Consider the following 230,686-nt stretch of genomic DNA (forward strand, 5'->3'; position numbering starts at 1 on the left):
GCTGCAGCATTTCGGCAAAACGGATCTGGACGGTTTCGCCTTGCTTGACGGGCATTGTGATGGTGGGAATGCCAACCTGGTTTTGTCCGAAGTCGAAGACGTACTTTCCCGGTTCAGGCTGTGTCAGCTTGACCGCTTGAAGTCGGTCCATCACTCGAACCGGCGGCAGACGTTTCGGGACGACTCGGGGGCCGTTGCTGAGCGGAGTTGATTTGACCGGCATCCAATCGGCGTCGGCGTCACCGGGTTGCGTCCATCGACCCAAATGTTGCGACGCGTCGTAGTCCTCGCCGTGATAGAATCCCGCCGCTCGAATCGGGCCTTGGTCGGTTGCTCGCCATCGCTGATCCGACACAATGCGTTCGACACGTCCGTCGGCGTAGGTCAGTTCCAACTGCGCGAGCAATTTCGGCGTCAAACCCATTAATTCGGTGCGTTTGCGCAGCAGCAAATTTCCCGCATACCAGCCTTCGCCAAGCGTCGCACCGATCACGTTGCTGCCGACATTGACCAAATCGGTCACGTCGTACGTCAACGATTCGACGCGTTCGGAATACACCGTGTACCCGGGCGAGAGCAGATCGGTATCGACTCGCTTGCCGTTGATGCGGAATTCATAGATACCCAGTGCCGATGCATAGAGCCGAGCTTTGACGATTTCGCCTGGAGCATCGAACGCTCGTCGCAGGTAGGTCGCCGGCTGCGCGGTGATCGCCGGATACGGATCGAACGCGCGGTTCTCGGGCAATTCGATTTGTTTGCGGACGCCGTTGATCTCGTAGTCGACCCACAAGGTTTTGGCGTCGCCCGGTGCCGGATCGCCGCCCAAGCGTGCTGGGACGACACGAATCGGAGTCGATCCTCGCTGGATCGCCCGCCGAATGTTCTCGGTTACGTTCTTGGTTTTCGCGTCACCCGCCGTGCGATTGCCAAACTCGGCCTTCAGGATGTTGACCTCGTCGGGCTGACGTTTTCCGCGATCCAACTCGATCCACTTGGCATCCCAGTCGTCATGACCAAGCAGGCCCATTTCGATCGACGCTTCTTCGCTCCATTCGGATTCGCGAGCCTGATCGTCCCAAAACTTCACTCGCCATGTAATTTGCTGACGGGACTCGAGCGCCGGGCCTGCGTACGGCACCCACACCGAGTGACCCGAAGCCACTTTGCCGGAATCCCAGATCGGATCGGCGGTTGCGCCAGACTCGGATCGCTGGTGCACGACGATTTGGTACGCCGTTTGTGCGTTGACGTCCGCCGCGACCGGCAGCTTCCACGAGAACACAGGCGAAGGATTGTGGAAGCCGATGGGATCGACAACGTTCTCGTCGACACGGAGCGAATGGGGTTGTGGTTTAGCCGCGTCACCGAGGGTTGAGCCAAGTACTAACGACCACACCACCAGCGCGAAGCGTAACGAAGTGTAGCTTTGCATGTCCGTGTCCACTATTGCATGTCCGCTTCCATCGCCTTGTCGTATTCTTCATCGGTCATGCCGGGCATCGCAACTTCTTCTTCTACGGCGGGAGGAGCCTCGACGACGGTATTTTCCCCACCGCGTCCGCAACCACTGATCGTAAGGAGTGCGAAGCAGGTCATTGCCAGGAAAAGAAAAGAGAGATTTTTCATCAGACGGATCTTTCGGGATGGAAGGAAGGGACGGGGTCTCGAATCGTCGCCACCGCGGCGGTTGAACAGGAAGCGGTGGCGTGTCGCGTGACTCGCAACACGGTTCAATCTTCTGATCGCACCATTCTGATCGCACCAAGCTTCCAGCCCTATTGGCCGATCGGCCAATAGCATGGGGATCGTTACCCGCTAATTTTAACGCTCCTGCACAGGTCTTCTGTGCGGTTCTCTCTTCCCTTTTTTCCCATTCTATTCTCGGAGCCCCCCATGAAACGTCGAGAATCGGCGGCAGCCGGATTCACTCTGGTGGAACTGCTTGTCGTCATCGCCATCATTGGCATCCTTGTTGGACTTCTCTTGCCTGCCGTCCAGGCCGCCAGAGAGGCCGCCCGCCGGATGAGTTGCAGCAACAATTTCAAGCAACTCGGAATCGCCCTGCACAACTACCATGCGGCATTCAAGCAAATGCCCCAACATGGCAGCGGAACCGGGATCGGGCTTCAGAACAACCGTTGGTGGCGAACTGGCAATGATTCCAGTCACGAAGCGTTAAGCCCGTTGGTTGCGATGACTCCCTTTTTCGAGCAGCAAGCGTTGTGGAGTCAGATTTCCAACCCGGATCCCAAGACCGTCACGGGCGCACCGCCGCCAGCGACGACCGGACTGACGAACCCGCCGCGTTGGCCCGCCATGGGACCCAATCCGCGAAACTTTTCAGCCAACCCGGGTTACATTCCCTGGGCCACCGAAATCCCGACCCTTCGATGTCCCAGTGACCCCGGCATCGGCTTGCCGGCTTTGGGCCGCACCAATTACGCCTCGTGCATGGGCGACTCTCCCTCACAGTGGATCAGCAACTACAAACGCGGCGACCTGACTCCCAACAGTTCGGGTGCCGTGCAGAACTTCAATTCGGTCTCTCGCGGTGTCTTCATGATGCGCAAAGTGGCCAAGTTCCGCGACGTTCTCGATGGCCTGTCCAACACCATCGCGATGGGTGAGATCATCACGGACTTGGGTAACCGCGATATCCGTGCGGCCGCCTCTTGGGTCCGGCGAGGCGGACAGTGGGTCAACAACAATCCGTCGTACTGTGCCGATGCAAACGAGATCGATCCGGATCGGCCAAAATTCTGGTGCAACGGCGGGCCCGATTGCACCACCCCGGTCGAACTCGCCCACAACAACCGTTCCTCGCGCGGTGCCAACTGGGCCAACTTGCGAGCCCACTGCACGCAAGTCTTCACCGTGCTTCCGCCCAACAGCGAAGTTTGTGTCGGCCAGTGGATCGACAACTCCGGAACGATGCCGATGAGCAGCAACCACCAAGGTGGAGCCCATGTCCTGATGTGCGATGGTGCGGTCGTGTTCATGACGGATTCGGTCGAGGCCGGGGATCGTCACGCCGGTGCCGTTCGCCGAGGCCAAACCGGACCGCGGAGTCCCGGACAAGTGAGCCCCTATGGTTTGTGGGGGGCTCTGGGAACCAAGGCGTCCGGCGAAACGATTGAAGAGCAATTGAATCAATAGTTCGGTTGCCATCGATCGAGAAACAACGACAACCTCGCCCCGTCCTGGTGGCGAGGTTTTGACTGCGCTAACGCAAAACCTGTTAAGCTAACGGGATCGCCCAAACATAGGACGGCTTCATCCTGCCGATCATGCACCTGAAAGCGTGGCCGTGACAAATCCAATCGCAACCTTTGTCGGCCTACTCTACCTTGGGCTACTCCCTGTTGGGCTCTGTCTTTGGGGATTCAGCGTCGCGGCTGCCGATGAGCCCTCGGTGAGCAGGATCGCGGATTTGATGGCGACACCGCGTGATCAGGCGATTCAACGACGGCCGATTCGAATCCGAGGAACGGTTTCGTTGATCGGTGACGGGATTACCAGCGCCCCACGGAAAGTCAAAGCGTCGCAGAGCTTTTGCGTCGAGGATTCCACCGCCGGAATTTGGGTCCGTTCCGGACATGCCATTCGTGAGGGCGTGCTCCTCGACAGCGACCGTGTTTTGCCCGAGCTGGATTATGGGGTCGATGTCGAGCTGGATGGGTACCTCGATCGCGGCGCGTTTGCCCCCGTGATCTTGCCCACCCGAATCACGATCCTGGGCACAAGCAAGCTTCCCGCCGCCTCCCGTGCCTTCAACACACGGTTTCTCAATGGCGCCGATGAACTTCGGCGTGTCACCGTCAATGGCGTCGTGCAGAATATCTCCACGGAATCGTCCAACTGGTGGTCACTGCGTGTCGAAACCGGCGTCGGGCACTTCGTGACCAGGGTTCCCAAAGATGAACCGTACTCGTCTTCGCGATTGCTCGATGCCGAAGTTGATCTGACGGGGATCGCGGCCGTGTGTTGGAATTGGCGATCGGAATTCGTTTGTCCCCGGCTGATCATTGCCCACCGAGAGGACATCCGGATTCTTCAACCGGCCAGTGATCCGTTTGCCGCCGAACGAGTCTCGATCGAAAATCTGGATGGGTACACACCATCGGGACGCCCGCGTCATCGCCGTCGCATCGAGGGCACCGTCACGTACTACGACGGAGACTTGTTACTGTACGTGCAGGAAAACGGAATCGGGATCCAGGTGCGGCTCAACGACCCCCTCTCGATCGAGCTCGGAGACCGCGTCGAGGTATCCGGTTTTATCGATACGTCGCGTTATCTGGCCGGGCTGCGCGGTGCCGTGGTGCGTCGAATCGGGCGACGTGACGATCCCGTTGCGGCTCCATTGACGATCTCCCAAATCATCGAAGACCATCAGGGATTCAGCCAAGGTCAACCCACGACGCCGAGGAGTTGTGATGGTCAACTGATTCAGTTGACAGGCCGGCTACTCGATTTTCAAGTCGGATCCGCGACCGAGCAACACCGCTTGCAAATCGATTGCGGTGACTCGGTCACGACCGCGTTCCTTTCCGGCGACATGAGACCGCTGACGCCGGGAACCGAATTAAAAGCGACCGGCATTGCCAAGCTCGTTTTTTCCGCTCCGGTTGCGACCGCCAGTCTGGCGAAACCGGACCGTGTCGATCTGCTTCTGCGAGATCACAATGACCTCTTGATCCTCAGCACTCCGTCGTGGTGGACCCCTCGCCGAACGTTTAATGCGCTACTTGTCTTAGCGGGATTCGCACTCTCGGCATCCGTTTGGGCGTTTACGATGCGACGAACCTTGGCTCAACGAACCGACCAGCTCGCACGCGAAATGCGCAACCGTCGTGATGTCGCACTCGAGTTCCAAGCGGCGATTCAAGAACGAACCCGACTCGCCGCCAACTTGCACGACACCCTGCTGCAAACCTTGGCGGGGATCGCCTATCAACTCGAGGCTTGTGGCCAGCCCGGAACGAAACCCTTTCGAGACCATTTGGAAACGGCCAGCCGCATGATTCAGCACGGCCAGGAAGATCTGCGAAACACCGTGTGGGCGCTGCATTGTCTGCCGCAAACCGAAGGATCGTTTGTCGATTCGGTCAAGCAGATGACCCGCAGACTGGTCCAGGGACACGACACGACGATCAACATCCAGAGTGCAGAGAGTTTTCCGGTCTTGGCGGATTTTATCGCGGGGAACTTGCTGCTGGTCATCCAGGAGGCCGTACACAATGCGATCAAACATGCCCGCGCCGAACGCATCGAAGTTGAACTCAGCGGTTCCCCCGACCAAGATCACGTTTCGGTTATCGTGCGAGACCACGGAATCGGTTTTGACCTCAACACGCGCAAGACGTCCAGCGACGGACATTTCGGTATGGAGGGAATGGAGCAACGGATCGAGCGTCTTGGCGGTACCCTGGCGATCGAAAGCCAACGCGGCGTTGGCACGACCATCCATGCGGACATCCCGTTGCGGGAGTTCGACCCGAAGATCGCGTGACGCCACGCGTTGAGTCCCAAAGAGGAGCACCCTCGTTTTTCGAGTGACACCGCCATGGCTGAATCTGTTCCGTCGCGACCTCTTCGTTTGCTTCTCGTCGATGATCATGCCGTGATGCGAGCCGGATTGGCGAACATGCTCAACGCGCGTGAGGAATTCGACGTCGTTGCCGAAGCGGACAGTGGGGAATCCGCCTTGGTCCTCCACCAACAGCATGATCCGGATGTCACGCTGCTGGATATCGCGATGCCGGGAATGGGCGGGTTGGAGTGTCTGCGCCGGCTGAAACAACAGTCTCCCGACGCGAGCGTGTTGATGCTCAGTTCCTCCGAACTGGAACACGACATGCATCACGCGATCGATTTGGGGGCTGATGGTTACATCACAAAAACCGCCATGCCGCCGGAATTGGTTGCGTCGATTCTGGCAGTCGGTCGTGGCGAGTTGTGTATCAGCGAAGAAGTCTCACGACGGATCAAGAGTTATTCGGCCACACCGCAGTTAACCTCTCGCGAAATCGAGGTGCTGGGGTTGCTTCGCAAAGGAATGAGCAATCCCGATATCGGCTTGATTTTGGGCATCAAGCCGCGCACCGCAAAAGCTCACGTGGCGGCGATCCTGCTCAAACTCGCCGCTCAGGACCGCGCCGAAGCGGTCGCGAGAGGGTTTGAATTGGGATTGCTGCGACCCTGATCGACGAATGGGATCAAATGGGACAGACTCCCAGCCCGTCATCCCAGCTATTGATCAGCCGGTACGTTTAATTCCGGCGTGGCACCCACGTCTCGGGCGCGTCGAGCATCAGCGGTTCATGGAACACGGTCAAATCATCGCCCTGTTGTTTGATCCAGGCGTTGAGTTCGGCTTGCAGTTCCAGCTGAACATCACGCACCTGTTCACGACCGGCCAAGTTGTTTTGCTCGTGGGGATCTTGCTGCAAATCAAATAATTCGTATTCGGGACGGCCGTGGTGTCGAGCAACCACCTCGGCAGCCCGCGAGTTCGTCTTGGCCGCCTCGGTCCACTCTTTGAAGTAGTCGCCCGAGGTTTCGCGGAGCAGCAGATCGATGTGGGTGGTGAACGCGAACTCGGGATGCGGATTCCAAATCAGTTTGTATCGATCGGTGCGAATCGCGCGACTCAGATAGACATTCATCATCCGGTCGCCGCTGTGCGTCGTGAAGATGCGTTTGAGATGTGAATCCGTGTCCCCACGAAGGACCGCCGCGAACGAACGTCCGTCGAGATCGTCGGGGATGGCTCCACCGGCGATGTCAATCAGCGTCGGGAAGATGTCGATCCAGCTGACCATCGCGTCCGTTCGGATTCCCTTTTGGATCTTGCCCGGACGAGTGACGATCAACGGCACGCGGATGCCTTCGTCGTACAGCGTCCATTTGCCGAAGGGGAATTGGGCTCCATGGTCACTGGAGAACACAAACAGTTTGTCTTCCGCCATGTGCTCGTCGGTCAATGCCCGGACTTCGCCCAGGTAGGCATCCAGATCTTTGACTTCCTGCAAGTAACGCGACCGCTGGACTCGCGTTTGCGGGGTGTCCAACAGCTTCGGTGGCAACGTCATCGAGACCGGATCGACGGTTGATTCAAACGGCCAGGGCACGTGCGGGTTGGAAACACCCACGAACAGTGCCAGTGGTCTCGGGTCGTTGCGATTGACAAGAAATTTCTTTACCGTTTTGCGCAGCTCGGGAATGTCTTTCTTCAGCTCGATGGTGTCGAACCCGTAGTTCTTCGCACTCTTTGAATGGGCGACCTTTCCGAACGCTGCCGTCTGGTATCCGAGTTGACCAAGCAGCCGTGGCAGACGGACCGTCCCCTCATGCGGATACGTGTGATTTTCTTCGGCACCATTCCTGGCCGGCATCAAGCCGGTGAGCAAAGCGGCTCGACTGGGGGCACACGCCGGACTCGCCACGAACGCGCGATCGAAGGTCATTCCATCGGCGGCCAAAGCATCGATCGCCGGCGTCTTGATGTTCGTCCCGCCGTAGATCGGCAGGTCGAGTGCGGAAAGATCGTCTGCCAAATAGACCACGATGTCCGGCAGACGATGCTCCGCCGCAAACGAGTGGACGCAAAAAGCGACAGCGGTCAGACAACAAGCCAGAATTCGACGCGACATTGTGATCCTTCTCTTGACGTTTACTTCACTTCGAAACGGACGGATCCCGTGACTTCTCCATCGACATGCCATCGGTCGCCGCGTTTGGTCGCGGCCACTGCCGTTCCGTCAGCGAAGACGCCGGTGGAGCCATCGGGGGCTGGTAGTTCTACCACGGCTGACATGCCATCGGGCAAGGACAACGACAGATTGAAGGCCTCTCCGTTCGTCCAGTCAATTTTAATCGGCCCCCGCGGCGTCGGGACCTTGCCGCGGGCCGATTCTATATCAGCTGGGCAGGGTCGAATCGTGGCGGTGGTCCAGCCTGGGGTTCGCGGCTGCGCTCCGAGCACGTGTCGCGGCAGCAGATTCGCCGGCGCGGCGCCCCATGCGTGGTTCCAATCCTGGTTGGGTTTGTATTTCATCTCCCAAGCTTCCCAGGTGATCGTGGTGCCGCTGTCGGCCATGTGTTTCCAACTGCGATCGCCGTCGGCCAGGATCAGGTCCAGCGCCTTTTGACTGGCATCCGCTGAAAACAGTGCATCCATGAAGTACTGCGCCGCATACACGCTGCACTGCATCTTCTTTTGCTTCAACCACGACAGCACACCGTCGCGTTTTTCATCAGGGACCAGGCCGAACGCCAGGGGAAAGAAGTTGGCGTGGACGCTGCTGTGGTCCGTCTCAATGCCATCGCGGTATATGCCGGCGTCTTGATCGAACAGTTTGTCCTGAAACGACGCGCGAGCCAATTTGATTCGAGACTCAAAGGCATCGGCGTCAGCCTCGTTGCCGATCGCATTGGCCATTTCCGCCATCTGCTCCATCGCTTTGATGTGAAAGGCGTTGACGACGGTGTTGATCTCGGTGAACACAAACCCGTCTCGCTCTTGCTTCGGCCAGTCGACGATGTCGTGTCGATTCTGATCCGCTTCATCGCTGCGAACCAAGCCGTCTTCACCGCTGCGGTGAATCAACGTCTTCGCCTTCAACGATTCGTAGCGCTGTTTCAACCACTCGGTGTCGCCGTTGTGCATCCATTCGGCATGCGCCATGAACACCATGTGCGGTGCCCATTCGCTCGGCCAAGTGCCGTTTTCCATCAGCCAGTCGAACGTCCGCGCGGCCATCTTGACGTCGTCGTCGGTCGTGTAATGACTCAATTGGTTCAAATAGGCGTCGGCCTCGTAGGGAATGCGTTCACGGTCGCCGTCGACGTACACGCCGGCAAACGTGGTGGCCTTGATGCTGTATTTGCACAGGTCCCAAATGCGGTTGAGGGTTTCGTTGGAACACTCGAACGCACTTGCATCGTCGTTCCACGTTGCCGAGTATGCGGCTCGTCGGCGAACGAGATCGAACGGATAGTCCGGGCCAACCCCTTCGATCTCCACCCAGCGAAACGGCATCACGGGTTGCCACTGCGGTGGTGTCAAAACCGCTGGCGGGTTCGCGTAGATCAATCCGGATTGCTGCACATTGCGGGGGTCCACCGGAGCCGGCACGACCCAGGTGCCGAGCTGCTGGCCAAGACGAATGGGTGTCATTCCATATCGAACGGTTCCCGGCGGAGTCTGGTCAATCCGGCCGTCCTTCAATTTTTCGCCGAAATGCACGTTCGCCGTACCGCGGCCCGAGGGAACCGGCATGGCGATGTTTCCGAAAGCCACGGTGCCAAAATCGATCTGTGTGACCGTCTCGCTGATTCGTTTGATGGAAAGAGGCTGCTGCTCTGTTAACGCCACATGCTGCTGGGCGGGAATTTCGGGCAACTCTTTGATGAACAGATTGCGAAAACGATACGTCTGTCCTTTTTCACCGTGATGTTGGATCCCGATGTAGCCGCTCGCGTCGGTGGCATCGCGAAAGCGAACGGTTTCCACCCCATTGACTTCGATTCGAATCACATCGTCGACACAGGTGATTTCGTAGCGATTCCATCCGTTGCGATTGAGCGCATCGCGGACGCGAGGCGTTGCAAAAAACTGTTGTGATTCTTCGGCGTGTGCGAGGAACTGATCCTTTGATCGCCCTTTGGTGCTCGGCCAAATCCATCCGCGTCGGGCTTCATCGTACAGGCCTCCCGACCAGCGCCGGTCCGAACCGTCGCACTCGGCCTGGTAGCCATAAACTTTTTTGGCGGCATCCTCATCGACATGAGCACGAAACATCACGCCCGAGTTCGCCGGTCCCTCAGGCAGATGAATCTCAACACTGACACGAAAGTCCGAATACTTCTTTTCGGTGACCAGAAAAAACTTCTTGTCCGCCAGCAGATGAATCTCACCGTCGACCACTTTCGCTTCGCCGTACGGGTAAGGATTTCGCCATCCGGTCAGATCCGTCCCATTGAACAGCGGGGTGTACCCGCGGCTGACCATCGCTGCGTAGCCCGATTCGCCGCTCACGACGGCGGGCTTTTGAATCGACGCGGCAGGGGGATCCGACGCGGGACAAGCCGAAGCGGTGAGAAGGGCAACGAGCCCTGACATCATCAGACCAGGTCGTGAAAACATGTCGACAGCCTTGGGGAAGTGTTTCAGGATGAGAGCAATGTGCGGTTCACTGGTTGGGCGTCTTGCTTTTGCGCCCGGTTCGCGGCTGCCTCCGATTCGTCGTCGGCGGCGCCACGTCTCGTTTCCCGTCGACGTACCAGTCAAAGTATTTCGCCGCCTGACTGCTCATGGCGGCGGACTGCATGGCCCAGATGCCGGGTGGAGACTGTGTTGCGGCCCACGCTTTCAAGTCGGCGTGAAGCGATGCCGCCAGCTCAGGAGAACGCGTCATGAGGTCGTTGGTCTCTTCGAAATCCTTCTCCAAATCGAAGAGATACTCCCGGTCATCACAGCGAAGGTATTTGATGTTTCCTTTTCGGATCGCCGACTGGCCCAGCCAGCGCCAATACAAGGCATCGTGCGGGCTGCCTTGCTTTTGGCCTGTCAGGAAAGGGATCAGGTTGACGCCGTCGAGGATCGGATCCTCGGGCAATCCGGCCAACGAGCAAGCGGTCGCGCCAACGTCGAGTGTGATCACGGGATGCGAATAGACCTGACCCGCGGGAATCGTCCCTTTCCAGTTCACCACAAACGGAACCCGGATGCCGCCTTCGGTCAGCATCCCCTTTTCACCATTCATGGGATCATTCAATGAACCATCCCAACCGGGACCTCCGCCCGGTGCGTCGAGCTTGTGGATTTTCAGCGGTGCGCCGTTGTCGCTGATGACGAAGATCAGGGTGTCTTCTTCGAGTTCGTGTTTGCGAAGCGTTGCAACGATTCGGCCAACGCCGTCGTCAATGGACGAAATCATCGCCAGTGCCTGCCGTCGACGCTCCGGCATTTCGCCGGGAAAGCGGTCGAGGTATTGTTGTGGTGCGTCGAGCGGCACGTGTGGTGCCCGGCAAGCGAGATAGAAGAAGAAGGGCTGGTCGTGAAAGCGATCGATGAACGTGCAAGCAAACTGTGAAATCATATCGATGTGGTAGCCGCCACCCTTTTGCTCCTCGGGCCCGACGTCTTCGCCGTCCAAGTTCATGTTCCAATGACCCGCCCCGTTGCTGTTTTTATGAAACGCTTTGTCGAATCCGTGTGCCGCAATCGCATCTGCTTTGCTCGGCCCCAGGTGCCATTTGCCGGCCATGCCGGTGGCGTAACCCGCCTGCTTGAGACGCTCGGGAATGGTTTCCAGTTCGGCAAAACGCTTCATGGTCGCTGCGTCTTGGAATTGTGGATTCGACTCCAGGCCCCACTTTGTCTGGTATTGGCCGCTGAGCAGTCCTCCGCGTGAGGGAACACACTGCGGGGCGGTGCAGTAGCCATCGGTCATCCGGACTCCGCCCGCGGCAAGCTTGTCGATGTTGGGCGTCCTGACATCGTCGAAAACACCCTGACAGCTCAGGTCGGCGTAGCCATGGTCGTCGGTGTAGATGACGATGACGTTCGGCTTCCGATCATGGTTGTCGCTGCGGGACGAAACGGGAGGCGATTTCGGTGTCTGGAATCGGTAGTGCGTTGTCCCGTTCTGGCCGACCAATCGAATCTCGGAGAATTCAATCTTGCCCGGACCTCGCGATGGATCGATCCGCACGGCCAGCAATGGGTTCGTCACCGTGAATGCGATGGCATACTCATGCGGCTGGCCGTCGTGTTGAACGTCAAAGAATTCACTTCGGTCGGCTTTGAACGGGCCGGCACCCTGTTCCTGCCAAAAAATCTGCCCCTTGCCGGACGAATTCGAAGTCATTGTCAGATGCAACGTGAAGGACGATGCGTCGATTGCCTCGGGGAAGGCGTGACTGAAGAACGGGTCGCCGCCGGTACTCTGGACGACGAGCCCATTGTTGGAAGTCGACAGGGTGCAGGTGCCGCCGGGTTGCCACCCCGCGACAGGCTTACCGGACGGTCTTGCGTTGGATTTCTTCACAGCGTTGGCGCCACCCTTTAGACTTGCCTTGCCCTCTTGAGTCACGTCGTATTTTGACGGATCAAATGTAGGATTGGGCAACGGGCGAACCGCCTTGGTTTCAACGAGGTGCTGCTCGATCAGTCGATCCAGTTGTTCCACACGCTCTGGAAACTTGCTTGCGAGATTGTTTTGTTCGCCGATGTCATCGCTCAGATTGAACAGGTTGTAACGATGCTTTCCGTCTTCACCAGCGTGGAAAAGGCGAATCAGTTTCCAATCGCCTTGATGGACACTGACCGCCGGCGGCAGCCAATCGGGGACGCCGGGTGCGTGCGGAAAGTAGGTGAAGATCGCGCCACGATCCAGTGCTTTCCCCTGCAGTGCCGGGACAATGCTGACTCCGTCAAACTCCTGATTCGGCTGAGCGTCGACCGAAAGCATTTCCAGCAGCGTCGGATAAAAGTCGCTGCTTTGGATGATTTCATCGCTTCGTGAACCGGCTTTGATCGATCCCGGTTGCACCACGATCGCTGGACCCCGCACACCCCCTTCGTACATGGTCGCTTTGCCGCCGCGGAGTGGCGCATTGCTGGTCGCAGTGCCTCCGTCGACGAGGTTGTACATGTTTCCGCCGTTGTCGGACGCGAAGATGATGATCGTGTTTTCCGCAATCCCCAGCCGGTCAAGCGTGTCTAGCAGAGTCCCCACGGCGTCGTCCATGCTCTCGATCATGGCCGCATAGGTCGGACTCCGCTGTGGATCGTTCGGATCGATTTTCTTGCGGTATTCGTCGATCAGTTTTTGCTTTGCATCGAACGGAGCATGGACGCTGAACATCCAGTAGTTCAGGAAGAACGGTTCGTCTTGGTGTTGTTCCAAAAAGGCGACCGCTTCTTTGGCCATGCGGTCTTCAAGGTGCTCGTCCGGGATGTCCGGATCGTGATCGAAGTCCTTGAACTTCCACGGAGCCACGTAACTGCCTGCCGGTCCAGGGCCGGGATGGTGGGGAACGTCGACATCGAACCCGTGTTCCAACGGCGAGTAGGGCTCTGGACCAAGGTGCCACTTGCCGAAGTGCCCCGTCGTATAGCCGTTGTCTCGGAACATTTCGGCCAGCGTGTAGTACTTCGTGTCCAACCGCGAGACCGACTCGGGAAGCGTGGCTGGTCGATTCGGCGGTCCACTGGTCGCCTGATTCGGCTCCAGAATCACCTTCGGCAGGTGGCATACCGGTGCGGTGATTCCGTGCCGTGCGGGACTCAGCCCGGTCAAGACGCTGGCCCGCGTCGGTGAACACAGCGGGCTGGACGAATAAGCTCGAGTGAATGTCATGCCTCGCTGCGCCAGTCGCTCGATATTCGGCGTTTTGTACAGCTTGGTCGTGCCATAAAGCGTCGTGTCACTCCAGCCGAGGTCGTCGGCAAGAATAAACACAACGTTCGGCTTTGATCCTGCGTTCTGTCCCCAAACGCTTTGGCTTGTCGCCACGACAAGCAGCAACGGGCAAATGAAAGCTTTGAGAAAACCGGATTGTTGAAACAGGATCATGGATGGCTCGTTAGCGGTGCGTGGTTTGAGCTATTCGGCGAGTCGGTAGACCGCGATGGATTCAATCATCATTTCGCCGACGTTGGCATACTTGTCATAGGTTGCAAACGGATCGAAGCGAATCTTTCCGACCGGTTCACCGTCGGTGATGGTAAACAAGTACGCGTTCACCTGTTCTGTTTCGCGGAGCGTTCGCTTGCTCTGCTTGTGTCCCACAAATCCTCGGCCCGGTGTGGCCCAGAAAAACTGACTGGTGGCTCCCTTGGCGGGCATCGCACGCAATTCGATCACCAGCTTTCCGGTGGCGGGTTGATCCAGACGCACGGCCATCTGCGAATCCTCGCCTGTCGCTACCAGGTACGCCTTGCCATTTCGCTGCTGGATCTCGACGCTCTTTCGATCGAACCATTTGGCGACGTCCGCCGGATCCGTGAAGTCCCACGAGGCAAGCTTCTTCGCGTCGGCGAGATCAACTCCATCGGGATTGATGGCGTTGTCTTTGGGCTCGGATGTTTTTAACGCACGGGTGGCGGGTGCGAGGCCGCTGCTGGCGACAAACGTGTAGCTTCCCGATTGAATGGACAGGACGGCTACATTGGGTTCCGTGCGAACGAGTTTGATGTGTGGATTTTCCGCCAAAGACTTGCCGCTTTCCGTAATGCTCGCCGAATCACCGGTCGGCAGATAAACGGTCGCGGTGGTGTTCGCGGGAATCGATACCTGCAGATGAAACGCATCACCATCGACTTTCCAATCGCTGCGGATCGTGCCACGAATCGAATCGTATGATGCACGGACCCAATCGATCGGTTCGTGCATCGCGTTGCTTCCCGGTGACGGCGGAGTCGGCCGGACGATGATCTTTTTGAAACCGGGGCCGTCCGACTGAATGCCGGCCAAGGTGGCGAACATCCATTCGCAAACCGCTCCGAACGCATAGTGCGAGAAGGAATTCATCGCCGCGTTGTGACGGCCGAACGCGTCTTCTTTGGTGTAGCTATCCCAGCGTTCCCAAATGGTCGTCGCACCATTTGCAATCTCGTAACCCCAAGAAGGGAACTCGCGTGACTGCAACAGGAACGTGGCCAGGTCATGTTGTCCGGACGCCGAAAGAACGGGCAACAAGGGACGGGTGCCCAAGAAACCCGTTGCCATGTGGTTCCCATTTTCGCTCAGCATTTCCGCAAGATGTCGTCCGGTCGATGCGCGTTGATGTTCTGGCACAAGGTCGGCGAACAAGGCCAGGGCCTGAGCGGTTTGCGTGTTGACGTTGATGCTGCCGTCGTCGTTGACGTACTTCGCCTGGAAGGCGGCTTTCGTCTTTTCAAACTGAGCGTGGTACTGGCTCGCTTCTGATGTTCTTCCCGTGGCTTCCGCCATCTCGAACATCATCTTGGCGGAAATCGCGTAGTAAATCGTGTCGATATAGTCGAGCGGTGTTTCGGCACCCTGGGCGAGCCAATCGCCCCAGGCATTGCCGTGATTGATGCCAAGATCGCCGACGCTGGTTTGCTTACGCCAACGCATGAAACGCGTCATCGGTTCCCAACAATCATCGATCACTCGCGTGTCGCCGTAGAACTGCCAGATCGTCCACGGACAGATGACCCCCGCATCGGCCCAGGCCGTGCCGAAGTCCCAGCCATGCTGGAACGGAAACGGGGCGTAGCCGGGGAACGCACCGCTGGGCCGCTGCGATTCCATCAACTCACGCAACCACTTCGTATAAAACGCACCGATGTCCGCATTGTATGCCGCCGTCGCAACGTAAGCCTGCGCGTCACCGGTCCAACCCATCCGCTCGTCACGCTGCGGACAGTCCGTCGGCAGATCCAAAAAATTGGAACGTTGAGTCCAAACGACGTTCTTGAAAAGCTGATTGACCATTGGGTCACTGCACTCAAACTCGCTGGTCAACGGCGTATCGCTGTGCAGCACCAACCCGGTGACGGTATCCAGCGTTGCTTCACCGGGAAAGTTGGCGACTTCGACGAACTGAAACCCATGAAAGGTAAACCGTGGGACGTAGATTTCGCCATCGAGATCTCCGTTGCAGGTGTAGAAGTCTGTCGCCCGGGCTTTCCGCAGGTTCGCTGTCATCAGCCGACCATCCGGATGCAGCATCTCTCCGTAACGAATCTGAATCCGCTGTCCCGATTGGCCTTTGACTTTCAGACGGATGGTGCCGGCGAAATTCTGTCCTAGGTCGAACACAAATGTCCCCGGCTCACGCTGCGTGACGCTTTTCGCCGGGATCTCTTCGGTCACCCGAACGGGAACACCGGGAAAGGCTTCCAGTTTCGGACGTTTGAACCCGAGGTCCCGTTCTTCACCCAAATTCTTCACGCCTTCGCCCGGCTTCGTCGGATTGCGACGCTGATAGAACGTTGCCACTTGGCTGCCGTTGTCTTTCGCAAGGATGGCCGACTGCCAGGCACTGTCATCAAACCCGTCGCTCGCCCAGGCATCCATCTCCTTTCGAGCGTCATAGGCTTCTCCCATCAGCAAGTCGGCTTGCTGGATCGGTCCATCCCCTGTGACTTTCCAGCTCGCATCGGTCGCGACAATTTGGCTCGTCCCGTCGGTGTATTCGATCTCCAGTTGCGACATCAACGAGGGCGTTTTTCCGTAGATTGCCCGGCCGGTCTTCTCCGTTCCCATCCCAGTCAGTAGGCCGAAACCGACATAGCCGCTGTACCAACCATCGGCGACCCACGCACCGATCGCGTTGTCGCCGGGGCGAATCAAGTCGGTGACGTCGTACGTGTTGTAATAAGCACGTTGTCGGTAGTCGGTCCAGCCGGGCGCAAACAGAGCATCGCCGACGCGGGTTCCGTTGAGATGCAGTTCGTAGATGCCTAGTGCCGTGGCGTAAACCGTCGCCCGCTTGACTTGCTTGGCCGCGGAAAACGCTTTGCGATACTGCCTTGCCGCAGGCAGATGAAGCTCGTCGACGTTCTTTTGGATCGGGGAATCGTCGCGAAAACTGATGTATTGGGCGGACCAATCTGAATCGTCCAACAAGGCCATCGACCAGGAAGCTACTTGGCTGGTCGTGGCAGTGGACTCGTCGTTGCCCCAAACGTGCACCTTCCAATAACACTGCTGACGGCTTTCAAGCGGTTGCCCTGCATACTCAACGAAGAGTGTCTGATCGGAAACCACCTTTCCCGAATCCCAGAGGTCGCCAATGTCGCCCGCGAGGTTTTCCGGGGTGGTCGACACGATGACACGGAACGCTGACTGTGACTGACCACGACGCTTCGATGTCACTTGCCAACTCAGACGCGGCTTCGTGATGTCGATCCCCACCGGGTTTTCGACGTATTCACATCGCAGGTGCACGGCTTCGATCGCGCTGACTGGAGTTGCCAAGCAAACGGCGACAAGCAACGAGGCGGTGGCAGTTGCAAAAGACTTCAACGGGCTACCAATGAGTGAAGGTGGTGGAGGGATAGATTTCGATCAGTCAGTCGCGCGCATTCGCGGTTGTCGACCGATCCCTAGATCTCGACTTCGGTGGCGTCGACCGGCAATTTTCGGCTCATCCACAGGGGCGTGGAAATGAACCATCCGATGGTGCCAGCCAGCGCAGCCCACTTCACGGCATCGAGTTCGATCGCGCCGACGAAATACAACAAGCAGGGGACGACAACGAGACTGAGGGTGATCAGCGAGATGACTTTGGCGATTTTGTTCATGTCAAAACTCTATGACGGATTAAGAGGATACGGTTGCCGATGATTCACTCGATGCTTTCTGCGTGAACTTGCTGAGCACGATGAACAGAATTCCGCAAGCGATCCAGCATGGAATGACCGCGTAGGCAGCAAACACGCCCTGTTGGAAAATCAGATACAGCCCCACCACGACGGGAAGCAGCCACGCAATCAACACGGCAAAGTTAATTGGCGTTCCGCTGCGGGTGGCGTACTCGTTTTGCAGGCCAAACTTCTTCATCAGATAAAAATCGACGAAGATCACCGCGCCCATCGGACCGAGAACGGTTCCGTAGGTCCCGACGAAATCGAGCAACTGGGCCGACAGATTCGGAAAGGCTCCCGCGATGGTGGCAACGGCGCCGGCCACCAAGGTCATCGCCGTCCGAGAACTCTTCGGCAAGATGCCTTGAAAAGCGAGTCCGGCACGATAGATCGTCGGATTGGCGGTCGTCCAGCCGGCGATCACCACGCAAATAATCCCCGCCCAGCCGAGCGATTGAAACGCCAGCAGCCCGGGATTTGCGGTGACCTTGCCGTCGGTCCCGAGTGCCAAGCTCGGTTGAAGTTTGATCAGTGCGGCCAGCAGCAACGCGGCCGAGATCCAAGCCATGTAGTGGCCGAGGAACATTCCGATCGCAGGTGCCCAGCCGGACGCTTTGCTCCTGGCGAACCGGAAAATGGAAAGATCCGCCATCCCGAAGTGCATCGCCCCGTTACACAACCAGGCGAACACCACGATCTGCCAGAATCCAAACGTTTGCGGGCCGTTCTTCTCCTGGACAAACGCGATCGCATCCGACCAAAATTTTCCTTCCGAAAGTGCGGCCACGCTGGTTGCATCCATCTGTGCCAGCGACACGATCCCGCAAGCGGCAAACACGGCAATCATCCACGGGGCGGCAATGTTGGCGACCCGAGCCACCCGCTCGTAACCCCCCGCCGCAACCACCGCAATGACGACGCCGACAATCGCGACCAGCGCCGTGAACGACGGGTTGCTCAAGCCGAACATGTTCGATGGAACGTCAAAGGTGATGCCGAAGGGGACGCCGACGGCGGATGCAGAAACCGTGACCATCGCACCGGCAAGAAAACAAAACAGCAAGCCGTTGACCAAATTGTAGAACTTGACCAACGAACCGCCGGCGATGCGTTCGAGTTGATAATACAACGTCATCCGCTTCGACATCGCGATCGGCACGACGAGGAATCGCCACGTCAAGACCGCCAGGATGTTGCCCAGTAGCAGTCCGAGAATCAGATCGGACAAACTTGCACCGGCCGCCAGAAACAGCGGTCCAATCATGAACTCCGTTCCCGCCGCGTGCTCGCCTGCATACATCCCCCAAAACTTGCCGCTGCCCAGTAACGCCGAATCCGGCACTGGTTCACGTTCAAATTCTCCGCCCGAATTTGAAGTTTGTTCGCTCATGGAATTTCCTGGATAGTGCTTTCTTAAATTGCGTGATTTCGGGTTGCTTTGATCGACCGGAAGCGCGGTTCAGTAACCGTTGGTGTCGAGCCCTGAGGCGATTCCGTGTCGCTGCGACGCAGCGACAAAGAGCGGCTGAAGCCTGCACACCAACGGTTGCTGAGTCCCTGTTTATCCCGCAACCGATTCATCGCTACGATGAGACGTGACTGCGGATTCGTAGTGCCGAACCTTTTCAAGCCACTCCGCACCAACGGGAACGCCCATTGATTCGCAGTAGTGGTCCCAAACGGCTCCCAACGGCATCGTCTTTTGTTCTTCCATCAATGCCAACCGAGCGGTCAAGTCGCCGTCTCGCTCAAGTTGTTGAAGCGTCTCGGTGGGCTCAAGCAGGGCCGCAAGCAGGGCTTTCAGTGCGTTCCGCGTCCCGATGGTCCAAGCGGCGACACGATTGATACTGGCATCAAAAAAATCTAACCCGATGTGGACTCGATCCAGATAGTCGCCGCGCACGATTTCCTGCATGATCGCCTGCAATTCATCGCTGTAGGTGACGACATGATCACTGTCCCATCGCACGCCTCGACTGACGTGCAGCAACAACTCGGGGACGTACATCAACGCCGACGAAATTTTGTCCGAGATCACCTCGGTGGGATGAAAGTGGCCGGCGTCCAAACACAGCACTTTGTCCCGCGACATCGCATAACCCATGTAGAACTCGTGCGAACCGACGACGTAGCTCTCACTGCCGATGCCGAACAGCTTGCATTCGACCGCGTCCAACGTCTGGTCTCGCGGTAGGTCTTCGGCGAACACTTCATCGAGGGAAGCGGCCAACCGTTCCCGCGGCGCTTTGCGGCTTGCGGGGGTATCTTTGAAACCGTCGGGTACCCAGAAATTGTTGACGCATGGGCCGCCCTGTGCTGCACCCATTGCCGCTGCGATCTTACGGCAGGCGATGCCATGATCGATCCAAAACTGTCGAATCCCGGCATCCGGATGCGACAGCGTGAAACCGTCGGATGCGTTGGGATGCGAGAAGTAGCTTGGGTTGAAGTCGAGCTTGATGCCGCGGTCGTTCGTCCAATCGATCCAGCCTTGGAAGTGTTCGACGTCGATTTCATCACGATCCACGGGACCGCTGAACTCACCGTAGATGGCGTGCAAATTCAGTCGGTGCTTTCCGGGGATCAAGGAGTAGGCGAGTTCAAGATCGCTACGCAACTCATCGGCGGTTCGGGCGCGTCCGGGATAGTTACCGGTGACGGCGAGCCCGTCGCCGAGCGTTCCGGCGTCCGCTTCAAAACCGGCGACGTCATCACCTTGCCAGCAATGAACCGAAATCGAGATTTCGGAGAGCCGTTGGAGTGCATTTCGCACATCAACGCCGAACGCTTGATAACGCTCTGACGCCAACTCAAATGCCGCAGCAACCTTGGTCGCATTGCTCATGATTTTGTCCTTATTTGGTCCTTTGGGGCCCGATTTATCCGACAGCATGTACTTGGATCAGCCCCAGCATACACTCTGGGAAAACCCCAAACCTTGACGATCGACCCGCAGACTAGCACAATCGTCCCAGCGTGGGTTTTTTGTCCCCGCAGGCAGGATGCCGTTGACCATCGACTCAATCGACAGGCCGCATGTGCCTTTCCGCCTGCCATGAAAGTGCTGAAAAAACAGGACTGGTTTCACGCCGACGGGTTTCCGATCGTCGTCGAGCGGCGCGATCCCCAGCAGCCGTTCGGACTGCACTGCCACGAGTTTTCGGAGATCGTGATCATCACCGGAGGGACGGGCGTGCACATCACCGGCGAAGATTCTTACGAATTGAAAGCGGGCGATACGTTCGTGATCGGGGGCGAGCGTCCGCACGACTACTTGAACATGGATCGGTTGAGTCTGATCAATATTCTGTTCGACCCGACCGATCTACCCATGTCTCTCGGCGACCTGCAGTCCCTTTCCGGTTACCACGCGCTGTTCACGCTGGAGCCTGCATCGCGACAGCGTCACCAGTTTACCAGTCGCTTGCAGCTCAACCCGGCCGAGATTGCCGAATCACTTCGCCTGGTCGACAAACTGGACAACGAACTCGCCGCACGGCAGCCTGGATTTGAAGTGATGGCGATTGCCGCAATGTTGGAACTGATCACGTTCCTTTCCCGTTGCTACCGTCAAACACGAAATCCGACCAGCAAAACGCTCATTCGCGTCGGCGAAACAATTGCCCACATGAGACGCAACGTCGCTCAGGCGATCTCGCTCGAAGAACTCGTGGCCATCTCCGGAATGTCGCGGACCAACTACATGCGGATGTTCGAAGCCGCGATGGGCACCTCCCCAATCAAATATCTGATTGAACTGCGGATCGAAGAGGCCGGGCGGCTGTTGCGAAGCACCGACCAAACCATCACCGAGATCGCGTTCGACGTCGGATTCTCCGACAGCAACTATTTCAGTCGGCAGTTCCGCAAGGTGCATGGTCAATCTCCACGCGAGTACCGAAAACGCCATCGCTAAACACCACTCGCGACGTTGGCCCGCCCGTTACGCTAGAATGCATTCAGAGGAATCCAAAGATCGGCGTGTCGCATAGGAACCGGGAGAACGAAACGGATGAGTGAGATCAAGGTGAGCGTCGTGTGTTGTGACGACAGCGCAGCGAAACGATCAAAGATTGTGGAAACGACAGTCGATACATCGTGGTTGTCCGACCGCTTGATAGAATCGGCGGAGCAAGAAGTTGCGTCAGGCGAAGCGCGAGGGTTGCACAACGGCGCGATCCATCCCGAGCACGGCGCGGTGACGTATTTGCAGGAGGTCAAAGAAGGCGGGTTCTCGGTCTTCGTGGGCGACCCGGAGAATCTACAAGAAACGTTTTTCGGTGTCGGTTCGTTCGTGGCGTTTATCGATTCGGAAGGACCTGGTCACGCTTCCAAGGTCGGCCCAGACGGAGTCAAACGGACATTCCGATTGCTGAAGGGGCACGTTGAAACCTGAGTGGAAACGATGTGATGAGCCAAACTGCCGAATCGTCTGCCCCCAAACAATTGTTGTGGTGCCTGATCTTTGTCGGGGGGTGGTTGGCGATTTCCGGATTGGCCTCGTTCGCGGTGCAATACAGAGCATCCAAGTGGCCGACGGTGGAAGGTTCGATTCGCCGCGCCGAAGTGGTCCCCGAAAATGACTATTACTTTGTTCGGTTGGAATACGAATTCACCGTCGACGGCGCCCAGTACACCAGTGACGACGTCTATTTGTATTCTGGCATCGGCGGCCTCTCCGTTTCCAGCGAAACGATGGGTGCGGAAACGCAAGCATCCGCCGAGAGAATCCGGCAGAGTTATCCGGTCGGCAAGCCGGTGAAGGTTTACTACCAGCCCCAAAATCCCAGCCGATCGGCTTTGGTGATCGAAACGACCGGGATGCTCGTGATCGGCGTGTTCGGATTGATCCTTGCGACGATCGCCATTTTGCCGCTCAAGTTTCCCAAGCTGTTTCAATCAACACGCGAGCGAATCGACAGTGACGATCGGGATCGGTGGGATAGGATTCCCGTCACCTACACCGCCGCAGTGTTCGAGCAACTTCAACAGGAATTTGCCGACCAGGAAAAGACGACGGCGTTCCATCCGGGAACGATCCTGGATTCACCGGAGATTGAACTCGTCCACTGGCAACCCGGCCAGCGAGTGGAGTTCAAGCGTAGCGATGGCGGACTGCTCTCGCGCAAGCCCGCCTACCTGGTGTGCATCGATTGGCAACAGCAAACGCTGGTCGTTGGCAATGAGGGCGAAACCGAGTCGTTTCCGTTCTCCGAGATCAACGAACTGCGTCTCGGTGGGCTTTGTGAAAAGCGCAGCACCGGTGGCAAGAATTCACAAAGCTACGAAGTTTGGGACGTTTGGATTGATGTGATCGTCGGTTCCAGGCGGATTCGATTGGTCAGCCAGGGTGGTTGTCGTGATCCCGATCGGGCGTTTTGCCAAGCCTTGCGGCCGGCGGCGCCACTGGCGGTCAGCATGGGCCGTCAACTGCGTTGGGTGGGATTCGATGACCATGAGTCCTATCGACCGCCCCGATTCGTCTCCGGCATTGAGATCGACGAGCTTCGCCACGATGCGGTGCAAGCATCGCTTCCCAGCGACGAAACTCGCGATGCGGAATCCAGCGGCGAGGAAACGCCGACGGGTAGCCGTCCGGCGGTGGCACAACAGGAGTGGAAACCGCTATCGAAACCGCCGAAGACCAAGATCTCGATGCAGCGTTCGGATGACTTTCTTCACATCGCGTTGCCGCGACTGTCTCGATCGTCTGACCTTCAGGGTTTCGGCGTGGCCGTGGTGGTGGGCGGATTTGCCGCGATGATTTCTCCGGCCGTATTTCGCGATCCCGAACCGGGCCCGCGAATCTTCGTTGGCATTTTGTATCTGATTCCCTTGACCGTGCTGATCCATGCGATCACCCGATGGGCGCAAACTGGGACGATCGACGTGACAGGCAATCGACTGACCGTCACTGCGCGGGGGCTGTTGCGATCCAAACGCCGTCAGTGGTCGATCGGTGATCTCTTGACCGTCAGTGTCGTTCCCTGCGGCAAAGAGCAAGATGGATTGCCGATCGAAGAATTGGCTGTCATTTCCGTCGATGGGACGTATCAGCGTTACTTCAAGCGATACGCCAATCGTGAACTCGCATGGATCGCTGGATCTATCCGTCAGTTTCTCTCCTTTCCCGAACCGCCCGCGATCACGCAGTCCGATCCCGACAAAGCTGTGCTGGAAATCTCTCGCGGCTTGGTTCAATCGCAGCAGAAGGTGATGGAAGACGCACTAGAGGAAATGAAACGCCAGGCCTGCCGTGTGCACGAAGGACTTGAGCAGCGCGATGCGATCCTTCGAACCGATGAAGTCGAAACGGTGATGCCGCAAATCGCCGATGAGATTGTCGAACGAATGGAGCGCGCTTCGCATTCTCGTACCGACGCCGTTCGCGCCGAGTTCGGTCTGATCGATTTTGAAGTTTGGAATCCGGGGAACCTGATTCGGTACCGAAACACCACGTTGGATCCGAAACAGAATTTCATGAATTCGCTGATCAGCGGTCTCGGGTACGGTATCGTTTTCCTGTTCGTCGTTCCCTTTGCAATTCCGATTCTGGGCGCGATCCTGGTGATCCCGATCGATCTGATGGGATCAAAACGTTGGCATTTTGTGGTCACCGATTTGATGGCTTTCGGCGGCGGGCTGCTGTACTGGATCGTCACGCTGATCCTGTTGACTGTCGCCTGGACGTATCTGAAATTAGCGGCCGCATTCGCGCCACGAGAAATCGAATTGGATTGGAAACAACGACGCTTGACGATTCGAGATTCGCGCGGCCAACAGAGCTACAGTTTTCAAGAAATCCGACGGCTGAATCTGCGAGAGGCCCGACGTCCAGACGCAAAGCAAAAGCACTCAATGTTTCGCCTGGAAGCACAGTTGCCCGGACGCTCCGTGATCTTGTTGGAGGCCGATGAAGCGGATGAGATCGCCGGGTTGGCCGAAACCGAGATGCCATCACAACAGCGCGTTCGCCTGTTGGCGGAAGAGCTTGCGCCGCACCTGGGCGTCGCGGTCGATCTGGCAGAACCGGTGACCGACCGCTTCAATGTCGTCGGCTATCCCGGCGAGGCACATCTGACGGATATGGTTCGTCTGTGGCGAATTGTCGACGGGCGAACAAAACTCAGACTCTTCCTGGCACTCGCGGCGATTCTTTTCTATTGGATCTTTCGCATCGTGCAACGCTATCAGGCGAATGCGGACGTCGGTTGACCCCGACGGCTGCCACTCGTTCTCGCCCACAATACCGCTAAATCGACATTGATGGGCGCCGCTCGCGCTGGCGCGAACCGGCTGATATCAATTGATGATCAGCCGTTTGGCGCGAGCTTCGTCTACTCACCTTTCAGCTGTGAAATCAGATAGTCGCTGGTCGTTTCGTGCTGCACGTTTTCCGATCCCGGGTAGACCAACTCACACTCGACGCCGACGTTGCGACAGTGCTGTTGCAATTGCACCCCGAAGTTCGCGGTGTGCGTGGGGTCCTTGGCGGGTTTGCCCATCGACGGCGGACCGGTGTAGAGCAAGTGCACCGGCGGGTCGTCCTCGCTGACCAACGCATACGGCGAATACTCGGCGATCCAAGGCAAGATCGAGTCACGCTTGGCGAGGAATTCGTCGAACTGTGAAATCTTCTTTTCCGCATCGCCGGTGAATCCAAACGCGTGGCCACCGTAGCGGCTGTTGGGAGTCCACGTTTTCATCTGCAGCGGGTCGAGTGTGGTTTGTGCTCCACGAACGGCCGCGCAGGTCAGTCGCGTCGATTGGCGTGCGATCGGATCGTCGCTGGACGGATCGGCCATGTCGGGATGGAATGCCAGCCACAAACTGGAGCATGCCCCGGCGGAACCGCCGGACGCGGCGATGCGCTGGGGATCGATGTTCCACGCTTCCGCCTTGCTGCGGACAAACTGCAGCGCGCGGGCGGCATCATGAAGGGGGCCCTTGACCGGCGGCACCACGCCGTCGGCCGTCGCTTCGGGAATGAATCGATACTCCACCGAGACGACGGAGATGCCGGCGTCGAGCATCTCGGGCAGCATCTCCACCAGGCCACTCATCCGACCTCCGGCCATCCAGCCGCCGCCGTGGATGAAGAACAACAACGGTGTCGGAGCGTCGGATTCCGCTTTCCAGAAATGCAACTTCTGTTTGTGATGGGGGCCGTAGGCGACGTCAAACTCGGTGGGGTTGGGCAGCAGCGGACGGGTCGCCAAGTATCGTTCCGCTTCCTGTTCGTTGATTTCACGAACAAAAATGTTTCGCCAGCGAATTTCGCCTCCATGGGTCTGCAACATGATCGGACCGGTCGACGGCAACGGTAACGCGCGGTCCCAATAGTTTTCCATCACCGCACCGTCGACGACCAGGCGATTGTTCAGCCAGACCCAGGTGCGGTCGCCGATCTGACGAATCTTAAACTGATTCCATTGTCCGAAGGGCCGATCGGCTTTCACCATCGGGTCGCGGCCCAAGGTCTTGGGGTTGTTATTGAACAGGCCTCCCGAACCGAGGTGCGGGCGGCGGGTGGGGCGCTTCGGATCGAAGACCTGGTTGGAATCCCAGATTTGGACCTGGGGTGTCCCCCGCAGATAGATGCCGCTGTCCGCTGACGGAACCGTTTTGTATTCCAGCAACAGTTCAATGTCGCCAAACTCCTGGTCCGTCGTGGCGTAGGCTCCATGGCCGTCGTTGACCAGTTCACCGTTTTCCACCTGCCAGTGGTCGGCGAACTCACGCTGCTGTTCGGCAAGTTTCGCTTCCTTTTTTTCGCCCGTCAGTTTCGCCACTTGGTGGGGGTTCAAACCATGCCAGCCGGACAAATCGACGCCGTTGAAGATCGCCCGAAAACCTTCCGGCGGCTGCGGTTCGGCAGCCGTGGCGACCGAGGGGAACGGGATCAGTTGCAGAAACACAAACAGGGCGAAACATCGCGCAGCGACACGAGACATGGTGAGCTCTCTGGAGGGGATGGGGTGGGAAGACCAAGATTGTAACTCGAACGCGGACTCACGACTTGGTCATGGCGCCACCGGCGGACTTTCTGTCTTTTGCAGCGGAGGTGTTTGCGGAGCGGTACGCGCGGGCCGGTTTCGGGGCGAAAGCATCTCGAAAGTCCCCGGGAGCTCGCGGGATTCCGCTATAAAATGCTTCACAGCGCTGGGAACAGGCCCTCGCGCGGACCGTTTCGTCGTTATCGATTCGATGGTACGTACGCAGTGGATTGATCAATCATGCCGACACCCCCACCCGATGCCAACGATGACCCGTTTGATTTGGCACGCTTTGTCTCCGCACAGCGTGACTGCTACGAACAGGCACTGTCCGAACTCAGACGTGGTCAAAAACGCAGTCACTGGATGTGGTTCGTTTTCCCGCAGCTGCGTGGATTGGGATTCAGTTCGACGGCACAGTTCTACGGGATCAGCGGCATCGACGAAGCCCGCGCCTACCTGTCCGATCCCCTGTTAGGGGATCGGCTGATCGAATGCTGCCAAGCGATGCTCTCGGTACGTGATCGCACGGCGACGGAGATTTTGGGACAACCCGATGATTTGAAGCTGTGTTCCTGTGCGACCTTGTTCGGGTCGGTTGCCGGGGAAGACTCGGTATTCCAACAAGTCCTCGAGCGGTATTTTGATGGAAAGGCTGACCCACGCACGATGCAGTTATTGCGCACAACGGGAGACCGCTAAGTGAAGCGTCGGATCCTCCAGTTGGGGCCCGTAGGCCCCGCGCCAAACGGCTGATTATCGTTTGACATCAGCCGGTTCGCGCCAGCGCGAGCGGCCTCGCCGTTGACGCTTGACCTAGCGGTATCGAGGCAAAGCGTGAAGCCAATCCATCACGGCTTACTGTTCGGTGCGACTGCGGCTCCAAATTGATAGTCTGCGGCCCCGATGAAGCTGCCATCGGAAATCAAAATCGTGTTGGCGTCGCCTTGGCGATCGGTGTCCTGAATGTCATGCCCCAGCTTGCGAAGTTGTTCGACCAACGCGGCATACTCGGGATCGTCGGCGCCCATGAATCGGACGCGATTGGGAAACCATTCGTGATCGGTGCGGGGCGCGTCGACAGCCTCGCGCGCGGTCATTCCGAATTCCAAGACATTCAACGTGACGCAGAACACGGTGTTGATAATCGTCCGGCCACCGGGGCTGCCGGTGATCAGGTACGGCTGTCCGTTCTTCAGCACAATGGTCGGCGTCATGGAACTGAGCATTCGTTTTCGCGGACGAACTTCGTTGGCAGCCGTTCCGATCGAGCCTTTCGTATCGGTCACTCCCGGACGGCGGTTGAAGTCACCCATTTCGTTGTTCAGCAGAAAACCCGCCCCGCGGACGACGATCCCGCTGCCGTAGCTGGCTTCCAACGTGTAGGTGTTGCTGACCGCCATGCCGTGACGATCGATCACGGAAAAGTGCGTGGTTTCAAGACTCTCGTCCGGCTCGGTCAGCGGCGGCCCCAACAGACGACTGGGTGTGGCTCGGTCCAAGTCGATGGTGCTGGCCATGTATTTGGCGAAATCGGCACTGGCAAGGTGCTTGGGGATTTCGACAAAGTCGGGATCACCCAAATACATCGCGCGATTGGCGTACGCCCGCCGCATCGCTTCGATCATCACGTGGTTGGTCTTCACCGACCATCGCCCGGAGCGGCGGAGGTCAAAGTTCGCGGCGATCCCCAGCATCTGTGTCAACGTGATCCCACCGCTACTCGGCGGCGGAGGGCACAGCACTTCGTAACCCCGGAACCGGCATCGGATCGGCTGTCGCACCCGGGCCCGGTAGCGCAACAGATCCTCGGTCGAAATCAATCCGCCACCGGTTTTCATTTCCGCCGCGATCAAGTCGGCCGTCTCTCCGGCATAAAACCCATTGGGGCCGTCTTCAGCGATCCGCTGCAGCGTCGCGGCGAGGTCGGAAAGCACGAGTCGGTCACCGGCGGCCCAATCGGTCCCGTCGGGTTTGCCATAAACGCGGCGGAACTCATCGTTGGTGCTGCGCCCCAATTCTCGGTTCAGCTCTGCGGCCAAGCCGGCGTGGATCTCAAATCCGTCACGGGCCAGCGTGACCGCGGGCGTGACGAGAGACGACCAGGCGAGCGAACCATACAGTTCGTGAGCCAACTTCATCCCGCGGACCGTTCCGGGCACTCCGACGTACGGATGGGTGTGCGTGTCGTTGTTGTCGACAAACATCTCGCGGTGGGCCGCAAGCGGTGCTTTCTCACGATAATCGATCATCAACGGCGGGCTGCCGTCGCCCGGGTGAACCAGCATGAACCCACCGCCGCCGAGATTGCCGGCAGATGGATGCGTCACGGCGAGGGCGAAGGCGGTCGCGATCGCCGAATCGACCGCCGTGCCGCCCTGCTCCAAAATCTCCGCACCGACCGCCGCCGCGTCGGGCGATACCGCGACCACCATCCCATCGCGGCTCTCCGCATCGCGACGCGATTGCCCCAGCGCCCGAGAACCTTCAACGGCGAAACCGACGATAACAATCAACAATCCGAACCGGCAAACTCGCTGCACGTCTCCACCTCTCCAAAGTACTTCCGTCATGGACCGTCGCTAAACTATAACCGCACAACGGGCGGTCTGGCGATTTAATCGATCTTCCCAGTTCGACGCGATGGTCCCAGACCACGACTGCCGTTTGATCGCACCCTTTCCAAGGAAGTTCATTGGTCACCATTTTCACGCTTGTTATGGGATTGGTCGTCCTGACGATCGGGGCGGAACTGTTGGTGCGCGGCGCATCGAAGTTGGCACTTGCGGTGGGGCTCTCACCGCTCGTCGTCGGCTTGACCGTGGTCGCAATCGGCACCAGTGCGCCGGAGTTGGTCGTCAGTCTGCAATCCACGTTGCGTGGACAGCCTGATGTGGCGATGGGAAACGTTTTGGGCAGCAATATCTTCAACGTGCTGTTCATCCTGGGTGTCTCGGCCCTGATCATCCCGTTGCGAGTCTCTCAGCAATTGATACGGTTTGACGTGCCGTTGATGGTCGGTCTGTCCGTGCTGGTGATGGTCTTTTCCCTGGATGGGCGGATCGGGCGAGTCGATGGAGCGTTGCTCGTCGCGGGGCTGATCGGGTACGAGGCATGGGCCGTGATCAAAAGCCGAAAGGAACAGGCCGGGATCACGGCTCAATACGAAGCCGAATATGGAACAGAGCCGGCTGGAAATTCCTCAGGGCGGCTGCTGGTGAGCGTGTTGGTGCTGATCGCCGGACTCGTGCTGCTGGTCTTGGGCGCGCGATGGTTCGTAGACGCGGCGGTGCTCTTGGCCAGACAATTCGGCGTCTCCGAGCTGGTGATCGGGCTGACGATTGTGGCCGCGGGGACCTCGCTTCCCGAGGTGGCGACGTCGATCGTGGCCGCGATGCGTGGCGAACGCGACATCGCGGTGGGGAACGTCGTCGGCAGCAACCTGTTCAACATCATGGGCGTGCTGGGGATTTCTTCACTCGTCTCCACCCAGGGCGTTGCGGTTTCAAACACCGCGATTGAGTTGGATCTGCCCGTCATGGTGGCGGTCGCGGTCGCCTGCCTGCCGATCTTCTTTACCGGCCACCTGATCGCCCGCTGGGAAGGCGGTCTGTTTCTTGCGTATTACGTCGCCTACACGGCGTACCTGGTCACCGCGGCAACCGTGCCCGCCGTCAATCGCACCTTGTCGATCGTCATGATCGGGTTCGTCATTCCGCTGACAGTCATCACGCTGGCGGTCGCGGTCGTCCGGTATCGACGCGCGTCTAGCGAGACCGATGCCGACGCGGAAACTCACGGCGGATGAGTTTGTCGGTCGATTGTTGTCGTTTTGTCACACAATCGCCGCGTAGTTGTTTCCGCCATCGCTTGACGTGTAAACTAATTGCCGCAATCCATCACGACCCGCGAGAGGCAATCATGACAAGCGGCCGGTTACAGCGAGAGTTGAAAAAGAAAAAACCGTTTTCGTCACCCGAGCAGGAGGCGTTGCTGAACCTGTTGCGGACCAATGACCAGCTCCAGAATCGCTTTGGTCGGCTGTTCCGTCAGTTCGGGTTAACGGCATCGCAGTACAATGTGCTGCGCATTCTGCGGGGTGAAGGCAAGCCGATGCCGTGTTTGGAAATCGCCGAGCGGATGATTCAAGTGGTTCCGGCGATCACGGGATTGATCGATCGGCTCGAAAAACAGAACATGGTCAGTCGACGTCGCAGCACCGAAGACCGCCGTGTCGTGTTTATCGAGATCACCAAGAAGGCGCGTGCGGTGCTCAAGAAAATGGATGGCCCGGTCAGTGATCTGCACAGGCAATTGATGGGGCACCTGACACGCTCAGAACTCAAGGAACTGAGCCGATTGTTGGAAAAGGCTCGTGGGTGAATCCGTCGTCGCCGGTCGCGTTCAGTCTTCGCCGAACACGGATCCGAACGAATCGAAGTCCAATGCGGTGGTCAGCGACGATTCCATGTACCGGCGGCGTGCCTGTTCCAATAATTCCTCTGGATCGATTGGTATGTCTGCGTCGACACCATAAACCTCCAGTTCCAGCTGAACTTCGTCGCGACACGCCAAGGCCAATTCAATGAATTCGTCGATCGTAAGATTGAATCGGTCTTTTAGCCAACCGTGGCAGTTCGCGATCGATTCGTCCCCGGCATACCAAAGTGCGTCGGAGACGAGCGTGCCGCCGTGGACGATCACCGTGAGAGGATCGTCGAGTTCCGCGTTGCGATGGTTTCCAACGGCATCGCAAATCACGTCGGGAAACTGCCATTGGGACAACACGCGTGCCCCGATGTTGACATGATCGGTGCCGTATTGTTGTCTTTCTAAATGAAACAGACGTTCTCTCGAGGTGCTCCGGTACAGCGACAGGTACTTTTCGCCTTCGACCTGTGCAAACACCAGCGTGCCTAGATGACTGAGCAGCCCTGTCGTGTAGGCATCGTTGTGATCCACGCCGCCCAGTTGGACGGCAAGTCGACGGGCGGCCGCCGCGGTCGTCAACGCCTGTCGCCAAAAGTCGTTGTAGAGCTCACGGGCTGCACCGGTGGAAAACGCATTGGCAATGCTGAAGGTCATCGCGATCAAGCGAATGCTCCGTTCGCCCAACAGCGATACGGCTTGGCGCAGGTTGGTTACCGATGTTTCCAACCCGTAGCGAGAGGAGTTGACGACATGTAACACGCGGCTGGACATCGCCGGATCGGCCCGGATGCAATCGACGATCTCGTGCAGACCGAAGTCATCGTTTTTGGTCAACTGCAACAGCGATTGCGCTACTTCGGGGGGCGAATGAAGCAGGTCAGGGTGGTCAATCAACGCCTCGATGCGTTTGATCGTGCTCGAACCGGGGATGGTCTGGCGAGTCATGGCAACGTTTTCCAAAATTTTCTCCAGGTACTGTCATCGATGATCACATCAACCCGCATCTGGCGGGACGCGTATGAAAACGTAGTTCAGGACTGTCCGCCACGATCGAAGGAAGTACGGTAATGCCGTGGAACGCGGGACCAGATGGGGAAAACCCTCGGCATCTGACGAACACGCCGCTTCGTCAGAACCACCATCCCCCGACCGGAGTGCTGGCCAAATAACTTGCAATCGGGGGGAGCTACGTGTTCTACTTGTCACGCGATCGGGGATTTAGCCGTCGCATCAGCCATCGAACGGCCGATCCAGCCGTGTCGCCCCGTGTTGCGTGACGCTGGCGGTTTGCTCCCGGGGCGACGCGATCACCGACGGTCGCCCTGGGAATGCCTTCTGCGTGATTTCGCAGTAAACACGCTTCAATCGACCTGGGACCTTCGGCACAACTTCGGACTTCAAGGATTATATCAATGAGTATAAAAACGGTCGCCGCTGATCCGTTGGGATTCATCATCGCATCGATCTTGACAACCACGCTCAGCTTTACCGCCGTGACCGCTGAGGCCAACGATGCGTCCAGGGTGCCCGACTGGATCCGCGGCAGCAGCGACACGCTGGAAATGCGGCTCCGCGGCAAAATCCACGACAAAGACGGCCAATCGGTCCAAGCCGCGACGGTGCGGATCAGCATCAAGTATAACGCTCAGGTGTTGGAGAGCTTGACACCCGATGTCAAAGACGGCGGCTTTGAAGTCTGGTTGCCGGTGAACAAACACCGTTGGTATAGCATCGTCATTGATGCGACTTGCCAGGACGGAAGCCGAGCCCACGAGATGATCGTTCGAAATCAATTGCGGGAGCGCGTGCTCAACGGCGTGACGCTGCAAGCCGAACGTCCCAGTCGTACGGTGACGTTCACGCTGCAACACGCCGGCAAACGCGTCGCGAAAGCCAACGTGCGGGTGAGGCTCGACAGCGGAGTCGAATTGTCCGCGGTCGCCGACGACGACGGTGTTGCCGAATTCACTCTGTTGTCGCACGAAACCATTTCGGCCGTGACCGCCTGGTCGCAGAACGAACGGATCGGCGGATACCAGTTTTCACGCAAACCAATGCGTGATCCCACGGCGGACAGTCATACGATTGATCTGTTCCAGTGCAGACCGTGTCCGATCGTTGTCACAGACATCGACGGGCAGCCGCTCTCGGGCGTTCAGCTCGAGCTCAACGTCGCAACCGCACCGCCGGAATACAACTTCATCGGGACTCCCGATGACGTCCACCTGGTCACCGACGATCAGGGCGTTGCCGTCTATCCGTACTTCCCGCAGATTGACGCTCCCTACACGTACGTTGATCTTCACGACGAAGACTGGCGTCGCGTCGAAGGCACCTTTGAGGATGATCGATTTGTATTGACGGTGAAGAAGTCCGTCGATCGAGCAACCGTCAACGGACGTGTTTCCGGGGACGACGTCTTCCCGGGTGGCTTCGACGTCCGGCTCGGCACGTTTCAAGCCGAAGAGGAGGGGCGGCTCGAATACGTTTATGCGATGACCGATCCGGATGGAAGTTTCTCTGTCGACGCGTTGCCCGACGCTACGTATTGCGTCTTCGTCAACGACGAACAATGGGTCACGCCAACGATCGATTTGATCCCCTCTCAATCGGATTCGCAAAAACAAAACGCCCTCGCGTTGAACTTGATCAAGGGAATCCCGGTGCGCGTTCGATTAACCGCTGGACGCGATGCGACACCCATGCAAGACGTACGAGTGCTCTTCCGGTCCCGGCATCAGTTCTCGTGGCAAGAGAACGGCGAAAAGCGTTCAGGAAGCCTTGGACCAAACTCGGACGGCAGCACCGATGACGAGGGAATGGTTCGAATGTTCGTGCCGCCGGGCGAATTGGAAGTGAACGCCATGTCAAGCGACTGGCGGGCGAACCAGGAAATCGTCGTGAAGCCCGATGCGCCGAACGAAATCCATCTTCATCGAGAACTGGACAAAGCGGTCGCGGTTCGTGGGACGATCGTCCCGTGGAGCGATGCCGTTGAGCTGAAAGACGCGAGCGTTCAAATCGGAGCGATCGACGGACAATCCGGTGACGGGTTTTCCGTCAAGACCGATAGCGACGGCAGATTCGAATTCGAAACGAAGGCCACCAAACTGGCTGCCGTTGCATTTTCAGACGACAAACAGTTTGCCGGATCGGTTGTCATCAAAGATCTCGAGCAACCGGTTCAGATCCAACTCTATCCGACGAAATCGTTTCGCGGCCAGATACTCGACGGCCAAGGTCAACCGGTTGTGAGTCATCCGGTCCGCGCTTCGATACGAGTCTCCGACGGCTCGGTATTCGGCAGCGGTTTTCCGACCACGTTTTTTCCGACCACGTTTTTTCTGCCCTCGATTGAGCGTGTCACCGATCAACAGGGACGCTATCGCTTCGATGCATTGCCGTGCAAGACAGAGATTTTGGTCAGCACCGATCCGCTCGACCATGCCCCCAATCAATTTCGATCGATTGACACCATCTATCTGTTGCCCGATGACGAGCGCGAGGAGGTCGTCACACGGTTGGGTGCGACAGAATCGGCCACCGAGCAAAAGACAATGGCCGAGCGTTTTCAAATCACCCAGCGGGACTGTCGACTGGGCAACTTTCGTCAAATGGTGATTCTCGCGGACCATGACGACCCCACCGTGAAAGCGTTCATCGATGACGCTTTGTTGGACTATTCACGGCAGCAAAAGATCACCAGCTTCATGCAACTGCATGTCACCCCGGACGACTTGGATGATCCCCGAAATCGAAAATTTGCCGAGCAAATGAAGTGGCCGTCCGTTTCCGAGGGTGCCGTTTTTGTTTGCGTCTACGATGTCAATGGAAAAGAACTCGCACGGTCCTTGTTCGATGCCGGTGATGACCAGTCCGTATCGGCCGCCGACGAAATGATCGAACAACATGCGCCGGATCAGCAAGATGCGAAATTGAAGTGGGACAAGGCATTCAAATCGGCGAGTGAAACCGACCGCCGCGTGTGGATCCGCACCGGACAGCGTTACTGTGGCCCGTGCTTCCGTCTCAGTCGCTGGATCGATGATCACCGTGAAGTGCTCGAAAAAGACTTCGTCTTGGTCAAAATCGATGACGTGCGAGACCGACACGGATCCGAAGTGGCGGCATTGTTGACGCTGGGCCGACGGGTCGGAGTCCCGTTCCACGCCATCTTTGATGCCGAAGGAGAACGGATCACTGACAGCTATGGGCCGATCGGCAACATCGGGTTCATGTCAGGCGTCGAAGGAAAACGACATTTCGGTGAGATGTTGCAGGCAGCCTGCCGCAACATCACGCCGGACGAAATCCAGACCTTGATCCAAAGTCTCGACGACTGACTTTCGCGATTCGTCTCCATCGTTTGACCAACCCATCTTTTGACCAACCCATCTTTTGACCAATCCATTTTTTGACCAATCCATTTTTTGACCAATCCATTTTTTGACCAATCCATTTTTTGACCAATCCATTTTTTGACCAATCCATTTTTTGACCAATCCATTTTTTGACCAATCCATTTTTTGACCAATCCATTTTTTGACCAATCCATTTTTTGACCAATCCATTTTTTGACCATTCCATCTTTTGACCATTCCATCTTTTGACCATTCCATTTTTGCAGCGGTCTTGCTCGCAGCGGGTCGGTTGACGTTTGCCCCAAACATCAACCGACCGAGTTCAAAAGCGACCGCCGCCCGGTCTTCCCAAGAAGACGGGCGGCGGTGGATGGGTGAGCGTGTGGCCGGCGGCCTCAGCTTGGGGATTCGACCAATTCAAAGTCGACGTGGTTTTCACCGGCGACGACTTCGATGGTCGATGGTTCCAACGTGACTTCGCCGGTCGGTCTGCCTTTCCCCTTGGGACGAACCAGTCCCGGGTCGCCCGGTTTGGCCTTGGCGATTTCGAAACGGATGCGGTGTTTTCCGGGAATCGCACCGGGCACGTTGGGCAGGTAGTACGCGGTGTATCGTCCCTGTTCATCGGTCAGGGCCAGCGAAGGCCGTCCGCCACCGCTGGGGACAAATTCGATACTGCCGTTCTTGATGGGTTCTCCGTCCATCGTCAAGACACCGGTGACTTGACCGAGCTTGGGCGAGGAGTCGCATCCGGTCTGCAGGACAGCCAGGACCAGGATGGCGGCCGCCCAGCGGAGCGGCCGGTGAAAGGTCGAATGATAGGTCATCGTCGTTCTCTGTGTGGTAGTGAGTAAAGTCCGTTCAGTCATTGTTTGCGTTGACTATTGCACCCAATCCTGGTCGAACACATAGCGGTCCGAGCGACCACACAGTGCGGTGAAGATGTTGTCAAAGTCGATGCTGTCGGTGATGAAGCGAACCGAGCCGTCGCCCATCGTGAACTGCACGCCACCGACGTGTTGCGAACGGAATCCGTTATGCAGGGTGTGTTCCATGTTCTGAGTCCAGTTTCCCGAGAACAGGCTGTTGTTGGGGTATCGCGGCACGGTGACATTGGCGGTCTTGCCGTGGAAGGCACCCCAGGCATAGTGCATCGGACGGGCTGCCCAGAAGCCTCCCGGTCCACGCCCGGGACGTGAGTCTTCTTGAGTGCCGTCAAAGTGCTGGAGCCATGCACCGTGCTCGCCGACGGCGATCGTGTTGCTCAATCCATCCAAGACGCTCGAGAATCGACGCTCTCGGAAACGGTTGTTCAACATCGACAGGAAGCCGTCGTCTTGCAACCATCCCCAGGACCAGGTCGCGGTATTGGCGTAGTAGCGGTCCCAGGAGAAGACATTGGAACCCGGGGGGTTGTAGTAACCGACCGATGCGACGTAATCGGGGATTTGGACTTCGTAGGTGTCCGGTGCATCCGGATCAAAGTCGCGGGTCGCCTGGCTGGTTTCCTGAATGCGGAATCGCTCCAGGGCGCTGGAGGGGCAGTTGTAGGTCGGGACGTTGGTTCGCGACATCAGCTCCCAGTTTCGGTTGGGAATGACGGAGTCTTCGCTGAAGTCGGTGCCTTCAAAGATGATCGCATCGGCCGCAGACGACTGCTCCAATTGCGGCAGAATCACCGTCATCCAGGAAACGCCCGAGTGGGGACGTCCCGTCGACGGCAGGTCGGTTCGCAGACCATGGTTGGCCGGCATCTGACGAAACGTGTCGTGGTAGTTATGGATCGCCAACCCGATCTGCTTCATGTTATTAGAGCATTGCATCCGCCGTGCTGCTTCGCGAGCGGCTTGCACTGCGGGGAGCAACAGACCGACCATGACGCCAATGATGGCGATCACGACCAACAACTCGACCAGTGTGAAAGCGGAACGTTTGTGAGTGAGATTTCTCATCGCTTGAAAGTTTGCATTGTGAAGGAGGCAGGATTCGAGTGAGCCGGTAAGCAACGTGCTAATTGACTCTTCGATGACTTCCCCACTAGGCAAACGACATACCGGTGGCGCGAATTCGACGTGCCCAATTCTGGCTTTCATCAGCGGTGCGGGTGAATTGAACAGCAATGACCTGCAAGGTGAAATGTTCGCCCTTATCAACTTGAGTCTTATTGGAAAATTCGCCAATGGTGATCGCCCTTGGCCGGCATGTCGCATCTTCAAAACTATGCATTGCCTTGATCGTGAGCACACACAATTAGCACCCGGCCCTCTTCTGGTGTGTAGCCAGTGTGTACCGTAGCAGGAGCTTGGTGACAGTCGACACGAGACGTGTCGATCCCCACGACTGATCACCGAGATGGCAACACTCGATGCTTGCAATCACGCGCCATCTATCGCAATTATCACCAACCCTTGCGGCACCATCACAGACAAGCTGCACGTTCCGCATCACGGGGTATGCGCGTTCGGTTGTTGCACATCATCGATCGCGCACAAGTCGACGGTCATGAGGTGTCGATGCATCACAACGGACGTCGGAAGTTACGTAAATGGTTGACATGACTAATATTTCTACAAAAAGGGGTTGGGCGGACTCGCCGGCTGATCGAAAGGAGGCTAGGGGAGAAAGGGGGCCATCGGGACAACGGGGGGCCATCTCTGTCAGGAATTGATTCGATCTCCCGAGGCGATCGTCGTCGCCGAACGGTTGTCCGCCGCACGCTGCTGCCGGGACGGGTGGACAATGCGACCGTCTCGGGAGGTAGAATGTGGGTTTTGAGGCGAGACCACTGAATCAGTGTCCTCTTCCGTCGGTTGGCTTTCGGTCAAGGGCTCCGTTTTTGGAGATTTTTTGATCGTTTGGTGTGACAGGAACCCGACCGCTGTGTTTGGCTGGTAGGAGAAATCGATGTTGCAAGGTCCGGAAACACGAGCGTCACTGATCGGCAAGCTGAACCAACCGGCTTCGGAAGAGGTTTGGATGGAGTTTGTCAGCCTCTACCGACCGCTCGTGGTTCGGGTGGCGTTGGGCAAAGGCCTGCAGCACGCCGACGCGGAAGATTTGGCCCAAGACGTGTTTGCCGCGGTGCGACGGTCTCTGGAAACCTTCGAAACACGTGGCCGGGGTTCGTTTCGAGCTTGGTTGTTCCGCATCACCCGCAACCTGGTCGTCAATCAGCTGACACGCCCCAAGGGGCCGGTGGGGTCGGGCGATAGCCAGACGAACCGGTGGTTGATGCAACAACCGGATCGGCAGAGCGAGACAGCCACCTTGTTCGATCACGAACTCCGTCGTCAGCAATTCCATGTAGCGGCGGACAGGGTGCGTTCAAAATGCGAACCCGCCACGTGGCGAGCGTTTTGGATGACGGCCGTCGAAGGCCAATCGATCTCCACTGTCGCGGCATCGCTCGGCAAGGCCGAAGGCGCCGTGCGGATGGCAAAGTGCCGTGTGTTTGCGCGTTTGCAACAAGAGGCTCAATCAATTTCCAGCCTGTGGGAGACCGAAGAATGATTGCACGCATTGGCGACGACCAAAACCAGCGCGATCGATCTCACTACGACCGTGAAACGCTCGATGACTTTCTGCACGATCGTCTCGCCGCACGCACCGAAGCAGTCACCCGACACATCGAGTCGTGCGAGGATTGTCAGTGCGTGGTCGAGGGCATGGCCGAAGAAAACCTGAGCTGGCGAGACCTCGCTGCGATGTTTTCCGAACCATCGGGCGCTTTCGTCAAGGGCTGTGCAGCTTCCCCGCACCGCTCCGCAACCGACGATGCTGGCGAGGACGAGCACGGGCGGCAAGCCGGCGCCGCGTCGTTTCTCGAACCGTCCCGTGATCCCGATTCGATTGGACGCTTTGCACGCTACGAGATCCAACAAGTTCTTGGCCGTGGCGGCATGGGGATCGTGATGCGAGCGTTTGATACGTCGCTGGGGCGTCATTGTGCCGTGAAAGTCTTGGCACCCGAGTTGGCCTGTTCCGCCGCCGCGCGGCAACGTTTTTCTCGCGAAGCCAAGAGTGCCGCCGCGGTCGTCCATCCGCACGTTGTTCCGATTCAAACGGTCGATGTACACGATGGACTTCCGTACTTGGTCATGCCCGTCGTGGACGGCCCGAGTTTGCAACAGCGGGTGCAACACGATGGCCCCTTGTCACCGATCGAAACCGTCCGAATCGCGGCACAGATCGCCGACGGCCTTTCCGCAGCCCACCAGCAGGGGTTGGTCCATCGCGACATCAAGCCGGCAAACATCTTGTTGGAAAACAGTGTCGAACGCGTCCAAATCACCGACTTCGGTTTGGCCCGAGCGGTGGACGACGCCAGCATGACACGCAGCGGCGTGATCGCGGGCACGCCGCAATACATGTCGCCCGAACAAGCTCACGGAGATGCGATCGACCACCGCAGCGATCTGTTCTCACTCGGCAGCGTCATGTACTTCATGCTCACCGGACGCAGCCCGTTTCGTGCGGAAACAACAATGGGGGTGCTCAATCGGATCGGCAATGACGATCCGCGATCGCTGCGTGAAATCAACGCCGACGTTCCCGCGTGGCTTGACGCAATCGTGATGCGGCTGCTCAGCAAGAGCCCCGAGCATCGCTACCAAACTGCATCGCAGGTCGTTCGGTTATTGAATCGCTGGCAGGCCCATCTGTTGGACCCGACGGGAACCGAAGCCCCGGAGGTTCAACCCACCCGAAAACCTCGGCCAAGTGCCTCAGCCAACGGTCGCAAAACCGGCAAACCCTTGCGATGGATCGTTGCCGCGGGATTGTTCTGCTTTCTCCTGTGGGCGGCAACCATCATCATCTTGCAGACCGAGCAAGGCACGTTGCGTATCGAAAGTAACGCGGATGCGAATCTACCGATTGTCATCCGGAAAGGTGACGAAGTCGTCGAGCAGATGAGGGTCAGCCGAGCAGGAAAAACGATCGAGATCAAAACGGGCGTGTACGTCGTCGAAATTGCCGGCGACGTCGATGGTTTCGAGATCCAAAATGATTCGGTCGTCATCAGACGTGGTGCAACGCAAGTGGCCACGATTGTCGAAACAAAGTCCGCCGGCAATGACCGGAGTGACGCGAAGCCGCAGTCGGCCGACCAAGCCGTGCCTCCCAAACTCGCGCCGTACACACGGATGGAGTTTCGAGAACAACAGGTCGTTGTCACGGTGGGATCCGAACACTACGAACTGCTGAAGATCGACCACCTCGCGATCGAAGACCTGGTTAAACAAACAAAGCAGGCGTTTGGTCAGAACTGGAAGAAACGATTAAGTGAGGATTTGGTAGAGGTCTTAGGGAAGCTTGGCCATGTCCCCAGTGAGTCTGTGCTTCTAAAGCTTCGCAAACTTGATTCGGGGGAAGTCGTTTCGATCGATGCACCGCTGACCAAAGCGAATCGCAATGCACTCTATCGAGACAACAAGCACAACCAACCGGAGGAGGCCAGTGTTGCCGACTACTACCAGAAGGTTCTATCGGGAAAAACGTCTGTTAAAGCGGATGGCGTGCCGCTCGCTGACTTCCTGACGCAGCTTTCCGAACAGCACCGGATTCCAATCCTCTTGGACCGAAATGATTTGAAGCGAGCCGGCATCACCACGAATACGAGAGTCAGCATCGAAATGACGAACGTGAGTCTTCGGATGGTGCTGAACATCGCCCTTGCAAAAGTCGGCTGCAAATACGAAGTGAAAGACGAGGTTCTGCGCGTCTTTGCAGCATCGACGCAGTAGCGCCCTCACGCCGAACGGTCAATGCGTCCACGCGTGCGTGAGCGCTGCGACGCAGAGCGACTCGGATAGGTAAGGACGTGGCCGCTATTCCAAGTCACCGATCAACATCAGTGACGATGCATACCACGTGTGGTTTTTATATTTGTCGGGTTTGCCATCGAAATCGGACCGGTTGCGTTCGAACAGTATCTCCCGTTTGTCGAGCTGCTGCGGTGTCAATTCAATGGTAACGCTGTGCCGCCCGGGAGAGAGTTCCGAACCGATCCGTAGCGTCGCCATGCGATGATACGTGCAATAGCCATCGATACGGTTGCGAGTGACTTCGTTGTCGTCTAACCGAACGCGGAGTTGGCCGCCATCGGGACCGACCAGATCAAAAATTGCGGCGTTGGTTCCTTCGAATGTAAATGTCAACGTCGCCCCCGGTTCTTCTGCTTGATAAAGCTCGGGCATGTTGCGTTGAAATCGTTTGGCCAGCGCATGATCTGCCGGAAGCTTGGTCCAGTTCCCGGTCAGCATCTCGGGCTCGATGGCCACCATTTTGGCGCGTTCCCAATTGTCATCGCGAAGCGGTGTCGGCAAGGGATGGGGTTGGGGGGCATCGCTGGCCGCGGCGAATTTTGGCCAGCATCGCGCGATCGCTTCGGTATAAAGCCGATGCCCGGTTTCGACGTGGGGGTGTACGCCGTCGGTTGAAAAGACCATCGGCTCTGCAGCGATGTCTTTCGGTTTGGGAGCTTTGAAAACTAGCTTTCCCGCCGACTCCATTCGGGCGACTTCGACGCCGAAATGAATCGAGGGAATCGAGTAGTGATCGGCCAGGTCTTCCATGGCGCTGGCTGCGCGAGGCATCTTGCCGGACTGTAGGTCCGACAGCATGGCTTGAGTGAGCGTGTAGACAAAGCAAATGTCGGTCTCCGGATTGACCGCCCAGGTTTGACGGACGATGCCTTCCATCGACTGATGGATACGCTCCGGTGCCGCTCCGCCATCGTTGACCGCAAATTCCACGAACAACAAATCCGGATCGTGCTGCAGCGCATCTCGCTGCAGGCGAAACACGCCCAGGTCGGATCCCGTGCCACCGATCGCCGCATGGATCTCGTTCACGGTCGCATCGGGGTATTGCTGCTGAAGCCACTCTTGCGATTGGACACGCCAACCCGGCGCGGCGGTGATGCTGCCACCAAGATACGCCACACGAACCGTCTCGCCGGCCCGGACTTTGGCGATAAAGTTCGGCAGTCCCTGACGAGGGTGGCACTCTACCGCATCGCGAAGCGGAAATTCAGCGCGAACCTGAACGACGGCGGACATCAGGATGGTTGTGACACAAAAGATGCGATTCAATGGGGGCATGGCAGTGGCGAAAAAAGGTTGAAATCAATTCCTAGTGGAGCTTCTGGAACGCTGTTTTTCTATCATCCCGAAACGCACGCGTTTGGCGAGTCATTCATTCAAGACCATCGCACCGCAAGATGAGTGCGAATGTTCTTGAAGGGCGGGTTCTTGAAGGGCGGGTTCTTGAAGGCGGGGATATTCGAGACGTCGGCATCACTTGCCGTGTCGAAGCATCATTCGTGATCGAAGCCATGGTATGTTGTAACACTATTTTACTACGAACACAGATAGGAGGTCCTGTATGTATCGCGTCATTCTCTATTGTGTCGCCTCACTGGCGCTCGCCGCTTGCGCGTTTTTTTCGAATCCGCTCGGCGCCGACGACGCGACCAATGATCGAGAGCAGGAACGGAAGGTGCGTCTGGAATACCTGACGCAACAAGCGAAGGAGTTTAAGATGTCGCCTGCCAAGGAGCAGAACGTGCTGCTTTCGATCGAGGAGCGTCCCGTTTTGAGGTACACCAACCCTGTTCGCAACTTTTTCACCGATGGCGTCGTGTTTCTTTGGAGACACGATTCAGAACCGGCCGTCCTCGGGGCGTTGTCCGTGCGTGGAAATGGAAACGTGTTTTGTGAATTCGCATCGCTGACAGCCACGCCCTTGCATTGCGATCTCGGGCTGCAGCGATCTTGGACGCCCGAAAAAAACACTCAGGTCGATGTGCCCTTGAAGGTTCAGATACCGGTCTCCGATGACGAGAGACGCCAAAAGCTTGTGATGCGTCAGCTGATTCGGCGTTTCTCGGTGCGGATGTATGAAGTCGAAAAACCAGATCAGAAAAAGGAGTTGCGTCTATTGACCAATCCGTTGGTCCAATGGTCGGATTCAGCCGGCAAATCGTCGGCGATGTGTTTCGGATTTGCCGAGACCAATGACCCCGAGGCCTTGGTCCTGCTTCGCTACACGCCAACGTCGACCTCAGGGAACGGGGCGTGGACTTACACGCTCGCGCGAATGACGTCGCGGCCGTTGGTTTTCGAATTGGATCGAAAAACGATTCATGAGGTCAAAGCCTATTGGCAGAATCCCCAATCGGTCAAAGACGATTACCTGGAACGGGCATTCGGAGAATATCCGACGAATTGAAGCGCAACATAAACGGGGCCGGCGCATCGCCGGAGGGTGTGTCGCATCTTCGGATTCCCGATCCCATCACAGAAGGTAGCCGGCGGTCGAGCGGAGTGAAAAACATCATGAGACAGAGCATGCGAAATCCACAGTTTTTTCGGTCAGTCTTTTTGGCCGGCCGTCTTGCATCCCAAGGACTGGAAAAAACGTTTCAGATCCGCTGGACGCTTCTGCTCCTCTTCAATTGGCTGCTTCTACCGCAGGCCGCGTTGCACGCCGCTGATCGCGTTGCTGACCGGACCGCAGATTCGCCTGCTGTGCAACGCGGTGAAACATGTTTTAGCGGAAGGGCGCGAGCCCTCCGGTGTTTTGGCAAAGACGACGAACCGGAGGGCTCACGCCCTGCCGCTACAACCTTCGTCAACACAGGGGGGGAATGCTTCACAGCGTCGCCTGATGTGGTCGTTTACGGGGCCACGCCTGCCGGCATTGCCGCCGCGCTGAATGCCGCAGAATCAGACCGCAGTGTCTGGCTGATCGAACCCACCGGACGGATCGGTGGCATGACGACACATGGTCTATCGCATTCGGATTTTCACAGCTTCGAAGCGCTCAACGGACCGTTTCTCCAGTTCAGCCAGCGGGTCTTGCAGCACTACCGGGAAACGTATGGCAACGAATCGGAGCAGGCCGACGACAGCTGGCAGGGCACCCACGGTGAGCCTTCGGTCAACCTGCGGATCTTTGAAAACATGCTCGCCGAAATGCCGACCCTCACGGTCCTGACGAATCATCGTCTGGTCCAAGTGGAGGTCGAAGACTCGGCCGTGACGACGCTGCACTTTGCGGTGCCGGGATCACCGCAAACCACGGTCAATCCAAAGATCGTGATTGATGCGACTTACGAAGGCGATCTGCTCGCTGCGGCGAATGTTCCGTACCGCGTGGGGCGGGAGGCTCGGTCGGAGTACGGTGAATCGCTCGCGCCGGAAACCGCCGATGACCAGTTACAGGGCTACAACTACCGCCTGTGCATGACGCAGAACGAATCGAACCGCGTGCCGATTCCTGTCCCAGAGAATTACAACCGCGAAGACTACGCGGCGATTGTTCCGCTGGTGACGGCCGGCGAGTTTGATGCCGCCTTCGGATATCCCGGTCGGCGTTTCATTCTGAAGGCGCACCTGCCGGTGATGCCCAACGGCAAACGCGACATCAACGACGTTTCCAAGGGACTCGTCCGGCTCTCGCTGCCGGGGCACAATCGCGGCTATCCCGAAGCCGACGTCGCTACCCGACGGCGGATCGAAAAAAAACACCTCGACTGGCAGCTCGGGCTGATGCACTTCGTCCAGACCGATCCCGCACTACCAGATGCCTTTCGCGAAGCGGCGATGACGTGGGGGCTGTGTCGCGATGAGTTTGCCGACAGCGGCCACATCCCGTCGCAGATTTATGTTCGGGAAGCTCGCCGAATGGTCGGCCAGTACGTCTATGCCGAAGCAGACACGCAATACGCGCCGGACGACGCCCGTGCCCGCTTGCATCCCGACGCGATCGCCATTGGAGAATACAGCCACAACTGCCACGGCACTGACCACGAAGGACCGCTGATCGGCGGGCGGCATACGGGCGAGTTCTACAAAGGCGTCGCGCCGTATCAGATTCCCTACGGAGTGCTGGTACCGAAGACGATGCGGAATCTGCTCGTTCCGACAGCCTGCAGCGCCAGTCACGTCGGCTTCTGCGCGCTTCGTCTGGAACCGATCTGGATGTCGCTCGGCGGTGCCGCCGGTTTCGCTGCCGACATGGCATTAGACAAAAACGTCAGCGTGCAGGAAGTCGACGTCGAAGCGTTGAAACGGCGTGTCTGGTCGCGCGGCGGTGCCACGATCCACGTCAGCGATGTGCGACCCGGTCACCCGGATTTCATCGCCGTGCAATGGTGGGGCAGCCTCGGCGGACTCCACGGCATCGAGCCTGCTCCGGCTAAACCAGGCGCCCGCGGCAAACACATTGTCAGTCAGTATTACAAAGCGTATCCCGGACACGCCGCAAGGCTCGACCAGCCACTCGACGAGGAACTGGCTACGCGCTGGAATCGCTTGGCTCACCAGCACGGCTTCTCCGTTCCCGCCGCCGGCACCACCCGCGGCGACTGGATCCGAGCCGTGTTCGCGGCTGCGAATGAAGTGGCTGATGGCACCAAATGAGTGCGACTGACCGGGATGGCAGAAAAATGGGAGTGCCGGGAGACGAAACGACAAGAAAATGGGTGGCAAGAAAATGAAACACTCGCAACAGTTTTCAATGGGGCGACTGAATCACACACGGCCGCGGACCAGCTACTTACCCTCCAGATCTCCCCTGCTGTATTTTCTTGTCACCCATTTTCTTGTCGCCATTTCCCCCTCAGCCCCATCCCGTTTTCCTGCTCCCCATTTTTCTGCTATCTAGAAAAGCGTCGCCACCGAGTAAACCTTTCCTTAAGCGATGACGTCGTGAACAATTTGCCCGTAAAGGTCGGTCAGACGGTAGTCGCGGCCGGCGTATCGGTACGTCAAGCGTTCGTGATCGAAGCCCAGCAGGTGCAGCATCGTGGCGTGTAGGTCATGCACCGAAACGGGGTTCTCGACGGCTTTGAAGCCGAACTCATCGGTCGCACCGTAGATCGTCCCACCCTTGATGCCTCCCCCCGCCATCCACAGCGAGAAACCCCAATGGTTGTGATCGCGTCCCTGGCTGGCACCCGATCCGTTTTGTCCCATTTCCACCGACGGCGTGCGTCCGAATTCGCCACTGCACAGGATCAACGTCTTGCTGAGCAGGCCGCGTTGCTTGAGGTCTTTGATCAGGCCGGCGATCCCTTGATCACACTGGTTCGCGACGGTGCGGTGGGCGCCTTTGATATTGCTATGACTGTCCCATGGCTGGCCCGCACCGTGCCAAACCTGTACGTATCGCACGCCGCGTTCAACCAAACGCCGAGCCAGCAACAGTTGGCGATTTTGAATCCCTTCTCCATACAGTTTTAAAATGTGTTCCGGTTCCTGATTGGTATCGAACGCGTCGGTGGCTTCCATCTGCATTCGGTATGCCAGATCAAAGGACTGAATCCGCGCTTCCAGATCCGCTTCATCTGGACGGCTGGCCAGGTGCCTGGCATTGAGTGCCTGCAAGACGTCCAGCTGAGCCAGTTGATCTGATCGGCTGATTCGCTCGTTACGAATATGACGAATCAGCTTGGTCGGATCGGTCTGAGCCGTATCGACCAGAGTACCTTGGTAGCTGCCGGGCAGAAACGCAGATTGCCAGTTGCCGGCACCGGCGACCGGCAAGCCGCCCGGACACAAGGCGACAAATCCAGGCAGGTTCTTGTTCTCGCTGCCCATCCCCCAGGTCAACCACGATCCGAAACTGGGACGCACCAAACGGGAATGGCCGGTGTTCATCAACATCAGCATCATCTCGTGGCTGGGCAATTCGGCGTACATCGAACGAATCACCGCCAATTCGTCAGCGCACTCGGCCACACGCGGAAACAGGTCACTGATCGGCATCCCACATTCACCGTGCTGTTTGAACTCAAACGGCGAGGGCAGAGCGACTCCCGTCTTGCGTTCGGTCTGCAGGTTATCAAACGGCAACATCTGACCGGCTCGACGGGTCAGTTCCGGTTTCGGGTCGAAGGTATCCACCTGCGACATGCCGCCGTTGAGAAAGATGTGAATCACATGCTCGGCGCGAGCCGGAAAGTGGCTTGCGGTCTCGGCCGTTGCCGACTGACCGGCCAGCAGATCAGCCAGCGCCAGCGATCCGACTCCCAAGCCACAGCGCTGGAGAAACTGCCGGCGAGGCGAGAGGAAGGAGTTGTCCATGATGATCTTGCTCGTGTAAGGATCCCTGCGGGACCGATGAGTCATCGAATCGGCAGGCCGGTCAATCCAGGAAAAGAAACTCATTGGAGGCCAACATGGCATGCGCGAGTTGAGCCCATCGTTCGGTTTCGGTTACGTCGTCATCAGACGTCGCGTCGTCGGGCTGGGGACGCGTGACAAAGGTGATCGCCAAATCGCGTTCTTCTGGATCGGGTTGGCGTAAATAGATCCGCTGGTACAACCATTCCACTCGGTCTTCATTGGTCGCGGCCGCATCGACAGCCAGCTTGGCCACCGCCGCAGCCCGGTCTTGAATGAAGGACGAATTCAGTGCGTACAGCGTTTGCTGGGGTACCAGCGTGTCGGGACGTTTGACCGTGCACGACGTCGGGTCCGCACCGTCAAAGGTGCTGGACAGGCTCGAAATGATGTCGCGATTGATGAACGCGTAAACGCTGCGGCGGGGGATCACCGGCTCGGCTTCCAGATCGAACGGTCGACCGCCCATGGTCGTCGTGTCCAGCTCGCCCGAAACAGCCAGCAACGCGTCCCGCATCGATTCCATTTCCAAACGCTTGCGCGGCATCCGCCACAGCAAGCGGTTCTCCGCATCGCGCCGGCGCGCTTCTGTGTTCTCGACCGAAGCCTGCTGATAGACGTCCGACAGCATGATCCGGCGGTGCATTTTCTTGATCGACCAACCGTCCTCGGCAAACGCCGTGGCCAAGTGATCGAGTAGCTGCGGATGCGTGGGCGGTGTTCCGCGGGTCCCCAGGTCATCGGGCGTACGGACCAGACCCAAGCCGAAATGGTGCCGCCAAATCCAGTTTACGATGACACGCCGGGTCAGCGGGTTTTCAGGGTCGACGATGGCTTCGGCCAGACCACGCCGGCGCTGTCCATCGGTAAAGGGCGTCGGGTTGTGGGGAGCGACCGCGGTCAGAAATCGAGCTTCCACCCGCTCGCCACGGCTGGTCGGATTGCCACGCAGGAACACGCGGGTTTCGGGCGGCGTTTCGAATTCGGCCAGCACCATCCCGCGCGGCGGCGAACCGGGCGAATTCAGATGCAGATTGTGGATCGTGCCACGCTTGCCGGACAGCTTATCCGACACTGTGCGGTTGAGCAGTTTGGCGGCGAGCTTGTCCGGCACGTCGGTCGGGGTGCCGGTCTCGTACAAATGCCGCCGCAGCTGTTGATTGATGGAGCTATTGATTTCAGCGTGTCGCGGATCTTCATCCGTGATCAGATCCCCGGTCGGCGTCGCTTCCAAGGACGCCTCGTGCAGCGCCGTCAACCAGCCGAGGTGCACGTCTGCAAAGAGTTTGCCGTAGACGTCGGCCAGTTCGATCAGCGATGCCGGCTTGGATTCCTCGATCGCGTTGAGGACGCGCGGATTCCATTTCGGAGCCTCCACACTCATGTTGTGCAGATCTTTAAACTTCGCCGGATCGCCGTTCTCCGCTTTCAGCGTTTGCACCAGTTGTTCGCACGCCGTTTGGAACTGGTCCGCCGGGGTCTCCTGCAGACGGACCCACGCAAAGAACACCGGATCCTGTTCGCTGAGCGTGTGCAAATAGATTCGCCAACGATTAAGAACATCGGGACGCACATCGTCGGTGCGGTACGACAGGAACGCCGCCGAGAGATCCTGTTCGGGCACGCCCTTCGCCAACTCGGTCAAGTACAACCCGACTTGGCTGCGCAAGCGATTTCGCATCACTTCCATCTGATCACGAGCCATGTCGCGATAGATCGTCTGTCGTTTCTCCAGTTGGAGTTGGTAATCACGCAGCGGATCTGTCGGCGGTGGTTCGCCCAGCACCGGCAGTTCGCCCGGCGACTCGCTGGCGGCCAGGGTTGCGTACAGGGCGTAGTAATCGGTGGTGGGGATTTCGTCGAACTTGTGGTCGTGGCAGCGGGCGCAGGCGACGGTCACCCCCATCAATCCCCGCGTGACCACGTCGATCTGGTCGTCGATCAAATCATGCACGCTACGAAACTGCATGCCCACCGTCAAAAATCCCAACGCCGCCAGGGCCGGGTCGTTGGCTGGCAGATCCAGTTGATCGGCGGCCAGCTGTTGCAGGATGAATTCGTCGTAGGGCAAGTCTTCGTTGAACGCGCTGATCACATAATCGCGATAGGTGTACGAAAACGGAAATCGGGTGAAGCCGATCGCTGAACCGCCGTGGGTGTCGGCATAGCGGGCGATGTCCAACCAATGACGGCCCCAGCGTTCTCCGTAACGGTGCGACTGGAGCAATCGATCGATGACCTTGCCGAAAGCCTCCTCGTCGGGGGCGGCGTCGTTGACGAACGCGTCGACCTCGGCGGGCGAGGGAGGCAGGCCGATCAAGTCAAACGTGGCGCGCCGAATCAGCCGCCGGCGGTCCAGTCGCGGAGCAAGCGTCAGCCCGTTCTTCTCCAGAGCCGCGACGATAAAGCGATCGATCTCGGTGGAAGCGGCGCCGTTGGGCTTGGGAACCGAAGGGTTGCGAATCGGTTGATAGGACCAATGCCCCTCAAACCTTGCGCCCTGATCGATCCAACGACGCAGGATCTCGATCTCTCGTGCCGTGGGCCGCTTTTGCATTTCCGGGGGCGGCATCCGCATCTCCGGATCCTCGCTCGTCAACCGCACGATCAGTTCGCTGGCATCGGGGTCGCCCGGCACGATCGCTGCCGTCGTACTGTCGTCGGCAATATCCAACCGCAAATCGGCTTGGCGGTGCTGTTCGTCCGGACCATGGCACTGGACACAGTACTCCGCCAGAATCGGTCGAACGTCGCCGCTGAAGCTGATCTCGTCCGCTGCGGCCGACGATCCGAGCAGCCTGAGTGCCAAGCACGACGCAATCGCAATCCAGATCACCGTGCGGCCGATCGGAGCGTGGCAAGTTGTCATCGATTGCCTCATCTTCTTTCAATGCGAGAAACGGCCGGGGCGAGCCCTGCATCGTTTTCGCCGAACGAGGAATTTGGGTGGGAGGGAGAGCATCTGTCGGCGAGTACGCCGCGCGATCGGTTAACGTTTCTCGGCGGAAAGGTCCAACGGCGACTGCGGCCAATGCAAGACGACGGATTCAGCATTCTCCAAGCTGGGGTGGGATCGTTAGTTTACCACCGTTTTCCGCCGCCTGCACGCAACAAGGCGTTGGTCGGCGGGCGGAAGCGAGTTTGGCGGATATCGCCCCCAAGATCCGGGCTGCGTTTGACGACGTGTTAGCGGCAGGGCGCAAGCCCTCCGGTCCCTCATCGTTCCCGAAACACCGGAGGGCTCGCGCCCTACCGCTAAAATCGAAACTGGTCGCTGCGTTTGACGAGGTGTTAGCGGCAGGGCGCAAGCCTGGACCGCTAAAACGTTGGTGTTGACACTCTGTTCGGTTTACGCGACTTCGCTTCCTTTTGATTTCGTCACCGCCCGGCCTCGCTTCAGCCGAGACAGGATGGGTCGTGAGGAACCTGGACGGACGGAAGATTGCAAATTGAAAAATGCAAATTTGCAATTGGAAGTTTTCATTTTGAAATTTTCAATCTCTTGCTCCGTGTCCTTCAACGGGGAAACGGGGGCCAGGCATTTCAGGAATGAAACCTGCGCAAAGGAAGATCGCAACTTGGTGCCATCGGCTGTCTTAGTTTCTGTCAATGGCGAGTGATGGCTCGTCGGGAATTTTTTTTGGTTTTGCATCTTTGGCTCTGGTTGGTGAGATTCAGCTCAGGGTGGTATTGAGGGGGGGTGACGCTCGTTCGGGACTCAACGAAATGGGCCGCCCCATTCCGCATCGCCGTCACATCGGCCTCATCTGCTTGCGCAGGCCAATGTGACGGCGACGCGAAAGGGGCTCACCAAACGTCTTGTTGTATGAAGGGGATGAGTGACTTCAGATGCGACACGTATGCATGTGGGACTTTGCCATGTCGGACCGATGCCAGTGTTGCCCCAGAGGCCTACCCCGCAGGCGCGAGAGTGGATTCACGCCAAGGCGTTCCTTCGCGCACCATGACATTCAGCGTTACCAAGAGCTTTCGCATCACCGCCACGATCGCCACCTTCGGCGGCTTGCCTTTGGCCAGCAGGCGTTGGTAGAACGCTTTCATGATCGAATTGTGTCGCGTGGCAACCAAAGCGGCCATGTAAAGCACTTTGCGGACCAGGGAGCGACCGGCAAACGTGCTGCGTTTGCCTTCCTTTTGGCCGCTATCACGGACGATCGGCGCGACGCCAACGAGCTTGGCAATTTGGCCGCGGTTGAGCGAGCCTAGTTCGGGGAGCTCGGCCAGAAACATCGCGACCGTTGCGGTGCCGACACCGGGGCACGAAGCGAGTAGCGCTGCTCGCTCAGACAGGGGTTGGCTGGCATCGATCAGCGCGGCAATTTTCTTCTCAATCCCCGCGATTTGCCGTTTATAGAAGTCCAACGCTTCCTGGATGACTTCACGCACTTCCTCGTCGCGGGCTTGGGCAAGGCGGTTCCGTTCGGCCGACTGTTGCGAGAGAATTTGATCACGTCGATGCACCAGCGCCTTGAGCTTGCGTTGTTCGGGAGAAGGTTTCTCACGCAACTTTGGCGTGACGACCTCACCAAACCGGGCGATCATTCTGGCGTCGATCGGATCGTTCTTTTCGATCAGTCCGATCCCTTTGGCGAACGATCGCACCTGCGCGGGGTTGCACACGCAACAATCCGTGTCGGCTTCGTGCAAAGCGTCCACCAGATTGCTTTCGTAGCCTCCGGTGGCTTCCATCACCACGATTGTCTTGGCACGCTTGCGGCGGAGAAGTTTGATCCACGCGTTGATTGCTTCCGGTGTGTTATCGATCGTTTGATGTACTTTTGCCACCGAATCGAAGAGATCAAGTTTGCGGCTTGCGACGTCAACCCCAATGAATCTTTTGTAAACTGTCGTCATCGTTTGGTCCCTGGATAGTAGTGCGAGCTCACACTGGGCCTGTCCAAAACTTTGTGTCACCGGTTCAGTTGTTTAGTATCGGTGGCTCGGCGGCAGGCGGTCCTCAAAGAGGATTGCAAAGTGGTTGAGTGCTTGCTTCCAATACTTGATCGGGCGGGTCCAGCGTTTGGATGCCTCCATGATCGCCATATAGATCAACTTGGTTGCTGAGTCCTGGCTCGGGTAGATCTTGCGGTTCTTAGTAAACTTGCGAATCGTGCTGTTGACCGACTCGATTGCGTTGGTCGTGTAGATCACCTTACGAATCTCGGGCGGGAAGTCAAACAGTGTGATGATGTCCGTCCACTTATTTCGCCACTGCCGCGAGATCGTCGGATACTTCTTGTCCCATTTCTCCGAGAACCGCTCCAGTTCGCTTTCAGCCTCTTCGGTTGTCGATGCGCGGTAGATTGATTTTAGATCACCTGCGACTGCCTTGCTGTCTTCATGCGAGACGTAGCGAAGGGCGGCGCGAACCAGGTGCACCAAGCAAAGCTGAATTCGAGCTTGTGGAAAGGCGGCTCGAATGGCTTCGGGGAACCCGGCAAGGCCGTCGACACAGCATACGAAGATGTCGGAAAGTCCGCGGTTTTTCAGGTCGGTTAAGCAGTTCAACCAGAATTTCGCCCCCTCGGTTTCAGCGATCCAGAGGCCCAAGAGCTCTTTCTTACCATCCAGATTGATTCCCAAAGCAACGTAAATCGTGTGGGGGCTGACCTTGGCCGATGCACCCCGAACGTTGACGACGATCCCATCGAAATAGACGATCGGACACACCGGATCGAGACGCCTCGACTGCCAAGTCTTTAGCTCGGCTTCCAGGTCCTCGGTGACGCTAGCGATCAGCGTTGGTGAAACATCCACGCCGTAGAGGTCTTTGACGATCTGCTGGATGTCGCGGGTGGTCAATCCTTTTGCGTAGAGGGCCAGGATTTTGTCATCGAATCCATCAATGCGACGCCGGTGCTTTTCAATGATCTTCGGCTCAAACGTCGAGTCTCGATCCCGAGGTGTTTCGATCTCCAGTTCCCCAAAGTCACCCTTGAGCTTCTTTGAAGAATGTCCGTTGCGACAGTTGTTTCGTTTTTCTTTGGAAGGCGTGCTGCCGGAGGCCGGTTCGGATTGTTCTTGATCGAGATGGTGATCGAGTTCGGAGTTGAGCATCGTTTCGATGCCCGACTTCATCATTGTTTTGACCAATGCATTCAATTCACCGATGCTCGAAGCATTGCGAGCAAATTCAGCAGCAAGTTGTTCGACTTGCTCTTTCGTCTTGGAATCCATGGGAAGGGGCTCCTGCAGGAGAAGGTGTTTGGGTCAGCTTACAGTTATTGCTGGCAAACACAAAATTCCTGACAGGCCCTCACACTTGTCGGTGGCTCCCTCGGCTGTTCGGGCTGAGAACGAAACGGACCGGCGATCTAGATGGCACACGACATCGGGTGTCTACCCACAACGATCTACCGAGTCCGCGTGCCTGCCGGCAGCTAACCGGCAGGCACTTTTCGAATCATGGCTCACGCGTAAGCCCAGCTTGAAAACGAATTCAATCGTGGACAGCGAGGTCGAGCCGCCGTTTCCAAGACACTACCCACCAGTGGCACGATGTTTTCCATCAGCTAGCCGCCGAGAGAGATCGTTCGCTGGGTTGCCCTTCGTCCGCGTCGTCGTTCGATTCCGCAAGGAACCAGCCTTTCGTTTTGAGACAGAACTTCACGAGCGCCAACATCAACGGCACTTCGATCAACACGCCCACGACGGTTGCGAGCGCCGCGCCGGACGACAGCCCGTACAACATCGTTGCCGTCGCGATTGCCACTTCAAAGTGGTTCGAAGCTCCGATCATCGCTGTCGGGGCAGCGGATTCGTAGGTGAACCCCATCGCTTTGCTCGCTGCGTAGCCGAGTGCAAAGATCACCAACGTCTGAATCGTCAACGGAATCGCGATCCAAAGAATCGTCAGTGGGTTCTCAACGATCGTTTCGCCTTTGAATGAAAACAACAGCACCAGCGTTGCCAGAAGAGCGGTGATGGTGACGGGCGTCAGGAAATGCAAGAACTTGTCACGAAACCACACGTCTCCCTTGGTCGCGATCAACCATTTGCGTGACAGGTAGCCGGCGACCAACGGCAACGCAACATACACGCCGATCGACAACAACAACGCTTGCCACGGGACGGGAAGCTGGCCGACCCCCAGCAAGAATCCACCCAAGACTCCGTACAGAACAAGCATCGTCAGCGAATTGATCGCGACCATCACGAGTGTGTGTCCGTCGTTACCTTTGGCCAAAAATCCCCACACCAAGACCATCGCGGTACACGGTGCGATGCCGAGCAAGATGCAGCCGGCCAGGTAGCTTCGCCACAGCGGAACTTGCAGCATCTTCAGGCCTTCGACCAAGACGACCTCGCCGGCCCCGTAGGTCGCTCCGACCTCAAGATTGCTGCCCAAGGGAGCCTTCACGTAATCGACCGCATCGGGGCCGATAAATCCAAGAAACAGCGTCCCGAGAAAGAAACTTGCGATGGCGTACATCGTGAACGGCTTGACGGCCCAGTTGATAAACAGCGTCAATCCAACCGGACCCATCGACTTACCGGCTTTGACCACTTCGCCGAAGTCGATCTTGACCATGATCGGGTACATCATGAAGAACAGGCAGATGGCGATCGGGATCGAGATCACCGGAGCATCGTCGACGTAGATGGCCATGCCATCGAGCGACCTGGCGATTCCGGGAGCGACTTTGCCCAACGCAATCCCCGCAACGATGCAAAGTCCTACCCAGACGGTCAGGTAACGCTCAAAGAATCCGATCCCCTTCTCATCTGCGGGGCACGTGTCGGTTTGGTTCATTTCCGTGTCTTCCATGGCGTGAATGCATATCGTCCATCGCCGCTAAACGATATGCCTGAGCAAAAAAAAGCGGTCACAATCCGGCCATCAGCGTCTCGTCGTCCGTCGAATCAGCCTTGAGCTTCTCCGGCGGCAAATCGCGGGGTTTGTTGATGCGTCGCCTGGCCATCCCGTTCCTTTTATCGTCTATCTACGATATGCGATTGATTGGAACCGGTCAATGCGGCGTTTTGTCCACGAGCAAAAAGGGGTCAGGCCTCTTAGATGGAGAGTCAAGGGGGCGGGGCGTTGAAACGACGGCACCAGGCCCCGGTTTCATGTCTGTCGGCGGGCGATTGTTGTGAACGCTGGGCCGAGAGAACATGCGCCGCAATGCTTGGCGGTCTATGATTCTGCGGATTCACCCATCTCCTGAATGATCGGATGCGTGTTTTGGATCGCAATGCACGCACCAATCGTTTCGCCAATCTTTCGACTGGCTTTCGAGCCATGGCTCACGCCGTAGATTGCCAGCAGGGAACGGGCACGTGTCATTGCCACGTACAGGCTGTTCTCCAAGATTTTGCCTTCGGGGGCGACATAGTGGTCCACGCATGGGATCACAACGACTTCAGATTCGTAACCCTTGAATGAATGCGGAGTGGTGGCAACGAGGGTGTTGGGCTGCCTCTCGAACGAACGATTCTTCTGAAACGAGAGTTCGACACCGATGGCAGCGAGCGCCGGTGCAAGGTTCGATTGCAAGACATCCTGAACCCGACCGTTGTAGAGGATGCAGATATCGGTCGGCGAAATCCCATCGTTCTGGATCAAGTACTTCAGGTGACCGGCGATCGAAGCCATTTCTTGCCTTCGGTTGTCAAAACGGTGGTAGATCGGTTTGGGGCCGTCGATCTGGTTGTACCGCACTCGTAACCAGTCTTCGCCGCCACGATCTGTTTTCTCCAGCAGCCCGAGCTGAAGCAGTTCTCGCTGATCCTGTCGCTTGCGTGATTCCGACAGCCGGCTCAGCACGTTGACGGCAAGTTCGGTGATCGGCGTGGTCGAGCGAAAACTCTCGCGCATGATCGTGGAGCGACCGCGCATGTCGAGACCGAACTCTGACCACTTCGGAGTCTTCGTGTTGTAAACGTTTTGTGCGTTGTCGTAGAAGATGTGTGCGGAACGACTGTTGGCGTCTTCGTCGTCCGCTCGCTCGACGATGGACAACAGCAACCGCAACGTTGCCGGTCCCATGTCTTGGGCTTCATCTATGAACAACGCCGAGCAACGGGGCAGCAATTCATCGATGTCTTGGCGATTGAGGAACTCTTCGGCTGCACGGTCGTAGTCAAAACCGATGGATTCGATTGACATCTGAACGCTCGGCAGCATCCCAGCCAGAACGTCTTTCACATGAAGCAGCGAAACTTTGTCCCAAGGGAAATCTGATTGACCGAACAGGTCGTCTTCATTCAGGCTGGTCCACGCCGATTCAATCGATTCCCGCAACAGCTTTTGCAAGCTTCGGTTGGCGTAGACAGCCCAGATGCGGGCATCCTTCTGATCTTGCAAACGCTTCGCCGTCTTGGCGAGCCAATTGCAAAGAACAATCGACTTTCCGCTGCCCGCTACCCCACGAACCAATCGGGGCTTTCCATCGAGTTCGAGATTGGTCAGCCGTTGCTGTTCCTGGGAGAGAATTGGCTTCATTCCCTTGCGATCAAAGAACTGATCGCCCATGCGACAGGAAGACGTTTCTTTATACTTCGCCTTTTGCTCTGCCGCAATCGATGCCCCGAATCTTTCGGTTTGACCTCGCTCGCGTTGCGCAGGCTCTCGCCAGACCAAACGCTCGTCGTCTGTCGCGAGGAACGATGCGGTCAATTCTTTCTTCAACGGACGAAGATACGGTTCCTCCATCTCGCTGCGACTCGCGAGGACAATCACCGCCTCTCTTGCGCGACTAAGTGCGACGTTGACAAGCCTCTTCCACTCTGGAATTTGCCACGTCCCGCTTCCCGCATTGACCGTGTCAAAGATGACGATGTCCGCTTCCGATCCCTGTTGACTATGGACGGTTGAGGCTTCCCAACTCGTCATTTCCCAGCCGGCGAGAAGCTTCCCGACCTCCTGTGCCTGGGCCTTGAAGGGCGAGATGAATACGCCGTGCGCTGACCGAACACCTGCGTCCGAAAACAGCTTTTGCAGCACCGATGGCGTCACTCCACGAACCCAACTTCGGTTGCCCGGTCCGCGTGCGGCGCGAATGGAGGCAAGACTCGCATCCTCTTCATCAAGGACGTACCAAATGGCTCTCGACCGATCGGCGATAAATGGCGAAAGCGTAGACTTCTCTTTGGCTCGCGTTGGTGCCGTCGTCAACACGCCGTCGTATTGGTAGCTCGAGACGACCCTGCAAACGTCAGAGTGCATGCGATATTGTTCGGAAAGTAGGTGAACCGCTTTGGGAATGTTTTCCGTGTCGTCGAGATGGCTCAATCCGCTGCTGGCCAACCACGTTTGCTGACGAGTTGGTAGAATTCGGGAGATTCGACTGATTGGAGCGAGTTGTTTGGGATCCCCGACTAACACGGTTCGTCGAGCAGCCAGCAGCGACAGCGCTGCAACCGCCGCCCTCGAGATCAATCCGGCTTCGTCAATGAAAATCGTGGTGAATGGTGCTTCGCCGTCTTCAATCATCTTGCGGATGGACAGGTCCTTCAAATAGCTCATCGCTTTGAAAGCGGTGGCGACAACCACTCGTCGCTCGGCATCCACGAAGATGCGGTTGCTTTGGTCGTTACCGGACGTTCGTAGTTTGCCGATCTGTTTTCGTGTGAGAGCTTTGTCTTCCGACGATTCAAGCAGTTGCAGTTGCTGGGCCAGTTCATCGATCTGTGACAAGACTTCCGACTCGGTCCCCCTGAGCATCGGATCGAGTCCCTTGTCAACGAACATCTGGTACGACGCCCCCTTCCCGATTCTCTGCAGCGTGTCAGCATCGAGTTCATCAGGACAGAAATCCTTTGCCGCTTCGCCGATCGAGATCGCGACAGCATCCGTTGCCCGATTGGTCGTCGATACCACCAGAACTCGCTCGCTCTCGTCTTGCATGACCCTGGCGATCTGCTGCCCAGTCGTCCAGGTCTTGCCGGTGCCGGGCGGTCCCCAGAGAACGTTCCAGGAGTGCTGCCACCAATCACGCAACTGCGGAAGGCCGAACTCACATGGCTGAGCCACTCGGGGATGCACACCGCCCTGGCTGGCGATCAATCTCGCTGGAAGTTGCTTCCGAACGTCTTCGAATTCATCTCCGCAGTAAATGGAATCCAGGACCGACAGGAACTCAAACGGCCGAACGAAGAACGGTCCCGCTGTCGGCGTCGTTTCAGGATCATCAAGGCTGATGAACAGGCAGCCATTTCGCTCGTCCACTTCGACGATCTCACCAGACCAGACAATGGCGTCTTCGTAATCGGCTTCTTCATAGAACCGATCCGAATAGCTTTCGTCGTCATCGAGTGACTTCGGGCGAAACGCTTGCGCCCCTTCCCATGTCCAATCGAATTCGACCGACGCGCCGACATGAACGACGTACAGAGTTCCTCGATCTTTCTCAGCGAAGATGCTGACTCGGTGGCAGTTCAGGCGTTTCCACCGCGACCCGTCTCGATACTCTTGACGAACCGCGGCAGCCGCATCCTTGAGTTGCTGATCGTGACCCTCGGTCAAACCAAGCCGAGACTCGAAGCGAGCAGATTGAAATTCAGCGAAGGGAGTGGAGGCGTCTTCATCGTCGACACCGCCGATTTCGTCGTCCATGATCCGGGTTACCTTTTACCGCCAACTTGCTGGAGTCGCCGAACTGTTTCGTCGAAGTTCATGACGCTTTCTCCTTGCATCTCCACTCAGCACACTGCTTTGGTCTATTGTCAGACCACGTTATTCTACCTCGTCCCTTGCCCTGCCGGCGACCTGAAGCGTGACAAGAAAGGGCGAAACTTTCGTGAAGCAAGGGAAAAGGGGTCAGGCCTCTTAGATGGAGAGGCAAGCGGGCGGGGTGTTGGAACGGAACATCAGACTTCGGTCGCATGTCTGTCGGCGGGCGTTTGACGTGAACGCGGGCCGAGTGAACTTGCGCCGCAGTGTGTGGCTGTCTTACGCTGCCGATGGTCTGGCCGATCGAGGCTGACGAGACCCACCAAGTCTATTCTGTCGACAGATACACCGCAGAGCGGTGCCACAACACAGCCCGGGGTCGCGAAGCGCACCCCGGGGCACGGTCGATTGAGGACCGGAGCCCCATCGGGGCTCAACAGACGAGGCGTGCTGGCACAATCTTCTCAGCGGTGTCGTGTGCCATTTCTTTGTGATGGACGGCGTTCTCCCGCCTGCAATTGTCGACTGCGTTTTCAGCAAGGAGAGTGGTCAAAAGATTGAGTGGTCAGAAAATGTAGGCGACCGAGGAAAGGTTGCTGCGCGGTGACTTCATTTTTTGACCCATCAATTTTTGGGCCCCCAGCCCATCTGCCCTTCTCCATCTGCCTGCGGACTGGGACAACTCTAAGAAAATGCTTGCTGAGAGGACGGATCGTTGCGAATGGTGGGTGGGCTAAAATATCTTGCATTTCACAGCTAACATCTGACGGCTGCCAATACTTCCTCGCCTGATCAAAATCATCGACGAATGACTCGCCATCCCACATCAGGTTGCTCCGCAGATTGAGGATGACGAATCGAACTGATGGCAGTTCGCCAACTGCTTGTGCCCATAAAAGCATGATTGCTGCTATGGAGACGCCGAGAATTCGAGTGGCTTCAACTGTCGCTGGAGGTTCAGGAAAGATTCGCGTAAGGTAATGAAGTTGTCGAGCAGAACGTTGTGTGTGGCGACGCACAAAACCTTGGAGAAATGATGGCGAACCGAGTTTTTATTGCCACCAGTTTGGACGGATTTATCTCGGATCGGGATGGAGCGTTGGACTGGCTCCACTCCGTTCCGAATCCTGACAATCTCGATTTTGGCTACACCGCATTCATGGAACAGATCGATGCGATTGTCATGGGACGCAAGACGTTCGAGACCGTTTGCGGGTTCGATTGTGACTGGCCGTACACGAAGCCGGTCTTCGTGCTCAGCAAATCATTGACATCGTTGCCTGAGGGATACGAGGGAAAGGCAGAACTGATTGCCGGTTCTTTGGGCAATGTCATCGCCACTCTCCACCAGAAAAAGCGTCACGAACTCTACATCGACGGAGGAGCGACGATTCAGAGCTTCCTGAAGGACGACTTGATCGATGAAATGATCATCACTGCTCTTCCTATCCTGCTTGGTGGCGGGGCGCGTCTGTTTGGAGAATTGCCCGATTCGCTTAAGTTTGAACACGTCCAGACAGAAGTGCTGTTGAACTCGATGGTGCAGAATCGCTATCGCAGAAGACGGTGAGCCCTTTCCTGTTCACTTGACCCTCTGGTATTCCGCGCTCGGGCAAAAGGGGGCAGGTCTCTTAGATGGAGGAGCAAGCAAGCGAGCGGGGTGTTGGAATGACGACATCAGACTTCGGTCTTATGTCTGTCGGAGGACGATTGACGTGAACGCCGGGCCGGGTGAACTTGCGCCGCAGTGTGTGGCTGTCTTGCGCTGCTGATGGTCTGGCCGATCGAGATGACGAGACCCACCAAAAAGTTATTCTGTCGACAGATACACCGCAGAGCGGTGCCACAGCACAGCCCGGGGTCGCGAAGCGCACCCCGGGGCACGGTCGATTGAGGAAGCGGAGCCCCATCGGGGCTCAACAGACGACGCGTGCTGCCACAATCCTCTCAGCGGTGTCGTGTGCCATTTCTTTGTGATGGATGGCGTTCTCCGGCCTTCAATTGTCGACGGCGTTTTCAGCAAGGAGAATGGTCAAAGGATTGGGTGGTCAAAAAATGTCGGCGAACGACGAGACGTGGCTGCACAGAGACTTCATTTCTTGACCCATCAATTTTTTGACCTCTAGCCCATTTGCCTCATGTCCATCCGTATGCGGATTGGGACAGTTGCAAGAAAATGCTTGTTGAGGGGACGGGGAGTTGCGCATCGTTGGTGGGCTACACCTTCCATCCGCGTCCGGTCAGAATCGGCGTCGCGACCTCGTGGGGCGTTTTCTCGTCCAAGGAAAGCAGTCGTGCTGTTTCTCCGGCATTCATGCAATCCGGAATGCAGCAAGCGGAAAAGTAGCCCACGGATGGCAGCGCGAACCCACGGATCGTCCTGCTGATTACTATCCGTGGGTTCGCGCTGCCATCCGTGGGTTCATTCTCATACCTCCCCAATGGTCTACAGGGAAGCTGCATTCGCGAATCGCTTCTGATCGCTGGGAATTGAATGCAAGCGATGCAATCAATCCATGTCCCCGAGATTTCGTCTGACAATGCACATGTCGGGTTTGCGGTCAGGGCGCGCGCTGTCGCCAGCGAGCGCAAACGTTTTGTGGGTGGCGCCAGAACGATGTCCACCCCGCCGGGTTGTCAAATCACACCCACGACGCAATCCGCGAACGCTCCGATCTGGCGGCAACCACTGAGAATCGACTGGAAATGAGGGGCGAGGTCCGCGCCGGCAACGCGTCTGCCCCACGATGGCAAGCAAAAAGAAACGCAATGGTCGGGAGACGTGACATGGAGGCGACTTCAACTCGATTCGTCTTCAATGACTTCTTCACGGCGTCAATTCTATCGGAGCAAGCAAAGCCGGGATAGAATTGGTGATCAAACGCCGGAGACCACGATGCCAGTTTCACGCCGAGAGTTTTGCGCAGCAGTTGGGACGATTCTCACCGCTGCCAGCTCAAACTTGTTCGCTGACAATCAGCAGGCCAAGCCGCTTCGAGTGATCGCCTACAACATCTTCAAGCTCACAGGCTGGCCAAGCCAGCGTAAATCGGCGCAGCAAGCTGTCGCCAACGGCCAGATGGCAAAGCGTTTGGCGATGGAACTGGCTCTGCACGATCCCGACATCATCAACTTCTCAGAATCCCCAAATGAAGAGCTGACCCAAGAAGTTGCTGAACTTTTGGGGATGAATCACATTCGTTTTCCCAGTGGCGGAAATTGGCCGGGAACACTGCTGAGTAAATTCAAGATCATCGAATCTCAGAACGCTCCTCTGAAAGGCGAGAGACCGAAGGAGATATTTACCCGGCATTGGGGGCGAGCCACAGTTGAAATGCCGGCCGACGAACCGCTCATCGTGCATTCGGCACATCTCTTCCCAACCGCCGATCCTACGGTTCGGCTGAGAGAGATTCGAGCGATGATCGAATCGATGAAGCCAGATCTCGATGCTGGGAAGTCGATGCTATTGATCGGCGATCTGAATCATGGCCCCGGCACTGATGAATTCAAGCTTTGGATGGACGCCGGTTGGATGGATACGTTCGCCAAGGTTGGTAAAGGCGATGGTTTCACCATCAGGTCTGATATTCCCCAATGGCGAATCGACTACGTCTTTGCTGCCGGGCCGATTGCCGAGCGAGTCGTTGAATCGAGGCCGCTGTTCGAGGGAGCTTTTCGGCTGAACCTTGACGAGGATGGATCGTTCGCCTTGAGCGACCACTTGCCGCAGTTGGCTGTCTTTCGATAAAAGAAAAAGGGATCAGGCCTCCTAGGTGGAGAGGCAAGTAATCATGCTGTTTCTCCGGCATTCATGCAATCCCAATGCAGCAATCGGTGGGTTCATTCTCTTGTCTCCCCAATGCCCCGCTCCGTTTACCCATTGTGTCAGGATTCGTGCTATTCGTGTGATTCGTGGACAACTCCGTTGCTCCCCACGACCGGGACCAACCGACCATCGTGAACGCAGCCTTCCGGTTGGATAACCTGTCACGGTCATCGGATCGATTTGCTCAAGCGATGGAGGTCGCTCCAGTCTAGCTTGCCTGGCCGAATGAATTCGTCGGTTGCCCGCTGATGAGGGACCATTGCGACGAACCGTTACCGCAATAAAAAACCACGTCTTGCGACAGCAAAACGTGGTTTTTGAGTACACCCCAGAGGTGTTCAACAATCGGCTGAGGCACGGGGAAAACGGGCACCGGGCGAAAATGTGGTGTCACCTGTGGTGTCACCTGTGGTGTCATTGTCTGAGTTAGTGGCGATCTGGAAAAGTCTGGATGATGACGCACGGGCCACACTGTTGGCGGTTGCACGTGACTTTGAATGACCGGTCGGTTGCCAACCGTCGGTTTTCGGGCAACCGTGGGCGGAGTCAGTCAAGAAAGCGGCAGCGGCACGAAAAGCAAACACTAAACCGCCTACATCTTGTTGAAGTTGTGAATTGGAGAGTTTCCATCGTACTAGCGAACCTTGCGTTCCCAAAATGCTAGGAATATCATCAACTTAGGTTGCATAGGCGTTCTGGCCATTTTTCGCGCAGACCAACAACATTGAATCTTCAACTTGAGCTATTCATGACCGACGAATCAGACAGCAGCGACTCGCAAGGCGACGCTGCACGGGCCAAAAAAGCCACAAAGAAAAAGACGGCCACAAAGAAAAAGACGGCCGCGAGGAAGAAGACGGCCGCGAGGAAGAAGACCGCCACGAAGAAGACAACCAAGAAGAAATCCACTCGCGTCGAAAGACCTTATCCAAGGGTCGAGCTCCAGGAGGCGGTCAAGGTGCCTCTTGCTATTCGGCAAAAGAATGGCGGCAACCCATGGTCCCCAGAATTGATCGCATCGGCTGTGGGATGTGCTAAGGGAAACCCGCTCTATTACCTTACAGCTGCATCACGTGCCTTTGGCCTCACGGAGGGGACGCGTGATTCGGACTCGATCTCGTTGACTGACCTTGGCCGCAGACTTGCTTATGCCGCATCCCCCGAAGAAGAGCAACAAACAAGACGCGACGCGTTTTATAAGATCGAAATTTTCAGGAAAGTTATCGAGCATTACGACGGTAGCGAACTACCGGAAATGAAGTATCTTCAAAACACGCTTGAAGACAACTTTGGCTTGGACCCTTCGATTCACGAAGAATTCGCAGATCTGTTTCGTAAAAACTGTGAATACGTCGGAATCACGGAGGGCTCTATTGAAAGCCCCAGTGAACAGAATGGGAAAACACAGCAGTCATCAAATGTTCGTGTGACGGGTGTTGCAGGTGCCGATTTCGTGACGGTCGCCGAGCCAGAAGAAGACACCGGACTGATGTGTTTCGTGGCAATGCCTTTCAGCGAACGGTATGACGAACACCCAAAGGGATTCTTCAGCGAAGTCTTGAAGCAGATCATCGCCCCCGCTGGACGGAAAGCTGGATTTCGCGTGGTCACAGCAAGGAAGCAAGGAAGCGATGTCATTCACGCGACAATTGTGAATGGCCTATTGGACGCGGATTTGGTTGTCGTTGATTTGACGGAACACAATCCCAACGTACTTTTCGAACTTGGCATGCGAATGGCTGACGATAAACCAGTTGCGTTGATCCGAGCGACAGGGACGAAACCAATCTTCGATGTTGACAACATGCTGAGGGTTGAGCAATACAGTCCGTGCCTTTGGCCATCCACCGTTGAAATCGACATGCCCAAGGTCGCAGACCACATTCGCGGAGCATGGGACCATCGCGATAATGAGCAGTCGTATATGAAGATTCTTCGGAACAAACGGGAAACTAAGTAGTGCGTGGGCTTCGTCGGGTTGGTTTCGGGATTTGGGACTGAGCAGACACCGCACGGCTTACCGGAATCCCCGTTCCACCGTCGCCAAGATACCGGCAACCGGCACGGTGATACTTGGTTCCCGACGCGGTCACGCAAACAGTTGCGTCTGTGTCCCGCGTCGTCGGCTCGCTAGTCGGTAACGCGGTTTCGATCCGTTGCCCGTTTCGGTAATCCCACTGGGCAACGCGTCGGGCATCTTGCCATAGTCCGCGATTCGCCGCCCGTGCTTCATGTTGTGCGGTCGCTAGCTCCGCGTCTTGGTTGTATTTCACGTAATGCCACGCGAGACCAGACGCGACAAGTTCACGGTTTAGCCAAACGTCGCCCACGTAAAGGTGGGCAAGTGTTCGCCCATAGCGATCGGTTCCCGAATCAACCACGCGGACGGAAGCGTTAGCGGTCGCAGTGGCTAGCCACTGCATAGCGTGATCACCAACTGTTGGGCTTTTTCCGGTGCGTCGATTCCCACTAGCCGGATTTTCAATTCCGATCAATCGGACGCGGATCATTTGACTGTGTCCCCATCCATCACATGGGCAACCGTGCCGACGGTTCCCGGCAGCAATAGCGGTTGTTGCGTCGGTGTTGGGCGGTGGCAACCGATCAAGAGCAAAAGGCGAAGGGCGATGACGCGGAACATTAAGTCGGGCGGGCTGCGTGTCGGCGTAAGCGGTCATTCTACCCGCTACGACGGTCATTGATTGTTCGGTAAGATTGGTACCTGAAAACCTGAAAACCCAATACCTAGCTTGAGGGCAATTAGTTGACCATCTCGGACCAGACCTACGAAATTGAAAAAGGCCCACCCGCTATCGATTTCCGAACTTACAAGGAAAATTTATTAGTTGAATATCGTGCTTTGCTTGACTCAGCGGAACATGAGAATGAGCTACAGGACTTTCTCGAAAGGCATCCGTCGCTCGTCCCCGGTGCATTTACGCCTGGAAATCAGTCCGGACACTCACCACGAAACAACGCACTTTTTTCGCAACCGAAACTTCCCGGATTTGGTGGTAAGGTTCCTGACTTTCTATGGCTCTCAGGACATAGCAGCTGCGACTACGCCGCCTTGATTGAAATCGAATGCCCCACAAAGAAGCTTTTCACCAACGACGGGCAGCAGCGGGCAGAATTTAGTCAAGCATACAACCAGATCAAGGATTGGCGAATTTGGTTTGAGACAAGTGCGAACAAGCAAATCTTTTTCGATCACTATGGGCTATCAGGAAGATATCGTTTTTCCCGAGCCTTCGACCTTCACTTCATCTTGATTTATGGACGACGAAGCGAGTTCCAAGACAACCCTTCACTGTCGATAAAAAGAAACTCACTTATGAGCGGCCGAAACGAAGAGTTGATTAGTTTCGATAGGCTAATGCCTCACGATTGGCTCGAATCAGCGACCACAGTTGTGAACAAGGGGATGGCAGAGCTTGAGGTCAAGTTCGTTCCCGAAACGTTTTTAATTCATCCGTGGGATATTCGATACCAATTGGAGATGAAAGGACTGGCGGACGCGATTCAAGGTAATCCAAGAATTGACGCCAGTCGCCGTGAGTTCCTATTGCGTCGGCTTGTCTATTGGCGGGAGTGGAAAGAGCGAACCAAGGACTCATCTCCAATCATGAAACTTTCTGACTTTGAGTAAGCTTCACAATCCGACCATTCCGCGACTGGATAGGGCACCCCGCAACACCGCTACCTTCGCTGCACATCACCGCACCGAAATAACCGAGCACCCTGCTACCACCCTCCCGACCCGGCTTCCCCGACACACCGACATAACCACTACGGTACGCCACCGCCCCGCCGCGTTGCTGATCGGATGCCCGGTAGCCTGTCGCCAACGTATCGTGACAGGTGGGCCGATCCCGTCGGCCATCGCCGCGACACACGATACAGCACTGATCACCACATCGACACGGACACCCACGGTCAACGCTTACCGTTGCCCGCGACTACACGCCCCGCGTGCGATTCCCATAGCGTGGTAGGCGTTGCGTCCAGTGACGACGCAACGCGTCGTCTCGTCAAAACATGGGATGATAGAAACTTTTGACTGCCAGACTTTGAACCGTTGACAACCGGAAAGCTACCCGGTGAACGCTTCCAAAATCTCGTCATCGTACAGGCCCGATTCTACTTCCATGCGAGCGAGTAAATCGAGCGTATCGGTGCATCGGCCCAGGTCACTACGTTGGCAGTAGTCGTCACCGAAATCACACTCCAAAACGGTGACGTCGTCAACGCGGTTAATTTCATCCGGTGAGCCGGGATACCCGCTACCGTCATCGTAGTAGCGGTAGGCGGGCTCTCCGGGCGTCACGTCAACGCATACGTCGACAAGCAGGAAAACGGATTCGGTTTCAATGGCAACGGTGTGGTTGTGGAACATGGTGCGAACCTCAAACAGTTTCGAGCAAGTGGTACAGCTCATCGGTCAGAATCACGGACGGTGAGTGGTCGCGTGCGATGACGAAGCACTGACGAGCTGGGAAGTGCTGACGGCGGAGATACCAGTAGATGGACAGGCGAAACGGGCGAAGCATCGGACGGACTCAAGAGGTGAAAAACGGGACAGTCGACAGCCCCCATGCCGTCACTAAACTATAGTCCGTGACGTCTCCCGAGCCGGGAAAATGAGCCAACATTCCGAGCACCCGGCGACCCCGCCTACGGTGGGTGGAGTCGTGCCGGTCGTAGCGGTCACACCGGTTATCGGGCCCTCGCATTCGGCACATCCCGCACAGGCCGGAGAACCGAAACCCCGCTTCCGAGTGGCGGCGTCCGTGCCCCGCCGCCGCTATTAGGCCGATCGTCCAATATGTGACACCCCATTGATTTGCCGCGTGTGTCGTCCCTTTTAAGCGATTCCCGGCGTCCCACTTGCCGAGGCTCTGCCGACCGGCGTGCTATGCTTCCAAGATGAAGAAACCGACAACCATTGACGAGCTATTGAAGCTGACCGCCGCCGAGCGGAAACGTCTCGGCGTCACGCTCACGGCTTCCGGCTTGGCACTGCTCAAGTCATTGAGCGTATGCCCGTCATGTGACCGCCGCGTGGCCGCCATCCAGAAAGCAAAAGCAGAGGGCAGGCTTGGCCCCAAGTCGACGCGGACGGATGCCAAGACAAGTGAGAAGGCACGCAAGCTAAGGGCCAAGGGTTTGTCATATCGAGCCATCGCAGCCGAGCTGTCAATCAGCAGGCAGACGGCGTTTCGCCATTGCCAACCGGATGCGGGGACGTCGCGGTGAACCGCCAAAAGGCAGCCAGATTCCAGCAGCCAAGGCCGCCACTGTGGCCGCCCCACAACGCCGACGCATCAAGGAAAGAGACCGCACCCTAGAGGAAAAGGGTTCAGATCCGAAGCTAGCACGCCTAGGGCGTGTAGTATTCCCTAGCAATCTGGCGGAATTTTGGGTACGTGAATCCGAAGGCAAAGACTGGGTAATGGCTTCGGCTAACTTTTCGACTTCAAATCCGGTGAATCGGGTACCTGTTTTGACCCTCCGGTATATCAGCGGGCGTCCGTGCCCACGGCCAACGTCAACAAGACGTTGACATCGCACGCTCTTGGATTGGGCAGGAGATACCTTTGATTCCAGTGATTGCTTCCTCCAGGGTCCAGCCTCTTTCGAGGCGGCCGGAAAATGTTCTCGGATTCGTGCCTTCCGGCTTGAACGCAATCCTTGGGATCTCACCGAGAACACCGAGATCAAACCACGCCGTGTCTCGGCGGTTGCGCTGCTGCTCTTCGTTGGTTGCCCATGAGCAATTGCCCGGCTCGTAGTCACCGTTCACGTCGATCCGGTCAATCGTGTGCCCATCTGGCCGGGTTCCCATGTCCTGGAGGAAGTTTTCAAAACTGTCCCAACGCTCGCACACGGCGATTCCGCGTTTGCCATAGCTAGGGTAATTCTCGTGGCTGGGATTGTTGCAACGTTCACGCATCGAACGCCACGAGTTGTGTGTTGGCGTACGATTCTCGGCTTTCCAGTCTTGAGCGGCTGCACGACTGCATTCCTTGCACACGTACTGCAAGCCGTCTAGGGTCGCTCGATTCCGGTAGAACCCAGACAGCTCTTTCGATTCACCGCATTTCGTACAAACTTTCATCATTCAATCTCCAGCAAAGAGGACAGAGAACGCCGACGCCCCGTCTTTGCCACCGGGACGTCGGCTAGCCTCTCGGATCAGGAGAGGATTCGAAAAGGGCGAACCGAGTACCCTGCCGAGGCTCGGTTCGCCGACGGTTGCCAGCATGAGACGGCAGTCGTCATCCGAATTCCAAAGGCGTGTGAGGTTCCTTTAGCATTCGGTGGTTGCATTGCGTTACGGTGGCAATGAGCACCGCTAGGCTTTCACCCCCTCCGTTTGGAGTGCGGCACCACGGATATCACCACATCCGGATTCAATGCTCTTAAAGTGCGTGATTCCGGCGATAGTTCGAGTCCACCACGGAGTATTCAACGCGGTCCAGCAGACCGCGTGTTGTTTCTGCCGAACCACATCCCACGGGATAGCACTATGATTCGGCATGGTGCCCGGTAATGTTCGCGACCGGGCACCGGCTATGCTCAGTTAGATGACGAACCGAAGATGGCTTCCAACGGCGGCACACCGCGTTCAACCTTCTTTGCGAGTGCGGTTTGGCTTTGGCACGTGAGCCGGGCCCAACGGCCACAGGTCATCCGGACGTTGCCGACTTGGAGATAGTGTCGCTTACCGTCACGCATCTTTGGAACACCGAAGACCACGTGGTGGGACGGTAGGTTCGTCTTCGCGTAGCGTGCCTGGACTTCGTTCGGCTTCTGACGGAATTGGGTACACCACTTTGACATCGGCAAGGTCAGTTGGCCGATCGTAATTTCTGGATCTTTCATTTCGCTTCTGCCTTTGCTTGGCAAGTGCTCGTGCCTGCTTGCGTCGTGCGTGCATAGTTTTGGTTTCCTTTGACGATGGCCTCGTCCGTCCAACCCATACTCATCCGTTCATACAGGCGGCGATATGGCTGGTTCGTGGTTCGAGCCCATTCAGACAACGGTTTGGTCTCACCGTCTACGGTGAGGAAGTAAGGAGGGATTCTCACCGTGCCAACCTCTTTGAACGATCCAGCCCCAGTTGCTTGCGTACCGCATCGCGGTTCTCGATGTACTCCGCAGTGCTCATCGCGGTGACGTCGTACTCTTGAGGTGCGTTGGCTTCGGCCAAGGCTTCGGCGACTGCCTTTTTAACTTGGGCGTCGGTGTCCGAAACCTGCCCACGGAGAGAGGCGTTTTCCTCACGGAGCAATTGAATGTGTTGGTCGTGTGTTAGCTCTTGGCCGACCGGTACGTCGTGTGCGTTTTCACTCATATCTATTTCCCGAATGGGTTCGTTTGGGGGTTGCCTTCCTACCTTTAATACGTGTCAAAGTTGGTCGAACCGGATCGACAAAATCGGGGATCGGAGGATTTTGTTGAAAATAAACTGTCCGGACTGGACGCTTGGTTTGCTGGGCGGTGTTGAAGTCAAATTGATCGCAACGGTGGCGAAAAAATAACGGCAAGTGGAGTCCGACTGCTACCTATTGGCACGGGAGCTGCGGCGAGGAAGTCTCATATTGAGACGACCGGTCGACGTCGACCCCTTCCACAGAGGGGGTCTCCAGGGACGCGAAACGTTCCCCAGAGTTTGAGAAAGATTTTGTTCCATATCGTGTTTTAGCCCGCAAAAAGCGGGACGAAAACTTTCTCTCCCACTGACGGGGACATGGATGTCCCCGGGGTGAGAAAGATTTGTCCTGCTGGCCGAATCTGGGGTGTGGGAGCCTGGGAAAGACTGAGAAAGTTGAGAAAGACGTCGCCAGTCATCGTCAAGAACCTGCCTCCAACGTCAGGCCCTCGCGGAGCGATCCAACGCTGATCCTGGTCAATGCTCACAGGCCATCCGACTCACCAAGCCGCACCCTCACAACAGTCACATGGCGGTTTCTCTTATAAGCAACTAGCCATTTCGCGAATTCTTGTTTTTCGCTACCCCTTCTATACTCTTTTTTCCTGATTGTTGTTTTGAAATAATCATCCGGAAAAAGATTGTATAAGAGAGGTAGTGAAAATTCGAAAACCGTGAAATGGCTAGTTGCTTATAAGAGAAACCGCAGAGTGAGTGTTTTTGAGGGTCCGGCCGATCTTGGCGTAGCGTCTTTCTTGAAAAAGTCAACAGCAAAAGCTTGACTTTTTCAAATTTTGGTGTATACTTAAGTAGAGCCAACCGATGGACTTCGACAACAACGGCTCGGTGGGACTTGTGGCGGCGGCAACGATCACAGGGCCCCAACCTCATTGACGATGATCGTCGCGAACTAACATTTCGAGATTACTGACTCACGTTTTCTGTAGCGTGTGAGTCGGCGAGCCAGCTCCAGACCTAGGAGCTGGGTGTGTGTAGCTCCAAAACTCTGTTTTGTTGAGCTGCCATGAAAGTCAAAACTGTAATCAAGAATCTGAAAGCCCATCGCAAGTGGGCACTCTCCCAGTCACAAGACACCGCAACCGAGAAGACCGCCGACAACGCGGAAGACGTTCTCGGTGGCGTGTTGGACCTTCTCGACTACCTTCCTCCCGATCTATTTGACCTGGATGCGTGGCTTGATCGAAAGATCCGAGGACGCGAGGCAGCACGGAAGCACCTGGACCGTATCCGCGTCAACTTCTACCGAGGCCAAGGAAAAAAGGCATTCGTCGGCCTGCTCGACGTCGTGATTGAAGTCTTGTCGTCTGCCGCCCCCTTCCTCGACGACGTGAACGTCGGCTGCCTGCCGGTCGCCGTCCGAGTCCCCGACTTCGGAGGCATCGGAGTCCAGAAGATGACCGCCATCCGCCATCCTAGCGAGATCAACGTCGCCGCCCTGGACCTCGGAATCGGTGACCATCAGAAAAACCTAGAACAGACCCTCATCGAGGAAGATGACCAATCATACCAGGACCGTGTTCTAGGTATGTCGGCCCCTCAAAAACACGGTGTTCTAGGTGTCGCTAGGGGGCAGGTTTCGGTTTTAGACCAACCCAAGACCTGTCGCGATTGTGACGAATCGCTGCCTCGATCCGAATTCTACAGCCACCCGTCCACCCGTGATCGGCTACAGCCGGAGTGCAAGGCTTGCACGAAGCAGCGTCAGTACGCTCGACGCAACGGGGGTGCAGTATGACCAGCACCCTCATCAAATCAAATCCGCCGGTGGTAGCTCCCGGTGGTTCGCTCGCTGGCGATAGTGCCGCTATCGCCTCCGAGCCTCTTACACAGCGTTCACTGGCTCGACTGCCCGTCACGGAGCCAGAGCCTCGATTCGTGCTTGTGACGTCCAAGACGATTGAAGAGAGACAGACGAAGCCGGGCATCGGGATGCAACACAAGCAAGCAAGCGGACGCCTTAATGTTTTCCACGTTCAACGTGGACGTGTCCGACTGATCGATTGGGATGGGCAGTTGTACCCGATCGACACCCTTGAATTTCTTGAAACCCTCGGCGACGAGCTGTCAGCCGAGACCGAAGCACTTCTTTGTATGAGACAACAACTATGAGACGCATCCAAAAACTGATTGAAACACACATCTACAACCGGCCATCGCCACCACGTGAAGGTGAGACGATCCCGACAGGACCAACACACCTTGATTGGAATCGAATCTCAGTCATTGAACAGGCGTTGCTGATTCAGGCAAACGGGGATGCCGAAGAATTGCTTCAACGTTACCGACGCCACTTGCAACGGAGGGCGGGACGTTGAGATACGGACAATCAATCTATTTTCTGACAACAGCCGATGGTGTCAAGGTTCGAAGCTACCAACCAACGATGTTGGAACGCTACGAACTTGAACAGGCAGGCGGTCAACTTGTCGTGTACGTGGCTAAACTCAAGAACCGTGCGGCACGTCTTATTGTTCAAGATAGAGACGGTGAGATTGATCGCATTCACGCGGGCGAATTCTTGGCCAAATATGGCGACAAGATCGGACCCAAGTATCGGAAGATCATCGGGGGATTGCTATGCGATACTTGATCACCAACGAAACGACCGTTCTCTACGACGCACAATCTCGACCGGGGCCAACTCGATGGCGACAAGCGGAAGAATCGGGGGAGCTAGTCATTCGTTTGACGAAGGGCCCCATCGTCCAAGACGTGGACCGAGACGGCAACACGGTTCGGTTCAACCCGTTCGAATTTTTCAAGACGTATGGAGACCAACTAAGCCGAGAGACACGGAGGTACTTTCAGTGTTTCTGATCGACGACTCATTCTTCGACAAAGTGGCGGACCGGGTTCTGCAAACAATCCGTCCCGAACTATACTTAGTGACGCGCCCCGAACTCGTGGACGCCGACACGCTAGCCCGTTTGCTCTCAGTAAGCAGACCAACAGTTGACCGGCTACGCCGAGACGGCGTCATCCCCAGTATCCCCATCGGCCCGAGGTGCCGACGGTTCAACACCAGCAAAGTTATCGCAGCATTAGAGAGACATCATGGCATCATTGAGTAAAGAAACAGGCAGGAAAGGCTACCGACTTCAAGGCTATTTGAATGGTGAACGGTTCAGCCTGTACCTGCCGGGGACCAACAAACGCCGAGCCGAAAAGATTCGGTTCCACGTTGACGAGTTGTGTCGAAGCATTCACGCAGGCGACCGCCCCGACCCGGCTACCTCCAAGTGGCTGCGTGAGATTGACAGTCGCTTCCATGATAAGTTGGTCCAGAAGGGATTGGCCGAGCCTCGGACGCCTCCGATGGCTCGCCTGCTTGGGCCATTTATCGACGCGTACATTGCAACGCGTACGGATCTCGCCCCGCGTTCATTGACTAACTACAAGCAGACGCGACGAATGCTTGTTGACTACTTCGGTGAGGATTGCAAGTTGACGTCGATCACGGTTGCCCAAGCGGAAGAGTGGGCACGGCAAATGACCGTTGAGTTGAAACTTGCCGAAGCCACAACGTCCAAGCACCGCAAACGGGCCAAGCAGTATTTCAACTACGCGGTTAAGGCTCGGATTCTCGATTCCAATCCGTTCGACGGAATGAAGGGCGGGAAGGAATCAAATCCGACCCGTTACCACTTCGTCGATGAAAAGACAACACAACGTGTTGTCGAATCGCTTGACGGCGATATGGAGGCCGCGTTTGTCTTGGCTCGGTATGCTGGAATGCGTTGTCCTAGCGAAGTGACACGGCTCCGATGGAGTGACATTCTTTGGGATGAAGGCAAAATCCGCATCGGCTCCACGAAGACGGGTCTTCGGTTCTGCCCACTGTTTGCAGAAGTGCGAGAGGCTCTTGAGCCTCTCGCGATGGAACGAGAGCAAGACTTGATCCACAATACCAGAATCGTTCGCGGTTACGCTGTCGGTGCGAACCTGGGGACCCAACTTCGTCGCGAGCTGGAGCGAATGGGAATCAAGCCGTGGGATCGGTTGTGGCAGAATTTGCGGTCCACGAGGCGGACCGAATTGCAAGAGAGGTTTCCATCGCACGTGTGCGATGAATGGATGGGGCAATCAACCGCCGTCGCTCACGAATCGTACCTGCAAGTTACCGCCGACCATTGGGAGCGGGCTTGTGGTGTTACTCGTGGTGTGAGCAGTGCCAATCATGGGGGAAAAGAGCAACATTCCCCACTCGGCAAACTCGCTAATTCCCGGCCCAAGCATGTTGCAAGGGCAAACCTAGTACACCCCAGAGGATTCGAACCTCTAACCTTCGGTTCCGTAGACCGATGCTCTATCCAGTTGAGCTAGGGGTGCGGGGTTGAGACGGGGAAGTTTAGCGAACCGAAAATGTTTTGCAAGGCCGACTCTGCCTAGAGTTTCCGTGGTCTGGGAAGGTTCGCGGGGGCGGGCCGGGATTTTCGCTGCTTGCCGTAACATCAGGCCAATTGTTTCTTTTCGGCCCACCCCTACGGTTTCTCACCACATCCATCGCTCCTCCCTCGCTTTGGGGCGTCCTGCTGGTAATCGAGCGGGTTCGGCGTCCCCGGCGATCGCTGCGTTTTGCAGTGATTCCACACCAGTGCTCGGGCGGGATCAGTGCTCGGGCGGGATGCCAATCGGTGGTGGGGCGAATCGGTGGTTTTTGGGGCGATGTCGTGGGAAGGGGTGGGTGGCAACACGGTGGCAGCCGGTTGGAGTATCATTTTTCGATGGCGGTTTCTCCTTCATTGAGAATGATTCTGAATCGGGCGATGCAATGCGAATCCACAAACGGCGGAGTTTCTGGACAAGGAACGTTGATCGACTGTCGGTCGCGATCACGACGCTGTTGATCGTGGCCAATACCACGGGCTGCCTGCCGGAAGCTCCGCCGCTGGACGGCATGCTTTCGTTTCGCGAGGCCAACGAGTTGCTCTTCGAGGAGCATGCCAACCACGGCGCGATCTACAACATCGACCATACCTGGAACGGCAAGCCGTTTCAGGCCGAGTGGCGTTTGGCGAACTACTTGAAAAAGAGCGCCCAGCTGCAAATCAAGCCTCCGACCGACACGTTTGACGAAGTCGACCTCTGCATGGCGTTGGAAACGGCACTCGCCGATGAGTCGTCCAACCCGTGGCACAACGTCGCTGACGACGCGATCCTGCGCGGGTTCCGCCACGCCTTGCAGAATGACGACACGCACATCGCGGCAGCCTATTGCCCCGACGCACCCTACGACATCACGGTCAAGGTCAAGAACAACGGGTCGGAGTGGTTTTGCGAAGTGAAGGTCCAAAACCTGATCGACCCCAAAAAGCTGGAAGAAGCGCAGAAGTACGCCCAGGAGCAACTCGACCGACTTGAGAAACAACATGCTCACGATTAAGTGCCCCAAGTGCGCGACGCTGATGAAGCTGCAGCAGCAGGCGGTCGCCGTGAAAGTCAAATGCCCCAAGTGCCAGACGGTGCTGAAAGTGCCCGGCAAGGAAGCGGCGTCGAAGCCGTCCGGGCAGGCGGCCAATCCGACGGCAAAGCCCGCGGCAAAAACCGCGGGAAGCAAACCGGCACGCAAGCAGCCGGCGGGCAAGCAAGCAGTCGCCAAAGCGGCGGCGCAGCGGAAGCCGGCTGCGAAGAAGGTCACCGCGCCGGCTGCGGACGAGTCGCCGTTTGTCGACGACAATCCCTTCGCCGACCTGCCCAGCGGCGGCTTTGACACCGCGGGTGCCGCGACGGCAGGCGCGGATCCACTGGCTGCGGATCCACTGGCAGCGGACCCCTTTGCGGCCGACCCGTTTGCCGAAGCCCCGGCCTCGGCGGGTTCGCCGTCGGGCGGTTTTGATTTCGGCAACCTGGACCTGCCCGCGGCCGCACCTGCGGCGGGCGGGTTTCCCGTGGGCGGGCTTCCGGCGGGCGGGCTTCCGGCGGGCGGGCTTCCGGCGGGCGGTGGATCCGCGTTTCCCGCCGCCAACGGAGCGTTGGCGGCCGCGGCGCCCGCTGCGGCGCAGCCGACGTCCAAATCAGCCACCGGCTCCTCGGGGGCTCGATCCAAGGGGGCGGTCAATAAGAAACTGTTGTGGATCGGGATCGGTTCGGGCGCCGTCGTCGTCTTGGGGCTGGTGATCGGCCTGACCGTGTTGGCGGTCAAATCGAAAGGTTCGAAGCAGGCCAAGTCGAGTTCGGCGAGTTCGTCAGGGGCGGTCGAGGTTCCGGCGGGTTACCAAGCCGGCTCGGTCAGCGGTGTCTCGTTCGTGGTCCCGGAAGGCAAGTCTGTTGAAAAGCCGCCGACATCGATCGAGGCTCAGGTCTTCGAAAGCGCCGCGACCGGCGCGACGTTTTTCGTCGGAGTTGATACGTACGAGTATCTGAACCCCAGTCAGATGCAATTGTCGTTGCGCGCCGGACGGATGATCATGTCGGATGTGTATGGAGGCGAAAGCGTCGAGCGCGACGGGCATTCCGGCACCAAGGGCAACAGCAGCGGCGGGATGACGCTGACCGACATGGCGGTCGAGTATTACCTGGTCGGTGATCAAGTCATCTTGATCGGATGCGGCATGCCACGGGTGGAGTGGACCGAGGAAGACTTGGAGGAAGGTCGACTGCCCGAACCGAGCGAAGAGGAGAAGGCGAAGATGGAAGCGTTTGAAGAAGAGAAGACGACCTTTTTTTCGTCGGTGCGGATTTGAGCGAAGAGTCGCTCTCGAAACGTTCCGGTCAACCGAAGGCATCGTTGGGCCGTGTGCTGTCGGCAGCTTCGCAAAACGGGACCGCAAGGGTCTGCTTGTTGATTAGGTGTTTTCGACGGTGGAACGATCGCATGATTTGATGTGGCAGAATGATACGGGGCAGAATCATGTTCTGACCGCTCAGGTCGCGGAATCAATATGATTCTGCCATCCCATCATTCTGCCATCCCCGTCTCGCCACGGCCATCGTCTGTCGACGGCAGCGACGCAAGAAGGAACGCGAAGCGTCCGCTTGTTTTTGAAGGTGACCTCTGGGAGAACGCCCCATAGCGCAAAGTGAACCGACGTTCGTTCGGGTTAGGGCCCGTAGGCCCCGCGCCAAACGGCTGATTTTTGTTTGAGATCAGCTGGTTCGTGTCAGCGTTCTTCCCCATTGATGTTAACTTGGCGGTATCAGAATCGAGCCGCCGCGAGAGGTTCGCTTGATGACTCCAAGGGCCCACAGGCGGCCCAGGCTTGGTCCGTCTTACTCGTCCAGGATCATCAGTTCGACGGAACGGAAGTCACAGGGGTGGCTTTCCGATTGCAACGAGATCGTGCCTTGGTCGAGCAGGTTGCCGCCTTGTTTGTCTGCCAGCATTGCCGCGTGCGGGTCGCGATCATCCAGTTGTGGCTGGGTGTATTCGAGCACCGTCTCGCCTTCGATGATGTGTCGGACCAGTTTGGAGCCGCGGACTTCGACTTCGGCGGTCACCCATTGTTCGCCGTGGTACGTTTTGGAGCTGGACGAGGTGCAGTGGGGCAGGAACAGTTTTCCGTTCATGACCACATTGGTGCCCGGGGTGCAGAGATTCAACGTCGTCCGTTCGTCTTTGCCGTTGCCTCCCAGCAGTTGGACTTCGATGGACGTCGGAAAGTCTTGATCGATCGTCATCATCTTCGGGTCTTCGCCGTGTAGCATCAGGCCGCTATTGCGGGTCGCCCAGCCGGGGCCGCCCTTGACTTGGTCGCCGACAAAGCGATAGACGACGCGCAGTCGGTAGTGCGAAAACGGCTTGTTGTAAAACAGGTGCCCGAAGCGTTCGTCGAAAGTTTTGTAGGCCGATTCGTCATAACGAACCTTCAGCAGCCCGTCTTCGACGCGAAACGTGTTGCCATAGTTTTCGCCCAGCGCGTGATGGCGAATCTTGGGAGTCCAGCCGTCCAGGTTTTTGCCGTTGAACAGTTGAATCCATTCGGACTTGCCGTCTGTGTCTCTCGCCGGTTCGTCACCGCGGACGCTGGGGGCGACACCGAAGCAGGCGAGGGCGAGGACAAAGGCGAATCGATAGGTTGAGAGAGTTTTCATCGTGTCGGTCAAGGGAGTGGTTGGTCGTTTTCGCCGGGTGCCTCGTGGCGGCGGCGCCCGAATAGTATAGAGTCATTGATCGGGTTTGTCGGCGAGTGTTTCAGAATCATAGGGGTCGGCGAATGCACCGAAGCCGCCGAGCCCCCCGTCGACTTCCAGGTCGGTCGCGGTGACGAAGGAGGCTTGATGGCTGGCGAGCCAGAGGACGGCGGCGGCGACTTCGCTGCTTTTTCCGATCCGTCCGATGGGGTGTCGATTGGCGAGTGCCTCCCCGCCGCCCTGTTCCTCCAGGGTGGCTCGGACCAGGGGCGTGTCGATGGCGCCGGGCGAGACCGAGACGACTCGAATGCCCTGGCGCGCGTATTCGATCCCCCATTGTCGTGTTTGCATGACGTTGGCCGCTTTGATCGGTCCATAGGTCCCGACCTGGCGGGCCGTCCGATGGGCCTGGCCGCTGGCGAGGTTGACGATCACCCCGGAACGCTGCTCGAGCATGACCGGCAGCACGTGCTTGGCCATGAAGTGGTACCCGGACAGATTGACGGCCAGCATGCGTTGCCAGGTTTCGCTGTCCAATTGGTGGACCGGCGCGTACGAGGATTTCGGTTGAATCGCGGCGTTGTTGACCAGCACATCGATCCCGCCATGTTGTTCGACGGCGTGTCGGGCGACCATCCGGCAATTGGCTTCGTCCGAGACATCGCAGCGGACGAAGTCGATCGCGGCAGGCAGATCGGCGGGCGGCTGATGGATGTCTGCACAAACCACGCGGGCGCCTGATTCGGCGAAGGCGTCAACGATCGCGCGTCCGATTCCGCTGCACCCGCCGGTGACCAGCACCACACGCCCCTGATTGTCGTAGCGAACCGATCCTGCGGGGCGCTGGCTGGCGGGACGCTGGCTGGCGGGACGCTGGCTGGCGGGACGCTGGGGATTCATGAGAGCGAGTGTTCCTGCGGTGGTGCGTCGGTTTGGGGGCTGTCGTTGGACAGCGGCAGGGTGATGTAGAACGTGGACCCGTCGGAGGAGGAATCGTAAGAGAGTTTTCCACCGTGGGTTTCGACGATGGATTTGCTGATGGCCAGCCCCATGCCGATCCCTTCCTGTTTGGTGGTGTAAAAGGCGTCAAACACTTTTGCCTGTTGTGCCGGTGCGATCCCCGAGCCGTTGTCGCGGACGGAGACGCGGGCGTGTTCATCACCGACGGCGACGTTGATGGCGATCGTCGGATGATCTCGACCGCGGGTCGCATCGCAGGCATTTTGCAGCAAGTTGACCAAAACCTGTCGCAGCTGGACGGGGTTGCCGAAGACCGTGAGGGGCGCGTCGGAATGGGCGCAGACGAATTCGGCGAATTGGTTATGGGGATTGCATTGGACCAGGTTGACCGAGTCGCGAACGATCTGGTTCAGGTCGATCCATTGCTGGTCACCATGGCCGCGTTTGGCAAAGCTGCGCAGCCCGCGAATGATCTGTCCGCAGTTTTCGGTTTGGTTGCAGATCGTTTCCAGCCAGGATTCGACGGGGACGGAATGTTCGCAGTTGTCGTTGGCGATTGCGACTTTGGCGGCGACGGCAAAGTTGGCGATCGCGGCGAGTGGTTGGTTGATTTCGTGGGCGATCCCGGCGACCATTTCACCGAGGGTGGTCAGTCGAGAGACGTGCTCGAGCTGGATTTCCATGTCCCGAAGTTGTTGCTCGGACACTTTCTGGTGGGTGACGTCAAACATCGCCCCGCGGAGCATGGTGGGATTGCCGTCGGCATCAACGACCAGGTGTGTGACGATGTGCAGCCAGACGATGCGGCCGTCGGACGCAACGACTCGCAGTTCCACGTCACCGTCGCGGGCGCTGTCCGCTCCAGCGGCACAGGCGGCGCAAAACGCTTCGTAGCGTGATCGGTCTTCTTGTGCAATCCGTTCGTCCCAAAACGTCGGTTCATCGATCCAGCGTTGAACGGGGAATCCCAAGATCGCTTCGGCCTGTTGGCTGACGAAGCTGAAGCGGTGTTGGGGCAGACGGCATTCCCAGACGATCGCTTTGACGTCATCGAGAAGCTCGCGAAACTTTTGTTCGGAGTGGGAGAGTGCTTCAGAGAGCAGGTCCTTGACCGCGCGGTGCACCCAGTGGATCAACTCGGCAGGATCGTAGGATTTTTCGACGTAGGCAAAGGCACCTAAATTGACGGCGTCCTTGGCGGAGTGAAACGAGCCATATCCGGTGTGGATGATCACTCGCATCGCGGGTTGAAGCTGCTGGATCTGCCGCAACAAATCGATGCCGTCGTGTCCGTGTAGCTGCAAATCAAGGATCGCGACGGCAAACACTTGATTGCCAGATTGCTGCAGCGCTTCTTCGTAGGACTGGCAGGTGAACACCTGAAACCCTTCGCTTTCGAAGATGTCGCGCAGCGTCAACAACTGGTTGGGCTCGTCGTCGACGATCAGCAGATTCGATTGTGCGGTGGCCGCATTACTCACGATCGTTTCCTAAACTCTTTTGCAAACGCACGAGGGGGGACGGTCCACGCGAACACGTCTGGCCGGACATCGCGCGCCATAGAGCGACTGCTTCGGCGATCATGACGCGCGGCTTGTAGATCGGTGGCATCTTCGGTTCAGTGAGTCTGGGACGGGGTTGAGTTTGAGCTGGCCGGTACGGAGGGGAGACAGATTTGAAACTCCGTCCCCTCGGATGCACCGTCGGCGACCCGGATCGTTCCGCCGTGTTGTTCGACAATTTGTTTGCAAATGGCAAGGCCCAAACCGGTTCCGGAGGATTTTGTCGTGAACAACACGTCGAAGACCGAGCCGCGGTCTGGCAATGGAATGCCGGGACCGGAATCGCGAACGACAATGACATCGCGATCATCGGCCCGCCGCGCTGTGATTTGGATCTGTCCGCCTGACACCAGTAACGCATCCATCGAATTATTGAGCAGGTTTTGAAGCACCTGAACGAAATGATCTTCGTCAACGAAACACTCGAAGGTGTCAGGACTACAATGTACCTGAAGATCGATATTCTGTGGCAGCTTCGATCTGGAAAGTACCCGCTCGACCAGATCCGAAAGTCGGGTCGGTTTGCGATCCATTTTTCTGCGACGCGTGATGTCCAGCAATTCGTCGATGAATTCGTTGCACGTCGCGATCTCATGATTCATCAAATCCAGATACTGCGTCTTTTTTTGTTGGTCAATTTGGGGGCTGCGTTTGAGGTAATAGATGGCATTGCTGATCGCGCCCAAGGGGTTTCGTATCTCGTGAGCGACCTGTGCCGACACCTGGCCGATCGCTGCCAGACGCGTTTTGACGACCAGTTCTTTTTTGGCTTCATTGAGTTCCGCTTCGACCCGTTCGTGATGGCGGCGTTGCAATTCTTGGACTTGAATGTGTTCCAAGACACGTCCGACCTGTTCGCCGACGCTGCGGGCCATCAACAGCATCACTTCGTCGGCTTGGATCGTGTGTTCACTAAAAAATTCTAGAATCGCCACCACCTGTCCGTCGATCACGATCGGGAATCCGAGGGCACTGCGAAGCCCATGGGAGTCGCACAATGATTTGCGGATGAAGTTTGGATCTTGGTGGATATTCACGATCCAAGCCGGTTGGCCGGTTTCCCAGATTTGGCCGGGCAAGCAGTTCCCGGTCACAAAAAATGTGTTTTCACAGGCTTGGCGAAAACTTTCCAAACGTGCGGGATTGGAAAAGTGCCAGATGTCAGCCGAGACCAGTCGTGACGGTTCGGATGGGGACGGCCAATACACGTGTCCGACGCTCCAGTCGGTCATCTGGCAAACAATTTTGACGCATTTCTCCAACGCTTCACGGTACGTCGAGGTGTCTTCGGACATCGTCACGGCGCGATACAGCAACTCGGCTTGAATCGCACGCTGGGCCAGTTTCCGTTCCATTTCGTCGCGACGGTTGACGGCGCGTTTGGCGAACACCAGCACGGTGACGATCGCTGCAAGTCCCAGCCCGGAAAGGCTGATGACGGATGCCAGGAACAATCGCGAATCCTCCAGGCTTTGCATCAAGCGAGTGTCGTCGCGAAACGCGTGAGCGTGCAGTCGATCGAGTTGAATGCAACGAATCCCGATTCTCTCCAAGGCGTCCGATTGCAAAAGCGGAGACGCTTGCGGGCTCTCGTCGGCTTCATTCAACGCGCCAACAGCTTCGGCCAGACGCTGCGTGGTGGCTTCAAATTGGGGCTCGTTGAACTGGTGTTGGATCCGCCGGATCCTGCTCAGGCGTTGATTGATGATGTAGGCCGAACGACTCGTCTCCCGACGCACGTCCTCGGCGAGGATGGGATCGGAGGGATCGAGCAAGGCCTGGTAACGATGTTGCCGAATCAGACTCAATTCGGATTGGATTTTCGAAAGCGAGAGACGCGTGGCCGAGTGATAGTCGATCGAGTTTCGACTCAGTCGATTGACCGCAATGCGTCGCTGGATCAGGGTTCCGGCGATCGCCCAACTGACGAGGATCGTGATCACGACCAGCAAAACGATGTAAGTGAAGATCGACCGCGACGATTCTTGGCGGGCGACGCGAACACGATTCATCGTGGTTCTCCTGACGGGGCGATTTCGTCGACAATGCTTTGCAACACATCAAAATCGTCCGGGTGGACGGGGACGAAGTACTTGGCCAACAGCTGATCTAAGACAGCAGCGTTTGCGGGGTCGGCCTCGGACAAGTTTAAAAACGCGTCGCGGAGTTCTGTTCGAACCGTCGCAGGCAGATCGGATTGGCACGCCCAGACGTAATCCACATAGGGCGGCGTTTCTTGCAGGACGCGAATTGCGTTTCGGCTGATCCGTTTCGAGGCGAACATCGATTCGGTGATCGGGCCGTTGGCGACGCCCAGATCGACCTCCTCGTCTCGAACCGCGATGGCCGTCGCATCATGGGCGCCGGTGTAAATGACCGATTCAAAAAACGTTTCCGGGTCGATGCCTGCTTCCCGCATGAAGTATCGGGGCATCAGGTGCCCGGAGGTGGAAAGACGCGAGCCGAAGGCAAATCGACGGCCGCGAAAATCGCCCAACGACGTTGCCGATTCGTCTGCCCGGGTCAGGTAATAGCTGGTGAAACGCAGGTCGCGGTCGCGTGAAACCAATGGGACGGCGTGATGCGATCGGTTCAGTTTGACAAAGGTGTAACCGCCCAGCCACGCCAATTCGACGTCGCCGGCTTCGAAGGCGGCCTGCAATTCCTCGTACGATCCATGCAGCACCAACTGACATGACAAATCGGTGCTGTCTTCCAGGTAAGCCACCAGCGGCAAGTACCGTTGTTCCAGCATGCTGCGGCTTTCATCGGGCAACACGCCGATGCGAATCACTCGGACCGTCGGCGCAGTCGGTGTCGGAGCAGAACATCCGATCAACAGGACGACGACAGGCAGGAGCACGGCGAGGCCGCACACACGCCCCGTGGATAGGCACTGTTTTGCCATTGATATCTTTGCCTTTGACATCAACATCCTCCGGTCCTTCGGGCATCAGGTTCTTGGGTGGTGGATGGCAATCAACCGCCGGCTTGTTTTAATGACTCCATCACGTCTGTCCAGTCGAGTGATCGGGCGTAATCAAGCGCCGTCCAGCCGCGATCGCATGTTGCATGGACATTGGCGTTGTTCTCCAGCAGGACGTTCACCGATTTGACCCTTCCGAACAGGGAGACCATGTGCAGCAAGGTTCGGCCGCCGTCAAACACTTCGTGGACGGAGGCGGGGTCGGCCGCGATCTGTTGGGCGAGAACCGTCGCGATCGCGTCTTCGAACGCCTCGCTGGTTTCGGGAATGTTGACCGATTCCGGTGGCGGAAAATCCAATTCCCAAGCTTCGTCGTGACGCTGACGCTCGACCGCGTCCATTCGCGAACGGATCACTTGCACGGTGAATCCGCCGTAGACCACTCCGTTGATCACGCACAGCCAATCGTCTAATTGGGGCAGCGGAATTTCGACGTCGTCACCCTCGGTGACCGAACGCAGTTTGTTTGGCGCGTTGAGCAGCACGCCGGTGACATGGATGCCGTCAAAATCAACCTGCTCGATCCACATGTGTTCCAGGTCAGAATCGGGATCGGAAAAGTCGTCGCAAAAGGGGACCTTGACGCAGGACAGCTCGCATGCCGGGACGATGCGGTTGAAGTCCTGGCTGACACAATTGAAGAATCGTCGAAACGATTCTCGCGCCGCTTTCGATGCGCGGAGCATCTGTGGATCATTGCCGAGGTGGTAGGTGACAGGATTGGAGTGGTTCATATTGCGTTTCCGTCATCCGTGTTGTTCGTCGGCCTACCACATTGTAACGGTTCGGACGGCCCCAAATTGTTGATGCCCGCGCGAATTGCAGTTAGAGTGGCAAAGCCGAGATCGAAGGGGTGCGGGGAAACTGCGCCCAGCCACGCGATCGTCCGCACCGTTTGGTGAGAGATTTGTTGGGGGAAAAGCTTTGCAATTGCCGCCGCTGGAAAGGAACACGATCGAGATGAATCAATACTTCTTGCGACGTCTCTGCTGTGTCGTTGCCCTGTTTGTTGTTTCACCGCTCGGTGTTGTTCCGCCGCTCGCAGTGTATGCCGAGCCGGTGCTGTATTTGGCCGACGGCAATTCGTCCAGTCTGTGGACGGTCAATACGACGACTGGAAATGCGACCCGCGTCGGAAGCTTGGGCCTGACGCCCAGTTTGATCGGGCTGGCTTACGATTCGGTCGACGGCAACCTGTTGATGACCAGCAGCAACGGTGTCAACAGTCAACTCTTTCGGTTGGACCAATCGACCGGTCAGGCCAGCCTGGTCGGAGACACCGGTTTCCAAGCCATCTCAGGTTTGGCGTTTGATCCCAATTCACAGGTGCTCTACGGCGGAAGCGGCGCGACAGATTCGTTGTTCACCATTGACCGCACCACCGGCGCAGCCACGCCGGTCGGGGCCTACGGAGTAAATGTGGGCGGGCATGGATTGGGATACGACAACCAGAATCAACAGCTATGGATGACTGACGGGTTTTTGGACACGCTTTACTCGGTCAACACCAGTACGGGAGCCGCCACCGAGATCGGCAGCACCGGTTTAACCAGTGTCGCGGCGCTGGCGTTTCACTCGGGCGAAAATCGACTTTACGGCATCAACACCAATGACGACACGCTGGTTCGACTCAACACGTCGACGGGGATGGGGGAAGTCGTCGGCGACCTGGGCTTTGACGCTTTTAATGTGGGGCTGGCGTTCCGTCCGGCAGCGATCCCCGAGCCTTCTTCCTGGATTCTGCTTTTGCTGATAACTTGCGTTCTGGTCATGCGGACACGGCGGCGGCGTGGATCGTTCGCCCAGTGTCTGACGTTTCCCTAGGCTAAAGATCACCATCGATGCGCGCCGTTTGTTTTCAATCCGTGAAAGACGTTTCCGTGCAAAGCATTCCGGATGCGAAACTGGAAACGGTGACCGATGCGGTGGTGGAAGTCGAATTGGCCGGGCTGTGCGGCAGTGATTTGCATCCGTATTTCGGTCGCGAGGTCGGCTTGGATCGCGGCACGGTGATGGGGCACGAATTCGTCGGCCGCGTGGTCGAAGTGGGTGACGCGGTGCGGGGGATTGCGATCGGAGATCGTGTCTTCAGTCCGTTCACGACGAATTGCGGAACGTGCTTTTATTGCCGGCGTGGATTGTCGTCACGCTGCCCCAGCGGGCAACTGTTCGGATGGCGTCAGAATTCGGTCGGGCTGCACGGCGGCCAGGCTCAGCGGGTCCGGGTGCCGCTGGCCGATGGCACATTGATGAACGTCCCCGAGGGATTGCATGGCGAGGCGGCGTTGTTGCTCGGCGACAATTTGAGCACCGGCTACTTCGGTGCGTCGATGGCCATCGATCCGCAGTCCGTCGACGATGAGGTGTTCGCGATCGTCGGCTGTGGAACGGTCGGGTTGCTGGCGATCGATTGTGCGCGGCGATTGGGAGCACGGAACCTGTTCGCGATCGACCCCAATACAGCACGTTTGCAAATCGCCGAACAACTCGGTGCGACCGTGTTTGAAAACGCCGACGATGCGGTGTCAGCGGTGCATGCGGCGACCGATGGACGCGGGGCCGACGGTGTGATGGAGTTTGTCGGTTTGCCCGAGGCCCAGAGATTGGCGTACCGGTTGATCCGGCCGGGAGGACGCATGTCGGTGATCGGCTGTCATTGCACGCCGAACTTTGCCTTCAGTCCGGCCCAAGCGTACGACAAAAATTTGACCTATCGCACCGGACGGTGTCCGGCACGAAGCTACATGGATGTCTTGCCGGACCTGTTGTTGAACGAGCCGATGGATCTGTCGTGGTGTTTTACCCACCGGTTCGGGCTGGAAGACGCTGAAGAAGCCTATCAGACGTTTGCCGGTGGAAAAGACGGATGCGTGAAGGCGGTCTTGGAGTTCTGTTGACCGGTCGGTGTTTCCGCGGCGCTAGGACTGACATTCATCGGACAGCGGATGGCCGTCCGCGCTGATCAGGCGATCCAGGCGAATGGTCGTCCCGTCGTCGAGCTTCACCCATTCCTGTTTGTGTTTGGAATAAACATCGACCACCACCGCCGCGATCTGTTGCTCGTGGTCATCGTCGTCTCGGTAACGGATTGTGGTCGGCGTTTTGCGCATCGCCAGGATTTCGAGTCGGTCGTAGAAGGCACAGCTGATCGGAGTGTAGGGTTCGTCCATTGTTTCGTTTCGATCGGAGGCGTGTGACTCGGGCACGTCACGTTGCGCGGGGCCCGTTGCCATTGGATATACTAGCCGATCCACAGCAAACCAAGGACGACGCTGGGACGACCACGACGAATCCTTCCCCACAGAAAGGCGGTTCGGGACATGCACGAGGAACCCAACACAAAGTCTTCACCCAGCGGACTCACGCGGCGGGGGGCGATCGCATCGACTTTAGCGGCCGGTGTCGTGCCCTCGGCGCTGGCCACCCGGGCCTATGCCGCGGGATCAGATCGCATCAAGATCGGATTGATCGGCTGCGGGGGCCGTGGCACCGGTGCGGCCGCCCATTCCCTGTCCACCGGACGCGAGGCGGTACTGTGGGCGATGGCGGACGCGTTTCCGGACCGCTTGCGGATCAGTCACAGCTCGCTGATGCGTGGGAAAGCTGGCAAGTCAAACATCGAACAAGGCAGCGGTTTTGGGAACGCCATCGATGTCCCACCGGAACGTCAATACGTCGGCTTGGATGCCTACCGCCGAATCATTGAGTCCGATGTCGATCTGGTCATCTTGACCGGGCCTCCCGGCTATCGACCCCTGCATTTCGAAGCAGCGGTCAATGCGGGAAAACACGTGTTCATGGAAAAGCCGCTGGCCAGCGACGCCCACGGCGTGCGACGGATTTTGGCGTCGGGCGAAAAAGCCCGGCAAGCGAACCTGAAAGTCGGCGTGGGGCTGCAACGGCACCATCAAGACATTTATCTGGAGGCGATGAAGCGGATTCATGGCGGTGAGATCGGACGAATCGTTTCGATGCGTTGCTTTTGGAACACCGGCTTTCCCGCCAAAACGGCGTTGCCGCGCGAAGACTTGACCGAGCTGCAGTATCAGGTTCGTAACTGGTATTTCTTTGACTGGTTGAGCGGCGATCACATTTGTGAGCAGCACATCCATAATCTGGATGTCTGTAACTGGGCGTTCGGTGATCACCCGGTACGGGCCGAAGGAATGGGCGGGCGTCAAGTCCGCACCGGCAAGCAGTATGGCAACATCTTTGACCACCATGCGGTCAACTACGAATACGCCGACGGAACGATTTTGCACAGCTACTGTCGCCAGATCCCCGGCTGCAGCAAGTTGGTCGCCGAACAGATCGTCGGTACCCAAGGCGTCGCAGAATTGAGCACCACGCGGTGCGCGCTCTCCAGCGGTGACAAAACGATTTGGGAATCACCGCGCAGACGCGGCAAGGATTACCAAAGTCCCTATCAAGTCGAGTGGAACGCGCTGATGAAAGCGGTCGTCGAAGACACGCCGCATCACGAAGTCGACTACAGCGCCAGCAGCACGATGACGGCGATCTTGGGTCGGCTGGCCACGTATTCCGGCAAGACCGTTGAATGGGACGATGCGATGGCCAGTGAAAAGGTTTTGACGACCGACGCGGAATCTTGGGACGCACCCGCGCCAATCCGTCCGTTGGACGACGGGTCTTACGCGATCGCAGTTCCTGGTCAAACAAAGGTGCTGTAATGGATCGACGACAGTTTGCAAGCGCAACGTTGGCCGCCACGCTCGCGCCGACGCTGGTTGGACGGCAGGCGGTCGCCGCAGAACGGTCGCAGCGGTTCACGTTAAACTACGCACCGCATTTCGGAATGTTCGCCCGTTCCGCCGGTGACGATCCGCTGGATCAACTGCGATATGCGGCCGATCAGGGTTTCCGCGCCTGGGAGGACAATCCGATGAAGGACCGTCCGGTCGAGCAACAATCGGCGATCGCCAAGGAAATGGAGCGGCTGGAGATGAAGATGGGCGTCATCTCGGCACTCAAGGGCATCTGGAACGCCGTCAATTTTTCCGGAGACAACCAGACGGCCCGCGACGAGATTGTGAACACGATGCGGGGGATCGTCGACGTGGCTCGACGCGTCAACGCAACGTACTTGACCGTCGTGCCAGGATTGGTCGATCCCAAACTTCCGAGGGACTATCAGATGGCCAATTGCATCGATCTGTTGAAACGGTGCTGCGATGTGGTGGAACCGCACGGCTTGGTGATGGTGTTGGAACCACTCAATCGCAAGACCAACCATCCGGGCGTCCTGCTACACAGCTCTCCGCAAGCCTATTTGATCTGCAAAGCCGTCGGCCGTGACTCCTGCAAAATCTTGTTCGACATCTACCACCAACAGATCACCGAAGGAAACTTGATTCCCAATATCGACCGCTGCTGGGACGAGATCGCGTACTTTCAATGCGGTGATAATCCGGGGCGACGTGAACCCGGCACGGGCGAGATCAATTACCGCACTGTGTTCGCGCATCTGCACCGCCGCGGCTATGCCGGCATCATGGGCATGGAGCACCAGAACGCCGGCAAGGGGATTGAAGGCGAAGCGGCGGTGATCAAGGCTTACCGCGACGTTGATCCTGAACCTGTCGCGTAGGCTTGTCGCTTGCGATTTAAGGAACGGGGCTGGCTTGCGCCAGGGGGGACGCAAGCTGGAAGCTTACGCCACTTGGTGGGCTACTGCGTCGGACGGACGTAGACTCGCAATCGTTTCTTGGGGTAGGTGCCGGCGTTGGCCGTGAAGGTCCAGTCGCGGTGCTCGCCGGTGCTATTGCCGATGCCCAGATCGGCGTTGCCGGCGGCACTCCAGTGGTTGATGGCAAAGACAGTTTGCCGTTCACCAAAGTTGTGCACCTGCATCGATCCGTAACCCGCCGTTGGGGGCGAAGGTTCGTCGCCGAAGTCATACTGGGTGCCGGATGCGTTTTGGACGCCTGCCTTGTTGCCCGGCCCGTAATTGCTGGGCCAGAATTCGAGATTGCCGGTGGTGATCGAGCGGCCTTCGGTTACGGTTTCGACCGACGAAAACACATCCATCGCTTCGACGGGTTGCTGAAATCGGGCGCCCGAGGCAGCCGTCGGGATCCCAATCATTTTCGGATCGTCGGTGAACGCCTTCATCGAGACAAACACGACCTGGTCGTTGCCGCCCCCCGAGCCGAGTTCCAGCAAGTAGCCGATTCGATCGAACGCGGAAACGTTTTCGCTCTGGTCCACGTCGTACTCAATGCGCTCGTTCAGCTTGTTCAGATCGAGGTCATAAACCAGTTGGTACTCGCGATCGATCGCCAGCGTGCTGACAAAATCGGGCTCTTCGCCACCGCGGAACGCCCCGACCGGCAATCCGGTGCCACCGGTCAAGTTGGGCTCGGCCAGTTTGTGCCACGCGAATCGAAACGCGACCGGTTTCTCGACTTCGTCAGACGAGAGGATCACGGCGTCTCCGTCGATAGTTGCGACGGCCGGTTGGTAACCGCCGGACCCGACTCCGATCACTTCGAAATAGCTTGGCGGTTGCCCATCACGCGTCTTCAAGCCGCCTCCGGTATTGCGGAACGTGATCTTCAACCGGTCGTCCAGGATTTCCAGTGAATCCATTTCGGGACTGTTGGCGACCAGGTCTTCTTGACCGTAGTCGTTTTTCAAGGCGAGCAGGGCCAATCGGTCGCCGACGTCTTGTTTGTTTGGCGGGTGGATGTTGCCGAGAGTGGCGATGTCGTTGATCACGACCATGCCGGTGTTGGGCACTTGTTCGACCGCGGCCTGTGCCTCCCAAAACCGCGGCAGAATGGTGGGGTCTTCATTGCCGTACTGGAAGGGAGCGATCTGGACGTAGTAGAACGGGAAATCACCTTGCCCCCACAGGGTTCGCCAGCCGCCGATCAAGGCCTTTTTCTTTTCGAAGTACAACATGCCTTCGCCGTGGTTCGATTCACCTTGATACCAGATGGCACCGCGGATCGGAAAACCGACCAACGCGTGGATCATGCCGTTGTAGAGCATCGTCGGGTCTTGGTGGCTTTGAAACGGCACCAGACCGGTCGGGAAAGCGGGGCTTGGCTGGACGGCGATTCCCGATTTCATCGCTTCGGTGGCCGTCGCGATCCACGCTTCGGTTGCCTTGACGTGGTTGGCCAACGTCGCCTGATAGGATTCTGACCCGGGAGTTCGTTGAACGACGGACTGGTAGATGTCGCTCAACGCGTCGACTTGGCCAAACCCGATCGGCGGTGTCCAGGGATCGACGCGCGTGCCGCCCCAAGACGAATTGACCAATCCGATCGGCACGTCCAAGTCTTGGTGCAGCCGTCGCGCCATGAAGTATCCGCAGGCGGTGAAACTACCCGCGGTCTCCGGCGAACAAACTTGCCACGGGGCGCTGACATCCTCGAGCGGTGTGGTGGACGGTTTGCGAGGGATCTTGATGTGTCGGATCATGGGATACGTCGCCGCCGCAATTTCGGCTTTAGCATTCGCACTTGCTGCGACCGACCATTCCATGTTGGATTGTCCCGAACACAGCCAGACTTCGCCGATCAGAACGTCCTTCACTTCGATCGTGTTGTTTCCCGTGACGGTCAGGGAATGGGCTTGGTGGCTGGCTTTCATGGCGGGCAATTCGACCTGCCAACGTCCATCATCGTTGGGCGTCGCGGTGACTTTTTGTCCTGCCAAAGCGACTTCAACGGACTCTCCGACGTCGGCCCAGCCCCACAGGCGAATCGGTGTCTGTTGTTGAAGCACCATGTGGTCGCCGATGAAGCCTGGCAAACGCACGTCGGCCCTCAGCGGTGAGCACGACATCCCACCCAGTAATGCCAACACGATGACTTTCAACCCGGCCAATTTCTTCATCCGACTTTCCTTTCGCGATAAACCGTCAATCAAAACTACAGCCGCGGATTCTACTTGATCGGCCGGCGCGTTGGCGGCTTGTGGATGGAATCGCGTTCGAAATCAGCCGGTTGGCGTCGGCGTAAGCGGGCTGCTCGTTGATGTTGACTCGATACCATAGGCCCAATGCCACTTACTTTGGCGGTAAACGGGGGGCTTTTGTTAGCGGCAGGGCGCGAGCCCTCCGATCTGTCACGTCGGATACCGGACGGCTCGCGCCGTTCCGCTACCTCCCTCAGTGCCAAGGTAAGCGGCAGGGCGCGAGCCCTCCGATCTTTCACGTCGGATACCGGACGGCTCGCGCCGTTCCGCTACCTCCCTCAGTGCCAAGGTAAGCGGCAGGGCGCGAGCCCTCCGGTCTTTCACGCCGGATACCGGACGGCTCGCGCCGTTCCGCTAACGCATTCAGTGCCAAGGTAAGCGGCATTGACCATAGGCCGTCAGGCCTGGGGCAATGCGGTGGCGAGCGTGAAGGTAAAGACGGCGCCATGTTCGGGACCGTCCTTCGCTTGAAGCGTCCCACCGTGTGCTTTGGCGATGGTGGTGCCGATGGCCAGTCCCAAGCCGAGCGCCTTGTTTTTGGTGGAGCAAAAGGCTTCGAAAATGGGGATGCCGTCGGGCAGACCGGGGCCGTTGTCGGCCACCGTCACGGCGACGCGGTCCGCTTGCGAAATCGCAGAAACGCGCACCAGCGGATCACCGTGCGATTCTTCCAAGACGGCGTCAAAGGCATTTTTTAACAGATTGACGAGGACTTGTTGAATTTGAACCGAATCGGCCTCGACCGATGGCAGTTGTGGGGCCGGAGTGTACTCGACGCGGATGCCGGCGACTTGGGCATCGTGTTTGGTCAGCATCAGCGCCGTCTTGATGATTTCATCTAGATCGCAGGTGGTCTTGTGAATCGGTTCACGTGACACGAAACTTCGCAGCCGCAACAAAATTTCACCGGCGTATTGGGCGGTGGAGGTGATTCGGTCCAGCCATTGATGGAGGCGATCGCGGTCGACCTCTCCTTCGGCCGCGACGAGATTGCCACAGGCTTTGCCGAAGTTTTGAATCGCATAGAGCGGTTGATTCAACTCGTGGGCCAGACCTCCGACCATTTCACCCATGGTGGAAACGCGAGCGACGTGGGCTAATTCGGATTCCAACCTCTTGAGCGATTCTTCGGCGCGTTTCTTTTCGGTCACGTCGGTGACGCTGCCACGGATGATCGTCCGGCCATTTTCTTCGAGTGACAGGAGACGGATTTCGCACGGAATCTCTGCTCCTTCGGCATCACGATGTGTCCATTCAAAGATCGGCGTTTCGCCGGCGCACGCTCTCGAGATGACTTCGCGACTTTTATCCGCAGACGGCTGACCATCGGGCTGGATTTCGGGACTGATCTCGAGCGGTCCCATCTGGAGCAACTGTTCGGCGGAGTACTTGTAGAGTTCTTCCGCCGCCTGGTTCACCATGACGAAGCGTCCGGTCTGGGTGTCCAATAAGACGACGGCTTCGGGTGCGTGCTCGATCATCCGGCGAAATCGTTCTTCGCTTTGGACCAGCGATCGCTCGACGCGTTTGATTTCACTGATGTCCTGGGCCAAGCCGATCGTGCCGATGATGGTTCCGTTGGGATCACGTAGCGGTTCGACGTAGACTTGGAACACGCGACCGGACCATTCGATCTCTGCAGAACCGGAGGCGCCTTGGAGCGCTTCGAAATGGATCGCGATCGGGCCAAAGCTCTCGTCATCGGTCTGGAAGTACTCGAATAAGCTGTGCCCGACAAATTGATTGGGCTTTTGCCCCATATTTTTCAGCCCCGCACCGGTGGAGTGCGTGAAGCGAAGTTGGAGATCGGTGGTCCATAAGACGGTCGGCATCTGTTCGGTCAGAATGCGCAAACGCATCTTGCTGGCATGCTGTGCCGCTTCGTTGATGGAACGTTCGATCTCGATCGCCGTGCGGTCGCCGAACAACGCGATCATCTCCCGAACGTCCGCGCGGTCCTCCATCGGCTTGTCGTCCAACACCGCCAGAATGCCCAAGACCTCACCGGTTGAACTGACCAGCGGTGTGCCGAGGTAGCTTTCCGCCTGAAACCGGGTCAAGGTGATGTCGTTGGGAAACCGTTGTTGAAGATGTTCGCAACAGAATTCCATCGAATGGTTGACCACGTTGGCCGCCGGTGTTCCCGCCAGATCGAATTCAAAATCGTCCTCCAGCTGGCCCTCGGACCAAAACGCGATGGTCCGCGCCCGCTGCGGGGAGTCCTTGTCGATGCGTGCGATGAACACGTAACGGAAGCCGAGCGATTCGGAGATGTATCGGACGAGCGCTTGGTTAAATGCCAAGCCGGTCGAACGGGCCGTGCCGACCGTGATCATCCGCATTGCGTTTTGAATGTGCAGCATGTGGCTTTCGACGCGCACACGCTCGGTCACGTCATGGGGCAGCGAAATCACAGCGGTGATTTGCCCCTTTTCGTTTCGACGGACGGCGTTGAACCATTCGCAATTGAGAACGGTTCCGTCTTTTCGGACATTACGGTTGGAGCATCGGTTGAAGTCGAAGTTTCGTTCCAGCAAGTCTCGGACGGACTGTTCAACTAGGGGGATGTCTTGTTCATGCACGAATGAGAATTCGTCCCAACGCTTGCCCAGAACCTCGTCGGATTTCCAACCAAAGATTAGTTCCGCCTGCGGTGTCCAACGGCGGATGGCACCGTGTGCGTCCCATTCGATCAAGGCGACGTCGGCATGCCCGTGCAAGTCGGCATGTCGAGGATGGTCCGAGGCGATGAAATACGATTCTGCCGAGTCCGTGTCGGCGTGTGCGGGATTCTCCTCGTACTCGGACGATTCTGAATCGTCCAACGTTGCGAGTTTCGCCCGTATTTCCGCGAGTTGTGCCAGCAATTCAGCGCGAGTCTCATCGACTCTGGGCATCTCCCGTCTCCCGTCGTTACATGATCCCGTCGTCTTCCGCTCCTGACGTACCGCGTGCCTCTGGCGAACGTCGTCCGAATCAGTTTACAGGTTTTGTCCACGAACGGGGTGTCCGTGCATGACGCTGGGGCGTTTGACATCGCGCCGGTTGAACAGGCTTTGGAGTGACTCGCTGTGCAACGTGCCGCGAGGTTCGCCCCGGCTTTTCCGCACTTTTGGTTTCAATCGGCGTTATCTCGCCATGTCGCAGCACCCCGACGCGAACGGACCAGTTAAAATCGTCCGCTCATCCCAATGGGCCGTTGAAATGATGGTCCTGTCCATTCCCCCGCCCCCATCTCCTCCAACGGTCTTTCCATGCTTCATCGCTTTCTCCGGAATCTCGGTTTGGTCGTCGCCGTCTTTGTCGGTGGAATCGCGCTCGCCGATGAGCGTCCCAACATCCTGTGGCTGACGTGTGAAGACAACAACGTCAATTGGGTCGGCTGTTACGGCAACCCACACGCCGACACTCCCAACATCGATGCCCTGGCGGCCGAGGGATTCCAGTACATGCATTGCTATGCCAATGCCCCTGTTTGTGCCCCCTCACGCAGCACCTGGATCACCGGTGTCCATGCGATTTCGATGGGGACGCATCCGATGCGCAGTCGTTATCCGATTCCGCACGACCGAATCCGGTACTACCCCGACCTGCTGAAGGACGCGGGATACTTCGTCGGCAACGAAAAGAAAACCGACTACAACATCGGCGGTCGAGACGACAAGAGTGCCTGGGACACCGACAAAGCGAATTGGGATCAGCTCAAGCAGCAGCAACCATTTTTCATGGTCATCAATAGCACCAAGTCCCATGAGTCCAAGGCATTCGGCGATGTCAACCAAACTGAACACGATCCCAAGAACGTTCGGCTGGCAAAGTACCATCCCGATATTCCAGACATTCGCAAAAACTATGCGCACTATCATGACCAGATGAAAAAGATGGACGCCGACATCGGTCTCGCACTGCAGCAATTGGAGCAAGCCGGTTTGGCCGAGAACACGATCGTGATCCACAATTCCGACCACGGCGGAGTGATCGCCCGCAGCAAACGTTTTCTGTTCAACAGCGGCACACACTGTCCGTTGATCATTCGCATCCCCGAAAAATTCAAACACCTGCGTCCCGCCGAACCGGGCACCAAAATTGACGATCTGGTCAGCTTCATCGACATGACCAAGACCTGGCTGGATGTATGCGGTGCTGAGAAACCCGATTACTTGCAAGGCAAGGTGTTCTTGGGGCCGAACAAGGAGTCACGCGACTACCACGTCAGTTTTCGGACGCGGATGGACGAACGCTGTGACAATGTCCGTGCGATCCGCGACCGCAGGTTCTTGTACATCCGCAACTACATGCCCTACGCACCGTGGGGGCAGCACCTCAATTACCTGTGGATCATGCGGGCGACTCAGGCGTGGGAGGAACATCACAAGGCCGGCAAGACCGATTCCGTGACCGGCCGGTTCTTCGGACCCAAGCCGATGGAAGAGCTTTATGACACGTCGGTGGATCCGGACAACGTCAACAACTTGATCGACGACCCCCGCTACGCCGCCGACATCAAACGATTGAGCCAGGCACTCGACCGTTGGCAACTCGATCACTTTGATGCCGGCTTGTTGCCCGAAAGCGAAGTGGTCCGGCGAAGCGAAGCGAGCGGCAAAACGATCTTTGAGATGGTGCGAACCCCGTCACTGTACGATGTGCCCGCGTTGCAACAGGCGTCCGCTCGAGCGTTGTCACAAGATCCCGAGAACATCGATCGACTGTACGAGGACCTGCGTGCGAAAGATTCCGGCGTGCGTTACTGGGGCATTGTGGGCTGTTTTCTGCTGCAAGAATCGACCCCGTTGGACATCAACGAAGTCCGTCAGGCGATTCAGGATGAATCCCATCATGTGCGTGCAATGGCGGCCTGGATTCTGTATCGGGCAGGCGATCGAGCGGCCGCGCAACAGTGCTGGAACCAGTTGTTGCAAGAAAGTTCCTACGCCTCGCTGAAGGTGTTCAACATCATCGATTGGATCGGAGACGGGATCGAGCCTTATGCCGAGTCGATGAAACAGTGCAACTTTGATCACGGGGGCTACGTCGGCCGGATGAAGGAGTACATGGGGGTTGCCGAGAAACCCGAAAAGAAGAAACGGGCCAAGTAATTTGGGCGCCGTACCGACGGCCTGCATGACCTTGATCGTGGCGGAACAAATCGGTTGTTGGGCCTCGGGTGTTCCGAAAACCGATGTGGGATTAGATTCCAGACTGTCAATTCGGATTCGGCAGGCGGGAAACCGATTTCATTTGTTTCGCAACGGACACGAGCCATTCAGATAGGGCTGTTCTTATGAGTGCCGGTTTCTACCGCAGGGTGTTGACAAGGTGGGTGATGATCGTGGCGGTCGGGATCGCCGCTCCTTTCTGCGTGTGCGGTCAGGACAGCGCAGACCGTCTCGCCAAACCGAACGTGTTGTTCATTGCCGTGGACGATTTGCGGCCTGAACTGGGGTGTTATGGTGAAACGGCGGTTCATTCGCCGCACATCGACGCGCTCGCCCAATCCGGCGTCTTGTTCGAGCGTGCGTATTGCCAGCTCGCCGTCTGCAATCCGTCGCGGGTGAGCATCATGACGGGGCTGCGTCCCGATACGACCAAGGTTTGGGACTTGGTGACGCGTTTCCGCAGCACGATCCCCGATGCGGTCACCTTGCCCCAGCATCTGATCCGACACGGTTACTATGCCGCGTCGTTCGGCAAGATTTTTCACAACCCTTGGCCGGACAATCAATCGTGGAGTCAGCCGCATCGATGGCCGGAAAAACGCACGTTGTGGTCAGCCGAAGCGAAGGCCCGGCAGGCTCAGTACAAAGAGAAGATGCGCGCCGAGGGGCGACCGGAACGGCGGATCGCTCGGATTCGGCCCCAGGCGACCGAAGTCGTCGACATCGACGACCATCTGCACATCGACGGCGCGATCGCGAAACAGGCGTTCGAGGCGATGGAACGACTTTCAAAAACCGATCAACCTTTTTTTCTTGCCGCCGGTTTCGTGCGGCCACACCTGCCGTTCGTGGTCCCACGCAAGTACTGGGATCTGTACGATCGCGAATCGATCGCCTTGGCCAAGAATGCGTTTCTGCCCAAGCAATCGCCCGGATTTGCGATGAACACGATGTACGAGCTGCGAGACTACATCGATTTCGATCAGACGCCATCGCCCGATCAAGGACCGCTCGATGAAGCACAGCAGCGGCGGCTGAAACACGGTTATTACGCCTCAGTCAGCTTCATCGACAGCTTGATCGGCGAATTGCTGGGGCGTCTGGACGCGTTGGGGTTGGCTGACAAGACCATCGTGGTGCTCTGGAGCGATCATGGATGGAAGCTGGGCGAACACAACAGTTGGTGCAAGCAGACGAATTATGAAATCGATGCCCGCGTTCCCCTGATCATTCGCAAACCCGGTGCAGCGGGCAACGGCAAGGCGACATCGGCGCTTGTTGAATTGGTCGATCTTTATCCGACGCTTTGTGAATTGACCGGGCTGCCGGTTCCGTCACAGCTCGAAGGTGAGAGTCTTGCCCCGTTGTTGGCCGATCCGAATCAGTCATGGGAACGGCCGGCGTTCAATCAGTTTCGACGTCAGGTCGATGGCGAGCCGGCGATGGGGTACGCGATGCGGACCGATCGCTACCGGTACATCGAGTGGCAGAATCGACGGACGGGCAAAGTCGTGGCGACGGAACTGTACGATCACCATCACGATCCCGGTGAGAATTCGAACGTTGCCGGGGCGGTCGAACATGAATCGTTGCTCGGCGAGCTTCACCGTCAAATGTGGGCGACGCTCCCACCGCCTCCGAAATACAGCGTGCAACCCAAACCGCGACCGGAGATCGTTGTTCGCAATGATCGCGACGAGCCGCTGACGATGCGTTCGCGGCAGAAGCGGGATGCCGATTGGATCCGAAACAACGATCCGCGAGCCGCCGTGCCGGGTTACGTGTCGCGCGCCGTCGAGGGCTGGCCGGTTCGGATCCGCGAGCAATTGTTGCAAACACAAGCCGAAGCCACCGAGCGCGCCCTCGAACTGCTTGCCGAACAATTGCGGACAGTCAAACGATTGATTCCGCAGCCCGCGGTCGAACGGCTGATCGATGTCCCGATCTGGTTTTCGCCGAAGTACGAAGGGTTTGGTCCGTCCGGAGAGTATCATCCGGGGGCCGATTGGTTAGCAAAACAAGGGCGACATCCGAAGCTGCACCGCTGTGTCGAATTCACGAACATCCCGATTTTTGAACGTGAAGTCGAGCGGATGCCGGTGCTGGTGATTCACGAACTCGCCCACGCCTATCACGATCAAGTGCTGGGATTCGACCACAGCGAAGTGCGAACGTTGTACGAAATCGCCAAAAACAACGGCAGCTACGATGCCGTGTTGCGGGGCAACGGCAAGACCGAGAAAGCGTACGCGATGTCCAACGAGCGCGAGTACTTTGCCGAGACCTCCGAAGCGTACTTTGGTCGCAATGATTTTTATCCCTTCGACCGAGCCGAGCTGGAAACGCATGATCCCAGAATGGTGAAGCTGTTGGAAAAATTGTGGCAGGATCGCAGCGAGCCGTGATGGTCATCATCCCCGATGCTAGGTAACGTCGTAAACGGCGTCGGTGTGCCCCAGCAGCACAGTTGGCTCCACGGCGCCGCTGTGGTCACGGCCGAAAAGGCCAAAGCCGACGACAAAGAGGCACAACGCCATGATTCGCGGTCTGTCACGTCGATCGAGCATGGTGATTCCTCCACGCAACGCGAAGCGGCATTATCGGAGTGAGAGAGGCGTTCAGCCCAATACCGCGAAATAAGCATCGTTTCCACAGGTGAGGGCCCGTAGGCTTGCGCCAAACGGCTGAGATTCGTTTGACATCAGCCGTTTCGCGCCAGCGCGAGCGGCCCCTTCATTGATGTTGACTTCGCGCAATTGGCGTCCAACCTGTCACCTGGGTATCGATGCGTCTGGCGTGGAATTTGCACCCGGGAAACGAAGCGAGACGCAGTGACACATGGTCACGCTCGTCCGCTGACGACGCTGAAGTGCGGGCACACCTGCGTCTTCCAAACCAACCCGCAGGATGCGACACCGCAAAGGGAGTTTTGACGTTGAGCAGCACCTTGAACAAGCGAGAGTATGGCCGTGGGAGCGATTGGCAACACGACGGTCACGACCAGTTGGTATAGCCGTGAAGGCAGCCCGAATCCGCTGGGTGTGGTTTGGTTGAAAGAAGAACGCGCGTTCAATTTCGCCCTGTATTCCAACCATGCCACCGGTGTGTCGCTACTGTTTTTCAAAGCGGATCAACTGGCCCAGCCCTGTCGACGGATCGATCTGGATTATTTGGTGAACAAGTCGGGGCGGATCTGGCATTGCCGTGTGCCGGAGTCCGATTTGGCCGGTGCGGTGTACTACGGCTATCAGGTACAAGGCCCGCATGACGGTCGCAAGTACGACCTTCACGCGTTTGACGAGCAGAAGTTGCTGATCGATCCCTACGCGACCGAAATCTATTTTCCCGAGACCTTTGATCGTCTGGCGGCGATCCGGCCGGGATCCAACGTCGGCAAAGCGCCCCTGGGCGTCCTGCCCAGCGTCAAAGAGCCGGAGGCGTATCCCTGGAAAAGCGATCGCGTTCGGTTCCATGAGCATGACCTGGTGATTTATGAATTGCACGTCCGCGGATTCACACGCAACCGCAATAGCGGAGTCGACGCATCGCGACGGGGGAGCTATTTGGGCGCGATCGACAAGATTCCGTATTTGCTCGAACTGGGAATCACGGCCGTCGAATTGATGCCGGTGTTTCAGTTTGATCCGCAAGAAGACAACTACTGGGGCTACATGCCCCTGAACTTCTTCGCCCCGCACTCCCAGTATGCCAGTCAACAACGCAACGCGGCCCGCGAGTTTCGCCAGATGGTCAGCGCGTTTCATCAAGCGGGCATCGAAGTGATCTTGGATGTCGTGTTCAATCATACGACCGAAGGCGACGAGCACGGTCCCTGCTACAGCTTCAAAGGAATCGACAATAGCAGTTACTACATCACCAGCGGCGATCCGGAACATCCCTTCGCGAATTTTTCAGGCACTGGCAATACGCTTCACACCAAGAATCGTCACTGTGTCCGGATGATCTTGGACAGTATGCGAAGCTGGGTCAATCAGTACCACGTCGATGGATTTCGATTCGACCTCGCCTCGGTCTTCAATCGCCGTGGTGACGGTTCGGTCTCGTCCAGCCAGTCGCGATTGGTCGCCGCCATTCGCGCCGACCCGGTGTTGGGGAAAGTGCGATTGATCGCCGAACCGTGGGACGCTGCCGGGCTGAATCAACTCGGCCGCGGGTTTCCGGGAAAACGCTGGTTTCAATGGAATGGTTTGTTTCGCGATGACGTTCGCCGCTTCGTCAAAGGCGACCCGGGGTTGTTGCCCAACATGATTCGCCGGTTGTACGGCAGCGATGATCTGTTTCCCGACTCGCTTCACGAAGCGTGCCATCCGTACCAGAGCGTTAACTACGTCAATTCGCACGACGGGTTCACGCTCTATGACCAAGTCTCCTACAACCAGCGACACAACTGGATCAACGGGGAACAGAACCGTGACGGGCACCGTGAGAACAACAGTTGGAATTGTGGAGTCGAAGGCGATGCCGGTGCGACCGATGAAATCATGAAGCTGAGGGTGCAGCAGGCAAAGAATTTTTGTTGCCTGTTGATGCTTTCCAACGGTACCCCAATGTTTCGCGCCGGCGACGAATTCTTACAGACCCAACACGGCAACAACAATCCATTCAACCAAGACAACCAATTCAGCTGGCTCGACTGGGACCGGCTCAAGGAGCACGCATCGTTTCATCGCTTCTTTCGACTGATGATCGCGTTTCGCAAGTCACACCCGACGATCGCGCGGAGTCGGTTTTGGCGCGACGACGTCCGCTGGTACGGAACGGGGCCGGACGTCGACTGGTCCAGTGAATCGCGACAGTTCGCCTATTATCTGCGAGGTGAATCGCAGTACGATGTCGATCTGTACGTGATGGTCAATGTCGACTGGCACCCGCATACGTTTTCGATCCAAGACTACGACGCATCCGATTGGGAAATCGCCGTCGACACCGCTGCCCAGTCGCCCGACGACATCCATGAAGCCGGGCACGGCCCGCACGTCAGGTCGTCACAATTTCGGGTCGCCGCGCGCTCCGTCGTTGTGCTCGTGTCGTGTCCACCGGCACGCCGGGACAAGGCGGAACCGGTCCCCGAAGGCCCTCCATTGAAACCTCGTTAGCAACGAGCGGAAAGCAGGGGGCGATTTTCGAATTCGAAGCGAAACTCGAAAACGTGTCGACGCTCGATGCGGAGTGAAAACTGCCGAAGTTGGTCCAACTTTTGCGATTTGTGAACGGTCGCCCCTCGCGAGCGGTCGATTTAAGCTCGCAAGCGTTAGCAGGGGGCCACGCGGCGTCTCTAGCTCATGCGTCAGGCTGAAAATATCTCACTGGATTAGGAACATCGACTCAATCGACAGTCCGCTCACATCGGTCATTGAAATCCGACCAACATCCGGTGTCGGCCGCCGGAGTATGAAGAACAGAATCCCGAATCCCGCGTCTGATCTTGCTAAGGCATCCTGCAATGATGATCAGAAGAATCGAGACGATGAAGACTTGAGATGATGGCTAATTCGGTCTTGAAGAATACAGTGTCAGATTATCTGTCATGTCTCCAGTTCGTCGACTTCAACCTTTGATGCTTCAATCTCACTCGCCAATAGATCGACCTCCGCTTCCATGTCGTTGTACAGTTCGATTTCTTGGCCCAGCGATTCGACGGCAACGGTCAGGTGATACTTGGCTTCGTCCAACGGGCTGACGCTGTGTCCTTGATGGCCGACGACGGCGATGCAGAAAGACGCGGGCAGTTGGTCGGCCGGCATCTTGCACCAGTCTTTTTGAAGTGTTCCCGCGGTGCGATTGCTGGCGGTGAGTTTGCCGGTTCCTGCGTGTTCCCCAACGACCCAATCGAATCGCTCACGGTCAGTGGACACGCTTCCGCTTGCTTCCTTGACCAACCTTGCGGCAAATTCATCGGCGGACTCGCCCGCGTAGTTGGTCCGCCAATCCAGCCAAACGGACAGATAGCCGCGGCGATCACGCCGGGTTCGCCGTGAAGCGGCCGAATAGGAAAGGCATACTTCAATCATAACTTCACCAGCGTTGCCCGGCTTGCGAAGTCGATCGGGAATGTTGACTTGGTAAACGTCGACTTGCTTCGCTTTGATATTTTGCAGTTCCGGCGTGATCATCGTGACGCGGAAGTCGGTGTTCTGCGTTGCACGATCGTGGTCTGGCAAGCCGTATCCCAAGTGACGAACTGCTTCAATTTGTTCTTGTCGCGATCCGAAGAATGCCCAGTCTGGCCAACGAGCCGACAGAGCAATCAACGCTCGATAGAGCAGCGTCGATTCTTTGGGGAAGGCCGCCTGCAATTGAGCAGCTAATCGAGTCACTTTCGGGGCGGCGAATGATGTTCCCACTTGATCACGATCGGTCGACGGCCCCGCCGTGTGCAGATTGCATCGCACGAGGTCAGGGTAGACCGACTTGGCGATCGGATTATTCGAGATATCGTTGCTGGGGTTGCGAACAAAGTCGCCACCGAATTCCACGACATCAGGCTTCACCACACCAAATATCCCTCGCCCTGTTCGAGAAAACGCCGAGGGACGCTGAGGAGCATCGGCGAAACTGTTCCAGGTGGATGATCGATACACGTCGCGTGATATTGAACCGACTGTCAGAGCTTGCAAGCTCTGGCCGGGGTTCGCAACGCGGCACGAATCCATCAGCAGATAGCTTGGATAGTCGCGTCCGGCCGCCAAATGCTGTTTGATCCCCAAACGCATTCGCCCCGTTGCATCGGGATGGATGTTGCCGACGCTTTGAATGAACAGCACATCATGCCGATCCGACAACGCATCAATCTTGGCTGCCCATGCCGACATGTGACGCAACCGGCAAACACTCGGGCTGCAAATCGACTGGTTGTAGATCCTCGTGCCACGATGCCCGTAGCGAAAGTGATCGACGATCTCGCTGAGCATGTCGTAAATGGCTCGGTCGTCGGGTAGCTCATTTTGCTTGTTCAGCACTCGGGCGTTTTGAATCCAAAACTCGGCTTGATGGGTTCCAGTGCTAGGGATGTTATCGCCAAACAGGACGACGCCGGCGATGCGTGTTCCGTGCCCCGATGGTGTCACGTAGTCGGCGACGTCAGCGGGAAAATTCCCGAAAAAGCAACGGGATTCGGATGAGTCGACGGCCGCCTTGAGGAGCCGATGGTTTTCTTGTATTCCGCTATCAACTACGCATATCGCGACCGCGTCTGATGGCGGCGGAGAAATGACAACCGGGCTGGTCGATCCAGTTGATGTCGACGACGGTGACACGGGAAGCTCTGCTACTTCCGCTTCTTCGACATCAAATAGATAGGGATAGTTGAAAACGAAGTCACGCAGCCCGATACCGGGAAGTCGAATGCGTGCGGTGAATTCATCCGGTACGTCTGTATCCGGTTCTTTGGTGCTGGGGTCGATGTAGCCGTCATAGGCTTCAACAAATCTCTCGATCTGCCCAATGCGTTCTGTTCGCACCTCGTCCCATCGGTCATACGCTTTCATTCGTTCCGAACGATGACGTGCTTGGTAGGTCTCTTCGGTTTCCTTCTTTCCCATCGGCGTCAAACGCGGTTCGTACCCGCCATTGCAGGCGATCCCGGCATTGATCCAAATCGGTTCATCGTCGTCGATCTCGCCCCATCGGTCGTACAACTCAGATGACAGGATCTGCCTAAGTCGCTCGTCACCCGAACTGGCAGACACGTCATAGATGCGTGCCGCGACACCGCCGCCACGTTCCAATCGACTGAATAAGTCGACTACTTCGTTAAATGTTGTCACGTCAACATCGTGCGAAGCGACGATGACAAATCCGTCTTCTTCCTGGCAAACGATCTCGAAATCCAACCGACGTCGGATCTCGTCCAGATCCAGGTTGTCGGGATCAAGTTGCAGCAGGATTGGCTTTCCGGCTGGCAATGCTGGTGCTGTTTCGGGGCGTTCTTCTTCGCCCTTTGCCCAGATCGCACGCATTTCGTCAACTGAGCGAGCTAACGCTACGGCATGTGTTTTGTGGTTTGCCCGGAGTTCTTTTTCACGTTCGGGCGTGTAATCACGCTGGTGATGATCGGGAGTTTGATATGAACCTCTGGTTCGCTTGACCAGCTGAATATGCGGAAAATCCGTCTCGAGCATAACTTCGAAAGTTAAAGAGAGTCGATTGCGTTGTCCGCCAACGCTTGTTCGAGGTCACTCTTTTCGATCCTTGATCGCTCATCGAGGATCGCAAGCTTTGCGGCGTCACGGGATAGCTTCACAACCTTTGCGGCAGAAGCTCCCACCATGGTTGATGCCAAGTCTACCCAATTGATCTTGGGATCGACATCCATCGAGCTGAGAGTTTGACGGAGCAGTCGCTCAATTTCGTCTTCGCTCGGCGGTGGAACTTCGAATGCTTCGTCAAACCGCCGGAAGATGGCGGCGTCCAATTTGTCAGCCACGTTCGTCGTCGCAACGAACAACCCAGGAGATTCGTATTCATCCAAGAGCAGAAGCATCGTGTTAACAATCCGCGATGCCTCGCCGATGTCGTTGGTTTGATGTCGAGAACGGGCGACGAAATCACATTCGTCCAACAGAAGCACGCACGGGTTTGCGGCACTGGCATCGAATACGTTTCTTAGGTTTGACGACGATTCCCCAAAATAGGATGACACAAGCGAATCAAACCGCACCTTCATCAGCGGCAACCCAAGGTTCCAGGCCAGCCGTTTCGCCCCGAGCGTTTTTCCGCATCCGGGCGGGCCGTACAGTAAAATCTTCTTCCGCGGCACCATTCCGTGCTTCGCCAAACGATGTCGAGCAGCATATTCCTTTTCGATTCGAGCGAACCGCGATTCGACTTCCGGGGGCAACACCATATGGTGCTCGAGTTGATCCCTCGGAATGATGGTTGCAAGCGGATCGCGGTAGCGTCTGCTACGTGGCAGTTCGGTTAGGCTTCCGATGTCTTGTGAGGTTTCATCGGGATCGTCGCTGCCTTCACGACGAACGGCCGTCTCTGATTTCAGAAGTCCGTCCAATTCCTCCGCAAGACGCGTATGTCCGACACGCTTCTCGTCACGCACGATTTGGAACGCGATGCGGTCCAGATCGTCGTTGCTTCGCGCGGCGATGGCTCGAATTAGCTTGCGAAGGGTTTGGGATTTCATGGTGAACGGCTTTCAGCTTAGCTCCATCTGCGATTGAAATGACCACGGCATCTCTTGGAGATACCGGAATTGCGCCAGCCACCGCAATGAAAGCTGGGCAAGTTGGGCAGACGTCCTGCAAGGAATGAACCGCACGCAGCCGAAAATATCGGCCGGTCGCGGAAGTTCGCCGCCACTGTCAGTTTAATCGTTGGACAACCCGGTTGGGGAGTCGGCGGGAGTGTGTCGTCGCTACGATTGCGATCCGATAAGTGTTTTCCCAGCCTTTCGCTGTCTCGCCCAATTGGGGGCGATGGCGATTTGACGAGTGCTTTGTATGTGGTAGGCGAGGACGGGGACGCTCGCGGGCAGGAGGTCGAAGTGAGATTGGGGAGTCTTTGCTGGGGTCAGACGCGAGCTTTGGGCTTTCGTTCCACGCTACTCCGGCGGCCGACTTCGGAGCAGGCTTGTTTTTCGAACACCGAAGAGAGTTTCGGGCGCTCCAAACTGGCAGTCGGTTGCATCGACCGCGGAGTTTTGGACGCGGCAGTCACCGACGCTTGGGAAACGGTGCGGAAAATGACAACTTTGTCAATTCTTACGGCTGGTTTGACGAATACCTGCGTAAATGTTCGCACCGTCGAGTGGCTTTGAGATTTGCAGAGTTTCGCTTTTGAACGTAGCAGAAGACGCCAAGACTTTCGCAGCGTGGGCGCTCTCTGGCGTTTGCTTGCTGCGCTAACGCCGTCTCTCCCAGTGGGAGAGAATCTCAATTGGTTGCCAATAGCTGCCGTTGTACAATCGATGTCCCCAGCAATGGCAGCGAGCGCGTACTCGCTCGTGGTGAGAGCATCGCGCACGACTGCGGAGTTAATCGTCTGCCAACAGCCAGTTGTAATTCCAGACCGGATTGCCGCATTCGACGCAGGTTTCCCCGTTGTCCAAGACCGAACCTTGGCAGCTGCCACAATCCAAGATGCCCGGCAGCAAGAACGCTTGCCGGTCGCGTTGTTTGGCCGCGTGCGGGGTCGAACCAAAGGCGATCGCGACGACGATCCGAACCGCCGCGGGCATCAGTTGATAGAGCACCAACGGGGATTTGCGGGCTTCCGGATAGACCTTTTCCAGGCAACTTGCGAAATGCCGCCGCCGGCCATCTTCGTCCTGTTCCACGTACTGACCAACCCGCTCGGTAATCGGGCCGTTGCAGTAGCTGCCGCCCAGTCGCAACTCGCCAAGCCAACCGCGGATCCAGTCGCCATCGGTGGCAAAGCCAGAGCCGGCGGCAAATTCGGCGGCCTCGACGATCTGCCAAATGTCGATTTCGGCTTTGGCGTTGTATTCGCTTTGATCAAGCGACAGCGGGATGCACATCGAGTCCATCCCGAAATAACGTTCCACGTCGAGATGAATCCGCTGAAACACCAGGTCGCGAACGGTGTTCATTCCGACCGAAAGACTTTCGACGATCTGAATGCCCCGCCCCGACCCCACGACCTGATCCAAGACCGCCGCGGATTGAAGATGCCTGGATGAATGATGTGCACTGGACACGATCGCGAATCTCCCCTGTGTTGACCGTACTACTGGTAGTATAGCGGTCCAGCCAATACACGGTGCGATGGCCTCAAAGAATGTCCAAGTTCGGGGATTCTTTCCGCCGAAGCATTGGGTGCCGTTGATCCACAGAAGGCTTTCGATCCCAAACGCGAAACGCGGGTCCGATCGCGAAGTGGTGGTTCGGTCGGCGGCCTAGTCGATCGGCCGAACGACCACGCGTTCAAAGCAGATGTTGACTTCGTGCGCGGGACCTCGGCCGTAGGTCTCGGCCGAGCGGTTCCAGGCGTAAAAGCCAAGACGTGGTTGGAATCGCAGCAATGTTTGTTCGCCGATTCGGATCCACGCCCGTTCGTCTTTCTTCTCCGTGGGAGCATAGACCTCGGCGGTGTACTTGCGACCCCTTTTGGTGATCTTGAAAACCAGCGTGACTTGCTTGCCACGAACATGGGAAAGCCATTGACGTGTCCCCGTCCGTTCGTCTCCCAGCACCTTATCGAATTGCAGTTGTGGGTCGTAGTTGTATCCGCCGCCCCCGAAGGCGGCATGGCCCAGGAACAACGCCGATCGATGATCCTGGAACAAGGCGATCCCGACATCACTGTTTTGGTTGGTCAGCCTGGTGGTCGCTTGAACTTCGATTTCGTAGTTTCCTTTCGGTAACTCACGATTGAGCAAGACGAGGTTTTTCAGTGGATCGGATTCGTCTCCGGGAATCCCGTATTGAGAAACAATATTCAGCCCTCGATTGAGTCCCATGTGCATTTTAGACGGATCAAGGATGACGAAGTCGTTTTCGAAGGCGGCGGTGTTGTCGAACACGGTGAAAAAAGCTGCGTCCTCGGGCTGTGTATCAGAAACAGTCCGCTTGAGCACGTTTTCGTGAACCATGAAATGATCAAACGTCGCTGTCGCCTCAGGCCTGTTCTCCCAACCGTTGGCGGCGATCAAAGCGGGATGGGCAGATTCGAAACCTGGGGCCGCTTGGAGCCCCACTTCACGCCACTCCACCTTGCCAGTTTTCGGATCGGCGATTTTCACAAACCCGGTGAAGACGAGTCCCCGCTTGACGATCTTGAGTGTCATTTGGTCCGCGTCCGAAGCGGTGCCGGTTGCGAGCGACGAAGACACACTGGCGACATGATCCCCAAGAATCTTGCACATCGTGAACTTGCGTTCGATGTTGTTTCCGTAAGGGTGGGCGGAATAGGCCAGTTCGATGACATGGTGATCGTCTGCCCTCAATTGCAACGCCGCCCCTTGGCCGAGTGAAGAGATTGCCAGATCCAAGTCGACCGAGACTTCGTAATCATTGGCGACAATCGGGGCGGTCCGTTGGACGACGTTTTTGGTCTTGTCGGTGTCATGCCAGTCGCCGAGATGGGGACTGTTGTTCTCATCGTCGCTATGCTGTGACACGATCAACAATTCGCCGTCGACCGCCGCGTAGCGTTCGAAATCCGGGCGGATGACCGTCCACTCGTCGCCCAAAGCGTCCGAATCGAATCGGTCGACGACAAGCTCTCTTCGTTCCAATTCCTCAACGACCGTCGTCCGCAGTGCCGTGTGGACCATCTCCGGTAACGCTTTCCGCAATTCCGAGGCATCCCGCGCCAACACATATTCGCCCCCGCCGGCTGACGCGATCGAACGCAGTTGCATTTCCTGTTGGCGATCCACGTCGAAACCCACCACGTGGATTTTGATATTGAATCCAGCTTCGCGGAGCATTTTGGCAACCTCAACCGGATCGCCACCACATGTTTCATTGCCATCGGTGACCACGATGACCGACTTTTGCGTTTCGCGTTGACGCGCCAACAGAACGTCTCGCCCCAGCAACAGCGAGTTTGCGATCGGCGTCGCTCCGAGCGGCTGCAGTGCCGCAATCGTCAATTGATATTCGGCTTCGACAAAGGGAGCAATCGGCAGACGTAATTCGATGTCTTGGCACGCTCCGGCCTGGCGCGACGTCGTTCGGTGTCCGAACAGCATCACACCGACGTTGTGATCCCGCAGGGAGGCGGGCAAACCCAGCAGTGCCGATTTGGCGGCATCGATTCGCGAGACTCCGTCCGGAGTCGACTCTTGCATGCTGCCGGAGGAATCGACGATCACCAGGATGTCTGCGGCCCGGGCGCTGGCAATCGGCAGCACGACGATCAGCGTCAAGGCCAGACGCAACAGTTGGTTTTTCATGACTTGGACTCGTGGGTCAAAAACGGTGCGGATCGGGTCAAAAATCCCGTGTTCGTTAGCAATACCGAATGCCGCTTCTGATCCTGCGCCGATTCTCAATAACTTTTTCTGCGGTTTTTGGGATTGAAGTGCGCAGGCCCGACTCAGGTTCTCGGTAGCAAGGGTGAGTCGACTCGATCACGTGTGTGACGATCCAATCCCCTGCCACCGAAAACGAAGGTACGACGATGCCAACGCCTAAACCTGCACCCAAGAAGAAGCCGCCAAAGCCGGTCCCCGCGACGAAAGCGACGGCTGCCAAAAAAATAAAGGCCCTGGTTCTGGACGCTAAAAAAGTGGACGAACTGCTGTCTGCGGCCGCGAGCGCCTACGCGATGAACAGCGTCCTGACCATCAGAACCGCAAAAGATGAAGGAATCCTTTGGGGAGCTCTCGATTTTTGGTGTGGTTCCAAGCCAAAGTCACAGACCCAAACTCACGTCGACGTGAACCTTTACCGGACACGACGGAAAGAGGCATTGAAGATCTACTCGCGACGTTTTTTCGAAAAAATGGAAGAAGGCTCCGATGCGGTGTTGTCCTACCTGCGCACCAAGCAACTCGAAATCTTGATCAATCGAAAAGGGATTGCGATGAAGCGAAAACTGGCCAATGCGGTCAACGATGATGTCATCCGTCAATTGAATCTGACCATCAACGCAACCTACGGCGTCCAGACCGCGACCAGTGTTCTGTTTGTCTTCGTTTCCGGAGGAGCGGGACTGACAATCTTGGGGTCGATCGGTGCCGGCATCACGTATTCGGTCGCATGCAGTGTGGCCAAAACGGTCGCCGAGGGAAAAGGTGCCAAGCTGGTTGCATTGTCGATGGTCCCTGCCATGGCATTGGCATCGGCATCTGGAGTCGCCAGTGAAAGTGCCCTGAAAACGTTTGGGAAGGACATCAGCGATGAATTCCTTCAAGCATCCAAGACCGCTCACGAGCGGGCAGCCGAGCGACTCCGCCGCATCCAACGATCTCGCCTGCGAACCGAGCGACAAGGCGCGCTCAACCGTGCCCGGGCCAATGTCGCCAATACCAAGAGCACGCTTCGCAACGTCAAAGTCGCCCGCGCCGGCGCCAAAGGCCTCGCCTCCGCAGTGGGTATACTGTTTATGTTGCCGGAGATCGAGACCGCGCTCAAATTCGATCATGCCCAGCAGCAAGAGTTGCCCCCGTCCAAACGACGACCCGATTTGATCGGCCACGCGAAGCGACTGGCGGGACGCAAATAGAAGGGGCGCAGATAGAGCGAGAACATGAGCAGCGAACCATGAGCAGCGAACCATGAGCAGCGACCGGCCGATTGATTCGACTGCGGATGCGGCATCTCGCTCGGCCGGCGAGTCGTCTGGCGATGGTGAAGCTTCGATCCCTGACCATTTTTTTACTCCAGACCCCAATAGGCGGCCCGGGCCCGATCACGATGACGGAAAGGTCCCCGAACGAATTGGTGACTACGAAGTCATCGGTACGCTCGGCAAGGGCGGGATGGGGATCGTTTATCTGGCGCGTCAAAAGGCGGCCGGACGAACCGTTGCGCTGAAGGTTATCCGACCCGAACACCTTGCCGGAATGACGGCCGAACAGCGCGAACGGGCGTTGACGCGGTTCCGTACCGAAGCCCAAGCGGCGGCACGGTTGGATCACGAGAACATGGTGACGCTGTATGACGTCGGTGAATCCGATGGTCAACAGTTTCTATCGATGCGATACGTGGAAGGAAGAAGTCTCGCGGAAATCCTGCGGTTCGGACCGATCGACAATCAACCTGCGGCCAGTTACATCCGCCAGGTGTGTCGGGCGGTGGGCGAAGCCCATCAGCAGGGCATCTTGCATCGGGATCTGAAGCCTCAGAACATTCTGATTGATGCGAAATCGGATCGTGCGCTGGTGACTGATTTCGGGCTGGCAAAACTGATCGAACAGGAGGACGGGCTGACACGTGATGGCGATGTGATGGGCACGCCACAATACATGTCGCCGGAGCAGGCCCGAGATTCTGCCAGCGTCACCGTCAGGTCCGATGTCTACGCGATCGGCGCGACGCTTTATCACATGCTCACCGCAAGGCCCGTTTTTCAGGCCGCGACGGTGTGGGAGACCCTCCGCCAAGTGATGGATCGCCAGCCGGTTGCACCGAGGCGGTTGAATCCTGCGATCGACTTGGATCTTGATACGATCTGCTTGAAGTGTCTGGAAAAGGACCCGGATCGTCGTTATCCCAGCGCCGGCGCGGTGGCGGACGAACTGGATCGCTACCTGTCCGGAGTTCCGATTCGCGCCCGCCCGATCAGCGGACTGGGCCGATTGATGCGTTGGAGCCGGCGCAATCGGTTGATCGCCGCGAGCGCGGCAACGGCGTTGGCCTGTCTCGTGCTTGCGTTTGTTGCCGTCACGGTCTCGTTGGTGCAGACCCGTTCGGCGTTCAAACGTTCGGAAGAGAGTTTCAAACAGGCGCTCGATGCTGTCAACGACTTCTTCAACACCGTCAGTGAAGAAACGCTGCTCGACCAGCCCGGGCTGAAGCCCCTGCGACATGACTTGATGCGTCAAGCTCTGGAGTACTACAAACGTTTTCTGGTGCAACGGGCTGACGACCCGACGATCGCCGACCTGATGGGCGTGACGCATTACCGTGTCGGATTAATCACCGCAGAGATTGAGTCCCACGAAGCCGCACTGGAACACTTCGATCGGGCGATCGAAATTCAGCGTCGGAGGGTGGATGAACGACCCGACACCGAAAGCAACGTGCGCGAACTTGCCAATTCCTTCAACGCCAGGGGCGACAGTCTGTTTCACCTTGGTCGCTTGGAATCATCGCTGAATTCCTTTCGCCAATCAAAAAAACTGCGCCAGCGACTCGTCCGCCTCCAGCCCGACGACATCGAATATCGACGACTGTTGGCCAATACCGACATGAATCTCGGCATTGTGTTCAAACGCAGCGGGAATCTCATTGCGGCCTTCGCAGCGTTAGGAGATGCGACTGATTTGCGTGAGCAGTTGTCCATGGAACATCCAGAGGATCCCCGCATCTTGCGTGATGTTGCCAAGGGATACTACGCACTCGGTGGCATCTATGCCCAACACGGCAAGCTCGATTTGGCTCGCTCGAACTATGATCGCGCGGTCGAATCGTTTTCACAACTCGTGCGGTTGCAACCGGCCATCGATGACCATTATTTGCTCAGCGGTAGCTATTTCGCGCGGGCCGGGCTGCAGGAATCTTCCGCGGCGATCGATGATTATCGTCGCGCGATGCTCGAGTTAGGGCCGATCGCTGCGATCAATCCGAACGTCGACAAGTACCAACTGATGCTTGTCAATTGCGGCGCCGAAATCGCCTACCGCTACGAGCAATTGTCAGCGTTGGAGGATGCGATCACGGCACTGCAGACGGCACGCGACACGGCGCTCGATTTGGCACGACGCGACGATCGTTACGCCAGTGAAGTCGCCCGTGTGTTGCTGGAACTGGCGCGACTGGAAACGCACGGGCAACCCGAAACGGCCCTGTGGACTCGCTACCAACGGCACGCCGCGGACGCGTTGGTTGAATTGCCACAGTCTGCGACGCTGACGCAGTTGAAGACGGAAATCGATGCACGAATCGATTCGCTGGCAAATTAGACCGCAACGCTGTGAAGCATTTTTTAGCGGTAGGGCGCGAGCCCTCCGGTGTTTCGGCAACGATGAGGGACCGGAGGGCTTGCGCCCAATGCCGCTAACACCTCGTCACACGCGGTGAATCAATGCTTCACAGCGTTGATTAGACCGGTTGAGCCGGATATGACGGTCGTGGCACCTGAGTTGGTTCGAGATCAAGTTGTGTGGGCACGTTTGTCAGCATTCTAAAAAGAATCGTTGCAGTCGTCCCGATAACGTTATGGAAGAGATCTAGCTCCTATGGAAGGGAATCGCCATGCACGGATTGGGGACCAAATGTGTGATCGCCGGACTGTGCGTCTGCATGTCCGTCGAAACATTATTCGCGGCGCAACCGCCCGGCCAACCGGAATCGTCCCCCGCCCGCAGCGTCGGCGGCGATCAAGGCGACTCGATTTCACCGGGCTCCCCTGCGACACCGGGGCCCCCTGCGACACCGGGGCCACAGGATCCGGCGCTGCCGCAAGCCGACGCCGATCCGGCGGCGGCGGTGCAATCGCAAACCAGCCCGCCCACACCGGCACCCACCGTCACGCCGCAAGCCGCGTCGCCGTTTGCCTCGTTCGCCCCGACGACTCAGCCCACCAGCATGTTGGATTCTCTGCTGGGGCAATCACGTGCGCTGTCGCGTGGACCGCTGAATCGGTTCGCCAGAACACCGGAGTTCTTTGGTGACAACTTTGTCGGTGGGGACTCCATCGTCGACACCGGTACGTCGATCATCCGGAACGATGTTCCCTTGGCGGCGTCCAGTCGTCGCGCGAAAATTGCGGACCACAACAAGGCTTACCCCGTCGATCGGGCGTTCGTCAATTATCATCACTTTTCCGCCGCACAGAATGTTCAGCGCGAGGGGGCACGGTTGGACGAAAATGCGGTCGATCGATTCACCGTCGGATTTGAAAAGACCTACGATCGCGGACGCGCTTCGGTGGAATTCCGGTTGCCGTTTGCCGAACGATTCACCATCGATGATCCCGACTATCGCCTGGTGGGCGGAAACGTTGGCAACCTGGCGATCATCTTCAAACGATTGATCCATCAGACGCAAACTCGAGCCGTCGCAGTCGGTATCGGATTTGACACGCCGACCGGATCCGACGTGCGTGGTCAACTGCCACTTCGAGACATCGATTTCACCGTCAGCAACAACTCGATTCACCTGTTGCCCTACATCGGAGTCGTGGGCGCGCCGGGAGACCTGTTCTATCACATGTCGTTTCAGCTGGATGTGCCGATCAACGGGAACTCCATCGAAACGGACACGGCAGGTCTGATCGAACGGGGCGAATTGGATGAAACTTCCTATTTCTATTTTGATCTTTCCGCAGGATATTGGTTCTTTCGAGACCATTGCCGACGTCAACCGACATGTAGCCTGACGGGACTGGCAGGCGTCGTCGAGTATCACTTAAACAGCACCCTGGGCGAGGGGGACTTCGTCACACTTGGAAGCGGATTTGCGTCTTTCGGTACCCCGGAAGATCTGGGGGTTTCCAACGTCACCATCGGATTGCATGCGGAATTCGATTACCATACAAAGCTGCGTGTTGGCGGTGCTTTTCCGCTTTCCGAAGAACCCGAGCGATTCTTCGACGGCGAGTTCATGTTGGCGTTGATTCGCCATTTTTGACCGCGTCGCGGTAGCGCGTGCTAAAAGGTTGGCGAGTGGTTCGATGGCCGATGATTCCTTCCGCGATCCGAACTGCTTCCCGACGACGCGCTGGTCCATTGTCCGTCGCGCCGGCGATCGGTTCGATGCCGACCAATCGGCGGCACTTCAAGAACTGCTCACGCGATACTGGTCCGCTCTGAAGACCCATCTCGTCAAGTCGCGTCAGATCCAATCGAGTGACGCAGACGATCTGGTGCAGGGCTTCATCGAGCACAAGATTCTGGAACGCAATCTGCTCTCGGTCGCGGAGCCGTCGCGCGGTCGTTTTCGCAGCCTGTTGGTGCACTCGCTCGATAATTACGCCAAGAATCAACTCGAAAAACGACGAGCCAAAAAGCGTTCGGCCGATCACGCCCTACCGATGCCCGGAAACGACCTCGGCGTCGCCTCGACACCAGACACACGCGCCGACCATGCCTTTGATGTCCAGTGGGCTCGGACAGTCCTCGCCGACGCCTCTGACCGGATGCAGCAAGAATGTCTCGGTAGCAACCGCGAAACGTTGTGGTTGGTTTTTCATGGACGAATCCTGGCACCGATCTACGAGGGTGCCGAACCCATCAGCTATTCCGCACTCGTCAATCGGTTTGCGTTTCGTTCTCCGGCACAAGCGTCCAATGCCTTGATGACCGGAAAGCGAATGTTCGCCCGCTCGTTGCGTTTGGTGATCAGCCAATACGTTCATGACGAACACGAGATCGAGCAGGAGCTGGCGGAGCTCCAGGACATCGTGTCGCAACCGTAAAGCTGCGTCTTTGCGACCTGACGGCTCGCTTCAACGCCTACGGCCTCGCATCGACAGCCCAATGGACGAACTCATGGAACCCGATCCGGAAACGCTTTCGAAACTGTTTCAACTCGATTCTCATGCCAAACTCTGGCGTCGTGACGAGTACGCTGCGATTTTTCATCACCAATTGCAGGTGAGCCTAGCGGATCTGACCGGTGCGGAGGATCGGGCGGATCAGCCGAACGAACCGGCGTCGATTTCGATCGAGGAATTGCTGGCAGCGGAGCATCCGCCGACACACGCACTGGTCAGCCTCAAACAATTCGCAAAGCTGGGTGGTTCGAGGTCCGATGGCGTGTTGCCGAAACCCGTTTCTGCGGTGATCTACTTGCTGGCCATTGCCAAAGCCCTCCAGTCGACGGGGACACGCATCACGGAGATGGATGACGTCTCCTTGAAAGAGAAACTGACTTGGGCGGCGGGCCAACCTTGGCTCGATGATCGCTACCGCTCGCCGCTTCGATCGGTCGCAGAGAAACTGAGCTGAGGTTGCCTATGTGAGTTGGGGGCGAGCGAAATGTTTGGCGGTCAACGCACAGGCTACTGAGCATCAATCACCGCGTGGGCCGTTCGATCGCCGACGACGAAGTAACCGAGCGGGTTTTCGTCCTTGTCGGTGATCAACCACACGGCTCCGGGACGCGATTGCTGGGGCTTACGCCAACCGGATTCCAGTGTCCCGAACGACTTCCGTTTGCCGTCGCGATCGATCCAGAACACTTTCACCGGTTGGTCGCGACGATTGGTGAAGATGACGTCGAAACGGTTGCCATCGGGTTTGGATGCTGGCACAGTTGAGTCCGTCGCCGGATGCCACGCAAGCTTCGGCAGCGCCGCGTCACTGGGTGCGACAAACGAGGCAAATTCCGTTGGTGCGAGCGCTCGCATCCCGTCGATCCGTGACGCGTGTTGGGGATCTTTGGCAAGATTCGTCCACTCGTATCGGTCGGCGTCGGTGTCGTACAACTCGTGGTCGCCGTTGTCGTACTGGACCAATCGCCAGCGACGACCGCTCAGGCCGTAGTTGCCGGGCCGATTTAGGTGGGTGATTGAGACGTGCGGCCACTCGGTTTGTGCGTTTTCCAGCAGCGGAACAAGCGATGGCGCGTCGTTGGATTCTTTCGGTGGCAACCCGGACAATTGCGCGAGCGTTGGATACAGACTGAGCAAGTTCACCGGAGCGTCGCAGATGGTGTTCGCTTTCGTGCCGGCGGGTAAACCTGGCGTCCCCGGCGGAACACGGACAATCAACGGGACGCGGGTGCAAGCTCGCCACGCCGTGTACTTTTGCCAATGCTGCTTTTCACCCAAATGCCAACCGTGGTCGCTCCACAGCACGACGATCGTGTTGTCTCGGTTGGGTCCGCGGCTGAGCGCATCGATCACCCGCCCGACCATCTCGTCGGCAAACGAAATCGATGCGAGATAGCCCTGCACCGCTTGCTTCCATTGGTCGTGTTTCAGGATGTGTTCAAAGTATCGATTGGGTCCGCGCTTCTTTCCCGCCGGTGGCAAGTCGTCCAAGTCGTCGGCGCGGTAGCCCGGCGGCAGCTCAATGCTGTCCAGGGGAAAGCGATCGAAGTATTTCTTGGGGACGAACCAGGGCTCATGCGGGCGATAGATTCCGCACGCCAGGAAGAACGGTTGGTCATGTTGTTTACCCAGTTGCTCGCCAATCCACTGCGATACCAAGTAGTCACCACCGAATTCCTGGTCCGAAACATCCAGCGGTCCCCAGTCGGTTTCTCGGTACTGCCAGGGGCCGCCGACGGGCAGGCTGACGGGGCGTTTATCGGGGTACAGTGTGCGAGGAAACGGGTCTTCGGTTTCCTTGGGCGGGAAATACTGATCCCATGATTGTTGATCGATGAAATAGTGCAGCAGCTTTCCGGATCCGGCAGACCAATAGCCGTGTCGGGAAAAGTACTTGGGCAGCAATTCGGCATCGGGCAACAACTCTCGCATCTTTTGTCCGTTGTCGTACAGCCCTGAGACGTGCGGCGAGATCCCGGTCATGATGGCGGTTCGCGACGGATTGCAAGCCGGCGCGGGGCAGTGGGCGTTGGTGAACAAGACACCGCTTGCGGCCAGCCGGTCGATGTTTGGCGTTTTCGATTGCGGGTGCCCGTCCATGCATCCGATCCAGTCGTTCAGATCATCGACAGCGATGAACAGAACGTTCGGCGGGGAAGCGACACTGCGGGTGGGGACAGCTGCGACGACGATGGCGACAAGCGAGAGTGTCGTGATCAAAAAGCGATGCATCATGGTTTCGTTGGTCCAGTTGAGTGACATCAACTCGTTGGCTCGTCCGCTGTGCCTGTCCGCAGCATCAGTGTAGCGGGGGCGTTGTCGCCGCGGATCGCTCGGGACCACGTTTCCGCTCGACATACGCAACGAGAGGATTCAAAGCTGGCAGAAGACCAGCCCCATAAAATACCCAGACCCGGGCATGTTAAAACACGCCCGGGTAACTGGGGTCTTCTGGCCCAGGCAAGAGCCGAGAAGTTTCAATAGATCACAACAGTGTCGTTACAGCGGTCTCACGCCGTTTCGAAGCCGTTGTAAGCAGCCATGCCGTGCTCGCTGATGTCCAATCCGAGGGTTTCTTCTTCCAGGCTGACTCGGACACCGAGGGTGACTTTGAGCAGACCGAAGGCGATTGCGGAGAAGGCGAAGGCAAACCCGCCGATGGCCAAGGTGCCGATCAACTGGGTCACGACGCTGTGGCTTGAATCGAGGGAGAAGATTCCGACTGCGACGGTGCCCCAGATGCCGCACACACCGTGAACGGAAATCGCACCGACCGGATCGTCGATCTTGATCTTGTCGAATCCGAGGATCGCGACGACCACCAACAGTCCGGCGATGGCACCGATCACGATCGAGGATCCTTCGCCGACGGTGTCCGCACCGGCCGTGATTCCGACCAGACCAGCCAGAATGCCGTTGAGTGCCATCGACACGTCGGGCTTCTTCAACAACACGTAGGAGGCGACGATCGAGGTGATGGCACCCGATGCGGCCGCAAGGCTGGTCGTGACGAAGACGTACGAGACGGCTTTGGGGTCAGCCGAAAGGGCCGAGCCGCCGTTGAATCCGAACCATCCGAGCCACAACAAGAACACACCGATGACGGCCAAAGGCATGCTGTGACCGACGATCGGCTTGATGCCGCTCTCGGTGTACTTGCCGGTACGCGGGCCGAGGATCAGAACACAGGCCAAGGCTGCGAAGCCACCGAAGGCGTGCACGATGCTGGATCCGGCGAAGTCGTAGAAGCCCATTTGATCCAACCAGCCGCCGCCCCACTTCCAGCTACCGATGATCGGGTAGGCGAAGCCGACCAACAGGGTCGAAAAGAGCATGAAGACGGGAAGTTTGACACGTTCGGCAACCGCACCGGAAACGATCGTAGCAGCGGTCGCCGCGAACATCGCTTGGAAGATGAAGTCACCCCACCAGGTGTAACCGGCGTTGTAGTCCGCGGTCGTCATGCTGACGTCGTTGAGCGATTGCCCGAACCAGCTGCCCATCGCGAAGTAGCCATTGAAGTCGCCGGGGTACATCGCGTTGAAGCCCCACGCGGCGTACAGCAGGATACCCGTGCAAACGATCCAGACGTTTTTGAAGATGATGTTGACGGCGTTCTTCTTTTGCGTCAGACCGGCTTCCAGCGTGGTGAAGCCGAGGTGCATGATGAACACCAGGGCGGCGGAGATGCAAATCCACAAGTTGTTGACCGCGAAGACGGCATAGCCATCCGAAGCGACGTACTCTTCTGAGGAATAGGCGCTCTCTGCAGCGACTTCTTCGGCTTGAGCCAACACCTCGGGAGTGAACGCGGCTCCCAGGCATAACGCCCCGGCAAAAAACAGACCCGTGAGCAATGGTGCTCGCATAAACTTAGACATTCGATTCCAAACCTTCTCGAAATTAGGAAATTTGCTGAGCGGTCCCGGGGGATCGGGGACTCTCACTCACTTGTTCAGCCAGGGATCAGACCGAGACGCCAGAAACTCCTACCTGGGCCATCTTTCACGATGCTCAAGAGTCGAAAGCGTTCTCAATTCTGTGGCATGCACATCGGAGGCACCGAGTTGGCAAGTGGCGGACCAATGTTCAAAGTGTTGGTCTGTTCAGCAGCGCAAACGGTTTGCTGGCAAGCACTTAAAAAAATCTGAAAAAGACAGAAGATCATTCAAGTGGCCCGGCGTCGCGTTGCCGTGCTTAGTCCGTGTGCAGATGGCCCGGCCGGTGCCAGTTATGTGAGCACGTGTCGTGAGGTCTGATACTGGCTCCCGAGCGGGGCATCACTGGCGATTGGGGTGACGCCGCCGGTGCCTGTCTGGCCTGTTGATTGAGTGAGCCGTGACACGTGAGCGGCCGGGCCCAGCACAATACCCGACGCCTTACGGCCAATGCCGCTCAATCGACGTTGAGGGGCGCCGCTCGCGCTGACGCGAACCGGCTGATGTCAAACGATCATCAGCCGTTTGGCGCGGGGCCTACGGGCCTTGCCCTGGTCTAACCCTTGTCGATCTAGCGGTATTGGGCTCGCGCCCTACCGCTAAAAAATGCTTCACAGCGTTGCCCGGACGGGGTCGCGGCGAATCAATCCGCCGGCGGTGCGTCGATCCGTAGACGTGCACTCGTTTTTTGGCGATGATCCGGCAGCCACATCGCGCGCCGCAGTGGAGCGATCCCCGTATAATGCCCCCCACTGGAAAGTTCTTTTCCACTAATCGGAGGTCGCTTTCACGGTTCGGACGGCTTCCCTTGTCGTCGCTCATCCAAAGCCGAACCTTCATCACATCTATCAATTCGCATGATCGGATCACTCTGTTGTTTAAGTCTGGCGTTGATCGCCGAAGTCGAACCCGCCATGGAAGGCGGCGAGGCGGGAGGCGGCGGTCGGACGCTGCTGTTTCTGACGATTGCAGTCTTTCTGATCATTTTGAACGGCTTTTTTGTGGCGGCGGAATTCGCGCTCGTCAAAGTGCGGGTCTCACGGATCGAGCAGCTCGCCCGTGAAGGCAAACTGTTCGCCGGCACCGCCCGATGGCTTGCCGAGCGTTTGGACGAATCGCTTTCGGCATGCCAACTCGGGATCACGATGGCCTCCCTGGCACTCGGCTGGGTCGGTGAACCGGCGTTTTCCAAATTGGTCGAGCCGTTGCTGGGGTGGGTGGGGGTGACCGATGAAGCCGTCGTGAAGGTGATCGGATTTGCGATCGCGTTTTCGGTGATCACCGGGCTGCACCTGGTGACCGGCGAGCAGTTCCCCAAGATCTTTGCCATCCGCCGCCCTGAACAGGTGTTGTTGTGGTGTGCGATTCCGCTCAAGTTCTTCTACGTCATCCTGTATCCGTTTCTCACCATTCTGAACATCGTCACGACGTATCTGTTGAAACTGGTGGGCATCCGGGGAGCGTCGGATCACGAATCGGTCAGTACGGAAGACGAGATCCGTGCGTTGCTGACCGAGGCGCATGTCCATGGCAATCTGACGCGTAGCGAACACCGTTTGATCAACAACGTCTTTGAGTTCGACGATCTGATCGTGCGGCGCGTGATGCTGCCCCGCGGCGACGTCATTTTTTTCGATGTCAACGAACCGATTTCGGTGCTCCGCGAATTGGTTCGGACGACCATGCACACTCGTTACCCGGTCTGTGACCGATCGTTGGACAAGGTGTTGGGCGTGGTGCACATCAAGGACTTGTTGACCGTTCCCGAAGCGGATTCGGACTTCGATGTCAGGACCATCATTCGTCCGCCTAAGAAGGTCCATGAGACGATGCCGATCAGCAAGGTGCTGAGACATTTTCAGGCGACGCATCAGCTGATGGCGTTTGTGATTGACGAATATGGCACAATCACCGGGATGGTGACGCTGGAAAATGTGCTCGAACGGATCGTCGGTGAAGTCGACGATGAGTTTGATAACGCTGATCCGAATATTGTTCCCGAAGGAAAGGGCGAATTTGTCGTCAACGGCACAACGCCGATCGACGAAGTGCGACGCCGACTGGCCATCCCGCTCAACGAATCCGACGAGGCGGACACGATCAGTGGCATGCTGATGGACTTTCAACAAAAGATTCTGGCCCAGGGAGACCGCATCGAGTTGGACGGGGCGGTCGCGGAGGTGCTGGAGATGAAGAACGATAGCGCCACCAAAATTCGTTTCCGTCTGGCGAGCCCGGAATGATCGATTCAGCGACCGAGGGGGGAGGTGGAAAAAACTTTTCCGCTGGTTGAAAGGGATTTCCCAGTCGCCTGCCTTGCATCGTCCCTGGGCCAACGAATTCCCGGTCCAAACCAGTTTATCAACGCGATGGCATGCGTTGTGCTCTGTATCACCGTCGGATGTAAGCGGTGCAGTCTCCGCACATCGATCTGATCGGCGCTGTTGTTGATCGGTCGATCGTGCTGAATCCCGCACGATGTCAGCACGAAGACGGCAACCGACCGGGGGAGGTGTGGGATGAGCGACCAGATTTGGCAAGTTCAGCGAGGCGAAGGCCCGTTGGTTGCGACTGCGGTCCACGACGGACACGCGATGCGCGACGATGTCTTGTCGCACGTCAAACTCGATGATCTGGGTCGGCTCCGAGAAGAAGACCCCTTCACCGGACATTGGACGAAGTGTGCACCCACTCGGGTCGTCGGATTGCGGTCACGGTTCGAAGTCGATTTGAACCGTCCACGCGATAAAGCTGTCTATCGGACCCCCGAGGATGCGTGGGGGTTGACGGTTTGGAACGACAATCCGGCCGATGAAATGTTTGCAAAATCATTGGACGAGTACGACGCGTTTTATGCCGCGATGCAAGAAATGCTGAGCGGAATCGTGGCGGAGCAGGGACAATTCATCCTCTACGATCTGCACACCTACAACCACCGACGTGCCGGGCCGGCCGGGCCGGCCGCCGATCCGCTGGAAAATCCCCAGGTCAACATCGGCACGGGAACGATGGACCGCCGACGTTGGGGACATGTGGTGGACGCGTTGATCGAAGGGTTGCGCGAGTTCGATTTTCCCGGCGGCAAGCTTGATGTTCGGGAGAATGTCAAGTTTCGAGGCGGCAACTGGCCGCGCTGGATTCACGAAACCTTTCCGACCACCGGCGTCGCGATCGCGATCGAATTCAAAAAATTCTTCATGGACGAGTGGACCGGCCAGCCGGATCCCGCCGCCGTCGACGCGATTTCCGATGCCCTTCAATACTCGGTGCCCTTTGTCATGGACGCCTTCAACCACCCGCGGCTTGTCTAAAGTGATGACCACCACCACGCACGGAAAACGAACGAATGCCAAGGCCGACAAGAACCGCGTACCGGAATCGTTGATCGCGGCGGTTTGCGATCGATTGTCGCGGAACGAACGCGTGCGTCGGACGTTGCCGCACAAGGGGCGTCTGCACATCGACCGACAAGTTCCGTTCCTGTGTGTTTATCGCCAGCCGCCGGAGTACGATGATGCCGGGACCGAGCAGCTGGTGCGGGGCGAGGCCTCCTATCTGATCGGATCGGGAGCGGCAGAGTTTCATGACAGCCTGTCGAGGCTGGTTGGGACGGTCGTCAAGACACTGTCGGCCGAGTTTGGGGCGTTTCTGATCGTCGAAATCTGGTCATCGCCCGATGGTGGCAAGGCCAACGATCCGGCTGTGCCGTCGGTGCTGCCGACCTTCACGATTCAAGCACCCGGAACCGCGAAACTGGACAACACCGTCGAGTCGCTTCGCAAACGGCTTCAGAAAATGAAGATTCTGAAGCACGGGGTGGAGGTTCAAGTGGTTCGCGGCGGCACGATCTGTCCGCCCGGAATGAAGCCGCTGATCGATTCGCCGCATGCGCGTGAAATGAACTGCTGGAAGATCGGTTTGATGGTCCCGCCGGTGTTCCGCAAAGCCAACACCTCCGTCGAGTTTCCGCTCTTGATGGGCCAGTTGCGCCGGAGTCTCAGTCATGCGCTTCGACACGCCTATTTTGAGTTTGCTTGTGACCGGACGACACATAGCCCCGACCACTTTCATACGCTCGGTCGCAAAGCGGTGGTCAAAGCGGTCTGGGACATCGACCGACAACTCGCCGAGGTCAGCAACCAATTCGATTATTTGGTTCAGTTGACGCCCGTCAATCCGACCAGTGCGTGGAAGGAATTCGAAGCCGGGCAGTGCAGGCATCCGCCCGAGTTTCACTATCGGCCGCTGCCGATCGATCCCGCGCTGCTGAAACGTCAGCTCTATAAGATTCCGATCGAACGCGTCGAAGATCCCTCGTTGCAGCGAATCTTTGAAGAAAAGCAGGAAGAGCTGGATCTGAAGCTCACCATGTTGCGGGATCGCGACACGCCGCGATTCAAGCACCTCAGTATGGCGCTGTTCGGCGGAGTCAACGATGCCGTGCTCCGCGTCGCCAAGGAGTTGTTGACGACGGTGCCGGCAAAGGCTTCCTCGAGCAAGGCGAACCTGTTTTCGGCCAAACAGTTTGCCGCGTGTGTCCAGAAGGAGATCGACCACTACCGTGACGCCTGTCCAGACTTCAAAGCCAAAGTTGTGATTTCGGATGATGCTAGCGGTCTGATCGTCTCTCGCGGCAAGCTGATGGTGAATTCCGATTTGACGCTCGCCGAGGATCGAGTGGCGGCCTTGCTGGCACACGAAGTCGGAACGCACCTGGTGACCTATTACAACGGGCGATTGCAACCGTTTCAACAACTCTATTCGGGGCTGGCCGGATATGAAGAGTTACAGGAAGGTCTGGCTGTGTTGTCAGAGTATTTGGTCGGCGGATTGACGAATTCGCGAATGCGGCAGTTGGGCGCCCGCGTCGTCGCGGTTCGTCAAATGGTCGACGGTGCGTCCTTCGTCGAGAATTTCCATTCGATCCATGAAGAGTACGGTTTGAGTAAACGAGCGGCGTACAACGTCGTGATGCGGGTCTACCGTGGCGGCGGATTGACGAAGGATTGCGTGTACCTTCGCGGGCTGGTCGCGATTTTGAAATACGTACAAAAAGGCGGCGACTTGAACCCGCTGTTGGTTGGGAAAATGGCGGTCAAGCACATTCCGATCATCAAAGAATTGCAGTATCGCGGTGTGCTCGGCAAGGCACCGATCACGCCTCGGTTCATGCAAGACCCGGTCGCGATTGCGCGGCTGGCAAAGCTACGCGGCGGCACAGGCTCTGTCGTGGATTTGGTGTCGGACCTCAAGACAACTGGACGTGTCGGATGAGATTGGGAATCGTGGTGAACGTGATGGGAAGCGAAGAGGCCGGTGCGACGACGTATCGTTTAGCCGCCGAGGCGACCAGTCTGGGGCATGAGGTCTGGATCGTCAGCACGGGGAATTTGTCCTACGACGCCGACGACACGATCGGCGCGTTCGCCCGCATGGTGCCGCCGGGAAAATACAGTTCAGAAAAATACCTGACGGTGCTCAAGGGACCCAAGGCGATCAACGAGTGGATCACGGTCGACGATCTGGATGTGCTGCTGTTGCGGAGCAATCCATCGGTCCAGCGCGCCTGGGCTCAATCCGCCGGAATTCACTTCGGTCGACTTGCGATGCGACGCGGCGTGATCGTGTTGAATGATCCCAACGGATTGTCCAAGGCGATGAACAAGTTGTATTTGCAAACATTCCCCGAACCGGTTCGCCCAAGAACGTTGGTCACCCGTAGTCTGAGTCGCGTGACGAAGTTTTTGGACGAAGAAAAAACGATCATTCTGAAGCCGTTGCAGGGTTCCGGCGGGACGGGCGTTTTCATCGCTCGGAGCGATGAAAACCATAACATGGAAGACATCTTTGAATCGGTCAGCCGCGACGGTTACGTGATCGCCCAGCAGTACTTGCCGGCTGCCGCGGAAGGTGACACACGTTTGTTTTTGATGAACGGACTTCCGATGCGTCACAAGGGAAAATACGCCGCGTTCCGCCGTGTTCGCACCGGTGATGACATTCGCAGCAACATTCACGCCGGCGGTCGGCTCCGCAAGGCCGTTGTCAACGACACGATGTTCGAGCTGGCCGAAATGGTTCGTCCGCGACTGGTCGAGGACGGCATGTTCTTGGTCGGGCTGGACATCGTGGGCGACAAGCTGATGGAAATCAACGTGTTCTCTCCGGGCGGTCTGGGCAGTGCCCACAAGTTCGAGAAAGTCAACTTCACTCACGCGGTGCTCGACGCTCTGGAAAGAAAAGTCGACTACATGCGTTATTACCGGCGCAACTTTAGCAACGTTGAACTGGCCACTCTTTAATGCTTATTTACTACTCTCGTGAACGAAAGGCGGATCGATGAAAATTGGATTTGTAGTCAACGATGTTTTGACCGAAGAGGCGGGCTATTCGACCACGCGTTTGGGCTGTGAAGCCGTCAATCAGGGCCACGAGGTGTTTGTCATCGGTGTGGGGGATTTCGCCTACGATCCGGACGAATCGATCCGCGCCCGGGCCCGCAGCGTGCCGCAAAAGAAGTACGGCAACCACGAAGCGTATCTAAAAGATTTGCAGGGCCAAAAGTCCGTCAAGACACGCATCACGGTGGATGATCTGGACGTATTGATGCTTCGCAACGTGCCTTCGGATGACTATCTCAAACGCCCCTGGGCATCCTCCTCGGCGGCGGAATTCGGTCGTGTGGCGATGCGGCACGGCGTGATCGTGGTGAACGATCCGAACGGGTTATCCAAGGCCTCGACCAAGATGTACTTTCAGCTGTTCCCCGAGGAAGTGCGTCCGCGAACACTGATCACCCGTGACCGAGACGAGATCAAGGAGTTCGCAAAGTCCGAAGGCCGCTGCGTGCTCAAGCCGTTGCAGGGTTCGGGCGGTGCCAGTGTGTTTCTGGTGACCGAAAGTGACATTCCGAACTTGAACCAGATGATCGACGCGGTCAGCCGGGACGGATTTGTGATCGCGCAGGAGTATTTGCCGGCGGCAGCCGATGGCGACATGCGGTTGTTCATCATGAACGGCCGGCCGCTGCAAGTGAAAGGGAAATACGCCGCGTTCCGACGTGTTCGCAGCGGCGGGGACATGCGCAGCAACATCCACGCCGGCGGCAAGCTTGCGGCGGCTGAGATCGGTGAATTGGAACTAAAGATCGCCGAGATCGTGCGTCCCAAACTGGTCCAAGACGGGATGTTCTTGGTCGGCTTGGACATCGTCGGCGACAAACTGATGGAAATCAACGTGTTCAGCCCCGGTGGGTTGGGCAGCGCCCAGAAGTTCACGAAAATAAATTTCAACAAATACGTGATCGCGGCGCTGGAACGCAAAGTGAACTACATGCAGTACTACGGACGAAACTTTGACAACGTCGACATGTGCACGCTGTAATGTCGCAGTCAGAGAGAGTGCAGTCAGAGCGAGTGCCGTCTGACGTCTGCGAAGACCACGAAGCGATCTCCGATTCCGTCATCGACGGGATCTGTGCGCGGTTGGCCGAGGACAAGCGGATTCGCCAGCGGTTGCCCGGCGGCGGGATACTGCAGATGGACCGGCTGTTGCCGTTTCTGTGTGTTTATCGCCGCAACCCTCGACGACGCGACGAGGGGACGGCGCGGCTGGTGATGTCCGAGGCGTCGTTCCTGTGCGCCCCCGGGACGGCTCCCGTACGGGCCGGGCTAAAACGTCTGGTCCTCCGGATTGCAGAAACCGCAATCGAGCGTCTCGGTTCGTTTTTGATCCTCGAAGTCTGGGCCGGCGAAGATCGTCCGGAGTACGATCCGTCGACGGGCGAGATCGAGTTGCCGCGTCCGGAGTTTCAATTGTTGACGCGGCGTCCGCATCGACCCGAAGGCACGGTGGCGACGTTGCAGTTTGCATTGCAGCAGATCAGTCTGCATCGCAAGAAGGCCGCCGTGCAAGTCAACATGCACGCTCAGAATCATCCGCCCGGGATGACGTCGTTGATTCGCGAAGCGATCGAAACCAAGATCGGATGCCATGTCTTGGGGTTGCAGGTCCGACCGGTCTATCGCGATCCGGAATCCGGAGAAGTCTACGATCGCGTGGCGACAACGTTTGTTCGCGATGTTTCTCATTCACTGAAAAAGGGCTTCTTTGCGTTCGCGCTCAATCGAACAGAGGTTCGACCGGAGCATTATTTTTCACTCGGCGTCAGTCGATTGTCCAAGCAAGTGCTGGTGATCGATCGCCAGTTGGCCGACCTGAGCCGACAATTCAAGTTCCTGTTGTTGGTCACGCCGATCAATGCCGAGCGGGCCTGGGACAAGTTTTCGGAATCAGGGTTCCGCAAAACCCCGGCCTTTCAGTACCGACCGTTGGATGTTGACCCGCTGCTGCTGAAGCGGCGGTTGATGAAGATCCCGACCGAGCGGGTGACCGATCCGACGTTGTCGTATGTGCTCCGGCAAGCCCAGTCAGAGTTGGATCGACAGATTTCGATGCTCGCCGATATCGGGACCCATCGTTTTTTGCCGGGCAGTTTGCAAGTCTTTGAGGGCGTCAAACCGAAACTTCGTGAGCTGTCCCTCGGGATCCTGCAAACGTTGTCCAATCGCGACTCCGCGTCCAGGGAGTTGCCGATGCTCGACGCAACCGCATTTGCTCAACTGGCGAATGCCGAAATCCAATACTATCGGTCTCAATCGCCCGCGTTTCTCGCCCAGGCCAGCGTCCGCGACGACATGTTTTCGGGGTTGATGGTGGCCGGCGCGGAACTGTTGATCGGCCGCGAAACTCGGATCGCGGAACGACGCGCCGACGCGCTGCTGCAACATGAAGTCGGAACGCATTTGGTCACCTATTTCAACGGCGCGACTCAGCCCCTGCGATTGCTGCAGGTCGGCTTGTCGGGTTATGACGCGTTGCAAGAGGGACTGGCGGTGCTGTCGGAGTACCTGGTCGGCGGGTTGAGCGAGGCGCGGTTGAGAACGCTGGCTGCGCGCGTGATCGCCGTCGACGGTATGATACGGGGCGAGACGTTCGTCAGTGTCTTTGAGCAGCTCGTCGACGGGTTCGGATTCGAGCCGCGGACGGCCTACACGATCACCATGCGAGTGTTTCGTGGCGGCGGATTGACCAAGGACGCGTTGTACCTGCAGGGCTTAGTCGAAATCTTGGACTATTTGGGCGGTGGTGGTGAAGTCGAACCGCTGTTGATCGGCAAGATCGCAGTCGAACATGTACCGGTCGTCCGCGAGTTGCTGTTTCGAGGCATCCTGCGGCCGGCTGCGCTGAGACCCAAGTACCTTGATTCGCCGGAGGCGCAAACGCGACTCGGCGGCATCCATTCCCGAACCACAGTCCTTGATCTTCTCGACAACGAAAAGGGTAGATAATGCGAATCGGCTTCCTCGTTAACGACGTCACCACCGAAGCGGGCAATTTTACGACCAGTCGGTTGGGCCAGTCGGCGGTCAATCTTGGACATGAAGTTTGGGTGATGGGAGTGGGCGATTTGGCCTACGACCCCGACGGCATGATTCGCGCCCGGGCCAGTTCGGTTCCCAAGCAACGGTATAGCAACTCGGACACCTACACGGCGGACCTGCAAGGCAAGAAGGCCGTTCGCAAACGCGTCACCGTCGACGAGCTGGACGTGTTGATGCTACGCAACGTTCCCTCGGACGACTATTTGTCGCGACCTTGGGCGGCAACCACGGCCAGCGAATTTGCCCGGACCGCGATGCGTCACGGGGTGATCGTGTTGAGCGATCCGACGGGTTTGTCGCAAGCATCGAGCAAGATGTATTTTCAATTGTTTCCCGAAGAGGTGCGGCCGAAAACGCTGATCACCCGTGACCGCGAAGACATCAAACAGTTCGCCAAGGAAGAGGGAAAGATCGTCATCAAACCGCTGCAGGGTTCCGGCGGCGCGAGTGTTTTCTTGGTGCGTCCCGAAGACATCCCCAACCTGAACCAGATGATCGATGCGGTTAGCCGAGACGGTTTTGTGATTGCCCAGGAGTTCCTGCCCGCGGCCGAACAGGGGGACACCCGATTGTTCGTGATGAATGGTCGACCGCTCCGCGTGAAAGGCAAGTACGCTGCGTTTCGACGCGTCCGCAGTGGTGGCGACATGCGAAGTAACATTCATGCCGGGGGCCAGAAGGCGGCCGCCGAAATCGACCACACCGCGCTTCGGATCGCGGAGATTGTGCGTCCCAAGTTGGTTCAAGACGGCATGTTCCTGGTCGGTTTGGACATCGTCGGTGACAAATTGATGGAAATCAACGTGTTCAGCCCCGGCGGGCTGGGCAGCGCCCAACAGTTCGAAAAAGTGAACTTTTCGGCGCACGTGATTGAGGCGATCGAACGAAAAGTGCACTACATGCAGTACTACGGACGGAACTTCGACAACGTCGAAATGTGTACGTTGTAAGTACGCGGCTGTTGCACGCGGTGCTTGTTTTTCCGCTCCTCTGTCCGAATGGGCACGCTGTCGTTGCGTTCACAGTAGAATAGTGGCAGCGTCGTTTCGTTCCTTCGGTGACTTCCGCTGCTTGCGGGCGTTTGCGCCCCGATCGAGGTCAATGTGGCGAAGAACATCCTCGTCTTCGAGATTGATGAGCGTCAACTTGGCGTATCGGCCGATTTGGTGGTCGAAGTCGTCCGCGCGGTGACGCCTCTGTCGCTGCCGCGGGTCCCCGAAACCGTGATGGGGATCATCAATCTTCGCGGCGAGGTGGTTCCGGTGCTGGACACCCGCAAGTGCCTGCGATTGGCGGCGATGCCGGTTCGCCATACCGATCACCTGGTGATCATTCGCGACGGCGCCTTGTGCTATGCCTTGCATGCCGATCGTGCGGTCGATCTCGCGATGCTGCAGTCCGATGCGACGGACGGAGCGGAGGATGATTCCGAGCCGACCGGGCAGCTGGCCAAGACCACGCTCGGGTTTGTCCAATTGCTCAATCCCTGGGACTTGTTGAGTGCCGACGACCGGGCGGAATTGGCGTCCATCGTTTCGTCCGCGCCGGCGAGGGAGGCGAAAGGCTGATGAGTGGTGCGGAAAACGAGTCCGAGTTTCGAGACCTGTTGGATTGGTTGACGAAACACACCGGGCTCAAGTTCCGCGAAGACCAACATCGGCACACGATGACGACGCTTCGGCGACTGATGAAGATGGATTGCGTTGAGGGCTTTACGGAGTTTCGTCGCCGTTTGGAAAGGAATCCCCAGTTGCTCTCCGACGCGATCGATCAATTGACCGTCGGTGAAACGTATTTTTTTCGCGAGCACCAACACTTCGAATTCATCCGCCAGGAGGTCATTCCTGATTTCCGTACGCGTTCGGGACATCACGAGCCGATTCGCGCTTGGTCGGCGGGATGTGCGACGGGCGAAGAGGCCTATTCCTTGGCGATCGTGTTCACGCAAGAACACGTCTCGTCAACGATTTTGGCCACGGACCTTTCCTCCGCCGCGATCGAAAAGGCGCAGCGAGCGGTGTTTCGTCCCTGGTCGTTTCGTGGTCAAGCCTCCGATGCGGTCCGCCCCTTCGTGACCGAGTCCGGGGATCAGTTCACCCTGTCGCAACGCATCAAGAGACGCGTTCAATTTCAGCGGTTGAATTTAGCGGCCAACACGTATCCTTCTTCGGCCAACGGAACCTGCAACATGGATCTGATTCTGTGTCGCAATGTGCTGATTTATTTCGGGGCCGAGACGGTTCGTGAGATCAGTCGTCGCTTGTTCAAGTCCCTATCGCCCGGCGGATGGTTGATCACGGCGTCGGGCGATCCACGGCTGGTCGAACATGCCGACTATGAGGTCGTTGCCTGCGATCACGGTGTGTTCTATCGCCGTCCCCTGGATGCCGAATCGGCGGCGAAAACGGCGGCCAGCGGGCGATCGCGTTCCAGCCCCTTGACGGACTTCGATGCCCGCCAGCGGTCGACCGAACGGGCGTCCGAAAGACTGACTGCTCGAACACTGACTGCTCGGACACTGCTTGCCAAGCCACCCTTTCCTGCGCCCGCGGACCCTGTGACGAAACACCTTGCCTCGGTCACGAGCTTCAACGCCGGCGACGATTTCGGGGAGACGCGTTCGGCGCGGGAACGGGCGGACGATTCCGATGCGTGCCTGGCACAGATTAAATTGGTCGCTGCGACGGATCCGGACCGGGCGCTTGAAATCTGTCGCACGGCCACGGTGCGGCATCCGTTGGTGGAAGAGCTGCATTATCTCCATGGAGTCTTACTGGCCGATGCGGATCAGCCGCTGATGGCACTCGAATCGATACGAAAGGCGATTTTTCTTAACCGATCTTCGGTGATGTCGCATTTTCTATTTGCGTCCATCCAGCGCCGGCAGGGACAATATGTCTCAGCACGCAAACACTTTCGTCGGGTTTGTGAACTGTGCGCCCTCGGGAATCCGAACGATGTGTTGCCGATGTCCAACGGCGAGACGGTAGCCGATATCGCCGTCGCGGCGCAGTCACAACTGTCACGAATCGAATCGAGGCGAGATCCATGATGATCAACGAAGGATCGCCCAGGGAATCATTCGACTGGCAAGGCATCAAGCAGCGTCTATCGCGTGCACAAGAGTCGCTCCGCAGCGCGGAAAACCTGTCCGACGCGCAGATCAAGTCGCTGATGGCCGAACGGTCGCGGCAACTCGCTCGTGTTCCCGAGCGCGTGATCGATACGAGTGAGTTGATTGAAGTGGTTCGCTTTCGTCTCGGCAGCGAAGAAGCGGCAATCGAAACGCGATTCGTGCTGGCGCTGATGCAACCGCAGTCGATCACGCCGATTCCCGATACCGATGACTTTTTCTTGGGGCTGACGAATCTGCGTGGCGAGATCACGGCCATCATCGACTTGGGATGTTTCCTGGGGCTTTCCGGCCAAACCCAACGCGATTCCCAGGTGCTGGTTCTGGGGACGGAAAAACCCGAGTGTGCGATTCTGGTGGACGAACTGGAGCACGTGACCACGATCCGCAAACAAGATATCCGTGAACCGAGCGGCGGATTGGGAAGTGTCGTCGATCTGTTGGTCGGCTGCACCGCCGATGCGGTCATGATTTTAGACGGCGACGCGTTGCTTCGATGCGACCGAATTTACATTGATCAGAACGATCAACCTTGATTGACCATCCCCCTTCGATCGAGCATCCCGGCATGAGTTGGTCCGAACGATTTCAATCGATCTCCTTGCGTTGGCAGTTTAGCGCGTTGACGGCGATTGCGATTGTCATCTCGATGGCTGCGATGGGACGGATCGCATTCAACCGCAGTCGCGACGTCGTGACGGACATGACGTTGGACAAGATGCGGGCGGAAACCGACGCGGTCGCCAATCAGATCATGAGCGTCGTCGACCAGACCCGAGCGGACACGCTGACCATCCCCACGTTTCCACCGATCCCCGGAATCGTCAGGTGCTGGGAAAACGAGATCAACCCCGGGAAAGATCCGGTCCAAGTCGGATCGACCACCGAACTTTGGATCACCCGGCTGGGGCAAATCGTTTCGGCGCAAATGGCGTTTTATCCCGAGCGGATCCGCTGCGCGGTGTATGACGCCGACGGCGAAGGCGTGATGGCGGTGGAGAAGCAGGGAACGTCATCGGTGCTGATCACCGAAGGGATCGCGGCGATCGCCACGGAAGGGTATTTCTTGTCGGCGGCCGGTCTGAAGCAGGGGCAGGTACACATTTCGCCGATGATCCAAGACCGGTTGGGGAAGGTGGCCGTTCACTTCTGCACGCCCTTTTTTTCTGCCGGCGCCGGCCGCGACGGGCAGACGCTCAAGGGCATCTTTATCATCACCGTCGATGGGCGTCGACTACTGGAAAGTGCGGTCGCGTTTAACCCGTCACGAATGGACAGCGACCGGGAATTCGAGAGCCTGAAAATCGAAATTGCTGACGAGTCGATGCAGTTTCTGTACTCCAGTGGTGCCGACGCATTTGCACTGTTCAGCCCGTCGATTTTCACTGAGGTCCGCCCCGTCCGCGCCGAACGTCTGGCGCGTCGCAATACCGCGGGAGCCTATGATCGGGACTTGGACACGTACGCCGAATTCGTCTTGGCTGCGGAGCGACCCGACGGCCGCGGGATGGTGGCGACCTATCGACGGATGTTCTACAACGCACCGGAAGACACGAGCCGATTCTGGTTCGTGGCCTTGAGCGAGTACAGCGAGACGTCACTGGCGAGCGTCAATGAATTGGCAACGACCTATGTGGTGATCGGATCGATCGTTACCCTCGCCGCCTTGCTGCTGGTGTTCTTTATCGCCAGAAAACTGACCGCTTCGCTGTCGGACCTGTTGGCATCGGCGGACCAAATCGCCGCCGGCAATTTGGAAACTGAAATCGCCGTCTCGCACGGGATGGGGGAGGCGGGAAAGCTGGAGTCGTCATTCCGCTCGATGACGGGAAAGCTGAACGCGATGATTCGCGAGGCTTCCGATCAACAGGCCCGAACCAAGGCGCTCTTCAATGCGACGGCCGACGGTCTGGTGACAATCGACTCTTCAGGAATCGTCACGTCGTTCAACTTGGCCGCCGAAACCTTGTTCGGCTATCGAGCCGATGAGGTGATCGGAAACAACGTTTCGATGTTAACGCCCTCACCGCATCGCGAACAACATGACGGTTATCTGCGTCGCTACTTCGCCACCGGCGAGGCCCGAATCATCGGACATGACCGTGAACTCGATGCGGTCCGCAAAGACGGATCGACGTTCGCGATCTCGCTGCGCGTCTCGGAATTGAAACGCCACGACGAAACGGTCTTCATCGGGCTGATCCAAGACATCACCGCACGCAAGCAGGCCGAAGCCGAACGCGTGAAACTGTTCCAGGCCATTCAGAATGCCGTGCATCGATTGGCCGTGGCCACGCAGCAGATCCTCGCGACCACCAGTCAGCAGTCCGCCGGGACACAGGAGCAAGCGGCAACGGTGGCCCAGGTCGTGGCGACCGCTGATGAGATTGCGCAGTCCGCGGCACAAGCCGCGTTGCGGGCCGATGACGTCGCCAAGTCCGCTCGGCATACCGATGAAATCGGCAACGTCGGGCTCCGCGCTATCGAAGATTCGGTCCAAGCGATGGACAAGGTCAAGCTGCAGGTCGAGTCGATCGCCGACAGCATGTTGTCGCTGGCCGAACGCGCCACCGCGATCGGTGAAATCACCGCGACGGTCAGTGAAATCGCCGAGCAAACCAACGTTCTGGCACTCAACGCCTCGGTCGAAGCGTCTCGCGCCGGAGAACACGGAAAGGGGTTCGCGGTTGTCGCCGCCGAAGTCAAGTCGTTGGCGCAAGAATCCAAGCGGGCCACCGCCCAGGTCCGTGTGATCCTGAGCGAAATCCAACAAGCCACCAATGCCGCTGTCCTGTCCACCGAACAGGGAACGCGTACGGTGCACGATGCCAATGAAGTCATCGGCCAAGCCGGCGGCACCATTCATTCGCTGGCGACGACGTTGGCCGAGTCCGCGCAAACGGCGTCACAAATATCCGCGACCGCCAATCAACAGGCCGCTGCCGTGGGACAGCTGAATCACGGGATCCGCAACATTGATACGGTCACCAAACAGAGTGTCGAAGCGATCGGGCATATCGAAGATGCTGCCCGAAACCTGGCCTCGCTGAGTGACGAATTAGCGTCACTGACCGACCGCTAAACCCATGGGAAATCGACCCGATGAACCGTGATCAACTCGTACAGCAACTGATGGCCACGTTCCTGGATGAACTGCACGTGCATGTCAGTAGCCTGGGGCGAGATCTGTTGGCGTTGGAGAACAACCTTTCCGCCGACGAAAGGGCCGAGGCCTGGACGTCGATTTTTCGCGCCGCCCACAGTCTCAAGGGGGCGTCGGCGGTGGTTCACGTCGATCCGATCCATGTCGCCTGCCACCGGCTGGAAGACATTTTCGAGCACTATCGCGACTCTGGTCAGACGCTGTCTCAAGAAACGACATCGATTTTGTTGAAGGTCGTCGACGCGATTGAAGAGATCGGCATGCGAATTCGTGCCGAGCAAGGGATCGAAGGCGCGCCGTTGACCGACATGTTGCCTCAGTTGGAGCGATTGGCCGACCAAGTCACCGGCAAAGACGCGGCTACGGCTGACGTCGACACCGCAAGCGAAGCGGCGGAGGACGCGGGGGTTGCAGAATCGGTCGACGAAGACGACGAAGCGTTCGACGACGATGACGATTTTGAGTTTGACGAAAGTCCGCCGAGTTGCGAGGTGGAGCCGCAGGAAACCGAACGCGAAGCCGCACCCAAAATGCCCCCCATCAACGCGGCATTGCTTCCCGTCTTCCTGGAAGAACTCGAAGACCGCTGTGCGAGTCTCAGCCGGGATGCGATTGCGATGGAAAGCGTGACGGATCCTGACGAACGGGTCGAACTGTTGACGAGTTTGTTCCGTTCGGCACACAGTTTGAAAGGGGCCGCCGGCGTGGTCAAACTCGCGCCGGTCCAAGCCCTGTGCCATCGATTGGAAGATGAATTGGAATCGATCCGCGCGGGGACAACGGAATACTCCACACGCACGGCAACCGCGATGCTCGAAGCGGTCGATGTGATTCGCGACTCGGGAAATCAGCTCAAATCGGGCCGCGAGTTGGATCTGGGCGAGATCGAATCACGGACATCAAGAATCGACGAATTGCTGTCGGGATCGGAGGAGCCGGCGGCGGCCGCTGAGCGTTCGCGGCCTGAAGCCGATGACGTCGAAACCGAGTCGGCCCCGCTCAATCCTGCCGCGCCCAAGCAGGTGGCGGAGGCACCGCCGGCGGCGGTCGCGGTCCAGCCCCAAGCCGAGGTCGCTTCGGGGGCAAAGACCGAGGGAAAGATGCCGCCGACAAAGCGAGTGAAATCCGACCCGGGCGCATCGATTCGAGTTCCCGCGGAGAAGCTCGATGCATTGCTCTCGCACAGCGGCGAACTGCTCGTGGCCCGTGGTCGGTTGGCATTTCGCGCCAAGGACGCCGCGGCGGTGCGTGACTTGGCCGCGGAACTGCGGGGAACCTGGCGTGAGAACGAACAGGCGATGCGTGATTTGGGCGAGCGGACGTTCGACGATCGCGACATCGCCAATCCGCGGCGGATTGCTGCGGTGATCGAGCACACCGCCAGTCGATTGACCGCACTTTCGTCGCGACTGGACGCGCTGGCCAGTGCGATCGAATCGGATAACCGTCTGCTTCAACAAACCTGTGGCCTGTTGGATGACGAAGTCTACAACGTGCGAATGTTGCCGTTTTCGGATGCCTGCGGAGGGCTGCAACGGGCCGTGCGTGACATCGCGACCGGTGGCAATAAGAAGATCGAGTTGAAAATTGTCGGTGCCGAGGTGGAAGTCGATCGGTCGGTGTTGGAGGGGCTGAAGGATCCGCTTTTGCACCTGGTCCGAAATTCCGCCGATCACGGAGTCGAGTCTCCGTCGCAGCGTCAGGGAGCGGGCAAACCGGAGCGGGCAACCATTACGGTTTCGGCGGAACTGCGTGGGGGCCAGGTTCAGGTGCGGGTCGAAGACGACGGCGGCGGACTGGATCTGCGACGCATTTGCGAGATCGCGCGAAAACGAGACATCGAGGTTCCCGACGATCCGCGAGAACAAGCTCGCTTGATCTTTGCCCCAGGGTTCTCGACCGCGAAACTGATCACCGACATTTCCGGTCGCGGCGTCGGTTTGGATGTCGTGCAAAGCCAAGTGGAATCCTTGCACGGATCGGTCGATGTGTCGTTCAAGCCCGGTCGGGGAACCCGGTTCACGTTGAACGTTCCGCTGACGTTGACCACGATTCGTTCGATGATGGTCAAGGTCGCCGACCAGACGTACGCGATTCCCACCTCGGCGATTCAGCGTTTGGTGCGTTTCGGCCCCAACGACCTCCGCTCCTCGGCCGGCCGTGATTCTCTGCTTCTTGGTGAGGCTCCGATGGTGGTCGCGTCGCTGGCCCAGACGTTGCGATTGCCCTCGAAGGGATTGTTGGCGGGGAATGCCACCAAGGGGCTTGCCATCGTGTTGCAGGTCGCCGACCAGTCCGTCGCGGTGGTCGTGGACGAGGTCTTGTCTGAGCAAGAGGTGTTGGTCAAGAATCTTGGATCGCGGGTACGTCGGCTGCGGCATTTTTCTGGCTGCACGTTGCTGCCGACGGGCAAGATTGCGTTGGTCATCAACGCGGCCAACGTGGTTCGGACCGCACTGGGGCTGAAGCTGGATCAGTTGGCGGCATCGCGGACGTCGATGAGCTCGGGCAAACAAAGTGTCGCCGGGCCGGATACCCATGGCAGAACGCTGCTGTTGGCCGAAGACTCGGTCACGACACGGGTGCTGTTGCGCAATATCCTGGAATCGGCCGGCTATGAGGTCACGACGGCCGCCGATGGGCAACAAGCGTGGGAGCTGATCCAGGAAAAACCGTTTGACATTCTCGTCACCGATGTCGATATGCCGAGGATGGACGGATTCGAATTGACCGCGGCGCTGCGCGGTCTGGAATCGGCGGCGGATTTGCCGGTCGTGCTGGTCACCGCACGCGGCTCCGATGCCGACAAACAGCGGGGCGTTCAGGCCGGCGCGAACGCCTACATCGTGAAAGGAAATTTCGAGCAACAGCATCTGCTCGAAACCGTCGCCCAACTTATTTAGGAAGCCGCAGAGCATGCCGAGGGTCTTGATCGTCGATGACTCACCGACGGCGCGTGAGGTTCTGGCAACCATTTTGGGATCCGATCCGGACCTGGAGGTGGTCGGTTTTGCCAGGAACGGACGCGAAGGGGTCGCGCAGGTCAAAAAGTTGAAACCCGATGTGGTCACGATGGATTTGAACATGCCGGTCATGGACGGCTTTGCCGCAACCCGTGAAATCATGATCGAGGAACCCACGCCGATTGTGATCATTTCCGGGGCCGGTCGAGCCGCCGAAGTCGAGACGGCGATGGAGACGCTGCGAGCGGGAGCGGTCAACCTGTTGCTCAAACCGGTCGGACCGGCATCCCCGGAATACGACGCCCGTGCAAAGGAAGTGGTCCGAGTCGTCAAAGCCATGGCAGGTGTCTTTGTCATTCGGCGGCGACGACATCTGATGCCCAAACAGTCCGATCAGGTCCATGCGGTGTCTCCACCGGACTATCTGACCAAACCACACCGGATCCGCGTGATTGCGATCGCCGCTTCGACCGGTGGGCCGCCCGCGCTGGTTAAAATTCTCGGCGCGCTACCGACCGATATCTCGGTTCCGGTACTGATTGTCCAGCATATCGCCGACGGATTCATGGACGGTTTTGCGAACTGGTTGGACGAGGTCATCCCGCTGGACGTGAAGATTGCCAAGGATCATGAGCCCTTGTTGCCGGCGACGGTTTACTTTGCGCCCCAGGATCGACATCTCGGCGTCAGTCAATCACGCATTCGACTCTCCGACGCGGCTCCGATCGGCGGCTTCCGTCCCGCCGGAACGCATCTGTTCGAGACCGTCGCCGAGGCGTTCGGCTGCGATGCGGTGGGCGTGATCTTGACCGGGATGGGCAACGATGGTGTCGAGGGGCTGATGAAAATTCACAACGCCGGCGGCGTGACGATCGCTCAGGACGAAGCTTCGTGCGTGGTGTTCGGGATGCCGCGTGCCGCCATCGAAGCCGGTGCGGTCGATTCGGTTCTTCCCCTCGATGCGATCGGCCCACGTCTGGACCAATTGGTCGTCAACCGCCCTTCCGGCAATTGACGGCGATCGAGGTGGTCATCGATGATGGGCGCAGGATTTGTTACAATCACCAAATCGCGACACGCGGCCGGTCAGACGCCTATGCTGAACTCCAACGTCAACTTTGGTATGACACGATGACGCCAGAGCAACGCGACGAAACGATCGAAGCGCTCTTTTCAGAAGCGGTCCGGCTTGATCGCCGCAGTCAGATCGAATTACTTGAATCGTCCAGTCTGCCCGAGGACATCCGCCGCGAAATCGAAGTGCTTCTGGACGCCGAACGGCGGTTGGAGTCGGGCGAAACACAAGTCCTGGTGAGCGACCAGGAACACGGATCCGAGCTTCAGGCGTTCTCCATTTTTGATCGCACGTTGGCTGGCCTGACGATCAACGACCATCAGGAAACCCCGTCGACGGGGACGGCGGAATCGGTGGAATCGGCGGCCGAGCCGAGCACGATCGGCAAGTTCCGGATGCTGCAGTTGCTCGGTATCGGTGGCTATGGGCAGGTTTGGAAAGCCTACGACACGGTTCTGGATCGTTTCGTTGCGCTCAAGATCCCGCGTGATGACGTCAGTTATCGATTCAATCGAAAGATGGTTGAACGCGAGGCGCGGGCCGCGGCGCAATTCCAGCACCCGAACATCGTCACCATTCACGAAGTGCATTTTTACGGCGACCGAGCGCTGATTGCGAGTGAATTGATCGAAGGTGTGACGCTGTCCAAATTGATCATCGCATCATCTCTGACGGTCAAGCAGGTCGCGGAAATGTGTGCCAAGTTGGCCGATGCCATCCATTATGCGCATTGCCGGGGCGTGATTCACCGCGATTTGAAACCGTCCAACATCCTGATCGATCAGGACGGCGAACCCCACGTCACCGATTTCGGCTTGGCCAAGCGGGAACTGGCCCATGCGACACTTTCGGCCCACGGCAGCGTGTTGGGCACGCCGACCTACATGCCGCCCGAACAGGCACGCGGTGATTCGCATATCGCCGACGCTCGCAGCGATATTTATTCTCTGGGAGTGATTCTGTTTCAGATGTTGACGTCTGAATTGCCATTTCGCGGCGACCGCCAAGCCGTGATTCAGAAGGTGATCTATGTCGACCCTCCCAGTCCCCGATCGTTGCGGCCCGCGATCCCACGAGATCTGGAAACGATCTGTCTGAAGTGTCTGCAAAAATCTCCCGCACGGCGTTATCAGAGTGCCAAAGACTTGGCGACCGATCTCGAACTCTGGTTGCAGAAAAAGCCGATCCACGCGCGGCCGGTCACGCGGGTGGAGCGGGCGATGCGGCTGTGCGCACGCTACCCCGTGGTTTCGTCGCTGGCGACCGCGATCGCCGTGCTGATTGTGGTCAGTCTGGTCGCGATCACCAGTCTGTGGATCCGCGCCAATCACAACCAAAAGACGGCATTGCGTCACCTGGAACGCCGAACCGCAAACTTTGACAAGACCATCGAAGCGGTGGAAGTGATGCTGAGCCGTGTGATCGAGCGCGAGGAGCCCGAGTTCATCCCCATCCAACAAGAGCTGCTTCACGAGGCGTTGAAACTCTACGAACAGCTCGTCGACACCAACGGTGATGATGCCGACAGCCTGATCGAAAACGGGCGCATCCGGACTCGCATGGGATACTTGCATGAGTCGTTGGAGAACCCGGCCGCTGCGCTGGCGGCGTTTCAGTCGGCGATCGAACAGTTTGAAACCGCGCTGGCCGGCTCGAGCGATGTGCGAACCAGTGAAGAGTTGGCCGAAAGCTACCGTAGTGTCGCCCGAACGATTCTACAGATGTCCGTCGACGGAGACCCTCAGTGGGACGTGTGTGAAGACGCCATTGAACGCGCGATCGAAATTGACAGCGCGGCACCCCCGGTGGAGCGCGGACGGCGTTTTGGGTTGGCAAAATCGCACAACTTGCGGGCGCGGATGTACGTTGCAAAAGACGAACCCGAACGTGCCGAACAAGAATACCTGCGGGCAATCGAGCTACTCGGCGCGGTGAGCGAGAATCGCCCCGATTCGGTGGTGGTGACGTTGTCGCTTATTTGGAATCGACATCAATTGGCCGACATGCTTCTGCGGCATGGTGACTTCGAAAAATCACGACAGATTCACGAGGATCTGTTGAAGCAACGCCTGGCGCTGCAACGTGTTGCTTCCGACGCGTATCGTTTTCATCCTTCGACGGTCGTTCAGTTTCCATCGCCCAATCAGACGTTTTCGTTGCGTCGTGATTTGGCGGCTAGCCACCGCTCGTTGGGGCAGATCTACGAAGCGGAGAATGACGATGTCGCTGCTGCGGCGCATTTCCGCGCGGCGGCGGGGTTCATCGATGAAGTCGTTCGTGACTACCCCCATCGCCGCGGCCACCGGGATGCCAAGGGGGGAATTCATACGCGGTGCGCCCAAATCCTGATGCGATTGGGAAAACGCGACGAGGCCCTCGAACACTTTGACATCGGATTGAAAAGCTGGAATCAAGCGGACCCGGTCACGCTGGACAAGAACCGGCTCAAAAACTTTGCATCCCAGCATGCAGTGGCAGGTGCGCTGGCCAAGACCATCAACAACAACGAATCCGCTATCCTTCATTTCATTGCCGCACAGGAGTTCTATCACCAGCTCAGCCGGATCGTCCCGGCGGAGCCTTCGGTGATCTTGGCGAACATCCGTGTTTCCCTCGATCTGGCTGAACTCCGACGTCAAAGCGGGGACGAGCGTGCCGCCGAGGAGTTGATTCAACAAGCGACCGAGTTGACCGAGGTGATGCGAAACATCGACGAACCGACTCGGGAGTTACAGAATGCTCTTCAAAGCGCCGAACGGTTGCTGCAGCGGCATTCGGCGGGACGCATCTGAGCGCCTTCAAAACAAAAAATGCAGGAGACCCTGTGCAATTTTTTGGGGTTTCGCATCACAACGCGGCAGCGAGTTTCCGTTAATCTATGGGTCGACGTCATTTCTTCCTCCGAGAGTGTGTAGCATGAGCAAGAAAAAACAGCGCCGGGCGTTACGACAGACCATGCAGCCGTTGGTGGAATTGTCGGATCGACTGGCCACCACTCGGCTTCAATCGGCACGGATCCGCGTCCGGCGAGCCGAGCTTCAGCTCAAACGCGAACGCGTCCGGACGATCGCGGACGAACGATCCGTTCTTAGCACCGCAGAATTCACCGCACGCATCAACCGCTTGGCGGATCGTTTACGCGAGAACCGGCGACGCATCGGGCGGATCCGCCAGGCGCGACAACGCGAAGTGGGCATCCTGCTCGGAGCCGATTTCAGCTACCTGGAGATTACCAAGCACAACGAAGACTTTTCACTTTACACGGGGTATTTTGGTGGCAATGACTGAAGACGGCGGAATGAGTTTCCAAGACGGAACGATCATGTTGGTTGCCGATGCGGCCCCGTTTTCGACGCGAGATGTGTGGGAGGGCTATCTGGAAGGACTGACCGAGGCGGGGGCGAACGTGTTGCCCTATCCGACGTTTTCCATCCTGGAATTGCTCAGCCCCAATTTGCTCGGCAGTGATCTGATCGGCAAAGCGATGGACATTCGAAATGGCGTCCACGCGGTCGTCTTCATCAGCGGGATGTACTTTCGGGAGACGCGCAGCTGGGTCGTCGAATCGCTGACCCGACGCGGCATGCCGACCATTTTGATCGCTACGGACGATCCTTATGAAGACATCGGAATGCGAGATTGCTATTCGACGCGGTTTACAAACGAGTTGTCCTGTGCCAATGGCCAAGCGGCCTATCTACCGACGGCGACGTTGTTTCCGCCGGCCTTGGACGACGATCCGTGGGTGCGGGATCTCGTCTTCGTCGGCACCGTTTTCGAAGATCGCTGGGAATGGATCCGGCAAATTGCGATGTACTGCGAACTGAACGAACATCGCTTTGATATTTTTGGGCATTTCCCGACGATGCGTGATGGGCTCCAGGATCTGGAGTACGTGCGAGTCATTCCCGGCACCGTGTCTGCCGAACAGAAGTGGAGTCTGTACAGCCAAAGCAGACTGGTGCTGAATATTTTTCGCGATGCGGGAGAGAAGCGACCACAGTCGGCAAGCCCGAGGGTGTACGAGGTCGCCGGGTTGGGACGGCCCGCCTTGATCAGCAACCGCCGCGACGAGGTGGAGCAAATTTTCGGCGATGCGATCTACCTGTTTGATGACATCGAAAGCTTTGGGGAAGTGTTCGAAGAGGCGATCGAGTCGGATGCGGAGAGGCAGCAGAAAGTCCGGCAAGCCCAGGAAATTGTGTTGCAGGGGCATCTCTATCAACATCGCGCCTCGACGCTTTTGGGCGAAATTCAAAAGCTATTGACGGACTGAGGATCGAACGGAAAACAAGTCGCCGAACTTGCCTGTGGGATAGGTTTTCACGGAATCGTTCCAGTACGCGACAGGCAGGAAGCCTCTCCCACTCGGTTTACACGTCGTATCCGGCTTGTTGCAGCAGTTCGCCAAAGACTTCGTCGCAAAGCACACGCAACTTTTGCGGCAGATCAGTTTTCCATCGTCCCACCGAAGCGCGCTCGTCGGCCGTTGTCCGATGAAAGTCCAAGTCTTGGCAGATCAGCCGGTGTGCTTCGATGACGCCCGCGACGGTGGCCGAGTCGCTGTCGATCTGCAGATAGTCGAAGATCCGCGTCAACGTGGATTCTGGTTCCAGCACCAGGTCTTCGTATCGCACGCACAAACAATGTTCTTTGCGAGCTTCGGCGACTGCTAACAGTCGGGCAATGTCGTGCCGTTTCATGCGGATGAATTCCGCGTCACTTTCCACGTTCTCTCGACCAAACGTAGCAAAGCCGCGTTTGTGGTTGAACGCGATCATCGAACAGACCATGTCGCGAAAATCGCGAATCAAGATGATTTCCTTGGCGTTTGGGTACAGTTCGCGGGCGATCCATTGAAGGTGGCACGGAAGTGACTTTTCGGCAAAGTACGTGACGCCGGTCGATTTGTGATTGATCGCAGCGATTTCGCCGTACAGTTCGTCAATATTCTGCAGCGCAAATTCAGCGGTACGGTTGATGTAGGCGTTACCGAACCAGTCGCCCAGGGTCGGCCGATTAGAGATGACTTCGCTGTTAAACGGGCACGGCGGTAGAACGCTAAGGTCGGATTCGAACGTGTTCTTTCCGAATGATGGTTCGGCAAGAATTTTCAACATGTGAAACCAATACCCGGCCGGACGAGCTTCAAACGGGTATTGGGCGTCGAGCACGATCGATGGGTGCTGCGCAAGCGTCTGCATGGCCCGCGTGGTTCCTGTTCTGGCGAGCGACGTGATCGTGAGCGGAGAAAGCTTGGGGGCGTAGGCGGGTCGCAGGGGATCTCGCTCGCCGCGAATCGCGGCGCAAGGCACGCGTCGACCGTTTTGCAAGACCGCGAACACGTCGATTTGAAACTGTGGCGGCAGTCCCAACGTTCCGAAACTGCAACGGAAACCGCACGTCGACGCACCTCGAACGTCCGCGTGTCGGCTCGCCGCGGTCTCGTTGTGAAGTGTGACGGGGATGGTTTTCCAAGGGACCCCGCCATGCATCAACTGAAGACGGCGAACCTTGCCACGTCGGGCCAACGCCCAACCGTCCAGACGTATGCTATTGGAATCGATCTCCTTTTCGGGGCTCGGCTCATGCAGTTCAAAGCCGTACAGGATGTCGTCCAGATTCTCGTGGTAGTCCACGTCAATGCGATGAATCGTCAAACTGGCTTCTCCAACAGGTCTTCAACCGAGCGATTCGATGACGGAAAGCCCTGCCCGAATGTCGCGGCGGTTGGTGTACAGCCCGAACGAGAATCGCATGCAGGGGTTCTTGTAGGGACTGGCACTCGCAATCACGCCGTTGCGAGACAGTTCGGTTTCGAGTTCGTTGGGATCCCAACCGTTGACGTTGAAACAAACGATTCCAGAGGACAGGTCTTGCGACATCGGAGTCAGCAATTCGACGTGCGGCATCTCGGCGAGTTTCCGTTTGCAAAACTGTGCCAAACGGTGGATCCGATGCTGGATGCGTTGTTTGCCGATGGCGAGCTGGAAATCGAAGGTATCGGCGAGTGCCCAGCGGTATTCATAGCTATGGTAGCCGCCCGGTGTCATCCGTCGCCCGATGGCGGCGGAATCGACGAGCCCCTTGCGCCAACATTCGATACGTTCCGCTCCGAATGGCGGAATCGTGGGGCGAACGCGTTTCCAGCCCGCTTCGCTGCCCCAGATGATGCCGGTTCCACGTGGACCGCACAGGGTTTTGTGGCAGCCGGCGATGAAAAAGTCGCAACTTCCCTCCTGGAGGTTGAAATCTTCAACGCCCAACGCGTGGACGCCATCGACGACCAACAGAATCTTTTGCTCGGCGGCGCGGTCCTGGTTCAGATGGGTGATGCGCTGAGCGATCGTGGACAGCGGCAGCTTGACACCCGTTGATGAATGCACCCACGTGACCACGACCACGCGAGTGGCATCGCTGACACCGGAAAGCAATTGGTTGACCATCACGTCCGCACTGGCGTCCATGGGCGCATGGTGATCATAAAGTGCTTTTTCGAACCGCTTGGCTCGGGAGCGATCCAACGCGTAGCGGATCGATGCATCTGACGAATAATGCCCATGCTCGCTTTGAAGGATCTCGTCGTTTTCGTCAAGATCTAAACTGGTCAGTACCAGTCCCAGCCCCATCGTCGTGCTGTCGGTCAGCGCGATCTGATTCGGCGAGCAGCCGAAATACGATGCCGCTCGGCAAAGAACGCGCACATCATTGATTTCCAAATCGTCGTGTGCCCGTTTCGGGTTGCGATCCAGGATTCTTCGATACCTGGACAGGGCGCGACGCACCGGGCGGGGATGCGAGGCAAACAGCATCGGGGCGAGGTGAACGAGATGGGGCGCGAGTCGAAATTGGCGACGCACTTCGGGCCACGAGTAGGGCCGGTCGGAAGGGTTGCCTCGTTTGGAATTCATCTGCGTCTCCACACCGTACTTGTTGAAAGGTACGCCCGAAGCAGAGAATATACTTCAAATCACCGCCTCTGATTGCCTCGTCGTCGAACTGTCTCGCCCTCCAAACCAACTCAACGCCCGTGACACGCGATCTGCTCTTGACCGTCAGCATCGGCGAAGACGAAGTCGCGAAGCACACGATTCCTCGGATGCGTCGCTATGCCGAGACGCATCAGGCGGCGTTTCGTGTGATGACGCAAAGCCAGACGTATCGTCGCCCCGTGTTCGCTTATTGGGAAGCGCTAGTCGAATTGTGCGACTCTGATTATGACCGGATTGCGATCCTGGACAGCGATATCCTTGTGCGACGGGGGGCGCCGAGTCTGTTTGAGGTCCCGTTTTCCGAGATCGCGATGAAGCCGTCCGGTTGGGTGGCGCCACGTTTCTTGCAACGCATTCACGATCAAATTGCTGACGATTTCACGATTCGGGACATGTACAACAGCGGCGTGATCCTGATCACACGCGATTACGTGAGAACGATCGCCGATTCGATTCAATCGCTCGGGACCCGCGTCGAAGAAACGCGTTTTGCCGACCAGGTTTACTTTTGCATGATGGTCAAGCGAACCGGTGTGACCCCAACGCCCTTGTCGTGGCGTTGGAATCAGCATGATCAAGTGCCCAACTTCCGCGCCGAACTGGCCCACTTCCTGCACTTTCGTGGTCCCGACAAACTGCCTCGCGTCGAGCAGTTCTTGCAGAAAAATCGTAATGACCAGTGGGGAGCGGCTTTGTCCTGAATGACGTCGTTGACGCTGCAGTTTTCAAATCCTCGACGAGGGTTCCGAACGCAAAAAACGGCAGACGCACGTTGTGCGTCTGCCGTTGGCGTTTACCGATCAGAACGGATCACTGGACTTCGAAGTCGTAGCTGTCACCCTCGCTGCCGTTGTAGTCCATGAATCGGTTTCCGCTGATCAGCGTGTAGCGTCGCGAGCCAGGGGTGCGTTGGTAGACGATTCGTCCGAAGTGGTCGGCACCGTCGCCGCCGTACATTTCGTCACGGATTCCGTCGCCGTAGTCACTCATGTCGTCATTCCCGTCGCCGCCCATCAGGATGTCAAAATCTCGTCCGCCAGCCAGGTCATCGTTTCCGCCGCCGCCGAGCAAGATATCTTCGCCGTAGCCGCCACGTGCGGTGCTGTCGATGTCGGTTTGGTTATCGAAATTGTCGTCGTGGTTTCCGCCATCAAAGTAGATGTAGAAAAACTCGGGAAAATCGAGCGCGAGGTCCTTCGCGGTCAGTGTGTCGTCCCCGTTCCAGCCGCGAAAGATGACATACAGTCGGGTGTATGGGCCGGCCACGGCTTCGAATTCATACTCTTGGCCATTGAGTTCCACTTCGACTCGACCAGATTCGATCGCATCGTCATCTTCGTCGTCCCGAAACTTGATTTCGCACTCGTCATTGGCCGAAGTGCCGTCAATCATGACGACGCGAGTCGGGCCGTCGTCAAAGGCGAACACGCCTGCATTGGCAACGCCACAAAATCCTGCCAGAGCGAGGCAAAAGGTCAGTTTTCTTAACATGGTTCGAGTTCCCGTGACTGAAGTGAGCTGGTGAAGGGTCCGTTGATAGGACTCCAAGCGGACAGCAGCGGGAAATGTGTCAAACGATTGCGCCAAGTTGCTGACGTTTTTTTCAGATCGGGCACCCGTTTCGCGTCAGATGCCGGCCGCGACCTGCGCTGCCCTGCCCTGACGTCTACAAATCGTTTTTCTACAACGCGAACATTGATGATCGGAGCGAGGGCAGATACGATTGATCGTGAAGGACGTTTTGTGCACTCGCTTTGGACGCTTTCCCATGCCAGAAAAGGCCGCTTACCAATCGCCTTCACGCAGTTACGTCAAGGCGGAGAGTCGTCGCGATGCGGTCCGGCGGATGATTCGCCCCGATCCCTTGCTGGCATCTCTGTACGTCGACGGGGAAAACAAGGACGGAAAAGAGGGCTGGGTCAACGCCATCCGGGATCAATCGGGGGCGGTGTACCGGTTGTTGTTTTATATCGACAAGCTGCAGGTCGCTCCAGAGTTTTCCGATCTGGAGATGTACGAGGTGCTCTACGGCGCCGTGACCGAGCACCAGGAATTGAATTATCCGCGCGCCTTGTTCACGACCACCGGCGCGATCAACCTGATGCGAGACGGCATTCCCGGGCGGCAGTTCGTCCAGGCGGTCAAACGCGGGATCCTTCAAATCGTTCCGTACACCTTGGGCAGAGACATCAAGACCGCTCATCTGCGCGAAAACGGATACGCTTACCTGTGTATCTATGACCGCGATGGGCAGGGGATCCGTGTTCTGAACCTACTGGACTACTTGATGGTGTATGACCATCGGGCGGGCGAAGAGATCCAAGTGCACCAGGAAGAAGAATTGGTGATCGGTGACACGCGTTTCGTCCGTCCGTTTTTGCTGAAGTACGCTCAGGGCACGAAGGCGGAGGTGCTGGACACCGCCAGCGTGGCCGAGAGAACGCTCAGGTCAAAAGGGGCGTTCTAGCCTGTCGGCCTGTTGTGCTCGTTTCCCCGGCAAGGCTCGGCAATCGGCCCAGTGCGATCCCGATCAAGGCAAAGAAGACCACGGATTCGGATCGCACCGGACCCATGAACGAAACACACAACAGCGACCAGCCGAAGTACCAAATGGCGACCACAGCAAGTGTGGTGGCCAAGTTTTGCATCGAACGATCGCCTTGGACCAAGCGGCTGAATTTGACGACCAGATTGCCGATCGCCACGAGGAAAAACAGCAGACCGATGACACCGGTCGACACCAGGATTTGAAGGTAGATGTTATGCGCCGTGTGATTGGTTTTCAGCGACCAGACTTCAAGCCTTCCCTCTTCGCTGGTGATGAAGTAGCCGTGCCCGATCCACTTGGATTTCGTGTATTCCCGCCAAACCTTCGTCCACATTTCTTCACGGCCCGACACCTTGGTCAATTGCCGGGCGGATTGCCCACGCGTGATGTACTGAACGGTCGGACTCCTGGAATCGAGGACCGAGCCGAACGACGGATCGACCAGTACGATCACCAGCAGCAGCACCGCGAACAGGCTGATCGTCGCGGCACGAACCAGGTTGCTGGCGTAGAAAAACAACACCATGCCGACCGTCAACGCAGCCATCAACAGCGCCATCCGGCTACTGGCATAGAACAAGACCGTCCCGTGAACCACGCCGCCGATCAGCGCCCCCCGCAGCGCCCACCTGTATTTTCCGACAAACAGGCAGAGCACGCAGATCAACAAGCCGATGGATGCGTTGGCACCTGCCGCCGTCGGGTGAACTATTCCGGAGTTGCCGCCCATCATCAGGCCTCGATCCAATCCAGAAAGATCGGGAACGAAAAGTTGGATGGCGATCACAAAGATGCTGAACGCAAGCAACATTTGTCCGAGCATGCGCAACAGTGCTTCGGTGCGGTCTTGCCGGGTTGCCACCAACGCGATCAGCGACGCCAGCACCAGCAGACTCGCCAACCCACCGGCTTGCCAGAGCGAAATCGCCGGCCGCGGCGTCCACAGAACACTTAAAATCGCCCAGGCGAAATACAGGTAGAACGGATACAGGGGGCGCAACACCCATCGCGTCTTTGCATCGGGGAGCCGGGCGAGGATCGCAGCCGAGCCGGCAAAAAAGACGACCAGCAAGATCAGCAGCTTGACCATCACAAGCGGATCAAGCGAAGCGAACGTGGACGGTTCCAGACGACTCGGGATCGTGAACGTCAGGATCGGTAATGCCCAAACCCCGAACGTCGTGATGCGTTGCAAGTAAGCGTCGGATCGAAACATGACTTCCCAGGGGGACGTTGATCAACGTGGACGCGTAGCCACGGGAGATTCAGCCTCGGTTTCGCGCCTGACGACTTCCGCTTGGTCGATCCGGATCGGTACCGACGGACTGACGTGATCCGGCGGCTCGGCCAAGTCAGACGATGATTCCTCCCACAACGCCGCCGATTCAGGACCGAGCGATTGGGGCGCCGGGTCGATCGGCAGGTACGACCGAAAATCCAGCAAGACGGGAACACCCATCGCCAAGCCGAACGCGGCGATCAAGCCGGCCATCGCACATAGCGGCTTGTTCGGCGAGACAGGCCGTTCCTCCAGCGTCGCCGGCTGGGACACGTTGATACTGGTGATCCGGTGTGATTCCAATTCCTCGTTCAACCGCGCCTGTTCGAGCATCACCGAATGCAGCTTGTAACGTTCCTCCAGAACCGAGGCGTCGCGTTGCAGTTTGGATAGCCGCTGTTCGTGTTCGTTCAGCGAATTGATTTCGGTGAGCAGGTAGTCCCGTTGTTCTTGCAGTTTCTTCCTGCGTTCCAGAAGCGACTTTTCCGAAGCCAGGTCAACAATCTGGCTGGCGAACAGTTGTTGGTGCGTCGGGTTGATCACCTCCCGAGACTCCGTCAGTTCCGACTCTTGAGCGTCAACGATCTCGCGAGCTTTCTCGAGTTGTTCGCGAATCGAAGTCAGCTTGGGATGGCCCGTTTTGAATTTCGCAGCATACTCGTTTTCAAGCACTTCCAACTGGAACAGGGTCGTCCTCATGTCGTTGTGCGACTTCCGTTCAAGTCCGCTGGTTTGTTCCGTCACGGTGCGAGCGACCGAGTTTGCCAACAGGTCGGCATAGGTTTCCGCACGCATCCCGAACTCGACCAGATCCGCTTCGACTTTAAAGAGTTCGCTGGAAACCTTTTCAAGCTGTGTTTCCAAAAGGGTTTGGCGACCATCGAGAGTGGCAAATCCGGCCGCGTTCTTGGCGTCTCGGATTTTGCTTTGAACCTCATCAAGTTGCTGCTTCAGCTCCGTGTCCTGTTCCAGAAAGAAAGCGTAGGTGCCGCGGGTGCGATTGACTTGCGCGTGGTGAGCCAAATAGGCATCGACCCAAGTGGAGACGATCGTCTGAGCAACCTGAGGGTTCTTTGACTCGAACTCAACCTTGACGAGACTCGATTTCTCTGACGCCGAAATATCAATCGAGTTTTCCAACGCCCGGATCGCTCGCTCTTCGGAACTGATCGGATCAATGTTGCTGACCCAGGTCTTTAACGAGCCGATCCATGTTGCGAGACGATTTTTCGATGGTTCTTCAGAGGCACCGTCGGCACTGGGAAGTTTTTCGTCAAGGATCAAGTCGGGGCCAAGACGCTCGACCACATCCTGGATGATCGTCCGACTGTGCATCACGTCCAACGTCGTTTCGACTTCGTCTTCGCGAGTCTTGACCGGGGCGTCGGGGTTCCCGACGACCGACATCGTGGGGTCCAACGTTGCGCTTTCGTAGCCGACGCGCAACAGCAGCTTGGAAACGGAACGGTACTGCCGCGGGGCGTACAACACCACAGCCACCGCAATGGCAATGACAGTCACGAAGGAAAACGCGGCGGCAAACCAGTGACGTCTAAGCGAAGCCCGCCACATTAAGAAGGAGTTCATAGAATTCGTACAACGATTTGAACTGGGGGACGTGAACTGGGGAGTGACCGATGGGCGAAGACAGACTCGATGCTAATTTCGAGTCGGGACAACGACCCCGCAACGGTTTGGTTCAGGGGCAGAAACAAGCGTCCGGGGTGCGTTTTTGAGATTATGAACGGTTATCCGGTCCCACGTCGACGCCCCCCGGACAGCCCCCGGCGCAAAGAGTGCAAGATGATTGGCGACCGACGGATTTCACTCAAGTTGGTTAGACACTTGGGTTTTAGGGCAGCTGCGACGTCAGACGGAGAGGTTTTGGCAGGCTGCGTCGCCGGAAAGGAAGCCGCATCTGGCACAGCCAGACCGCCGGCGCTTCGCGATCCCTGCCTGCAGCGGGCGGAATCATCGTGTGTCATCCACCCGAATCGCAGCGTGTGCTGGGCGCCGCTCGGTCGATCTGGATGTGGCGGGTTCGGGGTTCGGACGCTCGCGCCCAATACCGCTAAATCGAGAAGCAAAAGTTAAACGCCATGGCTCCCCTCTCCCCCGATTCCTGACGAGCCTAAGCGAGTTAGGAATTGGGGGAGAGGGGCTGGGGGTGAGGGGGATCTATTCTGTGCGCAGTCGCTGGATTACGGCAACGATGCGCTCTCGAAACCCGGTTAGATCTGGCGGTATGTCATACGCTGGAATGCGAATTGCATCAAATCGACTCAGGAGAAATCAGTGGTCTACCGCCCATCGAATGCTCACGATGAAACTTTCCTCCGGCGCAACCACAATTGCGTCGCTATCAGCTAAACCGCGTTTTCAAATTCATTCGATCGGCCGCGCTGATCACGAGCAAACCCCTTGGCCTTGTGATTGCGTTTTTGTTGGGTCTTGCGGATTCCCCCTTACCCCCTGCCCCTCTCCCCCAAACAAGCCTCTACCCGTCGCAACGTTTTCGCTCACTAAAAATCAGTTGGCGGGCATGATGAATCCGCATTGACCAAGAGGCTTGTTCGGGGGAGAGGGGAGCCATGTTTGGGTAAGTCACTTCTTGATTGAGCGGTAGTGGGATCGCGCCCTACCGCTAACAAACAGCACCCCGTTTGGTGTCAATGGAGTTGGCATTGGGCTCACGACGATCGCACCAAAATTAGGCTGCAAACAGGAGTTTTTCGAGAAAGTCAGTGTTCCAGCCAGCGATTTTGCGTTTCCGCTTGAGACTCTTCTTCCGAGTGTCCCGCTTGAGGAGCGTTGTGACAAACCGGCGAGCAAAGCTCATGTTCGACGTCGCGTTTTTGGTTCGGAGCCGACTGGAGTCTTCATGAAACACCACATCGAGAACCCAGTGCATGCTCTCAATCCCCCAATGCTTACGCGCGCAATTTGAAAATTCACGCACCCTTGCCGGTCGGCTTGATATGTAATACCGGACATCGCTTGATTGCTTGTCGCCACGAGTGGTGCATGTATTCGCTTGGCAAATACTTTTGGCTCCCTTCCATTGGTCGGTCAGTTCGCGGAGCGCTTCGGGAATCGGACAAGTCGCATAGAAGCGTTCTTCGTCTCGCCCGGCCTGCTTTCCAAGCGTGGTGATGGTTCGAACACCGTGGTCTTTGAGCCCTTCGTTGTGGGCCATCTCAAAGTAGTCAGCGATGGCGGCGCAAAGCTTGGGATGGTTGTCCTTGACGGCGAACACATAGTCGCCACCTTCTTCGATGATCTTTTCAGCAATCGACTTTTGGCATCCCATGGCATCGAGCGTCACGATCGAATTGCGCACGTCGATCAGATCGAGCAATTCGGGAATCGCCGTGATTTCGTTGGACTTGGAGTCGACCTCGGTTTGTCCGAGCGTGACACTATGCTCGGTGGCCCAGGCACTGACGATGTGAATCGCGTTGGATTTTTCCGCATCGGTGTAGGACCCTCGCACCGTCTTGCCATCGATCGCCACGTGGATGGGACCTGTGTGATTTTTGGAATCGCAATCGGAAGATGCATGGGCAAGTTCACAAAGGTGCGAGTGCCACTGCAGAAGCGCATTTTGAAACTCCGCGGGCTTTATCAACGACAGCACTCGCGTGATGGTGTCGTGAGAAGGGATTCCAGCTTCAAAGTCAGCGAACTTGGAGAGCCAGTCGAGTTTCTCTCCACCGAAGCTTTCGATCTCATCGGGACCATCCGCGCCTGCGATGACCGCCGCGACAACCAAGAATAGAATCGAGTTGAGCGGATGGATCGTCCGTCCGGCAACTCGCGGGTCGCTGACCTGATCAAAACACTCGTGAAACACGTCAATTTGGGAAGCCATTGCCATCTCCATACCAGGGCAGTGAAAAACCAGTCCGGCTGAATTTATTAGCAGAGGGGTTCACCAAGGCAAGACATCAACGAATACTGAAACCAGATTTTGGTGCGATCGTCGTGGCATTGGGCTGACGGCCGTCGACTGATCGTTGGCGGATCACTCGCGAGGCAACCCTTTGCGCAAAAAAAAGAAGGGATGCAGCGTGAACGCTGCATCCCTTCCGGTAAGGATCGTAACGATGGGGCTCAACTATTGATTGAGCGATTCTTGGATCGTTTCTTTTGAAGCCTTGGTTCCCAGGGCTCCCCACAAACCGTACGGGCTTTGCTTGCCAGCACCTCGGGTTCCGAAGTTCGGATCGTTGTTGCTGTAGGGGACTTGGTTTTGATCGCCGGATTCAATCGAATCGGTGATGAACACGACCGCTCCGTCGGCCATCAGGATGTGTGCACCGCCTTGGTGCAGACTGGATGCCGATCCATAGCCAAAGTCGCCGTGTCCGCGGTAGACGCTGTAGCTATTTGGGGGACGAATCGTATTGAACATCGAGAACTGGGGACGGGCATCGGGCCAGCGACGACCACGACCGTGGTTGGCGGACTCGTCCAAACCTGGGCGACCGTTGATCACGCTATCGTCCCAGTATTGCGGGCGATCGGGGTCGACGAACTGTTCCCAGTGGTTCGGTGGCAAGGCCATGTTGCTGGTGTTGTCCTGATAGGGGACCGACGCGACCAATCGTTCGCGGGCGTCGACCATGTTTTCGCCAGCAGCGATAGTGTTGGACAGGCCATCAAGGATGTCGCGGAACTTGGTGAAGTGGTGGTTGCGGAAAACCCCTCGTGCCCAGCGGGCTTGGGCTTCGTCACCCCAGGTGCCGTCGGTTCCGGGAACACCGTTCCAGTTGATTCCGGCGTGGTGGCCTTCAAAGTAGGCGTCGCCCTGGCATGCCGAGTAGTTCGTGAATGCGACCCGTGCCGGGGTGCTTTGGGTCGGGTCACTCGGGCAGCGGAAACCGGGAACCTGAGTCAACCAAGGTTGGTAGTTCTCGTTCCACGGCACGGGGCCCATCGCGGGATAGGGGGCGTCATTGGCCGGTATCACCCCGGGGCGAATCGAGCCGTCACGGTTCTTGTTAAACGGATTGGAAATTTGGTCCCACAATCCCTGCTGCTCAATGAACGGCAGGACTCCGACCATCCAGCTCAAGCAAAACCGGTTGTCAAAATTGTCATTGTTACGCGGGTGATCATAGGTGCCTGTCGCGTTCATCGGCAGGTTCTTGTACGCCGAGTGGTAGTTGTGCAACGCCAAGCCGATCTGCTTGAAATTGTTGCTGCAACTCATCCGCCGCGCTGCTTCACGTGCAGCTTGGACGGCGGGCAAAAGTAGACCCACCAAAATACCAATGATGGCGATAACTACCAAAAGCTCAACGAGTGTAAAACCACTTCGTTGAGGGGATCGATTCTTCATTTGCATCTCCGAAGACAGTTCGCTTCAATTAAGAAAAGGTTCATTTCACACAGGGAGCATCCACTTGACGCTCCCGGGATTTCGGTCAATCCAGCGATTGAAACCGAGTATAGTTTCGGACCCCGATTCTCGGCAGTCCTTCTCACATTAGTAAACGCCAGAAAGCCTCGAAAGAATCGCTGGAATCTTAAATATTTTCATAAAGGCAGTTTTTATAAACCGCTTCCATTCATTCGCTGCGTTTTGCAAGGCGGATGGCTGCAAAACGCAAGTTCCAAGGTAGGGGTTGTTGATCACAAAGGTGCTAGGGCAATTCGGCGCAGTAACCCGGGTTCAACATCCGCTCGTTGCCAATCAGGGGACGCGACGTCGTGCTTTCGTCCTGTAGCCCCGGCGGGCTATTACTCTCTGGCGGACTGGTCACCTGTCGTCGCACACCCTCCCGAAGGCTCACGCTATCAAGGCCAGCGATCCCAAGGCCAACGTTTCGGAGGCCAAGACTTCGCGCCTGTAACCGACCGCCCCACGTCGCTGCGCTCAGAACGCTGCTCTCAGAACGCTGCTCTCGGGATGCACGGTCAGTGGTAAGGAGGGATTCTCCCGCTCGCTCGCTGTCGATCGACCGGCACCGGTAACCGACACACCTGGGGCTCAGAAGACTTCCACTTGGTCTCACCGACCTGAGAATGCCAGCCCTTCTTTGAACGTCAGCGGGCCGGTTGGAAGAAACCCGAAAGCGTCAGCCAGGGGCCACCCCCGCTTACGCCTTACGTCGCCGTGTTGATTCGGCAGATCGTTTGAATCAAATAGGCTCGACGGCGGCAGGTTGATCGAAGGTCGAGGGACACATCCGGCGTGCACAATCGCACGCCAACTTTTCAATTCTCAAATTCAGCTCGCGTCGCTCTCTGGGTGGGGCACTTTAGTGTTAGGAGCGCAACGAGAAAGGTTTCCTATTTCTTTTTAAAGTTCTCGAGTTCTTGTTTCCGCATCATTTCCCCATAATCTTCGGCTTCTTGGATTTCCTCTTGGGTCTGTGCGGAGGTTTCTTCAAACGCCGCCTCACCACCGCCGGTACCACATCCAGGTACTGCACAGAGGAAACAAGCCAGAGCCATCAAAGACAGAAGTTTGCGAGCCATGTGAATCTCGTGGGTAAGAATTCCTAATTTGACCGGTTTCTAGAGCGGAGATGTTATCCTTAAGTTGCTTAAAATCAAGTGGCTCGCCACCGTGGCGCAAGTTCCGTAAACCGGTGATCGTTGACCCGTGTCGCTACCCCGATCGCACCGAGTGCCACACCGCAATCAAACAGCAGCTCTCTTATTAACCGCATGATGACTCGCCAACCCCGCAACCGTTTCATGTTCCGACTCGGTTGGCGCTGTTCCGCTGGTTGTCCTACGCGCTACCGTCGCAGCCGGTACATCCGTTTGACGCCCAACGTGGGTGTCCGGCTGCTCGTTCTGTTAGGGATCCTGTTCTGGATGCCCGGCTGCGGCAAACCTGAGGCATCGCCGATCGATGCAAGCGCCGCGCCGCGATCTAGCCAAACGGGGCAGGCCGATGAAGCAGATGGTCAGGATCAAACCCAGCAAGACTACTTCGCACGCGCGGCGAACGCACTCGCGCGGGGCGACATTGCCGATGCCGAGGCTTCGATTCGCAAACACCTGCTGCTTCACCCGGACGATGCCCGGGCGATCGAGTTGGCCGGTGACGTCGCCTCGCGGCAGGGAGATCGGGAAGTCGCGATCGAGAGGTATCAGGCGTCGTTGAGTTCGGACGAGTCGCCCAACGAGGCGCTGCTGGACAAGTTGACTCATGCCTTGGTTTCCGCCGGTCGGCCTTTCGATGCGATCGACGCCTTAAAAACCTTCGTCGATCGATTCCCCAATCGTCCCCAGCCGCGATTTGACCTGGTCGGTCTGGCGACGATGGTCGGGCAAACCCCCGCGGCCCTGCCGTCGCTGCAGTGGCTGGCCCAACACGGTCAAGGCGATCCGGAATCGTTGCAGGTGCTTGCCGATCCTGCGCGGGTGGAACCTGACGGCGAGATGTGTCAGTCGATGCTGCAGCGATCGGGTGATGATCTGCGTCCGCAGTATTGCCTCGCCCGCCTGGACGCGATGAAGTCGAATTGGCAGTCGGTGGCCGACCGTTTGAGACCGGTGCTGGAACGCCACGCTGATTTTGCACCGGCGCAGGCGCTCTATGGGCGAGCGCTGATGGAATTGAATCAATACGACTCGATCCTGGATTGGCAGCAGCAGCTTCCCGCCGGTATCGAAACGTTGCCCGAGTACTGGTTGGTTGCCGGTGAATGGGCCGAGCGAGAGCGGCAGCACGAGCAGGCAGCGCGGGCCTACTGGCAGGCCATCCGGCTGAGTCCCCACGCCTTGCCTTCGGCTCTCAACGGTCTGTTCCAGAACCTGACCCTGATCGGTCGATCCGAGGACGCCGACGTGGTTGCCGATCGGATCACCAAACTGGCTGCCCTGCGCGATGCGCTGAAGACGCATTTGGAGCGTAGCGGACGTTCGCAACGAGCTGCCATGCAGGTGGCCGATGGGATGCTGGCACTCGGCCGGGTCTGGGAAGCCGAGGGCTGGGCACGACTCGCGACGACGTTGCCGGAAGAACGTCTGCCGGATCTTCGCGATCGCTACCTGGCGATCCGCTCCGAGTTGACGGCCACGACGCCGTGGGTGTTGCCGGAGAGGGAACTGGATCGACAGATCGATCTGAGCGATTTGCCGACGATCGCCTGGAAACTGACTCAGCCCCGATCGAGTGCCGCGGAAGTGAGTTTTCAGCGACCGTTGATGTTCGAAGATCAGGCCGAGCAACGGGGCTTGATCCACACCTGCGAGATTGCCCCGGAAGCGATCCAAGAAGGGCACTGGATCTATCAAAGTGTCGGCGGTGGTGTCGGGGTGATCGATTTTGATCTGGACGGTTGGCCCGACGTGGCCGCGGCAATGTTAGACGGCAAGCCCCTCGCATCGGACTCCTCGTCCAATCGGCTGTTCCGAAATCAAGGAACCGGATTCGTCTCGGTGGAGCGTCACGCTGGCTATCACGACACCGGGTTTTCCCAGGGGATCACCGTTGGCGATTTCAACGACGATGGCTTCCCCGACATCTTTGATTCCAATTACGGCCAGAACCGGCTGTTTCGAAACAACGGTGACGGGACGTTTGACGAAATCGCGATCGCCGCGGGGCTGACCGATCAGTCCTGGACGACGTCGGCTGTGATTGCCGATCTGGACGCCGACGGCATTGCCGATGTGTTTGCGACCAACTACTGTGCCGGCCGAGGACCGCTGGAACGACCGTGCCGCAATGCCGACGGCTTTTCGACGTGTCCCCCGTTGCTGTTCGAAGCCGAGCGGGACCGTGTTTGGAAAGGCCGAGGAGACGGTTCGTTTAGTGACGTTTCGGATCAATGGATCCAGACGCAGACGCCAGGACGCGGACTCGGTCTGGTCGTGGGGCAGTTTGACGAGCGCCGCGGGCTGGACGTTTATGTCGCCAATGACATGACGGCCAATCACCTCTGGTCGCCCGAGCGGACCGACGGGCGTTTCCAAATGGTCGATTTGGCCGCCACCCGGGGCGTCGGGTTCAGCGGGGATGCGACGTCACAGGCATCGATGGGAATCGCCGCCGCCGATCCGGACGGCGACGGAGACATCGATTTCTTTCTCACCCACTTTGCCGACGATCACAACACGTACTACGAACAGGTCTCACCGGGTTTCTGGGCCGACCGTTCGTTCCAGGTCGGGCTCGGTCAGCCGTCGATGAAACTGCTGGGATTCGGAACCGAATGGGTGGATTTTGATAACAACGGATCACTCGAACTGATGGTCACCAACGGGCATGTCGATGACGTCCATCGCACCGACGTGCAGTACAAAATGCCTCCGCAGACCTTTCGTCGTCTGCCGTCGGGGCGTTGGGAAGAATTGAGCCTGGACGGGATGGGGGGCTATTTCTCCCAGCCACACTTGGGCCGCGCCCTGGCAACCATTGATGTCGACCGGGACGGGCGAACCGACGTGGCGATCACGCATCTGTACGAGCCCGTCTCCCTGTTGGTCAATCGGACCGAAAACGCGGGGCAGTCGATCGGGCTGATCTTGAAATCCACGCGAACGCAACGCGATGCCATCGGCACGGTGGTCACGGCGACCGTGGGCACGCGAGCGCTAACCCAGCAGCTGACCGCCGGTGACGGCTACATGTGTACCAATCAACGTCGAATTTCGGTCGCGTTGGGCGAGCAGGACAGCGCCGAAAACGTCACAATACAGTGGCCCTCCGGAACGATACAATCCTTCGGAGTGCTGAAGGGAGGCTACGATTACGTCCTGGTCGAAGGGGCTGAAGACGCATTTCAATTGCAGGGTCATCGTTGAATATCTATCGCACACGCTACCTGGTGAAGGTCGTTGCCGTCGGTTTCGTCGCCGTCGGCTTTTCGGTGATCGGCTGTGGCGGCGGTTCCGACGAACAACGGGCCGCGGAACTGCTGCAAAGCCAGCGGAGGCGCGAGCGGGCGATTGACGCGGCTCCAAAAACAGATCGCCAGCGGATCGAAAAGGCGGAGCGATTCTTCGGGAAACGCAATTTCGCCGGGGCCCGCGACGAGCTTCGCCCGCTGTTGATGTCGGACCAGGTTCCTTCGGAGGCGTTGCTGCTGTACGCCAAATGTGAAGCCGAAGCCGGTGATCCGGTCGCCGCCTGTGAGCTGCTGCGGTCCATTCCGCCGTCAGACCTGACCGCCTTTGTCGATGCGGCCTTGCTGGCAGCCGACTTGTACCTGGACCTGGGCCAATACGCCGAGGCGGAGGCGAGCCTGGAGCAGGTCATTGAATTGAACGCGACCATGGACGCGCCCCGCATCAATGCCGTCTATCACCGACTTACGGCGCTGTTGAACAACCAAGGCCGACGCATCGATGCGGCCAAGTACTTGCGTCGGCTGGCGCGTTCCGGCGATATCACCGAGAAGGAACTGTTCGCCATGAACACCTATGGAGAAGCCTTCATCGACGTCTCCATGCCCAAACCGAGCTTCCACGGAGCGTTGCCCCCGGCGGCTTTGGCCGAAGCCAAACGGCTCCGCAGAGAAGGGGAGCTGGAACAAGCCAGGGTTCTGATCGAACAACTCAGTCAACGGTTCCCGCAGTCGACGCCGATCGCCGCCTTTCGCTGTCGGATTTATGCCGACCTGAAACTCGACACCATGCTGGATGCTTACCTGCAATCGCTTCCGCCGGGCATCCAGCGCGAACCGGAGTATTGGTACGCGCTCGGGACGCGGATGCAAAGTCTGAATCGTCATCCGGAAGCGGTTCGATGTTTTGTTGAAGCCGTCCGCCTGGATGAAACGGACCGGTTTTCGTTCCTTGCGTTGGCTCGGTCTCTCCAAACGCTCGGCAAAGCAACCGAGGCCGAATGTGCCAGTCGGCGTTTTTCGCTGTTGCATGAGGCCGCAATAATCACCAGCAAGATCGGTGGCGAGCCCGGCACGGTTGCGGAACTGAGCCGACTTTCAGAAATCCTGGATGCGTTGAATCGGCCTTGGGAAGCGATCGCCTGGCGACAGGTGTCCTTGAAAACGCATGGCGGAAGCGACGAGTGGAGCCGGCGTGTCAGCGAGCAACGGAACGCTTTGGAGAACAGTGAGCAAGCGGCAAGTGATCCGACTGCGGATCAAGACCATTTCGCCAGTTGTGGCATCGCGCCGGAGGACTGGCCGCTACCGCCCGCCTCGGCGATCGCAGCGGACGATTCGAGGGATCGGAGCGGGGATGCGATTGACGAATCACGTGTCACCGAAATCAAATTGAACAACGTCGCGGCCGAAGTCGGCTTGTTTTTTCAATACGACAGTGGCGATGATCCTGCCGACAACACCCAGCTCTTGCATCAGCTGACCGGCGGAGGAATCGGCGTCATCGACTTTGATTTGGATGGCTCGCCCGACATCTATTTCACCCAAGGTGGTGGCGATGCGTTCGACGCAGGTGGTTCCGAGCCGAATCAGTTGTTTCGTAACTTGCCGACCGGGGCGTGGGTTTCCGTGGCGACGGACGCCGGAACGGCAGACTTGGGTTACGGTCAGGGAGTCGCCGTGGCCGACATCAACCAAGACGGGTTTCCGGATATGATTTTGGCCAACATCGGCCCGAACGTGGTTTACCAAAACAACGGTGACGGAACTTTTCGGCGTCAGCCGATGGCGGCACCGGACGCCCGCGGGGATTGGACGTCATCGATCGCGTGTGGCGACTTGAGCGGCGATCATTTGCCGGAAATCGTTGAGATCAATTACATCGACGACCCGACCGCGCTGACGATCGGTTGCACGCCCGAGAAAGACGCCTGTAACCCCAGCGTGTTTCGTCCCGCAATCGATCGTGCCTGGCAAATTCGTCCCGATGGTCAGATCCTGCGGTGGGATGGCTTTGTCGCAATGGACGAAAAACCCAACTATGGATTCGCCGCGGTGATCGCGAATTTTGACGACCGCAACGGAAACGATCTATTTATCGCCAACGACACCGAGTTCAACCATTTTTGGCTGTCGCATCGAGATTCCCAGTCGGCCCCGGTCACGCTGCGGGAAAGTGCACAGATCACCGGATGTGCGTTCGGGTTGCTCGGCCAACGGCAAGGTTGCATGGGAATCGCCGCGGGTGATTTCGACCGCAACGGCTTGCTGGATCTGCACATCACCAATTTTTGGAACCAAGCGGCGGACCTGTACAGCCAGGAAATCCCGGGTGTGTTCACCAACGTCAACGCGAAACGCGGAATGTACGAAGACACCCGTATGACGGTCGGATGGGGCACGCAAGCGATCGACTTTGATCGCAACGGTTGGCTCGATTTGCCCGTGCTCAACGGAAACGTGACCGACCACCGTCACCGTGGGCGTGCCTATCAGATGCAGCCCCAGTTCTTTCGCGGCGACGCTGACGGGTTTGAATTGAAGAACCCGGCCGACCGCTATTGGTCGACCCCCGCCCTCGGCCGCACCATGGCCGTCTTGGATTTCAACCGAGACTTGAAGCCCGACTTGGTGACGAACCACTTGGACGCGCCTGCGGCATTGTTGGAGAATCAGACCGCCACCGAAAATGCCCTGCAATTGGAGTTGATCGGGACGTCCAGCGAGCGAGACGCGATCGGTGCCAAGGTCACCCTCACGATCGGTGATCAAAGCTGGGTGGGCTGGATGGTCGGTGGGGATGGGTTGTTGTGCAGCAACGAGCCGATGATCGATTTCGGAATCGGACCACACGAATCCATCGAGCAGATCGTGATTGATTGGCCATCGGGCCGCAGCCAACGATTCAGCGACGTCGAAGCGAACCATCGCTACTTAGTCATTGAAGGGGAATCGGGGCTGTATCGCCGTTGAACGGACCCCAGATCAACGCTTCTCCAGCCCCTCGGTGCCCTGGATAGCCAGATAACGGGTGTTGGTGTTGACGTTCTCGAACGTCTCGGTGCGACCGTCGGGCCAGCGGATTTCTACCTGATCGACGGACTCAACCGCACCGACCCCGAAGTGCACCACCGCTTCGTTGCTGCACATGTAACCGTCGCCGCCGGTTTGCCAGCCACTCCAGCGGTCTTGGCCGGCTCGGATCCGCACCTCGGCACCGATCGCATCGCGTTCGCAATCCACCCCGATCAATTCGAATTGAATCCAGTGCTGCGACTCGGAGACGTTTTGCAACAGCGCGACGGGCAGGTCCAAATGATTGGCAACCAGATCCATCTGTCCGTCGCGATTCCAATCCAGCGTCGCCAACGTGCGTCCGAGCTGTTGCTGTTTCCAGTATTGGCCCGCGGTGGATCGGTCCTGCAGCTGAAAACCTTGTTGGCTGCCGTGGAACAGTTGGGGAATCATCTGAAACGGAATGCCTTCGTCCCGGGCATCGAACACGTGTCCGTTCAAGACGGCCAGGTCAAGCCAACCGTCGTTGTCGAAATCGGCCGCCTGCGTTCCAAACCCGAGCACGGAAAAGGACGGATCGTGCAGTCCGTACCGCAGCGATTCGTCAAAGAAGAATCCTGGCTCATTTTGTGTGAACAGATTCACCGACTCGTTATGGAAATTGGTGACGTGCAAGTCGAGTTGTCCGTCGCGATCGAAATCGCCCGACGCCACACCCATGCATGCCTGGCTATCACCGCCCTTGCCGATGCTGCAGCCCCGCACAGCGGCCGATTCGACGATCGAGAATCGGTCGTCGCTGGCTGCGGCCGGTGTGGAACTGACCCAGAAATGATTGAGATCGCCATCGTTGGCGACGAAAAAATCGTTGCCCAGCTTTCCGTCAAAATTTGCGATGACCAATCCGAAGCCGAGTTTCGGGTTGGATCGCATCTCGGCGGCCTGGGACCACGGGGCAAATTGCCCGTTCGGACGCAGTTTCAGAATGCGGTCCGAGGCGGAATTGAAGCGTTGCGGTTGGCATGGCAAGTGGTCGTCCGTGCAACGGACCGTGTACGCCAGCGGATCGTCGATGTAATTGATCTCGATGATGTCGGGGAGCGCATCGCCGCTCAGATCGGCCAGGCCGATGCATGAGGTCCAGTTGGCGGCGCTGTCCAACAGCGTGCCGCTCGCATCACGATACGTGCCGTCGCCCTGATTGATGTAGACAACGTTGGGGCCGATGTTGGCAACCAGCAGATCGGGAAATCCGTCTTGGTTCACATCACCGACGCAGACACCTTGGCCGAAGTGGCGGTCGCCCACCGCGGCTTGCTCGGTGACTTCGCCGAAGCCACCTTCGGCCACAAAACGAAACAGCTGGTTTGGCATGGACGAACCCGGTTCGACCGGAGTGCCACCGGACTGCGCCATGTAGAGATCACAGCGGCCGTCCAAGTCGTAATCGAGCACCGCCAGTCCGCCTCCGTTGACTTCGTACGGGTAAAACTCACTTCCATCGGTGGCGAACCCACCCACATAACGTGCTTCGAGTTTCAATTCGGGTGCGACGTCGACGAAACGTAGTCCCTGATCGGCCGATGGTGTCGGATCGGCGGGCGTGGTGGGTTTGCGACTGTCCAGCTCCGGTAACGGCCATTGTTGGATGTCGAATCCGAGCAGACGTGTCAGCTGTGCCGTTCCGATCTGCGTTTCGTTGGCGCCACGTTCCCAGGCGAGAATGGCTTGATGCCGTTGGTTCAATTCAGGCACACGCTCGGACATGGCCCCGGACAGTTGAGCCTCCCGCATCAGCCAGGCACAGGATTCCCAGGGGCGAGCGAGTTCCCCAAGCCGCTGGGAAATCCACAGCGATTGTTCGGCGTCCGCCTCCTTGGCGATGCGAAAGATCCGATCGAGCACCGCAAGCCGTTGACGTAATTCGGGGATCCGTGATGACTGGCCGACCGAGACCAAGGATTGAATCATCGAACGCAATGATTCACGATCGGTGGGGTCGCGTCGAAGGGCCTCGCCGAACGCCCGAATCGCTTCCTCGTGACGATCTTGCAAAGCCATCCAGCTGCCGATCGCACTCCAGTATTCGGGTTGTTCCTGCGTCCCTGCGGGAACGTTTTTGGCCCATTCGGCCAACGCCTCTTGTCGACCGGTTTCGGCAAGGATTCGCCCGTGCAGTGCTGCCGCGGCGGCACTGTCGGGGAACGCCTGCCGAATCCGCTGCATCAGCGCCAACACTTCGCTCGCCTCGGCGTTGATCCGCGTGTACAGCTCACGGGCCTCGCCCAGCGAGAACAGGGTGACGGCGTTGTCTTTGACAAAGTCGGCAAACGAGACCAGGTAAAAGGGCCCCTGAAGGTCGATCAAACTGAGCGTCTCGTTGGGCTGCACCGACCGAAGCCGGATCAATTGGCGGACGTGTCGACTGGCTTCGAAACGCCGGCCTTGTGCATTGAGCAATTGAGCGAGCATGCGATGGACATCGACGTTGTTTGGGTCCAATGCTTCCGCACGCCGCAAATTCGTTTCCGCCGCCGCAAAGTCGCCGCAGCGCAGATTCCAATCAAAGGCACGGATCAGGATCTGGGAGCCCCGCGCCGTATCAATTTCGGCAACGGTTGCTGCCAGATCGGCGGCCTGGCAAAATTCGCCGCGCTGGTTGTACAGTTCGATCGCCAGACTCAACGCATCGACATTTTTGGGAGACCGAATCAGGACCTGCTGGATGAGTTCGAGGGCTTGATCGGTTTGTCCCTGCTGCATCAACGCAAACGCCGATTCCAATCGAGACGTATCATCGTCGCCCGACTGCGTGGGGGCCGTTTCCGGAGGTGACGTTGCACGTTCCCCCGTGCCGCAACCGGCGCAAGCCAACACGACGGACAGGCCGAACAGCCAGGTCAGGGACATAGAATGCGTACGGGGCATCGATCGATTCATGTTCATCGTTACGGCACTCATCGAACGATCGTTCGACCCGTGATCCGCCGGGCAGCGGCGTTCTGACGTTCGATCGGCCATGGTCGCCACTTCAAAAGCGGCGCTCGAGTGTCTCGACCGGACGCAGGTTGTTTTCAAGGGTGTCGTGCCAATCGTCGTCGTACAGATTGGCATTTTGATCGGTTAGCGGAAAAGAAGGCAGCCAGACATCGGGTTCAAAGCGACTCAATGTTTCCAACGTTTTCCGGTAGTCCACCACTCGGTCGGCCGCTGCATTGAGTTCGGTCAGCAAGTCACTCATTTGCGGCTGCAGGTCGCCCATCGTCTTACGTCCGTTGAGCCGGTTCTTCCAGACCAGGGACAGGTTTCGCGGTGCCGCGGGAGTCAGCAAGACCGTCTTGCCGTCTGTCGAATAAGAATAGCATAGCCCAATGGGTAACTCCGTCACCTCGACGGGTAGTGGCATCGCTGCGTCCGCATCCGCCGGCGTTTTGACGACATACCCCTCGGCTCTCAGTGAATCAGCCACCGATCGCGGCGCAAAAACAACCGTGTTTTTTGCGACGGAGGCCAGTCCGGAACGGGCCTCCGGCAAATCAGACGTCAGCAAGATCGCCGCAGGCGTCGTGTGGGTCACGCCCAGCGATTCAAGTTGCGTCCTCAGGAATTCGAACAATCCTTCTCCGCCGGAAGCGTTGACCACGAACAATTGCTCTTCGCGAAGCAAACCGTACACGGCGGTGCCATCCAGGTCTCCCAGGTAATACAGACCGGGTTCAATCTGTTTGGCGCTGCCATCGAGAAAATCGGCGCCATCGCGCCGATGCCGATCGGCGATCGCTTGCAGTTCAGTACGCGCGGGCTCCAACAGCCCTTTCCAGGTGGCTGGATCCAGCCGAATCGATTGCAATCGTTTTTGTTGCCGGGGGTGACCGGTCAGCAGCAAGTCGGGGGGCGGGCGCTGCAGCAGGCGATCGACGGTGGCCACAAACGCGTCGGCGTCGCCGCGATACTTGGGTGAAAGCTTGGCGGCGTAGGTCGCAGGGCCAAAATCAATCGACGAGATGACGTCGCCGCAGAACAGGATTTCTTGACCGTCCTTGTTGAGCAGATAACACGTACTGCCCGGTGTATGGCCGGGGGTGGCGATGGCTTCGATCGTGACGCCGCCTAATTCGATCGTGTCACCGTCCCGCAGTTCGACGTCGACAGGGATCGGATCGCCCGAGTAGGGGATTTTGGGGAACACCGAATACAGCGCCGGCAGGTCCGCGTTGCGCAGAACTTCGCAATCGTCTTTGCCCGCAGCGACGGTCGCGCCCGACATCTCGCGGATCTTGTTGACGCCGAACACGTGGTCGTAATGGGCGTGGGTGATCAACACATAGCGCACATCGTCCAGCCGCAAACCAACCGACAGCAACGATTCACGCACTCCGCGCGCCTGTTCGTCGCCGCCCGAGTCAATCAGGATGATGCCGTCGTCGGTTTCGATGGCGTGCACGGCGCTGGGGCTGATTTCCCCGAGCACGTGGACGCCTGGGGCGACGGTCAGAGTTTGGCCCCCCAGCCATTGCGTCGGGTATTGCGTCTTCGAATCGCTGTTCTTTTCCACCGCGGGAACCAGCGTTTCCATCGGTTTGCCCGGCGGAGGCGGTGAGGACGGAGAGCAGCCGGTGGAGGCGATGGTGATGGCCAGGACAACGGGCGCGAACACGAGCTTTGCGACGGTCATCGAAATCGATGCCGGGGCTGCGAGGTCGTCACTTCGTGGTTTCGCCGTCTTCGACAATGGTCAGCTTTTGATTCGATTGAATGGGACCTTCGACCGTCTGCACGATTCCCGAAGGCCAGGTGACGGTGATTTGATCGGCCTGCGTCGCGTCCCCCAAGCCGACATACATCGGCATTCGGCTTTGCGCCAGGTAGCCCGATTTTCCGTCATGGACCGCGATCAGGTTTTTATCCGACAATTGGACATCCACCAAGCAACCGAGCCCATCGCGGTTGGACTGTTTTCCGATTAATTCTACCTGCAGGTAGTTGATGTCGTGTTTGTCGGTCAGATTGTTGGTCAGGACCATCGGGGAGCCGCCGAAATCGTTGGTCACGATGTCCAAATCGCCATCGTTTTCGAGGTCAAACACGACGGAGCTGCGCGACCCGATGGCCGCCCAGATTTGCAGTTTGCCGCTGCGGCCATCACAAAGTCGGTGCCCCGCGTCGGCTCCGTCGCAATCCAGTGTCATCCACAGATGGGCCGTCCCCTTGGCTCGTGGTTCGATACCCAAGATGAATTCACTGTCCAAGAATCGTTTTCCGTGATCGTTCAAGAGCACGGAATTGATGCCGTAGCGGAAATCGTAACTCATGCTTGCCGTCACAAAGACGTCTTCGAACCCGTCGGCATTCAGGTCGGCCACGCTGATGCCCCAAGGCCAGTAGTTTTCCGCGCCGATTTCGTCGGACACTTCGGTGTAAGCGTCTGATTCGCTCTTCAAATAGAACGCATTTCCGAGGATGTGATTGCCATCGGTGCCCAGCATCGAAACCGGCAGGTTCCGAGTCATCTTCTTCTTTTCTTCTTCGGGGGCCACATTATGGACCATGTCGGTGTGCATGTCTGTGACGTAAAGGTCCAGCTTTTGGTCTCGATTGAAATCAAACACCTTGACACCCATCGAGCCCCAGGCGGTGGCGGGAAACAATTCCCGGCTCTTGTTGACAAAGCCTTTTCCTTGCTGGTTTTCGAAATACTGGTCGTGCCCCTGCATGCTGAGCAGGTAGATGTCGGGCCAACCGTCGTCATTGCCGTCGATCGGTGTCGCGTCCCCGGACCAAGAGACATCTTTGAATCCGACTTGATCGTTCACGTTTTCAAACCGTGCGCCGCCCAAGTTGCGGAACAGGATGTTGGGTTCGGCACGGGCCGGGAACAGGTGGCTGGTAAAGGCGGCTTTGTGTGACAGGTAGTAACCGCCTGAACCGCGCTCTTCGGTTGTGAACTTTCCGAAGTTGGTCAGCAGAAGGTCCAGCAAGCCGTCACGGTCATAGTCGAAGAACACCGCAGCGGAGGAGTGTGCGACGTGGTCGAGCCCCGAACGCTCGGAAACGTCTTCGAATTTTCCCGTTCCATCGTTGAGGAACAATCGATTGGCGGCACGTATGCGGGTGACATAAAGGTCCGCGTCTCCGTCGTTGTCCACGTCGGCGAACGACGCCCCACTCGACACCTCGTCCGCGACGGCAACACCGGCCGACTCGGTGATGTTCTCGAATTTCCCGCCACCCAGGTTGCGATACAGTTCGTTGCTTCCCAATTGGCAGACAAAATAGATGTCCAGCAGCCCGTCCTGGTCGACGTCGGCGACCGCCACCGCGGTGCCGTGATCATAATGGGCCGATTTGAAGTCGCGTTTGACGTCCTCGACGACCTTGTCGCTGAACGTGATGCCGCTGGACGACAGGTCGTCGGTGAATTGGAAATCGCAGGTCACTTCGTAGCCGGATGCCAGCGCCCGTTGGGCTTCGGCCCGCGGTTGCAGCCATGCCGGATCGCGGATATCGCGTGGGACGGAAATTTCGGGCATGCGTTCCAGTCGACTGGGGTCTCGTTGGTCCAGCAACGCGCTGATGTCGTCGCGAAGTTTCTGGTTCGCTTCCGGTGACAGGCCTTCGTAGTAACCGCGGATTTTTGAATCTTGGTCGACCAGGACAAACAGCGAACTGTGGGTGATCAGATTGGTCGCGTCCCGGCCGGATTGGACGTCCAGTTTGAACCCGTCTTTACTCAAATCCCAGAGGGTCGCACGGTCGCCGGTCAGAAAGTGCCAGTGCTGGAAATCGGCGTCGGCTCTTGTGCCGTATTCGGCCAGCACCTCGGGCGTATCGAACTCCGGGTCGACGGTGAACGAAACCAGTTCGACCTGGCCCAGTTCATCAGCCCGATGCAGGGTCTGCTGTAATTCGCTGAACGCGGCCGTTTGGTACGGACACGTCGCCCCGCAACGGGTGAAAATAAAGGTGGCGACCCAGACCTTGCCGTCCAGATCGCTGCGTTCGAACGATTTGCCGTGCTGGTTGGTCAGGGTGAAGGCGGGAATTTCATTAAAAACGCGCAGCCCCTGATCGACGGCGGTGCGCCGCGTGCGGTTCACATCGGTTTCGGTGGAAATTTCTGGCGTCGCCCGAGGACCACATCCAGCGAGAGCGACCACGCTCGAAATCACCAGGAAAACCAAGGGATTTCGGTGCGACTGGCGGGGAAATATCATTGAGTTGGGTTGGTTGGCGATGGTGCAGGAGAAAGTTCTCGGACGAGGCGTTTAAATTCTGCCGTACGTTGAACCACAAATTCGCCAATTAGTTCCGAATGGTCGTACCCACACATCTGACTTCCCAACAAAGAGTGCACGCCCGACTCTCCCGTCTCAAAACGAGCTTCGAAATCGAGTTCCGGGGCGGCGACCTCGTACAGTCCCACCTCCGGGATTTCGACCAGATAAACGAAATCCCGACTCGTCAGGCTCAGCCGAACCTCGGTGTTGGCTGGTGCATAGAAATTCCGCGTTCCCAGTCGGTCGTCGGCCGTACCCAATTTGGAATCGGCACCGGGATAGTGAAAGTAAAGTCGATAGTTCGATGCGACAACCTGGACGTCTAAGTGCTCGATCGGTTCGTCGCGCTTGAGGCACAGCGCAACCCCGATCGTGACACTCACGGCGATCAAACCGGCCCCTGCCAACCGTCCGAAGTGAACGTTTCTATAAATCCGACTCACGCGGCGTGATGCTTCAGTGGAAATGGGAGTGACGTTGTTCGGATCATTCTCACAGAGAGCGGCTGAAGGACTCACCCGCCTCGCTGATCCGCTCAGCAAAAAACGATCCACAAATGCCCCGATGCCTTCAGGTGTTATGTTCGCCAAAACGCAAAAATGATCAAGGCGCCATCGCTTCGTTGGGGCGACGTCCACGCCGGGAAACGATCCTCGTCCGGTTCAACCCATCACCTGTCGTTCGGCGCGCCGTTCCGGTTGCTTTCCCCATCCATTCCGTATGAGACGACCAAAGTGGGGGATAGCATGCAAGGTACGGCTGTCCCGACCAACCGACGCGATCAACGAAACTGTCTCATGTGCTTCCCATTCGCTTCCGGGCCGATCGGCCCCGGTTTGTTTCCGCTCGTCTTGTTGTGCAGTTCCACGTTCCTTACGGGAGACCTCATTGCCGGAGAACCGGTTCCCCGGCAATTCCGTGTCTGGACCAGTCCGGACGGCCGCGTGAGCGATGAACTGGCGATCGTGAACTACGACGACAAAAGCCGCATCGTCACGTTCGTTGATCAGACGGGGAAACGTTTGCGGACCGAACTGACACGGCTTTCTGTCGCGGACCAGCACCACATCCTCGCCGACCACGCTCTGACCGACCACGCTCTGACCAACCATGCCCAAACCAACGCGGTGTTGGTCAATACGACCGCCCCGCAAGATCAACAGGAGTTGATGGATGATCAGACGATCGGAAAATTGGGGCTACCCCAAAATGATCAGGTGGTTTACGCCAAGCCACGCCAGTCTTCTGCAGCACCGGTCCAAATCATCACGATGAAGACGGTCACCAAAGAGGTGCAAGTGCCGCAGGTGCAGGAGTACACCGTACTCGTCCCTGAATTGCAGACCACGACGGTGATGGCACCGGTCCAACAGCGCGTCCGCTGTGTCGAGAGCTATGGGTTGTTCCACAAACGCCGTCGCATCGTCTATCGGACCCGAACGGTATTGCGCCCCGTTACCCGTACGCAGACCGTCATGCGGACCGAGACTCGGTCGCGAACGGTGATGCGTAGCGAGACACGCACCGTGGACCTTCCGGTCATCAGAGCGGTCCAATCGCTCAAGGAATCGGGAGGAGAAACCAGACGCGAAGAAGGCATCGAGGTGCCGGCCCCGTTGTCGGCCGGAGCGATCTCGAGCGAGGTCGTTAAGGTGTTCGAGCAAGTCATCAAAGAATTGGTTCCGCCTCCATCCGCTGAATCCTTCAATCCCCGCGGAGTGGACGCGTCGATCGTCGACTACGAGCAGTCCGCCCCGTCGCAGGGGATACGGTACATGATGCGAGTCGAAATCAACCAAATCAATCCTCGGGAAATTGCGCTCGAAACCGGGGTGCTGGATGTGAACAATGCTTCCAAGAGCAAAGAAAGAAACGACCAACTCTTTCAGACTCTCCATGGTCGGCTGACGAACTGATCGATGTCAGAGCAGCCCCCTAGCGTTACCGCCGCGATCGGCCAGTTGTTCAGGTCGATCCGATCGAAGTGGAAAGGCCCACCGGACTACGGGGAGGTCTACCGCCGCGAGCAAGTGGAACCAACAGAGCATTTGCAACAGATCGCCGACAAGTTTGCCGACCGGGGACGTCGGCTCGGTCGTCGCGCCGGCTGGATGCTGGCGTTCAGCCTGCTGTTTATCGTCGGTGGCATCGCCGTCTTTCTCGTGCCCACCGAGTTTACCGACGCGGTTGCTGCCGAACGCGAAGTCGACGAGGCGAGTGAAGTCAAAAGCGGGATCTTGACGCAGGAGGCCGAGGCGGAGGTGGCGTACCTGCGCGGACGCGACTTGTACAACCTGTACGGGATCTTTCACGAACTGGACATGACATTAGGCAACTACCAGCCGGGAGCCGATCTGGCCGGAAGTCCCTTCTATGGCCCGCGAATTCAGTGGGCCCGCGACGCCAGTCGAGAATTGTCAGCATCCGAGCCGACTGACAAGAGGTATCCTTTCGATTCGTTCCAGTATCACCACATTGAGGGAACGACGGCGACCAAGGTTCCCGCCGACGTGTTTCGGCTGGCCGGTCAACAGATGCGGACAAGCGGAATCGATCTCCCCTTTTTGACCATCTCGCTGGAACAGCTGAGTTTGGCGATCGGCGGCGAGGATGAGGAACAGGCTGTTCGAACGTTGCAGCGAGAATTGTTGGCGTTGAGGCCGCTGTACGAGGATGCCAAACGGGAAATGGATCGAATGTTCGTGCAGTTGGACGACGAAGCCAAAAACCGCTTGGCCACGACGGAGCAGTTATTGGAAGCCGAGAAACGGATCTCCGACGCGCTTCTGGAAGTCAATCAAACACAGTCTGACTGGGCAAATCAACCTTGGGTGACCCTGCTGGCCGTCCGGGGTGGCGTGGTCGTGCTGCTGCTCTATCTGACGACGGTGCTGTTGGCGAGTTATCGCTACACGCAAACGTTGTCGGCCTACTATCTCGCCAGGGCAGACGCCTTGCAATTGCTCTCGCACCAAGTCGACGATCGTTTGATCGACGCCGAAGAGCTTCAAGTTCTTCTGCCGCTGCTTTCACCGGACAGCTATCGAATCGACCAACCGCCGGCGCCGTATGAATCGATCGGCCAAGCCGTCGCAGGCAATCGTTGAAACGCTCGTCGGCTCGCGTCCAAGACCGTAAACATGAATCACCACGTCTGGTGCGAGCTGCTCTCAACGAACGTAATTCATTTGGCCTGTTCTGCCCATTGGCGGTCTTCGGCGTGCAGCTTGTTCAGGCTCACTTCGAATTGATCCCCGTTGGGTTTTAGCAAGATAACTCGGTCGTGTCGGGTCGCGATCCATTTGGCAACGGTGGTGTGTTTTCCGTCGGCACTTCGCCAGGTCCGATACTCTGTCGGCGCGTCTTCGATTGACTGGGGAATCCCGTTAGCCGTGAATGCCGCCCACAAATGGGGCATTGACGGCAGCCCTTGTTCTTCGAGCCGCCGGATCGTAGCCAGTTGGGCAAATCGCAGTGACGATGCGGGGCTCTTGCCATCGGATAGCTGGTCAAAGAAGTCCTTCATCAAGCCGGCAGTGATCTGGTCGGGGATGGACCACAACGTCGCCACGACCGTCTTTGCTCCTGCAAGACGAAACGCATGACTCAATCCTGCAACGCCCTCTCCGCTGCTGGTGTTGCCGACGGCGGTCTGACAAGCGCTCAAGACGACGAGTTCGGTCCCGCGAAAATCACAATCCAAGATTTCCAGCCCCGTCAAAATGCCATCGCCCTGTCCACCGAATGCGGTATTGGCATTTGCGAACGCCAGCCCGCATGTCGCCATGGGATGTTGTTCGTGTCGATATTCCGAGAATCCGTGGGTGCTGAACACGGCGATCTGGGGGCGGTTGGCGGTTTTCACGACCGACTCTTCCGCATTGGCCTCGACGAAGACTTGGGGGGCGGCTCCTGACAGGGTTCGCAGATAGGGCAACACCGCTTGCGCTTCCTTGGCGGTTCCCGGCAGCGGCGAAAAGGCGGTGCCAGCCGAGTCGCCGTTGGCATTCTTGCCATAGTCGGGGTTGGCAACCATCACCGGTGCAGAAATCGAATTGACCGGTTCGGTTGACAACAGATCGCGTCCGCTGAGCAGGTACTGAATCTCGTGGTCATCGATCACCCGCTTGCCATTGGGTTTCGTCAGTGCAACGAAAGGGATTCTCCACAATTGATGATCGGGCGAGACGAGCCACTTTGGTGTGGTCATGACGTCGTCGGGCAGCGAATGCAAAACCTGAGTCGACAACGCGCGGAGGTATTGGTTGATCGCAACAATAAAGTTTTGGGGGATCATTTGTCCGTTCAGGCAGGCATGGAATTCGATCAGCGTTCGCGCCAATTTGTCCCAGTCCTCACAGACCACTTCCAATCGGATGTCGCCGCGACCGGCCGGCGGGATGACCCAAACCAGGACCTGCATCCCCCGTTGCTTCGGACCAACCGAGTTCAACCCGTGGTCGATTGAACTGTCCAGTTTGGTGCGCACGCCGGCGACCGCGCATTCCAGCAAGACCGTGTCGTCAGGGATCCGTTCACGTACGTTCGTCAAGTCGCTCCACGGGTTTTGGCGACGTTCGGTCCATCCCGTCGAACCCAGTTTCCAGGACAACTCCGATTCGCGATTCCGGAGCGTTTCGAGTCGGTCTTGAAGATCCATCGCCGTGGACGATGACGTGAGCCCGAGGGTCGGATTCTGGAGGGCGGACAACGTGAGCGATGAGATCTGTTCTCGGACTTCGGAGAGTTGCTCGGCGATTACACGGACCTGGGGATCTTGCGTCGACGCCACCATGCGATGTCGCTCGGCGAGGGCGCGCGTCGAGGCACCCTTGGCGTTCAAAACCCAACCGGCCGATAACTCGACGGCGCGGGGGACGGACTTCAGTCGCACCGCCATCTCCAAGGCGTCGTGAAACGCGGGTTGGAATCGCTGCCGCAAAAACTCTGCCTGCTCGGTCTCCGACAACAACGGCAACGTTCGCGCGACGTAATCCCGAAAGGCTCGCTGGCTCTCATCCATCCCGGCGAGAGCCAGCTCAAATTTCCCCAATCGCTCGAATAGAAGAGCGAGCTGCGCCGCCGCCTGGGCGGTGTCGGGATGCTGCGGCCCCAGTAATCGTTTGGACTGTTTGTATTGTTCCACCAGGGCCGGTTCGAGAGTGTCCCACTGATCGGTCTTGCGGACATCGGCGGCCAGTTCCTTGAGGAGGTCCTGTGTCGTACGGTTCAAAGCACCGTGTTGCTCGTTCGATTGTTTCCATGCCTGGAATTGCCACTGGAGGGCGGCTTGGGGATTCTGAGCATCCGCAACGAGCCGCGCCAGCTGGCGGTATTCGTAGGGGTCAATCACCTTTTCTTTGGACAGTTGGTGGTCGAGGTAGCGTCGATACGTTGCCACTGCGTCGTCGTATTGCCCGACCGCGTTTTGCGTTTCGGCAATTTGTCGCAACAGGTACGTCCAACCGTCACCGAATCGATTGTCCGATTCGGCCATCTGGATCGCCCGCTGCAAAAGTGCCAATGCCCGCTCGTTGTTTCCCAGTACGTTTCGATACGCCAGCCCGCAGTTTCGGATCAGGTTTTGATGTCGGATTGGAGCACGTTGCAGTCGCCGGTTGCCAGCCGCCAACAGGTCTTCGATCGCCTTCTCTGCCTCCTTGACTTTGCCCTGGTCTTTCAGTTCACGAGCTTTGGATTCGATTCCTCGGATCTCTTCCAGAAACAACTCCTCACGTGTCTTCGGCTTGGAGGCGACTTTCGGTTCAACGGGTTCGTGACGATGTTCCAGTGCGGGATCAAAGTCAACGAGCAACGAATCGGTCGACTCACCCAATTTCCAGACCTGTGACAGGCGGCCTTGCTCCAGCCGAACGAGCAGGTACCGTCGGTCCGGCGAGAGCGAAAGGTGGTTGACAAAGAAATACGGATTGCGACGGATTCTGTCGTTGACTTCGGCGGAGGGACACCCCCCGGTGATGTGTTGGTGCCGGCTGCTTAAAACTCAATGGATGGAACTGAGCTGGCCGTGGTTCGGATGAAGACGTCGCTGGCGAGCAAATCGTACAGGCCCAGTGTTCCACCGAGCGCTGTCTGACACCGTTCGATCTGCATGATCCCGTCCTCATCATCTTGCGTCCTTGAGGCAAGCGAGTGTTGTGTGCCGCCGTTGGCAGGCTCGTCGTCTGCCGACGGCCTTTTCCGAGCATCACGATCCGCCGTTCGCTAAGCTCTGTAGCGGGGAACGCGATCGCGGAGGTCACGGGGCGTATCAACGTTTTGGCCGATACCTTTGACGACGGCGAGGTTCTGCAGGAGGGAACGCTGATCGCTCAGATCGATCCGCGAGACAACCAATCGGCGCTTGACGCTGCGAAAGCCGATCTTCAATCCCAGCGGGAACAACTCGAGGAGATCAGCCGATCGATGTCGAATGTCGCAGACTTGATCGCGTTGCGTGAAGAGCAAGTTGCGATCGCGAAATCGGAGCTAGACCGTCTGCGAGAACTGTCCGATCGCAACAACGGATCGCGATCCGAGCTTGAACGTGCCGCGTCGTCCCATTTGGAAAGCAAGACTGCGCTGCAGAATCTGCAAAACGAGTTGCGACTTGATCGTCGGCCACTGGTTGCTGGGCATCAATATTTCGATGCTGAGCATGATCGGACTGGTTTCACTTGCCGGAATTTTGGTCAATGACTCGATCGTGATGGTCGAGTTCATCAAATTACGACTGTCCGAGGGAATGATTCCCATCGAAGCCTTTTCGCAGGCGGGACGAGATCGGTTTCGTGCCGTCGTGCTCACGACCGCAACAACCTGCATGGGGCTAATGCCGATGCTGTTGGAAACAAGTATGCAAGCGACCGTGTTCAAAGGACTGGTCGTCGCGATCGTCTTCGGCGAGCTGTTCAGCACGACGATGATCCTGATCTTGATTCCGTGCAGCTACAGCGTCTTAGGTCAGGCCGGACTGCTGGCAACCAACGATGTGAATGCAGACGCCGTATCGGTTACCGGGTGATCCATCAATTCGATTGGTTTCCGGTCCGCTGCAGTTCCGACCGGCGGTGCACCAACCAGCCCAGAACGAGCAACTCGTTCAAGGGACGCGGTGAACCACCGATCAAAACGTCTCAATGGTACGTCGGACGCGGAGACCGCGTCCGCTGTACCCGGCGCGCGATTACTCGTCCTCTGCGCCCGCTCCCGGTTCCGGTTGCGCATCCAACTCTTCCATGCTGATGTCCAATTCAGGATTTTCGGCAAGGAAGGCTTCGATCTCATTCGAGTTGGTTGAGACCGTTGGAGCCTTTTCGCTGCATCCGAAAATGCAGCAGGCACACACTAGAACCGAGAGGAGTTTGATGGTTGATGACATGGTTGAAATCATTCTCATTGGGAAGTGGTAAGTGGTTTGCGATAGAACAGCGTGGATCACGGGAAGTCTGTGAGGACTTCACCTGAGGCTCGTGTTCCGAGTGCTCCCCACAGACCGTAAGGGCTCTCGATGCCGGGCGTAGAATCGGGATCGGTGTGTTGCGCATGGACCCCCACTTGGCCTCGGCTGACATCTCCCGCTTCGATGGAATCGGTCACGAAGGTGACCGAACCGTCGCCCATCAAGACGTGGCACCCGCCTTGGTGGCGGCTGCTCGGTGGGGCGACGACGATCGACACGGCATTGGAATTGCCACACAATTCGGAGTTGGGCGGCAAAATCGTCAGCACTTGCGTGTACAGCGGCAGCAGCGACGACCACTTGAACCCGCGTTTTTCTTCCGCGCTTCCGGACAATCGGTTGGGGGCAGGCGTGCTCGACCAGAATCGTGGACGGTCCGGGTCAAGACTTTGTCGACAGTGGATGTTGCCGCCCATGTTCAGAATGTTGATGGAGGAATCGAGCAGATGGGTTCTGGAATCCCGATCGCCGAGGTCCGTCGCGATCTCGCCCATGAAGATCGTGTTGGAAAGTCCGTCCAGGATGTCTCGGAATTTGGAATCGAGTTGAACGGCGAACGCGCCCCGCTGTGACGCCTGAACGCGCGAATACATCGGCGGCGTTCCACCAGACTGCCGGATTCCGGTCAATCGGTTCAACGCGCCACCGAATCCGGTGTCGCAAGAGTCACCCGTGCACATTGCGTAGTTCGTGCGTCCGGATGCGGGAAGTCCCACGCCCGGATCACTCGGGCATCGCAGCGTCGGAATTTCGGTCAACCATGGATCGTAGTTGCCCTGCGACAAATGGGCCGACAGCGGCATGCCTGGCCACGGACCCATCGGGTTATACGTCTTTGTGTTTCCAGAGGAGTCAACGGTTTGGAATGGGTTTCTGATCTGATCCCAAAGTCCTTGTTGTTCGAAGAAGGCGGTTAATCCGACCAGTGCGGACAACTCAATTCGGTTGTTGCCGCGAACATCGCTCGCCGCACGCCCGGCGTGAGGACCCTTGGTTCCTCCTCCATGCGGAGGCAGCTGCTTGTATGCCGAGTGGTAGTTATGAATGGCCAGTCCGATTTGTCGGAAGTTGTTGCTGCAACTCATTCGCCGCGCCGCTTCTCGAGCGGCTTGAACAGCGGGAAGCAACAAACCGACAAGGATGCCAATGATGGCGATTACCACCAATAACTCGACAAGTGTGAAACCACGTTTCAGTGTTCTGACCTTCATGCGGGTCCTCTCCTCTCTCACTCCGTTTTGGAGTGAAAGCTCTTTGGGAAATAGATAAAAAACAAGATGCAACCGGCGAGCTACTGTGAAAAGGGATCGAAAAACTCTGCCCGCGGGAACCGCCTACCCGAGCAGTTGAGGGGTCTCTCGATCGCATATGAGCTAGCCGGGGGAAGACTAATCAGAGGGTGATTCATCAAGCAAGCAGTAAGCTGCCACCCCCAATGCAGCGAAATACCAGTAAGGCGAATCTGTTACCGCTACAGATTGTTACCGGCTCGGAATCACAACCCGTTGACAAGAAAATTATCGACTTTTCATTTTGCGCATGGAGGACCGTCAAAGCGTTCAACAAAAGTGTCCAGCAATCAGCGTGCTTTCCGTGTCGTAATTCATTTGCAGGTTGTCGCAAAACCCGATCGGCGATCTCTATCGAGTGATGATCGTGACAGGGTGATCGATCACCCAACGGCCGATCGCTGACGCCAATGGAAAAGCAGCCAGCGAACGACGTGGGTCGCGCGCTGGCTGTTTGCATTCGCTGGAATCGTTGACGTTGAAGCCGTCGGCGGTCTAACTTTCGATCGCCTTCTTTGCATCCTTGTCCACCTTTGCGACTTCGGCCTTGGCAGCCTGCTTGGCATCCTTCCCTTCCGCCTTCGCCTGTTGTTTGGCGTCTTCCGCCACCGTCTCGGCATCGGCTTTCAGTTGCTCAGGGTGCAACCCTTCTTCCTTGGCGGCGTCTCGGATCGACTCGGATGCCTTCTCAACGACGCGCGTTGCACGTTCGGCGAGGCTATCCCCGGTCAATCCTTGCGACTGGGCAGATTGCTTGGCGGCTTCCACCGTGTTTTCGACGGCTTCCTGACCACGATTGATCGCCCGTTCGGCTTGTTGTTGAGCCTCTCGCATCATCGCATCGGATTGCTCGCCCATCCACTCGTCTTCGCGACGGGTTCGTGGAATCAGGGCGCCGGTGATCGCGCCGAGTGCAAGGACTCCCAGTCCCAGTGCCAAGGGCGTCTCATCATGGGCGCGTTGCACCCGGCGGGCGGTTTTGTCGTACACCTGCGCGAGCTGGTCTCCGGTTTGGGAGGTTGCGTTGGAGAGTTGACGACCGGACCGTCGGCCGACACGTCGCGTGGCGCGAGCCGCATCGCGTGCAGCGGCTCGGCTACGCAGGTAGGCACGGCGGGATGCTTCGCTGGTGGATGACGTCGCCGATGAAACTGCTTCGCCTACTGACGATGCGGCCGATTTAGCGCCGTCGACAACTGATGAGGCAGCGGAGCTGACCGCGTTGCCGGTGCTCTTGGCCGCGTCCGAGGCAGACTCGGCAGCGGACGAGACACCCGATTTCGTTGATTCCCACGAGGAGGATAGCGTGTCACCGGCTTTCGAAGCGGCTGAGGAAACCTGATTGCCTGCCTTTCCTAGCATGCCCTGAGACTCCTCCTCGTCGTCGAAGCTTTCCGGGACAATGATCTCCGCCTGGTGTTGACCGACATCGTAGCGTGTGTCGAGCAACAAGTCGTCCTCGGTGTAGAACGGCCGATCGTCCGAGTCGATCATGTCGAGATCATCCTCGACGTACAGGTTACGTTGACGCGACGATGAAATGTGGTCCTGGTCCGACGCGTCCCGCCGGCTACCGAATGCCAACCACGCCAATCCTGCACCGACCAGGGTTGCACCGATTGGGTTCTCGCTGACCTGTCGAGTGAGATTACTGGCAAAGTCACTGGCGGCATCGCTGGCGCGTTTAGCGGTATCGCGCGTCTGCGGGCTGCGAAAGATGGAGATCACGTCATCGAGGAGATGTCGCGGATTCAGTCGTTCGCCGAGTTCGTCGAGCGTTTCATCCATTGCTCCACGTGTTTGATCGATCCGTCGTTTGATTTCACCGCTATCGCGATGCTCAAGATCGTCGGTCGGGGGCACGCGGTTGACGTGAGTCTTGTTGTCGTAGTGACCATTCTTGTTCACTTGGTTTTGGCTTGTAGCCATTGCTTATCCTCCTTCAAAGATTGTTTCGTTCGTTCGGGCACCGGCGAGAAGTTGGCCAGTGTCTCTTTTGCTTTGGCAAACATGGCCAAACCGATTCCGCCGACAACGAGTCCGACGATCAATGGAGCGATCCACAGGGCGTGAACCGGAAGTCCCGCCAACCCGATCGCGACGTACAAGCCGTACGAGACGGCGAGCAACAGAAAAATGAGACCGAGGTGGGCAACGGCGCCTCCGACGATCAGCAGGGCCGAGTTTCGTCCGACCACACTTGCCTTCTCGCTCATTTCAGTCTTTGCGAGCGCGACTTCCTCGCGAACCAATGCGACCGACTCGTCGCGCAGTTCTTTGATCAAATCGCTCAGCGAACGAGGGTCGTTGGTTTCGGAATCAGCCACACGGTTCTTTCCGTTGGTTTGGTATCCGGTACTCATGACGTGGGTCCTCCCTGTGGATCGAACGTGGTATGCCCGTGAATACCGACCGACGACTGGGGCCGGGTCGGTCGGGGATGGTTCGAGGGGGCATGGCCGAACGCGGCAGGTGGTCGATTGTCGTGATGCGACAGATCGTGGGAATCGACATGCCGCGGGCGGGCGGGTTTGGATGCCTTTAGAAAACGCATTGCGGCCAGGCCGGCCACAAAGAGACCGCCGTAGACGATCTCGGGCCGCCGTCGCGCGAAGTCTTGAACGTCTTCGACGATCTCACCAATGTCCTTTGACTCGAGTGATTGACGACATCGGTCCAGTTGTTCGGCTGCCGCGTCGACGTAACTCGCGATCGAGTCGTGTTGCTCTTCATGCAACTTTCCGGACGCCTTGCGAATCGCTCCGCTGAAGACACCGATCTCTTCGGCAAGCCGAGCTTTCTTCTCGCGAGCATACTGAGCACCGGATTGTTTCGCTTGCTCAGCGGCCTCGTTCGCCTTCTGCCTGGCCGCCTCGGCGACCTCAGCAGCTTGCCGCTTGAGTTCCTCCTGCTTGGCCGATGCGGCCTGCTTTGCGGTGGCGGAAACTTCTGACGCCTTTTGTTTGGCGTAGTCCGCGCCCTGGTGTTCTTGTTGGGGTGACGCGTTATCAGGTACGACCGTCGCATCCGGATTTCTGTGGGTCACGCCTTTGGTGGTTTGAATCATTCTCAAACTCCTTCGTGCGAGTAGTGGGCTAGATGCATGAAGAAGTCGCAAGTGGTGTGCCAATGCTTCTGTGAGAGGCGTTGTGTCGCGATCTGGACGGGGACACCGCAATTGGTGAGGGACGATCGTTCAACGTGGTCGACGTGGTGCAGGGAGGATCCGAACCCAAGCGACGTTCGCAACGGTGCCGATTGAACAGTGCAATGAAGAAGACCGCGAGGAGTCATACCCATCCATCGTCTTGACAAGTGTGCGGCCGTGGAAGCAACAAAAAACAGCCGGCAAAATTGCCGGCTGTTGAATCGTTGTCGTCCTGCCTCGGCGGAGATCCGCGGCAAGGTATGTGTTTATTGACTCAAGCGTCGATCGGATTTACTCGATTTCGGTGACGACCTCTTCGTCATCCATTTCTTCGAGGTTGTCTGCACGGCGTTCACCGGCATCTTCCACGCGGTCTGCAATGGTCTCGCCGCGATCTTCGAGTTCTTCGGCTCGTTCGTCAGCAGATTCTTCCAGAGCCGGACGTGCCGATTCGTACCGGTCTTCGACGTTTTCAGCCGCAGCGTCATACGTGTCGCGAACCTCCGCGGCGACGTCTTGTGAATGGTCCCGCACCTGTTCGGCTCGCTCGTCATAGACGGAGTCGTCACAGCCGACGAACGTCAATCCGATCGCAACGGTCAGCATTGTCATTAAGGTTTTCATCGTCTTTCCTGTTGGGAATCGAGTTTTAAAGTCGCCGGCATTTCGGTACGTTCCGAGTGACAGCGTTGGGTTCGAGTCGGCAGGGATCGTCGCAAGCGGTGTGCCAAACGGCGATACCACTTCAAGGCCATCGGTCGATTGGTTCGATAGCGGTCACGATGACGGAAGTCGCACCGTCGTTGCGTCGGATTTGAACACAGCCGTTCCGCAGACCCCGTGCTTCATCGATCGGTCTGCCAGGTTTTAGCGATCGGATGACGACGATCAAAGTCATTGATCAAGCTCTCGATCATCCACTGACATTGCGTCAACTCTGAGCGAGTGCATCGCGACAAGGTGTTCGAGACACCACGCGGCACATCGTTTGCATTCTCTGAGTGGACGCAGCGAGACTCCCGTCGGCATCCGAAGCCCGACGATCAAGCCGATCCATGACGATGAGGGAACACGATGAGTCTGATACCGAAAAAGCACCGATCGTCGAAGCCATCGCTGCCTCTCGTCAGACTGGCTGCCAATGGAGCGAAATGGGATCCGATGGGGACGGTCCATTGAAAGACGGCCAACCACAAGATCGGGCAGGGCAGTCATGGTTGCCCCGTTATGAGGTCAGTTCCAATCGCTATCAGTTGGGGTGGGCGTCAGACCCCACTCGCCATTCACCGTGGGTCATCTGCATCGCAGTCATCCTGGTCTTGGGCGCAATCTATTTTGCGAGCAGCCTGTTGGTGCCGTTGACGATTTCAGTGGTCGCCTATCTGACGCTGCGCCCCGGGGTGGTACGTTTGTGTCGAATCGGATTGAGCCAGACGGTTGCGTCTGTGATGGTGATTCTGGTGTTCTTTTCAGTCGTCGCCTTGGCGGCAATTCTGCTGTACACGCCACTTCAAACTTGGCTCGCCGATGCACCCGAGAGCGTCACCAGACTGCGTGAAAAATTTGACCAGGTTGCCGAGCCCCTGACGACGGTGGATCGGGCGGAAGAGCAACTCGACACGGCGACGTCGGGATTACGGCGAGACGCTACCGAAGTCACCGTCTCGGTGGAGAAGCCCAGCATTGTGGACCCGGAATACCTGATCAACAAAACCGGCCACGTGCTGGCCTTTGTTGCCGCAATCGGTGTGCTGACGTTCTTTATGTTGTGCAACGGCGATGACGTTCTCAACCGTGTATTGATGGTGTTGCGGGACCAAGAAAAACGCGATCGGGTGTTAGAAACGGTTGGCGAGATTCAAGAAAGCGTCGGGCGTTACCTCGGTCAGATCACGCTGATCAACCTTGGGTTAGGGCTCGCCGTTACCCTGGTGATGTGGATCGTTGGAATGCCCACGCCGTATCTGTGGGGCGCGATGGCAACATTGTTCAACTTTGTCCCGTACCTCGGTCCGATAGCGGGCACCTTGGTCGTTTTCGTTGCAGCCGGGACGGCTTTTGACACCTCTTCACGCGCCGCGTTGATGGCCGCAAGTTTTTGGATCACGACGGCGGTCGAAGGTCAGTTTGTGACTCCAGCGATCTTGGGCAAGTCACTCAAGGTTGGCTCGTTGGTGGTCTTGGTCGCCGTGGCGTTTTGGGGATTCATGTGGGGCATACCGGGGATTTTCTTGTCGGTTCCATTGCTGATCGTGACGCGCCAGGTCTGCGTCAGTTTTACCGTGACCTACCCGCTCGCGGTCGTCTTAGGCGAAGACCCGTGTTTGCCCGGACAGCCGTGTGAGCCGCTGAAGGAAGACGAGCCGATTGCCGAAGCGGTCTAGGCAACACGGTGTCGACGGCAACGGGCACCGATCAATGCATAGAGATCCGACGCGAAGAGCCGCGGATACACCAACGGTGATGCGTTGAGACGAAACAGACATTCACTAAAAAAGCCGGATCGGCATGGTGATTGCGTGGGTGTCGCGCCACGCTGATGAGCGATCGGGTCGCTCATTATTTTTCTTCCCTCGTTAACGTAGGACATTACCATGCCCGTAAACGTCCGTGGCATCGCGTCTGCGATCGCCTGCACTCTCGCCGTGATCATTCCATCCGCCCTGGGAACCGCTTTCGCCCAGCAGTCCGTTCGAACCGGAGATGGACTGCTGACGATCAAAGCCGACATGCCTGAGAAAGCTCGAATCGGCGAAGAGTTCACTTATGAAGTCGAAGTTATCAACAGTTCCGATCACGTCGTTCTGCACGACATCAAGCTGCAGCAACGCAAAGCGAAAGGCCTGACCATTGAATCGGTTTCGATGAAAGGCGAATCAGAACAACAGCAACGCCAAGACTCGCAAGACCGCAGCAAGAGCGGGAAAGCCACTAAGAAGAAATCGTCCGGTGACAAGGATTCGTCAAAAGCGAACGACAACCCCGGCAAGCAGTCGAAAGCCTCGAAGGATCAGATGGCGATTTCAACGCTACAACCCGGTGACAGCCGCGTTTTCGTCGTTACCGCCACTGCCGACGAAGAAGGCGAACTGCGTAGCTGCCTCGAAATCGCCAGCTACACGCCGGCCCTGTGCTTGACGTCCCAGGTCGTCAAGCCGGAACTCGAGCTGACCAAGACGGCTCCCAAGGAAGCCAACCGGTGCGAAGTGATCGAGCTGACTTACGAAGTGAAAAACGGTGGAAGCGGCGACCTCGGCAAGCTGACCGTGACCGATTCTCTCGGCGAAGGGTTGGCAACGATCGATGGGAACAACGAACTCTCGTTCCCGGTCGATGGGTTGGCAGCCGGCGAAACCCGCCAATTTGTCGCTCGCGTTTACGCCCAAAAATCGGGCGAATTCAGCAGCCGCGCAGTCGCCAAGGCTGACAACAGTGAGTTGCAAAGCCGCAGTAAGAAGACGACGACCAAAGTCATTGCCGCGGATCTCGACACTCGCGTGACCGGGCCCTCGCGTCTTTACGGAAACGGTTTGGCGACGTTCACTGCGACGATTACCAACACCGGTAATGTTGCTGCCGAATCGGTCGATGTGACCGTCAAATGGCCATCGGCAGCCAACTTGGTGGATCTTGATGACTTTCGATTGAAGAAAAATTCGGCAAAAGACAAGTCGTCGAGTCAAAACAAAAACCAAGGGCAGCCCACGTTGGCGAAGAAACAAGACTCGCAACCGCAGAAAAAGGACAAGAATCAGAAACAGTCCGACAGCGAAACGATGCAGATGCAGAGCGAGTCCTTTGTGATCGATCGTCTCGAGGCCGGCCAGACGGCAGAATTCACCTACGCGGTGCGGACTGACAACCTGGACGAATTGCCCACGGAAGTGCAAGCCAGCTATGTCTGCAGCATCGACTCAGTCGAAGATCAAGCCAAAGCGGCAGCTAAGACCACCGCAACGGCGATGGCGACGGTAACCGTCGTGCGTCTTCCTGCACTGCAGATCGCCGTGATCGATGACGAAGACCCGGTAAAAAATGGATCCAAGGTCCAATACCTGATCACGGTTTGGAACGAAGGCGAAGCGCCCGACCAGGACGTTCAGTTGACTGCCAAGCTGCCCGGTAACTTGAAGTTTCATTCGGCCGATGGACCGACGGACGCCAAGAACGAAGGCGACACGATCACGTTTGATCCCATCAAGACGATGCAACCAGGCGATCGCGTCGAATACATCGTGACGGCGAAACCCACCGGTACGGGGAACGCGCGATTTGAAGCGACACTGCAAAGTCAATCGCTCAAAAGCAAAGTCACCAGCGAGGAGCCCACTCGACTGTTCGACACCGCGAGCAACTGATTCGTCGCGGACTTGAGATCTCGTCAACCTCGCTGGACAACCCGGCGAGGTTTTTTTTGTCTCCGCTCCTCCGCGGTGATCGCCGGCAGCGACTACTTTGCCATTGAGTGAGAAAGCGGAAAGGCGCGAGCGCAAGACCGCTAAATCGACAAGGTTTTGACCAACACAGGGCCCGTAGGCCCCGCGCCAAACGGCTGATATTCGTTTGACATCAGCCGGTTCGCGCCAGCGCGAGCGGCCCCCATCAATGTCGATTGAGCGGTATGGGGCGCGAGCGGGCTGTCGATCTAAGCCCGCACACCTTAGCAAGCGCCCACGCGGCGATCCTCGCTGACCCGTCGGGCCGACATTATGGTGTTGATGTCAGGACATCGATTCAATCGACAGGGTCCGAGCCGTCCGGTTGCGGCTCGAAAACAACTCGAAAGACGGGAGGGCTCGCGGCTAACACCACTAGGTCAAGTTCAATCAGCACGCCGCTCGCGCTGACGCAAACCGGCCGTTAGCAAACGATGATCAGAAGTTCGGCGCCAGCCTGCGAGCGTCTGTGCGTTTCCTTCACGGTTGAGGCCCGTGCACTCCGGCTCATCCCTCGGGTGATCCGATGAGATGACGACTGAGCCCACGGATGGCAGGGTGCTAATCATCCGTGGGTTCGCGCGGCTATCCGCGGGTTTTCTTCTCGACAGTTTGCCCAGTGAAATCGGCGGAGTCCTTCGTCCCGATGCCGCAGTGAGATCAGGAAGACGATGCTTCGCTGGGGCGTTGCAGCTTTTCGACGACCCGCACGGCGTCGGCTTCGGGCCGGATGCCGCTACCGTAGGTGACAGCGTACACCTGTGTCGCTTCGGCTCCCAACAGGACGATGATTGCGGTGTAGTAGACCCACACCAAAAGCACGGCAATGGAGGCCGCAGCGGATCCCAGTTGAGCGCCCGGTTCGCTGTAATTGAAATAGATCTGCATGGCGAATCGCCCCACCAGAAACAACGCGGTCGTGATCGCCGCTCCGACGAAGACGTCTTTCCAACGCACGATCGCATCGGGCATGTATTTGAAAATCGCGGCGAACATCACGAACACGACCAGTGCCTGAACGACGAAGTTGACAACTTCTCCCATCGTTCCGGAGACGCCGATCATCTCGCTAAAACCTTGCAGGACCGAAGAGATCACCAGTGAGACGAGCAGCAGAAAGCCCAGTCCGATGATCATGCCCAACGACAGGATGCGTTTGCTGATCATGTCTTTCCAACCGGCTTGCTCCGGGTCGGGTTTGACTTCCCATACCTGGTTGAGCGAGGCCTGCAGCGCCGCGACGACTCCCGTTGCACCGACGATGATTCCGGCGAAGCTGAGGAGTGTTTTCCACCATTTTCCGCTCGCGTTTTCGTTGTTCTCGAGGATCGTTCCGATCTCTTCGGTCGCAGCCGGATTACCGATCATTTCGGAAGCCTGGCTCTGAAGGATGGCTTGAGCCTTCTGCTCGGCTGCTTCGCTGTCGTACATGACGGACAGTCCGAACGTGAGGATCGTCAGCAGCAAGTACAGCAAGGGCGGCAGCGCAAAGGCGGTGTAGTAGGCCAGTGCCGCAGCCAACGTGGTGCAGCGGTCTTTGGAAAAATCGGCGAAGGTTTTCTTTAGAAAGTCCATCGTTGCTCATTCGCTTGCGGGAATCGGTTGACCGATTCGCAAGGGAGCAATCATCGTGCCAGCGGGCAAACCGCGTCGGGCGGTTCGGATGGCTGGTCGCTCAGAGATCGCCCTGGTCGCAATCGCTCCAAAACAGGGCGGATCACCATCCAAAAGGGCGGGGCCGGCACGTCTTGGTACCCTTACTAGACCCACGACTGGTCGCGGCGCTGAACAGATTGACGGCCTTCGTCCGTCGGATCCCAAGCCAGTACAACGTAGGCAGGCCACGGATTGGAGACCGCTCTTTCGTACTCCGTGAGACACCGAAGGCAGGTTCGAACGTTCGTTCGCCACGCCGGGCGGACCAGCCTCCTGTCGTTTTTTGGTTCGCGAATTCGACAGATCGAAGAGAATCGCGGATTGCGGCCGGAGATGCTTCTGGTGTAACGCCGGCGAGCGCGCCGTCCGCAGGTGGGCAGGGAGACCTGTTGTGCTCATGCCGGCGCGGTATAGTTGTCCGCATGCAAGCGGAACAGCCAGTACCATTTCCTCGGACAAGCGAAACAAGCCTCGATGCCGGACTTGTCGATCAGCAGGTTGCTGTGCAACGATCTGGTCCGCGCAGGCTGTTGCCGATCATTCTTTTCGTCGCCACCTTCCTCAGTACGTACCTGGCAGGCGGTCTGGCTTTTTCCCTGGCCCTGATGTCTATCTTATTGGCCCACGAGTTGGGGCATTATCTTCAGGCTCGACGGTTTGGTGTGCCGGCCAGCCTGCCTCTGTTTATTCCCATGCCGATCAGTCCCATCGGCACGATGGGGGCCGTCATCCTGATGGCTCCCGGCATGGGGAATCGACGAACACTGTTTGACATTGCGATTACCGGACCGCTCGCCGGGCTGGTGCCCGCCTTGCTGTTCTGCGTTCTCGGGCTGCAATGGTCAGAGGTCGTGGTGATTACCGACAACCAGGTGGGACTGATGTTGGGCGAGCCACTCTTGTTCAAGCTGCTGGTCTACCTCACGTTTGGTCCTTTGGCAGAGGGACAGGACGTGATCCTGCACCCGGTCGCCTTTGCCGGCTGGGTTGGCATCTTGATCACGGCATTGAATCTTTTTCCGATCGGACAGCTGGACGGCGGACATGTTCTATACGCTCTGTTGCGTCGGCGGGCCCACATGTTGGCCAAAGGTCTGCTGTTGGCTGCCGCGGTGGCTGTCGTCTTCTGGGGCTACTGGGGTTGGACGCTGATGCTGATCTTGTTGGTGTGGATGGGGCCCGTGCATCCTCCAACCGCAGACGATAGTGTATCGTTGGGGACTCAAAGGAGCCTTCTGGGTTGGGGCAGCTTGTTGTTTGTGCCGTTGGGATTTACTCCCCTGCCTTTCTACCTGCCAACGTGATCAGAGTCTTTCATCGTTGTGGGCAGGGACATCATGACCAAGCATGCTAATGGGCAACGCTTCGGATCCGCAGCTTGCCGTCCCTGGATACCGTCCTCATGTCGCCGTTGAACAGACTCAGGAGCGAGATCCGGAATTCGGTTTGCGATAAGATTTTCGCAGAAAACGGCGCGGTGAAGTGCTCGCGATTATTCCTCGCGGCGGAATCTTCGAGTCCAACGGTGTCCCCATCTTTTTCCAAACATGGAAACGATGGTGACGCGGAAAAAAAAAGGGACTCACGTCGGTGCCCGCGCAAGTCCCGTTGATGTCTTTGAGAAGAAGTTCAAGAAACTGGCGATAGAGAAACACGGCAGGGTAGACAACGGTGTCGACGTAGGAGTCGCCGTCAACTGCGGAATCGACAAATGTATCTGCCGCCGACTTGTAACTCTTTGCGAAAAACATTCTCGCTAAGAGCCAACGCGACCTTGCAAATGGCCCGCCAAACGCTGGGTCAATGCAACAAGCGTCAAGACCGGGTTGGCTGCTGGAATGAAGGGCCATGCCGACGGGTCGGCACAGTAAAGATTGTCGTACTGTTCAAACTTAAGGTCGGTGTCGACGACTCCCGTCGCGTCGCCACTGGCTCGGAGCGTCCCTCCGGCGTGATGCACCGTTCCTTCATTGCCGTATCCCATTCCTTCGCTCGCTGTAAACGGAACGTCTAGCGAATCCAGAATCGCGTTTCGCGTAAGGCGTGCCGAATCGAAATGAGGCCTGCCAGTTTCATTGCGTTTCACTTTGACCCTTAACTTATGGCCGATACCACGCGACTGGACAAAGTTCTCGTCGTCTAAATGGCTGGCAAAGACGAACTTTAGTTCGATCACGGACGGTCGCGGTTCGGGCAACAAGTCTGTATCCGATTGCCTGAGATGCCAAAACGCTGGATTGATTAGGACTTCGACGTTAAACGGATGGTTATCGAACGTCGCATCGTCTCGATACAGAAACACCTTGGCATGTTTGTCACTACCCGAAAACGGGTTGTTACCGGGAATCGTGTATTGAGCAGAAAAGAAAGCGGGGTGATCGGTCAGTCCGACCCCTACTTTATTGTTCGGATCGTTGAGTCCACTATTAAGCACGATCTTGGCGCTTTCTAGCGATCCGGCTGCCAAGACCACATACTTCCCCCTGTAACTACGCGTCTGATTTCCCAACAGGTCTTGGCACACGACGCGGGAAACTTGATCGCCATCGGTTTCCAAATGAGTCACGAGATGGCCGCTGTTGATCGTCAAATTTTGACGGCCTGCCCTACCTGGAAAGCTGAGCGAGGAAAGCAGGACGTCGGCAGTGGAGTAAACGCCGGTCGAACTTTCCAAGATGTTTCCAACCGCCCCAGTGTCATCAACAAATGGCTGATGTCGCGAGCGTGGTACATCCTCGACAGTCCAACTGTCTAGATCGGAACCTAGCTTGGCGACGACTTGGTCTTGAAAAGGGCCCAGTTTTGACCGCTTGCGAAGCAATCTTTCCGCCGATTCATACCCATCGCTCGACGTCAGATAGTCGCTGATCGGTTCGGGCCAAAACTGAAGTTCCCAGTCATGCATCCTTGGAATGAGCCCAGACCAGTACACGGAACGCCCGCCTAAATTCAGATGCACACCTGGAAGAAAATCCGAGCCAGGTTCATTATGAAAGTGCCCCACGGCGTGATGCGTCGCAACGCGCGTCCAATCGCCGGGCAGATTCGTCATGTGCGTCGGCAATCTTAGACCGCCTGCTTCCAAAACCAGCGTCTTGACCCCATTATCCGAAAGAGCATCGGCCAACGAACCGCCGCCGACCCCCGATCCGATGACGATCACATCGTAAAGCTGATCCTGCGTATTCCGAGGCACTGACTCTTGGGCAGCCTTGGTCCGCTCCAACCAAAAATTGTCATAGCCGTGCAGGAACCGATTTGGTCCTACCTCGAAATCGACATTCGATTCGTCAAACTGATGGTCGATGTTGGTCGCGACCGTCAGGTCCGCTCCCAGCATCCAGTGTTCGCCATCGAGTACAAACTTGAACGACATCGTTGCCGGTAGCGACGGGATTTCAAAGAAAAAGTCCCAAGCTCCGTTGCGATAAGTGCCAAACGTGTCAGCGGTCCAGCCGTCAGCCGAACCACGAATCGTCACAACGTGGTTGGGAGCAAACCGGTCAGTAACGAAGCGAATCCGACGGAGCCCCATAGGAGCGGCCACCAAAGACGCCGCACGAACGCCGGCATTTTCAGCCGCCGGTCGCTCGCCAACAAACTCTCGTCCGGAACCACTGTGATAATTGAACTCGTTCATGGCTTCTCCTATCCCGTTCAGTCATCCAGATGAGTTGGAACCTTAGCCAACCAATAGCGACGCCCATTCGAGGCGGATTGAATAGCTGGATTTCACTTCAAACCGCCTCGTAATTCCTTGACAACACGGAATCTGATCAGTCGAGCTATTCAGCATCAAGAATTGGAAGTCCCGGTCTCGTCGGCCAAACACGTTTTCGTATGTCACGTCAGGGTTCTAGTGACGCTGCATTTAGGATTGATCATGGGGGTGATGCGATCTGTTTCAACGCATCAATCGATGGACAAAAGAAATAGCCTCCGCCGGTTGCAATGACCCAGTCCCTCCGTGTCGAGCTCACTGCTTGCGTACCCGATAAACTATTGAAAACGCAAAACCGCTCGCGACTCGTTTCAGCCCCATTCTGACCGAGGATCATGTCGTGACCTTCATTGTTTCCAGGCTCCGGATTTACCGTTGAGTTGACCCAACGAATCATGAGTTGCTCGAACTGATCGCGAATGCTCGTCTGATAGCACAAGAACAACAACCCGCGATCGGTTTCGTCTGGAGCATGGTCGTAGGTCGGACCAAAGGGGATACCACGCCGCAGGATTCTCATTTTCATGGTATTGGTTTCTGCGCCCAAATCCGTCGGTCTGTCACGTGGATTGACTTTGCGAATGTGCGCATGAAAAGGACAAACAATGCCGCTTGGGTCTCCTGATGTGCCCGGAACCGTCTCACCGCTCGACATTTGAATGGGCGGAGTATCGCTGCCGAATCCGAAGTAGTTGATGCGATCTTCGGCAGCACTTTGGTCAGGAGGACCGTCAGAGGACTGTTGCACTGGAGTTCCGTCAGGCCATCGCCCGACGATGCTGGCTCGGAAAAGCTCCGCGTCGAAATGCGAAAAGTCAGGATGCGAAGCAAGGCTCGAGGCCATTCGTTCCGTTTCCTCTCGAAAAAGCTTGACGTCTTGCTTGAGCCGCCGAAAAACAAGAAAGGAACCGTTGTTCAATACGCCGTCCGCGTTCGTCACTGGACTAGGATCGCGAAAGTGGTTGGGGCTTTGCCGTGGATATCCGAACACAAATTCACCTGGCCAAATCAGTGGTGATCCCGGTGTCGCCCACTCCGGACCCGACGGTGCGTTTTGCACGCGTCGCTTAACTAAATAGTCATGTGTTCCAGCTGAAACGCGGCCACGCATTGCCGGTTGAGAGACGCCATCGCGGAACCCAAAGTGTTCTTCATCATTTTCCAGTCGATTCCCTTCCTCATCATAAACCACTTCATGCGAACCGCGCTGGACGATTTCGATTAATCCCGCGACACCCTCAGCAAGTGTGTTCTCATCGGAAGATCCGACGATCAATAACAAATCGACTTCATTGTCCGGTCCACCGACTAGCCAATTGTCCTTGTGGCCCTCATCGGCGGGGTCACGATGGTCGCCCAGCGTAAAGCTTCTTCGGTGAAGACCGAGCCGGAACGAACGATCAGCGTTGTTGGCAGCATCACCAAAGAAGGCCTCCATCAGACGGTTCCCAAGGCCCATGTTGACCCACAAAGGGTGCGACTGTAACGCACGAAAACTTGCGATTCCAAAGTTATAACTCGCCCTCGCACGCTCCAATCGCGCTTCGTGGAACTGCAATGCTTCCTGCATCGTCGTCACGTGTGGAAGCAGCTCGTCAACTAGCGCGCGAGCTCCGTCCGTCCCCGCTGCTCGAATCGCAATCAGATGTTGAAACGGAAACCGAAAACCGGGTGCGATATTCGCTTGGATTTGCTCGGTATCGAGTTGTGGCTCGGTCATGTCGGATTCTGCCGAAGTTCTCGCATTGTGTCCTACCGCGTGTACGGACTGGTGACGTTTTTCAGGTCGGGAAGAGGTGCGTCGCGATCTTCCAGTGATCGAGCTGCCAGCATTCCACCTTCTTCGTCGATTGGTGGACAGGGAGCGTTAATGTTTGTGATCTGCTGTAGCTGTTGAAGCGTCGAATGCGTGCAGCAGTGAGCCACGCAGGACATCGCGTTGGGAATCGCACTCGCGTCAAACGCTTTTCCAAAAATGACGATCGAAATGAACTCGGCAATTTGGGATCCGAATCGAAGCGACTCCCCGCCCACCGTGACTTGACTGAGCGAACCGCCATCCGGAAGCGAAAACTCCGCGCGAAGGATTTGCTTCTTGCTCTGGTCTCCACGGATCACTTTCCAGCAATCATCGAACGAGATGCCGGCTGGAAACTCGAACGGCGTCGCGTCAAGACTATGAATATAAAGTCCGACTGGATCATTGATCGTGACAAACTTCTTGTCGCGAACAAGTCCGTTGACAGCGGCTCCGATCGTTGGATCACTTGACCGGTCCGGTCCGCCGTATCCCGCACAACAAATCAGCTCACCCGGCGCGACGACAGGACCTGTATCGTTTTCGCGCAACACGCTTGCATCCGCCGCCAAAAAGACTTCCGCGGACAGCGAGTTCGCGGGGTGCGTTAGGTGAATGATGCCGTCGGTCGTGTTCCATTTGTTGTACGGATTGTATTTTCCGTTTTCATTTATCGCATTGCCATTCGCATCAGGGGTGAAGATGTCTTCACCAAAAAACAGGTCACCCATCGCGACCGGCTGGCCGGTCAAGCCTTGATAGAGCGACAACAACAGATTGGGATCGTTTTCAGCGATGAATCGCCAATATTCGGGGTTCTCACAAGTGAAGACGACCTTTAAAAGTTCGCCTGTGTCGTCGCGAAAGGAATGCCATTCGCAGTACTCGTCTTGATCGCGAAAAACGATGTCTTCGGCCGGGACGAATCCGCCGGGCACCTGGCGATAGTAGCCAGCGCGTCGGCCGGTGAGATCGGCATTGACTCTTTCTTCCACAACTCGCCAGCGTTCTTCGACATCGGCAACGACCTGCGTGTACTTACGTGGAAACCCGCTCCACGGTATCTCGGCATCGGCGCCATCGGCACCTTCGGGCGTATCGATCAGATTGAACAGCCGCACGTCGGCCATCGGTACACCGAGCCTTTCGACGAGCCGCGACTCCGCCGATCGAAACCAACCGTGGACGACTTCGCTCCAAAGTGCCTTTTGCGCTTCGTTTAGGTCATCGACATTCGCTGGGGGAGCGTATTGGAACGTTTCGTTGGCATCATCGAGAGAGTCAATCCAGTCTTCGACGTACTGGATCTCATCACTGCTCAATGGTGGTTGGTTCAGCGGCATTTGCGGTATGCCGGGTAGAGTTCCCTTGAGCACTTTTACGAGAGCCGATCGCGCGCCTCGATCCTCACCGGGTGAGGCGATCAGCGAATGCCCATAAATGGGCGGAAGTGCCAAAAACTCGTTTTCGGGGAGCAACCAAAATCTCGCGTGCCCACCATGATTGGGAAAGCTCACTCCAGACGCGGATTCCAAAATTTGTTGCACACCCGCATAGGTTGGCGTCGAGTCGGCCCCCGCGAGACCCAACGCCGCATGCGCAATTCGTGAACGAATCGCATCAAACGCCACTGGCGCAGGAGCACGAAACCGATGTTTCGCAAACGCCCAATCGAGTTGTTCAAACGAGAGCGTCATCCACGTTTGACGCAGCACCTCCAAGCGATCTTCTGAGAGCCCCGGATTGTTGGGGCTATCGTTTTCGGGATCGGCTTCCGTTTGGATCGCCCACGACATTGCCATGCAGCGATCGATGTGCAACCAACGATCCGCGGAATCGCCCAGCAAGCTCGCGGCGCGGATGAATCCGTGCCAGCGCTGCCATCCCACCCAGTTATCAGGCGTACCGTCCATCATGTGAACGAGGCGTCCTGGAGGCCACGACGATCGCACCAAAATCTGGTTTCAGTATTCGTCGAAGCCTTGCCTCAGTGAACCCCTCTGCCAATAAATTCAGCCAGACTGGTTTTTCACTGCCCTGTTATGGAGATGGCAATGGCTTCCCAAATCGATGTGTTTCACGAGTGTTTTGATCAGGTCGGCGACCCGCGAGTCGCAGGCCGGACAATCCATCCACTTAACTCGATTCTGTTTTTGGTTGTCTCGGCGGTCATCGCAGGCGCGGACGGACCTGATGAGATCGAAAGCTTCGGTGGTGAGAAACTGGATTGGCTATCCAAATTCGCCGACTTTGATGCCGGCATTCCGTCTCACGATACCATCACGCGAGTGTTGTCCCTGATCAAACCAGCCGAGTTTCAGAAGGCGCTGCTTCAATGGCACGCTCATCTCTGCGAGATTAATTGGGATCACGCCAGCAAGGACGACAATCGTCCCGTTCACGTTGCGATCGATGGCAAGACGGTGCGCGGATCCTATACCGATGCGGAGAAATCTGATGCGATTCATATCGTCAGTGCCTGGGCGACCGCAAATGGTGTCACGCTTGGGCAAACCGAGGTCGACTCAAAGTCCAACGAAATCACGGCAATTCCCGAATTGCTCGATCTAATCGACTTACGCAATTCGATCGTGACGCTCGATGCCATGGGATGCCAAAAGTCGATTGCTGAAAAGATCGTCGAGGGAGGTGGCGACTATCTGTTCGCTGTCAAAGACAACCATCCCAAGCTCTGTGCTGCCATCGCCGATCACTTTGAGATGGCCCATAACGATGGGCTCACAGCCCACGGTGTTCGGGCAATGACGACCACAGGAAAGCAGGCCGCGCGTGAAGAGGAACGCTTCTATGCGACCTGCCCAATTCCAAAAGCACTTCGCGAACTGACCGACCAGTGGAAAGGAGCAAAAAGTATCTGCCAAGCGAATACTTGCACGACTCGTGGTGACCGGCAATCAAGCGATGTTCGCTACTACATTTCGAGCCGACCGGCGCGGGTGCATGAATTCTCAAATTGTGCTCGTAGCCATTGGAGTATAGAGAGCATGCACTGGGTCCTCGATGTCGTGTTTCATGAGGACTCCAGTCGGCTCCGAACCAAGAACGCGACATCGAACATGAGCTTTGCTCGTCGGTTTGTGACGACGCTTCTCAAGCGAGACACTCGGAAGAAGAGCCTCAGGCGGAAGCGAAAAATCGCTGGCTGGAACAGCGAATTCCTCGAGAAACTCCTGTTTGCAGCCTAATTTTGGTGCGATCGTCGTGTCCTGGAGGCCGGGGCGACCGATCGTCAAATAAGATCCCTTGTCCGAAATCTTCAAACGCCCGACGGATCTCATCGTCACTTTTCAAATGACGGTCGATGATCTGCAGTTGGATCGCGGCTAGATCCAGCAAACCTCGTCTACCCGCGTCGACGATCGTCTCGAACGGCGTCGGATGACTCGGATCGGAAAACGACGTCCGCAGAAAGTCCGGTAGCGAGTCCAAGCCCCAATTTTGTGCAAAGTACCCGCGTTGAAACGCATCCGCGATCACCCGAGTCCGCTGCCAAAGCGTTTGATTGTCAAAGTCGTACCAGAATTCACGACCAACTTGTTGTGTGTACATAACGATGCTCTTGACTCATAAGAAACGATGCTGGGATTCAAGCTTCGCGGGTAAGGACTCGATCGCTACTTCAATCGAAGAAGGGAGCTTTCCGACTGATTACCACAGGTTAGTCGCAGAATGAAGTAGCCGGGGCGCACACGGTTACCATGACTGTCCTCCAAATTCCAAGCGACCGTCGTAGAATCACATGCGATGTTTTCGATAGTGATAACTTCGTCCCCGAATCGATCCCAGATTCGTAGTGTGGCTGTCTGGTTTGGGGCAGGGCTTGTCACTGGAATGTGGATTGATTCTCCTTGAGCGGCTCGAGATAATACCGCGGCTGGCATGACACGGCGACTGCTCGTAAACGCTCTAGCTGCGGCACGAGATGTATCGATGGCTTCGTACTTGTAAACAGTGACGCCGGAAGAATAACCCACGGTCACTGGATTCCCAAAGAACCGAAATCGGTTAATCGCTCGTCCAATCTCATTTGCATCACGCCAAGTCTTGCCGCCGTCTGTCGTTGCGCTGCTGGACTGCCGTTCAAAGTCACGGTCACCCCAACCGCCGACCCAACCGACGTTTTCGTCGATGAATCCAACACCTTCTAGGTTGGCGTTTTGCTGAGGATCATTGATAGGAAGTCGTTCCCAGGTCTCACCACCATCGGTCGTTTTTAGAATCGCGCCGACATCAAAGGCTTCAAGGGAAACAAATCCGATTTGTTCGTCTATGAATTGAATCTTCCAACCCCACTCGCCTTTGACCAAGTCATCTGCAATGGAAGCTAGCTTGTTCTCCCAGGTCGCTCCTCCGTCAGTCGTCTTGAGTACAACAGGAAACGAATTGCCCCGAACTTGCGGTTCGCTGGGATCGATCTTGCCGCCAACAACCCACCCAATGTTTTCGTCAATGAAAAAGCAGTCGATTAACATGTCAGACCAGGCTTCCATGTTGATCGCTGTCCAATTGGCACCTCCATTAGTGGTCTTGTAAACGCCAGTGGGTCGATTCGGAAAGTTCGTCCCCGATGCGTAGACAACGTCTTTGTTGACAACGGATATTCCACAGATTGCTGAAGGCTGATTTCCTGGCAAATTGGTTGCTTCTGCCCAGTTCGCTCCTCCATCAGTCGTATGAAACAAACGTTTTCCAGCCGTCAGGGTTCCAGCCCAACCCGTTTTGTCATCGACAAACCCAAGGCAGCGGAAGTAGACAGTGGGGTCGCTCAATTGTTCGCCCCATGAATCGCCACCGTCACTCGTAAAAATGATTTTGCCGTTGCTATTGGCCGCCCAACCACGCTGTGGATCAACAAACCAAATGTCATCGGTTCTTGAACTAGCATCGGGCGCGTTCGTTCGCCGCCATGCCATTTTGGGTCGTTCCTCGACTGCGTCTTCTGGACAACCATCGTCGATCCACTGCTGAATAAACTCGATGCCCACTTCAGGCACTGGATCGAATCCAGCGGGCATTCGACTGAACCGAGCTCCGGAAGGTGGATTGGGCAAGTCAGCTCCAAACGGAGCCTCGCCTCTCAAGGCCTTTATCAGGTTGGAACCCGCACCATTGTTGAGGTCAATCAACTCCAACCCGCGCACACTAAGCCCAACGAATTCGTCGCGAGTCTTGTTCCTCCAAAACGCTCCATGAACGCCAATCGTCTCACCGGGTCCACCAATCGATTCGTCAAGGATCTCGATAACGCGATCAAACCGAGTGCTGACTGGTTCGGGCACCGCAGACACATACTCGAAACTTGGTGTCAAGTGATAGGCCTCATCAGGCGCGAGTTCGATGTTCAGCAACGAGTCGGGGCTGATACGCTTTGCGACCACTGCGTTGGCATCTCGATCAAGTTGCCTCATCGTGCTGATTGCGGTGAAGATTCCAGTCGGATTACCGTTGAACGCAGAGTCAAGTTCTCGCAACATTCGAGAATAGGTCGAGTTGAACGCACTCAGAAGTCCATGCTCTTCAGAGTTCGACCGGAGATCATGGAGTTTCAGGTTGGCAACCAACGGATATACTTGCTCGGGGTCGTATCCGATCCTCCGACCTGAATACGAAAACCCATCGGTGTTTGTCAGGTCTGGCCGTAATCGACGACCGTGGTAGATCGCCGCGAACTTATAGAAATGCGCGTAATCTTCCGCTTGACGCGTGTTTGGATCGATGGGCGACTCGGCGGTTCCTTCGCCCTGCTCGACAATCACGTCGACCGCACGAAGTGCCGTCTCCAAACTGTTGACAACATCAGGAACTTGTGCAGCATCTATGAATCTTCCAAAAGCCTGATGTACCGAAACTTGGTGAGCAAGGGCCCCCGTGAATATCTCGCTTCCGAAATGATTCAGAGCTTGCTTAATGGCGGAGTAAAACTCACCAATCGTTGAGAACGAAAAGGTTGGTGCTACCAAAGAAGCAGCCCGCTCCAGCACTGGAAACTCGCGCGGTTGTTCCGGCTCTTCAATCTCCATGAAGACGTTAATCAGCAGTTGCTTGGAAAAACGCTCAAGCGGAACGATCAACTCGTTGTCCGGATCGGTCGATCCCACACCAAGCGGAAGCTTCGATGGATAGTTTGGAACAAACTCCGGAAAGTCGATTCTTGGGCTGCCTCCGATCGCGTTGAGGATGTTGGCCGCGAGCGTCATGTGTAGCATTTCCTCAATCGCGACTTCCCGTAAGCTGTCTTTGATTTCGGAATTCAATGAACCGCGCAAAGAATAGTGAGCCACCAAGTACGGCGGAATCGTTGCATGCTCTAACTCAATCGCTTTCTGCAAGAACGTTCGTAAATCATCGACACTGCTGATATTGCCTAGTTCAAGATGTAGCATCCTAAGTTTCCGGTACTTGGTAGAGTCACACTGGTGTCACGCATCGCTATTCCAGTCGCGTGCTAACCTTCAGTGGCTGCACGGGAACCATAAAACCGTGGAATGACCATGTTTCCAGCTTCATGGTACGGCGGGAACAAACGGATCGGGGTGCCGTTGATGTCGGCCAAGGCTCCGGACCAAACTGCCTGATAGAGTCGTTTCAAATCATTCCTATCGTCTTCCGTTAGTTCACTAAGGCTTCCATAGTTCATAATCGAAAACGCGCGATGGTTACCAAATATCTCACTAGGCCATGCTTGTTCGCTAACTTGGGCAAAGAAATGTCGTAATCCAAAGACATGTCCGAGTTCGTGAATGAACGTATCAACTTGTTCTTTCCGCGACTGCTCAAGCGCGAGCGGGTAAACGTGAAAATCATGTCTACCGGAATCCGGAAAAAATGCACTTGCAAGCGTGCAACCAGACGGCGTGCAACGGTCTTTGGCATTGACGATGACGCGAAAATCGTAAGAGTCGCGCTCTTCACGCAACTTGATGGGCGCAGCGTCCCCCCACGCCTCCATCGCTTCTGTCATCAGCTCACGCACAGTCCGTTTGACCGACGATGGATCAGGGTGATCTGAGATTGCCACGTCATCGAACCACCACCGCAATGTCGTACCGTAACGCCATAGCGGTACGAATCCTTCTGACGCGTCCAAGAGGATTGAACTTGGGCTAACATCATCTGCCGTCGGGAACCCCCGTGCGTCTGTCGAACAGATTGTATTCTTTCCTATCTGATGAACTTTGCGTTGAGAGCGCCGACTTTTGGAGGCGCCCTGATCTTCGCTGTCCACCCTACCGATGTCATTCACTAGCCCAGAGTCGTCCAGTTGTTTTATCAAGTATTGGAGAAGATCCTTCAGGTCCGATTCATTTTTCTTATTGGCCATGTTTTGCTCCATTGCGTAAGTTTTGCGGATCGTAAAAAACGAGGTTCATCATGCGCGTGACGATGCGCGTGACGAAAGCTTCTTCCATCGGATTGCTATGGGAAGCCAGTTGTCGAGGAGCCACCAACGGACTCAGCACTTTCTGTTGTCGTAACGACTAGTCAGTTCAAGTTGAGATTGTGTGGCCATACATGGTGTCGTCATAAGCTTGGCACGGCTTCATCTCCTCCAAAGAAGAATTCGGTTGCGGATTTCATGCTCGGTTGACGCGCATCTTCGGATGCGGCCATCGAAGCTCGGGCTCGGGGTTCTGGAGGAGGGAATAGCAAGTGCACGACTTGCTTCATGGTGTCGACGTCGAATCCTTGTTGCGGTTTCGCCCAAGGCTGATCGTGCTCGACCCAGTTCTCGCTTTGGAACCAAGGCAGGCCGCCGACGTCGGTTCGTTGGACTTCACCGGGATGAGCTGCTTCGTGGGCTGCAAACCAGTCTTCGATTCGATCGTCGACCCAACCGTGTAGTCGCCAGAAGACCGGGTTCACGTGCGATGAATAGAAGTCGCCGAGGAAGTCGTTGCTCGAATTCGCCCAACGGCTGTCGATGTCGCCCACGCTTCGACCCAGTGGCACTTTCGTTCCATCGGGAAGTCGTGGAATCGAGGCCCACCGCATGTGCATGTCGTTGTGAATCGAGTACTCCAACAACGCACCAAGTTGTCCCAGCGTCAGACGTGCCAGCCGTTCGGGATTCTTGAATTCGCGATCCCACCACTGCATCCGCGACCAGAAATATTCATCACTCTTGAGCGCTCGGATGCGACGTTCCAGATGAGGCAAACCGGGCCATTGCCATGCAGGCGGAACAACAAACCCATCAGGGTTGCCAGGCGCCGGGAGCGTCGGGTTCGCTTGTGTGAAATCAGGCTCTGCGCGCACGGCACCCGGCTGAGCAGGACTCGGCCAATGGCGAATCGGCACTAGACCTGCACGGTGCATCATGTGCCGAACGTGCGAGATCATCTCGCGGTGCATGTAAAGAAAGTCGATTCCTGATCCATTGTTGACTGCGATCTGGCCGTTCTCGATTCCCAGTCGCGGCGGTTCCCAATGGAGTGCGCGAATTTGCTGGCGGGTCTCATCTGAAACTTCAGGCGACAACCAAAATTGTCGAAGCGAATGCCAAAGCAAATGATGCAAGCGATGTTTCTCGCCCGCCAACATTCGGATCACAGGCGCGGGCAGCGGGATGACGTCTCTCGGCTCTGGAAACTCTTTGGCTACGGCTACGAAAGACGCAACGACCCCCGCCGGTGCATTTCCATGTGGAACACTACGGATGACCGTCCCCACAATCGCGGGAACTTGATCGACTCCTTCCGGCCATTCGGGTGCGAGATAACCCACGTAGTCGTAGACCCAATCCTCTGCACTCGTGCCAGCGACACCAATGCCACGCAAACGAATGCGATGAGGCGATCCGTGCTCAATCCTGCCAACCATTTCCAGTCGGGCATCATCAACTTCGGGTGGATCGCTACGGAAAGCGAGCTGGCCTCGGACATTATCGTGTCCGACAACCGGATCAAAAACCAACTCGGCCTGACCAAATAGCAAGCGTTCGGCCAGCGACTGCGTGGCAACAACTTGTGCTTGAATGTTACGAAAACTGCGATAGACCCACGCACCAGTCAATATGTTGTTCACGATCCACCGTCCCCGCGCGAAGTACTTTCAAGCAAGCATTCACATTCTGCACTTTCAACAAAGAACATGCTACGGAAGGCTGTGGGAATCGTTGGTGAATGAAATCTCCCATCCTAACCGTCTTAGTAACCTGCTCCGATGTCTAGCTCGGAAGGCAAGAGCCGAAGTGTGTCGTAGTTGTTGACACCGTCGGATTTGAAGATGTTTTCGAGTTCGTCGAGCTTTCCCTTCATGCGATCATGCGCGGCTCGATACTTCTGATTGACGCCCGGGTCTTGCAAGTCATCGAAGACGTTCTTGTAATCGGTTTTCAAAAGTGTGTAGCGAACTCGGGAGGTCGCCATGGCGACACAGGCAAGGGATCGCCAATCGTCGAGACCGTAGGGACCTCCGTCTTTGGGGACTTGCACTTTGTTGATGCGCGGGTCGAGTGCCAAGCGAACGCCAGATGTCCCGTAGACTTCGTGGCGGATAATCAAATGGTGCATCATGTCGGCAATGAATCTCGCCAAACCCTGTCGCGTCCGCAGTTCGCCAAATCGCGCTGGCATTGGTTCACGAAAAGTCGCGGACAGGTTGGCGTAAAGCATCTGCACGCACTCGTCGGCGGCAACTGCGCCGTCGCTGGCATAGGCGGCGTCTACAAGATCAGTGGCATATTTCAGCCAGATTGCGGCGTAGCGTTTTTCCCAGACAAGACTTGACCGAGGCAAGACGTCTTCGAGAGCTTGTCCGGCGCGTCCGGTCAACAGAATCCTTTCGCGGAGATCAAAATTTTCGTCGCCTGCCAGCGCGTACTCGCCAAAGCGATCATTCAAATGACGCATCAAGGATACATTGGTGGTAGCGAAAATCTGCGGAAACACAGCTTTGTCTTCCAACAAGTTTTGCGTCGTCAGCTCTTCGGCCAATTCATGTGCAAACAAGTGTGGATACAGCGCCAATCGAACCGGATGAAACCACTGCTGCTTGGCATCAAACGAGTTGAATAGGGCGACCTCGACCAAATTCAAGCCCATGTGAATTTCAACAAGGTGCTTTCCGCTGACCACATAGAAATAGACGGACGCCAAAATCATGTCCTCAGCGTGACGAAATCTTGCATCGGTCGGATCAACCGCCAGCTCGACGTCCGAATGTGGGGCGACGACGTGTGTTAGGTTCATACAGCGTTCCGCGTCATCGATCACAAAGTAGGCCATGCCTCCGTAGGACTCGTAGTCCGATTTGGTTGCATACTTTTCCAGTCGTGACAGGTCCATCACGAAAGCTTGCCGACCGTCACGATTTATTGGCTGAATAAAAGTACCTGCGATTCCATATTCAACCAGGAATGCCAGTAGCTGCCCATTCTTATAAGCTTCGATCGCCGTTTGTGGCGTCGGCTGAAATCCAGGGCCGCGCACGCCCGACTCGATCGAAAACCATCCGAGCCTGGGCAAATAGACTCGTTGCAAAAATTGGTTCGGCCAATGGTCATGACCATCCGTCCACGGCTGCATTCTTGGCTTCAGTCTTAGCGGCACATCGATATTGGCAATCGGAAAGACCCGATTGACAAGACTGGCCGTCGCGAACGCGAACTTCACTAGTCGCGCAAGAAAACCGAACGCATGAACTTTTAGCGTTAGGGCTTCATCAAGGCACGGCACACTGACCGGGTGCGTCAGGTTGCGTGGATGCGCAATGTAGTACGGGAGCAGTCCGAGCGGTTTCAATTCGTCTTCGCGTCCGTCGTACAGTTTCCCAAGACGATCCGGACGCTTGATTCGCATGCCTCCGGCAATGAACAAATAGAAGTAAGGCCAAGTCCAGCCTGAGACGAGCGAACGAAATATGGCCCAAGTTTGTGGAAGGAGATAGAAAGCCAGTCCCATACCGATGGGAACGGAAACCAGCAATCGCAGCCCGATCCCTGTTTCGATTTTGTGCGGCGAAGCCTCGGATTCGCGCTGAAATCCGAAGTAGAGCAGGACGACGACCGCCGTCGCCACGAGGTGAAAAATCGTACTTCGCCGAGGCGTTTCCGAACCGATGACTGTTGTGGCGAATAGACCCAACGCTGCGATCGAGAGTGTGACACGCACCCAAATTCCACCCAGCAGCCCATCGGATGCAAACACGAGCGTGAGCAATACCAACAAACCAATTGCCAGAATCGCAGCCGCGATGTATTGCGGTCCCCGAAACAAGAATACGACCAGAAGGAATCCGGTGACGACGCCCACCAACGCCGTCACCCAGCCGGCGTGACCGAAAGCACCGAGCGTCAGCAGTCCGTATGCGAGGTAAACCGACCCGAACACGGCAGCCAGATTGCCAAGACGAATCGCCTGAAGGACACGACCCATCGCAGTCCCCAATAATTGGTAAGGCGCGGCGCGAAGCAGCAGCCAAGTCTCGTAGAGAAACCCAAGTCCACTGCCAAATGCCGTGAACCAAAACGGAGCGACTGCCCAGCGTGGCAGAAGGGGCAGATAGGCAATCGCCAACACCGAAGCAACAAAAAATACCAGCAAGCTCGCCGCCGAAAAAAACGAATCGGTGACACCAAAGTTTGGTGGCACCGGCAGCGTGAACTTTTCCGTTCCCGGCGGCGTGATCTGAGTATTCGCTTGCACGGCTATAGGCTCGGTCGAACGGAGTTACAGGTTGTCTTGGATGAACTTCACAGATTCTTTGAGCGATTCTTGTCGAGCGGTTTTATTGTCAGAATCGGGTCCCTGAAATCCATGATTGGCACCTGTATGGTAGATCGTTACTGCAGACGCTCCCTCGGCAAGCAGGTCAGCCTTGATAGGCGTCGCGTTGAGATTAATAGGAACCAATCGATCTGATTTTCCATGATGGATCATGACTTTGAGCGATGGATTCGCAGAACCTCCCAGGCCTTTCAAGGGCGTCAGTTCTCCGAGGTCCACATTGGGTGGAAATCGATAAGGTGAAAAATACTCAATCAAGACATTCACCGAGTCGCGAATTCGCAAACCGAGAAATCCACCTAGTGAAAATCCAATGAACCCCACCTTGGAATCGTCAATGCCGGGCAACGCTTTCGCTGCAGTGACGGCATCCCGAAGCACCTGCTCCCACTGCTGATGTCTGGGAAGAATCTGCGAAAAGACAGCCGCCGAACTGCCATGCGGAGTCGGCGGATCTAGCTCGAAGTAGTCTGGAATCAAGGCGAGAACTCCGGCGTTGGCGAGCGCCTTTGCATGACGCTCAATTTCAGGCTTCCACTCTGGAGTCAGTCCATCACTGCCATAGGCAATTACGACGGCACGGTCATAGGTTGTTGCGGGCACTTCGGCCGTCCAAGAAATGTTCTCGATTGCTGAGCCAGTACCTGTGGGGAAAGTCGCGGGTATCATTCGTTTTTCCTTCTAGTGTGCATTGACGCCAACGAAGACGAGACATGCGTCTTGTGCGGGACGATCGCCCGATGCTGAACGAGGTATCTGAACAGTTGCTCGGCATCGTGTCGTGAAGTTTGCCGAGACCAAACGGATATCAATTCCTTGCCACTACGAGATCCGTCGACGTGTCGTGTGAACTCAGTGATGGGTGTCCCGCCGAAGCGTGTGATGGGCTCTTGCTGTTCAAGACACATGCCCACTTCCGAAACGATCTTGTCATTGGCAAGTGCTGCGCACTCACGAAATGAGACACGCCCTCCGATCCATAGCTTCTCGGAGAAGTCAAGTGATGGTTCTAAATCAGGTTGAGAGCCGGCGTCTTTTCTTGTCTCTCGACTCAGCCAAAAACTCGTTGGACACACCTTTGCATGATCGGAATACAGTCGACCGGTATTTCGCTTGTGCAGGTCGGCACTTCGATACACCTGTTTTGTGTAGAAATCTTGTGCTAATCGAGCATTTCCGCCAGCATGAATCGTGTTGACAACGGCAGCGGCTTGGAAGCCGCTTACCATGGCGCAGTGCAGTCCCTGAGACGAAAGCGGATCGTAGGAAATTGCTGATGAGCCCACCTTGATCCAGTCATCGCCAACGACTTGATTCGACCGGCTTGCGTTGACCAGGCAGGCGACCGGCTTTGCAATGGGAGCGTCACAAAGACGAGAAGCAAACTTGCACTCTACCAAGTTGGCGAAATAGTGCTGTGCCAAGTCGCGTTTGTTACGTGATCCTCGTTTCAGTGGGTCGACAAAAGCAGCAAACATCATTTTTCGCTGCCCGGCCGGGGCAAGCCAACACCAAGAGTTTTTCGTGGCTTCGATAAACGTCGTTGCACCCGGCGCATCTACGCGGTGCGTACCGATGAGTGCGATCGTGCGTGGTCGGATTAGCGTCCGCCCGTGCCCAAGCAAGTCGCGTGCTCCAGTCGCGTCGACTAGAAAGCGAGTGTGATGATCAACGGTGGTTCGCTCCGTATCCACAGTCAGGATCCAGCCACCTCGTTCACCGGCCTTCTGAGGGCGAACCTTGCGAACACGCGCCAACTCAGAAACAACAGCTCCCTGAGATTTCGCAAAACGCAAAAGGGCGGCATCGAACTGCCCACGATCAACTTGAATCGCCGTAACGTGACGTTCGTGGGTTTCATTGGCCCATCGAATGGTCGCTCCGGTAGTCTCCTGGATGATGGACTCCTCGATACCCTCCGTCATTTCGATGAAACGGAGGAACCGATGGCCTTGCCAAGTCAACGATTCTGCGCGATGGCGTTTTTTCAATCCAGTAGCGTCAAACACGGTCGTACGAAAGCCGAGTCCAGACAGTCTGGCAGCCGCGATAGACCCGGCTGGTCCTCCGCCAATGATCGCTACGTCCGAATCGAACCGCATCAGTCCGCTACCCCGAAGTACCAGGGCGAATGAGCGCTCAGTTTGGCATAGGCGTCCAGGCAGTATGCAAGCCAGCCACGAATGAACTCACAAGCGGACCTCCCGCGGTGGATTACTTCGTGATGGCAGCCACCACCACACAAATACCTCGCCCAGCAACTCCTGCACGGTTCTTGCATGTGAACATGCCGATTCGAGGTCCATTGGGTACGTGCGGTTTCGCTAACGCCACTTTGAAGATCACCCATCCAACGCTCATCGTCGTTAACGAATCGATGGCAGGCGTAGTAATCACCTTCGGCACCCACGCCGACGTAGCTGTCTCCCGCTCCGCAGGGTAACGCACGCTGGGAGCCTCGATGTATCTCCTGCATTGCATTGACGATATTCAGAAACGGATACCGTCGTCGTGCCGCAACGGCTCGCTGGAATTCGTCGCCACACTCGATCATTTGCCGCAGCATCCGCTTCAACGACCGGTTGTTCATTTCGCCGTTTCCAGTGGGCGAACTGAGCAGCGGAGAAACCCCGACGCTATGAAATCCTCGGTCAATCATGTTTTGAAGGAACTCGACCAGTGAACCACTGCTAGGAGTTACCGTCGAACGCACAGACACCTGCATCCGACGTTGCTGTCGAAGCAATGGCCGGACTCGATCCATCAGCCGATTGAATGTGCCGTTGCCCTGTTTGTCGGGGCGGGCATGGTCATGTTCGCTGGGCAATCCATCGACACTGAGTGTGACGGCGAAGCCATGTTCCTCGAAGAAATCCCCGTCTTCAGGTGTGAGCAGCGTACCGTTCGTTGTGATCGAAAAACCGACATCAACATGGTGATCCGTAGCGAACTTTACGGCGTGTTGCGTCGCAGACTTCAGCACACGACGATTCATCAATGGCTCGCCGCCCATGAACGCAATGTTCACTCGATTGCCTGTTCCGACATCACGAATCAATCGTTCGATCGCGCCGATCGCGACTTCCTCCGACATGCTTCGTTGTGGTTGCCCGAATCCACCCTGTTCGGCATAGCAATACGAGCAGGCGAGATTGCATTTTTGAGAAACCGCCAACGAAATGGCGGATACGGGATTTGGGACGGGTTTGTCGGCGACAGGCTTCAAACGGCATCCAAGCGATTTCAGCGCCGCACGCATTGCTTGCTCGTCATCTTTGCAGTCTGACAGCATGGCGTAAGTCTTTTCGTCCGTACGAAACAATTGACTGCCCTGAACAACGAAAGCGTATTTACCTGCGTCAGAATCAAACAGAAACGCTTCAGAGAGACCCCGACTAATTCGTGCTACTTCGTCCTGAGCGGTTGCAACTGGGCCGTCGATGATAGGCAAAGAGATGTTCACGACTGATCGTTTCCCCCGATGATGAACTTCAAGTGTTCTTCCCAAGCTTGATATAGGTCCTCGTAAGAAATTTGGTCTGCGGCTCCGATGCGATCCCAAGTGACTTGATTGTCGGTTAACGCTTTGTTGGCATCGGTACGATCCTTCAACATCCAATTGTGCCCCTTGGTGCCGCCGCCATCTGGTTCGGCATTCACAAAATCGGGACGACTGGCGGCCCAGTAGTAGCAACCGCATTCGCGGTAGTCGGCTTGCCAAGGTGAACAAAGCCCTTGGGTCAACGTTCCGGCCGGGATGACCGCCGGATCCAACTGCCCGTCCTTGAAGAAATCGCGTATCGTCAAATCGGCGGAAATCGGTGCGGCGCCTTCGGTGACGAAACGACATCGCACCGTATTGCCGGAATGCTGCTGGACGATTCGGGCAAGCGCATTCGTCCATTCCAGGTTGTTGTCTCCAAGCACTCTCTGGTTGCCCGCCGGATCTGGACCTACGACGTCGACTTGCATCGCATCGCCATCGACATCCAATATCCGCATTGCCGGCTCCACGCCTTGTGCAGCGATGGCGGGATCGTTGACGTCGATCACGTAGTTGAAGGCCTCGTGGACTTCGATACCGACGAAAACGTTTTTCCAAATGACGCGAAAGTCAAATTCAAGTCCAGGGAAACAATTGGAGATCGATGTGATCGGATGGGCGCTCGGCGGATTTCCTCGTCCGCGATACAACGATTGGGCAGTCAGGTTGGTTGGTTGTAACGATGGCATCGAGCGTCCTCTGTTGCGGCTTTAGACAATTGGATCGTCATCGAGTGGTAACGAGTTGATCCACGCCTCGACGATTGGAACTTCCAGGGCTTGATCGAATCCAAAAAACATTGGGTGTGCGGAATTCGTGATGAGGCTTAAGAACGCGGAATTGGCGGGATCTTGAGGCCGAATCAGTGGCTCGCCCTCTAGTTCAGGGATGATGTCTCGTACGACGGTTTCGGTTTGTAGATAGCGAAGCAAGGCCGGCGGATCGGCAAAGAGCGATGCGAGAGAACCACCACCGTCGGTTTGAATACCAAGGTGACGATTCGCAAATGCAGCCTTGCTCTCAATCAACGCGATCATTGCTTGCTCGGGTGTCACCGGATCGGGCGATGATTCCAATTCATCGATCGCAAGTTGAATCTGGTTTAGCAATCGACGCGTGAGCGCCAGATAGCGTCCATCGCTGCCCCGCATCATTGCCGGCATCTTCTGGCGACCCGCATCGGTCAGATCGCCAACCTCGTCATATTCTCTCAGCCGTTGTTGCATGGCAATCAAGGATGATCGGGCTGCCGCACGGTTGGCCGGTGTGTCGTTGTCCTCCAATCGATCGAGGCTGCTGAGGACAGCTTGGTGAAAACCGACCACCGCTGCGTAGCGCGCTCGTGCCGGAGGACGAAAAATCGGTTCGCCGAGGCGCCCGGCACCGCGATCATGGTTTGGCATTCCCCGCTCGTTCAACGCGTCCGTATTCATCAATCGAATCGACTCCACCGTGCGTCGAATCAGCTCGCGCGACTCCGCTACAGCGTTTGCCGCATTCCCCGGTTGCGGACCAAGTAGTATTTGCTGCGCGTCGTCAGTAACGCTTCGCAGTGGCAAACTGTCCGGTGCGAAATCAGGTGGTCCCGAGGAAACGCGGGCGGTTGAAACAAACTCCCGTTCACCCACGGTGACAATGGCTTCGACGATCGCGTCACACGTGTCATCGAGATAGCCCGCGCTATTCCCAGCCGCATCGCGGGCATAGATCCCGCCAGGGAACGTGAACAAGGGGGTACCCGGCGCACCATCACGGTGACCGACCCAATTTCCGCGAGTCGAATCGTAGACATCGTCAACCGTGTTCGGATCGTCTGCGTTGGGACCAAATACACTCCCCACCGCTGGTGTGAAACGAAGACGCAGTTCTGGAAACTCGTCCGTGGGGCGAATGAACTGAACACTGCCCAGCGGAATCGATTTTTCGATTCCAGGTTTGAAGTTGCTGCAGCGCCCGACAAGTTCACGCGAATCGTGGTCCTGAATCTCGCCCGTATCCGCTTGGACCTTGTCATCATCGTCGCCAGTCCGGCGCCATGCTTTCAGGTTCGCCGCACGGACTCGCCACTTCACTTGCCCGCCAAGTTCTCTCAGTTTTGAAATTGACAGCGGCTCGTAGTCACCATCCTGCTGCAACTGTGCCCATATTTCTAAAAACGGGCAGACAGGGCGAATTCGGCCATCGTCTTTGAAGCGGACTTCATTCGGCGTCCGAACCTCCGTGATCGTTCCCGTCGCTCGATCAACGACCAAAGTTTCTGCGCCGCGAATCGTACGGCGACCATCATCGTCAAGTTCGAAATCGTAGTTATCTAACGGTTCCGTTGCCGAACCAAGTCGCGCGATTGCAATCGGAGGAAAGATCCGTATCGCGTGTAACGTGTCATCATCACTTGTTTGTCTTAGGAACTCAGCAACGGTTTCTTTTCGAACCTCATCCCTGGTTTCTAAGCGATCCAGATATTCGATTTCGTCTGAGTTGAGACCGAGTTCTCGTAGCGATGCAATGATCTTGGCGCTATTCTCAATGGAATCTCGGTGCAAACGCCAACGGTTATCCTCTTCGTCGGGGATTGCTAGTGTGTACGGAAGCTCGAACGGCAATCCGGCTCGCGCTTCGTCTTCTTCATCGCCGAGAGGTCGCTGGACAATCAGACGATTGATCGGGAGCAACTCATGCATTTCGTCAAAGGTCCAATCGACGAGTTCATCGTGGCCGACGATGCTGTCGCTGTCTTCCGCTGACGGGATCGAAAGAGAATGAAGCAAATGCGCAAGCAACATGCGGTAGCGTCCATTTGCCAACTGGGCAAATCCTCGGCTTACCGGATGAGTGATTCGCCCTCGGTCAAAATCATCCGCTCCCGACTCCACATCAACGCCGTCATCGGACTGTGGAGCAAGGGTGGTGTTGGGATGTGTGGGAACATGACGAGTCGCTCGCCAAGCATCCGGTTCCGGGAAGGCTTCGTAGATGTCGAAGAAACGGCGAAAATGAGAGACCGGATCGTCAGCATCATTGATCGGCGATGACATGCCCTCGCCTTGTTCCCCGATGTCGTTGATTGCCGCGACCGCATCATCACGGTTGCGGATCGAACGGATGATCAACCCCTCTCCGCTACCCGGCACTGATTCCTCGTATCCTTGTCCCCAATTGTCTGCCGTTCCTTGAAACGTTTCGCTACTTGGCTGGAACGTCGAACGGGGTAGCGTCGCGGCCAATTCTGACAGTCTGGCGAACAGAACACCGACATGATTTAATTCCAGGTCGTCCGGCGAAACGCGTCTGGCACGCTGTACCACGTCGGCGTAGGCCGGGTCGGTTTCCAAGTTCGACGGCATTTCGGCGAAGACGTATTTCGACAATGAATCTCGGGAGAGTGGTTCAAGCTGGAACGGAAACGGATACAGCCCACTGCGAAACGGCATGTCTTCGCGTTCTAGGTTGAGCGGGCCGCCGACGGAACGCAATAAATTTTGAACCGTCAACAAATGCCCCATTTCTTCCATCGCGATCATGCGCAAATGACCGCTCCAAAGTCCTACGAGTCGCTGTTGCTCAGGGTCAGCAAAATCGCTGACTGGCCGCAACGAAAACCAGGCGTAGAGGTATTGAACCATCAATGCGTGTTCGATTTCTGCCGCGGTGTGCAGCAAGAAGATGAACTCGTCTCGATCGCTCAAGGGAGGGTCATGCCCGATGGCCCGACTGGCCGCTGCCGCAGCGAGCGGACCGGCTCCGAGAGCCATGAAATCGACCGATGCAGGTCGCGAAAACCGCAAATGACGCGTGCGTCGTGTCGCCATGTTGAGAACCCCAAATGTGATTTAGATGATCGACTTCAGTTCATTGGCGATGTTGCATCGTTCGGGCTCCAAACATTCACCACGTTTCAATTCTGGCAAGCTCAGCTTTTTGCCGGCGTATTTGACTTGGCCTGCCTGGATCTCAATCGGCTTGCCTCCGAAGCTGTTGAACCGGATACAATAATCTTCGGTGTACGTTGCGCTCTTCCGATAAAGCATGTCGACGGCGACTCGTTGGCCCAGCAATACACTTTGCGTGTAATCGCTTCGCCAATGGACGCCGGCCATGTTGCGACCGATCGCGATGTTGGCGGCTAGCTTGTTGAGCTCTAGCTCAACAGTCATCTTTCCGCTGTGCGCGTCCATCCCTTGATACGGCACAAGGTGTTGCCCATCGGCGGTTGCCTCGACAGGACCGATGAATTGGACGGTTCCGTCAAAGAATGCCTTCAACACGGTGACGCAAGCGCCGGCGACCGTCGCGTGTCCGGCTCCGTAGGATGGATGCGTTGGCGATCCTTCGGGAAAAGCCATGGGGAGCAAAGCGCTTGGATCGTGATCGCGATGTCGGCTTCGCCCTTTTCCACGTGAAGCTGTGAGACGATCCAATGCGCAGCTGGCGCGAAGGATGCGTTCGACTTCGATGTCAAACGCTTCGTAGGGCACGGGAACACCATCGACGATCGCGCGATGAACCAATCCGGAGTATGCCTCGGGACGAAGTCGTAAATGGGTCCATTTTTGTCGCCATACCGCTTTGAGTGCGCGAGTCGCGACTTCGGTGACTTGGGAAAGAACTTGCGGTCCACCGAATGTGCCAAACCCATCTTGGTCGGGATATTTCGGTGAGCCGCGGTCGGCCGACTTCAAGTAAGCTTCGTTGTCGTGTGGCCTTTGGTCCTGTCCAGTCCCCATCACGGAGCATCCTGGACCGTACGGATTGCCGGGATTGGTTGGGTAGCCACTACCAAGCAAGATCAACGCAGCGTTCAAGTAGGCTTCGTAAAGAGCGTCGTAGTGGACGTAAGTCGCCAAATCCCGCATCGTCGATAGATATCGCCGCTGGGACGGATCGTGCTGACCAACCAAGTTTTGATTGGGGTTTCGTCGCTCTCCGTCTTGGACATGCAGCCACTCGGACCATTCCGTCATGTAGTCAATGCCGGATGCGGCATGGATGCAGCGTTGAGGAATTCGTAATGTTCCGTACGGGATTTCGTGAAGCAGAAACTGAGAAAGATACGGGCCAATACTCTCCGATATGCCGGCGGTTTGGTCAGCGAAACGTGCCAGTTCACCACCACGAAACAGGCTCTTCGATGTGATCGGAATCACCTCGAAGCCGGCGTTCGTAGGATTTTCGTTGGGGGCGTCACGATTGATGAACAGCGGCAGGGTGCTAAGTTCCTCGGCGGCGGCGGCCACCAGCGGATGATCGTCCCACTGGGCAAACGGCACGTCACGCAACAACGCCATCCAGTACAGCTCGATCATCTCCGCCGCTTCTTCTTGGCTGTTCAAATCCGGCGGCTCTGGAATGACGTAACAGCAAGGATCGGTGACTTCTGTGTCGAGGGCCCAACCGGATTGAGGATTAACGAACCGACGCAAAGAATCACACGTCTTGCTACGAAGCTGAAAACCTCGTTTCGCAACTTGTCCTGGATCCGCGTTCAGCTTCTTAAGCTGATCGACAAATAGTTGAAACTGGGACGCATTCACTTCACCCGTCGTCGGATCGTGGTCGAGTCCTTTTGAAAACCGCGCCATGGGGCTTTCTGCTGCAACAGTCAATCTCGTTTCAAAAATGTTTCGGCAGTCCTTCGTGGATGCCTTCCGCGTCGTTGTCTTGGTCCGACTATTAGCCGAGGATTTCCGTTCTCCTGTTGACTTGCGCGTTGCCTTTTTCTTCGCCATACCAACGATTTCCGTGATGCAGTTTGTTCGAGACCAATATTCATGCTGTTACACATAGGATTGTGTCCCATGCCTGCCTTGGGACTACGGAAGCCGATAGGAACGGCAGTTAACTGTATTGACACAGCGGCTGCCGCCTGGAGTAACGGCTCGACTGAATCCAGCAAGTCTCCAGGGATCAGTCACCAGAAATGACGAGCAAGTTGACTGTTAACGAAGTCAACTGGTCACATTGCCTCCCCACAATTTGCCAATCAAATATGCACAACGATCTCTGCCGTATCGCGTGTCATCCGGCCAACAACAGGCCGGTATGCCTTCAGAAGCGAAAACTGCGTTTATGGTTTCGGAGTAACCGCGACTGTCCAGCAATCAGCGAAAAGTCCAGGATCTAACGCTGCTGCGGGAAGCCATCCGTTCCCATTGTCTCCCCATTCGCTTCCCCAGGATGTGCGGACCAAGACAGCTCCTTGGTTTCGGCCATAGCAATGAGAGTTGTAGCCAATCTTCGTTACTGATCTGCTTCGACTTGTTATACGGAGGAAAGAACCGGAAGTAGTGAAAGCTGGCTACCGGCTTAGCCGATTGGTAGACAAACGCGTGAGGTTCTTCATTGACATAGGCAGGCTCGTAGGGCCATATTTCTTCAGACGGGACGCTGAAGTGCTGAAGCGCTTTTCCGTTTGTGTCGTGTCGCTCCCACACAACGCCTTCGCCTGTTCCGTCTCCACGAAAGTGCATTAGCTCGTTGACCTGTTTTCGGTTGAGGCACTTGATAGTGTCTGCCAATCGACGCTTCGCATCCTGTTCCGGCTGCGGTGGAAGCGGATCGTCAATTCGTTCGGGCCAGCCTTCTTCCTCAAACGCACACAACACAGCCTCCTGATTTGCCGCTGGCCATTTAAAGCGTTTCACAATCTGACCGTCGATTTGAAGCCTCCGTGAATCAGCGTTCCATTCCGGCATTGGCAACGGCAAGGGCGAGTTGGTAACTCCTCGCCCATTGTTGCCCGGCGATGCCGCATGTCCGTTGTTCGAGGGATCGCATCGCGATTGTGCCGCTTTTACGCCCGCTTTCGTGAGAACGAAGCAAGTTCGGCGAGAAGTATGTCTCGTATTCAGAAGGTGAAAAAATTGTTCGTTAACATTCGTATTTTGTTCTGCCTGATCGCGGCATTGGTCTGCGTGACATTCGCGACGGGTCAGGGCAGCTTCGACGAGGAGCGAGAACGGTTCCAGAGGCGGATAACGAATCGACAAGCTCAAGAAGCATTGAAACTTGAGTCACCCGGCCTGACCGGCATGATCGATTTGGCGAAGCGTGCGAAGCAACGGATTCTGGATGTAGGTCTGCAGGTCGGCGTTGGAGAGGGCACCGAGGTAACGCTTGGCACCAAGCAGGCGGATGAGATGATTTTCATGCGTCTTCATCGTGTTGATGCTGTTCTGCTCCAGGCTGCCTGCGGGAATGGCGTCGAAGAATTCCTTCAGTAGTTCATCGAGCCGGCAGTCCCGAACCACGGTCTTGCCATTCTTCTTGCCGTCGCTGAGCAGGAAAGTCGGGATGTCGACGCCGGTGGGGAGGTCGATGCGGCCGGATTCGATCAGGCTGATCGTGTCCTCAAGACGGACCTTCTTTGAGTTCGCCTTCCGGCGTTCGGTGGTTTTGAGGGAGCGGCGGAACGTCCGGCCTGCGAAACGGAAACCGATGTAGAAATGGCCGGAGGGATTCTGTTGAAGCCAAGCCATGGTGGCACCTCCATTGGGTGCGTTGATTTTTGGGTCGATTGATTGGGGAAACAATCAACGCCGAATCAACGTGAATCCAACGGTGCTACCAGTTTGCTACCACCCGCCCATGTGTGGGCCTTCGATTCAAGAGACGGGGTTTCGAAAAACCCCGCAAAAACCAAGTGCGGATGAGAGGATTTGAACCTCCACCCCCTTATCGAGGACTAGAACCTGAATCTAGCGCGTCTGCCAGTTCCGCCACATCCGCTTGGTTGACTGTGAAGAGTGGTCTCGGTCGGCCGAGGTTCACTTTTCCAGGGCCGGTAGATTATCGAGTGACGCCGGAGTGTGCAAGCCGTGTGTAGGGCTCTCCGCGACTGTTTTCCGATCACGGGAAAATGTAGCGGATCCAGTTGCGCAGACCCTGGCCGGGGACGTACGCGACCGGCTGGCCCCAGAGCCCTTGGCCGACTTGGACCATGTAGTTTTCTTGCCCTAACGTGATCAGCGAACGCGCCGGCGCGGCCGATGTGGGCACCGCCAGCGGCTGGGCGGTGGTGGGCGGATAAACCGTCGTGGGCGGAACCGTCGCCGCCGAAGGGATCTCCGCCGGTAGCATGCCGGGGGCTTGGGTGATCGGGCCGCAGGCCGACGACGAGTACGACGTCGGGATGACTTGCCCGCAGCCGCCGGCAAAGGCGCTGGCCGCCATGTAAGTACTCGGGGGCGTGATCAGGCGGCAGTTGTCCGCCCTGGCAAACGCATTGGTTTCCAAGGAGGGCTGTGGGATTTGATCCAGGTCTGACGGCGATGGAGCATAGGAGTTGTTCGGCGACGGCAAGGCACGTGGCGGAGCTGCGGCTTCGGGAAACGGAGTCGAGTTCGGAATCGCGGTGCTTGCGCCCGGCTGGGGCAATCCCGCGTTGGGCGCCTCGCCGGGAAGTGACATCCCCGAGTCCGCTAGCGGCGGCGCATCGAAACCGGATTGCATCCAGACCGTTTGTCGCACGGGGGCTTGGTTGGCAGACACCTGCCGAACCGACGCCGGGGCGGCTGGGACGGTCTGATTCTGCTGCCAATAAGCGGTCTCGTTGCGAACTGTCGTGGGCCGAGGCTCGGTGGCGCGCATTGCAACGTTGGTCGCGGCCGAGGCTGATTGTTGATTCTGGAATCGGTCCACGGCGCTCGCGGATCCGATCGGCCGCAAGCGAGTCATGGCCGAGCCGGATTGGGCTTGGCTGACCCCGTGATCGAGGAGAGCGAAGCAAGTGGCTGCGAAAACGATTTTGATGAGGGGGCGCGACATGGGACCATCGATGAGAAGGGGTGTTCAAAACCCGAAAACTGAACTGTTGGTAGTTGCTATGGGGCAGGCAATGCAAGATCGGTGCCAAAGCGGCGTCGCTGGGGACGTCTCGTGAAACATCGCCACGGAACGGCTCGCGCGATTGCCGATGGGCCTGGTTAAGCGTGAACACGGCGCGTGTTCCAGAGCCGAAGCCTCGCCGTGAAACTCGCGATGCCCGATGATCGAGTGTTGAAGATTTTACAAGGGATTGAAAAAACGGGTCGCGCAGACACCGACGATCGCTCAGTCAAACCCGACCGACCCTCTCCTCGCTTCGCTCGACCCTCCCTGCCAGGGAGGGTGACTTTAGATGCGACGACGCGTGTGCCCTCTGGTCGTTTTTTGACGAACGAGTGCCTTGGTGGCGAGCTAACAGGGTGTGGGATCGGGTTCCAGGCTCGTCGATGCGGAGGTGACAGTCTGCGAGCGTCTCCCACTCCAATGCATCCAACACTCTTATTCCGCCCGCTGTTTAGACCGCCAGCGGGACCATCGGCATGGCGAGGTCGGTCGAAGGGCAGATGACATCGTCGCTGACCTGCGACCAGTCTTCTTTGTGCGAGAGCATGACGAGCTTGTCATTGCCGCGGATTTCGTCGCACATCTTCGGATTCTTGATGACTTCGCCGCCGGCGCGTTTGACGGCAACCACGACCGTCGCCCCATCGCCGCTGGTTTCCAGGTCATGAATCGTCGCGCCGACGAAGATGGATTCTTCGTGAATATCGACTTCGACCATCCGCACCCCGAACACGTCGAGGTCTTGGTTGAGTCGATTGAACGCTTGCTTGTTCTCCACGATCGATTCGACCGTCGGGCAGGCGATTTGGTGGGCGATTCGGGTCGCCCCGATCATCGTCGGCGACACCACGCCATCGGCACCGCTGCGAATCAGTTTCCGTTCGGTCGATGGGCACTCGCAGCGGGCGATGATTTGGATGTTCTCGCACAGCTCACGGGCAGTCAGCGTCACAAACACGTTGTCGGCATCGTCCGGCAAAACGGTTGCCAGCACCGAGGCACGCTCGATTCCGGCCTGTAACAGGACGTCTTCTTGAGACGCGTCACCGGCGATCACCAAGGTCCCGTGCCGTTCGGCTTCGCTCAGCCGCTCGCTATCGCGATCGATCACGACAAACTTCACGCCCAAATGGGCGAGTTCGTGGATCAGGTTGCGGCCGACTCGACCGTAGCCGCACACGATCGCGTGCCCTGACAACGACTTGATTTCCTGGCACATGCGTCTGGCTCCTAGGGCCCGTTGGATTTCCCCCTCGGCGATCATCTGCACGAACCCGCCGAGGACATAGATGGCGGAACTGCACCCCGAAATGATGACCGCCAACGTAAACAATTTCAGCCGAGGATCCTCGACCGGATTCACCTCTCCGTAGCCCACCCCAAAGATCGTGATGACCACCATGTAAAGCGAATCGATGTACGACCATCCCGCCAGGACGTACCCGATGATCGCGATCAAGCAGGTGGCGACCAGCACGGTCAGACCAACTCGCATTTTGTGAATGGAGGTCGATCCGTTCATCGCATTGTGTTTCTCACCATCGATCCGCGATGCTCCGGTTTGCGTGTTAATTGCCTACCCGACTGTTGGTGTCTCGTAGCCCCCGAGCAAGTTCGGTGGGGGAACAACCTCAGGGGGGCCGTAGCCGGGCCAGTGTTGTTACGCCGAAAAGTCTTGGCGGTTTGGGGATTGAATCGGCCGGATCGTGAAAGCGTGCGCAGTCAACGGGCCGGGCGGGGCTCTGTTGACTTGGCCCGCCGACGTCGGCGGCGTATTTTTTGACTCTTCCAGTGAAGGCCCAGACGATGTCGGCACGCGTTTCTCATAGCCTGATCGACCCGATCATTTCACCGAAGTTACAGTCGCTGTACCCTCACCTGCGGATCCCCAGCGGGTTTCCGCCGGAAGGGATCGTCTTGATGGGGCATTTGTCGGCGATCGTCGGCGCCGTCGGGCTCGCGTTTTCAACGACCTATTGGTGGGCCGGCATCGTCGGTGCGGCGGGAATCGTCGGCAACCATTTGGCTGACTGTGTCGATGGCACGCACGCTCGACGGACCGGCCAGTGTCGCAACGGAGGTGAGTTGCTCGATCATTTCACCGATCCGCTTTCCTTTGCCTACTATCTGATCGGAATCGGAGTCGCCTGCGGACGATTGGATTTGGCCATCGTGGCGGTCGTTTGCCTGTTCGCGATCGCCGTGTTGACGAACATCAAGGCAAAGTTGGTGGGCGAGTTCACGCTGTCCCGATTCGGGCCGACCGAGTTCAAGACGCTGTTGAGCTTGATCGGGATTTCCACGGCGGCGTTGTTTTGGCTGCCGCAATCCATCGTCACGCCGGGGCAGTTCCTGCTGTTTACCTACGCCGCGTTGATCGTTGCCGGACTGGTCCAGTTGCCGATTCAGCTGATCCGATCGGTCAAGGAGGTCAATCAAAACGGCGCCGCGGCGGATACGACCGAGTGGCAATTGAAGTAGCTCGGTGGCGTTACGCTTTGGCGGCCAGTTGCAGCGCCAGATCTTTGGCGCCTTTGAGGTCCAGTTTGCCGGTGCCGAGCAACGGGATTTGCTCGACTTCGTAGAACGAGTCGCGCGACGGGATGAAGAGATTCGGCAGGCCGGCGGTTTTCAGGTCGGCCAAAATCTCGTCGACATTTTTGTGCAGCGGGCGGTGCAGCACGATCAGGCGTTCGCCTTTCTTGCTGTCGGGGACGGCGGTGACACAGAGCGTCACTGCATTTTCGTCGTCCGTTCCTTTACCATCGTCGGCTGAGTCGGCAGACGGTTCGCTTGACGGCGACTGGTGAATCGACTTGGCGATTTCCTCTTCGACCTTGAGGTGCGGGACCATTTCGCCTCCGATCTTGGAGAACCGGCTCAGTCGACCGGTGATGTGGATGAAACCTTGGTCGTCGATGTGGGCGATGTCGCCGGTGTTGTACCAGCCCGATTGGATCACTTTTTCGGTCAGCTCTTTTTGGCCGGCGTAACCCGTCATGACATTGGGGCCGGCGATCATTAGCATGCCGTCGATCCCCGCCGCTTGTTCGTCGCCCGAATCCTGGGAGACCACTTTCGCGCAGACACCCGGCAGGGGGCGGCCGACGGAACCTTCGATACGATCGAGTTGGTAAGCAGCCGGTGAACGACTCGGGGGGATGTTGACCGAGACCAGTGGGCTCAATTCCGTCGTCCCGTAGCCTTCGACCGGTCGGAGTCCGAAGGTCTGTTCAAAGGAGTCAAACAGGTCCGCCGGCATCTTCTCGGCGCCGACAATGCAGGTGTCCAGGGTCTTGAATTGCTCCGGTTTAACGCGTCGGATGTAGCTTCGCAAGAACGTCGGCGTGGCAAGCAGAACCGTCCCGCCGTACTTTTCGGCCAGCTTGCCGATCTGTCGCGAGTCGAGCGGATTGAAGTGATACACGCCGCAGGGCCCCAGGACCTGGGTCGCCCAGAGCGTGACGCTGTATCCGAATGAATGGAAAAACGGCAGGATGCCCAGCACGACGTCTTCGTCATTGAGACGAATGGCTTTCTTGATCGCATCGACGTTGTGGCTGATATTGGCTTGGCTGAGCATTACGCCCTTGGGCATGCCGGTCGAACCGCTGGTGAAGATCACCGTCATCAAGTCATCGCTTTTGACACGGTGCAGTCCCAGCATGCGTCGCAGCAGTCCCCTCGGGATCACGTTGGCCTGAATGAACGCGATGACTTTGTCCGCCGTCGTGATTTTGTCGCGGATCGATTCCAGGGTCACGGTGTCGGAGTCGATCTTGATGTCCACTTTGCTCAGGAAGCGTTCGCTCGTGAGCACATGACGAATGTCGATTTCCTTGATGCAGTGATTGATGACTTCGCTGGAGACGGTGTAGTTCAGGTTGGCCGAAACGCGGCGATCGAGCGCCAACGCGACGTTGACAACCACCGCACCGGCGCTGGGCGGCAAGAACACTCCGATGTTGGTCTCGTCCTTTGCAAAGACCTCCCGCGCCAGCACACGCCGCAGCGCGAAGGCGCGCGTGAGGGCTTCGCGGCCGCCCAATTCGGTCCCCATCGAATCGGCGATTTGGAGCCGTTTTCCACGACGTCGCCAAGCCCGGATCACTTCGCCGGCCAGTACGGGGAACTCATGTCGATGGTCGGTTTGGGCCTTGGCGTTGAGCTGATTGACTTGAGAGCGGACCAGTTCGATCAGTGTGTCGTTGGGGAGCGGTTTGCCGATGTAGAGTGTCAATCGACGACGAAACTTGTCGGGCCATTTGAAGAAGAATTTTCCGCCGCTGTAGCTGAAAACGCTGCCCCACATGCCGTCCAGGTAAACCGGAACCACGGGGGCGTCATGGCCCTGCAGAATCTTGCCCATGCCCGGCTTGAACGCTTGCAGTTGCCCGGTCCGGGTGATCGTGCCTTCGGGAAAGATGCCGACGACGTCGCCGGCTTTGAGCGCCTCGCGAGCCGCCTTGAGCGCCCGCATGATCGATTTCGGGTTGGCGACCATCAAGATCGTGTCAAAGGCGGCGGCGATCCACTTGGCGAACGCCGAGCCGAAATTGGAGCCGTCGACGACGAAGCGAACGTTGCGGGGCATCATCCACAAGATCACGATGCCATCGATCCAAGAGACGTGATTGCTGACGATCAGGTAGCCGCCCGAAGCCGGCAGGTTCTCCCGACCGATCACGCGTTTGCGGTAAAACAGCGCCAGCATCGGGCGGAAGATGGCGCGGACGAACAAGCGAGGCAGGAAAACTGCCATCGCGGAAAGCAATAACAGGGAAACGATGATGATTCCCAAGACGTACCAACCACCCATGCGTTGCGTTCCCTGTCTGTTGGTTCTTGTCCGTTGGATCTTTTCTGTGAATCAGAAAGCTCGTCGCTGCGAGAACGCTCCATCTGCGTCAACCCAAGAGAATAGGCGATGGAGCCAGTCCCAGGCAACCGCACCCTCACCGCCGGCGTCCGGTCTCGGCGTGAAGCCGCCTGGAAAGACCGCAGCGCTCGCGCCCGTGCTGCTCACAATCGCTGAAATACTGAGGACCGTGTTAGCGGAACGGCGCGAGCGGCCTGTCGGTTTAGTGTATCCACAAAACGAGGGGAGGTGGCTTAGTAGGCATCGTCACGATGTTTGCTATTCTTGGCGGATCGTCGTCGCGATTCACTTCTCACGCAGGGAGGCTTGCCCAGTGAGCCAGAGACAACCCAAGACCAGCTATTGGCAGGAAGCTCCTACACCACGCGGGCAACTGGTCCTCATTCCCACCGCCCTGGAGGAACTCATCCCTCAGGATCATCCCGTTCGCTTGGTCGACGAGATTCTCGATCAGATGGACTGGACTGATTGGGAGGCGGCCTACAACGGCGGATTCGGTCAGCCGCCGATCCATCCCAGCGTAATGGCAAAGATCCTGCTGTTTGCCATGATTCGGCGAATCCGATCCAGCCGGAACATTGAATACGAACTCAAGCATTCGATCGATTTTATCTGGCTTAGCAGCGGTCGCCGCATCGATCACAGCACGATCAGCGACTTCCGCCGAAACAATAGTGATGCAGTCAAAGGCATCTTCAAACAAATGGTCAAGCTGGCGATCAACCTGGGGATCGCCAATCTCTCGGAACTGTGCATCGACGGCACACGCATCCTGGCTGACGCCAACAAATACAAGACTTGGACGGCCAAACGATTAGCCAAAGCACTCGAAGAACTTGACGCGCAAATTGATGAGGCCCTGGAAACCTTCGAAGTCAACGACGCATGCGACGAAGATCTCATCGGCCAGGACGTTTCGGCGGACCGCCTCCCCGCCGCCGTCGCCAACTTGAAGTCACGCCGCTCACAACTGGCCGCTCATCTGGAGACGGTCAATGCGATGGACGAAGTCCGCAGGAAAAATGGGACGAAGGGCCCCGCCCAGTTACCCAAGACTGACACGGACAGTCGCATTCTTCCCAATAAGGAGGGTGGTTACGCAGCCAACTTTACTCCGATGGCGACGACCGAAACGCAGAGCGGCCTGATCGTTGCGGCGGACGTCTTGATCGGCAACGTCGAACACCACGAATTTGCCACCATCGTCGACTGTGTGGCCAACGACTTTGGAATTGACATTAAGCGAGTCATGGCTGACTCGGCTTACACGACGGGCAAAAACCTCACTGCGGCTGAGGAAAAACAGATCGAACTGATTGGCCCGCTTGCCGAAACCAATCGCGAGAACAACCCTGCCGAGCGTTCGGATTTGACTGAGCCCGTTGCCGCCGATCAGATTGATCAGTTGCCGGTTAATCCACAAACCAAACGATTTGACAAAGCAGCGTTTGTGTACGACGAAGCGAACGACTGCTATTACTGCCCGGCAGGCAAAGTGCTTTCACATCGGACGACCGAGAACACGACGCATGGCGACGGCTCTCCGGTGCAGCGAAAGGTTTACACCTGTTTTGAATGCGAGGGCTGCACGCTGGCTGGGCGTTGTCGCAAGAACGTGAAGCCAAAAGACGAGGCAAGCAGCAGCGAGGCATCGTCCCAGGAGTCCAGCGAAGCGACCTCGTCGGACAAGCGAGCGGGCAAGCGACGTGGTCGCAAGCCTGGCCCGCCACGTGGTCGCGAGACGATGCATGATGAGCATGAAGGAGCGCGACGTCGGCAGCGTGCGCGAATGGAAACGCCTGCAGCCAAAGAGGCTTACTCTCGTCGTCAGCATTTCGGTGAAACGCCTTTCGCCGTGATCAAGAGCACGCTTGATATGCGGCGATTCCTGCTTCGAGGTATCGCAGGTGTGAATCAAGAATGGCGCTGGGCGGCGACCGGATTCAATCTGAAGAAAATCATGAGTTACTTGGCGAAGCTGCGCGCCGCCGCGGCGACACAATCGCTCGGAACAGCAAACTAGGGGAGATAGGGGGCATTTCGAACGAAATCCGCCACAAGCGAACGCCACGATCCCGTCAACACGCTTACCAACGACTCTGGATGCCCCGCATAGCACCATAAAAGCCTCGTCCGGAACCAAAATCGAATCAACCGTCCCCAGGAACTAAATCGACAGGCCGCGAGCCGTCCGGTGACGCTAGGACCGGAGGGCTCGCGCCCTGCCGCTCACAGAACGGCTCCGTTTCCTTCGGCTCACTCAATCCATCCTGCCGTCGACGAATTCCGCAACGACAAAACGAGAGCGTCGCCAGCCGACTAGCGAATCGCCTTGTCCGGCAGCGCGGTTCCGATGCCGGCGTCCAGCGGCATGGTGTCGTTGCTCGGATCAAGTCCGACGGCTTTCATCGCCCGCAACAACCGCTGCTCCATTTCGGCGATCGTCGACTGGTGTGCGGGGTCGTTGACCAGATTGGTCGATTCAGCCGGGTCGTTCTGCATGTCATACAACTCGGCCATGTGGCGATCCGGAGACCCGTCGCCGTGTGGATAGCGGATGTACTTGTAGCGGTCTCCCCGCACCGAGCGTACGTTGGGCGTGTAGGGGAATTGTTTTTCGTAGTTGTAGTGATACAGCCATTCGGTCCGCCAGCCACTATCGTCTCTGGAGACCAGCGGTTTGATCGAACTGCCGTGAATGTTGGTCAGCTGGGTGGCACCGGCGGCGTCCAAGATCGTCGGCGCGACGTCGGTCGTCAGGACCTGTTGTTTGATCCGCACCGGCCCGGATTGCTTGGTCCAGCGGGGGTAGCGGATGATCATCGGCACACGGGCGCTGGCTTCGTGAGCCGTCCGTTTATCGACCATGCCGTGTTCCCCTTCGAGCAATCCGTTGTCGCCCATGAAGATGAACATGGTGTTGTCGAATTGCCCGGCCGCCTTCAAATGATCGACCAACCGGCCGACACTGTCGTCGACCGACAGAATCGTTCCCCAGTACGCCCGGACCATGCGGGCGAAATCAACGACGCCGCTGGCTTTGTCGTTGGGGAATTCTTTACGCCAGTCGAAGATCGGCCCATAGATGCCGTGCCAGGTCGAGAGTCGCTGGGTGATCCACTTCGGTTTGTCATCCAGCTTGAACGATGAGTGCGGGTAGTTGACTTCGACGTCGTCAAAGACGTGCTCGTATTTCGGTTCCGGGAAATAGAAACTGTGCGGCGCTTTCTGACCGATCATCAACATGAACGGCTTGGAGGCGTCGTCGGCGCGATGTTTGTCGATCCAATCGATCGACATGTCGGTCACCACCGTGGTGTAGTAACCCGGCACGACGCGGCTTCCGGTTCCGTTGATGTTAAATTCCGTATCGAAGTAGCTGCCTTGGCCTTTGTGGGTGACGAAGTAGTTGAATCCGGGGCGGGGCTCGTCGTTTTTTTCACCCATGTGCCACTTGCCGATGTACGCGGTCTGGTAGCCGGCCTCCTGCAGCCGACGCGGGAAGCTGTCCAGCTCGGCGGGGTAGTCAGTGAAGTTGTTGGTGACCCCGTGGGCATGGGCGTAAAGTCCGCTCAGGATGGTGGCGCGACTGGGAGAGCACAAGCTGGTCGTGCAGAACATGTTCTCGAAATAAATGCCCTCGGCGGCCAAGCGATCGATGTTCGGCGTTTTCAGGTGGGGATGGCCGGCGCAGGACAGCGCGTTCCAGCGAATGTCATCGCACAGCACGACGACGACGTTGGGGCGTTCTTGCGCGAAGGAAGAGAGCGTCAGCAAGCACAGCAAGCTACAAGCGAGGAATGGTCGCATGGCGGAAATACTGGGGCGAGGTGGGGAATCAAGGTTGAGTTGACAGCGGTGCAGTTTAGCAGCTTCTGTTCCGGCTTTGGAGATCTGGCCCTTTTTAAGTCGTTGATCATCAAGAGGTTTCGTCACTCTCCCCCTGGGAGAGTCGAGCGTAGCGAGACATCTGAGCTCTGAGCAAGTGGCTTGTTTTCGGATTTCAGGAATTTTCGAGGTAGGGGACGATACCGGGTAATCGGCGTTTGAGAGTTTCAATGTATCGACCACAGTCGAACGGGATGCGGGTCTGCCAGACGCGGTAGAGAATCCGGATCCAACTACGTGCGAGCTTGCGTAGCACCGCGTGGTGTTTCATTCCTTGGGCTCGTAACATTTGGTAGCGAGCTTTGGTCCACGGACACCATGTCCGGGCTGCGGCTGCAAACTCATGAAAGGTTTGGCGAAGGTATTTCGGGCAGGCATAGCGCCGTTGAACATGACGCTGCTTTCCGCTTTGACTGGAATTGCCCACGAAAAGTTGACAGTGGATTGGCAGATGTCAGACTTCTCTGACAGGAGAACCGATTCATGGACAAGCGTCGAAAATTCAGCCGAGAATTCAAACTGGCCGCCGTCAAGAAAGTGATGGAACAAGGACTGTCGTATACCGTTGTCGCCCGAGACCTTGGCGTTGGCGATAACCTGATCCGCAATTGGAAGAAGTCTTTCGAGGAAGATGGGACTCTCGCAGACGGGGTCGCTGGTAATCAGTCGGTTGAAGCTGAACTCAAACGACTGCGTGAAGAGAACCGGCAGCTCAAAATGGAGCGAGACATTTTAAAAAAAGCGACGGCGTTCTTTGCGAAAGAAAGCAACTGAGGCTGCAGTTTATCGGCGAACATCGCGATCGATGGCCGATCGCGGTCCTCTGTCGAGTCCTGGAAGTGACGCGTGCGGCATACTACCGGTTTGTCGCCCGTGATCCTAGCGAAACCAAAGTCAAAGAAATGCAGGTCACTCAGGCCATCCACGAAATCCGGTTGGGGAATCACTTCGATTCCTACGGAAGTCCGCGGATGCATCGTGAGGTCATTAAGCAAGGCATCCAGTGCTGCCGAAACACCGTAGCCAAATACATGCAGAAGGCCGGAATCCAGGCGAATCGGCGGACTAAGTTCCGAATATCGACAACCGATTCCAATCACGATCAGCCGATCGCCCCCAATCGACTCAACCAAGATTTCTCGACAGAAGACATCAATCAAGTCTGGCTTACCGACATCACCTACATCCCTACAAAAGAAGGATTCACCTACCTGTGCGCGTTTGTCGACCTGCATTCACGAAAGATCATCGGATGGAAAACCAGTCGTAAGATCGATTCCGAGCTGGTGATTGAATCGCTCGATCAAGCGATTGCGTTTCGTTCCCCAAGTGCGGGGTTGATCGTCCACAGCGATCGCGGTTCTCAGTATGCGAGCGCAGCGTTTCGACGCCGGTTGGCCGAACGTGAACTTGTTCAGAGCATGAGTCGCCGCGGGAACTGCTACGACAACGCACCGATGGAATCTTTCTTCAAGAGCTACAAGACCGAGGAAGTCCAAGAAGTCTACGGCACCCATGAACACGCCACACGCGGCGTGTCAGATTACATCGAACAATTTTACAACCCTCGCCGCTTGCACTCGTCACTGGACTACCGAAGTCCAATCGACTTTGAGCAAGCGATTACCAGAACGTCACTCGTTGGTGAAACCTGATCCATCAGGGCTCGCTATTTACCTTCCCGTTAAGATCGGTCCACTGTCAACTTTTCGTGGGCAATTCCAGACGCGTGATGGGTGCGATTCCGCTAAAGGAAGCCAGTTCATCGGCATCGGACCAGCGATCACGCTGCGAACCGAACGCACACAGAAGTCGAGGCGCAAGTGCTGGGCCGGCTCCTCGGAGCGAGGAGAACAGGTGGGCATCGCCGTGAGCCTTGAACGACTCGCTAATCTGTTGGTCGAACTGCTCAATCGTTTTGATGGATCCTTCGATTTGCTGAGCCAAATGCTTAACCGTCATGGACATGGGAGTGATCAGGGCAGAGTCATCGCAGAGCAACGGCGAGCTACGAATGGCATCGAGGGCTTCTTTTTGCCGCTCCTCATTTCGGACTCCGTGTTCTCGCAGAACCCGAACAATCAACCGACGATCAGCACGACGGAGTTGCCTGGGATCAGGCCACCGCTTGAGTACAGCCAGTAGCAAATCCAGCTGGTGGGATTTGCCGAACAGCTCCAAAACTACAGGAAAATACTGTTTAAGTACGCTGATAAGCTGCTGACGCAGTTTTGTTTGGCTGCCTACGATGAAGCGTCTTTGCTCGCAAAGCCGGTTCAGCAATCGCGTCTGCTCATCATCAGGCAGCCATGCCTTAAGGGTCTCGATTCGTTCGCGAAGAAGCCTGGCCAGATACATCGCGTCGGTAGGATCACTTTTGCCATCGCCACCCGGATAGCTTTCTCGATAGCGAGAGAGTTGTTTAGGGTTAATCGGGTAGAGAACGATGTTCTGACGGAACATCAAGGCATGGATCAGGGGGCCCTTGGACTGTTCGAGCATGATCGCGATTTTCCCGCCCTTGGCTTTCTCAGTCATCTTGGCGATCCATTGGTTGATCGCTTCGGGGGTGTGGGGCAGTTCCATCGCCGATTCTCTGCCTTGAGAATCAATGATGTGGCAGTCATGTTTCTGATCAGCCCAATCGATTCCAACAAAAAGCGCGATGGATTGGTTGAGTGTGGGTGAATTGTCGTTCATGCTGTAGTCTCACCGAGTTGAAAGGCTTGTGTGATTGGTAGTCCAGCCTCACCCACTTCGGAAACCTTATAGAGAGCCCGCTAAGCTACATCTGAGTGATCCGTTTTGGGATGAAGCGAGCGGTGTGCTCGGAAGTCTCGCTAAGCCGTCATGCGGCTGGGGAGGGGATCCGTAGCACTCCGCTGGCTACCGCTTCAAATAATAATCAGCGCGGCGTTGAGAATCCGCCATGCCAAAGCTGCGCTGCGGAAAGGGCTGCGCGATGGCAAGGACGCTCAACGCCGAACACTGAGGAGATGCTATAAGGAGAGGGTTTTCGTTGCCGATGGGAACGCGACCCTGACCGGCGAAGTGAACACCGCGATTCGCCGTTCGATCTCCCCTCGCTTCGCTCGACCCTCACTGCCAGGGAGGGTGGGGGCGGTGTTTCGATGCCCGCGCGATGGGTTGATTCCGGCGCAGTGGAAAGTCGGCCGATGCGATATAGTTGGGCAATCAGAGTCCTGTCCCGTTTATCCGTGAACCTTTCCATGCGCATCCGAATGCTTTCGGGCGAATCAGCCAACACTGTTTTTGCCGTTTTGCTGTCCGTCGTCTTCGTGCTGTCCGGGTGCTCCCGAGACGACGTTGAATCCACCTCGCCCGATGCGCCCGCCGCCGCGACGGGCGAGGGCGATGAGGAATTGATTCGCAGTGCCGCCGACATGGCGGCCGATGGCGAAGAACCCGATGTCGGATCCGAAGCGTTTTCTCAACAGACCACGCCGCTGCCGGAGACGGTAGCAGAGCGTCGCGACTTGGCCGGCCGGCGGACGACGCCCAGCGGTTCGACCGCTCCCAGTCCGCCCGATTCGCCATCGGAATCACCGCGTGGGTTCGAATTGGCCGAGACGACCGCGATCCCTGCGGGAATTCCCGAGATGATCGACGCCGCCGGAGCCGTCGCCGCCCAACGTGAACTTCGCGACGACCTGACC

General features: G+C 57.3%; 155 protein-coding genes, 2 tRNA genes and 1 pseudogene (2 of these 158 running past the window's edge). 71 read left to right on the forward strand and 87 right to left on the reverse strand.

The features are described from left to right. Together TBK1r_RS38165 and TBK1r_RS02555 are read right to left on the reverse strand one after the other, a co-directional pair. Positions 1-1,435 carry the 5' portion of a family 78 glycoside hydrolase catalytic domain gene (locus TBK1r_RS38165; protein WP_419580896.1) on the reverse strand. It extends 3,356 nt beyond the left edge of the window, so 1,435 of the gene's 4,791 nt are visible here — the first part of the coding sequence; it begins with the start codon at positions 1,433-1,435; its stop codon lies off the left edge, out of view. Between the two features lie 11 nt (positions 1,436-1,446). Further along, positions 1,447-1,629, reverse strand: a complete 183-nt coding sequence (locus tag TBK1r_RS02555) for a hypothetical protein (protein WP_145207383.1) — start codon at positions 1,627-1,629, stop codon at positions 1,447-1,449. 267 nt (positions 1,630-1,896) lie between these two features. On the opposite strand from TBK1r_RS02555, the gene TBK1r_RS02560 reads away from it, so the two are divergent. The 3 genes from TBK1r_RS02560 (at position 1,897) to TBK1r_RS02570 (ending at position 6,208) form a co-directional block, all read left to right on the forward strand. Continuing rightward, positions 1,897-3,159 carry a DUF1559 domain-containing protein gene (locus TBK1r_RS02560; RefSeq protein WP_145207384.1) on the forward strand — a complete coding sequence of 421 codons (1,263 nt, stop codon included), beginning with the start codon at positions 1,897-1,899 and terminating at the stop codon, positions 3,157-3,159. 256 nt (positions 3,160-3,415) lie between these two features. Then, entirely contained in the window at positions 3,416-5,515 is a 2,100-nt protein-coding gene (locus TBK1r_RS02565; RefSeq protein WP_419580897.1) for a sensor histidine kinase, read from the forward strand. 54 nt (positions 5,516-5,569) lie between these two features. Then, entirely contained in the window at positions 5,570-6,208 is a 639-nt protein-coding gene (locus tag TBK1r_RS02570) for a response regulator (RefSeq protein WP_145207386.1), read from the forward strand. Between the two features lie 67 nt (positions 6,209-6,275). Here TBK1r_RS02570 and TBK1r_RS02575 read toward each other — a convergent pair whose 3' ends face one another. The 7 genes from TBK1r_RS02575 to TBK1r_RS02605 form a co-directional block, all read right to left on the reverse strand. Then, complete coding sequence (locus tag TBK1r_RS02575) at positions 6,276-7,658, reverse strand: sulfatase family protein (RefSeq protein ID WP_145207387.1); 1,383 nt, start codon at positions 7,656-7,658, stop codon at positions 6,276-6,278. A gap of 20 nt (positions 7,659-7,678) precedes the next feature. Beyond that, complete coding sequence (locus TBK1r_RS02580) at positions 7,679-10,018, reverse strand: family 78 glycoside hydrolase catalytic domain (protein ID WP_419581517.1); 2,340 nt, start codon at positions 10,016-10,018, stop codon at positions 7,679-7,681. Between the two features lie 181 nt (positions 10,019-10,199). Next, positions 10,200-13,589: a sulfatase-like hydrolase/transferase gene (locus TBK1r_RS38170; protein ID WP_419580898.1), complete on the reverse strand. Its 3,390-nt coding sequence runs from the start codon at positions 13,587-13,589 to the stop codon at positions 10,200-10,202. Between the two features lie 30 nt (positions 13,590-13,619). Then, on the reverse strand, positions 13,620-17,012 hold the full coding sequence (locus TBK1r_RS02590) for a family 78 glycoside hydrolase catalytic domain (RefSeq protein WP_145207388.1): 3,393 nt from the start codon (positions 17,010-17,012) through the stop codon (positions 13,620-13,622). An 80-nt stretch (positions 17,013-17,092) separates the two neighbouring features. Next, the gene (locus TBK1r_RS02595) at positions 17,093-17,290 is read right to left on the reverse strand and encodes a hypothetical protein (RefSeq protein WP_145207389.1); all 198 of its coding nucleotides are present in this window, start codon (positions 17,288-17,290) and stop codon (positions 17,093-17,095) included. 19 nt (positions 17,291-17,309) lie between these two features. Further along, on the reverse strand, positions 17,310-18,743 hold the full coding sequence (locus TBK1r_RS02600) for a purine-cytosine permease family protein (protein WP_145207390.1): 1,434 nt from the start codon (positions 18,741-18,743) through the stop codon (positions 17,310-17,312). A 171-nt stretch (positions 18,744-18,914) separates the two neighbouring features. Beyond that, positions 18,915-20,198, reverse strand: a complete 1,284-nt coding sequence (locus TBK1r_RS02605; RefSeq protein ID WP_145207391.1) for an L-rhamnose isomerase — start codon at positions 20,196-20,198, stop codon at positions 18,915-18,917. Between the two features lie 210 nt (positions 20,199-20,408). Here TBK1r_RS02605 and TBK1r_RS02610 point away from each other — a divergent pair, with 210 nt between their 5' ends. From TBK1r_RS02610 to TBK1r_RS02620, 3 genes are all read left to right on the forward strand, one after another. Further along, positions 20,409-21,269, forward strand: a complete 861-nt coding sequence (locus TBK1r_RS02610; RefSeq protein ID WP_145207392.1) for a helix-turn-helix domain-containing protein — start codon at positions 20,409-20,411, stop codon at positions 21,267-21,269. 96 nt (positions 21,270-21,365) lie between these two features. Beyond that, positions 21,366-21,749 carry a hypothetical protein gene (locus TBK1r_RS02615; RefSeq protein WP_145207393.1) on the forward strand — a complete coding sequence of 128 codons (384 nt, stop codon included), beginning with the start codon at positions 21,366-21,368 and terminating at the stop codon, positions 21,747-21,749. A gap of 14 nt (positions 21,750-21,763) precedes the next feature. Continuing rightward, the gene (locus tag TBK1r_RS02620) at positions 21,764-24,568 is read left to right on the forward strand and encodes a DUF3592 domain-containing protein (protein WP_145207394.1); all 2,805 of its coding nucleotides are present in this window, start codon (positions 21,764-21,766) and stop codon (positions 24,566-24,568) included. 122 nt (positions 24,569-24,690) lie between these two features. Here the strand turns inward: TBK1r_RS02620 and TBK1r_RS02625 are convergent, their stop codons facing one another. Then, complete coding sequence (locus TBK1r_RS02625) at positions 24,691-26,307, reverse strand: 3-keto-alpha-glucoside-1,2-lyase-like domain-containing protein (protein WP_145207395.1); 1,617 nt, start codon at positions 26,305-26,307, stop codon at positions 24,691-24,693. Between the two features lie 282 nt (positions 26,308-26,589). On the opposite strand from TBK1r_RS02625, the gene TBK1r_RS02630 reads away from it, so the two are divergent. Beyond that, positions 26,590-27,051, forward strand: coding sequence for a DUF1810 domain-containing protein (locus TBK1r_RS02630; RefSeq protein WP_145207396.1), 462 nt, complete (start codon positions 26,590-26,592; stop codon positions 27,049-27,051). Positions 27,052-27,200: 149 nt separating this feature from the next. On the opposite strand, the gene ggt is transcribed toward TBK1r_RS02630, so the two are convergent. Then, positions 27,201-28,892 (reverse strand): gamma-glutamyltransferase, encoded by a 1,692-nt coding sequence (ggt, locus tag TBK1r_RS02635; protein ID WP_145207397.1) that lies wholly within the window; start codon positions 28,890-28,892, stop codon positions 27,201-27,203. A 152-nt stretch (positions 28,893-29,044) separates the two neighbouring features. On the opposite strand from ggt, the gene TBK1r_RS02640 reads away from it, so the two are divergent. Continuing rightward, the gene (locus TBK1r_RS02640; RefSeq protein ID WP_145207398.1) at positions 29,045-30,157 is read left to right on the forward strand and encodes a calcium/sodium antiporter; all 1,113 of its coding nucleotides are present in this window, start codon (positions 29,045-29,047) and stop codon (positions 30,155-30,157) included. 113 nt (positions 30,158-30,270) lie between these two features. Then, positions 30,271-30,732, forward strand: coding sequence for a MarR family winged helix-turn-helix transcriptional regulator (locus TBK1r_RS02645; RefSeq protein ID WP_145207399.1), 462 nt, complete (start codon positions 30,271-30,273; stop codon positions 30,730-30,732). Positions 30,733-30,753: 21 nt separating this feature from the next. On the opposite strand, the gene TBK1r_RS02650 is transcribed toward TBK1r_RS02645, so the two are convergent. Continuing rightward, a complete protein-coding gene (locus TBK1r_RS02650; protein ID WP_145207400.1) occupies positions 30,754-31,725 on the reverse strand; it encodes an HDOD domain-containing protein in 972 nt (323 codons plus the stop codon). Between the two features lie 467 nt (positions 31,726-32,192). Between TBK1r_RS02650 and TBK1r_RS02655 the strand changes: the two genes are divergently transcribed. After that, complete coding sequence (locus TBK1r_RS02655) at positions 32,193-35,123, forward strand: thioredoxin family protein (RefSeq protein ID WP_145207401.1); 2,931 nt, start codon at positions 32,193-32,195, stop codon at positions 35,121-35,123. Here the strand turns inward: TBK1r_RS02655 and TBK1r_RS02660 are convergent. From TBK1r_RS02660 to TBK1r_RS02675, 4 genes are all read right to left on the reverse strand, one after another. After that, a complete protein-coding gene (locus TBK1r_RS02660; protein ID WP_419580899.1) occupies positions 35,077-35,367 on the reverse strand; it encodes a hypothetical protein in 291 nt (96 codons plus the stop codon). The two genes, TBK1r_RS02655 and TBK1r_RS02660, sit on opposite strands and share 47 nt — an antisense overlap. A gap of 169 nt (positions 35,368-35,536) precedes the next feature. Continuing rightward, on the reverse strand, positions 35,537-35,968 hold the full coding sequence (locus TBK1r_RS02665) for a carboxypeptidase-like regulatory domain-containing protein (protein ID WP_145207403.1): 432 nt from the start codon (positions 35,966-35,968) through the stop codon (positions 35,537-35,539). A 54-nt stretch (positions 35,969-36,022) separates the two neighbouring features. After that, on the reverse strand, positions 36,023-37,093 hold the full coding sequence (locus tag TBK1r_RS02670; RefSeq protein ID WP_145207404.1) for a DUF1559 family PulG-like putative transporter: 1,071 nt from the start codon (positions 37,091-37,093) through the stop codon (positions 36,023-36,025). Positions 37,094-37,178: 85 nt separating this feature from the next. Then, a complete protein-coding gene (locus tag TBK1r_RS02675; RefSeq protein WP_145207405.1) occupies positions 37,179-37,367 on the reverse strand; it encodes a hypothetical protein in 189 nt (62 codons plus the stop codon). A 678-nt stretch (positions 37,368-38,045) separates the two neighbouring features. Here TBK1r_RS02675 and TBK1r_RS02680 point away from each other — a divergent pair. Both TBK1r_RS02680 and TBK1r_RS02685 read left to right on the forward strand, forming a co-directional pair. Beyond that, positions 38,046-38,651 carry an RNA polymerase sigma factor gene (locus tag TBK1r_RS02680; RefSeq protein ID WP_145207406.1) on the forward strand — a complete coding sequence of 202 codons (606 nt, stop codon included), beginning with the start codon at positions 38,046-38,048 and terminating at the stop codon, positions 38,649-38,651. Then, entirely contained in the window at positions 38,648-40,885 is a 2,238-nt protein-coding gene (locus TBK1r_RS02685; RefSeq protein ID WP_419580900.1) for a serine/threonine-protein kinase, read from the forward strand. Before TBK1r_RS02680 ends, TBK1r_RS02685 begins: the two co-directional genes overlap by 4 nt. A gap of 84 nt (positions 40,886-40,969) precedes the next feature. Here the strand turns inward: TBK1r_RS02685 and TBK1r_RS02690 are convergent, their stop codons facing one another. Then, entirely contained in the window at positions 40,970-42,202 is a 1,233-nt protein-coding gene (locus TBK1r_RS02690; protein WP_419581518.1) for an SGNH/GDSL hydrolase family protein, read from the reverse strand. Positions 42,203-42,527: 325 nt separating this feature from the next. On the opposite strand from TBK1r_RS02690, the gene TBK1r_RS02695 reads away from it, so the two are divergent. Then, positions 42,528-43,373 carry a hypothetical protein gene (locus tag TBK1r_RS02695; protein WP_145207409.1) on the forward strand — a complete coding sequence of 282 codons (846 nt, stop codon included), beginning with the start codon at positions 42,528-42,530 and terminating at the stop codon, positions 43,371-43,373. A 440-nt stretch (positions 43,374-43,813) separates the two neighbouring features. Then, positions 43,814-45,568 carry an FAD-dependent oxidoreductase gene (locus tag TBK1r_RS02700; RefSeq protein ID WP_419580901.1) on the forward strand — a complete coding sequence of 585 codons (1,755 nt, stop codon included), beginning with the start codon at positions 43,814-43,816 and terminating at the stop codon, positions 45,566-45,568. A gap of 273 nt (positions 45,569-45,841) precedes the next feature. On the opposite strand, the gene TBK1r_RS02705 is transcribed toward TBK1r_RS02700, so the two are convergent. From TBK1r_RS02705 to TBK1r_RS02735, 7 genes are all read right to left on the reverse strand, one after another. Next, complete coding sequence (locus TBK1r_RS02705; RefSeq protein WP_145207410.1) at positions 45,842-47,233, reverse strand: DUF1501 domain-containing protein; 1,392 nt, start codon at positions 47,231-47,233, stop codon at positions 45,842-45,844. A 61-nt stretch (positions 47,234-47,294) separates the two neighbouring features. After that, positions 47,295-50,141 carry a PSD1 and planctomycete cytochrome C domain-containing protein gene (locus TBK1r_RS02710; RefSeq protein ID WP_419580903.1) on the reverse strand — a complete coding sequence of 949 codons (2,847 nt, stop codon included), beginning with the start codon at positions 50,139-50,141 and terminating at the stop codon, positions 47,295-47,297. 1,043 nt (positions 50,142-51,184) lie between these two features. Further along, the gene (locus tag TBK1r_RS02715) at positions 51,185-52,147 is read right to left on the reverse strand and encodes an IS110 family RNA-guided transposase (protein ID WP_145207412.1); all 963 of its coding nucleotides are present in this window, start codon (positions 52,145-52,147) and stop codon (positions 51,185-51,187) included. 72 nt (positions 52,148-52,219) lie between these two features. Further along, positions 52,220-53,470: an IS256 family transposase gene (locus TBK1r_RS02720; protein ID WP_145207413.1), complete on the reverse strand. Its 1,251-nt coding sequence runs from the start codon at positions 53,468-53,470 to the stop codon at positions 52,220-52,222. 331 nt (positions 53,471-53,801) lie between these two features. Then, positions 53,802-55,061 carry an ACR3 family arsenite efflux transporter gene (gene arsB, locus TBK1r_RS02725; protein ID WP_419580904.1) on the reverse strand — a complete coding sequence of 420 codons (1,260 nt, stop codon included), beginning with the start codon at positions 55,059-55,061 and terminating at the stop codon, positions 53,802-53,804. A gap of 369 nt (positions 55,062-55,430) precedes the next feature. Beyond that, complete coding sequence (locus TBK1r_RS02730) at positions 55,431-58,850, reverse strand: AAA domain-containing protein (protein ID WP_145207415.1); 3,420 nt, start codon at positions 58,848-58,850, stop codon at positions 55,431-55,433. 590 nt (positions 58,851-59,440) lie between these two features. Next, positions 59,441-59,809 carry a hypothetical protein gene (locus TBK1r_RS02735; RefSeq protein WP_145207416.1) on the reverse strand — a complete coding sequence of 123 codons (369 nt, stop codon included), beginning with the start codon at positions 59,807-59,809 and terminating at the stop codon, positions 59,441-59,443. Positions 59,810-59,940: 131 nt separating this feature from the next. On the opposite strand from TBK1r_RS02735, the gene TBK1r_RS02740 reads away from it, so the two are divergent. The 3 genes from TBK1r_RS02740 to TBK1r_RS38175 all read left to right on the forward strand — a co-directional run bounded on the left by TBK1r_RS02740 (position 59,941) and on the right by TBK1r_RS38175 (position 64,696). Next, positions 59,941-60,477 (forward strand): dihydrofolate reductase family protein, encoded by a 537-nt coding sequence (locus TBK1r_RS02740; RefSeq protein WP_473772484.1) that lies wholly within the window; start codon positions 59,941-59,943, stop codon positions 60,475-60,477. A gap of 1,326 nt (positions 60,478-61,803) precedes the next feature. Next, positions 61,804-62,658 carry an endonuclease/exonuclease/phosphatase family protein gene (locus TBK1r_RS02745; protein ID WP_145207417.1) on the forward strand — a complete coding sequence of 285 codons (855 nt, stop codon included), beginning with the start codon at positions 61,804-61,806 and terminating at the stop codon, positions 62,656-62,658. An 826-nt stretch (positions 62,659-63,484) separates the two neighbouring features. Then, positions 63,485-64,696, forward strand: a complete 1,212-nt coding sequence (locus tag TBK1r_RS38175) for a hypothetical protein (RefSeq protein WP_419580905.1) — start codon at positions 63,485-63,487, stop codon at positions 64,694-64,696. Here TBK1r_RS38175 and TBK1r_RS02755 read toward each other — a convergent pair. Further along, positions 64,689-65,435, reverse strand: coding sequence for a thermonuclease family protein (locus TBK1r_RS02755; protein WP_145207418.1), 747 nt, complete (start codon positions 65,433-65,435; stop codon positions 64,689-64,691). The two genes, TBK1r_RS38175 and TBK1r_RS02755, sit on opposite strands and share 8 nt — an antisense overlap. Before the next feature lie 65 nt (positions 65,436-65,500). On the opposite strand from TBK1r_RS02755, the gene TBK1r_RS02760 reads away from it, so the two are divergent. Further along, positions 65,501-66,385, forward strand: a complete 885-nt coding sequence (locus tag TBK1r_RS02760; RefSeq protein WP_145207419.1) for a Shedu anti-phage system protein SduA domain-containing protein — start codon at positions 65,501-65,503, stop codon at positions 66,383-66,385. A 444-nt stretch (positions 66,386-66,829) separates the two neighbouring features. On the opposite strand, the gene TBK1r_RS02765 is transcribed toward TBK1r_RS02760, so the two are convergent. Further along, on the reverse strand, positions 66,830-67,132 hold the full coding sequence (locus tag TBK1r_RS02765) for a hypothetical protein (RefSeq protein ID WP_145207420.1): 303 nt from the start codon (positions 67,130-67,132) through the stop codon (positions 66,830-66,832). A gap of 530 nt (positions 67,133-67,662) precedes the next feature. Here TBK1r_RS02765 and TBK1r_RS02770 point away from each other — a divergent pair. Further along, positions 67,663-67,992 (forward strand): hypothetical protein, encoded by a 330-nt coding sequence (locus tag TBK1r_RS02770; protein ID WP_145207421.1) that lies wholly within the window; start codon positions 67,663-67,665, stop codon positions 67,990-67,992. 292 nt (positions 67,993-68,284) lie between these two features. Here the strand turns inward: TBK1r_RS02770 and TBK1r_RS02775 are convergent, their stop codons facing one another. The 3 genes from TBK1r_RS02775 to TBK1r_RS02785 all read right to left on the reverse strand — a co-directional run bounded on the left by TBK1r_RS02775 (position 68,285) and on the right by TBK1r_RS02785 (position 70,093). Continuing rightward, positions 68,285-68,689 (reverse strand): hypothetical protein, encoded by a 405-nt coding sequence (locus tag TBK1r_RS02775; RefSeq protein ID WP_145207422.1) that lies wholly within the window; start codon positions 68,687-68,689, stop codon positions 68,285-68,287. A gap of 626 nt (positions 68,690-69,315) precedes the next feature. Next, on the reverse strand, positions 69,316-69,621 hold the full coding sequence (locus TBK1r_RS02780) for a hypothetical protein (protein ID WP_145207423.1): 306 nt from the start codon (positions 69,619-69,621) through the stop codon (positions 69,316-69,318). 202 nt (positions 69,622-69,823) lie between these two features. Continuing rightward, positions 69,824-70,093, reverse strand: coding sequence for a hypothetical protein (locus tag TBK1r_RS02785; RefSeq protein ID WP_145207424.1), 270 nt, complete (start codon positions 70,091-70,093; stop codon positions 69,824-69,826). Between the two features lie 1,102 nt (positions 70,094-71,195). On the opposite strand from TBK1r_RS02785, the gene TBK1r_RS02790 reads away from it, so the two are divergent. The 6 genes and pseudogenes from TBK1r_RS02790 to TBK1r_RS38180 form a co-directional block, all read left to right on the forward strand. Then, positions 71,196-71,927, forward strand: a complete 732-nt coding sequence (locus TBK1r_RS02790; RefSeq protein WP_145207425.1) for a hypothetical protein — start codon at positions 71,196-71,198, stop codon at positions 71,925-71,927. Beyond that, entirely contained in the window at positions 71,924-72,301 is a 378-nt protein-coding gene (locus TBK1r_RS02795) for an RIO2 family protein (protein ID WP_145207426.1), read from the forward strand. Before TBK1r_RS02790 ends, TBK1r_RS02795 begins: the two co-directional genes overlap by 4 nt. Continuing rightward, complete coding sequence (locus TBK1r_RS02800) at positions 72,298-72,507, forward strand: hypothetical protein (protein WP_145207427.1); 210 nt, start codon at positions 72,298-72,300, stop codon at positions 72,505-72,507. The genes TBK1r_RS02795 and TBK1r_RS02800 overlap by 4 nt, the downstream gene beginning before the upstream one ends. After that, complete coding sequence (locus TBK1r_RS02805; protein WP_145207428.1) at positions 72,504-72,782, forward strand: hypothetical protein; 279 nt, start codon at positions 72,504-72,506, stop codon at positions 72,780-72,782. Before TBK1r_RS02800 ends, TBK1r_RS02805 begins: the two co-directional genes overlap by 4 nt. Positions 72,783-72,837: 55 nt before the next feature. After that, positions 72,838-73,263 (forward strand): helix-turn-helix domain-containing protein, encoded by a 426-nt coding sequence (locus tag TBK1r_RS39420; RefSeq protein ID WP_473772485.1) that lies wholly within the window; start codon positions 72,838-72,840, stop codon positions 73,261-73,263. Between the two features lie 244 nt (positions 73,264-73,507). Continuing rightward, a pseudogene (locus tag TBK1r_RS38180) lies at positions 73,508-73,783 on the forward strand (phage integrase SAM-like domain-containing protein); the annotation flags it as partial. Between the two features lie 664 nt (positions 73,784-74,447). On the opposite strand, the gene TBK1r_RS02815 reads toward TBK1r_RS38180, so the two are convergent. Next, positions 74,448-74,521 (reverse strand) — tRNA-Arg (locus tag TBK1r_RS02815). A 442-nt stretch (positions 74,522-74,963) separates the two neighbouring features. Between TBK1r_RS02815 and TBK1r_RS02820 the strand changes: the two genes are divergently transcribed. Next, positions 74,964-75,575: a hypothetical protein gene (locus TBK1r_RS02820; protein WP_145207429.1), complete on the forward strand. Its 612-nt coding sequence runs from the start codon at positions 74,964-74,966 to the stop codon at positions 75,573-75,575. Next, the gene (locus TBK1r_RS02825) at positions 75,562-76,875 is read left to right on the forward strand and encodes a hypothetical protein (protein WP_145207430.1); all 1,314 of its coding nucleotides are present in this window, start codon (positions 75,562-75,564) and stop codon (positions 76,873-76,875) included. Before TBK1r_RS02820 ends, TBK1r_RS02825 begins: the two co-directional genes overlap by 14 nt. 526 nt (positions 76,876-77,401) lie before the next feature. On the opposite strand, the gene TBK1r_RS02830 is transcribed toward TBK1r_RS02825, so the two are convergent. The 6 genes from TBK1r_RS02830 to TBK1r_RS02855 all read right to left on the reverse strand — a co-directional run bounded on the left by TBK1r_RS02830 (position 77,402) and on the right by TBK1r_RS02855 (position 84,504). Continuing rightward, positions 77,402-78,223, reverse strand: a complete 822-nt coding sequence (locus TBK1r_RS02830) for a 3-keto-disaccharide hydrolase (RefSeq protein WP_145207431.1) — start codon at positions 78,221-78,223, stop codon at positions 77,402-77,404. Positions 78,224-78,295: 72 nt separating this feature from the next. Next, positions 78,296-79,162, reverse strand: a complete 867-nt coding sequence (locus tag TBK1r_RS02835; RefSeq protein ID WP_145207432.1) for an SDR family NAD(P)-dependent oxidoreductase — start codon at positions 79,160-79,162, stop codon at positions 78,296-78,298. Next, positions 79,159-80,703, reverse strand: a complete 1,545-nt coding sequence (locus tag TBK1r_RS02840; protein ID WP_145207433.1) for a hybrid sensor histidine kinase/response regulator — start codon at positions 80,701-80,703, stop codon at positions 79,159-79,161. The genes TBK1r_RS02835 and TBK1r_RS02840 overlap by 4 nt, the downstream gene beginning before the upstream one ends. 137 nt (positions 80,704-80,840) lie before the next feature. After that, complete coding sequence (locus TBK1r_RS02845) at positions 80,841-82,796, reverse strand: ATP-binding protein (protein ID WP_145207434.1); 1,956 nt, start codon at positions 82,794-82,796, stop codon at positions 80,841-80,843. Further along, entirely contained in the window at positions 82,793-83,647 is an 855-nt protein-coding gene (gene phnD, locus TBK1r_RS02850) for a phosphate/phosphite/phosphonate ABC transporter substrate-binding protein (RefSeq protein WP_419580906.1), read from the reverse strand. Before phnD ends, TBK1r_RS02845 begins: the two co-directional genes overlap by 4 nt. A gap of 116 nt (positions 83,648-83,763) precedes the next feature. Then, positions 83,764-84,504, reverse strand: coding sequence for a DUF2314 domain-containing protein (locus tag TBK1r_RS02855; RefSeq protein WP_145207436.1), 741 nt, complete (start codon positions 84,502-84,504; stop codon positions 83,764-83,766). A 226-nt stretch (positions 84,505-84,730) separates the two neighbouring features. Here TBK1r_RS02855 and TBK1r_RS02860 point away from each other — a divergent pair, with 226 nt between their 5' ends. Beyond that, complete coding sequence (locus TBK1r_RS02860; protein ID WP_145207437.1) at positions 84,731-85,594, forward strand: PEP-CTERM sorting domain-containing protein; 864 nt, start codon at positions 84,731-84,733, stop codon at positions 85,592-85,594. Positions 85,595-85,635: 41 nt separating this feature from the next. Then, on the forward strand, positions 85,636-86,667 hold the full coding sequence (locus tag TBK1r_RS02865; protein ID WP_419580907.1) for a zinc-binding dehydrogenase: 1,032 nt from the start codon (positions 85,636-85,638) through the stop codon (positions 86,665-86,667). Between the two features lie 21 nt (positions 86,668-86,688). On the opposite strand, the gene TBK1r_RS02870 is transcribed toward TBK1r_RS02865, so the two are convergent. Continuing rightward, positions 86,689-86,940 (reverse strand): Rho-binding antiterminator, encoded by a 252-nt coding sequence (locus tag TBK1r_RS02870; protein ID WP_372897939.1) that lies wholly within the window; start codon positions 86,938-86,940, stop codon positions 86,689-86,691. A gap of 150 nt (positions 86,941-87,090) precedes the next feature. On the opposite strand from TBK1r_RS02870, the gene TBK1r_RS02875 reads away from it, so the two are divergent. Together TBK1r_RS02875 and TBK1r_RS02880 are read left to right on the forward strand one after the other, a co-directional pair. Next, positions 87,091-88,461, forward strand: a complete 1,371-nt coding sequence (locus TBK1r_RS02875; protein WP_145207440.1) for a Gfo/Idh/MocA family protein — start codon at positions 87,091-87,093, stop codon at positions 88,459-88,461. Further along, positions 88,461-89,378, forward strand: a complete 918-nt coding sequence (locus TBK1r_RS02880) for a hydroxypyruvate isomerase family protein (protein ID WP_145207441.1) — start codon at positions 88,461-88,463, stop codon at positions 89,376-89,378. Before TBK1r_RS02875 ends, TBK1r_RS02880 begins: the two co-directional genes overlap by 1 nt. A gap of 80 nt (positions 89,379-89,458) precedes the next feature. Here TBK1r_RS02880 and TBK1r_RS02885 read toward each other — a convergent pair whose 3' ends face one another. Next, positions 89,459-91,636, reverse strand: coding sequence for a sialate O-acetylesterase (locus TBK1r_RS02885; RefSeq protein ID WP_145207442.1), 2,178 nt, complete (start codon positions 91,634-91,636; stop codon positions 89,459-89,461). A gap of 479 nt (positions 91,637-92,115) precedes the next feature. Next, on the reverse strand, positions 92,116-94,614 hold the full coding sequence (locus TBK1r_RS02895; RefSeq protein WP_145207444.1) for a PAS domain S-box protein: 2,499 nt from the start codon (positions 94,612-94,614) through the stop codon (positions 92,116-92,118). Between the two features lie 357 nt (positions 94,615-94,971). Here TBK1r_RS02895 and TBK1r_RS02900 point away from each other — a divergent pair, with 357 nt between their 5' ends. Both TBK1r_RS02900 and TBK1r_RS02905 read left to right on the forward strand, forming a co-directional pair. Next, positions 94,972-96,816 (forward strand): sulfatase family protein, encoded by a 1,845-nt coding sequence (locus tag TBK1r_RS02900; RefSeq protein WP_145207445.1) that lies wholly within the window; start codon positions 94,972-94,974, stop codon positions 96,814-96,816. 185 nt (positions 96,817-97,001) lie between these two features. After that, complete coding sequence (locus TBK1r_RS02905; RefSeq protein WP_419580908.1) at positions 97,002-99,281, forward strand: sulfatase-like hydrolase/transferase; 2,280 nt, start codon at positions 97,002-97,004, stop codon at positions 99,279-99,281. 18 nt (positions 99,282-99,299) lie between these two features. On the opposite strand, the gene TBK1r_RS38185 is transcribed toward TBK1r_RS02905, so the two are convergent. Beyond that, complete coding sequence (locus TBK1r_RS38185; RefSeq protein ID WP_419580909.1) at positions 99,300-99,443, reverse strand: hypothetical protein; 144 nt, start codon at positions 99,441-99,443, stop codon at positions 99,300-99,302. A gap of 402 nt (positions 99,444-99,845) precedes the next feature. Here TBK1r_RS38185 and TBK1r_RS02910 point away from each other — a divergent pair, with 402 nt between their 5' ends. Continuing rightward, positions 99,846-101,993 (forward strand): glycogen debranching protein, encoded by a 2,148-nt coding sequence (locus TBK1r_RS02910; protein ID WP_419580910.1) that lies wholly within the window; start codon positions 99,846-99,848, stop codon positions 101,991-101,993. Positions 101,994-102,422: 429 nt separating this feature from the next. Here the strand turns inward: TBK1r_RS02910 and TBK1r_RS02915 are convergent, their stop codons facing one another. The 4 genes from TBK1r_RS02915 to TBK1r_RS02930 form a co-directional block, all read right to left on the reverse strand. Next, positions 102,423-104,855, reverse strand: a complete 2,433-nt coding sequence (locus TBK1r_RS02915) for a S8 family peptidase (protein WP_419580911.1) — start codon at positions 104,853-104,855, stop codon at positions 102,423-102,425. A 173-nt stretch (positions 104,856-105,028) separates the two neighbouring features. Then, entirely contained in the window at positions 105,029-106,033 is a 1,005-nt protein-coding gene (locus tag TBK1r_RS02920) for an AAA family ATPase (protein ID WP_145207448.1), read from the reverse strand. 849 nt (positions 106,034-106,882) lie between these two features. Next, complete coding sequence (locus TBK1r_RS02925; protein ID WP_145207449.1) at positions 106,883-107,566, reverse strand: hypothetical protein; 684 nt, start codon at positions 107,564-107,566, stop codon at positions 106,883-106,885. A gap of 198 nt (positions 107,567-107,764) precedes the next feature. Beyond that, positions 107,765-109,768: a vWA domain-containing protein gene (locus tag TBK1r_RS02930; protein ID WP_145207450.1), complete on the reverse strand. Its 2,004-nt coding sequence runs from the start codon at positions 109,766-109,768 to the stop codon at positions 107,765-107,767. A 227-nt stretch (positions 109,769-109,995) separates the two neighbouring features. Here TBK1r_RS02930 and TBK1r_RS02935 point away from each other — a divergent pair, with 227 nt between their 5' ends. The 5 genes from TBK1r_RS02935 to TBK1r_RS02955 all read left to right on the forward strand — a co-directional run bounded on the left by TBK1r_RS02935 (position 109,996) and on the right by TBK1r_RS02955 (position 116,431). Continuing rightward, a complete protein-coding gene (locus TBK1r_RS02935) occupies positions 109,996-111,042 on the forward strand; it encodes a hypothetical protein (protein WP_145207451.1) in 1,047 nt (348 codons plus the stop codon). Positions 111,043-111,094: 52 nt separating this feature from the next. Next, positions 111,095-113,443, forward strand: a complete 2,349-nt coding sequence (locus TBK1r_RS02940; RefSeq protein WP_145207452.1) for a protein kinase domain-containing protein — start codon at positions 111,095-111,097, stop codon at positions 113,441-113,443. A 292-nt stretch (positions 113,444-113,735) separates the two neighbouring features. Then, positions 113,736-115,112: a hypothetical protein gene (locus TBK1r_RS02945; RefSeq protein ID WP_145207453.1), complete on the forward strand. Its 1,377-nt coding sequence runs from the start codon at positions 113,736-113,738 to the stop codon at positions 115,110-115,112. A gap of 43 nt (positions 115,113-115,155) precedes the next feature. Continuing rightward, entirely contained in the window at positions 115,156-115,899 is a 744-nt protein-coding gene (locus TBK1r_RS02950) for a sigma-70 RNA polymerase sigma factor region 4 domain-containing protein (protein WP_145207454.1), read from the forward strand. A gap of 61 nt (positions 115,900-115,960) precedes the next feature. Continuing rightward, positions 115,961-116,431: a hypothetical protein gene (locus TBK1r_RS02955; RefSeq protein WP_145207455.1), complete on the forward strand. Its 471-nt coding sequence runs from the start codon at positions 115,961-115,963 to the stop codon at positions 116,429-116,431. Positions 116,432-116,484: 53 nt separating this feature from the next. Here the strand turns inward: TBK1r_RS02955 and TBK1r_RS02960 are convergent, their stop codons facing one another. Together TBK1r_RS02960 and TBK1r_RS02965 are read right to left on the reverse strand one after the other, a co-directional pair. Next, a complete protein-coding gene (locus tag TBK1r_RS02960; RefSeq protein ID WP_145207456.1) occupies positions 116,485-118,212 on the reverse strand; it encodes a sulfatase-like hydrolase/transferase in 1,728 nt (575 codons plus the stop codon). Between the two features lie 275 nt (positions 118,213-118,487). Next, positions 118,488-119,858 carry an ammonium transporter gene (locus TBK1r_RS02965; RefSeq protein WP_145207457.1) on the reverse strand — a complete coding sequence of 457 codons (1,371 nt, stop codon included), beginning with the start codon at positions 119,856-119,858 and terminating at the stop codon, positions 118,488-118,490. Positions 119,859-120,772: 914 nt separating this feature from the next. Here TBK1r_RS02965 and TBK1r_RS02970 point away from each other — a divergent pair. From TBK1r_RS02970 to TBK1r_RS03045, 16 genes are all read left to right on the forward strand, one after another. Beyond that, positions 120,773-122,158 carry a hemolysin family protein gene (locus TBK1r_RS02970; protein WP_145207458.1) on the forward strand — a complete coding sequence of 462 codons (1,386 nt, stop codon included), beginning with the start codon at positions 120,773-120,775 and terminating at the stop codon, positions 122,156-122,158. Between the two features lie 276 nt (positions 122,159-122,434). Then, the gene (locus tag TBK1r_RS02975) at positions 122,435-123,226 is read left to right on the forward strand and encodes an N-formylglutamate amidohydrolase (protein ID WP_145207459.1); all 792 of its coding nucleotides are present in this window, start codon (positions 122,435-122,437) and stop codon (positions 123,224-123,226) included. A 4-nt stretch (positions 123,227-123,230) separates the two neighbouring features. Continuing rightward, positions 123,231-125,189: a flavohemoglobin expression-modulating QEGLA motif protein gene (locus TBK1r_RS02980; protein WP_145207460.1), complete on the forward strand. Its 1,959-nt coding sequence runs from the start codon at positions 123,231-123,233 to the stop codon at positions 125,187-125,189. Beyond that, entirely contained in the window at positions 125,186-126,217 is a 1,032-nt protein-coding gene (locus tag TBK1r_RS02985; protein WP_145207461.1) for a glutathione synthetase, read from the forward strand. Before TBK1r_RS02980 ends, TBK1r_RS02985 begins: the two co-directional genes overlap by 4 nt. A 37-nt stretch (positions 126,218-126,254) precedes the next feature. Continuing rightward, a complete protein-coding gene (locus tag TBK1r_RS02990) occupies positions 126,255-127,298 on the forward strand; it encodes a glutathione synthetase (protein ID WP_095739415.1) in 1,044 nt (347 codons plus the stop codon). A gap of 32 nt (positions 127,299-127,330) precedes the next feature. Then, a complete protein-coding gene (locus tag TBK1r_RS02995) occupies positions 127,331-129,265 on the forward strand; it encodes a flavohemoglobin expression-modulating QEGLA motif protein (protein ID WP_419580912.1) in 1,935 nt (644 codons plus the stop codon). Then, positions 129,265-130,308 (forward strand): glutathione synthetase, encoded by a 1,044-nt coding sequence (locus TBK1r_RS03000; RefSeq protein ID WP_145207463.1) that lies wholly within the window; start codon positions 129,265-129,267, stop codon positions 130,306-130,308. The genes TBK1r_RS02995 and TBK1r_RS03000 overlap by 1 nt, the downstream gene beginning before the upstream one ends. A 153-nt stretch (positions 130,309-130,461) precedes the next feature. Further along, positions 130,462-130,926: a chemotaxis protein CheW gene (locus TBK1r_RS03005; protein ID WP_419580913.1), complete on the forward strand. Its 465-nt coding sequence runs from the start codon at positions 130,462-130,464 to the stop codon at positions 130,924-130,926. Beyond that, the gene (locus tag TBK1r_RS03010; protein ID WP_145207465.1) at positions 130,926-132,410 is read left to right on the forward strand and encodes a CheR family methyltransferase; all 1,485 of its coding nucleotides are present in this window, start codon (positions 130,926-130,928) and stop codon (positions 132,408-132,410) included. Before TBK1r_RS03005 ends, TBK1r_RS03010 begins: the two co-directional genes overlap by 1 nt. Continuing rightward, on the forward strand, positions 132,407-133,027 hold the full coding sequence (locus TBK1r_RS03015) for a chemotaxis protein CheW (RefSeq protein WP_145207466.1): 621 nt from the start codon (positions 132,407-132,409) through the stop codon (positions 133,025-133,027). The genes TBK1r_RS03010 and TBK1r_RS03015 overlap by 4 nt, the downstream gene beginning before the upstream one ends. Beyond that, positions 133,024-135,573: a methyl-accepting chemotaxis protein gene (locus tag TBK1r_RS03020; protein ID WP_145207467.1), complete on the forward strand. Its 2,550-nt coding sequence runs from the start codon at positions 133,024-133,026 to the stop codon at positions 135,571-135,573. Before TBK1r_RS03015 ends, TBK1r_RS03020 begins: the two co-directional genes overlap by 4 nt. Before the next feature lie 20 nt (positions 135,574-135,593). Continuing rightward, positions 135,594-138,557 (forward strand): hybrid sensor histidine kinase/response regulator, encoded by a 2,964-nt coding sequence (locus tag TBK1r_RS03025; protein WP_145207468.1) that lies wholly within the window; start codon positions 135,594-135,596, stop codon positions 138,555-138,557. Between the two features lie 13 nt (positions 138,558-138,570). Next, positions 138,571-139,632 (forward strand): chemotaxis-specific protein-glutamate methyltransferase CheB, encoded by a 1,062-nt coding sequence (gene cheB, locus TBK1r_RS03030; RefSeq protein ID WP_145207469.1) that lies wholly within the window; start codon positions 138,571-138,573, stop codon positions 139,630-139,632. Positions 139,633-139,748: 116 nt separating this feature from the next. Next, positions 139,749-142,484 carry a serine/threonine-protein kinase gene (locus tag TBK1r_RS03035; protein WP_145207470.1) on the forward strand — a complete coding sequence of 912 codons (2,736 nt, stop codon included), beginning with the start codon at positions 139,749-139,751 and terminating at the stop codon, positions 142,482-142,484. A gap of 124 nt (positions 142,485-142,608) precedes the next feature. Further along, positions 142,609-142,980 carry a hypothetical protein gene (locus tag TBK1r_RS03040; RefSeq protein WP_145207471.1) on the forward strand — a complete coding sequence of 124 codons (372 nt, stop codon included), beginning with the start codon at positions 142,609-142,611 and terminating at the stop codon, positions 142,978-142,980. Further along, entirely contained in the window at positions 142,973-143,968 is a 996-nt protein-coding gene (locus TBK1r_RS03045; protein WP_419581519.1) for a glycosyltransferase family protein, read from the forward strand. The genes TBK1r_RS03040 and TBK1r_RS03045 overlap by 8 nt, the downstream gene beginning before the upstream one ends. Positions 143,969-144,065: 97 nt before the next feature. Here the strand turns inward: TBK1r_RS03045 and TBK1r_RS03050 are convergent, their stop codons facing one another. Further along, on the reverse strand, positions 144,066-145,352 hold the full coding sequence (locus TBK1r_RS03050) for a sulfotransferase family protein (protein WP_145207473.1): 1,287 nt from the start codon (positions 145,350-145,352) through the stop codon (positions 144,066-144,068). A gap of 21 nt (positions 145,353-145,373) precedes the next feature. Beyond that, positions 145,374-146,603, reverse strand: coding sequence for an aminotransferase class V-fold PLP-dependent enzyme (locus tag TBK1r_RS03055; RefSeq protein ID WP_145207474.1), 1,230 nt, complete (start codon positions 146,601-146,603; stop codon positions 145,374-145,376). A 119-nt stretch (positions 146,604-146,722) separates the two neighbouring features. Here TBK1r_RS03055 and TBK1r_RS03060 point away from each other — a divergent pair, with 119 nt between their 5' ends. Beyond that, positions 146,723-147,385 carry a glycosyltransferase family protein gene (locus TBK1r_RS03060; RefSeq protein WP_145207475.1) on the forward strand — a complete coding sequence of 221 codons (663 nt, stop codon included), beginning with the start codon at positions 146,723-146,725 and terminating at the stop codon, positions 147,383-147,385. Positions 147,386-147,494: 109 nt separating this feature from the next. On the opposite strand, the gene TBK1r_RS03065 is transcribed toward TBK1r_RS03060, so the two are convergent. Further along, a complete protein-coding gene (locus tag TBK1r_RS03065) occupies positions 147,495-148,175 on the reverse strand; it encodes a calcium-binding protein (RefSeq protein ID WP_145207476.1) in 681 nt (226 codons plus the stop codon). Between the two features lie 277 nt (positions 148,176-148,452). Between TBK1r_RS03065 and TBK1r_RS03070 the strand changes: the two genes are divergently transcribed. Then, positions 148,453-149,151, forward strand: a complete 699-nt coding sequence (locus tag TBK1r_RS03070) for a hypothetical protein (protein ID WP_145207477.1) — start codon at positions 148,453-148,455, stop codon at positions 149,149-149,151. On the opposite strand, the gene TBK1r_RS03075 is transcribed toward TBK1r_RS03070, so the two are convergent. The 5 genes from TBK1r_RS03075 to TBK1r_RS03095 all read right to left on the reverse strand — a co-directional run bounded on the left by TBK1r_RS03075 (position 149,129) and on the right by TBK1r_RS03095 (position 156,997). Further along, positions 149,129-150,448, reverse strand: coding sequence for an O-antigen ligase family protein (locus TBK1r_RS03075; RefSeq protein WP_145207478.1), 1,320 nt, complete (start codon positions 150,446-150,448; stop codon positions 149,129-149,131). The two genes, TBK1r_RS03070 and TBK1r_RS03075, sit on opposite strands and share 23 nt — an antisense overlap. Before the next feature lie 21 nt (positions 150,449-150,469). Continuing rightward, entirely contained in the window at positions 150,470-152,098 is a 1,629-nt protein-coding gene (locus tag TBK1r_RS03080) for a GumC family protein (protein ID WP_145207479.1), read from the reverse strand. 1,123 nt (positions 152,099-153,221) lie between these two features. Beyond that, a complete protein-coding gene (locus tag TBK1r_RS03085) occupies positions 153,222-154,394 on the reverse strand; it encodes an ISAs1 family transposase (RefSeq protein ID WP_145207480.1) in 1,173 nt (390 codons plus the stop codon). Between the two features lie 234 nt (positions 154,395-154,628). Further along, on the reverse strand, positions 154,629-155,855 hold the full coding sequence (locus TBK1r_RS03090) for a DUF1559 domain-containing protein (protein ID WP_145207481.1): 1,227 nt from the start codon (positions 155,853-155,855) through the stop codon (positions 154,629-154,631). 953 nt (positions 155,856-156,808) lie between these two features. Then, positions 156,809-156,997 carry a hypothetical protein gene (locus TBK1r_RS03095; protein ID WP_145207482.1) on the reverse strand — a complete coding sequence of 63 codons (189 nt, stop codon included), beginning with the start codon at positions 156,995-156,997 and terminating at the stop codon, positions 156,809-156,811. Between the two features lie 291 nt (positions 156,998-157,288). On the opposite strand from TBK1r_RS03095, the gene TBK1r_RS03100 reads away from it, so the two are divergent. Together TBK1r_RS03100 and TBK1r_RS03105 are read left to right on the forward strand one after the other, a co-directional pair. Further along, complete coding sequence (locus tag TBK1r_RS03100; protein WP_419580914.1) at positions 157,289-160,282, forward strand: FG-GAP-like repeat-containing protein; 2,994 nt, start codon at positions 157,289-157,291, stop codon at positions 160,280-160,282. Continuing rightward, on the forward strand, positions 160,279-163,296 hold the full coding sequence (locus tag TBK1r_RS03105) for a CRTAC1 family protein (protein WP_145207484.1): 3,018 nt from the start codon (positions 160,279-160,281) through the stop codon (positions 163,294-163,296). Before TBK1r_RS03100 ends, TBK1r_RS03105 begins: the two co-directional genes overlap by 4 nt. A 12-nt stretch (positions 163,297-163,308) precedes the next feature. Here TBK1r_RS03105 and TBK1r_RS03110 read toward each other — a convergent pair whose 3' ends face one another. The 4 genes from TBK1r_RS03110 to TBK1r_RS03125 all read right to left on the reverse strand — a co-directional run bounded on the left by TBK1r_RS03110 (position 163,309) and on the right by TBK1r_RS03125 (position 171,253). After that, complete coding sequence (locus TBK1r_RS03110) at positions 163,309-166,266, reverse strand: CRTAC1 family protein (protein ID WP_419580915.1); 2,958 nt, start codon at positions 166,264-166,266, stop codon at positions 163,309-163,311. 103 nt (positions 166,267-166,369) lie between these two features. Next, a complete protein-coding gene (locus tag TBK1r_RS03115; RefSeq protein ID WP_145207486.1) occupies positions 166,370-168,013 on the reverse strand; it encodes an MBL fold metallo-hydrolase in 1,644 nt (547 codons plus the stop codon). A 28-nt stretch (positions 168,014-168,041) separates the two neighbouring features. Continuing rightward, positions 168,042-170,435, reverse strand: coding sequence for an FG-GAP-like repeat-containing protein (locus TBK1r_RS03120; RefSeq protein WP_419580916.1), 2,394 nt, complete (start codon positions 170,433-170,435; stop codon positions 168,042-168,044). Between the two features lie 113 nt (positions 170,436-170,548). After that, on the reverse strand, positions 170,549-171,253 hold the full coding sequence (locus TBK1r_RS03125; RefSeq protein ID WP_419580917.1) for a cupredoxin domain-containing protein: 705 nt from the start codon (positions 171,251-171,253) through the stop codon (positions 170,549-170,551). A 159-nt stretch (positions 171,254-171,412) separates the two neighbouring features. Between TBK1r_RS03125 and TBK1r_RS03130 the strand changes: the two genes are divergently transcribed. Then, positions 171,413-172,531, forward strand: a complete 1,119-nt coding sequence (locus TBK1r_RS03130; protein WP_145207489.1) for a hypothetical protein — start codon at positions 171,413-171,415, stop codon at positions 172,529-172,531. Between the two features lie 3 nt (positions 172,532-172,534). Beyond that, on the forward strand, positions 172,535-173,722 hold the full coding sequence (locus TBK1r_RS03135) for a hypothetical protein (RefSeq protein WP_145207490.1): 1,188 nt from the start codon (positions 172,535-172,537) through the stop codon (positions 173,720-173,722). Between the two features lie 77 nt (positions 173,723-173,799). Here TBK1r_RS03135 and TBK1r_RS03140 read toward each other — a convergent pair whose 3' ends face one another. Then, positions 173,800-176,451 carry a CHAT domain-containing protein gene (locus TBK1r_RS03140; RefSeq protein ID WP_145207491.1) on the reverse strand — a complete coding sequence of 884 codons (2,652 nt, stop codon included), beginning with the start codon at positions 176,449-176,451 and terminating at the stop codon, positions 173,800-173,802. Between the two features lie 711 nt (positions 176,452-177,162). Between TBK1r_RS03140 and TBK1r_RS03145 the strand changes: the two genes are divergently transcribed. Continuing rightward, positions 177,163-177,639, forward strand: coding sequence for an efflux RND transporter permease subunit (locus tag TBK1r_RS03145; RefSeq protein WP_145207492.1), 477 nt, complete (start codon positions 177,163-177,165; stop codon positions 177,637-177,639). A gap of 162 nt (positions 177,640-177,801) precedes the next feature. Here the strand turns inward: TBK1r_RS03145 and TBK1r_RS03150 are convergent, their stop codons facing one another. The 6 genes from TBK1r_RS03150 to TBK1r_RS03175 form a co-directional block, all read right to left on the reverse strand. Next, positions 177,802-177,996 carry a hypothetical protein gene (locus TBK1r_RS03150; protein WP_145207493.1) on the reverse strand — a complete coding sequence of 65 codons (195 nt, stop codon included), beginning with the start codon at positions 177,994-177,996 and terminating at the stop codon, positions 177,802-177,804. A gap of 56 nt (positions 177,997-178,052) precedes the next feature. Next, positions 178,053-179,288 carry a DUF1559 domain-containing protein gene (locus tag TBK1r_RS03155; protein ID WP_145207494.1) on the reverse strand — a complete coding sequence of 412 codons (1,236 nt, stop codon included), beginning with the start codon at positions 179,286-179,288 and terminating at the stop codon, positions 178,053-178,055. A gap of 573 nt (positions 179,289-179,861) precedes the next feature. After that, the gene (locus TBK1r_RS03160; RefSeq protein ID WP_145207495.1) at positions 179,862-181,295 is read right to left on the reverse strand and encodes a DUF3618 domain-containing protein; all 1,434 of its coding nucleotides are present in this window, start codon (positions 181,293-181,295) and stop codon (positions 179,862-179,864) included. Beyond that, positions 181,271-181,729: a phage holin family protein gene (locus tag TBK1r_RS03165; protein ID WP_145207496.1), complete on the reverse strand. Its 459-nt coding sequence runs from the start codon at positions 181,727-181,729 to the stop codon at positions 181,271-181,273. The genes TBK1r_RS03160 and TBK1r_RS03165 overlap by 25 nt, the downstream gene beginning before the upstream one ends. Next, entirely contained in the window at positions 181,726-182,433 is a 708-nt protein-coding gene (locus tag TBK1r_RS03170) for a hypothetical protein (RefSeq protein ID WP_145207497.1), read from the reverse strand. The genes TBK1r_RS03165 and TBK1r_RS03170 overlap by 4 nt, the downstream gene beginning before the upstream one ends. Before the next feature lie 372 nt (positions 182,434-182,805). Next, positions 182,806-183,138 carry a hypothetical protein gene (locus TBK1r_RS03175; protein WP_145207498.1) on the reverse strand — a complete coding sequence of 111 codons (333 nt, stop codon included), beginning with the start codon at positions 183,136-183,138 and terminating at the stop codon, positions 182,806-182,808. 437 nt (positions 183,139-183,575) lie between these two features. Between TBK1r_RS03175 and TBK1r_RS03180 the strand changes: the two genes are divergently transcribed. Both TBK1r_RS03180 and TBK1r_RS03185 read left to right on the forward strand, forming a co-directional pair. Continuing rightward, positions 183,576-184,898: an AI-2E family transporter gene (locus TBK1r_RS03180; RefSeq protein WP_419580918.1), complete on the forward strand. Its 1,323-nt coding sequence runs from the start codon at positions 183,576-183,578 to the stop codon at positions 184,896-184,898. Positions 184,899-185,108: 210 nt separating this feature from the next. Continuing rightward, positions 185,109-186,872 carry a DUF11 domain-containing protein gene (locus tag TBK1r_RS03185; RefSeq protein ID WP_145207499.1) on the forward strand — a complete coding sequence of 588 codons (1,764 nt, stop codon included), beginning with the start codon at positions 185,109-185,111 and terminating at the stop codon, positions 186,870-186,872. Between the two features lie 738 nt (positions 186,873-187,610). Here TBK1r_RS03185 and TBK1r_RS03190 read toward each other — a convergent pair. Further along, on the reverse strand, positions 187,611-188,525 hold the full coding sequence (locus TBK1r_RS03190; RefSeq protein WP_145207500.1) for a YihY/virulence factor BrkB family protein: 915 nt from the start codon (positions 188,523-188,525) through the stop codon (positions 187,611-187,613). Between the two features lie 503 nt (positions 188,526-189,028). Here TBK1r_RS03190 and TBK1r_RS03195 point away from each other — a divergent pair. Further along, positions 189,029-189,910, forward strand: coding sequence for a site-2 protease family protein (locus TBK1r_RS03195; protein WP_145207501.1), 882 nt, complete (start codon positions 189,029-189,031; stop codon positions 189,908-189,910). Between the two features lie 452 nt (positions 189,911-190,362). Here TBK1r_RS03195 and TBK1r_RS03200 read toward each other — a convergent pair whose 3' ends face one another. The 3 genes from TBK1r_RS03200 to TBK1r_RS03210 all read right to left on the reverse strand — a co-directional run bounded on the left by TBK1r_RS03200 (position 190,363) and on the right by TBK1r_RS03210 (position 196,041). After that, on the reverse strand, positions 190,363-192,246 hold the full coding sequence (locus tag TBK1r_RS03200; RefSeq protein WP_145207502.1) for a GMC oxidoreductase: 1,884 nt from the start codon (positions 192,244-192,246) through the stop codon (positions 190,363-190,365). A 241-nt stretch (positions 192,247-192,487) separates the two neighbouring features. Then, the gene (locus TBK1r_RS03205) at positions 192,488-193,897 is read right to left on the reverse strand and encodes a Dyp-type peroxidase (RefSeq protein WP_419580919.1); all 1,410 of its coding nucleotides are present in this window, start codon (positions 193,895-193,897) and stop codon (positions 192,488-192,490) included. A 182-nt stretch (positions 193,898-194,079) separates the two neighbouring features. Continuing rightward, positions 194,080-196,041, reverse strand: coding sequence for a hypothetical protein (locus TBK1r_RS03210; RefSeq protein ID WP_145207504.1), 1,962 nt, complete (start codon positions 196,039-196,041; stop codon positions 194,080-194,082). Positions 196,042-196,167: 126 nt separating this feature from the next. On the opposite strand from TBK1r_RS03210, the gene TBK1r_RS03215 reads away from it, so the two are divergent. Continuing rightward, on the forward strand, positions 196,168-197,331 hold the full coding sequence (locus tag TBK1r_RS03215; RefSeq protein ID WP_145207505.1) for an ISAs1 family transposase: 1,164 nt from the start codon (positions 196,168-196,170) through the stop codon (positions 197,329-197,331). A 429-nt stretch (positions 197,332-197,760) separates the two neighbouring features. Here TBK1r_RS03215 and TBK1r_RS03220 read toward each other — a convergent pair whose 3' ends face one another. The 3 genes from TBK1r_RS03220 to TBK1r_RS38190 all read right to left on the reverse strand — a co-directional run bounded on the left by TBK1r_RS03220 (position 197,761) and on the right by TBK1r_RS38190 (position 202,303). Beyond that, entirely contained in the window at positions 197,761-200,529 is a 2,769-nt protein-coding gene (locus TBK1r_RS03220; RefSeq protein WP_145207506.1) for a ferritin-like domain-containing protein, read from the reverse strand. A gap of 62 nt (positions 200,530-200,591) precedes the next feature. Continuing rightward, positions 200,592-201,467: a zinc-dependent metalloprotease family protein gene (locus TBK1r_RS03225; protein WP_145207507.1), complete on the reverse strand. Its 876-nt coding sequence runs from the start codon at positions 201,465-201,467 to the stop codon at positions 200,592-200,594. Positions 201,468-201,667: 200 nt separating this feature from the next. Further along, on the reverse strand, positions 201,668-202,303 hold the full coding sequence (locus tag TBK1r_RS38190; protein ID WP_419580920.1) for a hypothetical protein: 636 nt from the start codon (positions 202,301-202,303) through the stop codon (positions 201,668-201,670). A gap of 642 nt (positions 202,304-202,945) precedes the next feature. Between TBK1r_RS38190 and TBK1r_RS38195 the strand changes: the two genes are divergently transcribed. Further along, on the forward strand, positions 202,946-203,077 hold the full coding sequence (locus TBK1r_RS38195; protein WP_419580921.1) for a hypothetical protein: 132 nt from the start codon (positions 202,946-202,948) through the stop codon (positions 203,075-203,077). Between the two features lie 215 nt (positions 203,078-203,292). Here TBK1r_RS38195 and TBK1r_RS03235 read toward each other — a convergent pair whose 3' ends face one another. The 12 genes from TBK1r_RS03235 to TBK1r_RS03290 all read right to left on the reverse strand — a co-directional run bounded on the left by TBK1r_RS03235 (position 203,293) and on the right by TBK1r_RS03290 (position 219,764). Beyond that, positions 203,293-205,791, reverse strand: coding sequence for a TgpA N-terminal domain-containing protein (locus TBK1r_RS03235; protein ID WP_145207508.1), 2,499 nt, complete (start codon positions 205,789-205,791; stop codon positions 203,293-203,295). 24 nt (positions 205,792-205,815) lie between these two features. Beyond that, entirely contained in the window at positions 205,816-206,541 is a 726-nt protein-coding gene (locus TBK1r_RS03240; RefSeq protein ID WP_145207509.1) for a dienelactone hydrolase family protein, read from the reverse strand. Then, complete coding sequence (locus tag TBK1r_RS03245; RefSeq protein WP_145207510.1) at positions 206,538-207,974, reverse strand: NAD(P)/FAD-dependent oxidoreductase; 1,437 nt, start codon at positions 207,972-207,974, stop codon at positions 206,538-206,540. Before TBK1r_RS03245 ends, TBK1r_RS03240 begins: the two co-directional genes overlap by 4 nt. After that, the gene (locus TBK1r_RS03250) at positions 207,974-209,164 is read right to left on the reverse strand and encodes a radical SAM/SPASM domain-containing protein (RefSeq protein WP_145207511.1); all 1,191 of its coding nucleotides are present in this window, start codon (positions 209,162-209,164) and stop codon (positions 207,974-207,976) included. The genes TBK1r_RS03245 and TBK1r_RS03250 overlap by 1 nt, the downstream gene beginning before the upstream one ends. A 167-nt stretch (positions 209,165-209,331) precedes the next feature. Continuing rightward, positions 209,332-210,105, reverse strand: a complete 774-nt coding sequence (locus TBK1r_RS03255; RefSeq protein ID WP_145207512.1) for a hypothetical protein — start codon at positions 210,103-210,105, stop codon at positions 209,332-209,334. A gap of 21 nt (positions 210,106-210,126) precedes the next feature. Beyond that, positions 210,127-213,225, reverse strand: coding sequence for a ferritin-like domain-containing protein (locus TBK1r_RS03260; RefSeq protein WP_145207513.1), 3,099 nt, complete (start codon positions 213,223-213,225; stop codon positions 210,127-210,129). Positions 213,226-213,246: 21 nt separating this feature from the next. Beyond that, positions 213,247-214,995 carry a vanadium-dependent haloperoxidase gene (locus TBK1r_RS03265; protein WP_145207514.1) on the reverse strand — a complete coding sequence of 583 codons (1,749 nt, stop codon included), beginning with the start codon at positions 214,993-214,995 and terminating at the stop codon, positions 213,247-213,249. A 519-nt stretch (positions 214,996-215,514) separates the two neighbouring features. Beyond that, entirely contained in the window at positions 215,515-216,408 is an 894-nt protein-coding gene (locus tag TBK1r_RS03270) for a hypothetical protein (RefSeq protein ID WP_419580922.1), read from the reverse strand. Between the two features lie 18 nt (positions 216,409-216,426). Beyond that, positions 216,427-216,891 (reverse strand): hypothetical protein, encoded by a 465-nt coding sequence (locus TBK1r_RS03275; RefSeq protein ID WP_145207516.1) that lies wholly within the window; start codon positions 216,889-216,891, stop codon positions 216,427-216,429. Positions 216,892-217,056: 165 nt separating this feature from the next. Further along, a tRNA-Leu gene (locus TBK1r_RS03280) sits at positions 217,057-217,141 on the reverse strand. 120 nt (positions 217,142-217,261) lie between these two features. Further along, positions 217,262-218,179, reverse strand: coding sequence for a hypothetical protein (locus TBK1r_RS03285; protein ID WP_145207517.1), 918 nt, complete (start codon positions 218,177-218,179; stop codon positions 217,262-217,264). 514 nt (positions 218,180-218,693) lie between these two features. Continuing rightward, a complete protein-coding gene (locus tag TBK1r_RS03290; protein ID WP_145207518.1) occupies positions 218,694-219,764 on the reverse strand; it encodes a potassium channel family protein in 1,071 nt (356 codons plus the stop codon). A 269-nt stretch (positions 219,765-220,033) separates the two neighbouring features. Between TBK1r_RS03290 and TBK1r_RS03295 the strand changes: the two genes are divergently transcribed. Next, entirely contained in the window at positions 220,034-220,723 is a 690-nt protein-coding gene (locus TBK1r_RS03295; protein WP_145207519.1) for a CDP-alcohol phosphatidyltransferase family protein, read from the forward strand. A gap of 10 nt (positions 220,724-220,733) precedes the next feature. On the opposite strand, the gene TBK1r_RS03300 is transcribed toward TBK1r_RS03295, so the two are convergent. Next, positions 220,734-223,061 (reverse strand): AMP-binding protein, encoded by a 2,328-nt coding sequence (locus TBK1r_RS03300; protein ID WP_145207520.1) that lies wholly within the window; start codon positions 223,059-223,061, stop codon positions 220,734-220,736. Between the two features lie 373 nt (positions 223,062-223,434). Between TBK1r_RS03300 and TBK1r_RS03305 the strand changes: the two genes are divergently transcribed. Continuing rightward, entirely contained in the window at positions 223,435-225,144 is a 1,710-nt protein-coding gene (locus TBK1r_RS03305) for an IS1182 family transposase (protein ID WP_419580133.1), read from the forward strand. A 296-nt stretch (positions 225,145-225,440) separates the two neighbouring features. Here the strand turns inward: TBK1r_RS03305 and TBK1r_RS03310 are convergent, their stop codons facing one another. Further along, the gene (locus TBK1r_RS03310) at positions 225,441-226,931 is read right to left on the reverse strand and encodes a sulfatase family protein (RefSeq protein WP_145207522.1); all 1,491 of its coding nucleotides are present in this window, start codon (positions 226,929-226,931) and stop codon (positions 225,441-225,443) included. Between the two features lie 561 nt (positions 226,932-227,492). Between TBK1r_RS03310 and TBK1r_RS03320 the strand changes: the two genes are divergently transcribed. After that, positions 227,493-228,664, forward strand: a protein-coding gene (locus TBK1r_RS03320; protein ID WP_145207523.1) for an IS3 family transposase whose coding sequence is annotated in 2 segments (ribosomal slippage) — positions 227,493-227,742 and positions 227,742-228,664 — 1,173 coding nt in all. Because the reading frame shifts where the segments join, the coding sequence is not laid out codon by codon here. 46 nt (positions 228,665-228,710) lie between these two features. On the opposite strand, the gene TBK1r_RS03325 is transcribed toward TBK1r_RS03320, so the two are convergent. Beyond that, positions 228,711-229,709, reverse strand: a complete 999-nt coding sequence (locus tag TBK1r_RS03325; RefSeq protein ID WP_145207524.1) for an IS110 family transposase — start codon at positions 229,707-229,709, stop codon at positions 228,711-228,713. A 530-nt stretch (positions 229,710-230,239) separates the two neighbouring features. Between TBK1r_RS03325 and TBK1r_RS03330 the strand changes: the two genes are divergently transcribed. Next, positions 230,240-230,686, forward strand: the start of a protein-coding gene (locus TBK1r_RS03330) for a TlpA family protein disulfide reductase (RefSeq protein ID WP_419580923.1). The gene runs 1,320 nt beyond the window's last position; only the first 447 of its 1,767 coding nucleotides appear in the window; its start codon is at positions 230,240-230,242; its stop codon lies beyond the right edge, outside the window.

This window comes from Stieleria magnilauensis, from assembly GCA_007753675.1.
Lineage (GTDB): Bacteria > Planctomycetota > Planctomycetia > Pirellulales > Pirellulaceae > Stieleria > Stieleria magnilauensis.

What these genes read in the sequence shown, in the direction of transcription:
- TBK1r_RS02555 (WP_145207383.1), bottom strand. Translation starts at nt 1,629, where the DNA reads ATGAAAAATCTCTCTTTTCTTTTCCTGGCAATGACCTGCTTCGCACTC.
- TBK1r_RS02560 (WP_145207384.1), top strand. Translation starts at nt 1,897, where the DNA reads ATGAAACGTCGAGAATCGGCGGCAGCCGGATTCACTCTGGTGGAACTG.
- TBK1r_RS02570 (WP_145207386.1), top strand. Translation starts at nt 5,570, where the DNA reads ATGGCTGAATCTGTTCCGTCGCGACCTCTTCGTTTGCTTCTCGTCGAT.
- TBK1r_RS02575 (WP_145207387.1), bottom strand. Translation starts at nt 7,658, where the DNA reads ATGTCGCGTCGAATTCTGGCTTGTTGTCTGACCGCTGTCGCTTTTTGC.
- TBK1r_RS02580 (WP_419581517.1), bottom strand. Translation starts at nt 10,018, where the DNA reads ATGGTCAGCCGCGGGTACACCCCGCTGTTCAATGGGACGGATCTGACC.
- TBK1r_RS38170 (WP_419580898.1), bottom strand. Translation starts at nt 13,589, where the DNA reads ATGATCCTGTTTCAACAATCCGGTTTTCTCAAAGCTTTCATTTGCCCG.
- TBK1r_RS02595 (WP_145207389.1), bottom strand. Translation starts at nt 17,290, where the DNA reads ATGAACAAAATCGCCAAAGTCATCTCGCTGATCACCCTCAGTCTCGTT.
- TBK1r_RS02600 (WP_145207390.1), bottom strand. Translation starts at nt 18,743, where the DNA reads ATGAGCGAACAAACTTCAAATTCGGGCGGAGAATTTGAACGTGAACCA.
- TBK1r_RS02605 (WP_145207391.1), bottom strand. Translation starts at nt 20,198, where the DNA reads ATGAGCAATGCGACCAAGGTTGCTGCGGCATTTGAGTTGGCGTCAGAG.
- TBK1r_RS02610 (WP_145207392.1), top strand. Translation starts at nt 20,409, where the DNA reads ATGAAAGTGCTGAAAAAACAGGACTGGTTTCACGCCGACGGGTTTCCG.
- TBK1r_RS02615 (WP_145207393.1), top strand. Translation starts at nt 21,366, where the DNA reads ATGAGTGAGATCAAGGTGAGCGTCGTGTGTTGTGACGACAGCGCAGCG.
- TBK1r_RS02620 (WP_145207394.1), top strand. Translation starts at nt 21,764, where the DNA reads ATGAGCCAAACTGCCGAATCGTCTGCCCCCAAACAATTGTTGTGGTGC.
- TBK1r_RS02625 (WP_145207395.1), bottom strand. Translation starts at nt 26,307, where the DNA reads ATGTCTCGTGTCGCTGCGCGATGTTTCGCCCTGTTTGTGTTTCTGCAA.
- TBK1r_RS02630 (WP_145207396.1), top strand. Translation starts at nt 26,590, where the DNA reads ATGCCGACACCCCCACCCGATGCCAACGATGACCCGTTTGATTTGGCA.
- TBK1r_RS02645 (WP_145207399.1), top strand. Translation starts at nt 30,271, where the DNA reads ATGACAAGCGGCCGGTTACAGCGAGAGTTGAAAAAGAAAAAACCGTTT.
- TBK1r_RS02650 (WP_145207400.1), bottom strand. Translation starts at nt 31,725, where the DNA reads ATGACTCGCCAGACCATCCCCGGTTCGAGCACGATCAAACGCATCGAG.
- TBK1r_RS02655 (WP_145207401.1), top strand. Translation starts at nt 32,193, where the DNA reads ATGAGTATAAAAACGGTCGCCGCTGATCCGTTGGGATTCATCATCGCA.
- TBK1r_RS02660 (WP_419580899.1), bottom strand. Translation starts at nt 35,367, where the DNA reads ATGGAATGGTCAAAAAATGGATTGGTCAAAAAATGGATTGGTCAAAAA.
- TBK1r_RS02665 (WP_145207403.1), bottom strand. Translation starts at nt 35,968, where the DNA reads ATGACCTATCATTCGACCTTTCACCGGCCGCTCCGCTGGGCGGCCGCC.
- TBK1r_RS02670 (WP_145207404.1), bottom strand. Translation starts at nt 37,093, where the DNA reads ATGAGAAATCTCACTCACAAACGTTCCGCTTTCACACTGGTCGAGTTG.
- TBK1r_RS02675 (WP_145207405.1), bottom strand. Translation starts at nt 37,367, where the DNA reads ATGCATAGTTTTGAAGATGCGACATGCCGGCCAAGGGCGATCACCATT.
- TBK1r_RS02680 (WP_145207406.1), top strand. Translation starts at nt 38,046, where the DNA reads ATGTTGCAAGGTCCGGAAACACGAGCGTCACTGATCGGCAAGCTGAAC.
- TBK1r_RS02685 (WP_419580900.1), top strand. Translation starts at nt 38,648, where the DNA reads ATGATTGCACGCATTGGCGACGACCAAAACCAGCGCGATCGATCTCAC.
- TBK1r_RS02690 (WP_419581518.1), bottom strand. Translation starts at nt 42,202, where the DNA reads ATGTCCGCCGTCGTTCAGGTTCGCGCTGAATTTCCGCTTCGCGATGCG.
- TBK1r_RS02695 (WP_145207409.1), top strand. Translation starts at nt 42,528, where the DNA reads ATGTATCGCGTCATTCTCTATTGTGTCGCCTCACTGGCGCTCGCCGCT.
- TBK1r_RS02705 (WP_145207410.1), bottom strand. Translation starts at nt 47,233, where the DNA reads ATGGACAACTCCTTCCTCTCGCCTCGCCGGCAGTTTCTCCAGCGCTGT.
- TBK1r_RS02710 (WP_419580903.1), bottom strand. Translation starts at nt 50,141, where the DNA reads ATGACAACTTGCCACGCTCCGATCGGCCGCACGGTGATCTGGATTGCG.
- TBK1r_RS02715 (WP_145207412.1), bottom strand. Translation starts at nt 52,147, where the DNA reads ATGACGACAGTTTACAAAAGATTCATTGGGGTTGACGTCGCAAGCCGC.
- TBK1r_RS02720 (WP_145207413.1), bottom strand. Translation starts at nt 53,470, where the DNA reads ATGGATTCCAAGACGAAAGAGCAAGTCGAACAACTTGCTGCTGAATTT.
- arsB (WP_419580904.1), bottom strand. Translation starts at nt 55,061, where the DNA reads ATGGAAGACACGGAAATGAACCAAACCGACACGTGCCCCGCAGATGAG.
- TBK1r_RS02730 (WP_145207415.1), bottom strand. Translation starts at nt 58,850, where the DNA reads ATGGACGACGAAATCGGCGGTGTCGACGATGAAGACGCCTCCACTCCC.
- TBK1r_RS02735 (WP_145207416.1), bottom strand. Translation starts at nt 59,809, where the DNA reads ATGCTTTTATGGGCACAAGCAGTTGGCGAACTGCCATCAGTTCGATTC.
- TBK1r_RS02740 (WP_473772484.1), top strand. Translation starts at nt 59,941, where the DNA reads ATGATGGCGAACCGAGTTTTTATTGCCACCAGTTTGGACGGATTTATC.
- TBK1r_RS02745 (WP_145207417.1), top strand. Translation starts at nt 61,804, where the DNA reads ATGCCAGTTTCACGCCGAGAGTTTTGCGCAGCAGTTGGGACGATTCTC.
- TBK1r_RS38175 (WP_419580905.1), top strand. Translation starts at nt 63,485, where the DNA reads ATGACCGACGAATCAGACAGCAGCGACTCGCAAGGCGACGCTGCACGG.
- TBK1r_RS02755 (WP_145207418.1), bottom strand. Translation starts at nt 65,435, where the DNA reads ATGACCGTCGTAGCGGGTAGAATGACCGCTTACGCCGACACGCAGCCC.
- TBK1r_RS02765 (WP_145207420.1), bottom strand. Translation starts at nt 67,132, where the DNA reads ATGTTCCACAACCACACCGTTGCCATTGAAACCGAATCCGTTTTCCTG.
- TBK1r_RS02770 (WP_145207421.1), top strand. Translation starts at nt 67,663, where the DNA reads ATGAAGAAACCGACAACCATTGACGAGCTATTGAAGCTGACCGCCGCC.
- TBK1r_RS02775 (WP_145207422.1), bottom strand. Translation starts at nt 68,689, where the DNA reads ATGCGTGAACGTTGCAACAATCCCAGCCACGAGAATTACCCTAGCTAT.
- TBK1r_RS02780 (WP_145207423.1), bottom strand. Translation starts at nt 69,621, where the DNA reads ATGAAAGATCCAGAAATTACGATCGGCCAACTGACCTTGCCGATGTCA.
- TBK1r_RS02785 (WP_145207424.1), bottom strand. Translation starts at nt 70,093, where the DNA reads ATGAGTGAAAACGCACACGACGTACCGGTCGGCCAAGAGCTAACACAC.
- TBK1r_RS02790 (WP_145207425.1), top strand. Translation starts at nt 71,196, where the DNA reads ATGAAAGTCAAAACTGTAATCAAGAATCTGAAAGCCCATCGCAAGTGG.
- TBK1r_RS02795 (WP_145207426.1), top strand. Translation starts at nt 71,924, where the DNA reads ATGACCAGCACCCTCATCAAATCAAATCCGCCGGTGGTAGCTCCCGGT.
- TBK1r_RS02800 (WP_145207427.1), top strand. Translation starts at nt 72,298, where the DNA reads ATGAGACGCATCCAAAAACTGATTGAAACACACATCTACAACCGGCCA.
- TBK1r_RS39420 (WP_473772485.1), top strand. Translation starts at nt 72,838, where the DNA reads ATGGCGACAAGCGGAAGAATCGGGGGAGCTAGTCATTCGTTTGACGAA.
- TBK1r_RS02820 (WP_145207429.1), top strand. Translation starts at nt 74,964, where the DNA reads ATGCGAATCCACAAACGGCGGAGTTTCTGGACAAGGAACGTTGATCGA.
- TBK1r_RS02825 (WP_145207430.1), top strand. Translation starts at nt 75,562, where the DNA reads ATGCTCACGATTAAGTGCCCCAAGTGCGCGACGCTGATGAAGCTGCAG.
- TBK1r_RS02830 (WP_145207431.1), bottom strand. Translation starts at nt 78,223, where the DNA reads ATGAAAACTCTCTCAACCTATCGATTCGCCTTTGTCCTCGCCCTCGCC.
- TBK1r_RS02835 (WP_145207432.1), bottom strand. Translation starts at nt 79,162, where the DNA reads ATGAATCCCCAGCGTCCCGCCAGCCAGCGTCCCGCCAGCCAGCGTCCC.
- TBK1r_RS02845 (WP_145207434.1), bottom strand. Translation starts at nt 82,796, where the DNA reads ATGAATCGTGTTCGCGTCGCCCGCCAAGAATCGTCGCGGTCGATCTTC.
- TBK1r_RS02855 (WP_145207436.1), bottom strand. Translation starts at nt 84,504, where the DNA reads ATGAACCACTCCAATCCTGTCACCTACCACCTCGGCAATGATCCACAG.
- TBK1r_RS02860 (WP_145207437.1), top strand. Translation starts at nt 84,731, where the DNA reads ATGAATCAATACTTCTTGCGACGTCTCTGCTGTGTCGTTGCCCTGTTT.
- TBK1r_RS02870 (WP_372897939.1), bottom strand. Translation starts at nt 86,940, where the DNA reads ATGGACGAACCCTACACTCCGATCAGCTGTGCCTTCTACGACCGACTC.
- TBK1r_RS02875 (WP_145207440.1), top strand. Translation starts at nt 87,091, where the DNA reads ATGCACGAGGAACCCAACACAAAGTCTTCACCCAGCGGACTCACGCGG.
- TBK1r_RS02880 (WP_145207441.1), top strand. Translation starts at nt 88,461, where the DNA reads ATGGATCGACGACAGTTTGCAAGCGCAACGTTGGCCGCCACGCTCGCG.
- TBK1r_RS02885 (WP_145207442.1), bottom strand. Translation starts at nt 91,636, where the DNA reads ATGAAGAAATTGGCCGGGTTGAAAGTCATCGTGTTGGCATTACTGGGT.
- TBK1r_RS02895 (WP_145207444.1), bottom strand. Translation starts at nt 94,614, where the DNA reads ATGCCCAGAGTCGATGAGACTCGCGCTGAATTGCTGGCACAACTCGCG.
- TBK1r_RS02900 (WP_145207445.1), top strand. Translation starts at nt 94,972, where the DNA reads ATGCTTCATCGCTTTCTCCGGAATCTCGGTTTGGTCGTCGCCGTCTTT.
- TBK1r_RS02905 (WP_419580908.1), top strand. Translation starts at nt 97,002, where the DNA reads ATGAGTGCCGGTTTCTACCGCAGGGTGTTGACAAGGTGGGTGATGATC.
- TBK1r_RS38185 (WP_419580909.1), bottom strand. Translation starts at nt 99,443, where the DNA reads ATGCTCGATCGACGTGACAGACCGCGAATCATGGCGTTGTGCCTCTTT.
- TBK1r_RS02915 (WP_419580911.1), bottom strand. Translation starts at nt 104,855, where the DNA reads ATGCGTGCGATCTGGGCAAAGGGCGAAGAAGAACGCCCCGAAACAGCA.
- TBK1r_RS02920 (WP_145207448.1), bottom strand. Translation starts at nt 106,033, where the DNA reads ATGAAATCCCAAACCCTTCGCAAGCTAATTCGAGCCATCGCCGCGCGA.
- TBK1r_RS02930 (WP_145207450.1), bottom strand. Translation starts at nt 109,768, where the DNA reads ATGAAAAACCAACTGTTGCGTCTGGCCTTGACGCTGATCGTCGTGCTG.
- TBK1r_RS02935 (WP_145207451.1), top strand. Translation starts at nt 109,996, where the DNA reads ATGCCAACGCCTAAACCTGCACCCAAGAAGAAGCCGCCAAAGCCGGTC.
- TBK1r_RS02940 (WP_145207452.1), top strand. Translation starts at nt 111,095, where the DNA reads ATGAGCAGCGACCGGCCGATTGATTCGACTGCGGATGCGGCATCTCGC.
- TBK1r_RS02945 (WP_145207453.1), top strand. Translation starts at nt 113,736, where the DNA reads ATGCACGGATTGGGGACCAAATGTGTGATCGCCGGACTGTGCGTCTGC.
- TBK1r_RS02950 (WP_145207454.1), top strand. Translation starts at nt 115,156, where the DNA reads ATGGCCGATGATTCCTTCCGCGATCCGAACTGCTTCCCGACGACGCGC.
- TBK1r_RS02955 (WP_145207455.1), top strand. Translation starts at nt 115,961, where the DNA reads ATGGACGAACTCATGGAACCCGATCCGGAAACGCTTTCGAAACTGTTT.
- TBK1r_RS02960 (WP_145207456.1), bottom strand. Translation starts at nt 118,212, where the DNA reads ATGATGCATCGCTTTTTGATCACGACACTCTCGCTTGTCGCCATCGTC.
- TBK1r_RS02965 (WP_145207457.1), bottom strand. Translation starts at nt 119,858, where the DNA reads ATGTCTAAGTTTATGCGAGCACCATTGCTCACGGGTCTGTTTTTTGCC.
- TBK1r_RS02970 (WP_145207458.1), top strand. Translation starts at nt 120,773, where the DNA reads ATGATCGGATCACTCTGTTGTTTAAGTCTGGCGTTGATCGCCGAAGTC.
- TBK1r_RS02975 (WP_145207459.1), top strand. Translation starts at nt 122,435, where the DNA reads ATGAGCGACCAGATTTGGCAAGTTCAGCGAGGCGAAGGCCCGTTGGTT.
- TBK1r_RS02980 (WP_145207460.1), top strand. Translation starts at nt 123,231, where the DNA reads ATGACCACCACCACGCACGGAAAACGAACGAATGCCAAGGCCGACAAG.
- TBK1r_RS02985 (WP_145207461.1), top strand. Translation starts at nt 125,186, where the DNA reads ATGAGATTGGGAATCGTGGTGAACGTGATGGGAAGCGAAGAGGCCGGT.
- TBK1r_RS02990 (WP_095739415.1), top strand. Translation starts at nt 126,255, where the DNA reads ATGAAAATTGGATTTGTAGTCAACGATGTTTTGACCGAAGAGGCGGGC.
- TBK1r_RS03000 (WP_145207463.1), top strand. Translation starts at nt 129,265, where the DNA reads ATGCGAATCGGCTTCCTCGTTAACGACGTCACCACCGAAGCGGGCAAT.
- TBK1r_RS03010 (WP_145207465.1), top strand. Translation starts at nt 130,926, where the DNA reads ATGAGTGGTGCGGAAAACGAGTCCGAGTTTCGAGACCTGTTGGATTGG.
- TBK1r_RS03015 (WP_145207466.1), top strand. Translation starts at nt 132,407, where the DNA reads ATGATGATCAACGAAGGATCGCCCAGGGAATCATTCGACTGGCAAGGC.
- TBK1r_RS03025 (WP_145207468.1), top strand. Translation starts at nt 135,594, where the DNA reads ATGAACCGTGATCAACTCGTACAGCAACTGATGGCCACGTTCCTGGAT.
- cheB (WP_145207469.1), top strand. Translation starts at nt 138,571, where the DNA reads ATGCCGAGGGTCTTGATCGTCGATGACTCACCGACGGCGCGTGAGGTT.
- TBK1r_RS03035 (WP_145207470.1), top strand. Translation starts at nt 139,749, where the DNA reads ATGACGCCAGAGCAACGCGACGAAACGATCGAAGCGCTCTTTTCAGAA.
- TBK1r_RS03040 (WP_145207471.1), top strand. Translation starts at nt 142,609, where the DNA reads ATGAGCAAGAAAAAACAGCGCCGGGCGTTACGACAGACCATGCAGCCG.
- TBK1r_RS03045 (WP_419581519.1), top strand. Translation starts at nt 142,973, where the DNA reads ATGACTGAAGACGGCGGAATGAGTTTCCAAGACGGAACGATCATGTTG.
- TBK1r_RS03055 (WP_145207474.1), bottom strand. Translation starts at nt 146,603, where the DNA reads ATGAATTCCAAACGAGGCAACCCTTCCGACCGGCCCTACTCGTGGCCC.
- TBK1r_RS03065 (WP_145207476.1), bottom strand. Translation starts at nt 148,175, where the DNA reads ATGTTAAGAAAACTGACCTTTTGCCTCGCTCTGGCAGGATTTTGTGGC.
- TBK1r_RS03070 (WP_145207477.1), top strand. Translation starts at nt 148,453, where the DNA reads ATGCCAGAAAAGGCCGCTTACCAATCGCCTTCACGCAGTTACGTCAAG.
- TBK1r_RS03075 (WP_145207478.1), bottom strand. Translation starts at nt 150,448, where the DNA reads ATGTTTCGATCCGACGCTTACTTGCAACGCATCACGACGTTCGGGGTT.
- TBK1r_RS03080 (WP_145207479.1), bottom strand. Translation starts at nt 152,098, where the DNA reads ATGAACTCCTTCTTAATGTGGCGGGCTTCGCTTAGACGTCACTGGTTT.
- TBK1r_RS03085 (WP_145207480.1), bottom strand. Translation starts at nt 154,394, where the DNA reads ATGGAGATGGCAATGGCTTCCCAAATTGACGTGTTTCACGAGTGTTTT.
- TBK1r_RS03090 (WP_145207481.1), bottom strand. Translation starts at nt 155,855, where the DNA reads ATGAAGAATCGATCCCCTCAACGAAGTGGTTTTACACTCGTTGAGCTT.
- TBK1r_RS03095 (WP_145207482.1), bottom strand. Translation starts at nt 156,997, where the DNA reads ATGGCTCGCAAACTTCTGTCTTTGATGGCTCTGGCTTGTTTCCTCTGT.
- TBK1r_RS03110 (WP_419580915.1), bottom strand. Translation starts at nt 166,266, where the DNA reads ATGCCCCGTACGCATTCTATGTCCCTGACCTGGCTGTTCGGCCTGTCC.
- TBK1r_RS03115 (WP_145207486.1), bottom strand. Translation starts at nt 168,013, where the DNA reads ATGACCGTCGCAAAGCTCGTGTTCGCGCCCGTTGTCCTGGCCATCACC.
- TBK1r_RS03130 (WP_145207489.1), top strand. Translation starts at nt 171,413, where the DNA reads ATGTGCTTCCCATTCGCTTCCGGGCCGATCGGCCCCGGTTTGTTTCCG.
- TBK1r_RS03135 (WP_145207490.1), top strand. Translation starts at nt 172,535, where the DNA reads ATGTCAGAGCAGCCCCCTAGCGTTACCGCCGCGATCGGCCAGTTGTTC.
- TBK1r_RS03150 (WP_145207493.1), bottom strand. Translation starts at nt 177,996, where the DNA reads ATGTCATCAACCATCAAACTCCTCTCGGTTCTAGTGTGTGCCTGCTGC.
- TBK1r_RS03155 (WP_145207494.1), bottom strand. Translation starts at nt 179,288, where the DNA reads ATGAAGGTCAGAACACTGAAACGTGGTTTCACACTTGTCGAGTTATTG.
- TBK1r_RS03160 (WP_145207495.1), bottom strand. Translation starts at nt 181,295, where the DNA reads ATGGCTACAAGCCAAAACCAAGTGAACAAGAATGGTCACTACGACAAC.
- TBK1r_RS03165 (WP_145207496.1), bottom strand. Translation starts at nt 181,729, where the DNA reads ATGAGTACCGGATACCAAACCAACGGAAAGAACCGTGTGGCTGATTCC.
- TBK1r_RS03170 (WP_145207497.1), bottom strand. Translation starts at nt 182,433, where the DNA reads ATGATTCAAACCACCAAAGGCGTGACCCACAGAAATCCGGATGCGACG.
- TBK1r_RS03175 (WP_145207498.1), bottom strand. Translation starts at nt 183,138, where the DNA reads ATGAAAACCTTAATGACAATGCTGACCGTTGCGATCGGATTGACGTTC.
- TBK1r_RS03180 (WP_419580918.1), top strand. Translation starts at nt 183,576, where the DNA reads ATGAGGGAACACGATGAGTCTGATACCGAAAAAGCACCGATCGTCGAA.
- TBK1r_RS03185 (WP_145207499.1), top strand. Translation starts at nt 185,109, where the DNA reads ATGCCCGTAAACGTCCGTGGCATCGCGTCTGCGATCGCCTGCACTCTC.
- TBK1r_RS03190 (WP_145207500.1), bottom strand. Translation starts at nt 188,525, where the DNA reads ATGGACTTTCTAAAGAAAACCTTCGCCGATTTTTCCAAAGACCGCTGC.
- TBK1r_RS03195 (WP_145207501.1), top strand. Translation starts at nt 189,029, where the DNA reads ATGCAAGCGGAACAGCCAGTACCATTTCCTCGGACAAGCGAAACAAGC.
- TBK1r_RS03200 (WP_145207502.1), bottom strand. Translation starts at nt 192,246, where the DNA reads ATGAACGAGTTCAATTATCACAGTGGTTCCGGACGAGAGTTTGTTGGC.
- TBK1r_RS03205 (WP_419580919.1), bottom strand. Translation starts at nt 193,897, where the DNA reads ATGCAGGAAGCATTGCAGTTCCACGAAGCGCGATTGGAGCGTGCGAGG.
- TBK1r_RS03210 (WP_145207504.1), bottom strand. Translation starts at nt 196,041, where the DNA reads ATGATGGACGGTACGCCTGATAACTGGGTGGGATGGCAGCGCTGGCAC.
- TBK1r_RS03215 (WP_145207505.1), top strand. Translation starts at nt 196,168, where the DNA reads ATGGAGATGGCAATGGCTTCCCAAATCGATGTGTTTCACGAGTGTTTT.
- TBK1r_RS03220 (WP_145207506.1), bottom strand. Translation starts at nt 200,529, where the DNA reads ATGCTACATCTTGAACTAGGCAATATCAGCAGTGTCGATGATTTACGA.
- TBK1r_RS03225 (WP_145207507.1), bottom strand. Translation starts at nt 201,467, where the DNA reads ATGGCCAATAAGAAAAATGAATCGGACCTGAAGGATCTTCTCCAATAC.
- TBK1r_RS03240 (WP_145207509.1), bottom strand. Translation starts at nt 206,541, where the DNA reads ATGATACCCGCGACTTTCCCCACAGGTACTGGCTCAGCAATCGAGAAC.
- TBK1r_RS03245 (WP_145207510.1), bottom strand. Translation starts at nt 207,974, where the DNA reads ATGCGGTTCGATTCGGACGTAGCGATCATTGGCGGAGGACCAGCCGGG.
- TBK1r_RS03250 (WP_145207511.1), bottom strand. Translation starts at nt 209,164, where the DNA reads ATGCTGTCAGACTGCAAAGATGACGAGCAAGCAATGCGTGCGGCGCTG.
- TBK1r_RS03255 (WP_145207512.1), bottom strand. Translation starts at nt 210,105, where the DNA reads ATGCCATCGTTACAACCAACCAACCTGACTGCCCAATCGTTGTATCGC.
- TBK1r_RS03260 (WP_145207513.1), bottom strand. Translation starts at nt 213,225, where the DNA reads ATGGCGACACGACGCACGCGTCATTTGCGGTTTTCGCGACCTGCATCG.
- TBK1r_RS03265 (WP_145207514.1), bottom strand. Translation starts at nt 214,995, where the DNA reads ATGGCGCGGTTTTCAAAAGGACTCGACCACGATCCGACGACGGGTGAA.
- TBK1r_RS03275 (WP_145207516.1), bottom strand. Translation starts at nt 216,891, where the DNA reads ATGGCTTGGCTTCAACAGAATCCCTCCGGCCATTTCTACATCGGTTTC.
- TBK1r_RS03285 (WP_145207517.1), bottom strand. Translation starts at nt 218,179, where the DNA reads ATGTCGCGCCCCCTCATCAAAATCGTTTTCGCAGCCACTTGCTTCGCT.
- TBK1r_RS03290 (WP_145207518.1), bottom strand. Translation starts at nt 219,764, where the DNA reads ATGAACGGATCGACCTCCATTCACAAAATGCGAGTTGGTCTGACCGTG.
- TBK1r_RS03300 (WP_145207520.1), bottom strand. Translation starts at nt 223,061, where the DNA reads ATGGGTGGTTGGTACGTCTTGGGAATCATCATCGTTTCCCTGTTATTG.
- TBK1r_RS03310 (WP_145207522.1), bottom strand. Translation starts at nt 226,931, where the DNA reads ATGCGACCATTCCTCGCTTGTAGCTTGCTGTGCTTGCTGACGCTCTCT.
- TBK1r_RS03325 (WP_145207524.1), bottom strand. Translation starts at nt 229,709, where the DNA reads ATGAACGACAATTCACCCACACTCAACCAATCCATCGCGCTTTTTGTT.